225 protein-coding genes, 1 tRNA gene and 1 riboswitch (2 of these 227 running past the window's edge) are annotated in these 226770 nt (G+C 59.8%); of the genes, 105 read left to right on the top strand and 121 right to left on the bottom strand.

Annotated elements, in window-relative coordinates; genetic code table 11:
- The 3 genes in view from hisS to hisG are tightly spaced (at most 3 nt apart) and all read left to right on the top strand, a layout consistent with a single transcriptional unit that may run on beyond the window.
- On the top strand, window positions 1-1410 hold the 3' portion of the coding sequence (gene hisS / locus ACR0KM_RS03055; RefSeq protein ID WP_480856668.1) for a histidine--tRNA ligase. Its footprint begins 78 nt before the window's first position; only the last 1410 of its 1488 coding nucleotides appear in the window; its start codon lies beyond the left edge, outside the window; its stop codon occupies window positions 1408-1410.
- Between the two features lie 3 nt (window positions 1411-1413).
- Complete coding sequence (locus ACR0KM_RS03050; protein ID WP_480856670.1) at window positions 1414-2502, top strand: ATP phosphoribosyltransferase regulatory subunit; 1089 nt, start codon at window positions 1414-1416, stop codon at window positions 2500-2502.
- On the top strand, window positions 2499-3188 hold the full coding sequence (gene hisG, locus ACR0KM_RS03045) for an ATP phosphoribosyltransferase (protein WP_480856672.1): 690 nt from the start codon (window positions 2499-2501) through the stop codon (window positions 3186-3188). Before ACR0KM_RS03050 ends, hisG begins: the two co-directional genes overlap by 4 nt.
- Here the strand turns inward: hisG and ACR0KM_RS03040 are convergent.
- Window positions 3185-3616 (bottom strand): DUF1489 family protein, encoded by a 432-nt coding sequence (locus ACR0KM_RS03040; RefSeq protein ID WP_480856674.1) that lies wholly within the window; start codon window positions 3614-3616, stop codon window positions 3185-3187. The genes hisG and ACR0KM_RS03040 overlap by 4 nt on opposite strands.
- 129 nt (window positions 3617-3745) lie before the next feature.
- Between ACR0KM_RS03040 and ACR0KM_RS03035 the strand changes: the two genes are divergently transcribed.
- Entirely contained in the window at window positions 3746-6028 is a 2283-nt protein-coding gene (locus tag ACR0KM_RS03035; protein WP_480856676.1) for an adenosylcobalamin-dependent ribonucleoside-diphosphate reductase, read from the top strand.
- A gap of 79 nt (window positions 6029-6107) precedes the next feature.
- Complete coding sequence (locus tag ACR0KM_RS03030) at window positions 6108-7043, top strand: hypothetical protein (RefSeq protein ID WP_480856679.1); 936 nt, start codon at window positions 6108-6110, stop codon at window positions 7041-7043.
- A gap of 272 nt (window positions 7044-7315) precedes the next feature.
- Here ACR0KM_RS03030 and ACR0KM_RS03025 read toward each other — a convergent pair whose 3' ends face one another.
- From ACR0KM_RS03025 to ACR0KM_RS02870, 32 genes are all read right to left on the bottom strand, one after another.
- Window positions 7316-8110, bottom strand: coding sequence for an FkbM family methyltransferase (locus ACR0KM_RS03025; protein WP_480865443.1), 795 nt, complete (start codon window positions 8108-8110; stop codon window positions 7316-7318).
- An 86-nt stretch (window positions 8111-8196) separates the two neighbouring features.
- Window positions 8197-8547, bottom strand: a complete 351-nt coding sequence (locus tag ACR0KM_RS03020; RefSeq protein WP_480865441.1) for a bacteriophage spanin2 family protein — start codon at window positions 8545-8547, stop codon at window positions 8197-8199.
- Complete coding sequence (locus ACR0KM_RS03015) at window positions 8544-9101, bottom strand: N-acetylmuramoyl-L-alanine amidase (protein ID WP_480865440.1); 558 nt, start codon at window positions 9099-9101, stop codon at window positions 8544-8546. The genes ACR0KM_RS03020 and ACR0KM_RS03015 overlap by 4 nt, the downstream gene beginning before the upstream one ends.
- A gap of 66 nt (window positions 9102-9167) precedes the next feature.
- Window positions 9168-9449 carry a hypothetical protein gene (locus ACR0KM_RS03010; protein ID WP_480865438.1) on the bottom strand — a complete coding sequence of 94 codons (282 nt, stop codon included), beginning with the start codon at window positions 9447-9449 and terminating at the stop codon, window positions 9168-9170.
- 4 nt (window positions 9450-9453) lie between these two features.
- Window positions 9454-9768 (bottom strand): hypothetical protein, encoded by a 315-nt coding sequence (locus ACR0KM_RS03005; protein ID WP_480865436.1) that lies wholly within the window; start codon window positions 9766-9768, stop codon window positions 9454-9456.
- A 51-nt stretch (window positions 9769-9819) separates the two neighbouring features.
- Window positions 9820-10320 carry a hypothetical protein gene (locus ACR0KM_RS03000; protein ID WP_480865434.1) on the bottom strand — a complete coding sequence of 167 codons (501 nt, stop codon included), beginning with the start codon at window positions 10318-10320 and terminating at the stop codon, window positions 9820-9822.
- Window positions 10321-10385: 65 nt separating this feature from the next.
- Window positions 10386-12623: a BNR-4 repeat-containing protein gene (locus ACR0KM_RS02995; RefSeq protein WP_480865432.1), complete on the bottom strand. Its 2238-nt coding sequence runs from the start codon at window positions 12621-12623 to the stop codon at window positions 10386-10388.
- Window positions 12623-15637 (bottom strand): vWA domain-containing protein, encoded by a 3015-nt coding sequence (locus tag ACR0KM_RS02990; RefSeq protein ID WP_480865431.1) that lies wholly within the window; start codon window positions 15635-15637, stop codon window positions 12623-12625. Before ACR0KM_RS02990 ends, ACR0KM_RS02995 begins: the two co-directional genes overlap by 1 nt.
- Window positions 15638-15996: 359 nt before the next feature.
- The gene (locus ACR0KM_RS02985; RefSeq protein ID WP_480865429.1) at window positions 15997-16872 is read right to left on the bottom strand and encodes a phage BR0599 family protein; all 876 of its coding nucleotides are present in this window, start codon (window positions 16870-16872) and stop codon (window positions 15997-15999) included.
- Window positions 16869-18002, bottom strand: coding sequence for a hypothetical protein (locus ACR0KM_RS02980; protein WP_480865428.1), 1134 nt, complete (start codon window positions 18000-18002; stop codon window positions 16869-16871). The genes ACR0KM_RS02985 and ACR0KM_RS02980 overlap by 4 nt, the downstream gene beginning before the upstream one ends.
- Window positions 17995-19653 (bottom strand): hypothetical protein, encoded by a 1659-nt coding sequence (locus tag ACR0KM_RS02975; protein ID WP_480865426.1) that lies wholly within the window; start codon window positions 19651-19653, stop codon window positions 17995-17997. Before ACR0KM_RS02975 ends, ACR0KM_RS02980 begins: the two co-directional genes overlap by 8 nt.
- A 607-nt stretch (window positions 19654-20260) precedes the next feature.
- Window positions 20261-20584 (bottom strand): GTA-gp10 family protein, encoded by a 324-nt coding sequence (locus tag ACR0KM_RS02970; protein ID WP_480865424.1) that lies wholly within the window; start codon window positions 20582-20584, stop codon window positions 20261-20263.
- 14 nt (window positions 20585-20598) lie between these two features.
- On the bottom strand, window positions 20599-21015 hold the full coding sequence (locus ACR0KM_RS02965) for a phage tail tube protein (protein ID WP_480865423.1): 417 nt from the start codon (window positions 21013-21015) through the stop codon (window positions 20599-20601).
- A gap of 41 nt (window positions 21016-21056) precedes the next feature.
- Window positions 21057-21515, bottom strand: coding sequence for a hypothetical protein (locus ACR0KM_RS02960; RefSeq protein WP_480865422.1), 459 nt, complete (start codon window positions 21513-21515; stop codon window positions 21057-21059).
- A complete protein-coding gene (locus tag ACR0KM_RS02955; RefSeq protein ID WP_480865420.1) occupies window positions 21515-21835 on the bottom strand; it encodes a head-tail joining protein in 321 nt (106 codons plus the stop codon). Before ACR0KM_RS02955 ends, ACR0KM_RS02960 begins: the two co-directional genes overlap by 1 nt.
- The gene (locus ACR0KM_RS02950; RefSeq protein WP_480865418.1) at window positions 21832-22179 is read right to left on the bottom strand and encodes a DUF2190 family protein; all 348 of its coding nucleotides are present in this window, start codon (window positions 22177-22179) and stop codon (window positions 21832-21834) included. Before ACR0KM_RS02950 ends, ACR0KM_RS02955 begins: the two co-directional genes overlap by 4 nt.
- 101 nt (window positions 22180-22280) lie before the next feature.
- Complete coding sequence (locus tag ACR0KM_RS02945; protein ID WP_480865416.1) at window positions 22281-24800, bottom strand: S49 family peptidase; 2520 nt, start codon at window positions 24798-24800, stop codon at window positions 22281-22283.
- A complete protein-coding gene (locus ACR0KM_RS02940) occupies window positions 24787-26289 on the bottom strand; it encodes a phage portal protein (RefSeq protein ID WP_480865415.1) in 1503 nt (500 codons plus the stop codon). Before ACR0KM_RS02940 ends, ACR0KM_RS02945 begins: the two co-directional genes overlap by 14 nt.
- Window positions 26290-26293: 4 nt before the next feature.
- Complete coding sequence (locus ACR0KM_RS02935) at window positions 26294-26494, bottom strand: phage head-tail joining protein (protein ID WP_480865413.1); 201 nt, start codon at window positions 26492-26494, stop codon at window positions 26294-26296.
- Window positions 26495-26504: 10 nt separating this feature from the next.
- Window positions 26505-28475 carry a terminase gpA endonuclease subunit gene (locus tag ACR0KM_RS02930; protein ID WP_480865412.1) on the bottom strand — a complete coding sequence of 657 codons (1971 nt, stop codon included), beginning with the start codon at window positions 28473-28475 and terminating at the stop codon, window positions 26505-26507.
- Between the two features lie 128 nt (window positions 28476-28603).
- Window positions 28604-29293 (bottom strand): DUF1441 family protein, encoded by a 690-nt coding sequence (locus tag ACR0KM_RS02925; protein ID WP_480865410.1) that lies wholly within the window; start codon window positions 29291-29293, stop codon window positions 28604-28606.
- Window positions 29294-29400: 107 nt separating this feature from the next.
- Window positions 29401-30120, bottom strand: a complete 720-nt coding sequence (locus ACR0KM_RS02920) for a hypothetical protein (RefSeq protein WP_480865408.1) — start codon at window positions 30118-30120, stop codon at window positions 29401-29403.
- Between the two features lie 3 nt (window positions 30121-30123).
- Entirely contained in the window at window positions 30124-30480 is a 357-nt protein-coding gene (locus tag ACR0KM_RS02915; RefSeq protein ID WP_480865406.1) for a hypothetical protein, read from the bottom strand.
- A 216-nt stretch (window positions 30481-30696) separates the two neighbouring features.
- Window positions 30697-31392, bottom strand: a complete 696-nt coding sequence (locus ACR0KM_RS02910) for a hypothetical protein (protein WP_480865405.1) — start codon at window positions 31390-31392, stop codon at window positions 30697-30699.
- Window positions 31389-31982: a hypothetical protein gene (locus tag ACR0KM_RS02905; RefSeq protein ID WP_480865403.1), complete on the bottom strand. Its 594-nt coding sequence runs from the start codon at window positions 31980-31982 to the stop codon at window positions 31389-31391. Before ACR0KM_RS02905 ends, ACR0KM_RS02910 begins: the two co-directional genes overlap by 4 nt.
- Before the next feature lie 187 nt (window positions 31983-32169).
- Window positions 32170-32805, bottom strand: coding sequence for a hypothetical protein (locus ACR0KM_RS02900; protein ID WP_480865402.1), 636 nt, complete (start codon window positions 32803-32805; stop codon window positions 32170-32172).
- Window positions 32798-33256, bottom strand: a complete 459-nt coding sequence (locus tag ACR0KM_RS02895) for a hypothetical protein (RefSeq protein WP_480865400.1) — start codon at window positions 33254-33256, stop codon at window positions 32798-32800. Before ACR0KM_RS02895 ends, ACR0KM_RS02900 begins: the two co-directional genes overlap by 8 nt.
- Window positions 33253-33891, bottom strand: coding sequence for a hypothetical protein (locus tag ACR0KM_RS02890; RefSeq protein WP_480865398.1), 639 nt, complete (start codon window positions 33889-33891; stop codon window positions 33253-33255). The genes ACR0KM_RS02895 and ACR0KM_RS02890 overlap by 4 nt, the downstream gene beginning before the upstream one ends.
- A gap of 8 nt (window positions 33892-33899) precedes the next feature.
- Complete coding sequence (locus ACR0KM_RS02885; protein WP_480865396.1) at window positions 33900-34286, bottom strand: hypothetical protein; 387 nt, start codon at window positions 34284-34286, stop codon at window positions 33900-33902.
- Window positions 34283-35050, bottom strand: coding sequence for a DNA-methyltransferase (locus tag ACR0KM_RS02880; protein WP_480865394.1), 768 nt, complete (start codon window positions 35048-35050; stop codon window positions 34283-34285). The genes ACR0KM_RS02885 and ACR0KM_RS02880 overlap by 4 nt, the downstream gene beginning before the upstream one ends.
- 256 nt (window positions 35051-35306) lie before the next feature.
- Entirely contained in the window at window positions 35307-35558 is a 252-nt protein-coding gene (locus ACR0KM_RS02875; RefSeq protein ID WP_480865392.1) for a hypothetical protein, read from the bottom strand.
- 52 nt (window positions 35559-35610) lie between these two features.
- A complete protein-coding gene (locus ACR0KM_RS02870) occupies window positions 35611-35889 on the bottom strand; it encodes a hypothetical protein (RefSeq protein ID WP_480865390.1) in 279 nt (92 codons plus the stop codon).
- 173 nt (window positions 35890-36062) lie between these two features.
- Here ACR0KM_RS02870 and ACR0KM_RS02865 point away from each other — a divergent pair, with 173 nt between their 5' ends.
- The 18 genes from ACR0KM_RS02865 (at window position 36063) to ACR0KM_RS02780 (ending at window position 47277) form a co-directional block, all read left to right on the top strand.
- A complete protein-coding gene (locus ACR0KM_RS02865; RefSeq protein ID WP_480865388.1) occupies window positions 36063-36410 on the top strand; it encodes a hypothetical protein in 348 nt (115 codons plus the stop codon).
- Between the two features lie 245 nt (window positions 36411-36655).
- The gene (locus tag ACR0KM_RS02860) at window positions 36656-37264 is read left to right on the top strand and encodes a helix-turn-helix transcriptional regulator (RefSeq protein ID WP_480865387.1); all 609 of its coding nucleotides are present in this window, start codon (window positions 36656-36658) and stop codon (window positions 37262-37264) included.
- Window positions 37265-37345: 81 nt separating this feature from the next.
- On the top strand, window positions 37346-37927 hold the full coding sequence (locus tag ACR0KM_RS02855; protein WP_480865386.1) for an acyl-homoserine-lactone synthase: 582 nt from the start codon (window positions 37346-37348) through the stop codon (window positions 37925-37927).
- 80 nt (window positions 37928-38007) lie between these two features.
- A complete protein-coding gene (locus tag ACR0KM_RS02850) occupies window positions 38008-38181 on the top strand; it encodes a hypothetical protein (RefSeq protein ID WP_480865385.1) in 174 nt (57 codons plus the stop codon).
- A 253-nt stretch (window positions 38182-38434) separates the two neighbouring features.
- On the top strand, window positions 38435-38764 hold the full coding sequence (locus ACR0KM_RS02845) for a hypothetical protein (protein ID WP_480865384.1): 330 nt from the start codon (window positions 38435-38437) through the stop codon (window positions 38762-38764).
- A complete protein-coding gene (locus ACR0KM_RS02840) occupies window positions 38761-39114 on the top strand; it encodes a hypothetical protein (RefSeq protein WP_480865383.1) in 354 nt (117 codons plus the stop codon). The genes ACR0KM_RS02845 and ACR0KM_RS02840 overlap by 4 nt, the downstream gene beginning before the upstream one ends.
- A gap of 313 nt (window positions 39115-39427) precedes the next feature.
- Window positions 39428-41122, top strand: coding sequence for a DNA cytosine methyltransferase (locus tag ACR0KM_RS02835; RefSeq protein ID WP_480865382.1), 1695 nt, complete (start codon window positions 39428-39430; stop codon window positions 41120-41122).
- On the top strand, window positions 41119-41400 hold the full coding sequence (locus ACR0KM_RS02830) for a hypothetical protein (protein WP_480865381.1): 282 nt from the start codon (window positions 41119-41121) through the stop codon (window positions 41398-41400). Before ACR0KM_RS02835 ends, ACR0KM_RS02830 begins: the two co-directional genes overlap by 4 nt.
- A 17-nt stretch (window positions 41401-41417) precedes the next feature.
- Window positions 41418-41681, top strand: a complete 264-nt coding sequence (locus ACR0KM_RS02825) for a hypothetical protein (RefSeq protein WP_480865380.1) — start codon at window positions 41418-41420, stop codon at window positions 41679-41681.
- 11 nt (window positions 41682-41692) lie between these two features.
- Entirely contained in the window at window positions 41693-41926 is a 234-nt protein-coding gene (locus tag ACR0KM_RS02820) for a hypothetical protein (protein WP_480865379.1), read from the top strand.
- A gap of 31 nt (window positions 41927-41957) precedes the next feature.
- A complete protein-coding gene (locus tag ACR0KM_RS02815; RefSeq protein ID WP_480865378.1) occupies window positions 41958-42377 on the top strand; it encodes a hypothetical protein in 420 nt (139 codons plus the stop codon).
- Window positions 42378-42413: 36 nt separating this feature from the next.
- The gene (locus ACR0KM_RS02810) at window positions 42414-43424 is read left to right on the top strand and encodes a DUF2303 family protein (RefSeq protein WP_480865377.1); all 1011 of its coding nucleotides are present in this window, start codon (window positions 42414-42416) and stop codon (window positions 43422-43424) included.
- A gap of 57 nt (window positions 43425-43481) precedes the next feature.
- A complete protein-coding gene (locus ACR0KM_RS02805; protein ID WP_480865376.1) occupies window positions 43482-43823 on the top strand; it encodes a hypothetical protein in 342 nt (113 codons plus the stop codon).
- On the top strand, window positions 43823-44026 hold the full coding sequence (locus ACR0KM_RS02800; RefSeq protein WP_480865375.1) for a BrxR family helix-turn-helix transcriptional regulator: 204 nt from the start codon (window positions 43823-43825) through the stop codon (window positions 44024-44026). The genes ACR0KM_RS02805 and ACR0KM_RS02800 overlap by 1 nt, the downstream gene beginning before the upstream one ends.
- 9 nt (window positions 44027-44035) lie before the next feature.
- On the top strand, window positions 44036-44554 hold the full coding sequence (locus ACR0KM_RS02795) for a hypothetical protein (RefSeq protein WP_480865374.1): 519 nt from the start codon (window positions 44036-44038) through the stop codon (window positions 44552-44554).
- A gap of 2 nt (window positions 44555-44556) precedes the next feature.
- Window positions 44557-44898: an ASCH domain-containing protein gene (locus tag ACR0KM_RS02790; protein ID WP_480865373.1), complete on the top strand. Its 342-nt coding sequence runs from the start codon at window positions 44557-44559 to the stop codon at window positions 44896-44898.
- Window positions 44899-45052: 154 nt separating this feature from the next.
- Window positions 45053-45544, top strand: coding sequence for a hypothetical protein (locus ACR0KM_RS02785; RefSeq protein WP_480865372.1), 492 nt, complete (start codon window positions 45053-45055; stop codon window positions 45542-45544).
- Window positions 45545-45666: 122 nt separating this feature from the next.
- Complete coding sequence (locus ACR0KM_RS02780; RefSeq protein ID WP_480865371.1) at window positions 45667-47277, top strand: recombinase family protein; 1611 nt, start codon at window positions 45667-45669, stop codon at window positions 47275-47277.
- Here ACR0KM_RS02780 and ACR0KM_RS02775 read toward each other — a convergent pair.
- The 8 genes from ACR0KM_RS02775 to ACR0KM_RS02740 form a co-directional block, all read right to left on the bottom strand.
- Window positions 47256-47332: transfer RNA gene (locus ACR0KM_RS02775), tRNA-Met, on the bottom strand. The genes ACR0KM_RS02780 and ACR0KM_RS02775 overlap by 22 nt on opposite strands.
- Before the next feature lie 94 nt (window positions 47333-47426).
- Window positions 47427-48386, bottom strand: a complete 960-nt coding sequence (locus ACR0KM_RS02770) for an alpha/beta fold hydrolase (RefSeq protein WP_480856680.1) — start codon at window positions 48384-48386, stop codon at window positions 47427-47429.
- Window positions 48386-49858, bottom strand: coding sequence for a flavin-containing monooxygenase (locus ACR0KM_RS02765; protein WP_480856682.1), 1473 nt, complete (start codon window positions 49856-49858; stop codon window positions 48386-48388). Before ACR0KM_RS02765 ends, ACR0KM_RS02770 begins: the two co-directional genes overlap by 1 nt.
- Window positions 49859-49935: 77 nt before the next feature.
- Window positions 49936-50739, bottom strand: a complete 804-nt coding sequence (locus tag ACR0KM_RS02760) for a PaaX family transcriptional regulator C-terminal domain-containing protein (RefSeq protein WP_480856684.1) — start codon at window positions 50737-50739, stop codon at window positions 49936-49938.
- Between the two features lie 43 nt (window positions 50740-50782).
- Window positions 50783-52807 (bottom strand): phenylacetic acid degradation bifunctional protein PaaZ, encoded by a 2025-nt coding sequence (gene paaZ, locus ACR0KM_RS02755; RefSeq protein ID WP_480856685.1) that lies wholly within the window; start codon window positions 52805-52807, stop codon window positions 50783-50785.
- A gap of 27 nt (window positions 52808-52834) precedes the next feature.
- Window positions 52835-54187, bottom strand: coding sequence for a TRAP transporter large permease (locus tag ACR0KM_RS02750; RefSeq protein WP_480856687.1), 1353 nt, complete (start codon window positions 54185-54187; stop codon window positions 52835-52837).
- Window positions 54184-54690, bottom strand: a complete 507-nt coding sequence (locus tag ACR0KM_RS02745) for a TRAP transporter small permease (protein WP_480856689.1) — start codon at window positions 54688-54690, stop codon at window positions 54184-54186. The genes ACR0KM_RS02750 and ACR0KM_RS02745 overlap by 4 nt, the downstream gene beginning before the upstream one ends.
- 53 nt (window positions 54691-54743) lie before the next feature.
- Complete coding sequence (locus tag ACR0KM_RS02740; RefSeq protein WP_480819234.1) at window positions 54744-55763, bottom strand: TRAP transporter substrate-binding protein; 1020 nt, start codon at window positions 55761-55763, stop codon at window positions 54744-54746.
- A 179-nt stretch (window positions 55764-55942) separates the two neighbouring features.
- Here ACR0KM_RS02740 and paaG point away from each other — a divergent pair, with 179 nt between their 5' ends.
- From paaG to ACR0KM_RS02715, 5 genes are all read left to right on the top strand, one after another.
- Complete coding sequence (gene paaG / locus ACR0KM_RS02735; protein WP_480856691.1) at window positions 55943-56728, top strand: 2-(1,2-epoxy-1,2-dihydrophenyl)acetyl-CoA isomerase PaaG; 786 nt, start codon at window positions 55943-55945, stop codon at window positions 56726-56728.
- 1 nt (window position 56729) lies between these two features.
- Window positions 56730-57158, top strand: coding sequence for a hydroxyphenylacetyl-CoA thioesterase PaaI (gene paaI / locus ACR0KM_RS02730; RefSeq protein WP_480856693.1), 429 nt, complete (start codon window positions 56730-56732; stop codon window positions 57156-57158).
- 17 nt (window positions 57159-57175) lie between these two features.
- Window positions 57176-58483, top strand: coding sequence for a phenylacetate--CoA ligase PaaK (paaK, locus tag ACR0KM_RS02725; protein ID WP_480856695.1), 1308 nt, complete (start codon window positions 57176-57178; stop codon window positions 58481-58483).
- Between the two features lie 18 nt (window positions 58484-58501).
- Window positions 58502-59098 (top strand): TetR/AcrR family transcriptional regulator, encoded by a 597-nt coding sequence (locus ACR0KM_RS02720; RefSeq protein ID WP_480819238.1) that lies wholly within the window; start codon window positions 58502-58504, stop codon window positions 59096-59098.
- Window positions 59099-59167: 69 nt separating this feature from the next.
- A complete protein-coding gene (locus tag ACR0KM_RS02715; protein ID WP_480856697.1) occupies window positions 59168-59380 on the top strand; it encodes a hypothetical protein in 213 nt (70 codons plus the stop codon).
- A gap of 3 nt (window positions 59381-59383) precedes the next feature.
- On the opposite strand, the gene ACR0KM_RS02710 is transcribed toward ACR0KM_RS02715, so the two are convergent.
- The 9 genes from ACR0KM_RS02710 to ACR0KM_RS02670 form a co-directional block, all read right to left on the bottom strand.
- Entirely contained in the window at window positions 59384-60142 is a 759-nt protein-coding gene (locus ACR0KM_RS02710; protein ID WP_480856699.1) for a Phenylacetic acid catabolic protein, read from the bottom strand.
- 13 nt (window positions 60143-60155) lie between these two features.
- Window positions 60156-61229: a 1,2-phenylacetyl-CoA epoxidase subunit PaaE gene (gene paaE / locus ACR0KM_RS02705; protein WP_480856700.1), complete on the bottom strand. Its 1074-nt coding sequence runs from the start codon at window positions 61227-61229 to the stop codon at window positions 60156-60158.
- A 14-nt stretch (window positions 61230-61243) separates the two neighbouring features.
- On the bottom strand, window positions 61244-61702 hold the full coding sequence (gene paaD, locus ACR0KM_RS02700; protein ID WP_480856702.1) for a 1,2-phenylacetyl-CoA epoxidase subunit PaaD: 459 nt from the start codon (window positions 61700-61702) through the stop codon (window positions 61244-61246).
- Window positions 61703-61708: 6 nt separating this feature from the next.
- Window positions 61709-62467: a 1,2-phenylacetyl-CoA epoxidase subunit PaaC gene (gene paaC / locus ACR0KM_RS02695; RefSeq protein ID WP_480856703.1), complete on the bottom strand. Its 759-nt coding sequence runs from the start codon at window positions 62465-62467 to the stop codon at window positions 61709-61711.
- A complete protein-coding gene (gene paaB, locus ACR0KM_RS02690) occupies window positions 62467-62751 on the bottom strand; it encodes a 1,2-phenylacetyl-CoA epoxidase subunit PaaB (RefSeq protein ID WP_010437865.1) in 285 nt (94 codons plus the stop codon). The genes paaC and paaB overlap by 1 nt, the downstream gene beginning before the upstream one ends.
- 18 nt (window positions 62752-62769) lie before the next feature.
- The gene (gene paaA, locus ACR0KM_RS02685; protein WP_480819244.1) at window positions 62770-63762 is read right to left on the bottom strand and encodes a 1,2-phenylacetyl-CoA epoxidase subunit PaaA; all 993 of its coding nucleotides are present in this window, start codon (window positions 63760-63762) and stop codon (window positions 62770-62772) included.
- Between the two features lie 15 nt (window positions 63763-63777).
- The gene (pcaF, locus tag ACR0KM_RS02680; protein WP_480856705.1) at window positions 63778-64980 is read right to left on the bottom strand and encodes a 3-oxoadipyl-CoA thiolase; all 1203 of its coding nucleotides are present in this window, start codon (window positions 64978-64980) and stop codon (window positions 63778-63780) included.
- Between the two features lie 194 nt (window positions 64981-65174).
- Complete coding sequence (locus tag ACR0KM_RS02675; RefSeq protein WP_480856706.1) at window positions 65175-65393, bottom strand: DUF1127 domain-containing protein; 219 nt, start codon at window positions 65391-65393, stop codon at window positions 65175-65177.
- A 193-nt stretch (window positions 65394-65586) separates the two neighbouring features.
- Window positions 65587-66405, bottom strand: coding sequence for a cyclase family protein (locus tag ACR0KM_RS02670; protein ID WP_480856708.1), 819 nt, complete (start codon window positions 66403-66405; stop codon window positions 65587-65589).
- Between the two features lie 233 nt (window positions 66406-66638).
- Here ACR0KM_RS02670 and ACR0KM_RS02665 point away from each other — a divergent pair, with 233 nt between their 5' ends.
- Window positions 66639-68732 carry a 3-hydroxyacyl-CoA dehydrogenase NAD-binding domain-containing protein gene (locus tag ACR0KM_RS02665; RefSeq protein WP_480856710.1) on the top strand — a complete coding sequence of 698 codons (2094 nt, stop codon included), beginning with the start codon at window positions 66639-66641 and terminating at the stop codon, window positions 68730-68732.
- Window positions 68733-68885: 153 nt separating this feature from the next.
- On the opposite strand, the gene rpe is transcribed toward ACR0KM_RS02665, so the two are convergent.
- Window positions 68886-69575, bottom strand: coding sequence for a ribulose-phosphate 3-epimerase (rpe, locus tag ACR0KM_RS02660; protein ID WP_480819249.1), 690 nt, complete (start codon window positions 69573-69575; stop codon window positions 68886-68888).
- A 55-nt stretch (window positions 69576-69630) separates the two neighbouring features.
- Here rpe and ACR0KM_RS02655 point away from each other — a divergent pair, with 55 nt between their 5' ends.
- Complete coding sequence (locus ACR0KM_RS02655) at window positions 69631-69780, top strand: hypothetical protein (RefSeq protein ID WP_480856712.1); 150 nt, start codon at window positions 69631-69633, stop codon at window positions 69778-69780.
- On the opposite strand, the gene ACR0KM_RS02650 is transcribed toward ACR0KM_RS02655, so the two are convergent.
- The 7 genes from ACR0KM_RS02650 to ACR0KM_RS02620 are packed head-to-tail and all read right to left on the bottom strand — an operon-like array spanning window position 69781 to window position 76281.
- Window positions 69781-70257, bottom strand: coding sequence for a class I SAM-dependent methyltransferase (locus tag ACR0KM_RS02650; protein ID WP_480819250.1), 477 nt, complete (start codon window positions 70255-70257; stop codon window positions 69781-69783).
- Window positions 70254-71030, bottom strand: coding sequence for a polysaccharide deacetylase family protein (locus tag ACR0KM_RS02645; RefSeq protein WP_480856714.1), 777 nt, complete (start codon window positions 71028-71030; stop codon window positions 70254-70256). The genes ACR0KM_RS02650 and ACR0KM_RS02645 overlap by 4 nt, the downstream gene beginning before the upstream one ends.
- Entirely contained in the window at window positions 71027-72169 is a 1143-nt protein-coding gene (locus tag ACR0KM_RS02640; RefSeq protein WP_480856716.1) for a glycosyltransferase family protein, read from the bottom strand. The genes ACR0KM_RS02645 and ACR0KM_RS02640 overlap by 4 nt, the downstream gene beginning before the upstream one ends.
- Window positions 72166-72750: a histidine phosphatase family protein gene (locus ACR0KM_RS02635; protein ID WP_480819253.1), complete on the bottom strand. Its 585-nt coding sequence runs from the start codon at window positions 72748-72750 to the stop codon at window positions 72166-72168. The genes ACR0KM_RS02640 and ACR0KM_RS02635 overlap by 4 nt, the downstream gene beginning before the upstream one ends.
- Window positions 72747-73823, bottom strand: a complete 1077-nt coding sequence (locus tag ACR0KM_RS02630; RefSeq protein WP_480856717.1) for a glycosyltransferase family 4 protein — start codon at window positions 73821-73823, stop codon at window positions 72747-72749. Before ACR0KM_RS02630 ends, ACR0KM_RS02635 begins: the two co-directional genes overlap by 4 nt.
- A complete protein-coding gene (locus ACR0KM_RS02625; protein ID WP_480856719.1) occupies window positions 73823-75070 on the bottom strand; it encodes a glycosyltransferase family 4 protein in 1248 nt (415 codons plus the stop codon). The genes ACR0KM_RS02630 and ACR0KM_RS02625 overlap by 1 nt, the downstream gene beginning before the upstream one ends.
- Complete coding sequence (locus ACR0KM_RS02620) at window positions 75067-76281, bottom strand: glycosyltransferase family protein (protein WP_480856720.1); 1215 nt, start codon at window positions 76279-76281, stop codon at window positions 75067-75069. The genes ACR0KM_RS02625 and ACR0KM_RS02620 overlap by 4 nt, the downstream gene beginning before the upstream one ends.
- 365 nt (window positions 76282-76646) lie before the next feature.
- Here ACR0KM_RS02620 and ACR0KM_RS02615 point away from each other — a divergent pair, with 365 nt between their 5' ends.
- The gene (locus ACR0KM_RS02615; protein WP_480856722.1) at window positions 76647-79025 is read left to right on the top strand and encodes a mechanosensitive ion channel domain-containing protein; all 2379 of its coding nucleotides are present in this window, start codon (window positions 76647-76649) and stop codon (window positions 79023-79025) included.
- Between the two features lie 88 nt (window positions 79026-79113).
- On the opposite strand, the gene ACR0KM_RS02610 is transcribed toward ACR0KM_RS02615, so the two are convergent.
- From ACR0KM_RS02610 to ACR0KM_RS02590, 5 genes are read right to left on the bottom strand one after another with little or no spacing between them, the layout of a single operon-like run.
- A complete protein-coding gene (locus tag ACR0KM_RS02610) occupies window positions 79114-80469 on the bottom strand; it encodes a CoA transferase (protein WP_480856724.1) in 1356 nt (451 codons plus the stop codon).
- On the bottom strand, window positions 80466-81620 hold the full coding sequence (locus ACR0KM_RS02605) for an ABC transporter permease (RefSeq protein WP_480856725.1): 1155 nt from the start codon (window positions 81618-81620) through the stop codon (window positions 80466-80468). Before ACR0KM_RS02605 ends, ACR0KM_RS02610 begins: the two co-directional genes overlap by 4 nt.
- On the bottom strand, window positions 81617-82645 hold the full coding sequence (locus tag ACR0KM_RS02600; RefSeq protein ID WP_480819260.1) for an ABC transporter permease: 1029 nt from the start codon (window positions 82643-82645) through the stop codon (window positions 81617-81619). The genes ACR0KM_RS02605 and ACR0KM_RS02600 overlap by 4 nt, the downstream gene beginning before the upstream one ends.
- Before the next feature lie 14 nt (window positions 82646-82659).
- The gene (locus ACR0KM_RS02595) at window positions 82660-84573 is read right to left on the bottom strand and encodes an ABC transporter substrate-binding protein (RefSeq protein WP_480819261.1); all 1914 of its coding nucleotides are present in this window, start codon (window positions 84571-84573) and stop codon (window positions 82660-82662) included.
- The gene (locus tag ACR0KM_RS02590; protein ID WP_480819262.1) at window positions 84566-86338 is read right to left on the bottom strand and encodes an ABC transporter ATP-binding protein; all 1773 of its coding nucleotides are present in this window, start codon (window positions 86336-86338) and stop codon (window positions 84566-84568) included. Before ACR0KM_RS02590 ends, ACR0KM_RS02595 begins: the two co-directional genes overlap by 8 nt.
- 230 nt (window positions 86339-86568) lie before the next feature.
- Here ACR0KM_RS02590 and ACR0KM_RS02585 point away from each other — a divergent pair, with 230 nt between their 5' ends.
- The 7 genes from ACR0KM_RS02585 to ACR0KM_RS02555 all read left to right on the top strand — a co-directional run bounded on the left by ACR0KM_RS02585 (window position 86569) and on the right by ACR0KM_RS02555 (window position 94587).
- Window positions 86569-87066, top strand: a complete 498-nt coding sequence (locus ACR0KM_RS02585) for a class I SAM-dependent methyltransferase (protein WP_480856727.1) — start codon at window positions 86569-86571, stop codon at window positions 87064-87066.
- Window positions 87067-87145: 79 nt separating this feature from the next.
- Window positions 87146-87775 (top strand): glutathione S-transferase family protein, encoded by a 630-nt coding sequence (locus ACR0KM_RS02580; RefSeq protein ID WP_480856728.1) that lies wholly within the window; start codon window positions 87146-87148, stop codon window positions 87773-87775.
- A gap of 107 nt (window positions 87776-87882) precedes the next feature.
- Window positions 87883-90285 (top strand): GcvT family protein, encoded by a 2403-nt coding sequence (locus ACR0KM_RS02575; protein ID WP_480856729.1) that lies wholly within the window; start codon window positions 87883-87885, stop codon window positions 90283-90285.
- Between the two features lie 2 nt (window positions 90286-90287).
- A complete protein-coding gene (locus tag ACR0KM_RS02570; RefSeq protein ID WP_480856730.1) occupies window positions 90288-91826 on the top strand; it encodes a trimethylamine methyltransferase family protein in 1539 nt (512 codons plus the stop codon).
- A complete protein-coding gene (locus tag ACR0KM_RS02565) occupies window positions 91827-92501 on the top strand; it encodes a TetR/AcrR family transcriptional regulator (RefSeq protein ID WP_480856732.1) in 675 nt (224 codons plus the stop codon).
- Window positions 92498-93802, top strand: a complete 1305-nt coding sequence (locus tag ACR0KM_RS02560; protein ID WP_480819268.1) for an NAD(P)/FAD-dependent oxidoreductase — start codon at window positions 92498-92500, stop codon at window positions 93800-93802. The genes ACR0KM_RS02565 and ACR0KM_RS02560 overlap by 4 nt, the downstream gene beginning before the upstream one ends.
- Window positions 93803-93855: 53 nt before the next feature.
- Window positions 93856-94587 carry a hypothetical protein gene (locus tag ACR0KM_RS02555; RefSeq protein WP_480856734.1) on the top strand — a complete coding sequence of 244 codons (732 nt, stop codon included), beginning with the start codon at window positions 93856-93858 and terminating at the stop codon, window positions 94585-94587.
- On the opposite strand, the gene ACR0KM_RS02550 is transcribed toward ACR0KM_RS02555, so the two are convergent.
- Window positions 94575-98000, bottom strand: coding sequence for an indolepyruvate ferredoxin oxidoreductase family protein (locus ACR0KM_RS02550; RefSeq protein WP_480856736.1), 3426 nt, complete (start codon window positions 97998-98000; stop codon window positions 94575-94577). The two genes, ACR0KM_RS02555 and ACR0KM_RS02550, sit on opposite strands and share 13 nt — an antisense overlap.
- A gap of 142 nt (window positions 98001-98142) precedes the next feature.
- Between ACR0KM_RS02550 and ACR0KM_RS02545 the strand changes: the two genes are divergently transcribed.
- The gene (locus ACR0KM_RS02545; RefSeq protein ID WP_480819271.1) at window positions 98143-98604 is read left to right on the top strand and encodes an Lrp/AsnC family transcriptional regulator; all 462 of its coding nucleotides are present in this window, start codon (window positions 98143-98145) and stop codon (window positions 98602-98604) included.
- 3 nt (window positions 98605-98607) lie between these two features.
- On the opposite strand, the gene ACR0KM_RS02540 is transcribed toward ACR0KM_RS02545, so the two are convergent.
- Window positions 98608-98997 (bottom strand): DUF3307 domain-containing protein, encoded by a 390-nt coding sequence (locus ACR0KM_RS02540; RefSeq protein ID WP_480820045.1) that lies wholly within the window; start codon window positions 98995-98997, stop codon window positions 98608-98610.
- Between the two features lie 214 nt (window positions 98998-99211).
- Between ACR0KM_RS02540 and ACR0KM_RS02535 the strand changes: the two genes are divergently transcribed.
- Window positions 99212-102208: an ABC transporter transmembrane domain-containing protein gene (locus ACR0KM_RS02535; RefSeq protein ID WP_480857613.1), complete on the top strand. Its 2997-nt coding sequence runs from the start codon at window positions 99212-99214 to the stop codon at window positions 102206-102208.
- Window positions 102209-102213: 5 nt separating this feature from the next.
- Here the strand turns inward: ACR0KM_RS02535 and ACR0KM_RS02530 are convergent, their stop codons facing one another.
- The 9 genes from ACR0KM_RS02530 to ACR0KM_RS02490 all read right to left on the bottom strand — a co-directional run bounded on the left by ACR0KM_RS02530 (window position 102214) and on the right by ACR0KM_RS02490 (window position 110358).
- Entirely contained in the window at window positions 102214-102501 is a 288-nt protein-coding gene (locus ACR0KM_RS02530) for an ArsR/SmtB family transcription factor (protein ID WP_480820050.1), read from the bottom strand.
- 113 nt (window positions 102502-102614) lie between these two features.
- Complete coding sequence (locus tag ACR0KM_RS02525) at window positions 102615-103847, bottom strand: mandelate racemase/muconate lactonizing enzyme family protein (protein WP_480856738.1); 1233 nt, start codon at window positions 103845-103847, stop codon at window positions 102615-102617.
- A gap of 18 nt (window positions 103848-103865) precedes the next feature.
- Complete coding sequence (locus ACR0KM_RS02520; protein WP_480856740.1) at window positions 103866-104960, bottom strand: Zn-dependent alcohol dehydrogenase; 1095 nt, start codon at window positions 104958-104960, stop codon at window positions 103866-103868.
- Window positions 104961-105042: 82 nt separating this feature from the next.
- On the bottom strand, window positions 105043-106242 hold the full coding sequence (locus ACR0KM_RS02515; RefSeq protein WP_480819274.1) for a TCR/Tet family MFS transporter: 1200 nt from the start codon (window positions 106240-106242) through the stop codon (window positions 105043-105045).
- Window positions 106243-106299: 57 nt separating this feature from the next.
- A complete protein-coding gene (locus ACR0KM_RS02510; RefSeq protein ID WP_480856742.1) occupies window positions 106300-107013 on the bottom strand; it encodes an alpha/beta fold hydrolase in 714 nt (237 codons plus the stop codon).
- Window positions 107014-107015: 2 nt separating this feature from the next.
- Window positions 107016-107813 carry a 3-oxoadipate enol-lactonase gene (pcaD, locus tag ACR0KM_RS02505; RefSeq protein ID WP_480856744.1) on the bottom strand — a complete coding sequence of 266 codons (798 nt, stop codon included), beginning with the start codon at window positions 107811-107813 and terminating at the stop codon, window positions 107016-107018.
- A 60-nt stretch (window positions 107814-107873) separates the two neighbouring features.
- Window positions 107874-108848 (bottom strand): threonine ammonia-lyase, encoded by a 975-nt coding sequence (locus ACR0KM_RS02500; RefSeq protein ID WP_480856747.1) that lies wholly within the window; start codon window positions 108846-108848, stop codon window positions 107874-107876.
- Window positions 108845-109672, bottom strand: coding sequence for an alpha/beta fold hydrolase (locus ACR0KM_RS02495; protein ID WP_480856749.1), 828 nt, complete (start codon window positions 109670-109672; stop codon window positions 108845-108847). The genes ACR0KM_RS02500 and ACR0KM_RS02495 overlap by 4 nt, the downstream gene beginning before the upstream one ends.
- Window positions 109672-110358, bottom strand: coding sequence for a haloacid dehalogenase type II (locus ACR0KM_RS02490; protein ID WP_480856751.1), 687 nt, complete (start codon window positions 110356-110358; stop codon window positions 109672-109674). The genes ACR0KM_RS02495 and ACR0KM_RS02490 overlap by 1 nt, the downstream gene beginning before the upstream one ends.
- Window positions 110359-110482: 124 nt before the next feature.
- Here ACR0KM_RS02490 and ACR0KM_RS02485 point away from each other — a divergent pair, with 124 nt between their 5' ends.
- The gene (locus tag ACR0KM_RS02485) at window positions 110483-110911 is read left to right on the top strand and encodes an FKBP-type peptidyl-prolyl cis-trans isomerase (protein ID WP_480856753.1); all 429 of its coding nucleotides are present in this window, start codon (window positions 110483-110485) and stop codon (window positions 110909-110911) included.
- 12 nt (window positions 110912-110923) lie between these two features.
- Here the strand turns inward: ACR0KM_RS02485 and ACR0KM_RS02480 are convergent, their stop codons facing one another.
- The 4 genes from ACR0KM_RS02480 to fabA are packed head-to-tail and all read right to left on the bottom strand — an operon-like array spanning window position 110924 to window position 113756.
- Window positions 110924-111112, bottom strand: a complete 189-nt coding sequence (locus ACR0KM_RS02480; RefSeq protein ID WP_480856755.1) for a hypothetical protein — start codon at window positions 111110-111112, stop codon at window positions 110924-110926.
- Between the two features lie 59 nt (window positions 111113-111171).
- Window positions 111172-111963 carry an enoyl-ACP reductase FabI gene (locus tag ACR0KM_RS02475; RefSeq protein WP_480856756.1) on the bottom strand — a complete coding sequence of 264 codons (792 nt, stop codon included), beginning with the start codon at window positions 111961-111963 and terminating at the stop codon, window positions 111172-111174.
- Window positions 111964-111968: 5 nt separating this feature from the next.
- On the bottom strand, window positions 111969-113198 hold the full coding sequence (fabB, locus tag ACR0KM_RS02470; protein ID WP_480856759.1) for a beta-ketoacyl-ACP synthase I: 1230 nt from the start codon (window positions 113196-113198) through the stop codon (window positions 111969-111971).
- Between the two features lie 48 nt (window positions 113199-113246).
- Window positions 113247-113756 carry a bifunctional 3-hydroxydecanoyl-ACP dehydratase/trans-2-decenoyl-ACP isomerase gene (gene fabA, locus ACR0KM_RS02465; protein WP_480819284.1) on the bottom strand — a complete coding sequence of 170 codons (510 nt, stop codon included), beginning with the start codon at window positions 113754-113756 and terminating at the stop codon, window positions 113247-113249.
- 188 nt (window positions 113757-113944) lie between these two features.
- On the opposite strand from fabA, the gene irrA reads away from it, so the two are divergent.
- Together irrA and ACR0KM_RS02455 are read left to right on the top strand one after the other, a co-directional pair.
- Window positions 113945-114364 carry an iron response transcriptional regulator IrrA gene (gene irrA / locus ACR0KM_RS02460; RefSeq protein WP_480819285.1) on the top strand — a complete coding sequence of 140 codons (420 nt, stop codon included), beginning with the start codon at window positions 113945-113947 and terminating at the stop codon, window positions 114362-114364.
- An 84-nt stretch (window positions 114365-114448) separates the two neighbouring features.
- Window positions 114449-115246 carry a phytanoyl-CoA dioxygenase family protein gene (locus tag ACR0KM_RS02455; protein WP_480856760.1) on the top strand — a complete coding sequence of 266 codons (798 nt, stop codon included), beginning with the start codon at window positions 114449-114451 and terminating at the stop codon, window positions 115244-115246.
- 68 nt (window positions 115247-115314) lie between these two features.
- Here ACR0KM_RS02455 and ACR0KM_RS02450 read toward each other — a convergent pair whose 3' ends face one another.
- Window positions 115315-116178 (bottom strand): hypothetical protein, encoded by an 864-nt coding sequence (locus tag ACR0KM_RS02450; protein WP_480856762.1) that lies wholly within the window; start codon window positions 116176-116178, stop codon window positions 115315-115317.
- Between the two features lie 121 nt (window positions 116179-116299).
- Here ACR0KM_RS02450 and miaB point away from each other — a divergent pair, with 121 nt between their 5' ends.
- The 10 genes from miaB to cmk all read left to right on the top strand — a co-directional run bounded on the left by miaB (window position 116300) and on the right by cmk (window position 126857).
- The gene (miaB, locus tag ACR0KM_RS02445; RefSeq protein WP_480856764.1) at window positions 116300-117619 is read left to right on the top strand and encodes a tRNA (N6-isopentenyl adenosine(37)-C2)-methylthiotransferase MiaB; all 1320 of its coding nucleotides are present in this window, start codon (window positions 116300-116302) and stop codon (window positions 117617-117619) included.
- Window positions 117620-117784: 165 nt separating this feature from the next.
- On the top strand, window positions 117785-118549 hold the full coding sequence (locus tag ACR0KM_RS02440; RefSeq protein ID WP_480856766.1) for an outer membrane protein: 765 nt from the start codon (window positions 117785-117787) through the stop codon (window positions 118547-118549).
- A 148-nt stretch (window positions 118550-118697) separates the two neighbouring features.
- Window positions 118698-119720, top strand: a complete 1023-nt coding sequence (locus ACR0KM_RS02435; RefSeq protein ID WP_480819290.1) for a PhoH family protein — start codon at window positions 118698-118700, stop codon at window positions 119718-119720.
- A 41-nt stretch (window positions 119721-119761) separates the two neighbouring features.
- Window positions 119762-120256: an rRNA maturation RNase YbeY gene (gene ybeY / locus ACR0KM_RS02430; protein WP_480856768.1), complete on the top strand. Its 495-nt coding sequence runs from the start codon at window positions 119762-119764 to the stop codon at window positions 120254-120256.
- A gap of 36 nt (window positions 120257-120292) precedes the next feature.
- Window positions 120293-121177: a hemolysin family protein gene (locus ACR0KM_RS02425; RefSeq protein WP_480819292.1), complete on the top strand. Its 885-nt coding sequence runs from the start codon at window positions 120293-120295 to the stop codon at window positions 121175-121177.
- A complete protein-coding gene (gene lnt, locus ACR0KM_RS02420) occupies window positions 121174-122691 on the top strand; it encodes an apolipoprotein N-acyltransferase (protein WP_480856770.1) in 1518 nt (505 codons plus the stop codon). The genes ACR0KM_RS02425 and lnt overlap by 4 nt, the downstream gene beginning before the upstream one ends.
- Before the next feature lie 31 nt (window positions 122692-122722).
- A riboswitch (SAM-SAH riboswitch) is annotated at window positions 122723-122771 on the top strand.
- Window positions 122772-122776: 5 nt separating this feature from the next.
- A complete protein-coding gene (metK, locus tag ACR0KM_RS02415; RefSeq protein WP_480819294.1) occupies window positions 122777-123958 on the top strand; it encodes a methionine adenosyltransferase in 1182 nt (393 codons plus the stop codon).
- A gap of 162 nt (window positions 123959-124120) precedes the next feature.
- On the top strand, window positions 124121-124831 hold the full coding sequence (gene trmB / locus ACR0KM_RS02410; RefSeq protein ID WP_480856773.1) for a tRNA (guanine(46)-N(7))-methyltransferase TrmB: 711 nt from the start codon (window positions 124121-124123) through the stop codon (window positions 124829-124831).
- A 68-nt stretch (window positions 124832-124899) separates the two neighbouring features.
- The gene (gene aroA, locus ACR0KM_RS02405) at window positions 124900-126246 is read left to right on the top strand and encodes a 3-phosphoshikimate 1-carboxyvinyltransferase (RefSeq protein ID WP_480856774.1); all 1347 of its coding nucleotides are present in this window, start codon (window positions 124900-124902) and stop codon (window positions 126244-126246) included.
- Window positions 126243-126857, top strand: a complete 615-nt coding sequence (gene cmk / locus ACR0KM_RS02400; protein WP_480856777.1) for a (d)CMP kinase — start codon at window positions 126243-126245, stop codon at window positions 126855-126857. The genes aroA and cmk overlap by 4 nt, the downstream gene beginning before the upstream one ends.
- A 22-nt stretch (window positions 126858-126879) precedes the next feature.
- Here the strand turns inward: cmk and ACR0KM_RS02395 are convergent, their stop codons facing one another.
- Window positions 126880-127356 carry a YHS domain-containing (seleno)protein gene (locus ACR0KM_RS02395; protein ID WP_480856779.1) on the bottom strand — a complete coding sequence of 159 codons (477 nt, stop codon included), beginning with the start codon at window positions 127354-127356 and terminating at the stop codon, window positions 126880-126882.
- 217 nt (window positions 127357-127573) lie between these two features.
- Between ACR0KM_RS02395 and ACR0KM_RS02390 the strand changes: the two genes are divergently transcribed.
- The 8 genes from ACR0KM_RS02390 (at window position 127574) to trpB (ending at window position 135236) form a co-directional block, all read left to right on the top strand.
- Window positions 127574-128110, top strand: coding sequence for a hypothetical protein (locus ACR0KM_RS02390; RefSeq protein ID WP_480856780.1), 537 nt, complete (start codon window positions 127574-127576; stop codon window positions 128108-128110).
- Window positions 128111-128317: 207 nt separating this feature from the next.
- On the top strand, window positions 128318-129994 hold the full coding sequence (locus ACR0KM_RS02385) for a tryptophan halogenase family protein (protein WP_480856782.1): 1677 nt from the start codon (window positions 128318-128320) through the stop codon (window positions 129992-129994).
- A gap of 140 nt (window positions 129995-130134) precedes the next feature.
- Complete coding sequence (locus tag ACR0KM_RS02380; protein ID WP_480856784.1) at window positions 130135-130425, top strand: DUF6525 family protein; 291 nt, start codon at window positions 130135-130137, stop codon at window positions 130423-130425.
- Between the two features lie 246 nt (window positions 130426-130671).
- A complete protein-coding gene (gene rpsA, locus ACR0KM_RS02375; RefSeq protein ID WP_480856786.1) occupies window positions 130672-132348 on the top strand; it encodes a 30S ribosomal protein S1 in 1677 nt (558 codons plus the stop codon).
- A gap of 271 nt (window positions 132349-132619) precedes the next feature.
- Window positions 132620-132904, top strand: coding sequence for an integration host factor subunit beta (gene ihfB, locus ACR0KM_RS02370; protein ID WP_050603110.1), 285 nt, complete (start codon window positions 132620-132622; stop codon window positions 132902-132904).
- A 7-nt stretch (window positions 132905-132911) separates the two neighbouring features.
- Window positions 132912-133262 (top strand): lipopolysaccharide assembly protein LapA domain-containing protein, encoded by a 351-nt coding sequence (locus ACR0KM_RS02365; RefSeq protein WP_480819303.1) that lies wholly within the window; start codon window positions 132912-132914, stop codon window positions 133260-133262.
- A gap of 9 nt (window positions 133263-133271) precedes the next feature.
- Window positions 133272-133913 carry a phosphoribosylanthranilate isomerase gene (locus ACR0KM_RS02360; protein ID WP_480819304.1) on the top strand — a complete coding sequence of 214 codons (642 nt, stop codon included), beginning with the start codon at window positions 133272-133274 and terminating at the stop codon, window positions 133911-133913.
- A gap of 75 nt (window positions 133914-133988) precedes the next feature.
- A complete protein-coding gene (gene trpB, locus ACR0KM_RS02355) occupies window positions 133989-135236 on the top strand; it encodes a tryptophan synthase subunit beta (RefSeq protein WP_480819305.1) in 1248 nt (415 codons plus the stop codon).
- A 35-nt stretch (window positions 135237-135271) separates the two neighbouring features.
- Here the strand turns inward: trpB and ACR0KM_RS02350 are convergent, their stop codons facing one another.
- The 7 genes from ACR0KM_RS02350 to ACR0KM_RS02320 form a co-directional block, all read right to left on the bottom strand.
- Complete coding sequence (locus ACR0KM_RS02350; RefSeq protein ID WP_480819306.1) at window positions 135272-135643, bottom strand: DUF2237 family protein; 372 nt, start codon at window positions 135641-135643, stop codon at window positions 135272-135274.
- Between the two features lie 9 nt (window positions 135644-135652).
- A complete protein-coding gene (locus tag ACR0KM_RS02345; protein ID WP_480856788.1) occupies window positions 135653-136816 on the bottom strand; it encodes a serine hydrolase domain-containing protein in 1164 nt (387 codons plus the stop codon).
- Window positions 136817-136888: 72 nt separating this feature from the next.
- The gene (gene pth / locus ACR0KM_RS02340; protein ID WP_480856790.1) at window positions 136889-137572 is read right to left on the bottom strand and encodes an aminoacyl-tRNA hydrolase; all 684 of its coding nucleotides are present in this window, start codon (window positions 137570-137572) and stop codon (window positions 136889-136891) included.
- Between the two features lie 127 nt (window positions 137573-137699).
- Window positions 137700-138359, bottom strand: a complete 660-nt coding sequence (locus ACR0KM_RS02335) for a 50S ribosomal protein L25/general stress protein Ctc (RefSeq protein WP_480856792.1) — start codon at window positions 138357-138359, stop codon at window positions 137700-137702.
- Window positions 138360-138614: 255 nt separating this feature from the next.
- Window positions 138615-139781 (bottom strand): alpha-hydroxy acid oxidase, encoded by a 1167-nt coding sequence (locus ACR0KM_RS02330; RefSeq protein ID WP_480856794.1) that lies wholly within the window; start codon window positions 139779-139781, stop codon window positions 138615-138617.
- A gap of 174 nt (window positions 139782-139955) precedes the next feature.
- Complete coding sequence (gene trpA / locus ACR0KM_RS02325; RefSeq protein ID WP_480856796.1) at window positions 139956-140747, bottom strand: tryptophan synthase subunit alpha; 792 nt, start codon at window positions 140745-140747, stop codon at window positions 139956-139958.
- A gap of 69 nt (window positions 140748-140816) precedes the next feature.
- Window positions 140817-141302, bottom strand: a complete 486-nt coding sequence (locus tag ACR0KM_RS02320; RefSeq protein WP_480856799.1) for an acyloxyacyl hydrolase — start codon at window positions 141300-141302, stop codon at window positions 140817-140819.
- A gap of 201 nt (window positions 141303-141503) precedes the next feature.
- Between ACR0KM_RS02320 and ychF the strand changes: the two genes are divergently transcribed.
- The 5 genes from ychF (at window position 141504) to fdhF (ending at window position 148660) form a co-directional block, all read left to right on the top strand.
- Window positions 141504-142601, top strand: a complete 1098-nt coding sequence (ychF, locus tag ACR0KM_RS02315) for a redox-regulated ATPase YchF (protein WP_480856801.1) — start codon at window positions 141504-141506, stop codon at window positions 142599-142601.
- 7 nt (window positions 142602-142608) lie between these two features.
- The gene (locus ACR0KM_RS02310) at window positions 142609-143118 is read left to right on the top strand and encodes an N-acetyltransferase family protein (protein ID WP_480856804.1); all 510 of its coding nucleotides are present in this window, start codon (window positions 142609-142611) and stop codon (window positions 143116-143118) included.
- Window positions 143119-143191: 73 nt separating this feature from the next.
- On the top strand, window positions 143192-144073 hold the full coding sequence (locus ACR0KM_RS02305) for a LysR family transcriptional regulator (RefSeq protein ID WP_480856807.1): 882 nt from the start codon (window positions 143192-143194) through the stop codon (window positions 144071-144073).
- A gap of 85 nt (window positions 144074-144158) precedes the next feature.
- A complete protein-coding gene (locus ACR0KM_RS02300) occupies window positions 144159-145862 on the top strand; it encodes an NAD(P)H-dependent oxidoreductase subunit E (RefSeq protein ID WP_480856809.1) in 1704 nt (567 codons plus the stop codon).
- A 14-nt stretch (window positions 145863-145876) separates the two neighbouring features.
- On the top strand, window positions 145877-148660 hold the full coding sequence (gene fdhF, locus ACR0KM_RS02295) for a formate dehydrogenase subunit alpha (RefSeq protein WP_480856810.1): 2784 nt from the start codon (window positions 145877-145879) through the stop codon (window positions 148658-148660).
- A gap of 106 nt (window positions 148661-148766) precedes the next feature.
- Here fdhF and ACR0KM_RS02290 read toward each other — a convergent pair whose 3' ends face one another.
- The 3 genes from ACR0KM_RS02290 to ACR0KM_RS02280 all read right to left on the bottom strand — a co-directional run bounded on the left by ACR0KM_RS02290 (window position 148767) and on the right by ACR0KM_RS02280 (window position 156009).
- Entirely contained in the window at window positions 148767-152846 is a 4080-nt protein-coding gene (locus ACR0KM_RS02290; protein WP_480856812.1) for a translocation/assembly module TamB domain-containing protein, read from the bottom strand.
- Window positions 152846-154651, bottom strand: coding sequence for an autotransporter assembly complex protein TamA (locus ACR0KM_RS02285; protein WP_480856814.1), 1806 nt, complete (start codon window positions 154649-154651; stop codon window positions 152846-152848). Before ACR0KM_RS02285 ends, ACR0KM_RS02290 begins: the two co-directional genes overlap by 1 nt.
- Window positions 154652-154785: 134 nt before the next feature.
- Window positions 154786-156009: a urate hydroxylase PuuD gene (locus ACR0KM_RS02280; RefSeq protein WP_480856816.1), complete on the bottom strand. Its 1224-nt coding sequence runs from the start codon at window positions 156007-156009 to the stop codon at window positions 154786-154788.
- A gap of 96 nt (window positions 156010-156105) precedes the next feature.
- Here ACR0KM_RS02280 and ACR0KM_RS02275 point away from each other — a divergent pair, with 96 nt between their 5' ends.
- Window positions 156106-157026, top strand: coding sequence for a LysR family transcriptional regulator (locus ACR0KM_RS02275; RefSeq protein ID WP_480819321.1), 921 nt, complete (start codon window positions 156106-156108; stop codon window positions 157024-157026).
- Between the two features lie 23 nt (window positions 157027-157049).
- On the opposite strand, the gene uraH is transcribed toward ACR0KM_RS02275, so the two are convergent.
- Window positions 157050-157406: a hydroxyisourate hydrolase gene (gene uraH / locus ACR0KM_RS02270; protein WP_480856818.1), complete on the bottom strand. Its 357-nt coding sequence runs from the start codon at window positions 157404-157406 to the stop codon at window positions 157050-157052.
- 165 nt (window positions 157407-157571) lie between these two features.
- Here uraH and puuE point away from each other — a divergent pair, with 165 nt between their 5' ends.
- Window positions 157572-158990, top strand: coding sequence for an allantoinase PuuE (gene puuE / locus ACR0KM_RS02265; protein ID WP_480856821.1), 1419 nt, complete (start codon window positions 157572-157574; stop codon window positions 158988-158990).
- Window positions 158987-159472: an ureidoglycolate lyase gene (locus ACR0KM_RS02260; protein WP_480856822.1), complete on the top strand. Its 486-nt coding sequence runs from the start codon at window positions 158987-158989 to the stop codon at window positions 159470-159472. Before puuE ends, ACR0KM_RS02260 begins: the two co-directional genes overlap by 4 nt.
- Window positions 159473-159562: 90 nt before the next feature.
- Here the strand turns inward: ACR0KM_RS02260 and ACR0KM_RS02255 are convergent, their stop codons facing one another.
- From ACR0KM_RS02255 to ACR0KM_RS02245, 3 genes are all read right to left on the bottom strand, one after another.
- Entirely contained in the window at window positions 159563-160549 is a 987-nt protein-coding gene (locus ACR0KM_RS02255; RefSeq protein WP_480856824.1) for a type I glyceraldehyde-3-phosphate dehydrogenase, read from the bottom strand.
- Window positions 160550-160604: 55 nt separating this feature from the next.
- Entirely contained in the window at window positions 160605-160928 is a 324-nt protein-coding gene (locus ACR0KM_RS02250; protein WP_480856826.1) for a hypothetical protein, read from the bottom strand.
- A 103-nt stretch (window positions 160929-161031) separates the two neighbouring features.
- Complete coding sequence (locus ACR0KM_RS02245) at window positions 161032-161865, bottom strand: bifunctional allantoicase/(S)-ureidoglycine aminohydrolase (protein WP_480856827.1); 834 nt, start codon at window positions 161863-161865, stop codon at window positions 161032-161034.
- Between the two features lie 174 nt (window positions 161866-162039).
- Between ACR0KM_RS02245 and ACR0KM_RS02240 the strand changes: the two genes are divergently transcribed.
- A complete protein-coding gene (locus ACR0KM_RS02240) occupies window positions 162040-162396 on the top strand; it encodes a hypothetical protein (RefSeq protein ID WP_480819327.1) in 357 nt (118 codons plus the stop codon).
- Between the two features lie 3 nt (window positions 162397-162399).
- Here ACR0KM_RS02240 and ACR0KM_RS02235 read toward each other — a convergent pair whose 3' ends face one another.
- Complete coding sequence (locus tag ACR0KM_RS02235; RefSeq protein WP_480856829.1) at window positions 162400-163335, bottom strand: 2-hydroxyacid dehydrogenase; 936 nt, start codon at window positions 163333-163335, stop codon at window positions 162400-162402.
- Window positions 163336-163460: 125 nt separating this feature from the next.
- Here ACR0KM_RS02235 and ACR0KM_RS02230 point away from each other — a divergent pair, with 125 nt between their 5' ends.
- From ACR0KM_RS02230 to ACR0KM_RS02215, 4 genes are all read left to right on the top strand, one after another.
- Window positions 163461-164696 carry an acyl-CoA dehydrogenase family protein gene (locus tag ACR0KM_RS02230; RefSeq protein ID WP_480856830.1) on the top strand — a complete coding sequence of 412 codons (1236 nt, stop codon included), beginning with the start codon at window positions 163461-163463 and terminating at the stop codon, window positions 164694-164696.
- Window positions 164697-164711: 15 nt separating this feature from the next.
- On the top strand, window positions 164712-165512 hold the full coding sequence (locus ACR0KM_RS02225) for a thioesterase family protein (protein WP_480856832.1): 801 nt from the start codon (window positions 164712-164714) through the stop codon (window positions 165510-165512).
- A 70-nt stretch (window positions 165513-165582) separates the two neighbouring features.
- On the top strand, window positions 165583-166230 hold the full coding sequence (locus ACR0KM_RS02220; RefSeq protein ID WP_480856833.1) for a DUF1007 family protein: 648 nt from the start codon (window positions 165583-165585) through the stop codon (window positions 166228-166230).
- Window positions 166215-167126 carry a nickel/cobalt transporter gene (locus ACR0KM_RS02215; protein WP_480856835.1) on the top strand — a complete coding sequence of 304 codons (912 nt, stop codon included), beginning with the start codon at window positions 166215-166217 and terminating at the stop codon, window positions 167124-167126. The genes ACR0KM_RS02220 and ACR0KM_RS02215 overlap by 16 nt, the downstream gene beginning before the upstream one ends.
- A 2-nt stretch (window positions 167127-167128) precedes the next feature.
- On the opposite strand, the gene truA is transcribed toward ACR0KM_RS02215, so the two are convergent.
- Window positions 167129-167896 (bottom strand): tRNA pseudouridine(38-40) synthase TruA, encoded by a 768-nt coding sequence (truA, locus tag ACR0KM_RS02210; protein ID WP_480856837.1) that lies wholly within the window; start codon window positions 167894-167896, stop codon window positions 167129-167131.
- Between the two features lie 108 nt (window positions 167897-168004).
- Here truA and ACR0KM_RS02205 point away from each other — a divergent pair, with 108 nt between their 5' ends.
- The 8 genes from ACR0KM_RS02205 to ACR0KM_RS02170 all read left to right on the top strand — a co-directional run bounded on the left by ACR0KM_RS02205 (window position 168005) and on the right by ACR0KM_RS02170 (window position 178634).
- On the top strand, window positions 168005-169420 hold the full coding sequence (locus tag ACR0KM_RS02205) for a YcjX family GTP-binding protein (RefSeq protein ID WP_480856839.1): 1416 nt from the start codon (window positions 168005-168007) through the stop codon (window positions 169418-169420).
- The gene (locus tag ACR0KM_RS02200; RefSeq protein WP_480856840.1) at window positions 169417-169872 is read left to right on the top strand and encodes an N-acetyltransferase family protein; all 456 of its coding nucleotides are present in this window, start codon (window positions 169417-169419) and stop codon (window positions 169870-169872) included. Before ACR0KM_RS02205 ends, ACR0KM_RS02200 begins: the two co-directional genes overlap by 4 nt.
- Window positions 169865-170854: a YcjF family protein gene (locus tag ACR0KM_RS02195; protein ID WP_480856842.1), complete on the top strand. Its 990-nt coding sequence runs from the start codon at window positions 169865-169867 to the stop codon at window positions 170852-170854. Before ACR0KM_RS02200 ends, ACR0KM_RS02195 begins: the two co-directional genes overlap by 8 nt.
- A 54-nt stretch (window positions 170855-170908) precedes the next feature.
- Window positions 170909-171619 carry a VIT1/CCC1 transporter family protein gene (locus ACR0KM_RS02190; RefSeq protein ID WP_480819337.1) on the top strand — a complete coding sequence of 237 codons (711 nt, stop codon included), beginning with the start codon at window positions 170909-170911 and terminating at the stop codon, window positions 171617-171619.
- A gap of 117 nt (window positions 171620-171736) precedes the next feature.
- Window positions 171737-174424, top strand: coding sequence for a DUF2339 domain-containing protein (locus tag ACR0KM_RS02185; RefSeq protein WP_480856844.1), 2688 nt, complete (start codon window positions 171737-171739; stop codon window positions 174422-174424).
- Between the two features lie 165 nt (window positions 174425-174589).
- Window positions 174590-177499 (top strand): isoleucine--tRNA ligase, encoded by a 2910-nt coding sequence (gene ileS, locus ACR0KM_RS02180; RefSeq protein ID WP_480856846.1) that lies wholly within the window; start codon window positions 174590-174592, stop codon window positions 177497-177499.
- Window positions 177500-177634: 135 nt separating this feature from the next.
- On the top strand, window positions 177635-178090 hold the full coding sequence (locus tag ACR0KM_RS02175; RefSeq protein WP_480856847.1) for a methylated-DNA--[protein]-cysteine S-methyltransferase: 456 nt from the start codon (window positions 177635-177637) through the stop codon (window positions 178088-178090).
- Between the two features lie 76 nt (window positions 178091-178166).
- Entirely contained in the window at window positions 178167-178634 is a 468-nt protein-coding gene (locus tag ACR0KM_RS02170) for a hypothetical protein (RefSeq protein WP_480819341.1), read from the top strand.
- Between the two features lie 3 nt (window positions 178635-178637).
- Here ACR0KM_RS02170 and ACR0KM_RS02165 read toward each other — a convergent pair whose 3' ends face one another.
- From ACR0KM_RS02165 to fsa, 4 genes are all read right to left on the bottom strand, one after another.
- A complete protein-coding gene (locus tag ACR0KM_RS02165; protein ID WP_480819342.1) occupies window positions 178638-179333 on the bottom strand; it encodes a CDP-alcohol phosphatidyltransferase family protein in 696 nt (231 codons plus the stop codon).
- A 64-nt stretch (window positions 179334-179397) separates the two neighbouring features.
- Window positions 179398-180318, bottom strand: a complete 921-nt coding sequence (locus ACR0KM_RS02160) for a tyrosine recombinase XerC (protein ID WP_480856849.1) — start codon at window positions 180316-180318, stop codon at window positions 179398-179400.
- Window positions 180315-181022, bottom strand: coding sequence for a DUF484 family protein (locus ACR0KM_RS02155; protein ID WP_480856851.1), 708 nt, complete (start codon window positions 181020-181022; stop codon window positions 180315-180317). The genes ACR0KM_RS02160 and ACR0KM_RS02155 overlap by 4 nt, the downstream gene beginning before the upstream one ends.
- Window positions 181023-181217: 195 nt before the next feature.
- Window positions 181218-181871 carry a fructose-6-phosphate aldolase gene (gene fsa, locus ACR0KM_RS02150; protein WP_170404077.1) on the bottom strand — a complete coding sequence of 218 codons (654 nt, stop codon included), beginning with the start codon at window positions 181869-181871 and terminating at the stop codon, window positions 181218-181220.
- 88 nt (window positions 181872-181959) lie between these two features.
- On the opposite strand from fsa, the gene ACR0KM_RS02145 reads away from it, so the two are divergent.
- From ACR0KM_RS02145 to ACR0KM_RS02130, 4 genes are all read left to right on the top strand, one after another.
- The gene (locus ACR0KM_RS02145) at window positions 181960-184155 is read left to right on the top strand and encodes a primosomal protein N' (protein ID WP_480856852.1); all 2196 of its coding nucleotides are present in this window, start codon (window positions 181960-181962) and stop codon (window positions 184153-184155) included.
- Window positions 184156-184234: 79 nt separating this feature from the next.
- Complete coding sequence (locus ACR0KM_RS02140; protein ID WP_480819346.1) at window positions 184235-185467, top strand: MFS transporter; 1233 nt, start codon at window positions 184235-184237, stop codon at window positions 185465-185467.
- A 66-nt stretch (window positions 185468-185533) separates the two neighbouring features.
- Window positions 185534-186406 carry a 50S ribosomal protein L11 methyltransferase gene (locus ACR0KM_RS02135; RefSeq protein WP_480856854.1) on the top strand — a complete coding sequence of 291 codons (873 nt, stop codon included), beginning with the start codon at window positions 185534-185536 and terminating at the stop codon, window positions 186404-186406.
- Window positions 186407-186511: 105 nt separating this feature from the next.
- On the top strand, window positions 186512-186856 hold the full coding sequence (locus ACR0KM_RS02130; RefSeq protein ID WP_480856856.1) for a hypothetical protein: 345 nt from the start codon (window positions 186512-186514) through the stop codon (window positions 186854-186856).
- 110 nt (window positions 186857-186966) lie between these two features.
- Here the strand turns inward: ACR0KM_RS02130 and ACR0KM_RS02125 are convergent, their stop codons facing one another.
- Window positions 186967-187182 carry a DUF1127 domain-containing protein gene (locus tag ACR0KM_RS02125; protein WP_480856857.1) on the bottom strand — a complete coding sequence of 72 codons (216 nt, stop codon included), beginning with the start codon at window positions 187180-187182 and terminating at the stop codon, window positions 186967-186969.
- Window positions 187183-187515: 333 nt separating this feature from the next.
- Here ACR0KM_RS02125 and ruvC point away from each other — a divergent pair, with 333 nt between their 5' ends.
- The 18 genes from ruvC to ACR0KM_RS02035 all read left to right on the top strand — a co-directional run bounded on the left by ruvC (window position 187516) and on the right by ACR0KM_RS02035 (window position 203931).
- Complete coding sequence (gene ruvC / locus ACR0KM_RS02120; RefSeq protein WP_480528401.1) at window positions 187516-188013, top strand: crossover junction endodeoxyribonuclease RuvC; 498 nt, start codon at window positions 187516-187518, stop codon at window positions 188011-188013.
- Complete coding sequence (gene ruvA, locus ACR0KM_RS02115) at window positions 188010-188684, top strand: Holliday junction branch migration protein RuvA (protein WP_480528402.1); 675 nt, start codon at window positions 188010-188012, stop codon at window positions 188682-188684. The genes ruvC and ruvA overlap by 4 nt, the downstream gene beginning before the upstream one ends.
- Before the next feature lie 4 nt (window positions 188685-188688).
- Entirely contained in the window at window positions 188689-189708 is a 1020-nt protein-coding gene (gene ruvB, locus ACR0KM_RS02110; RefSeq protein WP_480702675.1) for a Holliday junction branch migration DNA helicase RuvB, read from the top strand.
- Between the two features lie 63 nt (window positions 189709-189771).
- Complete coding sequence (locus tag ACR0KM_RS02105) at window positions 189772-190395, top strand: hypothetical protein (RefSeq protein WP_480856861.1); 624 nt, start codon at window positions 189772-189774, stop codon at window positions 190393-190395.
- Window positions 190392-190775 carry a tol-pal system-associated acyl-CoA thioesterase gene (gene ybgC / locus ACR0KM_RS02100; RefSeq protein ID WP_480856862.1) on the top strand — a complete coding sequence of 128 codons (384 nt, stop codon included), beginning with the start codon at window positions 190392-190394 and terminating at the stop codon, window positions 190773-190775. The genes ACR0KM_RS02105 and ybgC overlap by 4 nt, the downstream gene beginning before the upstream one ends.
- A gap of 105 nt (window positions 190776-190880) precedes the next feature.
- Window positions 190881-191576, top strand: coding sequence for a protein TolQ (tolQ, locus tag ACR0KM_RS02095; protein ID WP_480819353.1), 696 nt, complete (start codon window positions 190881-190883; stop codon window positions 191574-191576).
- Between the two features lie 3 nt (window positions 191577-191579).
- The gene (gene tolR, locus ACR0KM_RS02090) at window positions 191580-192050 is read left to right on the top strand and encodes a protein TolR (RefSeq protein WP_480528407.1); all 471 of its coding nucleotides are present in this window, start codon (window positions 191580-191582) and stop codon (window positions 192048-192050) included.
- A 15-nt stretch (window positions 192051-192065) separates the two neighbouring features.
- Window positions 192066-193169 carry an energy transducer TonB gene (locus ACR0KM_RS02085; protein ID WP_480856864.1) on the top strand — a complete coding sequence of 368 codons (1104 nt, stop codon included), beginning with the start codon at window positions 192066-192068 and terminating at the stop codon, window positions 193167-193169.
- On the top strand, window positions 193166-194485 hold the full coding sequence (gene tolB, locus ACR0KM_RS02080) for a Tol-Pal system beta propeller repeat protein TolB (RefSeq protein ID WP_480856866.1): 1320 nt from the start codon (window positions 193166-193168) through the stop codon (window positions 194483-194485). The genes ACR0KM_RS02085 and tolB overlap by 4 nt, the downstream gene beginning before the upstream one ends.
- An 88-nt stretch (window positions 194486-194573) precedes the next feature.
- Window positions 194574-195086 carry a peptidoglycan-associated lipoprotein Pal gene (pal, locus tag ACR0KM_RS02075; RefSeq protein WP_480819356.1) on the top strand — a complete coding sequence of 171 codons (513 nt, stop codon included), beginning with the start codon at window positions 194574-194576 and terminating at the stop codon, window positions 195084-195086.
- A gap of 4 nt (window positions 195087-195090) precedes the next feature.
- Window positions 195091-195915 carry a tol-pal system protein YbgF gene (ybgF, locus tag ACR0KM_RS02070; protein WP_480857615.1) on the top strand — a complete coding sequence of 275 codons (825 nt, stop codon included), beginning with the start codon at window positions 195091-195093 and terminating at the stop codon, window positions 195913-195915.
- Window positions 195912-197165 (top strand): tRNA lysidine(34) synthetase TilS, encoded by a 1254-nt coding sequence (gene tilS, locus ACR0KM_RS02065; RefSeq protein ID WP_480856868.1) that lies wholly within the window; start codon window positions 195912-195914, stop codon window positions 197163-197165. Before ybgF ends, tilS begins: the two co-directional genes overlap by 4 nt.
- Window positions 197166-197241: 76 nt before the next feature.
- Entirely contained in the window at window positions 197242-199158 is a 1917-nt protein-coding gene (gene ftsH / locus ACR0KM_RS02060) for an ATP-dependent zinc metalloprotease FtsH (protein ID WP_480819358.1), read from the top strand.
- Window positions 199159-199247: 89 nt separating this feature from the next.
- The gene (locus ACR0KM_RS02055) at window positions 199248-199823 is read left to right on the top strand and encodes an MOSC domain-containing protein (protein WP_480856870.1); all 576 of its coding nucleotides are present in this window, start codon (window positions 199248-199250) and stop codon (window positions 199821-199823) included.
- A gap of 156 nt (window positions 199824-199979) precedes the next feature.
- Window positions 199980-201656: a formate--tetrahydrofolate ligase gene (locus ACR0KM_RS02050; protein ID WP_480819360.1), complete on the top strand. Its 1677-nt coding sequence runs from the start codon at window positions 199980-199982 to the stop codon at window positions 201654-201656.
- A 58-nt stretch (window positions 201657-201714) separates the two neighbouring features.
- The gene (locus ACR0KM_RS02045; RefSeq protein ID WP_480819361.1) at window positions 201715-202020 is read left to right on the top strand and encodes a chorismate mutase; all 306 of its coding nucleotides are present in this window, start codon (window positions 201715-201717) and stop codon (window positions 202018-202020) included.
- 52 nt (window positions 202021-202072) lie between these two features.
- Window positions 202073-202963: a bifunctional methylenetetrahydrofolate dehydrogenase/methenyltetrahydrofolate cyclohydrolase FolD gene (gene folD, locus ACR0KM_RS02040; RefSeq protein WP_480856872.1), complete on the top strand. Its 891-nt coding sequence runs from the start codon at window positions 202073-202075 to the stop codon at window positions 202961-202963.
- Between the two features lie 230 nt (window positions 202964-203193).
- The gene (locus tag ACR0KM_RS02035) at window positions 203194-203931 is read left to right on the top strand and encodes a LytTR family DNA-binding domain-containing protein (protein WP_480856874.1); all 738 of its coding nucleotides are present in this window, start codon (window positions 203194-203196) and stop codon (window positions 203929-203931) included.
- Window positions 203932-203934: 3 nt separating this feature from the next.
- On the opposite strand, the gene pdeM is transcribed toward ACR0KM_RS02035, so the two are convergent.
- The 15 genes from pdeM to ACR0KM_RS01960 all read right to left on the bottom strand — a co-directional run bounded on the left by pdeM (window position 203935) and on the right by ACR0KM_RS01960 (window position 219185).
- Window positions 203935-204597, bottom strand: coding sequence for a ligase-associated DNA damage response endonuclease PdeM (gene pdeM / locus ACR0KM_RS02030; RefSeq protein ID WP_480856875.1), 663 nt, complete (start codon window positions 204595-204597; stop codon window positions 203935-203937).
- 41 nt (window positions 204598-204638) lie between these two features.
- Window positions 204639-207050: a ligase-associated DNA damage response DEXH box helicase gene (locus ACR0KM_RS02025; protein ID WP_480856878.1), complete on the bottom strand. Its 2412-nt coding sequence runs from the start codon at window positions 207048-207050 to the stop codon at window positions 204639-204641.
- 39 nt (window positions 207051-207089) lie between these two features.
- Window positions 207090-208397 (bottom strand): ATPase, encoded by a 1308-nt coding sequence (locus ACR0KM_RS02020; protein ID WP_480819366.1) that lies wholly within the window; start codon window positions 208395-208397, stop codon window positions 207090-207092.
- A 116-nt stretch (window positions 208398-208513) separates the two neighbouring features.
- A complete protein-coding gene (locus tag ACR0KM_RS02015; RefSeq protein WP_480819367.1) occupies window positions 208514-209059 on the bottom strand; it encodes a prepilin peptidase in 546 nt (181 codons plus the stop codon).
- Window positions 209060-209062: 3 nt separating this feature from the next.
- Window positions 209063-209914, bottom strand: a complete 852-nt coding sequence (locus ACR0KM_RS02010) for a tetratricopeptide repeat protein (RefSeq protein ID WP_480819368.1) — start codon at window positions 209912-209914, stop codon at window positions 209063-209065.
- Between the two features lie 12 nt (window positions 209915-209926).
- Entirely contained in the window at window positions 209927-210469 is a 543-nt protein-coding gene (locus tag ACR0KM_RS02005; protein ID WP_480857617.1) for a tetratricopeptide repeat protein, read from the bottom strand.
- 73 nt (window positions 210470-210542) lie between these two features.
- Window positions 210543-211520, bottom strand: a complete 978-nt coding sequence (locus ACR0KM_RS02000) for a type II secretion system F family protein (protein ID WP_480856880.1) — start codon at window positions 211518-211520, stop codon at window positions 210543-210545.
- A gap of 10 nt (window positions 211521-211530) precedes the next feature.
- On the bottom strand, window positions 211531-212499 hold the full coding sequence (locus ACR0KM_RS01995) for a type II secretion system F family protein (RefSeq protein ID WP_480819370.1): 969 nt from the start codon (window positions 212497-212499) through the stop codon (window positions 211531-211533).
- Window positions 212500-212511: 12 nt separating this feature from the next.
- Window positions 212512-213951 carry a TadA family conjugal transfer-associated ATPase gene (locus ACR0KM_RS01990; RefSeq protein ID WP_480856882.1) on the bottom strand — a complete coding sequence of 480 codons (1440 nt, stop codon included), beginning with the start codon at window positions 213949-213951 and terminating at the stop codon, window positions 212512-212514.
- Window positions 213952-213969: 18 nt separating this feature from the next.
- Complete coding sequence (locus tag ACR0KM_RS01985; RefSeq protein ID WP_480819372.1) at window positions 213970-215205, bottom strand: CpaE/TadZ family protein; 1236 nt, start codon at window positions 215203-215205, stop codon at window positions 213970-213972.
- Window positions 215206-215410: 205 nt separating this feature from the next.
- Window positions 215411-216028, bottom strand: coding sequence for an OmpA family protein (locus tag ACR0KM_RS01980; RefSeq protein ID WP_480819373.1), 618 nt, complete (start codon window positions 216026-216028; stop codon window positions 215411-215413).
- 18 nt (window positions 216029-216046) lie between these two features.
- Complete coding sequence (locus ACR0KM_RS01975) at window positions 216047-217453, bottom strand: type II and III secretion system protein family protein (protein WP_480856884.1); 1407 nt, start codon at window positions 217451-217453, stop codon at window positions 216047-216049.
- Window positions 217454-217647: 194 nt separating this feature from the next.
- Window positions 217648-218523, bottom strand: coding sequence for a Flp pilus assembly protein CpaB (gene cpaB, locus ACR0KM_RS01970; protein WP_480856885.1), 876 nt, complete (start codon window positions 218521-218523; stop codon window positions 217648-217650).
- 150 nt (window positions 218524-218673) lie between these two features.
- Window positions 218674-218886 carry a hypothetical protein gene (locus tag ACR0KM_RS01965; protein WP_480819376.1) on the bottom strand — a complete coding sequence of 71 codons (213 nt, stop codon included), beginning with the start codon at window positions 218884-218886 and terminating at the stop codon, window positions 218674-218676.
- Window positions 218887-218975: 89 nt separating this feature from the next.
- A complete protein-coding gene (locus ACR0KM_RS01960) occupies window positions 218976-219185 on the bottom strand; it encodes a Flp family type IVb pilin (RefSeq protein WP_480856889.1) in 210 nt (69 codons plus the stop codon).
- Between the two features lie 354 nt (window positions 219186-219539).
- Between ACR0KM_RS01960 and ACR0KM_RS01955 the strand changes: the two genes are divergently transcribed.
- Entirely contained in the window at window positions 219540-220412 is an 873-nt protein-coding gene (locus ACR0KM_RS01955; protein ID WP_480856890.1) for a lytic transglycosylase domain-containing protein, read from the top strand.
- A gap of 48 nt (window positions 220413-220460) precedes the next feature.
- Here the strand turns inward: ACR0KM_RS01955 and ACR0KM_RS01950 are convergent, their stop codons facing one another.
- The 5 genes from ACR0KM_RS01950 to tldD all read right to left on the bottom strand — a co-directional run.
- The gene (locus ACR0KM_RS01950) at window positions 220461-221087 is read right to left on the bottom strand and encodes a 3-oxoacid CoA-transferase subunit B (RefSeq protein WP_480819379.1); all 627 of its coding nucleotides are present in this window, start codon (window positions 221085-221087) and stop codon (window positions 220461-220463) included.
- The gene (locus ACR0KM_RS01945) at window positions 221087-221791 is read right to left on the bottom strand and encodes a CoA transferase subunit A (RefSeq protein ID WP_480819380.1); all 705 of its coding nucleotides are present in this window, start codon (window positions 221789-221791) and stop codon (window positions 221087-221089) included. The genes ACR0KM_RS01950 and ACR0KM_RS01945 overlap by 1 nt, the downstream gene beginning before the upstream one ends.
- 92 nt (window positions 221792-221883) lie before the next feature.
- Window positions 221884-224499, bottom strand: coding sequence for a type I DNA topoisomerase (topA, locus tag ACR0KM_RS01940; protein WP_480856892.1), 2616 nt, complete (start codon window positions 224497-224499; stop codon window positions 221884-221886).
- Window positions 224500-224672: 173 nt separating this feature from the next.
- Window positions 224673-225797 carry a DNA-processing protein DprA gene (gene dprA, locus ACR0KM_RS01935; RefSeq protein WP_480856894.1) on the bottom strand — a complete coding sequence of 375 codons (1125 nt, stop codon included), beginning with the start codon at window positions 225795-225797 and terminating at the stop codon, window positions 224673-224675.
- Between the two features lie 230 nt (window positions 225798-226027).
- Window positions 226028-226770 carry the 3' portion of a metalloprotease TldD gene (gene tldD / locus ACR0KM_RS01930; RefSeq protein ID WP_480856896.1) on the bottom strand. 679 nt of this gene lie beyond the right edge of the window, so only the last 743 of its 1422 coding nucleotides appear in the window; its start codon lies off the right edge, out of view; its stop codon occupies window positions 226028-226030.

Genomic DNA, 226770 nt, shown 5'->3' with positions numbered 1-226770 from the left:
TCGCAGCGTACCGAGATGCTGCGGACGATTGCGGGCGTCTATCATCGCTATGGGTTCGACGCTTTGGAAAGCAGCGCGGTTGAAACCGTCGAAGCGCTGGGCAAGTTCCTTCCGGATGTGGACCGCCCCAACGAGGGCGTCTTTGCGTGGCAGGAGTTTGACGAGGGCGGCAACGGCGACTGGATGGCGCTGCGCTATGATCTGACCGCGCCTCTGGCCCGCGTCTATGCGCAACACCGCAACGACCTGCCGACGCCCTATCGCCGCTATGCGATGGGTCCGGTCTGGCGGAACGAAAAGCCGGGGCCGGGGCGGTATCGTCAGTTTTACCAGTGCGATGCGGATACGGTGGGAACAGCCTCGATGGCTGCGGATGCCGAGATCTGCGCGATGCTGTCGGACACGCTGGAGACCGTGGGCATCCCGCGTGGCGATTATCTGGTGCGGGTCAACAACCGCAAGGTTCTGAACGGCGTACTTGAGGCTATGGGTCTGGGCGAAGACCTCACCGCCCGCGACAATGTCCTGCGCACCATCGACAAGTTCGACAAGGTGGGCGAGGCCGGGGTGCGTGAGCTGCTGACCAAGGGCCGTCTGGATGCCTCGGGGGCGTTTATCGATGGCGTAGGTCTCAGCGATGATCAGGCCGAGCCCGTGATTGCCTTTCTGACGTCCAAGGCTGCCGATACCGCCGGAACGCTGGCCAACCTGCGCGCAGCTGTTGGCGACAGTAAGATCGGCGCGGACGGGATTGCCGAGTTGGAACAGATTGGTGCCCTGCTGGATGCGGGCGGCTATGGCGCGGATCGTATCGAGATTGACCCCTCGGTCGTGCGTGGCCTCGGTTACTATACCGGGCCGGTTTATGAAGCCGAACTGACCTTTGAGATTTTCGACGAAAAAGGCCGCAAGCGGCAGTTCGGATCGGTCTCGGGTGGCGGGCGTTATGACGATCTGGTCAAACGGTTTACCGGGCAGGAAGTGCCAGCGACCGGTATCTCCATTGGTGTGGACCGCCTGCTGGCCGCTCTGCGCGAGAAGGGCCGGATCACCGTGCAAGCGACGGGTCCTGTTGTCGTAACGGTCATGGATCGCGACCGGATGGCCGACTATCAGGCCATGGTCGCCGAACTGCGCAACGCGGGTATCCGGGCCGAGGTTTATCTGGGCAATCCCAAGAACTTCGGCAACCAATTGAAATACGCGGATAAGCGGAACTCACCCATTGCGGTGATCGAAGGCGGCGATGAAAAGGCGGGCGGCATCGTGCAGATCAAGGACCTGATCCTTGGGGCCAAGATCGCCGAAAGCGCGACGCTGGAGGAGTGGAAGGAACGCCCCAGCCAGTTCGAAGTGCCGCGCGGTGATCTGGTCGCCAAAGTGCGCGAAATTCTGGACAGTCAGGACTGAGTGATGCCCAACCGTTCCCAGATACAGGCCCGCGCCGCGATGATGCGCGTCCGGTTCGAGGCCGCCGGTGCGCAGGTGGTGGATACGCCTCTGCTTCAACCCGCCGGGACGCTGCTGGACCTCTATGGTGAAGATATCCGCGCCCGTGCCTATGTGACGTCAGATGCGCTGCGCGGCGAGCAGATGTTGCGCCCGGATTTCACCCTGCCGGTGGTGCAGATGCACATGTCCGAAGGGGCCGAGCCTGCGCGGTACACCTACTCCGGCGAGGTCTTCCGCCGTCAGGAACACGACCCGGATCGCTCGAACGAATACATTCAGGTCGGGTATGAGGTCTTTGACCGCAATGATCCCGCCGGGGCCGATGCCGAAGTATTCTCTCTGTTCGCTCTGCAACTGCGCGGGATACCGTTGCGCGCGGCGACCGGGGATATTGGCATCCTGACTGCCGCTGTTGCGGGGCTTAAAACCACCGACCGCCGCAAAGCCGCGCTAATGCGGCATCTGTGGCGTCCGCGTCGGTTCCGGGTGTTGCTCGATCGCTTTGCAGGCCGCAAGCCGGGCCCCGAGGGGCGTGACGCCCTGCTGGACGCAGTGGACCCTCTGGCAATTGAGGCGCCCATGATCGGCAAACGCCGCGCCTCTGAGATTGAGGCGCGCGTCGCAGCTCTGCGTGAAGACCGGGATACCCCGCCCATTTCGGATAGTGAACTGGTGGGGCTGGAAACGCTGCTGAACGTGCGCGAAACCATGCCCTTTGCTTTGGAACAACTGCGCGACGTCGCGGTCGACCTGCCCCAGATCACCCCTGCGCTGGATCGACTGGAAGGCCGTATCGCCGCGCTGCAGGCGCGGGGCGTCGATGTCGAGCGGTTGGATTTCGAAGCCTCCTATGGCCGCACGTCGATGGAGTATTATGACGGTTTTGTTTTTGGCTTTTACGCCGAAGGCCGCCCGGACCTGCCACCGATTGCCACCGGCGGGCGCTATGATGCGTTGACCCGGCAATTGGGCGGCGGCGCAGAAATCCCCGCAGTGGGTGGCGTGCTGCGGCCTGACCTGATGCTCGAGATCGAGGAGGGTGCCCAATGAGCCTGAAGCTGGGCGTGCCCTCGAAGGGCCGGTTGATGGACAAGACGTTCTCGTGGTTCGAAAAGCGCGGCATCATCCTGTCGCGCAGCGGATCGGACCGGGAATATGCGGGCAAGGTCGAAGGGATCGACGGCGTCTCGCTGATCCTTTTGTCGGCCGGGGAAATCCCGCGTGAACTGGCAGAAGGGCGTATCCATCTGGGTGTCACCGGGATTGATCTGGTGCAGGAAAAACTGCCGCGCTGGGAGCAGCAGGTCGAAGAGATTTCGCAGCTTGGGTTCGGCAGGGCCGATCTGATCATCGCGACACCCGCCTGCTGGGTGGATGTGGACACGCTGGATGATCTGGACGCGGCAGCAGCAGCGTTTCGCAAGACTCATGGTCATAGGCTGCGGATCGCAACCAAATATCATCGGCTGGTGCGCGAGTTCCTGACGCACGCTGGGGTGGCCGATTACACTCTGGTCGACAGTCAGGGCGCGACCGAGGGTACGGTGATGAACGAAACCGCCGAGGCGATTGCCGATATCACCTCGACCGGGGAAACCCTGCGGGCGAACCACCTGAAGATCCTGTCGGATGGGATGATCCTGCAGTCGCAGGCGACCTTGTGGCGCAGCCGCGTGGCGCAATACGATCCGGCAGAAAAGGCGGTTCTGAACGATCTGCTGGACCGGTTGCGTTAGAGCACGCCGATCTCGGCCAAAGCACGGTTGAGATCGTCGGGCAGAGCATCGTCCTGCTCGCGCCCTTTCGGCAGATCGGCGGGCGTGTCTTCGGGTTTCAGATAGCGCCAGCCCTGAAACGGGCGCTTCAACGCGTTCTGAGTGCGATGTACCTCGGGGTCCAGCACGATGGCGCAGCGGCGGATACCGTCCTCGCCTCGCACTTCGTCCAGACGCAGGATGCGCTGGCGGCACTGGATCACGCCTTTGATCACCCAATAGATTGATCCGCCATTCAGAATCTCGGCCTCGCGCTTGGGCCACATGCGGGTGACATGGCGCGGGCAGCCGTCTTGGTACAGTGGTCGCCGACTGTCCTGCCACGCCATCAGCGTGTCAACGCTTTCCGATCCGACGGACAGTTTGATGAGGTTTACGTACTTATCCACAGCTTTCCCACAGAGTCGTCCCATGGCGAGTCCCTATATTGTAGCCTTCTGCGCCTTGTCATCAAGGTGTTGTGGTTTACTTGTGATCTGGGGTAATCTGTATCCCTTCGTCAGCACAGGGAATCACCAATGAGCCGCTTTGCCGCCCCCATCGCCGAGCAGATCTGGGACATGAAATACCGTTTCAAACAAGCGGATGGCACACCCATCGATCAGACGGTCGAGGACAGTTGGCGGCGCATCGCCCGCGATCTGGCGCGGGTGGAGAAGGACCCGGCGCATTGGGAAGAAAAGTTCTATGAGGCGCTGGAGGATTTCAAATACCTGCCCGCCGGCCGCATCACCGCGGGCGCTGGGACCGCGCGGCAGGTGACCCTGTTCAATTGCTTTGTCATGGGCACCGTCCCCGACAGCATGGGCGGCATTTTCGACATGCTGAAAGAGGCCGCGCTGACCATGCAGCAGGGTGGGGGGATCGGCTATGATTTCTCGACGATCCGCCCGCGTGGCGCGGATGTGAAAGGGGTCGCCGCCGACGCATCGGGGCCGTTGTCGTTCATGGATGTCTGGGACGCGATGTGCCGGACGATCATGTCTGCCGGTTCGCGCCGGGGGGCGATGATGGCAACCATGCGCTGCGATCACCCCGATATCGAACAGTTTATCACCGCGAAATCTGACCCCGCGCGGCTGCGTATGTTCAACATGTCGGTGCTGGTGACCGATCCGTTCATGGAGGCCGTAAAAGCCGATGGCCCGTGGGAGTTGGTGTTCGACGGCAAGATCTATCACACCGTTCAGGCCCGTGATCTTTGGAATAAGATCATGCAGGCCACCTATGACTATGCCGAGCCCGGCGTGATCTTCATCGACCGGATCAACAAGGCCAACAACCTGAACTACGTCGAGACGATTGCTGCCACGAACCCCTGTGGCGAACAGCCATTGCCGCCCTACGGGGCGTGCCTGCTGGGTTCGATCAATCTGGCGCGACTGGTCGCGGACCCGTTCGAAGATGCGGCGCATCTGGACGAGGCGGCCTTGCAAGAGCTGGTCGCCACTGCCGTGCGCATGATGGACAACGTGGTGGACGCGTCGAAATTCCCTCTGGCCGAGCAAGAGGCCGAAGCGCAAGACAAGCGCCGTATCGGGCTGGGCGTGACAGGTCTGGCCGATGCTTTGCTGATGCTGGGTCTGCGCTATGGGTCCGACGAGGCGGCGCGTCAGACCGAGCGCTGGTTGCACAGCATCGCTCGCGCCGCATACCTGGCGTCGGTGCAATTGGCGAAGGAGAAAGGGGCATTCCCCCTGTTCGACGCCGAGAAATATCTGGCCAGCGGCACCATGCAGCAGATGGATGACGATGTGCGCGATGCGATCCGCGAGCATGGTATCCGCAACGCGCTGCTGACCTCGATTGCGCCAACGGGCACGATTTCCTTGTATGCAGGCAACGTGTCTTCCGGGATCGAGCCGGTCTTTGCCTATGCCTACACCCGTAAGGTTCTGCAGAAGGACGGCTCCCGCACTGAGGAAGAAGTCGTGGACTATGCCGTCCAGATGTGGCGCGACAAGTTTGGTGACTCCGAGTTGCCCGACTATTTCGTCAATGCGCAGACGCTGACCCCATCCGACCACGTCAAGATGCAGGCGGCGGCTCAGAAATGGATCGACAGCTCGATTTCCAAGACGATCAACTGCCCCGAAGATATCAGTTTCGACGCCTTCAAGGATGTCTACATGCAGGCCTGGGATCAGGGCTGCAAAGGCTGCACCACCTATCGCCCGAACGATGTGACCGGCTCGGTTCTGACCGTGTCTGAAAGTGACGACAAAGCCCCGGGCGAAAGCGCCGATGCCCCGCATGAGGTAGATGGTGGCGAGGTCGTCTATATGTCAGAACCGCTGGACCGTCCGCAATCGCTGGAAGGGTCGACCTACAAGCTGAAATGGCCGGATAGCGAACATGCAATCTACCTTACGATCAACGATATCGTCATTGCTGGCAGGCGTCGTCCCTTCGAAGTGTTCATAAATTCGAAGAACATGGAGCATTATGCCTGGACGCTGGCCCTGACCCGTATGATTTCAGCCGTGTTCCGGCGCGGTGGGGATGTTTCGTTTGTGGTCGAAGAACTGAAAGCGGTGTTCGACCCGCGCGGTGGTGCTTGGGTGAAGGGCAAGTACATTCCATCAATCCTGGCGGCGATTGGCGGCGTGATCGAGCAGCACATGATCAATATCGGCTTTCTGGAAGGGGAAGGCATGGGGCTGAAATCCGACCCGCAAGCGCAAGTGGTCAATATGGACGCCCCGCGCGGCAGAGCATGCCCGTCTTGCGGTCAGTTTGACATGGTGATGATCGAAGGGTGCATGACCTGCCGCAGTTGCGGTCATTCTAAGTGTGGCTGAGGGCGGGAATGCTTCGGTGCACAGGTTTGAGAGCAATTAAGGGGTGCGTGCCCGCAAATCTGACAATCCTGTGGTGAGAATGGTCCAGGAAATTTGGCTTCACATCGGCACCGCAAAAAGCGGCACCACCGCCCTCCAGCATTATTGCAATGAGAATGCGGCTGCGCTGGGGCGTGCAGGACTTCTGTACGCAACGGTCAAAAGGCACTCTTCGGTTAACAAGCTTGCTATTGCGATCAATCGAAACCGTTCAGAACAACTGCAGGAGATCTCATCGCATCTGACCCGCCTGATTGAAAGCAGTCGCGCGCCGAAAGTTTTGATTTCTTCAGAGATGCTGTACGGGATGGCCCCCGAGCGCATCATCGAGGCAGTGCCGATCCTTGGCAGCTACCCCTTGAATGTGCTGGTTTATTTTCGCAGGCAAGACCGGTACATCGAAAGTAAGTATTTGCAAAAACTCAAGAATGGCAGGTTCCGGGGAACGATCTGGGACTACATCAAGAAGTTTGATGGATCCGGTTCGGATTATTATGCGGAACTGCGGCCTTGGTTTGATATGGAATGCGACATTCATCCGCGCATATGCGAGCCCAAAAGCCTGGTTGGGGGCTCTACGGTAACGGATGCTTTGTCTGTGATGGGGTTTGAGGCGTTGGCTGGCATGGTGCCGGACACTCGGGTCGAAAACACATCCCCATCTCTGGGGCGCATACAACTGTTGCAGGTGCTGGCTGATGCAGGGCACCCAAAAGTGCGGCGAGTCCAAAGGGCATTGCCTCCGGATCAGCAAGGCAAGGCGCAGGTGCTGACACGGGATCAGCGGATAAGGTATATTGAGAAGTATATGGGCAGCAATGAAGCGCTGCGCCGGTCATTTTTTCCCGCGCGTGCCCAGCTCTTTGCAACCGATGACCTTGCTGAGAGCGCAGATCAAGTGTCTACGGGCTATACCGAAGCTCAGTTGGCAGAGATTCGGCAGATGTTTGAGGTGCTCCTGAAGACCAAGGGGTAAACGGTGCTTGAGCCGGTTCGCACGCGAATTGAAGGGCAACCGCGCCCAAACGGTACCGCAGGATATCTGTTTCTCGCGTGTTGCCAGGGCTGTTTTCAGAGGGGATTTTGGTAGCGGAGGACCGTTGTTGTCACTCCCCCCCATTCGAATAGCCAAGTAAACAAGGGCTTTGTTAAAGGGCAGAGGCAGCAGGGTTCGAACCTGCGACCTACGGTTTTGGAAAATCTTTAGTAATCACACCGCATACGCACTTTTCTCGGCGGATGTGGCTTTTACAGTCTTCCGCGCAACACTGATTCTGCAATCCTGCGAACGGCTTTGTAGGTCTTACCAGAAATAACTAGGGAAAGCCCACCACGCCCGAAAGACATTGACTTGCACTCGTGGTTTGCCTCAATCATGGCTGCTGCCGATTTCTCGAAACAGGTCAGTGCACTCACTTCTTCAATATTTGTAAAATATGTGTCGGGGCCTATGCTAGTTAGAATGCGATAACCGCGGCTTAACAAAAATTCATTGACTGCATTTTCAAAGTTCTCGATTTGGATGACGCACCGCTTTTCACTGAGTGTTTTTTCCGCCCCACGCAAAACCGAAAGTTCATGGCCCTCTACATCGATCTTGAGAACAATGGGGCCTTCCATTTGCGCCAACTCATCATCGAGACACACAGCTTCGACTGAAGTTTTGGCGCTGTACGATACCTCAGCCTGCCCCTGTTCAACGACCGCACTATTCCCAGCGTATTGGCTCACAATTCCAAATTCGACTGTTCCAGGACGCGCCGAAACTGCAACGGGCCTTATCCGACCATTGATGTCATTTAATGTGAAGTTGTCTTTTATCTCACCTACCAGCGCATGATTTGCCTCAAAGCTCACCAACTGTCGGACAGCTTGTGACATGAAGACCGAGTAAACGCCTACGTTAGCACCAACGTCCACAAAGGCTTCCGCCCCGACCTCAAGACAAAGTTGAAACAAGAAATACGGCTGCAACGGCTCGTATTCCTGAGTTATCCAGTTTCGCCGATGCGATACCTTAGACCACTTAAAACGTTGATACATTTCGATGATTGCCTTTGCCAAAAGTAATGGCTACATATTGGAACGATCAGCGCGGCGAAACCAGTCTAAATGTCCGCCATTCGATATCAGCGACGCCGACTGAAGACCGCAGATATCTGCTCAATCCAACGAACCGGGCTGTCCACAAGAACCGCCACCACGAACGCGAGGATGAGCCAGATCGGGTACTCGTGCGTCACGACTGTTTCGATTTGCTCTGCCCGAACCTGCCTGTCCGTTCGCTCTTGCCGAACATCACCAGTCACGTTCCGGACAGCTTGCGTCCTGTCTGACTGAACACCCTGCACATTGTTGGCACCAGCTTGCACGTTGGCAGCAACATTCGTACCGCCACCCGTCAGCAGGTTCAGGGCCTGCCCCGCCGAACAGGCCGACAGGGCGGCACACAGGATCAGTGCGCGCCGCAGCCGGATCACGTGAACACCTGCTGAGTTGCCCGCAGGATAGCACGTGCCAGTGACCGCATCTCGTGCGGCTCATCGGTGGCCTGCTGACCATTGGGCGACGAGCCGAAGAAGGGTTCAATCAGGGCAGCGGGCGCACGACCGGAAATCAGGCTTGTAGATCCGCGACCCGTGCGTACAGTCTTTTCGCCTCGATCCCGGAGGCCAAGCGCATCCAGCATTTCGTCCTGCAACGCCTCGGCGTAACGCAGGGATAGCTTGCTGCCACTGGTCAGAGTTTCCGTGCCGGTTGCACCCGGATTGTGGTGACTGTTGAAGTGTAGTTCGTTGGTGGCGGTCGCACCCCAAGCGTCCGTGCGACGATAGACATCTCGGATTTCTGCCGTGGTTGATCGCAATGCAGGATTTCGGAAGAAAGTCTTGACCTCGATCCCAGGATATTCGCCAGCCAGGTCTTCGATCATTCCGGCAAGGCGGGTATTCCATGCCCATTCGGTTTCACCAGTATCCGGGCGCACAGCACCTTGGGCGCGGGCGTTATGGCCCACGACAACAGCAAGTTTCATTTTGGATTCTCCAAAAAAAAGGCCCGCTAAGCGCGAGCCGGTTAAGTCCTGCGGGACAAAACAGTATCAGCCGCCGGATCGATGCAGATCCAGACGCATAGCGACCAGCCACAACGTGACCAGCAGCACAATTTTGGTGATGAGAACCGACAGCGGGAAATGATGACTCAGATCATCGACATGGCGAAACAGAAGGTTACCCAAGGTTGTCATCCCCAACAGCCCATAGCCGACCGCAATTGCACGGTCGAAACGCTTACGCCCCGCCGAAATCTGATGCGCCAGCCACCAACACACCATCACCAGCAAGGCCGATGCGATATCCTCTAAAATCATTACCGGCGTCATGGCATCACCCCTTCTTTACCAACAGACGATCCTGAAGGGCCTTAACGGCGATTTCGCCGCCTGACCCCATCAGGAAACCCGCCGCCAGATAAGACAGCAGTCCCGCGCCGGTTGCCGCATCGATTAGATGCCCCAGCACGCCGCCCATAAAGATAGCCGACAGCGCACCACCGACGCCCTGAATTGCCCTTCTGCCCCAGCGGGCCTCGGGAGCCAGGACAGCGCGAAAGAACGCGCCCCCCACCCCCGAAAACGCCAACAGCGCCAACTGGTCGCGCATCCCCGCGAACACCTCTGCCAAGCTGCCCTGATCTGCCATTCTGAACTGCCCTTTTTTTGATGAATTTTTGTCGCCCGGAAGGCCGGACGATTATTTGCCGATCACCTGAAACCGATCATTTCCGGCGTCGTACCACAGCTTCACAGCCTCGCCCGATGCCAGGTCTGATGCGGCCAGCGCCGTACCGCCCGCCTTGACCACCGCCTTTGCGCCTACGCCGTCGATATTAATTGTCACTGCGCCGGTATTGGCCCCAGCCGTGACAAACAGCACCTCGACCAGCTCGGCATAGGCGGTGATCGCAGGCGTCAGCGTGGCCGTGATGGCATCCGCACCAGCCACCGCACCCAGAACAGCCGGGGACCGCGAAAGGATAGGTATTTCGTGATCATTGACGCCATCGTACATATACCAGCGGTTGGTGTCGGTATCGCGCCAGACAGTTCCCGCGACAGCATAGGCCGGGCGTGCCGCGCCGCTATGGCTGTCCAGCAGGGCATCAAGGCTGTCATCGTTCCGGTCAGCATATGCAGATGGCTCGACAGGGGCGTCCGCAATGCGCGGCACCCCCCACGTTGTGGGTTGCGACATGGTCAGGTCTCCTGATTAGGTTGGGTGTTGAATTAGTGGAGTGCGCAGATCAGCGCGCTATGCCGTCAGGTTGGTACAAACAAAGGGCGCACATCAGGGGTGAATGAAGCATCTGCACCGCGCACATAGCTTTCCCCTTTGGATATTCGTACCGCTCCGATATGCCCGTCTAGGTCGTATGTTGCAGGCAGGTACGGGCGGGTGCCGATCAACATGGGTTGACCGGACGATGACGGGTCAATCTTGTTGGCGTAAGATCCGCTGCCGACCATCACTGCGTCTGCACCATCCGCCCCGACGAACATCCGCAACGTTCCGCCCGCGTCCCTCTCGATGCGCAGATAGTAATCCACATTGGCGGCCCATGTGTAGCTGCCGTTGAACGAGTTTATCGAATTGCCATCCGGTGATGACACGAAGCGCAAATCGTTGTTCGAGCCGCCGCGTATTACGACATTCATTCCCCGGTCCCCAGCGAGTCCGTGGTTGCTGAGTAAGAAAATCTCGTTTTCAACAGTGTCCAGCCGAACGTCGAAAAACTCAATGCAGAAGGGCTCGTCAGCTTCCCAATTGAAGCGTCGGGTATACCGCTCACTCCCTTCGTTGGAAGACATCTGCACGTAGTCAGATGATCCGTTGAGGGACAGCCGCCCCGAGGTGATCTGGGCGCCCCCAACAGCGGACAGCTTCACACCATAAGCCAGATCGGAAAAATCTGTGGACCCATCTGATCCCGCGAAATCGACTTGGAACACGACGCTTCCGAAGTCCAACTGGTCTGTATACGCGGCCATTCCACCCGCCCCGTAAACGTGGATGGGTAGGAACCGATCAAGGACTGGTGAACTGTCCTGACTGCGTTCAGCAAAAAGAACGCGTAGGTCTTGATGCGCGTAATTGATAGTCCCCATTGCAGCGATGGCATGGGTGTTTGCAGACACCACAGTTTCAGAGGTGGCGAAAGACGGACCGCTCAATCGTATTACGCCGTCTCCCCCGCGCGATGTCCAGCCCCCGGCCTGCCCGGAAACGTGGAATATCTCTGGATCGTCATTCTCATCCAAAGACAAAGTGTAGAGATCGCCGCCAACGAACCCGTTTGCCCCATATGCGTGCAGGACATCCGTGAATGTCTGAGACGACCAACTGGACCCGGAAGCGTCGTATCTACGATAGATCATGTCGATGGAGCCAGTTTCACTGTCGGACTTGTCTCGGTGCAGAACATGGTAGTCGCCCTGCGCGTCGATGACCCACGAAGCGATCCCGTACTCATTGTCTCCGCTCGCAAAGAGGCGGAAATCGGCATCTCCGGTCGCTCGGCTGATCGGCAACGATCCTGAGGCAACAGACACCGACCCGTCGAAATTTTCGAGCGCCCCGGTCGCCGTCTTGTATCGAGCGAAATAGAGGTCGCGGCGGTAGCTGTCGCCTAAGTCAGCACGCGACCAGAAAAACTCAATGTCGCCTCCTACCAATCGGGCTTCTGCGGCATAGATGCGTTCGCTGTCGAACTTGATTAAAACGGTCTCGGAACTGAAAGAGAGAGGGCCGTTCGCGGTATACGAAGCACTCATAAGGTGAAGAGCAATGTTCGAGTTGGTTTGCCAGTCCCGCCAAAGGAGGTACAATGTGCCGTCCTGCCCCGCACCCGGCACGTTCACGGCCTTGGGGTAGGTCGCATGGATTTGCAACGCGGTCTGCTCATCCCAATGGAAAAAATCGGTTGCGTCCGAGATCGCCCAGTTCTGTTCAGAGTTGTGCGATCCCCAAAAAGAAACGATCCGTCCGTCCGACAACAACTCCATCGTCACGTTTCCGTGGTCATCGTCCCGCAGTGAAGAGGTTCCTAGAGGGCGCGGACCGAGCCATTGATTGCTTGCGTGGTCATAGATACGGACTTCCGTATTGTCTGTTCCGGGCGTAGTGACGTAGCCGAAAATGGTCTGGTTCTGGGCGGCGGAATAGACGCCGACCGGTCCATAGGCCGCGCCGCCCAGCGGATAAGTCAGGAACCTGTCCTGTAGAGTGACCAGACTGTTTCCGACCGGCGGCTGGACCGCATCACCGGTAGCAGAGACAACGACCACGTTTGACAGCGCCTCTCGAAGCCCTGAAACCACACTCACGGCGTAGTAGTAGAGCGTTCCCGCCAAAGCAGTGGAATCGTCGAAACGCGATACAGCCGGACCCAGCTCTGCAAGCGGTGCGGGCAACGCATCCGCACTGAGCGGGTCAGTGGATCGATAGACCCGCTGGCCATCCCCCAACACGCGCGGCGACCAGTTCAAACGAACAACCATCAGATTTCCTCCGCAGTCAGGTTCACGGGCGCTGCCAGATACCGGGCGCGCACATAAGGCACCTGCCAGCTTTCATAATCGCCCCGAGTAGTCTTTACGCCAAACTCAGCGAACATCGCGCGACCCGCCACCACGCCGAACAGATCGGGTTGCGCAAAGATATTCGCATCCGCGAAGAAATCACGCGCGTCACCGCTATAGCTGTAGGACGTGTCAGTCCCGACGCTTTCGCGGCGCACCAGAACGCCGAGTCCGTCCTGCGCGAACATGTCTTCGGACCCGAAGAAATCCGCCTGGGCGAACATGTCCGCCTTTTCCAGCACCGCCCGGATTTCGACTTCATAGGCAACACCAACCTCTGGGCCGATGCTGCCGTGCGTGTGATCCTCAATGTTACCTGTGGTCTGAGCGGTCCTGTCGCGGTGCGCCCAGGTTACTGTGGCGGGATCGGACATGATCGGGCCGGGGCCATATCCCCCCCCAACCCGTAGATTTCCGACCGGATAAGGTCGAATGGCCCGAGAGGCGAAGACAATGCGGTCAACTTCTGCGTCATCAATCGACAGAACGTCACTGCCCAACTTTGGCCGAAGCACCACGTCCAGCGACTCGGTAGCCAAATAACGACTGTCATCACTCTCCGCGAAAGCCTGCCAGAAGATGACTTTTTCGCCCACTGCGTGACGCTCTGGAACCGTGTCGAGACATCCCCGCCCAAACGTCACGGTGACACGTGAACCATTGACCAACATGTCGTCTACCCGGAGATATTCCGAGCCGATTTTACAGAGCGAACCCGCCGCGATGACGCCAAGATCATCAATTGCATCAATGTCAGCTGTCAGGTCATCGGCTGCGCGACTTAAGCTGGTCTGCAACGTCGCAACCGGGGCAAAGGGAACCACATTCACATCATACCAGGTCACACCTGCGTCTGGAGACGTTGTTACCTGCGCGCTGATATGTGCGCCGGTCGGCTGATTGCCTGCTGCATGAAACTGGCCGAGATCCGGCTCGGCCACTAATTCCGCGTCCAACGGACTCTGTCCAAACCTGTTGACCAAAGAAAGGTAGGGCATTTCTTCTGCCAACCTTACGTCTGACGGCTGGGCATCGGACTCCTCTTCCTCTGGCGTCTCTTCCACAACCACCGGCTCGGCGTTGAGTGCAAACTTGTCTTCATTGAACCGAATGAGAACCCGATTATCTCGCCCGTCGCTGTCTTCGATATCCACCACCCGGACAACAGTGGCATCAATCCCTAGCGCTTGTTCTTCAACAATAATGGGCGTCCCAAGATTGATATCAGAAGGGGCATATTCGGCCCAGAAACCACCTGTCAGCAACGGTGTGGTGCGCGCCACCAAATCGCGCTGACAGACCCGCGCAGCAAGGCTATGCACAGTGATCCCCTGATATTCGACCTCTTCATTGTTGATTACACCCGTAATCTGCAATGCGGCTGTGTTGGACAGTGTAACAGCCGCCAGATCGCCCGTGCCGCGTTTGGTGTACGGCACAGTGATCTGGTTTGGCAGTTCCCAAGCTTCCGGACGGTTCGGCTCCAACCACTCCGTTATCCCAATTCCACCGTCGCCAAATTTGGTTAAAGTCGCGGGATCAAAGTCATTTCGGATCAGCTTGATTTCCCATTCCCCGGTTTCCCGGTTCTGGAACATATGCCCGTCAATATGACGCTCGACTTCTTGCTTGAAGGCATCACGAGACTTACTGCCGTCCCACACCAACGACAAACCAAAGCCCTCATCAAAGAGCGCGTCTGCGGCGGCTTTGAAATTTGCCTCGTTGACCGCACCGAAACCGCCAGACGTATCATCAACAGCAAGGTCCCGCAGGATATGCGCCGGATTCATATCTACGTGGCTCAAAAACGCGCCAGCAAGTGCGTTCAGTAAAGCACTAGGATTGCCCCCCGATACCACAGGTATGCCATCTGACTGCGTGTTGTCCAACAATGCCGTGTACGTTGTGTCGGCCAGATCGATATTGAATGCAAAGACCTCGACGCCCTCGATGTTGTTCAATGTGCTAACAGCATCGTCGGCAGCAGAGGCCGGTAATGGCTCGCCATCGGTCAGAAAGAGGATAACCCGGCGCGGGATCTCTTTTGCCTCCCCTTCGCCACGGATGGCCTGAATAACCCCACCAAATATCAAACCACCAAGGTTGCTTTGGGTTCCACCATTCTCAGCCCCTGAAAAAAAACTTGCAGCCTGGGACACAGCAGCATCGTAGTCAGTGCCGATACCGTCCATTATCGTGATGCCGTCCAGGAACGAAATGAGCGCGTCATAGTCTGCGGTGCTGGCGTTGAGCCTCTGAATGGAGGCACCCGCCTCGCGCCCGTAGGTCAATATCTTAATATTGTTGCGAGTGCCTTTCAGTCTCTGAAGAAATCCCTTCACAGCCACTCGTTGGTTTTCGAACTTTGTCCCGGCCATCGATTTGGACACATCCATTGCGATGTAGATGGAGTTTCCTTCGGTGCGGAATGACGGATTGATATGGGATTTCTCCGGATACCAGTTTCCGCCATGTGCGGAGATGCACTTAGCCTTCACCTTGATATCTTTCAGGTACGGGTTGTTACCAAGATAAACCCGCCGAAAAACCAACGACGCCACGCCGCGATAAGCGGGCGTCAATGAGCCAAAACGACTGACCAGATAGCTATTCCGTTGCTGGTTAGGGTTACCATCTAGAACGTCAATTCGGCCAGAAACACCACCCTCTCGCTCCTTTCCACCAAACAACGTTGGCTTGTCGATCGCAATTTGCTTGCCGCCCGCAGCCGTTCCACGCCACCCAATCCGGTCGCCAAATTTCAGGGCCAGCATCTGGTCAATTTTCTGCGCGACGATCAGGTGCAATCCCAGAAAATACTTGTGCCCGATAGTCTGTTCTTTGTCCTTACCGCCGCCCACTTTGTGCCTCGCGTGTTCTTGCTGCCCTCTCAAGAGCGTCGATGCGGTCCAACTGATCACCAGTGGCACGCAATTGCTCTACGTCGATGCCGTTTCTCTTGAAATCTCGCCAGCTCAATCCGTGGCGCTCAAAAAAGACCGTGCGTGCGTCGGGGCATATTTTGCATGTTCGGAAATCAGCCAAAGTGATGCGGGTCATTTCTTGCCACCCTTTTCCTTGATTGCCTCTACGCGGAGGTGTCCACCCCAGTGCGGTTTGGGGCTGATCCATGCGGACCCGTAGATTTTCACAACCACCGTTCCTTCATCCGGATTCCGGATTCCGAAATCCTCAAGCGTCCCCGGTTTCGGACTCTGGTTTTTGGGGCGCGGGGTCAGAAAAAATCTGACCAGGCTGAAAACCAGCCCGAGGATCAAATTCAACCACATCAGGCGATACTCCGACCGTCAAAGGGACTGCTTCCCATTTTGTGGAACCCGCCATGGTTAAGAATGTTATTGAATTTGGCGTTGCAGGTCTGGCGGGAAAGATCACAGCCCGGCGCGATCTGAACAGAGGCCGAACCGCTGGCGGCAATCTCAGCGGCCAGACCCGAAACCGGGGCAAGCAACACCAGCGATTGACCGACATGACTGACGATCATCTGACGCGCGCCGTTGAAGGTGACAACACCACCGGAATACCACCCGCTGGATTGCGCAGAAGCTTCGCTCACAGTCAAAACTGTGCCGTCTATCGCCGTTGCCGTCGCATCGGTTTCGAAATCAGATATATTCAGGCTGCAGCCAGTGCCATAAAGCACATGCCGGCATGGACGCTGCATCACCACCGACAGCCCATTTCGGCGAAAGGCCGTGAAATCACTCTCGCAGCTTAGGGTGATTTCTGTGCGCGTGGGCTTGGTGCTGATCACCCGACCTCGGAACCTGGTCACCCGTTCCTGATCTGGGTCGTTTGCAAACCCGTGCAGGATTTGAACAGAGGTTTCCTGAACACCCAGTGGATCGAGAAACTTGCGGGCGAAGACATGCGTGCTGGGCAGCGTAACAGATACCGTTGCAGACTTGATTTTTTGGGTCTGCTTTATCCGGCTATGTTTGATGCCCGGCGTATAATTCCAGACTTGAGTGAAGAAATCTTGCGGTGCAAAGATGTCAGCCGCCCTGTGCTCAAAGAAATCCGGAATAGTGTTGTAACCACCCTGATGTGTGGTCATGTAAGCCACATCCGAACCACGCTGGATGCGGTAGAGCCAGTATGGACGTTTACCGCTGATCCAACTCAGAAGGTTAGCGTAGCTCATGCCAGCACCTCGCGCACAGGGCATTCAATGCGCGTGATCAGTCCATCGGTTTGCCGAAACTCGACACTATCAGCATCCAGCCGCACCTTTTTCATGAAAGATATCTCAGCGCTTGCCACATCCCGGCCCAGCGGCGAGATGAAAAGCCTATGATTGGCCCCACTTGTGCCCACGGATGTTATCTCCCGATACAAATAGCCGCCATCATCGATCAGGATGTGCCGTCCAACGTAATCCGCGACATTCGGCAGAACGGGCTTCACGGTGATAGAATTGGAAGCCGCAGCAACGCCCTGCACCAACTCAAGATCGGCAGCCCAGCTTGGAAGCCAGAATGCAGTGTCACGCCCTCTGAGCGATGCGAACCATTGCTTTCTGCCCCATCTTTTTTCAGGCGTCTTATCCTGAAACCGGATTGACGAAACGCCTTCGACAAAACTGCGCGTAGCAACCGGCTCAACATCACCAAACCCATTTTCGATATAGCTTGCGGCCTGCGCGACACTGCCACTCAAGGGCGAAATCGAAACACTGGGGTCCGTCAGGACCTGCAAACCCGCGTACTGGGGATATTGAACCACCGAAATATCGGCGGTGTCCCGGACGGCGAAGGTAACAGCGAATTCAGTAAGCCCTTTGAAACGGCGCGTTTCGCGCAGCCCCCCGACAATCAGAGCTGTGCGAAGTGGCGCAATGGCAATTGGCTCAGTGGTCGATCCGATCAGGTCCAACCCAACGGGGTTGGATAGCGTCAGCAGACCCAGATTCACCTGGTCTACATCAAGGATCGCAAAGGTGTCTTCCGATTGGTGCGCTACCGCCTGTTCGTTGGCCCGGTAATCCGCCGATGTATTCGCCGATACGGTCGTTTCCTCAGCCGCGATGGAATCAGAAAGCAAAGTGCATTCCGGCCAAATCGGCAGTAACCACTCGCCCAGCGGGTTGGACCGGAACAACTCTTCCATTCTGGCACGCATGGCGTCATCGACCTGAAAAACAAACTCCAACCTCTGCCGCATTGCTCCCAGGCTGTCGCGCATTTCGCCGTCTGGATGAAACCGGATGTCAGTGTTGAAGGACAGCGTTTCGTTCGAGTTGGCGCGCGGGACAAACGGCCAAAGATCAGGCATTGATGACCCCCAACTGAGAAAGCTTGTTCACCAACAACCGCTCAAACGGCTCGGTTTGCATGAAATCCCCCACAATAGTCGGATCCATGACATTGACGATTTTCAAATTACCGCCTGACATCTGCGTGCCGATTTCATCATTGGGAACAACCTGACTGCCACGCGGCAAGTTGACCAGTTCCGGCCCACGCTCACCGACCAGCGCCACACCGCCCGGCGCAAAATTCGTGCCGTCAGCAAAGCCCGGAATTCCGGGAAAAATCGAACCGACAAATGACGTCGCAAATCTGTTGATAAACAGAGACGCAAGACTGGAGGCGATATCAGCCAGTGCTGATTTTATCGTCTTCGTGCCCTCCAAAAGCCCTTGGATTGAACTCTTCAGGCTTCCGGCGAGCGTTTCCTTTATCGACTGCCCAACGGATTTCACTTCGTCCTTTGTTTCTTTCGCCTTTTTGCCCAGTTTGCCCATCGCGCTACCGGCAGCATCGGCTTCCTCCGTGACATCATCAAACTTCACCTCAGCAATTTCCTTGGTGCTTTCAGAAGTTTCTTTCACGGTATCGCGAAGCGCCTGCATGGACTGCAACGGCCCACCCGCTAAGGCGCTCATCGCGTCTGCTGCCAATGACGCGGAATCTGCTGCTGAGCCTGCATTCGCAGCGGCATGCTGCATTGCACTGGCCCAAGCCTGAACGCCCATTGCGTCAATCGAGAATCCCGCGCCGGTTGCCTCTGCGATCTGGTTCACCGCGGGGGCGACAGAGCCAACAAAGTCTGCCCACTTCTGTGCCAAATATGCGATACCATTGGCCCATATACCCTTGATCCGACCCACCATCGCCGAAAAGCGCAAGCGGAAGGATTGGGCCATAAATCCGATACGTTCCCAGACCTCCTTGGCAACATCGCCCATCAGCTTCATGGCTTCACCAAAGCCACCAGCCGAAGAAACCAGCTTGGAAAACTGGTAAATCAGCTCTCCTGCCGCGACGATGAGCGCACCAATACCCGTTCTAATCAGCGCGCCCCGCAAAATCACCAAGGCCCCAGACAGCAAGCCAACGGCGCGCACAGAGGCAAGAACACCAACGACCAAACGACCAGCTATCATAGCCGCAGCCGCAGCAGCGTAACTCGCGATGCGCCCAAGATTTTCACGCAATTTGTCGAGAAACGTGTTTGCCGCCCCACCTTCCCGGAAAAGCGCGGCCAGCCCGTCTGCGACCGCGACGATTGCAGGGGCTAACGCTGAGGCGAGCTGGTTGGCGGCACCCTGACCGATCAGGCCCAGACGTGAAATCGCGTCATTCGCCTTTTCTATGTTGTCCGCATCGACCTCTGAAACACCAACACCAAAGTCATCAATGTCTTGCGCGGCCTGCTTCAGTGTCGAACTATCCAGCCGGGACATCGCAGCAAATGCGCGATCACCAAACAGCTTCGCCCGCACGGCAGCGCGCTCGGCTGGCGGCACAAAATCTTCGATAGCCTGATTCACAACCGACATTCGCTTATCAAGCGGCAGACTTAGAAGCTCTGATGCATTCAGACTCAGCCGCTTGAGAACCTTTTCCGCTGGACCACCGCCCGTTGCCGCCTCGGAAAGCCGTTTCGTCAAATCGCGGGACGCTTGTTCAAGCTGCCCCATCGGAATACCGGCGAGATCCGCCGCGCGTGAAAGAACCTGAACGGATTTTGTGGATGTGCCGAGCGATTGCGCAAGTTTCGACTGCGCATCAATAGTCGAGAAAGACTGCTTTGTCGCAAGGGACAAGCCCGCAACCGCAGCAGTGCTAAATGCAGCAGCCGCAATTGCCAGCTTGCGGCCAAAGGCCTTTAACCGCGTTTGTGCGGTGGCCATCCCTGCACGCAACTCTGCCGTATCAAGACCAAGTTTGACGCGAAGCTTGCCAACCTCTTTGCTCATGTCTGACCTTCCTTATTCAACCGGGCGTGCCACGCTCTGGCCACCGAAAGCATTTGCTCCCAAGTCTGCGGTCCGGATCGCACCGACCCTTGCGGCGCGACAAACTGCTCATGTGAGGGAAATTTGCGGAACCTTGGCCCCGCCGCGATGAACCACCCCAGAGATTTCTGGAATTCCCGACGCCGATTTTCACCAAGCTGGAACCCCTCGATGCGAAGCAGATATTCGCGGGGCGTAAGCCCCCAGAACGTCTCAGGGACAAATCCGCACGCCACGTATTCTTTGAAGAGTGCGGGGACGTCCAGGCGTTCATGAACGTCCCCCTCGCTCAGTTTCCCGAGGCGTTGCCAACCACCGAACTGGTGTTGATCACTCTCTGCAGGACATCCCCCAGAGACCTGACACCAACCTCGTTGATCAGCTCACCCGCGTGTTCCTCTGTTGCACCGGGATTGGCATCAAGCATCATTGCCCAGACAATGCGCCGGATATCGGTCATACGCGCATTGTCACCGTCAACCTTGGCCAAAACGGTTTGAATATCCGCATCAAATGCGTCTTCAAGCTCACACATGGCGTTGAACGTCAGGGCCAATTCGATCTGGTTTCCCTTAAAATCAACACCAATACGCCCAGTTACTTTGTTACCCAATGGTCGATCCCCGCTTATGCGATTGTGGTGGAACCGCTGACGCGAACGGTGACGGTCGCGGTCATGCGGTCATCGATCGGTGCAGTGGGCTCAAAGCCCTTGATGTAGCCGTTGAACGTCCAGGTGACACCATTCGGCCAGGTAATGCGATGGTCGCGCTTTTCTCCGGACGCCTTCAGGCCCTGAATGATGACATCGGTGGCGTCGGACGGAATCCAGTTGATGCCAAACGTCATTTCGCCAGGGTCCGTCAGCCCTTGGATGTATTCCCGCTTCTTGCCCGGAGACTTATAGTGGGTGGCCTCAACATCGTCCGCCTGCTCATTTGGCGGAGTGATTTCCATCACCTCGGCGATGTCTTGGAAGCTGCCGGGGTCGCCGCCATCATGAATGGCATAAGCGGTATCATAGCCCAGAATGGCGTTTGTCATGATCCTAACTCCTATCGTGGATTTTCAGTGGGTATGGGCGCTCAGCGAGCGACTACCGGATTGCGCCGGTCAACGCTGACCTTCACGTCGAAGGTCACGATACGAGCGCCGAAAACCACAGCGCCGCGTTCTTGATGAATTCTTGCCCTGATCGGCCTGATTTCCCGGACCAAACCGTTAAGCCCGTTGCTGGCAGCTATCACTTCCTCAAGCTGCTGCTGCATATCGTCCAGTTGATCCAGAACGTCATCAGGCCCCTTGGCCTGAAGCATTATTTCCAACTGCTGGGTGCGGTCATCCTTCCCCCGCGCAAAGGGCGTGATCTCTTCGCCGCTCGGAAAGAGATAAAGAGCCGGAAGCTTGCTTTCATCCACCCAACTGCCCGCAGGCGGGTTCTTTACAATTGTGACAGCGGTATCAGAACCCGCCACCGCAATCGTGATGTTGGCGGCTTCCAGAAGCTCAACAGCGGCGTGGCGGATTGCCTTTCCAACGAACATCAAACACGCTCCAATTGAATTGTCACCAACCCGCGCGGGTCGGGGCTTCCACCGTCCATCTTCGCAACGCAACGGTAGGTCTTTCCGTTGCCCGGCATGACCTCACCGTCAGGAACGATGGCTTCGGCATCGTCGCGGTGGGCGCGCAGTGTCGGATAGGGCGTGATCACCTCAACGCCGTTTTCCGCCAAGACGGGAATATCCGCATCCCGAAACACCGCCTGAATATCGGTGTAAGCGCCGCCCACAGGGCGGACGCGAACTGTGTCGCCGAACGTCGCAGTAAGAAGTTCGGCGACACCATCAAAAAGCCGCGTCAAACCGCAGCCGCAGGCATAGCGCCATTCAGGCGCACGATTCCGGTCCCGCTCGGATTGGCAGCAACTGCCACAGCCGTGCCGATATGGATGTTACCGGCAGTGGTCGCGGTCGTGCACAGCTTGGTCGTGTTGTTGAAGTAGATTGCATCGCCAACCGCCCAGGCTTGCGCACTGGTCTTTGCCAGCTCAACAACACCTTCGGTCACAAGCGAGACATCTTCGCCGTTTGCCGCATCCGCCTGCGCCACACCAAACAGCATGCCAATTTTGACACCCTGGCCGCTGGCAACTGCGGCTGCTGCTGCGACAGTGACGATGGCACCTTGTTGAATAAAGTTCTTCATGGATATCTCCGTTCTCTCATCAGAAGCCGGAATGGCATCTGGAAAAGACGAAGGGCGGCACTCAGGCCGCCCATTCGTCACATCAAGTTTTCAGGCTCGGGTTACGAACCGGCGTTTTTGTAGAGCGCCTGTTCAGCCAGCGCGGTCGCAGCCGCATCGATGCGCACCTTGAATTCGGTGCCATCCACGGTCCAACCTTCCTGTTGCTCCAGGAACGGCGTATCGACACCATCAAGGTAACTCACCTCAATGGTGTCATACATGGCCGGGTCACCCAGCAGGAACCACGCATCGCCCGCAACACGCGCATCAAACAGTGGTTCGGCGGCATCCCGCACCGTGTTGTATGCACGCGGCTGTTTGGCCGCGCCAGCCTTCGACGTGTCATCCGGCGCATATTCCGAATTCAGCGACTGCAACGTCACCGAACGATGCTTCGGAGGTGCCAGCAGGAACTTGGGCGAGATGTTCAGCTTGACCTTCGTGTCACCGCGCACTGTCTGGTGCGACATAGCAGTGATGCCAGCATTGATTGCAGCCTCTGACGGGACGCCAGCGGCAGCGGCAAGGTTGCCGTGATCAGCATGGAACAGAGCGGTGCCATCCGACATCTGGGGGTTGCTGTTCAGGATGGCAAAGACCAGATCACCGACGGTGCGGCGTGCAGCACGTCCCATCCGCGCCGGAATCTTGGTGAATGCATCAAGGTCATCATTGATGATCGTCTGACGGGTAATCGCAAACAGTTTGCCATAAGTCGCCAGAATCGCCGTTTCAGCGTGGTCACCCATCTTACCGTACTTGAACTCGGCACCCTCGGCCACCTTGTCCAGCGACGGGAAATGATCCAGACCAACGCGGGTGGTTGGCTTGAAGTCGCCCAAGTTGCCCACCGAAGTGAACTGGTCGAAGATTTCCGGCGCTTCAACAAATCCTTTCAGCATCGACTTTTCGGCGACATTGGACAGGATATTGGTGAAATCGCTGGTGCTGTGCATACCACCGGATGCCGCAACCGGTGAAAACGCCGCCGCTGCCAACGTCATGACACCACCCGATTTAATGACGATGCCCTGCGCCTGAAGCGAATAGCGGGCCATTTCCCGCAGGCTCATAGAGGTGAACTCATTACGCTCGCCGCCGTCCAGACCGGCCTTGGCCAGAATGGCCTTGGTCATGCCTTCAGTGGTGCGGTCGCGCGCGTCACCCGTCACGCGGGCCGGAGCCGTGTTCAGGATGTCGCCACCGTCATTCGCCGAACCGGCTTTTTTGTCCAGGATTTGCTCATAGGCATCAGCCAGCGGAACACCGCCCGCAATCAGTTCCTGCGCAAACGAGGCAGGCAGACCGGCCTTGGCCACCTTTTCGGTGATCTTAGCTGCACGCTGACGTTCTTCTGCGGCAGCGTTTGCTGCGGTTTGGGCTTCGGGGGCCGTGTTGGGCTCCGTCACCGGCGTTTCCGGCTGCGCGGGGGCCACCGGGGTTTGGTCGTTGTCGCTCATGACAACCTCCTCTTGGATAGGGGCCTGTGCCCCGGTTTTGCAGCCGGAGCTGCTCGAAATTGATATTGCGCCGTTTTGGAGCGCAGCTTTCGCGCCAAGTGTATTCAGCGCCTTCGAAAGATCCGCAGACGCTGGAACATTCACGAGTTTCACCTGAGCCGCCACCGCTGGCACTGGAACCGTGGCCGTTGGAGTTGGGTTTAACGAAGCCACCAGCGCGTTGAAGGCAACTCGGGCCTCTGCCACCTGATCTGCCAGACCAGCTTTGACTGCATCGGAACCGCGCAACACGCGCGCCTCAAGTTTCAGAGCGGCCTCGGCAGATATTTTTCCCCGACGACCCTCGGCAACCTCATTGGCGAACTGCACCCACATCTCATCGCCAGACTGCTGAAGTTCTTTGTGAACATGTTCGGGCAAAGGCTCGAATGGGTTGCCATCCACCTTATGCGCACCGGAATGGATCAGGGTGACCTTGCGACCCTCATTGGCCAGCATCGCGGAATGATCCACATGCATGATGACAACACCGATGGACCCGGCTTCACCGTAGGGCGGGATGGTGATCGTGTCAGCTTGCGCTGCGATGCCATATGCTGCCGACTGGGCGTATTCAGCCAAGAAGGCGTGGACGGGCTTAGACTTGCGCGCCTCTCTGATCTGGGCGCATAGGTCAAACATGCCCGCAGCTTCGCCGCCAAAACTGTCAATCTCCAAAGCAATGGCGCGCACTTCGTCGTCTTCAGCGGCTGCGCGTATCTGGGCGCTCAAGCCCTCATAGCTGGTGGTGCCGGAACTCTCGCCAACATAAGACCCTCGGCGCACCAGAGTCCCCGAAACTTTGATGACCGCAGCCCCCATGATGTTGGAATAACCACCGCCGCGCTTTTTCACGGAACGGAACAGTTCATCCCCGACCATCGACCCAGCCAACGGGCGGCGAACAGTCAATGCCGCTGCATCACCTTCAACCGGGTTGGCAATCTCAAGCGCACCGTCACCTAGTCCAAGAAACCGCTGCCCCATCTGCTGTGCGATCACAGTGGCTTTGCGCGCATCCAGAAATAGTGGCGTGTTGAACGCCCGCGATGCGATGTTCACCATTTCACCCGTCTTCATTCTCATCTCCTTTGCTTCCGGTTGACCCGGTTTCAGCACCGGAATTGCTTGTCAGAACGACTGAGTTGTCGGATTCCCACTTTCGCTCTTCGGCGATTTCGGCCTCTACCCGCGTCGGGTCCTCGCCAGCTTCCCGAATGGCTTGACGGCGGGACTTCTGCCCCGACCTCATGGCGGCTTCGTTTGCGGTGTAGTCTTTGGTTGGGTCCACAACAGGCCGGGCCGGTGGCGTCCAAGAAATCTCGTATTCATCAGGAGCTATATCAGCGACATCATCAATCGCTTCCTGCACCCATGCCGAGACGCCATGGCAAATCTGTGCGATCATCAAGTTTTGCTGCCAGTCGCGCACGTTCGGGTCTGTGTCCATGCGCCCCATTCGAGCCGACGAATAGTTCACGCCGGTGTAGTCCCCGGTATAGCCCTCATAGGTCAGCCCCATACCGGCAGCTATGACGCGATCCGTGACACGCATGAACGCTTCGTACCCGTCAACCTTCGGCGGGTCGCTGAAGGTTATGTTTTCGTCACTGCCAATCTCCAGCAACGAACCCGGTGACAGTTCGGCGAGATCCTTTTCCATGTCGGCACCCGCCGTACTGCTTTGGAATACAGCCGCAAACATGGCCGCAATCTCTTGCCGCTTGACCTGACCGTCCTGATACTTCTGCAATTCGTGCAGCAGGGTTATCACCGGCGCGAACCAGCTCACCCCACGCTGTTGACCGGGGCGGTCTACCGAAAAGGCGTGAATGATGTTGCGTGCATCAACCCGCGTCGAGCTTTGCAGAAGGTGAAGGTTGCTGCCGGGATGGGCGCGGTACAGGTGGTACGCCACCCTTTGGCCAATCCTGTTGAACTCGATCCCCTGAATCGCCGTGTTTCCATTCGACAACTTCCCGTCAACACGCTTATCGAGAAAGTCCGGCTCCAGCACCTGCACCTGAAAATTCAAAGGGAACCCATCGGAGATTTTGCGCATCCGCCTGCGCAACAGGACCTCGCCATCCGCGACAATCGAGCCAAACGATAAACCTTGCTGACCGTAGAGGTTCAGCAGGCCATCCGCATCAAACGCCTTAGTTCCGCAATGATCACGCACCAGCTTTTCAACCTTGGCCTTTCGCTGTTTGCCACGGTCGCTGTCTTCGCCCAGCCACTGGACCGAAGGCCGAATACCGGCCCCCACAACCACGTTGCGCAACTGACGCCGAACTTTCACAGCGCGTGGGTTGTTGCGGATCATATCGCGGGCGATGAAGCTCATCCGGGATGCGTCATGGCGCATGGACTCGACCGCATCGGAAGAATTCACGCGGAAATCCTTACCACGTGCACCACGTCCAGCGCCTTGGTAATTGCCCATCATCGTCAGCATGCGACGTTGAACCATGGCTTTGTCTCGGGACAACGCGAGCGTCGGTGAGACCGGCTCAATCAGGCGCGTCAACAGGCGGGCCAAACGCCCGTCAGGTTTCTGATTGCTCAAAGGATTACCTCCAACCGCTCGACGTGTTGATTTGGGAAACACGACTTTTGGAGCCCTGCCCAAGCTTCCTTTCGATCTCTCTGGCAAGGCTTCTCATTTCGGCAAGGCTCTGAAATTCGACCTCTTCGCCGTTCATTTTCAGTTTCTTCGCGCCGCGCGCCATTGCTTTCTGGAGAGCGTCCAGATCCTGCTGCGTGTAGGCCATTGGCCCTCCTTCAGAAAAGCTTGCTAGGAATTCTGCGACGGCGCACAGGCCGCTTGATTTCCTGAATCTCCGGTGTCTCGCCACCGTCTGCCACGTCAATGCGCGCGGCGTTAACGTTAGCAAGCCCGTGGCACGCCCAGTTGCTGGGCGATGACCAGTTGATTTTCTCGCCGCCCAGGTGAATGTGCAGCGCTCGGGCCTGCACCAGATGGTCGAAACTCTCATTTCGGACCATTCCCGGTCGTTTTTCCCAGCCCTTGTCGGTTCTCCGCTCGGCGGTCAGTTCCACCAGCTTGGGCTCCGGTATCCAGCCAGGCACAAGACACTGGTTTTGGCCCGCCTCGACCATGATCAGCGACGTAGACACCGCGTCTTTCAGACGGTCAGTCGCCATGTTCAGGATTTCGATATCCGTAGCGACTTTGCGCCCTTTTACGTTTTTACTGACGCGCTCCGGGGCACGTAGCCAAACCCGGTCCTGATGCTTCCCGCCATGACCACGGGTCAGATACCAGAGTTTGCCTTGACCCGCCTTCCGGCGGCTGCGGTAAAACCGATAAGCATTTTCTGTCGTAGATCCGCCGCCGTGAAGGTCCACGGCAATGGCAACGGCCCGAAGCCCGTAATCTTCCCCCTCGACCGGCCAAACCATGTTGGCCAGCGGCTCCAGCGCAGCCCAGTCTTCCGCGATCTCAAAGGGCTTGATTGACCTGTCGCCTGCATCCATCGGTGCCCCTTCAGGGGGCTGGATAATCTCAAATCGGTCAATCGGCTGATGCCGCCCGTCTTCTCCCCAAGCCGTCGCCCCGACATCGAAGCTGTTGCCCTGAGTGTCCACCGACAAGGTGACATAGCGGGTCCAGCTTGGGGCCAAACCTTTGGGTGTTTCAATGCCCTGCGATTTGTCCTTCAAACCCTGAAGCGTAACCTCGTTTTCGCTGGTCGCGCCGCGCGGCAGGTATGGTTGCGCCTGGCCGGTGTTGGCAGCCGTCTTAAGCGCCTCTTCATCCCCGGTGCGTTCAAACTTTTCCCGCGCCTGAAGTTCCTGAACAACCAGTTCCGACCAGCTTGCGAATGCCGCAGCAGCACCGTCGAGCCAATAGCTCAGCAGGTCAGTACGGCGAACATTGCCACTGTCGATGGTCGCAACACCACCGTCACCAGTTTCGTGCAGCCATTCGCCAGCATCATTCAACTGGCGCTTCAAGTGATGCCCGAACAACCCGCCACAATGCGGACAGTGCATTTCAGCAGCTTCCCCGGCCTCAACGAAATCATCACTATCGGGCCAGCGCAGCTTCTTGAATGTCGGTTCAAACACCTCATCGCAATGCGGGCAGGGCCAATACCACCGCCCGCGCGTTCCTTCCGGATAAAGCGACAGCACACCATAGCTCACCGGAACACAATCATGTGCGCTTTTTGGACGCCAGCTTTCGTCTTTGACCGGAGCGCCGGGGCTGGATTCCACAACCACCATGCCCCGTGACCGGAAGCTGCGCGCCCGAGCGCGCATCATCGTGTAAGCATCACCTTCCCCGCCGATGGATTCAGGAAAGTGATCGTAATCCGTGGCCAAGAGCAACCTAATGGTCGAACTCGACAGCTTCGTAACTGTGGGCCAGTCCAAGGTGATATGCGTCCCGCCCTGATACAGCTTTTGAAACAGGTTATCCGCACCCCTGCCGCTGGCCTTGCGCTTTTCCAGTTCCGGACTGTTCCGGATCATCGGCGAAAACTTGTCGCGCTCGAATCCCTCGGCGGCATCCCGAGTCATCTGGAACAATGCAACGCGCCCCGGATTCGATGCGATTGTCCACGCAAGCGCAGACTGAAGCATCTGGGTCTTTCCAGACTGTGATGGGCCGCAGAACGCCAAACCGCGATATGCGCGGCTGGAAATCATGTCGGTCGGTTCGATCATGTACGGCGTCACATCACGCCGGAAGTCCTGCCATTGATCTCCAACACGGACCTTCATGTATTTTTCCGCCGACTCGGTAACGCTCAGATCCTCAGCAGGACGAAGCGCGGGTAGGGCCATTTTCAGCGCCACTCTCGGATCAGAGTAAGGCGGAAGAGGCTCGAAGCCCGGATCGATCATCACCATCAGATTAACAGCCTGTTGCTTACTTCCACATCCGCCAGGTCGCGCTCTTCAAGTTCGGCCCGTTCGATCTGATCCGACAACTTTTTCAGAATATCTTTACCAAGACGGTCCACCAAAATTACCTCTTCCGGCTGCAGACTTAGTTCGCGTTCCAGCCTATCTGGCATCCCTTCGATGGCATCGCGCACGATCATGAGGATGGATTCCATCAGGTCGGTAACCTCATCCAGACGCACCAATTGCCGACGCGCCTGCGCCGCCCGAGAATACGCAAAGTCAGCCTCGGCCAGCGCCTTGCGATCTTTGTGGCTAAGCGTCTCTTGGCTGGGGTCGATGTCGAGGTTCAGGAAACTCGCCTGAAGCTTTTCAACCTGAGCCCGGCTGTGCTGGTCACGACTAGCCGTATCCGCGTCCCGCGCCATCTTCCAAGCGTAGACATGGCTCAGTCTCAGGACGTATGCCTTGCCCATGCCACCGCGCTCAACCGCCGGGAAAGGTTCGGTGTCCGGTTCGGAAGCCTTCAGCCATTTGCTGACGGTGTTCACGGTGACCCCAAGTGCCTGAGCTGCACCTTCAATTGTCACATCGGCATCCTCAACCCCATCGGGCAGCGGGAACCGATCTATCATCGCCTGCAATCCCGGCGATACATCCACGTCCAACAGCTTCAGGTTCGGTTCATCCGTCATGACAACCCCAACAACAACCCCCTCTCGCAGTTCGGGAATTTCAAAAAACCCGCACAAACCGGGGTGCGAATAACCCGCGTGCGGCATGTTTCCGGGAAGGACCCGCGCTATCTTTTCCGGGACTTGAGCGCCACGTTCAGTGCCCGACGCATATTTCCGGGAAACGCCCGTGCGGCGACCTGCCGACCGCGCTCTTCCATCGGGAACCGCTTCTTGTAGCGGGGCGCTTTGTCTGTGAACGCAAGCACCTTGCGAATTCCCTTGGCCTTTCGTTCATAAACACCCGGCGTCAGTCTCGAACCGGATTGAGGAACGAAGTATCCCACACGCTTGCGACCGCGACCCTGTGATGCAGAGGCCCGCGCATTGCCGCCCTGCGCCTTGATGCCGGATAGGATGCGGTTCATTTGTGCAGGCGTGACATTGCCCGCCGCGTTCCGCTTGGTGTTCCGTGTCGGCAGAACTGCCCTAATCGTGTCATCGGTCTTCACCGTCTGACTGATAAGGCTTTCAATGCCGGTGCGCCTACGCGCGCCACCCTCGCTTTCGACTTCCAGATAGAACTTGCTACCCGGCAAGGTCTTACGCTCAACAGATGCCGATAGCTTTTTCTTGCTCGACCGACGAAGGAAGAAGGCGTTGAGTGTCCAACGCACCGGGCGATCAAACACCTTCCGCATAAGCTCTTGGTTTTCGGACAACACCTCTTCGCCGGTCCAGTTCAGGGCGAGCGACGATGCAAAGGGGATTTGATTGCGCTCGACATCTTTCAGGTTGGCCAGAACGGATTTCAGGTCCGCCTGATGAAGCCGAGCGTCAAGCTTCATGGATCAGGTGGCCTTACCCAGCTTCAGCGCTGCGACCGTGACCGACGTGTTGTCGGAATAGTCGATTGTGATTGTCCCATCCGCGTCAGTGTACGCGCTGTTGATCGGCCCAATCATGCGCTCTTCACTCGCTGGCACGGCCACGACAATATCAGGGACCGCTACGTTGCCCACGCCAGGCACGGCAACCGACGCGCGCACCGCTGCGATGGTCACGTTGATCGATCCGCCGCCGCCATTGTTTACCAACAGAAAGACACGATCCGAACCCGCGCCCTCAACGGTGTCCTGCGCACCCGCTGCGGCCAATGCGGCATTGAGCCCCGATGCGGAAATCACTTGAAGTGCCTGTGCGGTCATAACTGCCCTCATTCGGAAAGAGAAAACCAACCGCCCCGCCGCCGCAGTTGGTCTGTGCTGTCGCGCCAGTCGGCGGGCGCGCCCGAGGTATTGGTTGCCGGGAATTACCCCAGCCGGTGCATGGTAGCCCCCTCGAAACGAGAAACGCCCGGAGCGGGGGTTCCGCTTCGGGCGCACGTTTGGTGACTGCACTATGTCAACAGGGCTAGAGTTTCGTCAAGCGGTTTTTGCCCACGGTGTCCGGGGCGGCATGTCGTCAGTGACCACAAACGAGGTCAAATGAGAGATTTGCAATGCCGCCCGTAGATCCAACAGCGCCCCATACCAAGCCAGATAGCCACGGCGCGACCGCGCCACGACATCGACGGTCGGACGAATAACGCAAGGGCAGTATTCCACCTTGTCGTGAACGACCACGCCCTTTCGGTTGCGCCGGGGCTGGGCTGGCCAGCCATTGCCACCCAGCTTGGAAGCATCATCAGTCTTTGCCCGCGTACCGTGCCGGTTCGTATGCGTATCGACCGGGTAAACCCTTGGCTGCGCATCGGGCATCCAGTCGGGGACCTGACCGGCCCGCGCCATCTCTGCAATCGAAACGGCCATGCGGCGACCACCGCAATAGTCCGGCAAGGCCGCAACTGTCGATGCCACGATTTCAGCGTCATGATGAGGCAAAGACCGCCCGCCGCCCTGCACCCGACACCCAAGCAAGCCCTGTCGCAATACCTGATAGGCCGAGTCACTGCCCGCAACATATCCGGCGACCTCCCCGATTTCATCGAAATCCAGACTGGCCAGCTCACGCTGAAACGCCCATTCCAACAGCGCCTTGATTCCAATCTCCGTTTTGCCTGCGCGGGATACGATGGGCGCACCTACGCGCGCGCCCTGAATATGGCGATCATGCATCATTTGCCTTCACCCCCAAGTTCCAGAGACCGAACGTGTTCACACTTGATGCGAGCCGCATCCCGCGAGGCCAACCAATTCGCCTCAACGTCCGATACGAAACCATCGCCAGACTGACGCGCCCGAATATCATCAGCCCTTTCCCGAGCGCTGGCCGCTTCGCTCTTGATCTTCGACACATCATGCGCGGTTGGCCAACGTCGATCTTTGCCCTTTAGAAAGCGCCGCAATTCCGGTGCCCAATCACCGGCCAAGGCGTCGGCACCCAACGTCGCAGCGAACACGGCACGCAACAACGGCGAAGCTTCATCGCCCGGCGGCTGCATTTCAGCGGCCCGGCGCAGGATTTCATTTGGTATCCAGATTTGGTCGCCCGCCTTTCCGGCAGGTCTTATCGATATCTCTTCTTCCAGCGCCGCCAGATTGACCGGCGACATATAGGCCAGCTTGGGGCACAGCGTCTTTGCCACCATCACCTGAAAATCGGCCTGCTTCGTGAAACCGCGCGGCCTTCCCAAGCCACGTGCCAGTAAAGGATCAATCAGCAAATCCATCACCTGCTTTTCGCCCCTTGCCTGCTCTGCACTGTCCATCGCTACCTCTCTTTTCTAAGCAAATCCGACACGCCCGCTGTCGCGTCGTTGGTTGTGGTGCGCCCTACAGGAAAGGTTTGATATATTTTCCTGTGATGTACGGTGTTGTCCTGTAGGGCAATTTCACCTGTTTCACTGAAATTGACTGAAATCTTTCACTTGCCTTTCACCGCATTTCAGTAAGATTTCACCCGTCCGACCGTGCCGCCGCAGTCGGAAACTTTCGCACCTGCCCGGTGTACCCCAACACATCGATCATCGCCGTGCGCACGTTCTCTTTGGTGATGAACAGGTCCGAATGCGTGAAGTGTTCTGCCAACGCCTCAATGGCGCGGTCATCGGCCACGATATGCTCTTCGACCTGCAAGAGTTCCATCTTCTTGCGAATCCGGCTCTTCTTGACAGACAGATTGCCCGCCTCTCGCGCGGCATCCCTGCCAACCTTGCGCTTGTGCATATCCAGCACAACTTTTTCCATGAAACCGGGATGCCCAAAACGGGTTATCACTTCGCCCGTTTGCTCATCTTCAACGTGAACCTCTGTCCAGCCGTGCATCACACCGTCACGCACAACCAACCAGTCATCTACAGTCGGAAACTTGGCCAAATAGGCCAGTTCAATATCGCAAGTCGGCAGCGTGCCAGCCGGGTCTTCGCGCATGGCCTCTGACCACAGCATCACGGCAGTACCAATGTCAGCGCGGCGATCTTCCATCACTGCACGCTTGACGAACGAGGACAGCAGGAATCGATGCCCATGGAAGGGAAACCAATCGTGGTTGGATAGCGTTTCGCCTCGCTTCAAGGGCCACATGTCAGGCATTGGACACCTCGCTTTCTGGCTCGAATGTCACTACTGGCCCATCACCCAAAACAAGTTCGCCACGAACATGGGAAGCCGTGCAAACGAGGTATTCAACATCATCCGTGCCGCGATCACCCAGCATGCGCCGCGCGTCCAGAACGTCGGATACGATCATGTCAGGGTTCCAGCCCTTGCCCTCACCAAAGGTCACTGCGTGCGGATCACCAAGCAGATCGTCGGGTACTGTGTATTCTTCGCCAACACGTGGGCAAGTGACCCAAATGTATGTTACCGCCGAAGCCTCAAAACGCGAACCCAGGGACTGTGGCTCGACATCCCATGCACCCTCGTTGGACATCGACAGAACGCCCTCATAGAGCTGCTTTGCAACCTCCGGCAAGCTACCCGCCACGCCGGGGATTTCGCACATCCACTGATCCGCATAGTAGATGGTTTCCTGAACGCTCATGCGTCACCCCCAGCCGCCCCGTCAGCGGCGCGGTCGATGCGCTCAAGCTCAGCAACCGCCAGGGCGATACCCTTTTCCAAGTCGCGCTCTCTGGTGCTCAGTTTGAGCATCGCCGGATCAAAATCGACCGGCCACCAAACAGGGTTGCCCTCGATGTAGGCACACGCGGCAAGCGCCAACTGACCGTTGGTGTACTGATCGTCATGTTCGGGCGTCCAACCCTCGACGGTCTGTTGCCGTTTACGCTCTGCCAGGGCACGTAGAACAGCCGGGCGTTCTGACACGGCCAACTGCCCGGTTGCAGGTACGTCCGCACCCTCAAGCGCCATGTCCGCCATCTGCGTAACCGTGGCCATAGCGTCGGTGGCCTCTTCCAGCGTGTCGGCGGCATAGGCGGTTTCGACCGAGATGGCCGACATCCAGCCACGCATACGCGCCAACTCTTGATCCTGCGCATCAACCTCTTCCGGGGTATAGACCCGCGTCCCGATCTGATCGAAGCGCTCTAGCAAGTGGACCGCACCATGGTTGTCGCACAGATGGCCACCACGAAACTGCCAAACACCCCAATCGCATTCCTGCAACTTGGCCCAATAGTGACCACCATCCACCAACTGACTGATGGGGGTCTGCATTTGAATTCTCATAGGATCACCTCGCTCGCTCTTGCCTGCCGATCAGCCAGCCATGCCGACTGAATGTATGTGAAATGACGCCGCGCCGCGCGCACCGCTGCACGCTCCGCCTCATCGGTCTGTTCATGTTTCCCGATGCGCCACACCAGCGCCGAAAGGGCCATGCGATGACCCCATTTGCGCATTTCTGCCTTGCCTGTGGATTGGCATTGCGGGCAGCAGTAGATTTGCCAATCCCGGCTGGGATTGAAGACGCGTCCGCATCCGGGATTGAAGCAAACGCCCTTATCCCATGGGGTCCATTTGACCAGCTCACCATGGGCAAAGGTCAGCAAATCTTCGGGCTGACTATGCGGTGCCACTGCATTTGCGGAAGGGGATAGCAGAAGGGTCATGCCCGCAAACCCCCCTTAACAGCGCTCTGAGGCGCTAATATTGAAGGGGCGTTTTTCCGCGCTTCAAACGCAGCGGCAACCCGATAACAGGCCACATCGAACCATTTCTCTGAAAGCTCAATACCAATGCCTGCGCGCCCTGTGCGTACAGCGGCCACCATGGCGGACCCTGACCCCATCATAGGATCAAGCACGGTATCACCGGGTTGCGTCGAATTCAGGATGTAGTGTTCGCCCAACTCAACCGGCTTTTCAGTCGGGTGTTCTGTGATCTTGGGCGCATTCAGGGTGAAGGATTGCTTTGATCCACAATTGTTGATGCCCTGCGGATCGGCCTTGCCCTTCCACAGATACATGGTGAATTCGGTATCCTTCATATACCAACGGTTTCGGGTGGCGCGCACCTTGTTCCAATAAAGCAAGTTGTGGAACTTCCAGCCCGCGCCCTCAAATGCCAAACCCGCCCGAAACAAGTTTTTATCATTCGCCATAATGTAGGCGTCAGCATCAGGCTTGCAGGCCCGGAAAAACGGCCCGCCCAACTCTTCCCAATCCGGGTATTCCATCAGCTTGCCATCGTTGGCGTACTGATCCTTGGCAAAGATACCACCCATCGACTGATGGGCATTGCCACCGCTGGAAAGCTCATAGGCCACATCGCAAAAGATCATGTCGGCATAGCCCCGATAATAGGGCAGCACATCCAGACAATCCCCAAGGACCAGCTGACAGTTGCCAATGACCTCTTTGCGCTTGATGCCCATCAGACAGCCTCGCCCAGTTCAGCCATCTTTGCGCGATATCCCCGCATGATGTAATCGCCATCAACGCCCGCCAGAGAACAGAACCAATAGAACCGGCTGGAACCCATAAACATGCGCGATTCATGCTGATCAAGCGAACCCTCTTTTGCCTCATCAGTCGCGTCTTTGAATAAGGTTTCAATCAGATGGCAGAACAGCCTTCGGCAGCGCTCTGCCTGCACATCCTGAACTGGCACAACAGGCCTAACAAAAGCGTTCACTTCACACCCCCAGAGAAAGACAAAAGCCGCCTCAGGCGCGCGTCAGGCTGCGCCGTAACGCTAACCGACCCGCCCGCCACCGCAGCTTCGAATAGAAAGAAATCGACAGGTCGCGACAGAAACGCGCGATAGTCGCGAAGAACAAAGCCCGGCACATCCGCAGCTGCGTCTATGCGCCGGGCAATCTCATTTGAAACTGCGATCAGGTGAGGGGCGCTGACGGTCACTTCACTGACGAATTTCAGCATGCGCAGCACCCCCGTTTGACCTTGGAATGCCGGTTCCCAGCTCGACCAACCATCAGCGCTTTACCCGCTCAGGATCGAAGTCGCGCCAAGTGCCGATATCGACGCCAAGCCGCTCGCTATGCTGAAACAATTCGCCCTCTAACTCGTGGGCGAAATCCAACCTGATGTATTTGGCGTCCATGCCCGACCGGGCGCGGTTCTTTGATGACGGCCTGTCATCCCTCATCAAACCAGAGTAGGGCAGCTGCAGCTTTCTGATTGCAAACTGCGCCCAAGCCCTGAACACTTGAGAGGTTGGGATGGTTGAGTATTTCGCCTGCTCTTTGGCCACTTTGTCACCAAGTTATGCTCAATATCATAAAGTTTTATGATATAGGGACAAGCGATAGTCAATAGGCAATTCTGTGATACAACCTAGAGGGTGTTTAGAATCTTGTACCTTCACAAATTTATATGATTGACGTTAAAAGTAAGGACACTCACGCGATCAGGAAACCGGCACCGATGCACAAACTGACATACGAAGAAGTTCAGATGTGGGACCGTCGCCGCAGAAATATGCGCATCATGATAGCCGCGCTGGACACCACCGCCACACAAGTGGCGCGGAGCGTATCGCTATCCGAAAACACGCTGACAAAATTTCTAAACGGCAGCACCCCTACGATGTCGCCTAAGTCTGTGGACAAGGTTCTGCCCTATTTTGGCCTAACCTCAATAAATCAGCTAGATACCGATGATCCGTTGAACGATCCAGCTATTCGGTTGCAGAAGGTGATTGACCAATTGGACCCTGAGATTCAGCGCCAACTGATTCAGGAACTGGAAGTCCGCTTCTTAAACAAAAAATAATCTCAAACGCTTCAAGACACTCCGAATCGGTTAGGCTCGCTACCGGCTCGCGCAAAGTCTCATTCTGATGCTTGGGCAATGACTTAATCCCTGCAATGTAAACCCACGCTTGCGTAGGTGGAATTCTGCTCACCCATGTGGTTAATCGCCCAATTAACCGGCGTCCATACGGTAATTCCCGTAATTGTATCCGTTTTAATAATAGGTATATTGCTAATCATAATTTTTTATGACAGAGTGCGCGCATGAATGTCTTGTCTGCAATAGGCCCAGTTGCCCATCAATTTGCCTTGAACGCCGGAAGCAACCCCTTTCGGCCAGGCATCGTCCATTCAACATATTCAACCGACTGGGTTGAAAAATATTTGGAACACCAATGGTATAAAGACGACCCGGTTGCGAAGCTGGCCCATAAAAGCCTGATGCTCCGCCGCCCCGTACCCTTGGTAGGCCCAGACACCCACAGCGACTTCTATGAAGAGGCCCGCGCCCATGGGGCTGATGCCAATATTGTTTATGCGACCCCGTATGGAGGCAATACTTTGATACTTGGCGCACAAGTAGATAACCCGACTTCACCCCTTACTCAAAAGGCCCTAGCTGATGCAGCGCAGCTTGCACACCGCTTCGCCATGATCGAACGGCTTCAACTGCTGACGGATCGGCAGCTGGAAGTGCTGGAATTGGCTGACTTTGGCTATGCCGTTGCCCAGATCGCCGCCGAAATGGGCATTACGGAAACAGCGGTTGCGCGGCTCAAAAGCCGGGTTTGCGAAACGCTGGATGTCAGGCAATGGAACTCTGCCGTGAACGCCTACTCAATAGAAAAGTGGGGCGCGCTGGTCTCTAAATAAGCGCGTCAAGCTCAAGCTCTGGTTGTCGCAATTAATTTGCCGAAGTAACGTCAGCCCCATGTCTGCAAGGGATATGGGGCTATGAAACTGAATTCGGCAGTATTGAAGAATTACGATCCAAACACCGACCAAGAAATGCTTTACCAGATGTTTGCGATGCGCAAGCAGCTGTTTGTTGATCATATGGGCTGGGACCTAGATGACTTTGGTGACATCGAAGTAGATCAATATGACAACCCACTATCGTACTACATTGTAGTGTACGACGAACAACGCCGGGTTGTTGGATGCACCCGCTTACTTCCAACCACCAGCCAGCTCAAAACGGGCTACAGCTACATGATCCGCGATGCTGCGCGCGGGATCATCGACGGGCTGCCAAAGGATGTGATCGCAGAGCCACCCGTTCAAGCGGATGTCTGGGAAGCCACCCGATTTGCTGTCGCCGATCTGCCAAAACGTGACCGCAACTTGATCCTCAAGAAAGTGTGCGAAGCCGCTGTGGAATTCGCCCGAGAGAATGGCATCAAAGAAATCCTTGGGTTGATGAACCCAATGTTTCTTAGGTTTCTGCCCAAGTGGGGGTTTGATGTCTCAGCTGCTGGACCAATGGTTTCAGCGGGCGGGGAACCCTGTTGCGTAATCCGCTATATGACCCACTAGGGCGATAATCATAAAGTTAGTATTGCAATCATAAAGTTTTATGATAGTGTGGCGTCGTCAGAAATGAGGACGCCATGTTTATGCAGTACAGCAATAACCAGCGGACAGATGAAACCGCGACCGCAAACCGGAACGAAGATCCGCAAGTAAGCCGCATCCGCTCCAAGGTGCGCGCCCACGCCGCTTCCATCAACCACACCGGCCCTGCCCCCCTGATCCTGATCGACGCATTGCGTGGAAAGGGGGCGGCATGAAGCGGCCAGTTCAAAAAATCTGCATCCCCAAGGGTCTCAAAGGAAGCCTTGAGGCGCGCAAGCATGAGTACCTGACAATTTGCGCCGTCCGTAACGGCATGACAGCACAACGCAAAAAATGGACCCGGCGAACCCAACTTCGCAGAACCGCAGACATGTTGTGCCGCCACGCGCAGGACGCTGACCGCGCTGGTTTCGCCCACGATCAACAAATCCTAGCGCGGGCATTCTTCGCAGTTTCGAGGGCCGCAGCATGAGCAATTTCTTCACCCCCACCAACTACGGGCGCGTAACCAAGATGCTTGAGCTGTTCGGGCATCTTGAAACCTCAGCCAAGGCCAACGCGGCCACGCCTAACGATTGGGCGGCACTGCTGGAACCCGTTTCCAAACAGCTGGCTGATCTGACCGAAGGGGCCGAGGGAACCACGCCGCCAGCCGCAGGCAAACCCACCGCATCACACTGGATGAACGCCATCCATTTCGCGCGGGAAGTCCCGATTGAGAATGCAGCTGCGGCGATCCAGATACTCGCCACGCGGCTGGAAGAGCATCTGGAAGACCAACGGAAAGGCTCGAAATGATGGCACAGCTTCACGACCGCCTGACATCTTTTCTGGTCAACCTCGAATGTCTCGACAGCGAAGGCCGCAAAGACGCCATCGCAAACGAGGTGATCGAAACCGGGGGCACCTATGTGATGCCGCCGAACGATGACACATGGGCCAGCCACGTGATGGAAATCGCCCTGCACGGCATCAGTGCCATGGGCACATCCGAGGAAGAGGCCATTCGCAACTGGACCAAGGCCGCACACCGGCAGTGCCGCGGCATGACTTCGCTGAAATCACCCGTTCTGACCACGCCCTTTCCAACCCCGCGCAACCATCACGAAGAAATCGCTAACCTGCGCGCGACATTGGGCCGGGTCTGACCGATGACCACCCAATCCGTTTTCTCCCACACCGGCACCTGTATGGCCGGTCACTTGGCCGGGGGCGAGCTGCTCGCCGCCTCCGGCCTCTTTTCCCCAATTCGTCGGCGGGTCACGCCCGCCACGGGACTGCGCTCAATAGCCACTCACGGTTACCAAGGCCCGCCCGCGCAAACCAATCCCGTGGCTGGAATTTCAACCCAAACGGAGACTGTATCATGATTATTTACATCGCACTTATTCTCGCCTTTCTCAGCGGCAGCGCCATCACGTACTGCGTTCTGCGCGGCACGGGTAAAGGACTGGGCGGCAAATGAACCGCCCCATGATCATCGACAGCTTTGCCGGTGGCGGCGGTGCCAGCACCGGCATTGAAATGGCGCTGGACCGCAGCCCTGATGTCGCGATCAACCACGACCCTCGCGCCCTGTCCATGCATGAGGCCAACCACCCGGATACGATCCACCTGGACAGCAATATCTGGGACGTAGAACCGCTAAACGTAACGCAGGGCCGTCATGTCGGCCTGCTATGGGCCAGCCCGGACTGCAAGCATTTCAGCAAGGCCAAAGGTGGCGCACCTCGGGACCGCAACATTCGCGATCTGGCATGGGTGGTTGTCAAATGGGCCGAACAGGCCAAGCCTGACGTGATCCTGCTGGAAAACGTGGAAGAGTTCCGCACATGGGGACCGATCTGCGATGCTGGAAAGCCCATCAGCGGGCTTGAAGGCACAACCTATGACCTCTGGGTCAAACGCCTGCGCAAAGCGGGCTACAAGGTCCAGTGGCGCGAGCTGCGCGCTTGCGACTATGGCGCACCCACGATCCGCAAGCGGTTCTTTATGGTTGCGCGCCGCGATGGTCGCCCAATTGCTTGGCCCGCCCCAACCCACGGCGACCCGAACAGCCGTGCAGTGAAGACTGGTAAGCTGAAACCATGGCGCACAGCGGCGGAAATCATTGACTGGTCAATCCCGTGTCCATCCATATTTCTGACGCCGGAACAGGCCAAGGAATGGGGCAAGGCCAACGGCCAGAACCCACCCAAGCGCCCACTAGCCGAGAACACCTTGAAGCGCATCGCACGCGGCGTGCAGCGCTATGTGATCGACGCGAAAGATCCTTTCTTCGTCACCTATGGCCAACACGGCGGTGCAAGCCGGTCGGCGACCGACCCGCTGCACACCGTCACCGCCAGCATCAAAGATCAGAATGCACTGGTGGTGCCGACCTTGATTCAAACCGGCTACGGGGAACGGCCAGGTCAGGCCCCGCGCGTGCCCGGCTTGGACAAACCAATCGGAACTATGGTCGCTGGCGGTGCCAAGCACGCTCTGGCAACAGCGGCGCTGGTGTCGGTCAATCACGGTGACAGTGGCGGCCGCCGCGAATACCCGGCAACCGACCCCCTAAACACCGTGACGGCCAGTGGCGGTATGGCGCTGGTTTCAGCGTTCCTTGCCCAACACAATGCCGGGCCGAACAACACGAACCTGTCCGGCAGGCCAGCGACCGCGCCTGTGTCCACGCTGACCACGACCGGCGCACAACAGCAGATCGTTGCTGCGCACCTGATGAATATGCACGGCACCCAGCGCAGCGCCCGCGATCTGAACGAACCGCATCCGACAATCTGCGCAGGCGGCGGCCACGGGGCCTTGGTCGCGGCATTCCTGCACAAATACTACGGCACAGGCGAAGGCCAGGTTGCCAACGAACCGTTGCACACCCTGACCACCAAGGACCGTTTTGGTTTGGTGACAGTCGAAATCAACGGAGCAACCTACGCGATCACCGACATCTGCATGCGCATGCTGACCGCCCGAGAACAATTTCGGGCGCAGGGCTTCCCCGACAGCTACATTATCGATCAGGGCGCTGACGGTTCTGCAATGACGAAGAAAGAGCAGACCCGTATGTGCGGCAACAGTGTGTCGCCACCTGTAGCCGCAGCACTGGCCAGCGCCAACTGTGGCCACCTGATGGACAAGGCAGGTGTCGCATGAGCTTCCACGCACGCCGCACCCCGTTTGCCGATCTGCCGCCAGCACAGCAGGCAGGCATCCTGTGCAATGACCCGCAGTTTCAACGCTTCGCTGCCATCCGCTCAGGCGCACCCACCGAAGCATTCAGCCCGAGCGCTGCCGCCGAATACCTGCGGCAAACCTGTCAGGTCAAAAGCCGCCGCGAGCTAGCGACATACGCCAAGGCACAGGCCCGGTTCCAGATACTCCGTACTGAATTCGACGCATGGGCAGGCCGCATCGCCAGCCCGCATAGCTGAGCAGACAAGGAAAAGACATGGATCACGCAAGAATAGAAGGCGACGAAATCGTCATCCGAGTGAAGACTTCAGAGCTTGGGGGCGCTGCATTTCAGGGCCTTGACCAATGCGGCGTCGAAGATGACGGCGATTTAGACTTCGATCAACTGGCACCCGATCTAGTCATGGAACTGAACAGGGAAGGCGAAGACGGGACCACCTTGGTTCACCGCGCCCTTGATGCAGCGGTCATCGCCGCTTCGGAAAATGGCTCTGAAGCATTCGCGTATCTGGACGAATAGGAACCCGCCGCATGCTATCCCTACGCATTACCAACGCCACCCGCATTCTGGCTGAAGAGCAAGACGAGTATCACGCCCTAGCGATCCTTGATGAAGAGATTGAGGGTGTGAACCACATGACCAGCGTTTGGGAACCCACCCCAGACGAGCTGGCGCAGCTGAACAATGGTGGCGCGGTAAAGCTCACGATCCTCGGCACTGTTCATCCGCCGGTCATGCTGACCACTCAACCCCCGCAACTCTGAACCCTATCGACAGGAAAGGAACCGTCACGTGATGACAAAACGCAAAGACACCGAAGAGGCGCAGACAATCGCAGAACGCGACCCCTACGCCATCCACGGCCTTGAACAGATGTTGACGCTGTTCGATGGCGGCGAGTTCATCAAGGAATTCAAGGGCGATCACCGCGCGCTGCTGCAGAAGATGCAGGCGCATATCGAAGAGTACGGCCAGAAAGCGGCCAAAGGCTCTTTCACGCTCACCGTGTCTTATGAACTGAACGGGGCCGGTGATCTGGGCATGAGCGCCAGCGCCGCGTTCAAGGAACCTACCAAGCCCGCCAGCAAGGCCGGGGCCTATGTGGACCCACACGGGCAGATGACGCTCTACAGCCCGATGATGAAACGCATGCACGGCGGTGTGCGTGATGTCACCCCGCACGACCCTGAAACCGGTGAAGTGCGCGACGTTTAACCCAAAACCTCAACCAGCCAGACAAGGAAAGCGACCATGGCAGGAGAAAAGCAAGACACCGTTGCGGCGGTGATGGAAAACCCGGCAGAAACAATGCGTACCGCAATGGAAACGCTCGGCAAGTCCGAAAAGATTGCACACCCCGATGATGTTGGCGGCACGGTGTTTACCGATCCGCACTTAATTGCACTGCCGGAAAAGCGCCGGGTTGAAAACCTGACACATTTCCAACGCGAAGCGGCTGAGTATTTCAAACCTGCCCGCCGCAAGGGCACCGCCCGCTTTGACGATCTGGCCAGCATCATCGCATGGGCCATCCGCTTCAAGGGCGACACGTCCGTTCTGTTCGCCAAACCGGACATGAAAGAACCCACCCTGACCTGCATTGCCGACTATCACGCAGGCGGGCCGGTCGATGTTGAAAACGACGAAGGCGACCCCAGCGCCCGCCACTGCCACCACAAGGCGGTTTACAGCTTCCCGCTGTCCGAAGAGTGGAAGGCTTGGATGGCCATTTCTGGCGAACCGTTGGACAAGGATGAAATGGGCGAGTTCATCGAAGCGCAAGCGAAAGATGTGTTCGATCCAACCCCGGCCATTCTGAAATCCAACGTCAGCGACAAAAACCAGCCTTGGGAAAACCGCCTGATCGAAACCGCCCAAAAGATTGAGGGGCGTTATGGCCAGCTCACTCAACTGCTGGCGATGTCCAAGCAGTTTCAGGTGCACGAAACCAGCAATCTGACAGTAAAAACCAACCGTGACACCGGGGAACAAGAGGTGCAGTTCCTGAACGAACACAAGGCACCTGACGGCAAGCCGCTGAACATCCCGAACCTGATCATCATCGCGATTCCGGTGTTCATGGGCGGCGCACCTTACCGCATGCCGGTTCGGTTCCGCTATCGCAAGATCGGTGGGCAGGTGAAGTTCATCTTGTCGGTCTACAACCCCGAGAAGGCTTTTGAGGCGGCATTCAAGGAAGCCGTTGAACAGGCCACGGCAGAGACTGAGCTACCCACATTCATGGGCTCCCCTGAAGCCTGAATTCTCTTTCTGGCCCTTGGAAACAGGGGCCAGCGACGGAAAGCAGGAAGGACCATCATGGACCCCAGAAAGCCCATCATTCGCCCGGACCGGGAAACGCAGGACGCGCAACGCCAAGTGGCCTATCAGCATTTGGCTGCGGCCACATTGAACGGGGCACAGGCACTCGGATGCACAGGCGCATCATTCATGCTGATTGGCATCAATCTATGGCTATCCGAGTTCGATGAACTGGACCCGCGCGCGACGTCTCAGATGCTGGATGCCTTGTCCGTCCTGCACGATCCAAAAGCAAACCCCAGCCAAAAGGCCCGCGCTGAAAAACGGCGCAAGGCTGCAGTCAACAGACTATTCTCTGCCGTTGATCTGATGATGAATCCAGCCTCAGGAGCCGCCTGATGAACTGGTACGCCCAACAGCGCCAGAACTGGATTGGTGAAATGCTGCGCATCTATGGCTTCATCAACCGCAGCCACATCGTCGCTAAGTTCAGATGCTCGCCACAGTCAGCCGGGCACGATCTGACGGCCTTCCAGTCAGTCAATGCGGATTGGGTCCGATATGACCCAAAGCGCAAAGCCTACGTCAACACCACAGCATGAGGAATTAGTATGCCTATCGTCACTCAAGAATGGACCCACAGCCTGACCTGCATGCAGCAGACGGTTCTGCTTACGGCTGTGCGCGGCCCTGATGGTGTAGCCAAGTACCACCCCTGCAAATACCTTATACGGTGGTATCGGCGTTGCGTGCTGCTGGGCGCATTAGACCACAATGTATTCACCAACCCTTACGATCCCCGAGGCGGATCATTTACTGGGCCAAGCTATAAATGGCCCGTCCCCAGTCTGGATCACGATTGGGCTGAAAAAATGAATGCTGTGGTGGAACGCTATCTGCAAAGCTTGGACGAGCTGCCGCATAATTTTCAACTACACCTGATGCACGCCGCTGAAATCGTCGGTTACAAGCATCCTGATCCAAAAATCCGCGACTGGTGGCACTGGGTTTATTTGGAGCTGGTCAAGGACATGCACCTTGCCCCTGAGACCGAACAAGAGTTGGACTATCGCCTTGGCGACAGCGAAGAGCAATGGCGCTCAACCAGCTCTGTGGCGACACAGGCTTAACCATGCCCCGCAATATCTCATTCGCAATGACCACCCAACAGGTGCAGGACCGCACCAAGGATGTGACGCGCCGGTTTGGCTGGTGGTTCCTGAAACCCGGCGACCAGCTCTGCGGCGTCAAGAAATCTATGGGCATCCCCAAGGGGGAAAAGATCGAACGGCTGTGCCTGATCGAAGTCGTTTCAGTGCGCACCGAACCGCTAAACGCGATCACTCAGGAAGACGTGATCCGCGAAGGCTTTCCCGATTGGAAGCCATGGCAATTCGTTGACTTTCTGGTGCGCCACAAGGGCTGCCACCCGTCTGAGCTGGTTAATCGCATCGAATTTAAGTATCTGGATTGAGGGGCAGGCACGATGAGCAAGAAGGTTTTTGTTTTCGACTGCCAAGGACGCGATGTTCCACCAGTCATGGTGGTCCATGCAGCGTGCTTAGAAATCGCCATCAGAGAGGCGCGGCATCGTTTCGATAAAACGTGGCCAAGCGAAGAGTTCCCCAATGCCCAAGTGGACTTATCAAGTGGCCGCGAAGAACCGGATCGCGGCTACCTTCGGTACTGAAAAACGAGGCCCAACGATGCAGTGCAAACACCGACACGGCGCATACATTGAAGCCCTTGGCGCCTGGACATGCGGTCAGTGCTTCAAGATGCTGACGGAACGCCCCAAACGATATGGCCCCGCCTGCATTCCACTCAGGGGCGCAGGAAGCCCTACACCGCCACAGCAAATTGTTTGGCAGGCCGAAATCCGAAAGTCAGCAGAGGGCACCACGCTCGCTGTGTTTCTAGGCGCAATGGCACGGCGATTTATGAGCCGGTGCAAGGAATTGGATGCGCGCGAAGCCCACAAACTTGCGCTGGATGTAGCGAGAGGCTTGGGAGATGAATTCGGCCATCCAAACGGCGAATGGTCCAGAACTGCCGCCATCGACATCGCAGACGAAGAAATGAGCTACTGGGACCAAGAGGCCCCAGCTGGCAACGGATAAAGGACCGCTCGCATGTCGATCCACGCCACATTCGTAAACGCAGAACTGGTTGCATTAGTGCGCGCCATGGCCAAGGATGCTGCGCGACGGGACATGCAGGCGCAGACGACAGGACAAACCGAATGCCAATCGCAGAAAAACGACGCGCCGCGATCTACGCGCGGTTCTCGACCGACCTGCAATCAGACAGGTCAATTGACGATCAGGTTCAGCTCTGCCGCGACTACTGCGCCCGCGAAGGACTGACCGTCGCCAAGGTCTATTCCGACCGGGCGAAAACCTCAGCATCAATCATTGGCCGTGATGGCCTGCTGGACATGATGAACGCCGCGCGAGACGAGGTGTTTGACGTTCTGGTGGTGGAAGCTCTGGACCGCATCAGCCGGGATCAGGAAGACCTTGCAGGGCTGTATAAGCGTCTGGAATTCGCCGGGATCGAGATTCTTGCCGTGCATGATGGCCGCGCCGATCCGCTCAAGATCGGGCTGCACGGGATCATGGGCGAAATGTTCCTGCGCGGGCACAAGGGCAAGGTGCGGCGCGGGATGACCGGCGTTGTGCGCGATGGGCGCAGCGCTGGTGGCCGGGCATATGGCTATGAGCCGGTCCCCGGTCAGCCGGGCGAGCTTAAAATTGTTGAATCAGAAGCTGAGGTGGTGCGCCGGATATTCAGCGAGTATCTGGAAGGCAAGAAACCGCGCGAGATTGCAGCCACGCTAAACGCAGAAGGCATACCACCGCCACGCGGGACGCGCTGGAACGCCTCGACCATCAACGGCAATGGTGCGCGCGGCCACGGGATGCTGCTGAACCCGCTCTACAATGGCCAACTGGTCTGGAACCGGGTTCGCATGGTCAGGAACCCTGACACGGGCAGGCGCATCAGCCGACCGAACCCGGAATCCGAGTGGAAGACCGCAGACGCCGCCGACCTACGCATCATCGATGCAAAGACCTTTGAGGCCGTCGCAGCCAAGAAAAAGGCATCAAGCCGGAAACACAAAGAAGGGGGATATACCCGCAAGCCCAGCCGCGTTTTCTCCGGGCTGATCAAATGCGGAACGTGCGGCGGCGGGATGTCGATCCACGACCGGCGCGGGGATGCAGTGCGCATTCGGTGTTCAACACACCGGGAAAGCGGAAGCTGCACGAATGGCGCGTATTACCGCCTTGACGTGATTGAAAAGGAAGTTCTGTCAGAACTGACCGACCAGTTGAGACACCCGGAATATCTGAAAGAATATGTCCGCGCCTATCGTGAAGAACGCAGGCGGCTGTCGGCAAAAGGGGTAAACGAGCGGGACAATCTGGAACGCGCCGTGACACGCACCAAAACCCGGCTGGATCGATTAGTGAACCTCTACGCAGACGGCGTGTCGGATGGCCCAAACGCCAAGGCGCGCATCAAAGAGGCACAAGAGGCATTCAACGCCGCGCAGGACGCCCTGTCGGCAGTGGACGCCGCAGTGCCAGTGGTTGAGCTGCACCCCAAGGCTGTAGCGAATTTCGCGGTGATCGTAGACGGGCTTGCACAACGCCTTTCTCATCCAGACCTAAATGTGACTGATGACATGGAAGCCGTTGAGCAGATTAGGAACTTAGTTGCTGCTGTGACAATCCACCCAGACACGGGGAATGGCATATTTGTGGACATCACGGGCCACCTATCAGCCATCCTTGGCGAACGCGTCGAACCTTTGGGGGGGATCGGTGGTAGCGGAGGAGGGACTTGAACCCCCGACACGCGGATTATGATTCCGCTGCTCTAACCAACTGAGCTACTCCGCCATGGGTGAGAGGCGATTTAAGCGAGGGACCGGGGAGGGTCAAGAGGGAAAACAGCGCCGGCAGAGATTCTTTGCGCGCCTTCTCAGTTCCGGTTTTACGTCGCAGCCGAGGCGGGTTTTGCGTCCGCGATCTGGCGGATGAAGCGCGCGCAAGCCTCGGGTTCGGTGATGAGGATCATATGCCCGCGATGTTCCATTTTCTCATAGCTCAGCCCGAACTTCGTCATTACCGCGCCATGGGTCTGAGCCGACAGAATGGGGTCTTCGGTCCCAAACAGGATACCGCCGGGGGTATTCAGCTCTCCATAGCGTTGCGCTATGGCCTCCATACTGGTTTGCACTCCGATCACGTCCTGCGACGCGGTGATGAAGGCCGAGGGGCGCAGACCGAGCGCACCTCCGGCACGATCCAGAAAATCGGCGGGCGCGGGTTCGGGGGCAAAGACCTCTTTCAGCACCATGGGTGCGGTTTTTCGCGCCATCGGAACAGCGATGGTGTTGCCGATCAGGCTGCGCAGCCATTCGGCGCGGATTTCAAGCGGCTTGAACACAGCGGGCGGCGCGGGCATAGGCTGCGTCAGGGGCGCCAGCAGCGCCAGGGCGGCGGTTTTGTCGGGATAGTCCAGTGCCATCGCCAGAGACACCGCGCCACCGAGAGAGTGGCCAACCAAGATGGCTTGGTCGACATCTTTTGTCTCGAGGAACGCATGGATCATACGGGCTTGTTCCGGCAGCGCTGCCAATTCGGCGGCGTCGCGTGTCGAATACCCGCAGCCCGGACGATCAAGTGCGAGAACGTGATACTGCTGTGCAAGGTCATCCATCAGAGCATATGTAAAATGCTGCAACTGACCCGAGAGCCCATGGATCATCACGATTGTCGGATTGGTCGGGTCGCCTTTTTCGACATAGTGGATACTACCGCCGGGCACGGGCACGATCTGCCCCAGTTGCGGGACCATGTTGCTTCCCTGCCGCGTCAGGCGGCGGGTCCAGAGGTGCATTCCCAAAAGGAAGGCGGTCAGCAGAAGAACAATCGTCAGCAGGATCGACATCACGGGTCTCCGTTTGCTTCGCTAAGGGCATGGTATTGTTCCAGGCCTGATCGTGCCATGCGTTTCCTGAATTCCGACACAGTGCCCGGCCAGAGCGTTGTGTTTCGCCCGTCGGCGTCCTGATACCACGAGGTGCAGCCGCCCGCTTGCCAAACGCTTTCAACGTGACGGTCCTGCATCTCTTGCGTGAATGCCGCCTGTTTATCGGCAGCCGGGGTGATGATGCGCAGGCCGTCGCTTTGCATTGCCGACAAAACGCGCCCGATATGGCCGACCTGCGCCTCGATCATCAGCACGACCGAGTTATGCCCCAGCCCTGTATGCGGGCCGAGCAGGATGAAGAAATTCGGAAAACCGGCGATCGCGGTGCCAAGATTCGCCTGCATGCCATCAGACCAGGCCTGTTTCAGAGTCAGGCCCCTGGTTCCGGTGATATCGAGGTTTTCGACCACATCGGTGACATGGAACCCGGTACCCCAGACCAGAATATCGGCCTCGGTCTGGCTGCCATCGCTGGCGGTAATGCGGTTGTGATCAATCGAGGCGACCGCATGTGGCACCACATCCACATTCTGGCGCGCCAGCGTCGGGTACCAGTCATTCGAGCTGAGGATGCGTTTGCATCCGATTGCGTAATCCGGCGTCAGCGCGGCCTTGAGGGCGGGATCGCTGATTGCCCCCTCCAAGGCTTGTCGCCACATTTTCATGGCAAACTCAACGGCGCGTGGCTCGCCCCGGAAGACACGGTGGCGGAACTCGAACAGCATGTAGATCAACTGGCGCCGGACGCGGGGCAACAGTGGAAGATGCCGGTACAGGCGACGCACCCATGGCGCGATTGGTCCGTCCGGGCGGGGCAGAACATAGGGCGCGCTGCGCTGGAAGATGGTGACCCGAGCGGCCGTTTTGGCGATCTCGGGGACAAACTGGACGGCAGAAGCGCCGGTGCCGATAACGGCAACCCTTTTGCCGGTCAGCGCAACGTCATGGTCCCATTGGGCCGAGTGAAAACTGGGGCCAGCAAAGCTGTCGGCCCCGGCAATATGCGGGATGAGGGGCACATGCAGCGCGCCAATCGCCGAGACCAGAAACCGTGCGGACCAGCGGTGGCCATCCTCGGTCTCGACCTGCCAGCGCGTGCCGTCCCAATGGGCGGATTTCAGGGTCTGATGGAAGTGGCAGAGGTCGTACAACCCCTCATCCCGCGCGATGCCTTGCAGATAGGACTGAATCTCGGCCCCGCCGGCATAGGCACGGGTCCAATCCGGGTTCAGATGTGTTGCCATCGAATAGAGGTGCGAGGGCACGTCGCAAGCCACACCGGGATAGGTGTTCTCACGCCATGTTCCGCCAATGTCGCCAGCTTTTTCCAGAATGGTGATGTCCGACAAACCGCGCTTGCGCGCCTCAAGCGCCATCGTCAGGCCCGAGAAGCCGGCTCCGACGATCAGCATATCTGTCTGTGTTGTCATCTCTGCCTCCCCCCTCAGATTGTGCGGTGAATTGATGATATGGCGCGCGGGGGTAGTTTGAACAGGCTGCCCTTTGGTCAAGCGTTCCCGCTCAGAACTGCCGCCGAGGGGCGGGGTAGCCGGTCGAGCAGGCCAAACACATTGTCGCGGCAGTCGGGGCCCACCCAGTCCGGCGGATAGAAGGCCGGGGGCAGGTCGGGCTGCCGCAGCACCACACGTCGCCAGCGGTGCACCAGCAGGGTGCGCAGCGTCGCGCTCTGCAGCGGGGTTGGCTTCCATGTATCCGGGCCTGATTGGGCGGCGCGATTGGTCGCCGCTAGCAACGCCTGACAGGCTGCGCGCTGCTCGGGCGGACAAAGCTTGTCCTGAACCCATTTGGGGGCGCTGCGGGGGGATATGTCCAGCGCCAACAGGCCATCCGTCTGATCCGGCGCAGGGCCTGCGCCCAAAGCGACATTGCGCCCGACGGGGATGTAATCATGGCTCAGCATCACGTCCTCAAGCACCTGCGTGCCCGCGCCATCATTTGCAATCAGCAGGTGCCAGTGCTCAACCGGGGCCGGACCCCGTGCGTAGATGCGGGGGGTGACGGCGGCGGATTGGGTGCGTCCGAACTCGGTCAGAACATGGCGCGAGACGCGGCCAACTCGGTCGCTTTCGATCCAGCCATCCTTGCGCAGGCGGTGCAGGGCGACACGGATCGCTTCGGGCTTGATCCCCATCGGTTCGATGATCCGGGTCAAGGCCCCGCCCGAGATCTGCGCGCCGGGCTCTTGCGCCATGTCGCCGAACAGCGAGACAATGATCGACCACACCCGCTGATCCTGCGGGTCCGTCAGTTCGGCCACAGCCGTTTCGAACCACGGGCTTTGATTGGTCATGCGACCAGTTTAACCCATTAGAGCCAATAAGAAAAACAGGTATTCAGCGGGCGTTCATGGTCAGCAGCTCATATTCCGCCACCGGTTCGTTATCCTGATTGGTCAGCGACACGTGCCAGCGCACCTCGCCATACTCGTCATTGCGCGGGGTTTTCTGTTTGACGGTCAGACGCACCTTGATGCTGTCTCCGGCAACGACAGGCTTCATGAAGCGCAACCCGTCCAGCCCGGTATTGGCCAGCACCGGCCCCTCGTTCGGTTCCACGAACAGGCCCGCCGCGAAGCTGAGCAACAGGTAGCCATGCGCCACGCGACCGGGGAAGAACGGATTTCGCGCCGCTGCGTCCTCGTCCATATGGGCATAGAACGTATCGCCGGTGAAATGGGCGAAATGCTCGATATCGTCCAGCGTGATGGTGCGCGGAGCGGTGTGCAGTGTCTCACCGATCTGCAGTTCGCCGAATTTACGGGTGAAGGGGTGCGCCGGACCTTTGATTTCGGGTGCTCCGGGTACCCATTTGGTGCCAATATTGCTGAGCATCCGGGGTGAACCCTGAATGGCGGTGCGCTGCATATAGTGTTTCACGCCGCGCACGCCGCCCAGTTCCTCACCCCCGCCTGCGCGGCCCGGGCCGCCATGCACCATATGCGGCAGCGGCGAGCCATGGCCGGTCGATTCCCCCATCGAGTCGCGGTCGTTGATGTAAATCCGCCCGTTATAGGCTGCCGCGCCCATCACAACCTCGCGGGCAACATCGGTGTCATGGGTGATCAGCGACGTCACCAGCGACCCCTGACCGCGATTGACAAGCGCCACCGCATGATCCAGATCGCGATAGCCCATCAGGGTCGAAACCGGGCCGAAGGCCTCGGTATCATGCACGCGCTGGGCGTTGTCGGGATCGGTACAGTGGAACAGCATCGGGGGCACGAAGGCTCCGGTCTCGGGGCCTTGCAGGTCGAAGGCGTCGGGGTTGCCGAAGACGCGCTCGGCCTCCTGCCCGATCAGGGCGGCCTTTTCCAGCACGTCAGCCTTTTGCCCGTTCGACACCAACGCGCCCATGCGGGTGGTCTCGGTCCGAGGGTCGCCGATGGTGATCTTTGCCAGCCGGTTCGACAGCGCGGCAATCACTGCATCGATCTGCGCTTCGGGCGCGATGATGCGGCGGATGGCGGTGCATTTCTGGCCCGCCTTGGTGGTCATCTCGCGGCTGACCTCTTTGACGAACAGGTCAAACTCGGGCGTTCCGGGTGCGGCATCCGGGCCAAGGATCGAGGCGTTCAGGCTGTCTTGTTCTGCCACGAACCGGACCGAGTTCTGCAGGATCGCAGGCGTCTGCCGCAGCTTGAGCGCGGTGCTGGCCGAGCCGGTGAAGCTGACCACATCCTGACAGCCCAAGTGGTCCAGCATCTCGCCCAGCCCGCCAGACACCAGTTGCAGCGCGCCGGCAGGCAGAATGCCGCTGTCCAGCATGATCCGCACGGCCAGTTCGGTGACATAGCAGCTGTTGGTGGCAGGCTTCACGATGGCCGGGACGCCAGCCAGCAGGGTCGGGGCCAGTTTCTCCAGCATCCCCCAGACCGGGAAGTTGAAGGCGTTGATGTGAACCGCCACACCGTGAAGAGGGGTGCAGATGTGCTGGCCCAGAAACGTACCGTTGCGCGACAGTTGCTCGGAGTCGCCGTCCAGATAGACCTGCGCATCCGGCATCTCGCGCCGCCCTTTCGAGGCAAAGACAAACATCGTGCCGATGCCGCCGTCGATATCGATCAAGTGGTCTTTCTGCGTCGCCCCGGTCTCAAAACTCAGGTCGTAGAGTGCCTGTTTATGCGCCGATAGCTCCTGCGCCAGAGCTTTCAGCATCCGGGCGCGGTCGTGGAATGTGAGCTTGCGCAGGGCGGGGCCGCCTGAGGTGCGCGCGTAGTCCAGCATTGCCTGCACGTCGAGCGCCACGTTTCCGGCGCTGGCAAAGGGTGCGCCGGTGATGGCCGAGGCGATGGTGCGTGCGCCGTCTCCGGGTGCGATCCATTGGCCTGCGGCAAAGCTGGAAATCTGATGCAGGGACATAGTGTTCTCCTGTGTGAAAGGCGGGGTCTAATGCCCCAACGCGCCCATTTGCTGCGGCAGGTACAGAACCACGATGGGCACCAGCACGATCAGCGCGAGGCGGAAGATATCGGCGACCCAGAACGGGGTGACGCCGCGAAAGATAGTGCCGGTCGAAACGTCTCCGACCACCCCTTTCAGGATGAAGACGTTCAGCCCAACGGGCGGCGTGATCAGCGAGATCTCGGTGACCACCACAACAACGATGCCGAACCAGATTGGATCATAGCCCAGCGATGTGACCAGCGGGAAGAAGATCGGGACGGTTAGCAGCAGCATCGAGAGCGACTCGAACACGCAACCCAGAATGATGTAGATGCCGAGGATCATCAGGATCACCACAAAGGGCTCGACATCATAGGCCGTGACCATTGCGATCAGGGCTTCAGGCAACCCAGCCAGATTGATGAAGTTCGAAAAGATTTGCGCGCCGATCAGCACTGCGAACAGGGCCGAAGCGGTAAAGCAGGTCTCTTTGAGAACTTCGAAGGTTGACCCGACGGTCAAGCCGCCCCGGAATAGAGCGATCAGGAAGGCCCCGGCGGCGCCCATGCCTGCGGCCTCGGTCGGTGAGAATGTCAGGTTCAGGGGCTCAAAATCGAAGGCACCGTAAAGCCCACCGATGACCAGAAAGAATAGCAACAGCACTGCCCAGACCGAGCCCAGAGCGCGGATGCGTTCGGACCATGTGGCGCGTTCTCCGGCTGGGCCGGAGTCGGGGTTGCGCCAGACGGTCCAGCGGACGGCGAAGAGGTAGAACAGAATGCCGAGGATGCCGGGGATGATGCCCGCCATGAACAGCTTGCCGATCGAGGTTTCGGTCAGCAGCCCGTAGATGACAAGAATGACCGAAGGCGGGATAAGAATGCCCAATGTGCCGCCCGCTGCAATCGAGGCGGTCGACAGTTCATCGGAATAACCATAGCGGCGCATCTGCGGCATCGCGACCTTGGACATGGTGGCCGCCGTGGCCAGCGACGAGCCGCAAATGGCCGAGAATCCGCCGCAGGCCGCGACGGTTGCCATGGCGATGCCGCCACGCATATGGCCGAGAAAGGCGTTGGACACCGCATAAAGCTCGCGCGCCATGCCGCCTTTGTTCACAAACAGGCCCATCAGAATGAACAGCGGCACCACCGACAGGCCGTAATCCTGCGCGGTATCGGTGATCTGCCGGCCCACCATGGACATGGCGGCCTTGAGACCTCGCTCGGACAGGATCGACCCGCCGCGTTCATAGGCAAAGCCCAGCGTGCCGACGAGGCCCATGGCAAAGACGATGGGCAGGCGCAGCAGCACCAGTATCAGGACAATCGCAAATCCGATCAGCGCAGCGGTCATTGCAGGGGCTCCGACAGGGTGTTGGGGGCGAAGGCTTTCAGCAGGCCGGTGGCGATCATCACCAGCGCGGTGATGGCGACGGACAACGCGATGAACCAACCGATCAGGTAGGTGGGGATCGAGAGATACTCGGTCACATCCCCATAATCCCGCGCGCGTTCGGCCAGAACCCAGACGCGTTGCACGGGCCAGAACAGCATGATGCCACTGATCACATAGATCACCACATCGCGGGCACGCGACAGGTGCAGGCGGTTGAAGAACCCGTCCGTCAGATCAACCGCGATATGCCCGTTTGTGGTCGAGACAATGGGCAGCACCGAAAACACCAGAATGGCCATCAGAATGCGCGTCAGCTCGGTCGCTGCCTCGATCGGTGCGTTGAAGACCGAGCGCAGGATGACGTCGCAAAAGGTCATCACCATCAGGATGAACAGGGCAATGCAGGCCACAATCACGGGAAGGGCGCTGGCGCGGCGCACAAGCTGAATAATCGGGGTCATGGGAAACTCGCGAATGGTGGGGCAGGGCGGCAGAAAGCCGCCCCGCAGCCGGATCAGTTCGAGGACATTTCCGATTTGATCATGTCATAGGCCGCCTGTGCGTCGACACCGGTCGCGTCAACCTCGGCGATGACCTTGCCACGAATGTCTTCGGCGATGGTCGAGAATTTCTCGAGATCCGCGTCGCTGGCCGCGTTGATGGCGTTGCCTTCGGTGGCTTCGGTGGCTTCGCGTCCGGTGGCGTCGATCTCATCCCAGATCTTGCCGATTTCACGGCTCAGGGGTTCGCCGAATACGTTTTCTTCCAACGCCGCCTGCAGGTCTGCGGGCAGATCGGCGAAGGTGTCTTCGTTCATGATAAAGGCAAACGAACCGCGATAGAGGCCGCCGGGCAGTTCATAGACGTTCTGCGCCACCTCGGTCAGTTTGAAGCCCTTGCGGGATTCGAACGGCATCACAACACCGTCGGCGGCTTTCGAGGCCAGCGTTTCATAGACCTTGGGCGCGGGCACCTGAATGCCGGTCGCGCCAAGCGCCGCGCCAACGTCACCGCCAACGCCGCCGGGGATGCGGACCTTGAGGCCTGACACTTCGTCCAGCGAGGTCACGGGGCTGCTGGAATGCAGTTGCGCGGGGCCGTGGGTGTGCAGGGCGATGACCTTGACGCCGCGATGTTCGTCGGCAGCTTTCAGGTGCTGGTCATAGGCGCGCCAATAGGCGACCGAGGCCTCTTCGGCCGAGCCTTCATACCCCGGCAGTTCGATCAGCTTGGTGGTGACAAAGCGACCCGGCTGATAGCCGTGGAAGATGATCGAGGCATCGGCGGCGCCGTCCATGATCAGGTCCATCTGCGCGGGCGGCGGGGCGATGCCCAGCTTGAGTTCTGCGGTGACTTTGCCGTCGGTGGCCTCTTCGACCATCTCGACAAACTTGGGCCACATCTTCGCGTTGATGCCATGGGTCGGCGGCGCCCAGCTGGAAATCGTCAGGGTATAATCGGCAGCAAAGGCGATGGTGCCGGACACCGCCAGCGTAGCCGAAGCCAACAGGGTGGTGAGCTTGGTGAATTTCATGACCGGGTCTCCTCCTCAAAAGCGCAAGTCGTGAATTTGGTATTGGTTCGTTTTGTAACTATCAACGGGCCGCAGATGGTCTTGCCGATCCGCCGAGTCACAAAAGCTTGGAGAATTTATTGACCAACCGTTCGGTTTATGCAAGAAGTTTGTTGTAACTTATGCAAAGCGAACCGGGCATGTCTGATACGATTATTTCGCAGAATATGGGGCAATGGGTTGAAATCACACTCAATCGCCCCGATCGCCTGAACAGCTTTACCGATGAGATGCATTATGCCCTGCGCGCCGCGCTTGAGGCCGCGCGCGACGGTGGTGCCCGCGCTGTACTGCTGACGGGTGCGGGGCGCGGGTTCTGTGCCGGGCAGGATTTGGGCGATCGGAACCCCGCGACGATGGATGGTCCGCCCGATCTGGGATACACCGTACGCACCTTCTATGCGCCTCTGGTACGTTTGATCCGGTCGCTGGAGTTCCCTGTTGTCTGCGCCGTCAACGGCGTTGCAGCGGGGGCGGGGGCAAATCTGGCGCTGGCCTGCGATGTGGTGCTGGCCGCCGAATCGGCCAAGTTCATTCAGTCGTTTTCCAAGGTTGGCCTGATCCCCGATACCGGTGGCAGCTGGCACTTGCCGCGCCTGCTGGGCGAGGCGCGCGCCAAGGGGTTGGCGCTGACCGGTCAACCCTTGCCCGCGCAACAGGCCGCCGATTGGGGGCTGATCTGGAAGGCCATCCCAGACGCCGATCTGATGGCCGAGGCCCGCGCATTGACCGAACAACTTGCCGATGGCCCAACGCTTGGGTTGGGTTTGACCAAGCAGACGATTCAGGCTGCCGCGACGCATACTCTGACCGAACATCTGGAACTTGAGGCCGACGCAATGAAGACCTGCGGCGAAAGCGCGGATTATGCCGAGGGTGTGACCGCGTTTCTAGAAAAACGCGCGCCGGTATTTCGGGGGAACTAGGATGACGCCGAAGGAACGCGCCGAAAAAGCCGCCGCTGCCATGTGGGGGCGGGACAATGCCTCGAAATGGACGGGGATGGAGTTGGGCGAGGTTGACGAGGGCCGCGCCACCCTGACGCTGACCGTACAGGACCACCATTGCAATGGGCATGGCATCTGCCATGGCGGAGTGACTTTCATGCTGGCCGACAGCGCGTTTGCCTTTGCCTGCAACAGCCGCAATCAGTCCACGGTGGCGCAGCACAATGTCATCAGCTTTGTCGCACCGGCACAGTCCGGCGATCTGCTGACCGCCCGCGCGAGCGAACAAAGCCTGACCGGGCGCAGCGGCATCTATGACGTGACCGTAACCAACCAAACCGGCCAGAAGATCGCGGAATTCCGGGGGTTTTCCCGCGCGGTCAAAGGCCCGGTGTTTGACGAGACCTGAAGACGAAGAGGGATGGCATGAAGGATCTTACTCCGAACAAGGCGGATCTTGATCCGATCGAGATCGCCTCGATTGACGAAATTCGCACGCTGCAACTGGACCGGCTCAAGTGGTCGCTGCGCCATGCCTATGACAACGTGCCCATGTATCGACAGCGGTTTGATGACGCCGGGGTCCATCCTGATGACCTGCAATCTCTGAGTGATCTGGCGCGATTCCCCTTCACCTACAAGAACGACCTGCGCGAGAATTATCCGTTTGGCCTGTTCGCCGTCCCGCGCGAACAGATCATCCGCGTCCATGCCTCATCGGGCACAACCGGTAAGCCGACCGTCGTGGGGTACACGCAGGGTGATATCGACAACTGGGCCGATCTGGTGGCGCGGTCGTTGAGGGCCAGCGGGTTGCGCCGGGGCGATATGGTGCACAACGCCTATGGCTACGGCCTGTTCACCGGCGGTCTGGGCGCGCATTACGGGATCGAACGCCTTGGGGCCACGGTCGTCCCGATGAGCGGCGGACAGACCGGCAAGCAGGTCGACCTGATCACCGATTTCAAACCCGATGGGATCATGGTGACGCCATCTTATATGCTGAATATTCTTGAGCAGTATCATAAGGTTGGTCTCGATCCGCGCGAAAGCTCTCTGGCGGTTGGCATCTTTGGCGCTGAACCCTGGACGGATTCCATGCGCGCCGAGGTGGAACAAGCTTTCGACATGCATGCCGTCGACATTTACGGCCTGTCCGAGATCATGGGGCCGGGTGTTGCCAATGAATGTGTCGAAACCAAAGACGGCCCGGTTATCTGGGAGGATCACTTCTATCCCGAGATCATCAACCCCGAGACTGGTGAGGTCATGCCCGATGGTGAAATTGGTGAACTGGTCTTTACCACGTTGACCAAAGAGGGGCTGCCGATGATCCGCTATCGGACGCGCGATCTGACGCGGTTGCTGCCCGGCACCGCTCGGTCGATGCGGCGGATGGAGAAGATCACCGGACGTTCGGACGATATGATCATCCTGCGCGGCGTGAACGTCTTTCCCAGCCAGATCGAGGAACAGGTTCTGGCGACCGGCGGTCTTGCGCCCTACTATCAGATCGAACTTTACAAAGCGGGCCGGATGGACGCCATGCGCGTGCATGTTGAGGCCACGCCCGACGCGGCGGATGAACTCAGCAAAACTGCCGCCGCCCGGATGCTGTCACGCCGGATCAAAGAGGTGGTTGGTATCTCGACAGAGATCGATATAGGCGAGCCGGGTGAGGTCGAACGCTCGCAGGGCAAGGCCCGGCGCGTGATCGACAATCGGGACAGCTGAGCGAGAGAGGGTCAGACATTGGCGCGCACGATAGCAAAAGACCACGACCACAAACGGGCTCGCATACTGAAATCTGCGGCGCGCGTCTTTGCGCAGGAAGGGTTTGATCGGGCCTCCATGTCTCAGCTGGCGCGGGAATGTGGGATATCGAAGGCGAATATCTATCACTATTACGATAGCAAGGATGCGATCCTGTTCGATATGCTCGACAGCTATCTGCGGCAGCTGCGGGATCAGATTTGCGGCCTCGACCTTGAAGGTTTGGACCCCGCGGAACGCCTGAAACGCGTGCTGCGGGAAATCCTGCTGGCCTATCAGGGCGTGGATGATGAGCATCGTGTGCAGACCACCGGCATATCCGCGCTGCCAGAAGAACAGCAGAAACTGCTGCGCGGATATCAACGCGAACTGGTGGTGTTTGTCAGCGATATCATCGCCAGCGTTGCGCCCGACACGTTCAAGGGCGACGCTGCCAAGCTGCGGGCCACGACCATGTCCGTTTTCGGGATGTTGAACTGGTTCTATATGTGGAACGCGGGCGCAGATGCCGAAGCGCGCGGCGATTATGCGGCGCTGGTGAGCAATCTGACTTTGTCAGGCGTTGACGGTCTTTGACCCTCGGCTGGCGCAGAGTTGATTTGGCTGCGCCGTCCAGATGGGTTTGAATGGGGTCGGAGGTCGCCCATGCAAAGCCCGGATCGTTTCGACAAATTCTATTTCGCCAAGGTTGGTCTGGGCGAGGCCTGCGGCTGCGCTGAACGTGTGATCGATGTGTTCGAGTTCAACCGGAAAGCTGGTGCTCAGACGCAGCCGATAAAAAGCGTCCGGCGCAAACGCCGTTCGCTTCGCGGGTTGGCGGTGAAGTACGGGCTGCTCAGCCGCAAGCGTCAGCCGTGAAGATCAGGGCGCCTTCAGGCCCAGCTTCTCGATCTGTTCGGTCGCTTTGACCACCCACTGATCTTTCATCTCGGCCCCGGTCAAATGCCGCAGGCCCAGCTTGCGAAGCGCCTCGGTTTTCTCGGTGGTCGCTGTCCCGAAGCTGGCCGCAACGCGGGGCCACCAGTACGCGACCGAGGCCTGCAGTTCCGCTGACTTCCCCTGTTCGATCAGCTTGATCGCGCCCTCAAGGGCCAGTTCGCCATGGCGTGCCTCGATCGGGGTGATGTCGCGGAACGCCTCTGCCAGCGGCTGGTAGGATATCTGCGAAAACTGCGCTAGTTGGACTGCAACCGCTTGGCTCATCAGCAGGTTCATGATCACAGCGTCTTCCCATCCCTCAATCGGATAGTTGAAAACCGCAAGGCGCATGTCGTGCTCGGACCGGGTTGCCCCAATATCCGCGTCGCGATCCAGACGGGTGGTCCAGGGGTGGTGAGTGGCATAGCGGTCGGTATTGGCCCCGAACTCGCCCATGATTTTCAGAACGCGGTCTGCATTGTCGGTCTTTTCCAGCACAATCTTTGCCGCTGCGATACGTTCCTTGATGCCGGGGCCCTGATTGATCACATCGGCAAAACCCGCAGCCCCTGCCAGCTCGCTGTCCACAAAGGTTGCCATCAGCTTCATCAGCTCCGCGCGATAGCGGGGTGGTACGTTAGTTGGGTTGCTCAGAACGCCACCTGCGGCCAGATAGCTCTCGATTGTCATGTCTTCAGCCATCATTCCCTCCGGTCTATTGATCGTAGTCCACGACCACGGTGTCAGTCAGCGGATAGGCCTGACAGCTCAGGACATAGCCTTTCTCGACCTCGTAATCTTCCAATGCGTGATTGGCGACCATCTCGACCTCGCCCTCAAGCACACGGCAGCGACAGGTCGAACAAACACCGGCCTTACAGGCATAAGGCGCGTCCATCGCGTTCTCCAAGGCCGCATCAAGGATCGAGCGATCCTTGGGCATAGTGACCGTCTGCGTTGCCCCGTCCATGGTGATCGATGCCTTGGTCTGGTTGGCTTGCGACGCCGTATCCGCCCCGCTGTCCTTGCGCTTGGCGCGACCCGGTTGGGCGCTGGCGAACAGCTCGAACTTGATCTGTCCGTCATTCAAGCCATGCGCACGAAGCGCCGCGGCAATGCCCAGCATCATTGGCTCGGGTCCGCAGATAAAGGCCGTATCCACGTTCTGTACGTCGATCCAGTGTTGAAACAGCTCGGCGCATTTTTCCTGCGTGATCAAACCAGTAAACAACTCGATCTCTTGCGCGTCCGTTTCCAGAATGTGGATCACGTTCAGGCGCCCCATGTAGAGGTTCTTGAGGTCTTCAAGCTCTTCCCGGAACATGATCGTGTTCACGCCTTTGTTGGCATAGACCAGCGTGAAACGGGAATGCGGTTCGCGGGCGAGCGTGGTTTTCAGGATCGACAACACCGGAGTGATGCCCGACCCGCCCGCAAAACCCAGATATTGCTTTTCCGCAGCAGGGTCGATTGCGGTGTGAAAGCTGCCCATCGGGGGCATCGCCTGAACCGTATCGCCTACCTGTAAATCGGTATTAGCCCAGGTCGAAAACGCACCGCCATCCACGCGTTTGATACCGACCTGCAGAACGCCCTCATCCTTGCCTGCGCAGATGGAATAGGACCGACGCAGTTCCTCGCCATCGAAATCGCGGCGAAAGGTCAGGTATTGGCCTTGGGTAAAGTCGAAGTCTTCGGTCGAGCCGTTCACCGGTTTCAGCGTCACCACCACCGCGTCGCGGATGGTTTTGTGAATGTCGGTGACTTCCAGATCATGAAAGCGTGCCATCCGGTGATCCTCCCTCAGATGCACTTGAAATAGTCAAAAGGTTCCAGGCAGTCGGTGCAGCGCCAATGGGCCTTGCACGGGGTCGAGCCGAACTGACTGACCTTCTCAACCGCTTTGCTGCCACAATGCGGGCAGCGTTCGGGGCCGCCTGCGGGTTGGGGCGGCGCGATTCCGTATTCCTCAAGCCGGGCGCGCCCCTTGTCGCTGAGCCAATCCGTGGTCCAGGCAGGCGCGATACTGGTCTCGATCCGCAGATCTTCGATCCCATGTTCGCGCAGCGCGGTTTCGATATCCATGCTGATGATCGAGGTCGCCGGGCAGCCGGAATAGGTCGGCGTGACCGTGACCTTCAGCGTGTCATTATCCCATTGCACATCGCGCACGATGCCCAGATCGACCACCGAGATCACCGGGATCTCGGGGTCGGGCACAGCATCCAGCCACGCCCATACCCGATCCGTCGAGGCCCGCATCCTCAGTTACCACGTTGCGCCGGGATAGGCGCGCTGCAGCCACTGCATTTGTGTCAGCAGGTGGCCCAGATGTTCGGTATGCATGCGGCCATCACGCCCGCCTTTATGGGCAAAGCGGCTTTCGGGAATGGTCAGGGTGGCCTCGGTCAGCACCCGCTCGACCAGAGCGTCATATTCCGCGCGCAGATCAGCCGGGTTCGGGGCGATTCCCGCCGCGACCATTTCAGCATCGACATCGTCGCTGACAAACATTTCGCCGACATAGGGCCACAGGTAGTCCAGCGCCTCTTGCATGCGAGCATGGCTTTCCTCGGTCCCGTCACCAAGCCCGACAACCGTATCGCCCGAGCGTTCGAGGTGATACGTGACCTCTTTGCTGGCCTTCGCGGCGATTGCTGCGACCCGGTCGTCAGACGATTTCATCAGACGACCCAGCATGATCGAATGCCACGCGTCGAACAGGAACTGGCGCATCAGCGTGCGCCCGAAATCGCCATTGGGCACTTCGACCAACAGCACATTTCGGAAATCCCAGGCGTCGCGTAGAAAGGCCAGATCATCGGCGCTTTTGCCGCCATCGATCTCACCTGCAAGGCCAAGCCACATCTGGGTCTGACCGATCAGGTCCAGCGCTGTGTTGGCCAGCGCGATGTCTTCTTCCAGCACCGGCGCATGGCCGCACCATTCGCTGACGCGATGGCCGAGGATCAGGGTATTGTCCCCCATCCGCAGCAGAAATTGCAGGAACGCCTCATCGCGTGTCATCACATCGCCCCCACTTCATCAGGAATGTCGAAAAAGGTCGGGTGACGGTAGACCTTGCTTTCGCTGGGCTCATAAAGTGGACCTTTGTCACTGGGCGACGACGCCGAGATGTTGTTGGCTTCGACCACCCAGATCGAGACGCCTTCGTTGCGGCGGGTGTAGACATCGCGGGCATTCTTGATCGCCATTTCCGCGTCGGGGGCGTGTAGCGAGCCGACGTGACGGTGGCTCATTCCATGTTGACCGCGGATGAAGATTTCCCACAGGGGCCATTCGTTGTTCATCGTGTGTCCTCCTCGGGTTTATTCTGCCGCCAGATTGCGGGTGCGTTTCTTGCGGGCATGGGCCAGCAACCCGTCCCGCACCCATTGGCCGTCGTCCCACGCCTTATTGCGCGCGGCCAGACGGTCCACGTTGCAGGGGCCGTTGCCCTTGATGACGTCAAAGAATTCGGACCAGTCGGGGTCGGTGTAGTCATAATGGCCCCGCTCCTCGTTCCATTTCAGGTCCGGGTCGGGGATTGTCAGACCCAGATATTCGGCCTGCGGGACAGTCTGATCGACGAATTTCTGGCGCAGCTCGTCATTGGTGTTGATCTTGATCTTCCACGCCATGGATTGGGCTGAATGCACGCTGTCCTTGTCGGACGGGCCGAACATCATCAGCGATGGATACCACAACCGGTTTAGCGCATCCTGCGCCATCCGGCGCTGTTCGGGCGTGCCCTCGGCCATCTTGCGGATCGCGTCATAACCCTGACGCTGGTGAAAGCTTTCTTCCTTGCAGATGCGGATCATGGCGCGCGAATAGGGGCCAAAAGAGGTCCGCTGCAGCGGCACCTGATTCATGATCGCAGCGCCATCGACCAGCCACCCGACCGCGCCGATATCGGCCCAGTTCAGCGTCGGGTAATTAAAGATCGACGAATACTTCATGCGGCCATCCAGCAGCATCTCGGTGATTTCGTCCCGGCTGACACCCAGCGTTTCAGCCGCGCAATACAGATACAGCCCATGCCCGGCCTCGTCCTGTACCTTGGCCAGCAGGATCGCCTTGCGCTCCAGCGTGGGTGCTCGGGTGATCCAGTTGCCCTCGGGCAGCTGGCCGACGATCTCGGAATGGGCGTGCTGGCCGATCTGGCGGATCAGCGTCGCGCGGTAATCGTCGGGCATCCAGTCCTTGGGTTCGATCTTGATATCGGCGTCGATCTTGTCCTGAAAGGCGCGCTCCTGCTCGGTCATTTCTTCGCGGGATTTCACGCCGGTTCCGGCTGTCTTGATCATCTGAGCATACATGTCGGGTCTCCTCCCTTACACGCGTTCGAGAATAAGTGCGGCTCCCTGGCCAACGCCCACGCACATGGTGCACAGGGCATACCGCCCGCCCGTGCGGCGCAGTTGATAAGCGGCGGTCATCACCAGCCGCGCACCGCTCATCCCAAGCGGATGGCCAATCGCAATCGCGCCGCCGTTTGGGTTCACATGCGGCGCATCATCCGCCACACCCAATTCGCGCAACGTCGCCAATCCTTGCGAGGCAAACGCTTCATTCAACTCTATCACATCCATCTGATCGATGCTGAGGCCAGCGCGCGCCAGCACCTTCTGGCTGGCCGGAACCGGGCCGATGCCCATCACGCGCGGCTCGACCCCGGCAACGGACATGCCGACCACGCGGGCAATCGGTGTCAGATCGTTCTTTGCCGCCGCAGCTTCATTCGCCAGAAGGATCGCCGCTGCGCCGTCATTGACGCCCGAGGCGTTCCCGGCGGTCACGGTCTTGTCCGCCCCATTGATCCCCTTCAGGGCCGAGAGTTTCTCTGCCGTGGTCCCCGGACGCGGATGCTCGTCAGTGTCGACGACGACGGACTCACCTTTGCGCTGCGGGATTGTGACCGGGGTGATCTCCTCCTGAAACACCCCGGTCTGGTGCGCCGCGGCCCAGCGGGCCTGGCTGCGTTCGGCAAAGGCGTCCTGGTCGGCGCGATTGATGCCATAAGTTTCCGCTACGTTATCTGCGGTTTCGGGCATCGAGTCGATACCAAAATTTTTCTGCATCTTCGGGTTCACGAACCGCCAGCCGATTGTGGTGTCGAAAACCGCATTGGCGCGGGAAAAGGCACTGGTCGCTTTGGGCATCACAAACGGTGCGCGCGACATGCTTTCGACGCCCCCGGCGATGGCCATGTCATAATCTCCGGCCCGGATTGCGCGGGCGGCCATGCCGACCGCATCCATGCCCGAAGCACACAGCCGGTTGATCGTGGTCCCTGGTACGTCCACAGGCAACCCGGCCAAAAGTGCTGCCATACGCGCCACATTGCGGTTGCTTTCACCCGCCTGATTGGCATCGCCATAGATCACATCATCCACGCTTGCCCAGTCGACCTGAGGGTTGCGTGCCATCAGGGCCGCAATCGGAATCGCGGCCAGATCATCGGGGCGCACTTGGCTCAGACTGCCTCCGTACCTTCCGATTGGGGTGCGCTGGGCGTCGCAGATAAAGGCGTCCATGGGGTGCGGGCTCCGAATGTTATGCGATGTCATTAAGTGACCGGTAGGTCGGTTAATACGCGCTGGGCTGATTCGCGGCAAGCAAAATGTAACGCGATTATGCTAACGGCAAAAAATCGGTAACATATCAAGATAACCCAAAGAAAAAGCCCGCAGGATTGCGGGCTGTTTGTCGTGTGCTCTTGGGTGCGGGTTCAGATCACGCCAGCCATGACCAGACGTACGATATCTACGCGCCGCAGGTCCCGTGCCGCCAGTTCTTTGTCTGACATTGCCCAGAGAGCCTGTACTTTGCGCACTTTCGACCGCGCAGCGCCGATCTCAAGGAGGGCGTGCCAAATGCCTTTGGCGATATCGGTGGTGACTTCGACGGCGGTGTGCAGGGAAAGGCTGTGTGTGGCTGAGGGGCGCATGGGTCCGGGTCTCGACTGGTCTCTGAATCTCGACCGCATCGTTACTGCAGGTAAAAACACTCAGCCATAGGGTCTTAGGCATAGCTGCCGTGCAGCTGGTGCAACCCGTGGCAAGACTCTCGATCTGTCTCATAAAAATAAGGGCAAGGCCGAAGCCCTGCCCAATACATGCGTCAATTTGCCTGCCGGTCGCTCAGACCATGGCAAAGATGCGGGCAGGGCCGCCCGATCCGCCCCGATGCGACGGGGCGCCAACAATCAGGGTCGCGCCGCTGGCCGGTACCTTGTCGAGATTGGCGAGGTTCTCGATCCCGTACCGGTTGGTGGGCAGCCACGCATAGTGCGTCGCGAAATCAGCCGATGGTCCGTGATCCAGAGACAGGGAATCCACCGCCAGTGCGACCGCGCCAGTTTCATCTATCAGCATTTGTGCGGCTTCGACATGGAAGCCGGGGAAGTGCATTTTGCCCTCGTCATCGGCGTTGCGGAACCCGGCGGTGGCCGTTTTTGCGCCCCAGCCAGAGTGCATCGCCACACAGGCCCCATCCGGGATCGGCCCGTTGGCGTCGATCCAGGCCTTCAGGTCATCCGGCGTAACCTGCGCATCCGCGTTCTCGGCCGCCTTTGCAGCGATATCAACGACGCAGAGCGGACAGACCAGGTTCGAAACCGGTATCTCATCAACCGACTGGCCGTCCGCCGAGAAATGCAGCGGCGCGTCGATATGTGTGCCGGTATGCTCGTTTACCGCAAGGTTGAACAGGTTGAACCCATGATCCTTGAAGTTGAAGGCTTGGGTAGCCTCTATGCCGGGTTCTCCGAAATAGGTTGGGAACTCGGCGTCGTAAATATGGGTCATGTCCACCACTTCGCCATGGCCGGCGGCCAATGCGGGTGGCGCGCTGGCAGTTCCAAGCGCCGTACCGGCTGCGACAGCGGCACCCGCCTTGAAGAAGGATCGCCGCGACATCATCCGATCTTTTACGGCGTTCATCACGCATACATCACACATTTAAGCCTCCCTGTGTTGACGCTGGTCTTTGGATACTGCCCGGTCGGCCCGGCCAAGTCCAATTAAGCCTACTTGCGCTCATGCTATCGTGTTGGGCTTTGGACGGGTGTCACATAAGCGTCAGCGGGGTGCTGGTTTAAAAACCGAACGGTTGGTCGAAAATAAACTTGAATACGCGGCCTGACCGGTTCAGTCTTGGGCAAACAGGCGACGCAGGAAGAGAGGTCAGGCGCATGTCAGGGGTGATCAGCTATGAGAAGATCGGCGATATCGCTGTGCTGGCGGCTCAAAACCCGCCGGTGAATGCGTTGGGCGCAGATATGCGCAAGGGCATTCTGGAAGGGATCGAACGCGCCGAGGCCGAGGCGGCCCGCGCGGTCGTAATCTACGGCGAAGGCCGGACCTATTTTGCGGGTGCTGACATCCGGGAATTCGGCAAACCCCCGCAAGATCCCTTCCTGCCCGCCCTTTGTGATCGTATCGAGGCTTCGCCTTTGCTGATTGTTTCGGCTCTGCATGGCACGGCTTTGGGCGGCGGGCTCGAGGTGGCTTTGTCCTGCCACTACCGTATCGCGGTGCCATCGGCCAAGGTTGGGCTGCCCGAGGTCAATCTTGGCATCCTGCCCGGCGCGGGTGGAACGCAGCGCCTTCCGCGTGTCGCCGGTGTTGAAAGAGCTTTGGACATGATCACGACCGGGCGGCATGTGCGCGCGCCCGAAGCGTTGGAGATGGGGGTGCTGGATCGCGTGCAGGACGGTGAGCCCCGCGAGATCGGTTTGGCCTATGCGCGCGAACTGCTCGACAGCAATGCGCCGCGCCGCCCGGTTTGCGATATGCCGAAACCCGCGGCCATCGATTTTGACGCCGCGTATGACGCAACGCTGAAGAAGGCGCGGGGTCAGCTTTCGCCCGCCGTAGCGGTGCGTGCGGTACAGGCCGCCTGCGAGGCCGAGGATTTTGCGGCCGGGCAGGCGCGCGAACGCGAACTGTTCAACCAGCTTATGGCCTCGGATCAGCGCAAGGGCCTGATCCATGCCTTTTTTGCAGAACGTGCGGTGTCGAAATTGCCTGATCTTGAGGGTATCGCTCCGCGGGACCTGCACCAGATCGGTGTCGTCGGCGGAGGTACGATGGGAGCGGGTATCGCCGCCGCAGCTTTGCTGTCGGGCTTTCCGGTCACCCTGCTTGAACGGTCGAGCGAAGCCGCGCATGCGGCCAAAGAGCGGATCGTGGGAACGCTGAACGGTGCCGTGAAACGCGGCAAGCTGAGCCCGCAGGCGCGTGAGGATATCTTGCATGGCAAGCTGGTATTGGCGACCGACTATGACGCGCTGAGCACTGTGGACCTCGTGATCGAAGCCGTTTTCGAAGATATGGAACTGAAGAAAGACGTCTTTGCGCAACTGGATGCGGTTTGCAGGCCCGGGGCGATTTTGGCGACCAACACATCGTATCTGGACATAAACGAGATCGCTCGGTCGATCAGCCGGCCCCAGGATGTTCTGGGGCTGCATTTTTTCTCGCCTGCCCATGTGATGAAACTGCTTGAGATCGTTGTGGCAGAGCCGACCGCGCCAGAGGTGGTTGCAACCGGTTTTGCGTTGGGTAAGCGTTTGGGTAAGGTCTCGGTCCGGTCGGGTGTCTGTGACGGGTTCATCGGGAACCGCATTCTCAGCGCCTACCGTGCCTGCGCCGATCATATGGTTTTGGATGGGGCGTCCCCGTTCCAGATTGACAAGGCCCTGACCGGGTTCGGGTTCGCGATGGGGCCGTTTGCGGTTTCGGATCTGGCCGGTCTGGATATCGGCTGGGCCACGCGCAAACGCAAGCGCGCCGCTGGACTGGACCCGCGGGCACGAGACAGCTTCTACGCTGACAAGCTGTGTGAGGCGGGGCATTTTGGTCAGAAATCCGGCAAGGGGTACTATGTTTACGAGGCGGGACAACGCGGCGGCTCTCCGAACCCTGAAGTCATGCGGTTGATCGAAGCAGAGAGGGCGGAGCGGGGGATTGTCACGCGCAGCTTCTCGGATGCCGAGATCGTGCGCCGCTATATGGTTGCAATGGTGAATGAAGCGGCGCGGGTCGTGGGTGAAGGTATCGCGGGAAGGCCCTTGGACGTGGATGTCGCGCTGCTCTACGGATACGGGTTCCCCCGCTTTTGGGGCGGGCCGCTCAAATGGGCCGACCTGCAGAGGTTGCCCGAGGTTTTGAAGGATATCCTCGAATGGTCGACCGAAGATGCCTATTTCTGGCAACCTGCGCCCTTGCTGGAACAACTGGTGGCTGAGGGCCGCAGTTTTGACGATCTGAACAAACCCGGATGATCCGACAGCGGGGCGTCTCCCGCGTCCACGCAATATTGGCTGCGCCAATACCGCTTATGGACTTGGGCCCGGCATCGCGCGTAGCGCGATGCCGGGCCCAACAGGAGGAGGCGTTCCGTTAGGAACGCTGACGACTGGCGGGAGAGCCCGCGACTACTTTGCTGCGCTTTCTGCGGCCACCCGTACAGCGCGGATGTTTTCGCCGTAGACCGAGGGATTGGCAACGGACCCGCCCTTGAACACTGCAGACCCGGCGACCAGCACATCGGCACCCGCAGCCGTCACCAAGGGGGCGGTGGTGGGGTCAACCCCGCCGTCAATTTCGATATGCACCGGACGATCGCCAATCATATCACGCAGGCGATGCACTTTGGCCGTCATATCGATGAACTTCTGGCCGCCAAAGCCGGGGTTTACCGTCATGACGCACACCAGATCAGCCAAATCCAGCAGATGTTCAACTGCCTCTGCCGGGGTGCCCGGGTTCAGCGCCACACCGGCCTTCATGCCGGCGCCGCGAATGGCCTGCAGGGTTCGATGTGTGTGTGGCCCGGCCTCGACATGGGCGGTCAGGATGTCGGCACCTGCATCGGCGTATGCCTGGATGTAGGGATCAACCGGCGCGATCATCAGGTGCACATCCATCACCGTCTTCACGTGCGGCCGGAATGCCTTGACCGCGGGCGGGCCGAAGGTGAGGTTCGGCACAAAGTGCCCATCCATCACATCGACATGAACCCAATCCGCGCCTTGCGCTTCGATGGCCTGAATTTCCTGCCCGAAATTGGCGAAATCCGCAGACAGAATAGAGGGTGCGATTTTGACGGAGCGATCGAAGCTCATGGCGGTCCTCGTGTGAGATCTGGTTTGCGTGGCCGTATAGCCCGCTGCCACGGTGATGGGTAGCCCTTATGCTGGCGATTTGCGCCAATCCGATCTCAAATCCTGCATGGATGGCGGTACAGCGCCCGAAGCCGCTGGCCGCGATGTCAGTGGATCGAAGGCCCGGATACCGCGACCGGCGTTCGGCCTGCGCCCCGATTTCTGATTACGTGCGATAGAACAGATAGCGGTCCGGCGCGATCGTGTCCGGGCCGGAAATCTGGTCGAAGCCCACCAGAGGCTGACCCGAGATCAGTAGCCCTCCGGGGCGCATGACCTTGGCGATTAAAGGGCTGAGACGCGCGGCTTCTGCCACATCTTCCGATTTGATGCCGCGCCCGAAATCATAGTGCGCCATTATGATGGTCGGGCCTTTGGCAGCCAGTTGCTCCAACATGGGTTCAGCCTCACCCTGAAGAAAATCCTCGGCTGGGGGGATGCTGTCTGGATGACACTGCAGCGCCCGGTCCATCACCCAAATCCGGCGCGTTGGCAGGATTTCACGCAGGTGATGATAGGTGCGGCCATTGCCCAGCCCCATGTCCAGCACTTCGCCCTCCAAGTCCTCGATCTTGGCAGCGGCCCAGTTCAGCCCGTCGCGTTGGGCTGTCAGACGGCGCAGCATGGAATCAAGTCTGCTCATTCGGACGTTCCTTCTGTTTTGGTGTCAGGCTCTGCGACCCAGGGAACGCCCGGGCCCTCGCACAGCCGTTGCAGCAGGTCTTTGGTAAAGCTCCAGATGTCCTGATCATGGACCAGATGATGCGTCAATACACCAAACGGTTCCGTGTTGTCGGCTCGCCCTTCGCGGCGATCCTGCAACATCGCGACGGTCTGCGCGATCAGGCCGTCAGGTCTGGCCAGCCCGCGCGTACCGCGCCAGTCGATCGGGTCAAGATGGGTGTTGTTCTGCTCAAGCCGGGGCGCCGCCAGGCGGGATCTGCGTGGTGTTGCGGTCGACAGACTCTGGTAGCCCAGATCGGGTAAATACGAGACCACCTCAGGCGCGATCCGGTTCCAGGGTGGAACAAACATCGGGCGCAGCCGGGTGCCGAACAAGGTTTGCAAGCGATCCAAGCCTGCAGCCGCATCCGCGACAATCGCTTCGATAGGTCGGTGCAGGCGGAACTCGGCTTTCTTCTCATGCCGAGGCGCATGGTTTTGGTGCGCCCAACCGTGTACGACGGGGATCAACGCGGGTGAAGACCGAACGTAGTCCGCAAGCTCGGCCTTAGCCATATGCGGGATCACCGCAAGATGTACCGGTAGTTTGAGCTCGTCCGAGAGCGCGGCCAACTGCTCAAGCTGGGGTGTGACTGCTATGGCGTCATCGTCGCGCCACCAAAGCGGCAGGGTCAGATTTGCCTTGCGCCAAAGCTTGAATTCCGTTTCCAGCGGCCGCCAATCCGGGGTCATCGTCTGGTCCTTGCCATTTGGGTTGCAATTTCTACCGCTTGCCGGGCACCGTCGAAACCCTGGGTGATGGCCGCACGTGGGGGATCAGACAAGACACGGGCGACCGCCTTTGCCAGAGATCTGCCGCTCAGCTCATGGCTGCTCAGAACCTCGATGCCGGACAGCTTTGTCAGGCTCTGTGCGCGCAGGCTTTGTTCGACCTCGTTGCCATCGTCAAATGGTATTAGAACCGAGGGAGTGCCACTTTGCAGAAGATCCATTGCGGTATTGTAACCACACATGCTGACTGAGGCTGCTGCTAGGGGCAGCATTTGGCGGAAGTCGGGTCGAACCGGCTCGATTGTTATGGGGGTCGTTCCGGCAGTGTCCGACAGTTCGGCAATGCGCGCCCGTGCGTCTTGTCCCCCGACCAGCAGGCGCCAGCGCCGGTCGGGCATCTTCCGGGCGGCCTCGATGGCCGCGCGAAAGATCGGTTGACCCACCGATCCCCCTCCGGCGCTCACCACGACTTCATCCCGGCCAACGCCATCAGGATGCGGAAGCGGCGCGGGCGCTGCGACAAACCCGGTATAGTGCAGCCTAGAGGCGAGGTCGGGCGACACCGGCCAACTGACCTCCAGCCGCGCAATACCGGGGTCTGAATGAACAAGCACGCCGTCGTAAAACCGGGCAATGATCTCGTCGGCACGTTGGGCTTTTGCAGGCTTTGACGGTGGCGCAAGGATGTCTCGGATCGAACTCAGAATGGCCGGCGGGCTGGGCAGGGATTTCGCAATCTCCAATGCGGCGAGAAACTCTGCAGCCAAGACGCGGCGGCCAAAGGGATAGAGCTCGGTGATGAATATCTCGGGCTGAAAACGGCGCAGAGCTTCGGACAGAGCCGAGACGCGCGCGCTCAGGTAATCCTGGTCTGCTGCGGTTCCGTCTTGCGTCAGCAGTCGTGTGAAGTTGGTTCCATCCGACCGCAGAGGCGGCAGCCCAAGCAGCGTCATGCCCGTTGCGTCAAGCTGGGGTGCGGGCATGCCGCCCGACACCACAAAGACCTGGTGTCCTTGCTGCACAAAGGCGCGACCCAATGTCAGCGCCCGGCTCAGGTGGCCGGTGCCCAGCAGATGCGTGACGGCGATCATGACTCTCATGCAAGCCCCTCGCGCGGGATTAGTCGGATCGGCTCTGCTTCGGGCTGTAAACCGCTCAGGTCAACAATATACAATCGGTTTCGCTTAATCTTGAACGGGGCCGGTCCTGCGAAGTCCCATCCCCAGGCTTTGGCCAGGATCACGCGCATGATGCCGATGTGGCATACGGCCAGCGTGTCACGCTCAAGCGCCTGCAGCCAGGGCGCGACGCGGGCCCAAAGTTCGGCGGGGCTCTCACCGGAGGGCGGTCGGAAATCCCAGCTCCAGTCCTCGATATGTCGATAACCGCTGTCGGGTTGTCGGACCAGGTCCGCTCCGCGCTGCCCTTCCCAATCGCCCCAGTTCATCTCGATCAGGGCATCCGCAGTCTTGGGCGCGCGGCCTGAGACCAGCGCGGCGGTTTCCGCGGCCCGGGACAGAGGGCTGGCCCAGACCGAGGCCGCGTCCCAGGGCGGGGGGAGGCGATAGCCGGACAACTCGGCACGCGCATCGTCGTCCAGCGGGATGTCGCTGCGCCCCTGAATGCGACCCGCTCGGTTCCAGTGGGTATGTCCGTGACGCAGCAAAGCCAAACGGCTCATGGACGATCCTCCAGCATGGGCCTGATCGCAGACCAGAAGGTTTTCGTTGCCGTGGGCAAAAGATGGCGCGTGGCGATATAGCTCCGGGCGCGTTCGCCCTCGGTCCGGCAGAGTTCCGGGTCGGTCAGAAAGGTCTGTATGCGTGCTGCCAGACCCGCCGCGCCGGATTGAACTGTCGGGTGGTCGGACGGCAATAGAACATCGCGCACCCCCGGACGATCCTGCGCCACGACGGGAACCCCGGCGGCCTGCGCCTCGAGGTAGACCATGCCATAAGCCTCGTTGAAGCCGGGCCAGATCAGCACCGAGGCCTGACCGTAGACCTGCTGCAACGTGGTGCGGTCGAGCTGCCCCAGAAACCTGACGCGTTCGCCGAACGGGGACATCAAACTTTCGACCTCGGCTCTGGCTGGGCCGTCCCCGGCAATATCCAGCCTCCACTCCGCCGAGAGTTGTGTCAGTGCTTCTGCCAAAAGCGCATAAGAGGCCAGCTTGTCCCCTGTCCGCATCATCCCAACCGTTAGCATCGGGCCCGTTTGGGTCGAGGCGTTGGGCAAAGCGTTGATTGGCAGGAAGGGGGGCATCTCGACAAGCCGCTGATCAGCATAGCGTTCCCGTTGCAGAGTGATCAGATCGTTGGCCGTGTGATAGAAAATCACGTCCGCAGCGTCGCAGGCTGCATGGGCCTTGCGGGCGAAGCGATCCCATGGCCCGTTCAGTCGGCTTGTCGCGCGCGTGCTTTCAAGCTGAACATATGGTATTCCGCGCGCCCGGCACAGCGCCGGCCCCAGCAGATCGGGCGCTTTGTAGTAGTTATGATAGGTCACCCACAGGCTTGTCTGCGCGGGCAGTTCTGAGACAAGCCGGTCAACTTCCATCGCTGCCTTGGCCTCAAGCGCCTCTTGCAGCTGCACATTGCCGGTCTTGTCGTAGATACGAAGCTGCGAAGCCAGCTCAACCCGGTCCCCTTGAGCTGCGATTGCAGTCATGAGGTTGCGCGCCATTTCGCGATCCCCCGAGGGGGTGTCACTGTCGGGTGATTTCATCGGCGCATAGAAGGCGATCTGCGCCATCAGAGATCATCCGCACAGAGGGCGCGCAGCCGCTTCGACAGCCGCCGGATTCCGGGTGCCATCTGAAACTCTGCGATCAGTCGGTCATATGCTGCTTGTGCCATTCGCGCGGCTTTGTCAGGCTGCGCGGCAAGATCAGTGATCGCTGCCGCCAATTCCGTCGGCTCATCTTTCGACAAAACGCCATGCTCGCCGCTGGTGATGAATTCGGGGATGGCCGAGACGGGTGTGGACAGGATCGGCAGGTGCTGCGATGCGGCCTCCATCAACACGTTCGGCAACCCGTCCCGGTCGCCGTCCTCAGCGATGCGGCTGGGCAGGACGAACACATCCGCTTGCCGCATTTCGGCGATCACCTCGGGCTGATCACAGGGTCCTTTCCAACGTATGTGTCGGGTCAACCCAGCCGCATCGGCCTGTGCCTGCAACGTATCGCGCAGCGCGCCGCCTCCGATGTGGGTCCACTGCCAGTCCAGTGTTTCCGGCAGCAAGGTAAAAGCCTGAAGCAGCCGATCAAAGCCCTTCTTCTCGACGAGGCGCCCGACCGAGAGCAGCCGAAGCGGCGCCGTCGTGGCGCGCGGAGTGCGTTGTGGGTGAGCCGGAAATCGCGACAGGTCCAACCCGTGATAGATCAGGTCAACACGTACCGGGTCATCCGCAAGCGAGCGGAGATGCGCGGCGCCGATCGCCGTGCAGGTCGCGCCGAAAGTGGCACCATGGGTCGCGGCGCAAAGCTTTTCGCGTTTTTCCCATTCGGGCGAGGTCCAGATATCTTTGGCATGGGCCGAAAAGCTCCATGGCAGATTTCGCATGATGGCGGCATAGCGCGCCACCGACGAAGGGGTGTGCATGAAATGTGCATATAGCCCACGGGTTTGAGCGGGCAATTCGGCGGCCAGCACACAGGCCTGTCCGAACCTGCGAATGCGGTTGTGGCTTGGATCGCGGCGCAGGTCCTGCCGCCAGACGTCATAGGCCCGACTGTATCCGGGAAGACGTGCCGCAATCCGACGGGCGGTCTGCAGCCGCTGCGGCTCGTCGTACAGGTATTCTGGCAGATAGTGCACTTGACCCTGAAATCGGTCGTGCAGCGGATGGCGTTTGGTATCTGTGGGATGGCGCAGAGACCAGATGTCGAACAGGTGCCCGGCCTCCTGCAAGGCAACCAGTTCCTGGGCAATGAACGTCTCGGACAGGCGCGGCCAGCCTTTGACCAACACCGCCAGCTTGGGTGCGTGGGCGGTCATCCGGTGGCGCGCTTTTGTTCCGCGCCCAGCAGGGCATCAATACGGTGGGTGACGTATTTCAGCCCATCCAGCAATCCGGCGCGAATGGCCTGTGAGGGCAGCGGCTGGTTCGACAGCTCGCGGATCGCATGGATCATTGCATCTGCGGTCAACCCGTCGCGTTTTTCATCCAGCATCTGCACCAGCCCCAAATCCTCGGCCCGCGACGCCCGGATCCACTGTTCAAGCCGCGGGGTTGTCCGCGGCACGATGACGGCACGCTTGTCGAAGGACAGAACCTCGCAGAAGGTGTTGTAACCGCCCATGCAGACCACACCTGCAGCTCCGGCAAACAGCGTTTCGATCTGAGATTCGAAACCCACAGCCGTGACCCTGCCGTTCAGCGCGGCGACACGGGTTTCGAAGTCTTCGCGCAGTTCGCCCGACAGGAACGGGCCATAGACGAGAACCGCGCGCGGCGACAGGTCTGGGTCTTTTTCGTAAGCCGACAGCACGAGGTTGACCATCGCTTTGCCGTCGCCGCCACCGCCCGGCGTGATAAGGATATAGGGTTGCTCGGGCGGCTCGCCGACGGGTCCAAGATCGCGCCTGAGGTACCCTGTCCAGTGGATGCGCTGCTGTGTGGCCGGGCTCAGCGGCAGGCCCTGCGTCGGGTCGTAGACAGAGCGCAGGCCATAGACCCAGATCTCGTCATAGAACCTTTCTGCTGCTGCAACAGCGTCTTTGCGATGCCACTCGGCGGCCAGTACCTCGGGTTCGTCCAGCACGTCACGCAGGCCAAGCACCAGTTTGGTCGAACACGAATGCTCGAGATATTCGAGGGTTGGCAGCAACTCTCCGCGAAAGCCGGTGGGTTCCTTGTCGACGATCAACACATCGGGATCGAATTGCTCAACCGCGGTCTGGATCAGGCTCGACCGGAGCTCGGTCACTTCTTCAATACCCATGCCGATGGTCTGCGATGCGTAAGAGCCGTCGGCGCGTTTGGTCACCCCAGGCAGGCGTACGTGATCGACGCGACGCGGGAAAGTAAAGCGCCCGGCCACGGGCGAGCCCGTCAAAATCAGCGCGGACGCCCGCGGATCGGCTTGCGTGATCGCAGCAGCCAGCGCGCGTGACCTGCGCAGGTGGCCCAGTCCAAACGTGTCGTGGCTATAAAGCAGGATGCGCGGGGCGCGGCCGTGTTTTTCGTGTGCTTTTCCTAGGCTCATGCTTTGCCTGTGTCGGTTCCGATGCAACTCCGCGCGTTTGTTGCACCTGTTATCTTATATGTTCAGCGCCCGCTTGCCAAAGGGCCAGCCAGCAGTGTGCAAATTGGCCAAGCATGGCGAATTGGCAACATCTTTTTTGCGGCCGTGGTGCCATCGGATGGCCTTTTGCAGGCCAAAGGGGGAATGCAGTTGGTTTCGCCGTGATCCCCGACGTTTGTCATATTCAATTTCCGTTGGATTGAAAACACTTTATCCCCCGGAGATGTTGCAAGAGCACAGCCGCCCATTGACGCGCCACAGGGATTTGAACCGACCCCAGAGGTTATGTAGTGTCATGCGCAATTGCGATCTGGATGGAACGAACTATGAAGAAGACTTTTGTGGCCGGGCTTGTTCTGGCGTTCCTCGCCTTGTCGCTCGCGCTTGGACCGGCTGCTTCGGCGCAGTCTCTGATCCCGGGCTATCCGACTGGAACCGAGGATGAAAGCGCCGCTTCGGTCGACGGCGATGTGGCAGCTGCGATCAGGGCGGCAACCGAAGCGGGCGCCAGCGTCATCGTGATCGACAGTGCGGGTCAGGTGGTATCAAACCCTGGCGCTGACGCAGAAGCGACCGGTTCGGGTGCAGCGGACACGATGGGCGAAGGCTCGCAATTGATGAAGGCGCAAGAGCGATTTTCCGACTTCCGCGAGTCGGTGCGTTCGCGGCTTGAGGCACTGCCCTATTCCGTTTTCGAAGTTCAGTATATCCTGCGCCAGACCAGCCCGGACGGACGCATTCAGACCTATGTCGAAGTTCTGGTCTGGAACGTGCTGTTCCTGCTGCTGGGGCGTTGGCTGTCCACGGAAATCTACGGCAAACGCATTGCCAAGCGCTTTGTCGTGGCGCGGATCAAGGAACAACCGAACGGCTATCGCGAGAAAATGCCATTCCTTGTGTTCCGTTTCCTGATGGGGATCGGGGGCACCGTGTTTGCGATGCTCATGGCCTTGATCGTGGGATATCTGTTTTTTGGTGAGGCCGAGGATATCTCGATTCAATTCACGGTCACGGCGATTTTTGCAGCATTCTTCCTGTCGCGTACGGTTTCGGACCTATGGCGTATGGTTTTGTCGCCTTATCTTAGCCAGTATCGCTTACCTCCGTTTTCCGACCGGGACGCAAAACGCTTATATATTTGGGCCTCGGCGCTTGCGACCTATGACATCTCGGTGGTGCTGTTCGCGACATGGGTCGCGGATTTTGGGTTGAATTACAACGTCTATGCAATGGTCTATGGCAGCCTGACCCTGGCCGGGGCGCTGGGTAATGTGTTGATGATTCTGTTCAACGCCCGGGCCATTTCCAATGCGATCCGGGGTGGGCGAGCACCGGATCAGGTCTCGTGGATCTCACGGTTTATCTCGTTTGCATGGGCACCGGTTCTGATCCTTTACATGGTGTTCAGCTGGTTCAAGCTGGCGGTGGATCTGGTGCTTGAGGTCGAAGGCTCGGTCCCGATTGTGGCCAGCAGCTATGCAATTTTCATGTCGGTTGTCGTGGCGTATGGCGCGATGAACTATCTGCTTGAACGCTATTTTGATCGCAATCGACAGATCAAGGAACTGAATGCGGATGCGCAGGACGCAGTGAGCGACGCTGACGCAGAGGCACCGACACCCGAGGCTGAAAAGCGCAAATACGCCATCCTGACTTACGAGGACCTCGCCCGCCGGGTTGCGGGGATACTGGCCTTTGTCGTTGGTCTCTATGCGCTGGTGGTGATCTGGAACCCGCAGGCAAACTGGAGCGAAGATTTGCCCGTCGGGCGGGCCCTGGACGTGATGGTGATCCTGTTCATCGGCTATGTCCTGTTCCATTTCTTTCGCGTCTGGATCGACAGCAAGATCGCCGAAGAAACCGACGATGGCGGGGCCGAGGCCGAGCTGGGGGATGAAGGCGGCGAAGGCGGGCAGAGCCGTCTGGCAACGTTGCTGCCGCTGTTCCGTGGGGCAATACTGGCGGTGGTTGTGGTGACCATAGCGCTGATCGTGCTGATGGAGCTGGGCATCAACGTCAGCCCGCTGTTTGCCGGTGCCGGTGTTGTGGGTCTGGCGGTTGGTTTCGGGTCGCAGACCTTGGTGCGGGACATCTTCTCGGGCGCGTTCTTCCTGATGGATGATGCGTTTCGGAAGGGCGAATACATCGATATCGGGGATGTGAAAGGCACGGTCGAGAAGATCTCGGTCCGGTCTTTCCAGTTGCGGCATCACCTTGGGGCGCTGAATACGATTCCGTTCGGTGAGATCAAGGTTCTGACCAACTATTCCCGTGATTGGGTGATCATGAAACTGCCCCTGCGCGTGACCTATGACACCGATGTCGAGAAGGTGCGCAAGCTGATCAAGAAGCTGGGGCAGGAGTTGCTGAGCGATCCGGTGATCGGGGACAATTTCATCCAGCCACTGAAATCTCAGGGCGTGATCGAGATGCAGGATTCTGCGATGATCATCCGGGTGAAGTTCATGACCAAGCCCGGCGATCAGTGGCTGGTGCGCAAAAAGGTTTATCAGGACATCCGCGAGCTCTTCGCCCGCGAAGGTATCCGTTTTGCCCACCGCGAGGTCACGGTACGTCTGGCCGATGACAAAGAGGCCGAGGACCTGACGCCCAAGCAGCGCGAGGCGGTGACGGGTGCGGTTCAGGCGGCGATTGACGAGGATTATCTGGACGATATCGGACCGGGTGGGGGTGACGACCGCTAGGGCGCTCTCCCGCCCCTTTGATCTGCGTCGCTGACGCGACACCGCCCAAAGCGTTGGGCCGGGCCGCGCGTGCCGCGCGGCGGCTGCGCTAGGTTGAGGGGCTGGCCCAGATTGCGTCTGAGGTTCCGAGTTTGCTGGCGGGCAGCGGCCAGATCATTGCCGCAGAGCCAACCGTCAGGGCGGGTTGCAGACGGTGGCCCGGGCCCCATCCTGAGGCCTCAGTGTCATTACCGTAGTCTGTTGGATTCGCATGGGTGATGTCTTCACCCGCGCTACTTTTGGCGAGGGTTGCCAGTAACTCGGCGGTGCGGGCAAGTGACAGGCGCGCGTCCATTACGGTTTGGCCCGAGGCGGCCTCGGCCAGAGCCGAGAGGACGGCGGCGGCCATCAGGTAGCCGGTGGCGTGGTCCAGCGCTTGGACGGGCAGCGGGGTGGGTTTGTCGGCCCCGGCCCATTCCATCCCGGCATGGGCGATTCCGGCGCTCATCTGGACAAGGCTGTCGAACCCGCGCCGCGTAGCCCAGGGGCCTTGCCAACCATAGGCGTCCAAGGTGACCTCGATCCGGTTGGGGGCCAGTTGATCGCGCGTGGCCTTGTCCAGACCAAGCGCGTCCAACGCGCCGGGACGGTAGCCGTGCACCAGTACGTCGGCTTGGGCGAGCAGGTCTTTCAGCTGCGCCAAACCCTCCGCACCTTTCAGGTCCAGATAGGCGCAGCGCTTGCCCAGCGATATGTCGGGGATCACTCCGGGCTCATCCCAACCGGGCGGGTCGATGCGCAGCACATCCGCGCCAAACCCAGCGAGCGTTCGGGTTGAAACGGGGCCTGCCAGAATCCGCGTCAGGTCAAGCACGCGCAGTCCGGCCAGCGGGCGTGCCGCCGTGGCCTCGGGCCTGTCACGCAGCGTGGCGTGGCGCGGGCCGTGCCAGCCGATCAGTGGTTCGCGGGTTACGGCTCGGCCTTGTGGATGGTCCTGCCATTCGGATCGGCTGCGCATGGCGGCGGCCACGCCACCCTCAGCGACGATGGCGGTTTCCAGATCGAAGATGGACCAGTCCTTGATCGCGCGCGTCACGGCATCCCTGTCCGCGGCGACTTGCAGTACCTTCAACGCAGCAGCGCGGTGGTGGGGCAGGTTGGTGTGTAGCCTGATCCAGCCATCGACGGCCATGTAATCGCCAGCAATCGCATCCCACAGGCTGGGCATGTCCCATCCGTCGGGTTTGAAGGAGAAACCGTACCACAAAGACGCGAGCCGGTAGTTCACCGTGATCTCTTGCGGTTTGTCCGCCAGATTGGTCGCCACCATCAACCGCGCCAATTCCTGACCCACGGCGGCAAAGCTGGCCGCGGCCAGTTCGGACACCGCAAAGGCGCTGGGGCGGGCTCCGGTTCCGGTGACCTGATAGCTGTCGGTCGCGGGTAGGGCGGAAAGCAGGCTCATTGCTGATAGGGGTCAAGGCTGTCGCGCAGCCCGTCACCAAGGAAGTTGAAGGCCAGTACCACGACGATGATCGGTAGCATCGGGATGGCTGTCCATGGGTAGATCTCGATCGAGGCGAGGTTTTGCGCGTCGTTCAGCATTACGCCCCAACTGACCGCAGGGGCCCGCAGGCCAAGACCAAGGAAACTGAGCGCGGTTTCTCCAAGGATCATTGCGGGGATCGATAGGGTGGCCGAGGCGATCAGGTGGGACATGAAGTTCGGCAGCAGGTGCTTGCGGATCACTCGGCCCGAAGACGCACCCATCATCTCGGCGGCGCGCACGTATTCTTCCTCGCGCAGAGACAGGAATTTGGCGCGCACGGATCGGGCGAGGCCGGGCCAGTCGAGGATGCCGAGGATGATCGAGATGATGAAGAACACCGCAACGGGGCTCCAGTTCGATGGCACGGCGGCGGACAGGGCCAGCCAGAGGGGCAGTTCGGGCAGCGAACGCAGAACCTCGATCACGCGGTTGATGACCCAGTCGATGCGGCCCCCGAAATACCCGGCCATTGACCCGAACAGGATGCCGAGGAAGAAGGACACCGAGATGCCGATCAGGCCCACAGTCAGCGACAATTGCGCGCCATAGAGGATGCGGCTGAAGATGTCGCGACCCAGACGGTCCGAGCCCCAGATGAACAGCGTTGCGCCCTCGGGTGCGCAGAACAGGTGGGTGTCTGACTTGATCAGACCCGCCAGTTTGTATTCGGACCCCTCGCAGAAGAACCGGATCGGGCGTGGGTCTTCGGTGTCGGGGACGAATTTCCACTGGAAGGTTTCCAGATCGGCCTCGGCCACGATGGGATAGACGTAGGGGCCGATGAACTCGCCCTCGTGGAACCAATTGACGGATTGGGGCGGGGCATAGAGGTGCTCGCCATTCCGGTCGTTCGGCCCGTAGGGGGCGATGAAGCCTGCGAAGGGCAGCATCAGATAGCACAGCAGCAGGAATATGCCCGAGATCAGACCAAGCCTGTGCGTCTTGAATTTGCGCCAGACCAGCACCCAGTTGGGCGCGTCGAGATCGGCGCGCTCCAGTTGTTGGATCGACGCCTGCGGGTCAAAAGGTGCATCGTCGACATAGCGGCCATCGGGTTTGTCAGTCATGCCTCGCGCCCCTCATATCTGATGCGCGGGTCCAGCATGACCAGCAGGATGTCCGAGATCATCGTGCCGATCAGGGTCAGCAGCGCCACGAACATCAGGATGAAGGCCGACAGGAACTGGTCCTGCGTTTTCAGCGCGGTCAGTAGGGTCGGGCCGATGGTCTGCAAACCCAGCACGACCGAGACCAGAACCGAGCCGGATACCATCGAGGGCAGCAGGTTGCCGATATCGGCCACGAACGGGTTGAAGGCCACGCGTAACGGGTATTTGGTCAGCATCCGCGACGGGGCCATGCCCTTGGCGATGGCGGTTTCGACGTAAGGCTTGCCCAATTCATCCAGCATATTTGCGCGCAGGCGCTGCATCATTGCGGACGCGCCCGAGGTGCCGATCACGAAGGTCGGTACGATCAGGTGCAACAGGATGGATTTGAGCTTGTCCCAGCTCATCGGTTCGCCTTCGAATTTTGGGTCCATAAGGCCACCGATGGGCAGGTTGAAATACTGGTGGCCGTAGTAAAACAGGATCAGCGCCAGCAGAAAGTTTGGCGTCGCCAGACCCAGATAGCCGACAAAGGCCGAGGTGTAGTCAATCCATGTCCGCGACTTCGCGGCAGCAAGAACGCCGAGCGGCAGGGCTACGGCATAGACAAACAGAATCGCTGCCAGGTTGACCACCACGGTCAGCCACAGCGTATCCCCTACGATTTCGGACACCGGACGGTCGAACTCGAAGGACCAGCCATAGTTGCCCTGCAGCAGCCCTTCGAACCCATGCGGACCGGGCCAGAAGCCCATCCAGATCAGGTACTGCTCGGGCAAGGAGCGGTCCAGCGAGTATTCCTGTCGCAGGAATTCAGCCTTCGCCACACCCGCGGATTGCCCCGAGGCCTGCAACTCGGCGATCTGGTTGCTGAGGTAATCGCCGGGCGGCAGGTTGATGATCACGAATATCAGGACCGACACCACCAACAGAGTCAGCAGCATCGTGAAGAAGCGATACACCGCATAGCGCAGCATGACCATTTAGCTGCTCCTGATCAGTCGGCGAAGAAGAACTCGTCGGGACGGTGGATGCCGAAATGCGCGCCGGGCTCCCATGCCCACATCGCCTGTTCGGGCACGTTGCGCAGGCGGTTCGACACGACGATGGGCTGGGGTGCGCCGTTCAGGATGCCGATCGCGTAAAGTTGCTGGGCGTGGATATCCAGCATTTCGCGCCAGGCGGCTTCGCGCTCTTCGTCGGTGCTGGCGATTTCCCAGTCATGGGCAAGGGTCATCAGGCGCTCGGCCTCAGGCATATCGGGCGCTTCGCCTGCATCACCACCTGTCTGATAATACTGGCCCCATTTCGGCCAGGCCAGAAACACCTGATCCGTGGGCGCCAGATAAGCCGGAGAGGTGTGGTTCTGCGGGATGCCATCATCCCAGCCGAACCAGACCGACGCCATCGTGTTGCCCGAGAATACGCGGTTGCGCAGGATGTCGCGGTCCAAAGGTCGCATCACCAGCTTGACGCCAATCTCGCGCCACGTGTCGGTTACGATCTGTAGCGCGTTCTCGACCTCCTGTCGCTCGCCGGCGGTCTCGATCACCAACTCCATCGGGCGGCCATCGGGCAACAGCCGGACGCCGCTTGGGTCGCGTTGGTCAAGGCCTGCCTCATCCAGCAGGGCATTTGCCATATCGACATCATACTGCGCCCAGGCCTGCGCGTTTTCCTCGTCATAGTAGGGTGAGGCTGGCAGAACTGCCATCGCACCCGGCTGGGCCAGTTTGAAATACAGTGCCTGATTGATCGTTTTGCGGTCAATTGCCAGTGACAGGGCGCGGCGCACCCGGACATCGCGCAGTACTTCGCGCCAGCCGTCATCGGCAAAGTTCAGATTGGGATAGATGGCGATTTGCGACGCCACTCCGGTTTTCCAAAGCAGTGTTTTGTAGTCGCCTTGCGCTTCGCCCTTTTTCAAGATCGAAGCGTCACGGAACGCCAGCCCGCGCCCCTGCAGATCACTTTCGCCCGCGTTGGTCTTGGCCGCCACAAGGCCCGGTGCCACGATTTCCATTTCGACCACGTCGATATAGGGCAGCTGTGTGCCGTTGGAATCGATGCGGTGGTAATAGGGGTTGCGCACGAAATTGTGCCGGATCTTCTTGCCCGAGCTTGCGTTCAGCCAGGGCTGCAGGGTCGGCAGTTCGTGGTTGTCGAACTTATAAAGGTTATCGAGTTTGTTGTGCAGTGCCGCCCAGCTTTTGACGCGCGCGTCGTCGACCTGAAAGGCCAGTTCCTCGGCGTCTGCGAATTTTTCATGGTATTGTTTGAGGAACTGCGATGGCCGGTAAATGAAAGGCGGTCGTGCCTGAGCAAGTGATAGCAGGAAGTTCGGATTGGGGTCTTCCCACTCGAAGATCACCGTAGTCTCATCAGGGAAGCTGACGACCGGAGGTTTGCCTTCGACAATCAGGAAGTCCGGCGGACCCGACGGGCTGAGCAATGCGTTATTGGCCACATCCTCCCACCAATAGCGGAAGTCTTCCGAGGTGAAGGGTGTACCGTCCGACCATTTGTGGCCCGGACGCAGATTCAGGGTATATTTGCGGTTCCCTTCGTTTTCGAAGGACGCAAGGATATCGGGAACAATGTTGTATTCATGGTCGAACCCGACGAGGCGCGCATAGCCATAGACGACCATTTGCCGAATATCTTTGGATCGGGTGACCATCGTTCGCAATGTGCCGCCTTGTGTCCCGAACTCACGACCCTTGGCGGCCAGATCCACGATCAGCGGCTCCTGCGGTACACGCTCGGCGGCCGGGGGCAGGTTGCCATTGTCAACCTCGGATTGCCAAAAGGCGCTTTCTTGAAGATTCGAAGGGATTTCTGCCGCAGCGGGTAACATCCCGGCAAGGGCCAGCGTCGTGGCAAGAAACAATCGGTGAGTGGTCTCAAACATGGCAACGTACCTTATGGCCGGGCTCCATTTCTACCAGCGAGGGTACCATGGAGTCGGAGAATCGGAAGGCATCATCCCAACTGTCTGGCGAACCTGCGCCGAGTGCGACCAGTTTCAGGTCGATCGGACGGTTGATGTCGGGCTCAGGCTGGGCAGCGATCAATGCCTTGGTGTAGGGGTGGTGCGGATTGTAGAATAGGGTTTCTGGCGGGGCCTGTTCGACCACAAGGCCTTGACGCATCACGGCGACCTCATCGGCGATCCGGGCTACAACGGCCAGATCGTGTGAGATGAACAGATAGGATAGGTTAAGGCTCTGCTGCAGGTCTTCCAGCAAGGTCAGAATCTGTTCCTGCACCGAAACATCCAGCGCCGAGGTCGGCTCGTCACAGACAATCAGCGCCGGGTCCAGCATCATCGCCCGGGCAATCGACAGGCGTTGGCGCTGACCGCCCGAAAAGGCGTGCGGATAACGTTTGAGCATATCCGCATTCAGTCCCACCCGCTGAAGCATCTGCGCCGCCTTGTCCCGCTGTTCGGTCGTTGTTCCCAGATTGTGGATCTCCAGCGGCTCGGTCATCGCGTCCTGAATGCGCATCCGTGGGCTGAGCGAGCTATAGGGATCCTGAAACACCATCTGTGCTTTGCGCTGGAACGCCGTACGCTCGGCGCGGGTCATGCGGTGTACTGTGATTGGTTCGGCATCGGGTGCGGTGCGGAACAGTACCTCGCCGCCGGGATCAGGTGGTTCGGCGCCCAAGGCGATGCGTGCAGCGGTGGTCTTGCCAGACCCGCTTTCTCCCACGATCGCCAACGTCTTGCCGCGCGCCAGTTTCATGTCGACGCCGCGACAGGCATGGATAAGCTTATCGGCCTGCCACCCTTTGCTGGAGCGCATCGTGTAGGTCTTTGACACGCTTTTCATCTGCAGGATCAGGTCTTCGTCGGGCATTGGCAGGCCGACGGCATCCTGATCCGGAATCTCGGGCGCCGCATCAAACAGCTGTTTGGTATAGGGGTGCGCCGGTGCGTTCAGAATGGGGGCGGCGGGCCCGGCCTCCATCACGCGGCCTTTGTGCATGACCACGACCTGTTCTGCCATGTTGGCCACAACGCCCAGATCATGAGTCACGAGGATCAGCGCCATGCCGGTCTCGCGCTGCAGTTCTTTGATCAGCCCCAGTACCTGCGCCTGCGTGGTCACATCCAGCGCGGTCGTGGGCTCATCCGCGATCAGCAGTTCGGGTTTGGCAACCATCGCCATCGCGATCATCGCCCGCTGCCGCATACCGCCAGACAACTCGAACGGATAGCTGTCATAGGCCCGCGCCGGATCGGGAAAGCCCACACGTTCGAACTGGGTCAGAACCTCTTTGCGGGCCTGCGCCTCGGACGCGCCGCGATGCAGCCACAGAACTTCGCTGACCTGATTGCCGATCTTGTGCAGCGGCGACAGCGAGCGCATCGGCTCCTGAAAGATCATCGAGATACGGTTGCCGCGAATGCCGCGCATCTGCTTTTCGCTGATCTTGGTCAGGTCCGCCGTACCGCTGGAATCATTCAGCGTGATTGCGCCGCTGCGAATCTGCGCTGTGCGCGGCAAAATCCGCAGTGCCGCGCGACACGAAATTGTTTTTCCCGACCCTGATTCTCCGACCAGGGCCAGCGTCTGCCCCGGCGCAACATCGAAGTTCACATCTTGAACCACGGCTTCGCCCGCGCCAAAACCAATGCTTAGATTCCGGACGGACAACAACGCATTCATACGGGTATTCCACCCGGTTGGCCGCTTGCTAACATCGGCTTAGTGAACTCCCTGACTTTTTTTGTGCAGTTTCGCGCGGTTCGGGCGGGCTAGTCAAACACCTTCTTGCGCAGAAACGTCGCGGAAATACGAAATGCCACCTCGGGCACCTACACAAAGTCTTGAGATTTTGTCATCTAAGGCGCGATCGACGCCGTTTAGGGTTGTCTGGCAATAAATGAGGTTCGCACGTGTCCCAGCAACAAAGCCGACTGGATCTGTTCATCGATCGCATGGTGTCACAGCGCGCCTGTCTTGATTTTGCGATTGCGCAGACAGCGGGTCAGACCGGGCCTGTGTTCGAACTGGGCTTGGGCAATGGCCGCACCTATCATCACATGATTCAGCACATACAAGACCGCCCGGTCTATGTATTCGAACGCGCGGTGGCTTCGCATCCCGACTCGACGCCGCCCGAGGATCTGGTGATTCTGGGCGATGTGCGCGAGACACTGCCCGCATCCGTCAAGCGCTTTGGTGCATCTGCCAGCCTGATCCACGCTGATCTGGGCGGGCATAACCGGGAAAAGAATGACGCTTTTGCGCGCTTCGTGTCCCCTCTGATCGAACCACTGTTGGCTCCGGGCGGGTTGATGGTGTCCAGCGACCGGATGTATTTTGACGCGCTGACAGAACTGCCGCTGCCTGCTGGCGCAGTCGAAGGGCGCTGTTTCATCTACCGGCGTTAAATGCCGTAGGGTCACGCTGGGCGTTTCGCCGGAAGCGCCGCTAACCTTCGGGACGTAATCCCCTGAAGGAGGCTCTTTCATGCTGTTCTACGATTGCTCGACCGCTCCGAACCCGCGTCGCGCGCGGATGTTCATCGCCGAAAAGGGACTTGAAATCGAATCCCGTGACATTTCGATCGCCAAGGGTGAGCAGTTGGGCGAGGCGTTCCGCGCCGTGAACCCGCGCGGGACACTTCCGGTGTTGGTGACCGATGAGGGCGGGGTTCTGACCGAGAATCTTGGGATCGCCGCCTATCTCGAAGCACGCTTCCCTGAACCTGCGTTGATGGGCCAGACACCGGACGAGAAAGGGCTGGTGCTGATGTGGAACGCAATTGTCGAACAACAAGGCGGCTTGCCGATTGCGGAAACGCTGCGCAACAGGCATCCGGCGTTCAAAGACCGGGCTATTCCCGGCCCGGTGAACTATGCGCAGATACCCGAATTGGCCCAGCGGGGTGCCGCGCGGGTGCGCCAATTCTTCGATTTGCTCGAAGACCGTCTGTGCAACAGCGCTTACCTCGCCGGTGAGGCATTTTCGCTGGCCGATATCACAGCCTTTGTCTTCACCGATTTTGCGCGTGTCATCAAAATGCGCATCCCTGACGGCCATACGGCAACCCAAGCCTGGTTTGACGCCATTCAGGACCGCCGCAGCGCCCAGCTATAGGTGGCTTTGTGGATAAACGCGGTCAGATCACGAACTGTACAGAAATGTCTAGACAGAAGTGAACAGTGCTACTAGCGTCCTTTGCGAGCCATGCAGGGGAGCGCAGGATGAAATCTCAGTATCGTGTTGTAGTGATCGGGGGCGGCGTCGTCGGTGCCTCGGTCCTGTATCATCTGGCCAAGTTCGGCTGGTCCGATGTGGTTATGTTGGAACGGCGGCGTCTGGCCTCGGGGTCGTCGTGGCACGCGGCGGGCGGTATTCATGCGCTGAATGCGGACCCGAACATGGCTTCGCTGCAGGCCTATACGATCGACCTGCTGAGTGAGATCGAGAAAGAATCGGGTCAGAATATCGGTCTGCACATGACCGGCGGTTTGACGCTGGCGGGCACGCCCGAGCGGTGGGAGTGGTTGCAGGCGAACTATCGCATCTTCCAGTCCATCGGCATTGACGATTGCGAATTGTTGTCGCCGGAAGAAGCACAAAAACGCTGCCCGATCATGTCCACCGACGGCGTTCTGGGCGCGATGTGGGCGGATCGAGAGGGCTATATCGACACGACCGGAACCGTGCAGGCCTATGCGACCGCCGCTCGGAAACGTGGTGCGGAATACTACGAAGAAACCAAAGTTGAAAGTCTGACGCAGACGGCGGATGGGTGGGAGGTTGTGACCGACAAGGGCACCATCACCTGCGAACATGTGGTTAACGCTGCAGGCCTCTGGGCCAAGCAAGTAGGCCGTATGGCGGGCGTCGAATTGCCCGTTTCTCCGCTGAAACACCACTACCTGATCACCGACACGGTGCCCGAGGTTGCGCAGGCGGATTTTGAGATGCCGATGACCGTGGATCTGGAAGGGTTCACCTATATGCGGCAGGACCAGAAGGGTGTTCTGGTGGGCATCTATGAGGTCGAGCATGAACACTGGGCCATGGACGGCGCGCCATGGAACTATGGCGAGGAGCTGTTTCAGGAACAGCTTGACCGGATCGAGAACGAGCTGACGTTAGGCTTTGAGCGGTACCCCTCGATCCAGAATGTCGGCATCAAGACATGGGTGAACGGCGCGTTCACCTTCTCGCCAGATGGCAACCCTCTGGTCGGTCCGGTGCCGGGCAAGCGGGGCTATTGGTCGGCCTGCGCGGTGATGGCCGGGTTCCTGCAGGGCGGTGGCGTCGGAAAAACGCTGGCCGAGTGGATGATCCATGGTGAGCCCGAGGCCGACGCATGGCCGATGGACGTGGCGCGCTATGGCGATTTCGCGCAGAACAAACGCTATATCCGCGAGACCACGGGGCAGTTCTATTCGCGCCGCTTTGTGATGACCTATCCGAACGAGCAACTGCCCGCAGGTCGCCCGCTGAAGATGGCCCCGGCGCATGACGCGATGACCGAGGCCGGGTGCAAATGGGGCGTCAGCTGGGACCTCGAAGTGCCGCTGTATTTTGCGCCGAAGGGCTTTGAGGAAACGCCGACGCTCAAGCGGTCGAACGCGCATGACATCGTGGCCGAGGAATGCAAGGTGATCCGCGAGGGTGTGGGCCTGCTGGACATCTCGGGCTTTTCTCGGTTCGAGGTTACGGGTCCGAATGCTGAGGCGTGGCTGGACAAGGTCATGGCCTCGAAACTGCCCGCGCCGGGTCGGGCCAAGCTGGCTCCGATGCTGGGTGAGAATGGGCGGCTCAAGGGTGATCTGACCGTGCTGAACTGGGGCGATGGCACCTGGTGGATCATGGGCAGCTACTACCTGCGCGCCTGGCATATGCGCTGGTTTAACGATCACATGATGGATGGCGTCACCATCCGCGATCTGGGCGAGGAATATTGCGGCTTTGCCGTTGTTGGCCCGAAATCGCAAGCGGTGGTCGAAAAGCTGGCGGAACAGGAGATCTCGGGCCTGAAATTCATGGGCTGCGGGGATTTCGATATCGGTCTGGTCCGCGCCCGCGTCGCGCGGATGTCAGTGACGGGCGAGAAAGGGTATGAGATCAACTGCCGCTATGGCGACCATATCAAGCTGCGCCGCATGCTGCTGGAGGCAGGCGCTGACGAAGGCATCCGCGAATGCGGCTTCAACGCGATGCTCTCGACCCGTCTTGAAAAGAGCTTTGGCATCTGGTCGGCGGAATTCACGCAGCTCTATACGCCGGGAATGACCGGGATGGACCGCTGGATCGACTGGGATAAGGATTTCGTCGGCAAAGAGGCGGCGCTGGCCGAACGAGACGGCAATGGCCCGGCGCAGGTTCAGGTGACGCTTGAAGTGGATGCAGCAGATGCGGATGCAAGTGGTTACGAACCTGTCTGGGCTGGGGGCGAGCGCGTTGGTTTTGTCACATCGGGCGGCTATGGGCATTACACCGGCAAGTCGCTGGCCATGGCTCTGGTCGACCGTGACAAGGCCGAACCGGGGACCGATCTGTCAGTGCACGTGGTTGGGGTTGAACGTTCGGCCCGCGTGGTGGCGCCGTCACCCTATGACCCGCAGGGCAAAGCGATGCGGGGCTGATCATGGCAACTGACAGCCGCAGGCGCCGCAGGCGCGGGGGCGATACCGTCCCGCCCCCCCATCGCGAGGTGAATTATCGCCAGCTCCTCAATCCGTTCCCGCAGATGGAGGTTTTCCCGGCGGATCAGATCGCGGACATGCACGACACCGCTTTGCGCACGCTGGAGGAGCTGGGCGTCAAGGTTCTGCTACCGGAAGCGCGCCGGATCTACGCCCAGGGCGGAGCGCGCGTGGATGAAGACAGTGAAATGGTCTTTATCGGGCGGGATATGGTCGAGGCCGCCGTGGCCTCGTCCCCGAAATCCATCACCTGCCGGGCGGGGGCGCGGCGACGGGATTTCACGCTGGAACTGGGCAGTCTGGTGTTCCAGCCCGGCGCGGGTGCCCCGAATGCCACCGATCTGGAACGCGGGCGGCGGCCCGCGACAGGGCAGGATTATCTGGAGTTCCTGAAACTGACCCACCATTTTGATGTGTTCCAGATGATCTCGCCTCAGGTCGAGCCGCAAGATGTGCCGACGAACCTGCGCCACTATTTCACGACGCAGGCGCAGATGGAGCTGACGGACAAATTCCCCTTCTTCTTCTCGCGGGGCACGCCGCAGGTGATGGATTGCTTTGAAATGCTGTCGATCGCCCGCGGCCTCAGTGATGAGGATTTCCGGGCCAACCCCCATTGCTACACCATCATCAACACCAACAGCCCGCGCACGCTGGATATCCCGATGGCGCAGGGCCTGATCGACTTTGCGCGCCATGGGCAGATGTCGATCATCACGCCGTTTACGCTCATGGGGGCAATGGCACCGATCACGGTGGCTGGGGCCATAACCCTGTCCCATGCTGAGGCGCTGGCGGCGCTGACACTAACCCAACTGGCCAATCCCGGCGCGCCGGTGTGTTATGGGACCTTCACCAGCAACGTGGATATGAAATCTGGCGCACCCGCCTTCGGTACACCTTCGCATTTTCAGGCCTCCTTGGCGGCGGGCCAATTGGCCCGGCATCTGGGGCTGCCGTGGCGGTCTGCGGCGGGATCTGCGTCGAACATCAACGACGTTCAGGCCGCGAACGAAAATCAGTTCGGCCTGTGGGGGTGTCTGATGGCCGGGGCGACGGTGATCATTCATTCCGCCGGGTGGCTCGAAGGCGGTCTGACCGTTTCGTTCGAGAAACTGGTTTGCGATGCCGAAGTGCTGAACATGGTGGCCGAGCTGTGTGCGGGCGCGCAGGCCGGGGCGTCCGAGATCGGCTTTGACACCGCGCTGGGCGAGGTGGACCCCTCTGGACATTTCTTTGCCACCAGCCAGACGATGGAGCGTTACAATACGGCGTTCTACGAACCTCATCTGCATGATTATGCCAATTTCGGGACGTGGGCTGAGCGCGGATCGGTCGACGCAAATCATCGGGCAACCGGCGTTTGGAAGGATATCCTGTCCAGTTTCCAGCCCCCTGAGCAGGTCGGTGACCGGATCGCTGAATTGAAGGACTTTGTTGGAAAACGCACCGCCGCGGGCGGTGCACCACCGGAGAGTTGAATGAACACGAAACCCATCCTCCACCGCGATGACCCTGATGCAGAGCCTTTGGTTGGCAACATCAAGGTCACGCGCGACGATTGGCTGAACGTGGCAATGGACGTGTTGATCTCGGATGGGGTGGATCAGATCAAGGTCCTCAACCTCGCCGAGCGTATGGCCGTGTCGCGGTCGTCGTTTTACTGGTACTTCAAATCCCGGCAAGAGTTACTGGACGCATTGCTTGCACGCTGGCAGGCAACGAATACGGCGGCTCTTGTTGCGCAGGCTGAGGCCCCGGCCGAGACGATCACGGGCGCGGTGTGCAACGTGCATCGCTGCGTTGTGAACACCGATCTGTTTGATACGGCGCTGGATTTTGCTGTGCGCGACTGGGCCCGTAAATCCGGTAAGGTGCGCCGCGCGTTGGACCAGTCCGACACGCGCCGGCTTGAGGCGCTGCACGCAATGTTTGCGCGATACGGCTACCCCGAGATCGAGGCCGAAACCCGCGCGCGCGTCCTGTATTACATGCAGATCGGGTATGATCTGGCGCAGCTGAATGAACCGATTTCTGTGCGGATTTCGATGGTTCCACACTATCTGTATGTGTTCACTGGCGTCGAACCGCGCGCGGCGGAAGTCGCAGCGTTCAGCGCATATTGCCGCAAGCACTGGAAAGGAGACCCATCATGAGCCAGCCTGATGCCATCATCATCGGCACCGGAGTCATCGGCGCCGCCATTGCATTCGAGATGTCAAAAGCGGGATGGAAAACCCTCTCGCTGGATCGAAACGCACAGGTCGGGCATGGCTCGACCGCAGGATCATGCGCGATTATCCGGATGCACTATTCGACGCTGGATGGGACGGCATTCGCTTGGGAAGGCTATCACTATTGGCGCGATTGGGCGACGTATCTGGGGCTGCCCAAAGACGCAAATCTGGCGCAGTTTCGCCAAACCGGCTGCCTGGTCATGAAGACAGACGCAAACGGATATCTGGACAAGCACAAGACGTATAGCGCCGAGCTGGGTTGCCCGTTCGAAGAGTGGTCGCCCGACGAGATCACGAAGCACTTGCCGATCTATTCGCTCGACAGCTTTGCTCCGGCAAAACGTATGGACGATCCGGCATTCGGGCAACCCAATGGCGCGCAGATGCAAGGCGCGGTGTTCTGGCCGAAGGCGGGGTATGTGACAGACCCGGCCCTGTCGGCGCAAAACCTCATGGACGCTGCCAAACAACATGGTGCAGAGGCGCGGACCGGCGCAGAGGTGGTTGAAATCCTGATGGAGCAGGGGCGCGTCTCGGGTGTCAAGCTGGCATCGGGTGAGGAAATCCGCGCGAAGGTTGTTGTGAATGTTGCCGGACCGGGTTCGGCCATCGTTAACGCGATGGCCGGGGTGCTGGAGGATATGACCATCGAAACCCGGCCCCTGCGGCAGGAGGTTGTGCATGTGCCCGCTCCCGAGGGTTTTGATTTCGAAAATCAGGGCACGATTGTATCGGATAGCGATATCGCGCTTTACTGTCGGCCCGAACACGGCAATCATATCCTGATCGGCTCGGAAGACCCGGAATGTGATCCGCATCAGTGGTGCGAGGATGACAAGACCTACAATCAGGACTTTACCGACCAGTGGACCACGCAGGCGATGCGCTATGCGCAGCGGGTTCCCAGCCTTGGCATTCCCTCGAAGACGCGCGGTGTTGTGGATTTGTATGATGCGTCGACCGACTGGATTCCGATCTATGACAAATCCAGCCTTCCGGGTTTCTACATGGCCTGCGGCACCAGCGGGAACCAGTACAAGAACGCGCCGATTGCGGGCAAGATGATGGCCGCACTGATCGACTATTGCGAGGGTGGTGCGGATCACGATGCCGACCCGCTGCAGTTCGAGCTGCCCTATATCGGGCGCAGCATTGACGTCGGGTTCTATTCGCGCAAACGACCAATCAATGCCGAGAGCAGTTTCTCGGTTCTGGGCTAGACGGGTAGAGGGATCGGCCTAACTGTCCGGGGAACCGGAAAAAGGCCGTTCCCATGGCAGATCAAGCTCCGTATGTTCTGATACTCGGCAGCGCACCCTCGGCACTGGCGGCGCGTGAGTGGTCGCGGCATCCCTTCACCCATATCGTCGCCATTAACAATGCCTGGCGCATCCGCGATGATTGGGATGTGCTGATCCACCCCGAGGATTTTCCTGCGGAAAACCGCCCGCTCGGACTTGGACCTGCGCAATCCATAGTCAGCGCAAGCGATTATGTGCCGCTGCAAAACCGCTATGGTGGTTTTGTCTATGCAGGGGGTACGATGGCGTTCACCGCAGGCTATTGGGCCTTGGCGGCCCTGCGTCCGGCAGTTGTGGCATATTTGGGCTGTGACATGGTTTACCCGGCTGTGGGGCGAACGCATTTCTATGGCACTGGTGCCGCCGATCCCTTACGCGTGGATGTCACTCTGCGGTCGCTCGAAGCGAAGGCGGCGCGACTGGCTCTGTTCGGCGCGGCGCAGGGGTGCCGCGTCCTGCGTTTGTCAACCGGCGAGAGCCGCCTGGTGTTTCCGCCAGCCTCCCGGACTGAGCTGTGCGCGACGCCGATGCCAGATGTCTCGGCGATGCAGCCTGCTCTGAAGCGCGAGGCTGAGTTGGGATATTCCGTCCTGTCGGGCCGCTATTGGGAGACGGACCATCGGTTCGACGCGGCTGAAATCGATGCGCTGGACCGGCTATGGCTGGACGCTTATCGATCGTCCCGCTTGGATCAGGTCGCCTGAGCGTTCCGCTTTGCCAGCAACTCGGCCACGGTCAGCCGCGCTGTGCGGGCGCTCTCGATACGGACCGGGCCATATCCGCGAACCTCATCCGCACTGGCCAGGGCATCATGCCAGATGCCCTCGTCTGCAGTGCGATACGTCGCCTGCAGGTCATCCAGCAAAGACCGATACCATTCCAATAACGTCCGGTGCAGCCGCGCCTCGGCGTGATAACCGAAGGGATTGAACACCGAACCGCGCAAACCGCGTAGCCGTGACAGCCCCCCAAGGATCGGGCGTACCCATGGGCCCAGCCCGAACTTCCGTGGCCTTCCGCGTTCATCCTTTCGCCAGCTCAGCATCGGCGGGGCAAAATGGTATGTGGTTTTGATATCGCCTGAGAATTGCTGCGCCAGTTCATCCGCGAAGACGGGGGACGTGTGCAGCCGGGCCACCTCGAATTCGTCCTTGTAGGCCATGAAACGGAACAGGTTACGGGCGATCGACGCAAGAATCCGGTCGGATATTTCCGGTTTGGCGGCTCGGATTGTCGCGATGCGCTGCGCATAGCGGTCAGCATAACGGGCATCCTGATAGTCTGTTAGATATGCCACCCGGCGCGCGATCATCTGATCCAGCGTTTCTTCTGCCTGGGGCGCTTTTGGCTGCTCTTGAACCCGGTCAGGGTCGGCCGCCAGGCACCGTCCAAGTGCAAAGGCCAGCCGGTTCTTTTCGACGGCAACGCCATTGAGCAGAATGGCTTGGGACAGGGCCGTATGCGATACGGGAACCAGAGCCTTTTGCCACGCATAGCCCAGCATGATGACATTGGCGAAGACGGCGTCGCCCAACATCGTCTCGGCAATGTTGTTTGCATCAAGGCTGGACAGATTGGTGTTGCCCACAACATCTGCAATGGCCTGTTCCCGCGCCTCGACCCGCAATTGCGCATCACGACGCAGCACCAGATCGCCGGTGGGCATCTCGGCCCGGTTCAGCACAACCTGTGTGCCGTGCGCGTAGTGGGCCGAGGCTTTGGGCGCCGAACTAACCACCACGTCGCAGCCGATCACCGCATCCGCGGCCCCCTGATCAATGCGCACCTGATTAAGCACGTCAGGAGCCTTAGCGATGCGGATGTAGCTGAGCACTGTCCCGAACTTTTGCGCGAACCCGGTGAAATCCAGAACCGAGGCCCCTTTGCCTTCCAGATGTGCAGCCATGGTGATCAGCGCGCCAACCGTGACGACACCGGTGCCGCCGACGCCGGTGACCAGAAGATCGAAGGGTGTGTTCAGTTTGGGCAGGTCGGGGTTTGGCAGGTCGGCCTCCAGCGCGTCCAGATCCAACGCGACGGCCCGCTTGCGCCGCGTCGCGCCTTCCACGGTGACAAAGCTGGGGCAGAACCCGTTCAGGCAGGAAAAATCCTTGTTGCACGAACTCAGATTGATCTTGCGCTTGCGGCCCAGAGGGGTCTCGCGCGGCTCGACACTCAGGCAGTTCGACGCGACCGAGCAGTCGCCGCAGCCTTCACAGACCAGATCGTTGATCCAGACGAATTTCTGCGGATCCTGCAGCGTACCGCGCTTGCGGCGGCGGCGTTTCTCGGTGGCGCAGGTCTGTTCATAGATCAAAACGGTGACGCCGGGGATCTCGCGCAGCTCGCGCTGCAGGGTATCCATCTCGGCGCGGTCATGGAACGTGGTCCGGGTGGGGAAATCCGCGCGGCGGAACTTGGTGATATCGTCCGAGACCAGCGCGATCCGGTCCACGCCCTCGGCGCGGCAGGTCTGGGCGATACCTGAGACGCTGACAGGGCCATCCACCGGCTGCCCTCCGGTCATTGCCACCGCGTCATTGTAGAGGATCTTGTAGGTGATATTCGTTCCCGCCGCGACCGCCTGCCGGATCGCCAGCGAGCCGGAATGGTACCACGTCCCCTCGCCAAGGTTCTGGAAGATATGCTTACCGCCATTGAATTGCGAGGCCACCACCTGCGGCACGCCCTCACCACCCATCTGCGCATAGCCGACCGTCTCGCGGTCCATCCACGAGGCCATGACATGACAGCCGATGCCGCTGGCCGCCGTCGAGCCTTCGGGCACCTTGGTCGAGGTGTTGTGCGGGCAGCCCGAGCAGAAATAGGGCGTTCGCACAGCGCCCGGTACGTTGATCACGGGTGGGGGCGTTTCGGTCAGGGCTTTTGCCTTGGCGGGCAGGCCCTCTTCGGGGAAGAATGTGTGCAGCCGCGCGGCAACGATGGGGGCCAGCATCAGGGGGCTCAGCTCTCCGGTCCAGGGGATCAGCGGTTCACCGTGGCTGTCGTATTTGCCCACCATCTTCTGCGGCTTGTCGCCCGGCCAGTCATAGAAATACTCTTTGAACTGGCTTTCAATGATGCCGCGCTTTTCTTCGACGACCAGCACCTCGGCCTTGCCTTTGACGAACCGCAGGGCGTTGCGGCGGGCCAGCGGCCAGACCATCCCGACCTTGTAGATGTCGATGCCCAGACGTCGGCAGGTGGCCTCGTCCAGACCCAGCAGACGCAGCGCCTCCATCAGGTCCAGATGTCCTTTGCCGGTCGTGACAAAGCCGAACTTGGCGGTGTCGATGTCATAGATGCGCCGGTCGATAGGGTTGGCTTCGGCAAAGGCGCGCACGGCGCGCAACTTGTGCTGGATGCGGGTTTCGATCTCGGGCGAGGGCAGGTCGGCGGTGCGCACATGCAAGCCGCGTTCAGGCAGGTCGATCTGAGGCAGGGTGAATTCACGGTCGGGGCGCAGGTTGACCGACCGGGCGCTTTCGACGGTTTCGGAGATCGCCTTGAACCCGACCCATGTCCCGGAAAAGCGCGACAGGGCAAAGCCGTATTCGCCGAATTCTAAGTATTCCTCGACGGAGGCCGGGTTCAGCGTGGGCATGAACCACGCCATGAAGGCCACATCCGACTGGTGCGGCATCGAGGAGCTGACGCAGCCGTGGTCATCACCTGCCACCACCAACACGCCGCCCTTCGGGGCCGAGCCATAGGCGTTGCCGTGTTTCAGCGCGTCGCCTGATCGGTCGACGCCCGGACCTTTGCCGTACCACATCGAGAAAATCCCCTCGACCTCGCAATGCGGATCGAGGGTGGCCTGCTGCGCACCCAGAACTGCCGTCGCGCCGAGGTCTTCGTTCACCGCAGGCATGAAGGTGATGCGGTCGGTTTTGAGCCGGTCCTTGGCGCGCCAGAGCTCAAGATCCAGCCCACCCAGCGGCGATCCGCGATAGCCCGAGACAAACCCCGCCGTATTCAACCCTGCCTGCCGGTCGCGCCGGGCCTGATCCATCATGATCCGCGCCAGGGCCTGCGTGCCGGTCAGAAAAACCCGGCCTTGGGCCAGGGCGTAACGATCTTCAAGCTGATAGGTGCGGGGGGTGTCGTGGTGACTCATCGCTGCCGTCCATGGGTGTTGCCTTTGGAGGCCGGTAGCATAAGCCGCTTGGTATGGATTATTGTGCCCGACTTTGCGGCTGGATAAGAAATTTAGGATAATTTAGTCGATAACTGACGGATTATCGGGTAACTGAACCGGTATGATCGAAATCGATGACCGTGACCGCCGCATTCTGACCTTGCTCCAGAAGGACAGCCGTATCTCGAACGCCGATCTGGCCGAGGCGGTGGGCATGTCAGCCTCGGCCTTGTGGCGCCGGGTACGTGCGCTGGAAGAAGCTGGGGTGATCGAGCGATATGGTGCGCTGGTGCATCCTCCGGCTATGGGGCTGACGTTTGAGGCGATCGTGCATGTACACCTGACGCGTCACGACCCCGAGAAGATCGTCGATTTCATCCGGGCGGTCGAGACCAGCGCCGAGGTGCAGGAATGCTATGCCACGACCGGGCAGGCGGACTACCACCTGCGCGTTCTGTGCCGGGACCTCGCGGCCTATAATGTGTTCCTCGAGGATTTTCTGTTCCGCCTGCCCGCTGTTGCCAGCGCGCAGACCAATGTGGTGCTGCGCACGATCAAGCGGAACCGTCCGGTTGTGCCCTGATCCTCAGGCGGCGAACGCCACCCAGGCCCACGCCATGCCGATATAGGTTAGATTGTGCATCAACTGATCCAGCCCTGCGGCGCGCCAGAACGCGGCCTGATTGGGCTGCAGTTTTTTGCGGTCGGAATAATGCGCTTTGGCAAAGTCGATGTGGAAATGCACGATCCATTCCAGCGCAGCGATGATCAGGATGAATTCAAGCGGTGCGCGAAACAGCGCGAATATCGCAACCGATCCCACAACATGCACCACCGCATGTTGTGCGCGTCCCATATGGAAATACGACCCTCGCCCGGAAAGCATCTTGGGCGTCTGTAGATAATAATCGGCAAACATATGTTTGATCTGAAGCAGGCAAAGCAACAGAAACACAGTGCCAAAACTGGCAGGCAAATGAATCCTCCCGATATCGTCCTGAATCAGAAGAGTAGGGGGTAATTGTCTGCCGCGCAAATGAACTTGTTCACACAAGGGCATTTCAGCGCGATTTGGAAATTTAATTGCGTCTCCGGATACGATTGCGGTAGTTTCGACCTGTTGTATTTGTGTCCAAAACATCCCTTTGAGCGACGGATCAAAAGCAGGGGCGGGTTTCATAGAACGAACGATTTTTCGGTTCATTTGGAAATACTCCAAACGCGACCAGTTGATCTTGCTGGCCGTGACCTCGACGCTTTTTCCTCTTTTGTATCTGACCTTGGAGCTGCCCAAGCGGATCATCAATGATGCGATCGGGGCTTCCAGCCAGATCGTGAATGTCTGGGGCTATAACCTGCAGCAGACCACGTTCCTGATGATCCTGTGTTTTGCGTTTCTGGCGGCGGTGCTGGCCCACGGCCTTATGAAAATGCGCATCAACACCATGAAAGGGGTGCTGAGCGAACGCATGCTGCGCCGGTTCCGGTATCAGCTGATCAGCCGGGCGTTGCGCTTTCCGCAACCCTATTTCGAGCGGGTCAGCCAGGGCGAGATGGTTTCTATGATCACCGCCGAAAGCGAACCGATGGGTGGCCTGATGGGCGATGCGATCAGCCAGCCGGTGCTGCAGGCGGGGCAGATGATCACCATCCTGTCTTTCTTGTTCCTGCAAAGCGTCTGGTTCGGTCTGGCGGCGGTCGCGCTGATCCCGCTGCAGGCCTGGCTGATCCCGCGCCTGCAGCGCCAGATCAACCTGCTGAACAAGAAACGCATTCAGGAGGTGCGCATCCTGGCAGCCCAAATCAGCGAGAACGCGGCAGGGGCTGCGACACTGCGCGCCAACGGCGGCTGGCGGTACCGTCGTGCGATGATCTCGGACCAGTTGGGGCGGCTGTTCGGCATACGGTTCGAGATTTACCAGAAGAAGTTCTTTATGAAGTTCATCAACAACTTCATTTCGCAGCTGACGCCGTTCATGTTCTATCTGGTGGGCGGTTTTCTGGTGTTGCAGGGTTCGGTCTCGCTGGGCGCGCTGGTGGCGGCGCTGGCGGCGTATAAAGACCTGAGTTCGCCTTGGAAGGAACTGCTTACCTATTACAACCAGACGCAAGATATGTCGCTGCGCTGGGACGTGGTGATCGAACGCTTTGCACCTGATGGGATGGTCGATGAGACCTTGTTCGACAGCGACCCCGATCAGAGCCCGCATCTGAACGGCGATATTGTCCTGAGCGATGTCTCGGTGCGTGACATCGATGGCAATCAGGTGCTGGACGATCTGCATCTGACGTTTCCGGCGGGCAAGACCATCGGTATCTCTGCCCCCAGCGAAGAAGACCGCCATGCCATGACCGAATTGCTGACGCGCGAGATTCTGCCCACCTCAGGCAAGATCGAGATCGGCGGCCTCAATATGGCTGAGCTGCATCAGAGCACTGTCGCCGCGCGCATCGGCCTTGCGACGTCGCGTCCGGTGATGTTCCAGGGAACGCTTGGTGAGAATGTGATGATGCCAATGCGTCCGCGCCCCTTGGCCTCAACCACCCAGGATCCCGACTTTGCCGAGACATTGCGCTCCGGGAACAGTGCTGATCCGTTCAAGACAGAATGGCTCGATCCCGGGCTTGCCGGTTTTGAAGACACCGTACATTTGCGCGAATGGTGGTTGAAGCTGATTGATGTAATGGGGTCGGGCGCGGCCCTGTTCCAGCGCGGGGCCGAGCAGGTATTCAACGCTGACGAGCGCCCGGCTTTGGCCGCAAAGCTGATTGAGTTGCGCCCGCTGGTACAAAAAGCGGTGCGTGATGCAGGACTCGAGCAGCAGGCGTTGGTGTTCGATCGGTCGACGTACAACCCGGCCCTGCCCGTGGCCGAGAACCTTCTGTTCGCGACGCCTTGCGTCCCGGTCACACAGCAATTGCTGGCGCAGCAGACCGTGTTTCTGGGGCAGTTGCGTGAACTGGGTCTGGACGAAACGCTGACGAACCTGACGCGCGATGTAATCGAAATGCTACGCCAGATCTTTGGGCTGGACGGCACCGATCACCCGCTGTTCCGCAAGCTGGGCCTTGATGTCAAAACCTACGAAGCAGCCGCTGAGCTGATCGAACAGACCCGCAAAGAGGGCGTCAGTGGACTGAATGATGAGCAATTGGCCAATCTGCTGGCGGTGCCGTTTGTGATCTCGGCTGAACAGATTGGTCCGGCGTTCTCGGAAGAACTGAAAAACCGTATCCTGGAGCTGCGTCACAGCCATTCGGAAAAACTGCTTGAACGGTTGCACAATGTCTTTGTGCCTCTGGATGAGACCGCCTTTGCGCCCGGTTTGACGGTGATGGAAAATGCGCTGTTCGGCAAAGTCAGTCAGATCGGGGGCGCGCGCACCGACGAGGCGCGCAAGCTGATCGTGGACGTATTGGCCGAGAACGGCGCGCGCCCGATGGTGGTCGAGCTGATCTATGATGTGCCGGTGGCATTGGGCGGGCAGAACCTGCCTGCGGTGTTTGCCGAACCGCTGGCCTTTACCCGCGCGACCATCAAGAAACCGGATATCCTGATCCTTGAGAACGCGCTGGCCAGCTATGACATGCAGACACAGGTTGCGGTCTACAAGAACCTCCGGGAATTGCTGCCCGAGGCGACGGTAATCTATCTGAATGACCAGTTCGAAAACCCGGATGTCTTCGATATGTATGTGGAGATCCGCCAAGGCCGCGTCGTCAGTGATGACGGGCCCACTGATATCGAAGGCGACGGCGCGGCTTCGGCTGATCTGGGACGCAAGCTGCGGGCGCTGGAACAGACGCCGTTGTTCTCGGGGCTTGACCGGCGTCAGTTGCGCCTGCTGGCCTTTGGTGCGCGCTGGTTCGACGCAAAACCGGGGCAGGTCATCTTCCTCAAGGATGATCAGCCGACAGACGGCGCTTATGTCGTTCTGAGCGGTGAGGCGGGATTGTACCTGCCGCAGCCGGGTGCATCAGACCAGCTGATCACCAAGGTCGGGGCCGGGGCGCTGGTCGGTGAACTGGGCCTGATCCGCAAAGAGCCACGCGCGCTGAGCATGGTGGCGGAAACCGAGCTGTCTTGTCTGCGCATCGGGGAAGAAGAATTCATGGCCGTTGTGGAAAACGACGCTGCCACGGCGTTCAAGCTTTTGCAGGTGATCGCGGGCTATGTTTCCAGTTGACGCGATCAGCTTTCGGCGGAGCAGAACAGATCGTAAAGCAGGGCAATGACGCGCTGGGGTTTGCCATCGTTCAGCGCATAATAGATGGTCTTACCGTCGCGCCGTGCCTTGACCAGCTGTTCTTCGCGCAAGCGGGCGAGCATCTGACTGACCGCCGCCTGGCGCATACCAAGCAATGCCTCCAGCTCACCGACCGAGCGTTCGCCGTCGCTGAGATGACAGAGGATCATCAGGCGCCCTTCATGCGCCAGTGTTTTGAGAAACGCTGTCGCCTGCGCGGCGCTGTCTTTCATGTCCGCAGGGATTTCGCCGGAAGGTGCAAGTGTTTCGGGGGGCTGTGTTGTCACAAAAAAACCGGTCTGCCGTTAGGGGGTCCGGTTAATATGCCTCATCAGGGGGTCAATTGTCACCCCTTGGTTGCAGGTGCGCCGCCCTGAAAGGCGTTTCCATGCGCATAGTCGCAGGGTGCCTCCTGCATCTGCAGGTGCAGATCTTTGCCGGTATAGGGGTTAGCGCGGGCCAGTGCTTCGTCCACCTCGATCCCAAGACCGGGGGTGGTTGGCGGGGTGACGAATCCGTTCTCGACCCGGATCGCGCCGTTGATCAGTTGATCGTGGAACGGCGTTTCGATGGTTTCCAGCAGCAGCAGGTTGGGGATCGAGGCGGCCAGATGGATATTGGCGGCCCATTCCACCGGCCCGGCATAAAGATGCGGGGCCATCTGAGCATTGAACACCTCTGCCATGGCGGCGACCTTCTTCATCTCCCATATGCCGCCTGCACGGCCCAGCGCCGGTTGCAGGATTTCCGCCGCACCTGTGCGCAGAACCGCGCCGAATTCGGCCTTGGTGGTCATCCGCTCACCCGTGGCCACGGGGATGCGGACCTTGCGGGCGACGCGGGCCATATCTTCGATCATGTCAGGGGGCGTGGGTTCCTCGAACCAGAGCGGCGAATAGGGTTCCAGCGCCTGACCCAGCCGGATGGCGCCCGCCGTGTTGAACTGCCCGTGGGTGCCGAACAATAGGTCGGCCTTGTCGCCCACCGCCTCGCGGATGGCTTTGCAGAAGGCCACCGACAGCGAGATATCGGTCATCGCAGGCATATGCCCGCCGCGGATGGTGTAAGGCCCCGCGGGGTCGAATTTGACGGCGGTATAGCCACGCCGCACCATCTCGGCGGCGCAGTCCCCCGCCTGTTCCGGCGAGGTCCAGAAATCAGTCAGATCATGCTGCGGCAGAGGATAGAGGTAGGTGTAGGCCCGGATACGATCATTCATCCGCCCGCCCAGCAGGGCATAGACCGGGCGGTCCCGGTCCTTGCCGAGGATATCCCAACAGGCGATTTCGAGCCCTGAAAACGCGCCCATCACGGTTAGATCGGGGCGCTGGGTGAAGCCGCTGGAATAGGCACGGCGGAACATCAATTCGATGTTTTCGGGGTTTTCGCCCAGCATGTGCCGTTCGAACACGTCGCGGATGACGTGGGTCATCGCATGGGGACCAACGGACGAGGCATAGCATTCCCCCCATCCGGTCACGCCGGTATCGGTGGTGACCTTGACCAGTATCCAATAGCGCCCGCCCCAGCCCGGGGCCGGGGGCGCGGTGACGATGATATCGAGATCCTGCAGTTTCACGCGGCGCTCCTTTTGGGGTCAGCCCCTGTCGAACATGATCACATTGCGTTTGGCGGAACCGGATTTGGTGTCCTCGATCGCCTCGTTGATCTGCGACAGAGACCAGCGGCCCGAGATCAACTCGTCCAGCTTCAACCGCCCCTGTTCATAGAGGTCTATCATCCACGGAATATCCCGCTGAATGACCACATCGCCCATTTTTGAACCCACCATACCCTGACCCAAAGCGGCCAGCACCACGGGCTCATAGCTGGACATATCCCCTGAATGCGGCATGCCGATCATGATCGCCTTGCCACCCCGGCCCAGATAACGCGGGGCCTGATCATAGGCGGGGATCGCGCCGACTGTGATCAGAACTGCATCCGCGCCACGTCCGCCGAGCGCCTTGTAGGTGGCCTTCCACGGCTCTTTGAGGCTGCCAAGAACGCCGCGGGTTGCGCCGAATTCCTTGGCTATCTCCAGCTTGTCCTCGGTCATGTCGACGGCGACGATGCGGCGGGCCCCGGCGATGCGCGCGCCCTGAATGGCGTTCAGCCCGACGCCGCCTGCACCGATCACCACCACATCTTGCCCGGGGCGAAGCCTGGCGGCGTTCACTGCTGCGCCGACACCGGTGATCACGCCGCAGGACAGCAGGCTGGCGAGGTCTTTGGGCAAGCTTTCGGGAATTTTGACGATCTGGCGATGGCTGACCACGACCTTCTCGGCAAAGGCCCCGCAGGCCATGGCTTGCTCCAGCGCGCCGCCATCAGCAGTGCGCAGGGGGCCTTTGACTGTGTCATAAGGCGTTTCGCAAATGGTTGGCTTTCCACCTGCGCAGGACGGGCAGGACCCGCAGGCGCGGATCAGGGTTACCACAACCGGGTCGCCGACCTTGAAACCTTCGGCACCTTCGCCGACCGCCGAGATGACACCTGCTGCTTCGTGCCCATATACTGCGGGCAGGTGGCCGCCCCATGCGCCGCTGGCGAACGAGATGTCCGAGTGGCAGATCGCCACCGCGTCCAGCGTGACCTCGACCTCGCCCATTCCGGGCGGTGCGATCAGAATGTCCTCGATCACCAGAGGCGCGCCGAAGTCCCGGCACACGGCTGCTTTGATGGATTGCATGTCTGTCCCCGTTTCGTTTCAGGCCACGGTGACCTTTTGGGGACGGACCTGCAAGACGGAATCCGTCACCCCTATGTCGTTGTTATGCCAAAGCCGCGCGCGGACGCAGGAACATCACCAACCCGACCGCCATCAGGACCAAAGCCAGCAGAAACGGCGCGCCGGGCAGGTAGATTGGCGGGTTCTGGCCTGCGAACTGGGCAAAGACGCTGGTCATGACCAACGGCGAGATGATCATCGACAGCGCGTGCAGGGCTGCAAGCACGCCTTGCAACTCGCCTTGCTGGGAATCAGGCGTGGCGCGCGACATCAGGGCCTGCAGGGCCGGGGTGACCACCGCCCCCAATGCGGCGACGGGGATCAGCATCAGTGCGATCAGGCCGTTGGTCAGAAAAGCCAGCAGTAGGAAGCTGACGATTCCGAACGCCATGCCCCAGATGATCGTGACCCGCTCGCCCAGATACCGGGTGGCGGGGCGGATCAGACCGCCTTGCACGGCGGCCATGCCGATCCCGTAAACCGCCAGAGACAGCCCGATCATCTGCGGCGACCAGCCGAAGCGTTCGAGCGTGAAATAGGACCAGATCGCCGGGTAGACATAGATCGAGATCGAGTAGAGGAAATAGACCCACAGCAAGGGCCGGATGCCGGGCAGCGCCGCGATGGCACGAAGCGATCCCGCCGGGTTGGCGCGTCGCCAGTGAAAGGGGCGACGGTTTTCCTTGGTGACAGTTTCCGGCATCACCAGCAGACCTAGCAGGAAGCCTATGGCAGACAGCCCCGCCGCAGCCCAGAACGGGGCGCGGGTGCCGAATTCGCTGAGCAATCCGCCCATCAGCGGCCCCAGCACAAAGCCCAGTCCGAAGGCCGCGCCCAGAAGACCGAAATTGGCGGCTTTTTCATGAGGTTTAGACACATCGGCCATGAAGGCGGCAGCGGTTGCATGGGTTGCGGCGGTGATCCCTCCGACAATGCGTCCTGCCAGCAGCAGCCAGATACTGCCCGCAACAGCCATCACCACATAGTCGAGCGCCATGACAAAAAGCGAGACCAGCAGAACCGTGCGTCGGCCATAAGCATCCGACAGGTTGCCCAGAACTGGCCCAAAAAGGAACTGCATGGTCGCAAAGGCAGTGCTGAGCACGCCACCCCAGATCGCGGCGGTGGCCAAGGTGCCACCCTGCACCTCGACAATCAGTTGCGGCATGATGGGCAGCACCAGACCGATGCCCATCGCGTCGATCATCACAGTACCAAGAACAAACAGAAAGGGCAGGCGCATGAGAGTCCGAAACTGGTTTGACCGGACCCTAACGGTAGGGCCACCCGGTGCAAAGCCTTAGATCCGCTGCGAGATTTGATGTAGCAGCCCGGCCAGATGTTCTGGGTGTGAGAAGAACGGCGAATGAGAGCTGTCGATGGTCAGGCTCAGGTCCGGACCCGCGCAGTCGGCCATCTGAGCCTGATATTCGGTTGGAACCGTGCGGTCATCGGTGGTGCGGATATAGGCCTTGGGCACACGGTCGAACTTTTCGCCAACCTCCAGCGGTGTGTCTTGCGGTGTGATCGCCTGCGGGCAGAGACGGCCCAGCGCGTAGGTCACCACCTCGCGTGGACAGTCATGATAAAACAGTCCGTGCACCCGGTCCGGCAGGACGCTGTAGGACAACCCGTCCGAGGATTTCTCGACCGCGTCCCCGATCAACTGGCGGGGCGCACGTTTGCGCATCTCGATCATAGACAGCCCGGATTGCGGAACGTAGGCGCACAGATAGACCAATGCCCGCAGCGCGCCGGGTGCAGCTTCGGCGGCCGCGCTGATCGGATATCCGCCCCAAGAATGCCCGACAACGATGGTATCAGGGGTGCAGGCGGCAAGGACTGCATCGCGGCAGGACGCAAGCGTGACATCCGCAATCGGCGTTGGGTCTGATCCGTGGCTGGGCATGTCAATCGCACGCGCCGTATGCCCGAATGTGGTCAGTTCGGGGATCAGGTCACGCCAGCACCAGGCGCCGTGGCATGAGCCGTGAACCAGCAGGAAATCGGCCACGTCTAAGCTCCTTGCAGATGTCCGGTTTCGATCAGAAACCCGTTGAGGAGGTCCGCGTATTCGGCTGGCCGCTCGACGCAGGGCAGATGGCCCGCCTTGCGGATCAGCGCAAAGCGCGCGCCGGGGATCAGGTCAACCGTTTCGCGCACCAGATCGGGCGGGGTTGAGCCGTCCTCGCTGCCTACGATCCCCAGCGTGGGCAGGCGCAGACCGCTGGTCGGGGTATAGAAGTCGGTGCCGGAAATCGCAGCACAGCAGCCAAGATAGCCGTCCAGAGGTTGCCGGACCATCATGTTGCGCCACAGCGCCAGATCGGCACTGGCGCGGAAGGGTTTCGAGAACCACCGCTCCATCGTGGCATCCGCCAGCGCCTCGATCCCGCCTGCGCGGGCGGCGGCGATGCGGTCCTGCCAGATATTGGGTGTGCCGATCTTGGCGGCGGTGTTCGACAGGACCAGCGCTCGGATTTGATCCATGCGCTTTACCGCCAGCCCTTGCGCGATCATCCCGCCGATCGACAGGCCGACGAACATGCAGTCTTTGACCTCAAGATGGTCCAGCAACCGTTCGGTATCACGCACCAGCGCGCCCATCGAGTATGGTCCCTCGGGTTGCGAAGACAGGCCATGGCCGCGTTTGTCAAAGCGGATGATGCGCAGGCCCTTGGGCAGCAACGGCAGGATCGGGTCCCACAGGCGCATATCCGTGCCCAGTGAATTGGCGAAGACCAGCGGCGCGCCGTCGGGGTCTCCGTCAACGCGGTAGTGTATCTTCACGTCTCCAAGGTCGGTGATGTGCATCGGTGAGGGGTCCGCCTTAATGTGTTTGCGGCGGAATAGTGCACCGGTTCACGCCCGTTGTCAGGTCAGGAATTCCAACGCTTGTTCAAAAACCTGCGGGTCCACATTACCGCCCGAGGCGACGACGATCACCGCGTCGCCCTCGATCTGGTCCCTGCGGAATAGCGCCGAGGCCAGCGAGACCGCGCCGCCGGGTTCCAGCACAATCTTGAGCCGCAGGAAGGCCTGCGCCATGGCCTGCAGCGCCTCTTGTTCGGAGACGGACAGGCCCGGGCCACAGAGCCGATTCAGGATCGGGAAGGTGATCTGCCCCGGCTGCGGCGTCAGGATCGCGTCGCAGATATTGCCCGACGAGGCGTTGTTGTTCTGAATGGTCCCCGACGCCAGAGAGCGTTTGACGTCATCAAAACCCTCAGGCTCACACGGGCGGGCGCGCAGGCCCGGCGCGTGTTGTTCCAGCGCCAGCGCGATGCCAGAGGTCAGCCCTCCACCGCCGCAACAGACCAGCACATCGGCTTGCGTGACGCCTTGCGCCTCGGCCTGTCGGGCGATTTCGAGCCCGACCGTCCCCTGACCGGCGATCACTTGCGGTTCGTCATAGGGCCGGATCAGGGTCAGGCCGCGCTGTGCGGCCAGCGCCTCACCGATCTCTTCGCGGCTTTCATTGGCGCGGTCGTACAGAACCACCTCGGCCCCCAAGGCGCGGGTGTTCTCGATCTTCAGTTGCGGTGCGTCCGAGGGCATGATGATGACCGAGGATATCCCGTGCTGGCTGGCCGCATAGGCAACCCCCTGCGCGTGATTGCCCGAGGAATAGGCGATCACGCCCCGCTGGCGTGCGGCCTCATCCAGTGCCGAAATCGCCGACCACGCGCCGCGAAATTTGAAGCTGCCGGTGTGCTGCAGGCATTCGGGTTTCACCAGCACCCTGCGCCCGGCAATCTCATCCAGAAAAGGGGAAGACAGCAGCGGCGTTTCGCGTGCGTGCCCGTCCAGCCGCTGTGCGGCGGCTTCGATCATTTCAATACTGCTCATGTCGCGTCCAGTGTTTTGCGGATGACGTCAAGGGATTGAGGTTCATTCAGAAAGGGCACATGCCCCCGATCTGCGATCTCGGCACTGATCAGGCCGGGATGGCGGGTTTGCATCTCGGCCAGCGTTGCGGCCCCGAACAGGTCTGAATTCGCGCCCCGGATCACGCCGGTCGGTATATCGCCAAGCGCGTCGAACAACGGCCAAAGGTCGGGCGGCGGGCCTGCGGCGGCCTGCTGGATCAGCGCCTCGCGCAGGGCGCTGTCATAGCGCAGCGCGAGGCCCGTGTCCGATTGCAGATATTGATTTTCAACCTGTTGCCGCCAGATGGCGCGAGGCACGCCGGGGAATTGCGGCTCCATCATCTGGTGCACCGCCTCTGCGGCCGCGTCATAGGTTTTCGCGTTGGGCGGCTTGCCCACATAATCCATGATCTTGGCAATGCCCTCGGCCTCGATCACCGGCCCTACATCGTTCAGGATGACAGCGGCCAGACGATCCGGGTGGCTGGCAGCCAGCGCCATGGCGATCAGCCCGCCGCGCGAGGTGCCGAGGATCGTGACCTTTTCCAGCCCCAGATGGTCCAGCAACTCAATCGCGTCCTGCCCTTCGCGCAGGATGTTGTAGTTCATGAAATCCGGGTCGTAATCGGACTGACCGCGTCCTCGATAATCCATCGCGATCATCCGCAGATCGCCGACATGCGGGGCAAGAAACGAGAAATCCCGGCTGTTTCGGGTGAGCCCAGCAAGGCAGAGCAGGGGCTGCCCCGATCCGGTATCCTCGAAATACAGGCGTTTGCCATCCGAAGTGGTGAAAACCGCCATCAAAGCCCTGCCAGTTGCGGGATGCTTGTCAGGTCTGACAGCACATGCGCCGGTTTCCACGGCAGACGATCCATCGGTTCGCCCGCGCGGTTGACCCAGGCGGTGACGAAACCATAGCCGCTGGCCCCTGCCGCATCCCAGCCATTGGAGCTCACGAACAGCACCTCGTCGCGGGCGCAGCCGAACCGGCCTTGAACCAGATCATAGACGCGGGCGTGGGGTTTGAAGACGCCGACGCTTTCGACCGATAGCACATCGTCCAGCACATCCCCGATCCCGGCGGACTGCACCGCCCCGTCCAGCATTGGGGGTGAGCCGTTAGACAGGATGGCTGTCTGCAATCCGCCCGTCTTCAACGCCTTCAGCATCTCGGGGACCTCGGGGTAGGCCTGTAATTCCCAATACAAATCCAGCAGGCGTTGGCGCAGGGTGTCGTCGCCCTGCAGCCCGACCGCCTCAAGCGCCCAGTCCAGTCCGTCTTGTGTCACATCCCAGAAATCGCCATGCGCATCGGCCACAGCGCGCAGCCATGTGTATTGCAGCTGTTTCAGACGCCAATGGTTGGCCAGTTCGGGCCATCTATCGGCCAAAGCCTCGAACCCCGGCTCGGCCGCGGCCTGACGCGCCGCCGCGGCGACGTCGAACAGCGTGCCATAGGCATCGAATACGCAGGTTGTGATAGCCATATGATCCTCCCCTGATCGGGCGCAGGTAAGCACAACTGTTTCACAGGTTAAAGAGGGCAGGGTTTACAATGCCGTGTCAGCCTCTAGGCTGCGCCGCTTATTCCCCTTGAGGCCGGAGGCCCCCATGACCGCAATCAAACAAGGCGACACCGTTCGCATCCACTACACCGGCACGCTGCTGGACGGCAAAGTCTTTGACAGTTCCGAAGGGCGCGATCCGCTGCAGTTTGAGGTCGGCTCGGGCCAGATCATTCCCGGTCTGGACGTGGCGCTGCCGGGGATGGAGATCGGCGAGAAAAAGCGCGTCGAGATCGCCTGCACCGAAGCTTACGGTCCCATCAACCCCGGCATGCGCCAGCAAATCCCGCGCGAAGGTATCCCGGATGATATTCCGCTTGAGCCCGGCACGCAGTTGCAAATGCAGACACCCGATGGGCAGGCCTTGCCGGTGACGGTTGTTGAAGTCGATGAGGCGACCGTGACACTGGACGCCAATCACCCGCTGGCAGGTCAGGACCTGATCTTCGACATCGAGATCGTCTCGGTCAACTGACACTGGCCGGGGTCAGAGTCCCGGTATCATCCCAAGCATCGGCTCAACCGCGTTGCGAACCTGCGGTTGGGTCAGAAATACGACCGCAATCAGCAGCGCGGTCAGCGCCAGCAGCAGAATGCGCGCGCGGCCACCGCTGGAATTGCGTCGGAAACGTTGCGGTCGCCCGTTGCTGGCGAGGATCTGTTCAAGTTTGCTCATATCGCAATCTCTGCGGGGGAAAGATGGTCAAATCTTGACCCCCACAGGGAAAGAAATGGTCACATGGATTCGGGCTGCGGCATGCCCAGAATGTGATAGCCACCGTCGACGCGAATGATCTCGCCCGAGGTGTAGGTTCCGGCGTCTGAGGCCAGATAAACGGCGGTGCCGCCCACTGCCTCAAGCGTCGCGTTCGAGCGCATCGGCGCGTTCTGATCACAGAACTTGTAGGTCTTGCGCGCACCGCCGATGGCGGCCCCGGCCAGTGTCTTCATCGGACCGGGCGAGATGGCGTTGACGCGGATACCGTCGGGGCCCAGATCGTTGGCCAGATAACGGGTCGCCGATTCCAGCGCCGCCTTGGCCACGCCCATGACGTTGTAGTTCGGCACAACCTTGTTCGAGCCCTGATAGGTCAGCGTCAGCAGCGTGCCGCCATTATCCTTCATCAGCGGATAGGCGCGGCGCGCGACCTCGATAAACGAATAGGCCGACACATCCATCGAATGCTTGAAGTTCGCCCGGGTGGTGTTCAGGAAACGGCCCGTCAGCTCGTTCTTGTCCGAATAGGCGATGGCGTGGACGACAAAGTCGATGGTCGGCCAGCGCTTGCCCAATTCATTGAACGCGCGATCCAGCGAGTCGTCATCGGTCACATCGGCATCGACCATGAAATCGCTGCCGAGGCTCTGGGCCAGTGGTTCCAGCCGCTTGCCGAACGCCTCGCCCTGATAGGTAAAGGCCAGTTCCGCGCCGGCTTCGTGCATGGCCTTGGCAATGCCCCACGCGATCGAGCGGTCATTCGCCACGCCCATGATCAGGCCGCGTTTACCCTTGAGAAGTTCCGACATCTTGTTCACCCGTTATACTTCGACAGAACCATGGACCCGTTGGTGCCGCCAAAGCCGAAGCTGTTGGTCATCACGCTGTCCAAGCCTGCGTTTTCAACTACTTGAGTTGCAATTTCACCGGGCAGGATGCCTTCGGCAAGTGTGTCGACATTGATCGACGGAGTAATGAAATCATTGTCCAGCATCAGCAGGCAGAAGATCGCTTCCAGCGCACCTGCTGCACCTTGTGCGTGGCCGGTCATCGACTTGGTCGAAGAAATCGGCGGCACGTTGCCCTCGCCAAAGATGCGGCGGACGGCTTCGACCTCACCCACGTCGCCGACCGGGGTCGAGGTGCCGTGGGCGTTGATATAGCCGACCTTGCGGCCTTCGGGAATGGTAGACAGGGCCAGGCGCATGGCGCGCTCGCCGCCCTCGCCGGACGGGGCCACCATGTCGTGCCCGTCAGATGTGGCCGCGTAGCCAGTGACCTCGGCGTAGATCTTGGCGCCACGGGCCAGAGCGTGGTCGAGGTCTTCCAGCACGACAATGCCGCCGCCGCCCGAGATCACGAACCCATCGCGGTTCTGGTCAAACGCACGCGAGGCTTTCTGAGGCGTATCATTGTACTTGGAGGACATCGCACCCATCGCGTCGAACAGGCAGGACAGGGTCCAGTCCAGTTCCTCGCCACCGCCTGCAAACATCACGTCCTGTTTGCCCAGCATGATCTGTTCAACCGCGTTGCCGATGCAATGCAGCGAGGTCGAGCAGGCCGAGGTGATCGAATAGTTGATGCCCTTGATCTTGAACGCAGTGGCCAAGTTCGCCGAAATGGTCGAGCACATGCATTTCGGCACTGCAAACGGCCCGATCCGCTTGGTCGCGCCGCTTTTCAGCACGGTCTGATGCGCGGTCAGCATGGCGCTGGTCGACGGCCCGCCCGAGCCCGCAACCAGACCGGTGCGCGGGTTGATCACTTGTTCTTCGGTCAGACCGGAATCGGCAATCGCCTGGCTCATTGCGATATGGGCATAGGCGGCACCGGGGCCCATGAAACGCAGGGTGCGCTTGTCCACATGCTCGGCCACGTCGATCTTGAGCGTCCCGGCGATCTGGCTGCGAAAGCCATGTTCGACCATCTGCTCATTGGCCTCGATCCCGGATTTGCCTGCTTTGAGTGAGGCCAAGACCTCTTCGGCATTGTTCCCGATGGAGGACACAACCCCCAGACCGGTGACGACGACGCGACGCATAAGCGTACTCCTGTGTTCCGTTTAGTGCTGTTGGTCCGTCAACTGGGCTCAGCTTTCGGACAATGCAACCTTCATGTCCTTGACCTGATAGATCAACTCGCCATCGGCCTCGACCCGGCCATCCGCCACACCCATGGTCAGGCGGCGGGTCTGAACGGCTTTGGTGAAATCCACATAATATGTCAGCATCTTGCGGTCGGGGCGGACCATGCCGGTCAGTTTGACCTCGCCCACACCCAGCGCATAGCCACGCCCCTGCCAGCCACGCCAGCCGAGGTTGAACCCGGTCAATTGCCACAGACCATCCAAACCAAGACAGCCGGGCATGATCGGGTTGCCGGGGAAATGGCAGTCGAAGAACCAAAGGTCCGGGGTAATGTCGAACTCGGCCACCACATGGCCCTTGCCATGCGCGCCGCCATCACCCGACACTTCGGTGATCCGGTCCATCATCAGCATCGGCGGAGCAGGCAGCTGTGCGTTGCCGGGGCCGAACAATTCGCCGCGCGCGCATTTCAGCAGATCGTCCTTGTCAAAGCTGCTCGGGAATTGGGCCATTCTGCCGCCTCTCCTGCCAGGGGTCCGTTTGTAACATTTGGCCTCGTCTATCACCCGTATGCAAGGTCCTGCAAGAGCGGGACGCCATATCATGTTGTGCTTACGACATTCTTTGCGAATGAATTTCATTTGAAATTGCTGTACCAGCGCACTTATATAAAGGGTAGCAAAACACAGGTATCGGATTCATGACGCCTCAGAGCCGGGAAATCGCTACGAATTGGTTGGTCGACGCAGGATTGCGGCCGACACGTCAGAGGTTGGCTCTGGCAGAGCTGCTTGTGGGCGATGGGCTGCATCGTCATGTGACGGCAGAAAGCCTGTTTGAATCGGCCAAGAAGAAGGGCGACACGGTGTCGCTGGCGACGGTTTACAATACACTCCGCGCGTTTTGTGAAGCGGGCGTTTTGCAAGAGATCACCGTGGACGGCTCGAAAAGCTATTTCGACACCAACACCCACGATCACCCGCACTTCTTCTGGGAAGATGAAAGTCGTTTGAGTGATGCGCCCTCGGATCAACTTGTGATCCAGCAACTGCCCGAGGCTCCCGAAGGGGTTGAGATCGCCTCGGTCGACGTGGTGATCCGGCTGCGGAAAAAGAACTAGCGGTACAGCGGGTGCGATTCGCCTGCGATTGAACGTGACGGTCAGATATGCGCAGATCGGCGTGACTGATTCACGGAGACCGACATGCCGCACCCCCTCGTTTCACAGGATATGATTGAGACCTATCAGGCCGATGGGGTTGTTCTGGTCAAAGGCTTGTTTGCCGACCATGTCGACACACTGCGCGATGGAGTCGCTGCAAACATGGCCGAGCCGGGACCCTATGCGTCTGAAAACAAGAAGCAAGGCGAGACGGGGCGGTTTTTTGACGACTATTGCAACTGGTCCCGTATTCCGCAGTTTCGCGCGGTGATCAAGGCCTCTCCTGTCGCCGAGGTGGCAGCTGATCTGATGCAGTCGGACGTGGTGCAGATGTTCCACGATCATGTGTTGGTGAAAGAGCCGGGCACCTCGATGGCGACGCCGTGGCATCAGGATGGGCCCTATTACTTTGTCGAGGGGCAGCAGACGATCAGCTTCTGGTCTCCGCTGGACCCGGTGAGGCAGGCGACGCTGCGCTGTGTGGCCGGATCGCATCGGTGGGAGAAAGAAGTGTTGCCGACCCGCTGGGTTTCGGAAGAGGGCTTTTTCGCCGATGAGGGCCAGTACATTCCCGTGCCCGACCCGGATGCCGAGGGCATGCGTGTGATCGAGTTCGAGATGGAGCCCGGTGACGCAGTGGCCTTCAACTATCGGACGCTGCACGGGGCGCGTGGAAATCAATCAGACAGCCGCCGCCGCGCGTTTTCACTGCGTCTGGTCGGGGATGATGCGCGGTATGTCGAGCGGCCGGGGCCGACATCGCCTCCGTTCCCGGGGCATGACATGGTGCCGGGGCAGCGGTTGCGCGAGGATTGGTTTCCGGTTTTGTTGCGGCGGTGATTTGGGGGCGCTGCCCCCGCCGCCTGTGGCGACTCCCCCGGGATATTTTTGGCCAGATGAAGTACGGATCAGAACCACTGACCGGGTTCGATCAGGCCGAGTTGCAGCAGCTGGGATGAGTGCCATTCAAACGGTACTGAGTGAGTCCAGCGGAAATCCGAGATGTCGAACGCGGAACCGGCGTTGGTTTTCAGGGCCTTGGTGGCGCGGAACGAGCAGATCGCGGCGGTCAGGTTATTGTGCCAGGGGCAGGCATAGGTGTTGTATTCGGCCTCGTTGAAGCTGTGATCGGGAAGCAGTTCGAGGCCCGGTTTCGGTTTGAACAGGGCGATGCGGTCTATGCGGCGGCGAGCATAGGGGATGTGATCCTCAAACCGCCAGCGCAGGCCACCGGACATGTCCAGCTGCCGCTCGAGCGGGGAGCCGTTGGCGTCGTGGCGGGTGTGCGCGTAATATCCGGTGCTGTCGAGCATGGCGCGATCCGGTGCGACCCCGTTGGGAAAGGCTGTCAGGTCGTCGGCATAGAGGTCGATTACATGAGCCAGCATCGCGCGGCGGCGTTCCTCGGCGTGGAAGGCCAGCAGTTCGGCGACCGTGCGTGTCTCGCAGAATGGGAAGAACAGGTATTCCGCGTTGTAGCAATAGTAGAGCCAGATTTCGGGCGCTGTCTGCAGGATGCGGTTGATGGTGTCGAACACCACGCCGCGGGGCGCGCAGGTCAGGGGGATGCGGTGGATCTGATCGCTGAGGTCATCGCTGAGCGTGAACTCGGCGGGCATGAAGCCGATCACCGAGTCAAAGCCAAGCCCCAGATGGTGGCGCAGGGTGCCGTCGAGCTCGATATCATCTTCGGCGAAGATCAGGGCCACGGGGCCTTTGGCCAGCGCGGACTGGCCGGTTTTCAGGAAGTGATCGAGGGAATCGTATTGCATCGCCTGTCTGCGTTTCGCGTCGCTGGAAATTCACGCCAAATTCGGGTAATTGCGCCGGCATTGCAAGCGGCGTTCGTTGCGTATAGACGACGCCGATCCAGCGAGTGCAAAGGCCCGATCCATGTCCGAACCCAAGAAGCTGTTTATCAAGACCTATGGCTGTCAGATGAACGTCTATGACAGTGAACGCATGGCGGAAGCGCTGGGCGGGCAGGGGTACGTTGAGACCAAGTCTGCGGACGATGCGGATATGATCCTGCTGAACACCTGCCATATCCGCGAGAAAGCGGCTGAGAAGGTCTATTCCGAACTGGGCCGCTTCAAGGGGTTGAAGGCCGAGAAACCTGATCTGAAGATCGGTGTCGCGGGTTGCGTGGCGCAGGCCGAGGGTGAAGAAATCATGCGCCGCCAGCCTCTGGTCGATCTGGTGGTGGGGCCGCAGAGCTATCATCGCCTGCCCGAGATGGAGGCCAAGACCCGCGCGGGCGAAAAGGCGCTGGATACCGATTTCCCCGAAGAGGACAAGTTCGAGAAGCTCAAGAACCGGCCCAAGGCCAAGCGTGGCCCGACGGCGTTTCTGACCGTGCAGGAAGGGTGTGACAAGTTCTGTGCTTTCTGCGTGGTGCCCTATACCCGCGGGGCCGAGGTCAGCCGCCCCGCCGATCGCATCATCCGCGAGGCGCAGGACTTGGTCGAACGCGGCGTGCGCGAGATCACTCTGCTGGGTCAGAACGTCAACGCCTATCATGGGGCGGGACCGAATGGGGATATGACTCTGGCCGGTCTGATCTGGGAGCTGAACAAGGTTGATGGGTTGGAGCGTATCCGCTTTACCACCTCGCACCCCAATGACATGAGCGATGATCTGATCGAGGCGCATGGCACCTGTGACAAGTTGATGCCCTATTTGCATCTTCCGGTGCAGTCAGGATCGGACAAGATCCTGAAGCGGATGAACCGCAGTCACACGGCGGAAAGCTATCTGCGGCTGATTGAACGGATCCGCGCGGCGCGACCGGATATTCTGATGTCAGGGGATTTCATCGTCGGGTTCCCCGAAGAGACAGAAGAGGATTTTCAGGCGACGCTCGATCTGGTGGAAGAGGTCAAATATGGCTACGCCTATTCCTTCAAATACTCGACCCGTCCAGGTACGCCTGCGGCAGAGCGGCCACAGGTTGACGCCCAACAGGCGGATGACCGCCTGCAGCGCCTGCAGGCGATGATCACCCGGCACCAGCGCGAGATCCAGGATGCGATGGTGGGGCGCACGGTGAGCGTTCTGTTCGAAAAGCCGGGGCGCCAAACAGGGCAGATGGTCGGAAAATCCGAGTATCTTCATGCGGTTCATGTGGCCGACGCTGATGTTGCCGCCGGTGACTTACGTAAAGTAAAGATTACCGGGTCCGGTGCTAATTCGCTGGCAGGCGCATTGCTCTGATCCGGTGCCAGAACGTCGAAGGGGGCATCCGGGGCAGAATTTAACCCTTGATTTATGATTCAGAACTATGTTCGGAGAAGCGCCAGACCGTCAGCGGCTGGTTTGTTGATGGGGGTTATCGGTATGGGCAGTGCCATCGCCCATCGCGACGGAGGTGTGTGAGTAGTGAGCAGTAGTTATTTTCAGATCGTTAAGGCCTCTCGGGTCGTCGTCGCATTTGTCCTTGCGCTCAGCTGCGCGGCGCCGACTTTTGCCGGTGACGTCATCGGTGATGTGACCGAACCGGATGTAATTTCCCCAGACCGGTTTTCACGCGACGTGAGCGCGTTTTATCTTGGCGTGAGCGGGGGGCGTGCCTCGGGTGGTTCGGATGATTTTGGACTACGCGTAGACGGCGAGACGCTGTTTGGTCTCGGCAATCTGAGCCCCAGCGGAAACTACGGAGGATTTCGTGGCGGCTGGCGTGGCATTCTGCCGGCTGCGGGCGGGCGCGATTATGTCTACGGCGTCGAGCTTGGATATGACTACGGCACGCTTGACGACAGCACGACGACGATGATCGGCGGGGCCACGGTCTCGGGCCGGTCGGCAATTTCGGATGTGTTTTCAATTCGCCTGAGGAACGGTTTGACAAATCGCAGCGGCAGCGTGTTGTATTTTGTTTCTCTGGGATATGTGCGTGGCGATATCACGACGTCGACTTCTATCACCGATATCGGAGGATCATCTCGATTCGAGGCTGAGGACCGGCGGCAGGGTTTTTCGGCAAGCTTGGGAGCCGAGCACAAGCTGAACGATCATTGGTCGATCACGGGTGAGATTGAGTACCTTCAGTTCGAATCGAAAACTGTCGAGCTTGGCCCGCAGTTCACAACCGAATCGACGCCGAAGTATCGCGGCTTGCGCTTTGGTCTGAACTATACGTTCTAGGCGGCCTTCAAGGATGTGTTGCAAGCCCGAGAGTTACAGGGCCGAACGGTGCTTTTGTCATCGATCACGCAAAAATTGAAACTGCCGCTTGCGTCCCCCTCGGGATGTTGTCTACGCTCGGGGTGAAACGCCAAGACAGGAGAACGTATTGGCCATCGGTGCCCTGACCCCACCGCAAGATGACATGCCCCCGCGTGAGGCGCTTGTTGAATTTCCAGACAACAGATTATTGATCGATTTGTGCGGTGAGTACGACCGCAACTTGACCGATATCGAACAAAAGCTCTCGGTTCAGATCGTTCGGCGTGGCAACCAGTTGGTTGTGCTTGGCGATGAGGAGTCGCAGAAGCAGGCGATTGAGGTGCTGCAATCGCTTTACACCCGTCTGGAAGGCGGGCGTGATGTCGAGGCCGCAGATGTGGATCGCGAGCTGCGCATGGGCAACTCAGAGGTCGGGACCGGCACGCGGGACGGCGATCAGCTTGAGATGTTCAAAGGCGGCACGGTTGAGATCAAAACCCGCAAAAAACTGGTCGAACCGCGCACGGACGCCCAGAAGGCCTATGTCCAGTCTCTGTTCAACAACGAACTGGCCTTTGGGATCGGCCCGGCAGGAACGGGCAAGACCTATCTGGCCGTCGCTGTCGGTGTCTCGATGTTCATCGGCGGCCACGTCGATCGCATAATCCTCAGCCGTCCCGCCGTGGAAGCTGGGGAAAAGCTGGGCTATCTGCCGGGCGACATGAAGGACAAGGTCGACCCCTATATGCAGCCGCTGTATGATGCGCTGAACGATTTCCTGCCCGGCAAACAACTGGCCAAGTTGATTGAAGAAAAACGGATCGAGATCGCGCCGCTCGCCTTCATGCGCGGACGGACGCTGGCCAATGCGTTCGTCGTACTGGATGAGGCGCAGAACGCGACCACCATGCAGATGAAGATGTTCCTGACCCGTTTGGGCGAGGGCAGCCGGATGGTCATCACCGGTGATCGGTCTCAGGTTGATTTGCCCCGCGGCGTACAGTCGGGCCTTGCGGATGCCGAACGTCTTCTGAAGACGATCCCGAATATCAGCTTCAATTACTTTACCTCGAAAGATGTCGTGCGGCATCCGCTTGTCGCTGCCATCATCGAGGCGTATGAGGCTGACGCGGGTCGCGAGAACGGGTAAATCCCCGTGGCCCGGGTTTTGTCTGGGCGCGGGATCGCTGCATGAATCTTGAAGTTACGCTGGAAGACAACCGTTGGAGCGGCCTTGAGCCGCTGGCGGTGCGCGCGATCACCGCTGTTCTGGATCATCGCGATCTGGACGCAGCATTGTGCGCTGTCAGCCTGCTGGGGTGTGATGACACGCGCATCTCGGAACTGAACGCTGAATTTCGGCAAAAACCCACTCCGACGAACGTGCTCAGCTGGCCGGCCGAAGACCTGGCCGCCGACAACGCCGGAGAGCTTCCTTCAGCGCCGCAAGCGGATTTCACGGGTGAAATCGCGCTGGGGGACATTGCGATTTCCTACGACACTTGCGCCCGCGAAGCCGCAGAAGCCGGTAAAGCCATGGACAATCATGTGATACATTTGCTTGTTCATGGAACATTACATTTGCTGGGTTATGATCACATTCGTGACTCTGACGCCACTTTGATGGAAGCGGTCGAAACCGAGATACTTGGCAAACTGGGTATAGATAACCCATATAATACATGACAGGGGCAACTTTGCCCGATCATTTGGAACAGGATAATGGGCGATACAGACGGCAGTTCTAGGGCGGCGCAGAGCGCGCAATCTCAGGACAGCAGCAATGACAGCGACGAGCGAGGCGGATTATTTTCCCGCATCTTCGATGCGTTTTCTTCTCAGGATGATACGGCGAAGCAGGTGAACGGAGCCGAGGTTATCGTCCCGCAACCGCGCGGTATGATAAACCTGCGCAGGATGCGGGTTGAGGATGTCGCGATCCCGACCGCCGAAATCATCTCGGTCCCGTCAACCACGCAGAAGGATGAACTTGCGCAGATCTTCCGCGAAAGTGGCCTGTCACGGATCCCCGTATACGAAGGCACGTTGGATACGCCGCTGGGATTTGTTCATCTGAAGGATTTTGCGTTGACCCATGGGTTCAACGGAAACTCGGCAGAGTTCGAGCTTACGTCGATGCTCAGGACGTTGTTGTTTGTGCCTCCCTCGATGCCGATTGGTGTACTGCTGACAAAGATGCAGACCGAGCGTCGCCATATGGCGCTGGTTATCGATGAATACGGCGGCGTTGACGGTTTGCTTACGATTGAAGATCTGATCGAACAGGTCGTAGGTGAAATCGCGGACGAGCATGATGTCGACGAAGATCAGTTGTGGATACAGGAAAAACCTGGCTGCTATGTGGTTCAGGCCCGCGTCCCGCTGGAAGATTTCGAGGCCGAGATCGGGCGCTCGCTGACACGTCACGAAGACGTGGACGAGGAAGAGATCGATACGCTGGGTGGGCTGGTCTTCATGCTGTCGGGCCGGGTTCCTGCGCGCGGCGAAGTCGTGTGTCACCCCGAGGGCCCCGAGTTCGAGGTGCTCGATGCCGATCCGCGCCGGATCAAGCGCTTGCGGGTTATGCTGCCGGATATCGTTGAATGAACCCTGCCGACGGTTGGCCGATGTGGCTGAGATGCCTGTTGGCTGGCGGGCTGGGGGCGTTTGGTGCATTGGGCCTTGCGCCGTTGGGATATTGGTTTGCAACGCTTGTTGCGTTGATTCTGATTGCGCCGCTCTATCTGGCCAGCGAAACACCGCGCCGCGCCGCCTTTCTGGGCTGGGCTTTTGCGACCGGCTATTTCGCCCACGCGCTTAGCTGGATTGTTGAACCGTTTTTGGTCGACGCTGAACGGCACGCATGGATGGCCCCCTTCGCCCTGATCTTCATGGCTGGTGGGCTGGCGCTGTTCTGGGCGGCGGCATTTGGCGCGGCAAAGCGGATCGGGGGGTGCCCGATCGCACAATCCGTACTTCTCGTGCTGATCTGGTCCATAGCAGAATTTGGGCGTGGTTATCTGCTTACGGGCTTTCCATGGGCAGGGCTTGCGCAAGTCTGGGTGGATACGCCCGTTGCGCAGGTGCTGTCCTTGGTGGGCCCCTACGGTTTGAACGCGTTGACCCTGCTTGCAACATTGCCGCTGGGGGTGGCGCTGTTTGCGGGTCGCGGCGCGCGGATGATTGTGATCTCTGGCGCGGCGACAACCTGTTTGGCCATTGCGGCGCTGGGCTACGCCACGTCGCGCCCCGCGCCCATCTATTCGGAGCATGTCGTCCGTCTGGTCCAACCCAATGCGCCGCAGCACCAGAAGTGGGACCCGGACTATATGCCGCTGTTCTTCGCGCGCCAGCTTGAGTTCACAGTGGCCACGCCCCGACCTGACCTGATTGTCTGGCCGGAAACATCGGTGCCCGCATGGTTGCAAAGTGCGCAGCCCTACCTGTCTGCCATAGCCGATGCGGCGCAGGGTACTCCGGTCTTTCTGGGTATCCAGCGTGCGGATGGTGTGCAGATATACAACTCTATGGTCTATCTGAATGAAAAGGGCGAGCAGGACGGGCTCTATGACAAACATCATCTAGCGCCCTTCGGGGAATATGTGCCGTTCGGCAACCTGATGGCTCGGTTCGGCATCCATGGAATGGCATCGACTGCGGGCAGCGGCTTTAGCGCCGGGCCCGGTGCCGCGCTGATGGCTGCAGGGCCGCTTGGCAAGGCGCTGCCGCTGATCTGCTATGAGGCGGTGTTCACGCAAGATGTGCTCTCGGCGCCGGGACGGGCGGATTTTATGCTTCAAATCACGAACGACGCGTGGTTTGGCACGTGGTCCGGTCCTTATCAGCACCTCGCGCAGGCACAGATGCGCGCCATCGAACAAGGCTTGCCGATGATGCGCGCGGCCAATACCGGCGTGTCCGCGATGATTGATCCGCTTGGCCGGATCACGGCGTCGCTGGCGCTGGGGCAAGCCGGGTTTGTGGATGCAGAGCTGCCTTTGCCTTTGGCAGCGACGTTCTATGCACGGATTGGCGATTTCCCGGTCTTTATTGCGTTATTGGTTCTGCTGGCGCTGTCCTGGCGACACAGCAGAACGCAGCGGGGGGCAAATACGGATTGACCCGGCCTGACAGGCCGCGTATTCGGTCGGTCGCCCGTCACAACGGCTTCCTGGCGTGACGGGGAAATCTTAATGGAGCACATTCATGTCCCGACAGAACTATATTTTCACTTCGGAGTCCGTCTCCGAAGGACACCCCGACAAGGTCTGTGACCGTATCTCGGATGCAGTACTGGATGCATTCCTGCGGGAAGAGCCAGAGGCGCGTGTAGCGTGCGAGACCTTTGCCACGACCAACCGCGTCGTGATCGGCGGAGAGGTCGGCCTGTCGGATCAGGACAAACTGCATGATTACATGGCGCATATCGACGATATCGCGCGCGCCTGTATCAAGGATATCGGGTACGAACAGGACAAGTTTCACCATGAAACAGTCGAGGTGACGAACCTGCTGCACGAACAATCCGCCCATATCGCGCAGGGCGTGGATGCATCGGGCGACAAGGACGAGGGTGCTGGTGATCAGGGCATCATGTTCGGCTATGCCACGACTGAGACACCGGCGCTGATGCCCGCTCCGATCCAGTATTCGCACGCGATCCTGCGCCGTCTCGCCGAAGTGCGCAAGAACGGCACCGAGCCTGTGCTGGGTCCCGACGCCAAATCGCAGCTATCGGTTGTGTATCGCGACGGTAAACCGGTCGGCGTCAGCTCGGTGGTGCTCTCGACACAGCATCTGGATGCCGCGCTGAGCTCGGATGATATCCGCGCTATTGTCGAGCCCTATATTCGCGAAACCCTGCCCGAGGGCTGGCTGAGCGCCGAGACCGAGTGGCATGTGAACCCCACCGGGAAATTTGTGATCGGCGGCCCGGATGGCGACGCTGGCCTGACCGGACGCAAGATCATCGTTGACACTTATGGTGGTGCCGCACCGCATGGCGGCGGCGCGTTCTCGGGCAAGGACCCGACCAAGGTTGACCGCTCTGCCGCTTACGCTGCGCGCTATCTGGCGAAAAACGTTGTTGCCGCTGGTATGGCCGAACGTTGCACGATCCAGCTGAGCTATGCGATTGGCGTATCCAAGCCGCTTTCGATCTACGCCGATACCCATGGCACTGGCCAGATCGCTGATGCGGTGATCGAAAAGGCTGTTGATCAGGTGATGGACCTGACCCCGCGCGGTATCCGCGAACACTTGCAGTTGAACAAGCCCATCTACCAACGCACCGCCGCCTATGGTCATTTCGGTCGCGAACCGGAAGCAGATGGCGGCTTTAGCTGGGAGCGTACCGACCTGGCTGCCGCGCTGAAGGCGGCGGTCTAACAAGCTACCAAATTGTGCGCCTTGACGGGCGCGCTCTATTTCTGTTTAGAAATAACTCGGGGCCGCTATCGGCTGCGCCATTGGTCCGAGACACCAATGGCGGCGGCCTGGCCCCAACACTCACACTTGCCAGACAGAGCCCGCCGAAGTATGGCCACCGCCATGAGCACCCCGACCCCAGAACGCCCGCGCAGAAATTTCTATGGCCGCTTCAAGGGCAAGACCCTGAAGCCCAGCCAAAAGACCTATCTGAACGAGGACCTTGCCGCTTTGTCGCCGGGTGCGGTCGACTGGGACAGCAATCCCGAGCGCAATCCGCTGGACCTTGACGCGTTGTTTGGCGGCAAGCCCGTCTGGCTTGAGGTTGGCTTTGGCGGCGGAGAGCATCTGGTGCATCAGGCCCGGAGCAATCCAGATATCGGCATCATAGGGGCCGAGCCCTATATCAACGGCGTTGCCATGCTGCTGGGCAAAATCCGTCAGGCCGGGGTCGAAAACCTTGCCGTCCATCCCGGTGACGTACGCGACCTGTTCGACGTCTTGCCCGACGCCAGTATTTCGCGTGCGTTCCTGCTCTATCCCGATCCTTGGCCCAAAAAACGCCACCATCGCCGCCGGTTTGTCACGCATGAGCATCTCGAACCGCTGGCGCGGGTTCTGAAACCCGGCTCGATCTTCCGGGTTGCCACCGATATTCCCGACTATGTCCGCCAGACGCTGGAAGAGGTGCCGCGCGCCGGGTTCGAGTGGCTGGCCGAACGTCCCGCCGACTGGCGCGAGCCCTGGGGCGACTGGATTTCCACACGCTACGAACAGAAGGCCCTGCGTGAAGGCCGGACCCCCCACTATCTGACCTTCCGCCGCACAGGCTGATTGCCGCTGGACCAACCGGCCCCAATTCGCTAATCCGCCTTGAACTGATAGCGAAAACAGGAGCCCCCATGTCCGGACACGGCACGCCCATCCCGATGACCTCGCATCCCTGCGGTCCGCTCACCGGCACGGCAGAGGTGCCCGGTGACAAGTCGATCTCGCACCGGTCGCTGATTCTGGGCGCGTTGGCGGTGGGCGAAACCCGCATCATTGGCCTGCTGGAAGGCGAAGACGTGCTGGACACCGCCAAGGCGATGCGCGCATTCGGGGCAGAGGTGACCGACCACGGCGGTGGCGAATGGTCTGTGCACGGTGTGGGTGTTGGTGGTTTTGCAGAACCCGATCAGGTTATTGATTGCGGCAATTCCGGCACAGGAGTGCGACTGATCATGGGCGTTATGGCGACCTCTCCGATCACCGCGACCTTTACCGGGGATGCCAGCCTCAACAAGCGCCCCATGGCACGGGTGACCGACCCGCTGGCGTTGTTTGGCGCACAATCCGTTGGCCGCTCGGGCGGGCGTCTGCCCATGACCATTGTGGGCGCCGCTGACCCGACCCCGGTGCGCTATGAGGTGCCGGTGCCCTCGGCGCAGGTGAAATCCGCTGTGCTGTTGGCTGGCTTGAATGCTCCGGGCAAGACGGTGGTGATCGAAAAAGAGGCCACCCGCGATCATTCTGAACGCATGTTGGCGGGCTTTGGTGCGGAGATCACGGTCGAGGACACGGATGAGGGGCGCGTCATTACCCTGACCGGTCGGCCAGAGCTGAAACCGCAGGTTATCGCCGTTCCGCGTGACCCGTCCAGCGCGGCTTTCCCAGTGTGTGCGGCCCTGATCACCCCCGGATCGGATGTGCTGGTGCCAGGTATCGGCCTGAACCCGACCCGCGCCGGGCTGTTCACTACGCTGCGTGAAATGGGCGCGGACCTGACCTATGAAAATGAACGCGAAGAGGGCGGAGAGCCGGTTGCCGATCTGCGGGCGAAATACTCGCCGGATATGAAAGGCGTCACCGTACCGCCGGAACGTGCGGCCTCGATGATCGACGAATACCCGGTGCTTTCAGTGGTCGCGGCTAACGCTACGGGCACCACGATGATGGGTGGCGTGAAAGAGCTGCGGGTGAAGGAAAGCGATCGTATTGACGCCATGGCTCGTGGTCTGCGCGCCAATGGCGTAAACGTCGATGAGGGTGACGATTGGTGGTCGATTGACGGGCTGGGCATCGGCAACGTTCCCGGTGGCGGCACGTGCGCGAGCTTTTTGGATCACCGTATCGCCATGTCCTTCATGGTGATGGGTATGGGGGCCAAGGCCGCTGTTTCGGTTGATGATGGAGGGCCGATTGCGACCTCTTTCCCGATCTTTGAGCCGCTGATGGCCGCATTGGGGGCGAAGGTCGAGCGCGCATGAGCTTTACGGTCGCCATTGACGGCCCGGCAGCAGCAGGGAAGGGCACGATTTCGAAGGGCGTGGCCGCGCATTTCGGGTTTGCACATCTGGATACCGGTCTATTGTACCGTGCCGTTGGTCGGCGCACGCTGGACGGTACTGACCCGATCGAGGCGGCACGGGCTTTGACGGCGCAAGAGCTTGAACAGGGTGATTTGCGCACCGCTGAGATTGCACAGGCCGCGTCCAAAGTGGCCGTGATCCCCGAGGTGCGCGCGGCTTTGGTCGACTTCCAGCGCAGCTTTGCGCGTAGGGCCGAAGGTGCTGTTCTGGATGGGCGCGATATCGGCACGGTGATCTGTCCTGAAGCCGAGGTAAAGCTGTTCGTAACCGCCAGCGCCGAAGTTCGGGCTGAACGGCGGTTTCTTGAGCTGGGCGTTAAGGGGGCAGACGTAACACTGGAACAGGTGCTGGCCGATGTACGTGAGCGTGATGCCAGAGATGCAGAGCGCAGCACTGCGCCGATGAAGGCGGCCGAAGATGCGATTCAGCTGGACACATCAACCCTGAGTATTGCTGAAGCCTTGGCGCAGGCCATTGCAGCTATCGAAGAAAAGAGGCCCGCAGCGTAACAACGCTACGGGCGGGGGCGGTTTACAGCTCGCCGACTGCGATGCTTTTGATGTTGGCCCACTGGTCATCCGCAGTTTTTGCGGTTCCGGTCACATCTTTAAGAAAGGCCGCGCGGGTCTCGGCGTTCAGGAAAAGGTATAGCTTGCCGTCTGCGATCAGGTACTGGTCGGGGTCGCCATCGAATTTCTTGCCTACAGACACACCGAACGAGCAATAGCCCCCATGCTGGGGCAGGTATGCCGCGGGGTTGGCTTCGAACGCTTCGCGGTTCTCTGCGCTGGTAAAGTAATAGGACGCGCCGTCATAGGTGGCCGAGTGATTGGCGAAGCCTTCGACGGGGTTTCCATTGGTGACAAGCGCAACCAGATCGACCCCGTGCGCGGCCAGAGGTGCGCCCGCGGCAGAGATCCCTGTCGAGACGTTGATTTCATCCGCCGCAAAGGCTGGGGCGGCCAGGGTCAAAGTTGCGGCAAGCGCGGTGAGTACTAGTGATTTCATGGCAACAGTCCTTTCAGGTTCACATCAGGGCCGGTTTGTCCGCCGACCGATGTGACAAAGCTAGGACAGGCTGGGCGGACGCGTAATCGCAGATGAACCGCAAAAGATTGCAGATCGTACAAAGGTACGGATTGCGGGCAAAGACTGCTCACATAGCTTTGTTTGGCCAGACGCTGGCAGGCGGCTTAAGCTCATGTCGCAAGCGTAGGAGTTGCCCATGATCCGACTAGCCTTGATACTTTTCTTTCTGGCAGGCAGCGCGGCTGCTCAGGAAACCGATGCACCGGTGCCCGAGGCCGAGCCTCCGATGACATATGAGCGTCTGGGCAAGATCATCTTCGCGCTCGACCCCGAGGCGCAGCCGGTGGGGCCGGGGTTCGAGTTGACGGTTTCTGATCTGAAGGTACTGGTGATCACAGACACGGTGGCTGACAGGATGCGGGCAATGGTGCCGATCGGCAGCGCCGCAGATTTGTCGGCAGCGGACTTGCAGCGTATGATGCAGGCGAATTTCGACAGCACGCTGGATGCGCGCTACGCGATTGCCAACGGGACCTTGTGGGCTGCTTTTATCCATCCGCTGTCATTGCTGGAAAAGGAACAACTGATTTCGGGTCTGGCCCAAACCGTGAATATCGCCCGGACCTATGGCACCCTGTATTCCGGCGGGGCGGCGGAATTCGGAGGTGGCGATAGCCAGGATTTGCAGCGTGACCTGATCGAAGAGCTGTTGAAAAAAGGTGAGGAAATCTGATGCGATCCGCGTTTGGGGATGCGCGCTGATCTGCGCCCGATCCGTAGCCCGGGTAAATCACCATCAGCGGCGCAAAAGCTATGGCTGCAGCACCGAAAGCTGCTATAGTCGCCCGAGCAAAGATGGGACTGCTGTCGTTCAACCTCCAACACTCACAACTGGAGGAGGCAGCTTTAGAATCCCCCGAGCCAACAGGGACACCAAAATATGAATAATCGTTTGCGTAAAATCACCATCGTTGGTGGGGGTACGGCTGGTTGGATGACCGCCTTGCTTCTGGATATGGTGTTTGCCCGCACATCCGCCCCCAAAGATCGCCCGCGCCTCTGTCTGATTGAAAGCCCGAACATCGCAACCGTCGGTGTGGGCGAGGCCACGGTGCCGCGCATGCCGCGCACGCTGCGCGAAGCGGGTATTTCCGAGCGCGACTTCTTCCGCGAAACCAACGCGTCTTTCAAGCTGGGCGTGAAGTTTTGCAACTGGAACAAGGATGCCAAGGGCAACCGCATCGACTATGTGAACCCCTTCGCCCATGGTCAGACCCTGTATGGATTGGAAGCCGCCGAGTACTTCCTGCGTTTCGGCAACGGGGATCGCGACTTTACACAGTCGATCTCGCCGCATGACGATCTGGGACGCTTGTGCAAAGGCGCGCGCCAATTGGGTCAGCCCGAGTTCGAACAGCGTTTCGGGTATGCCTATCATTTGGATGCGGTAAAATTCGCGGGCATGTTGTCCAAGGTCTGCACTAAGCGCGGGGTCGAGCACATCCGGGATGAGGTGACCTCGGTCGAGTTGAACGAACAGGGCAATGTCAGCCATCTGATGCTGGAACGCGCGGGTCGCCATGACATCGAGATGGTCGTGGACTGCACTGGCTTCCGTGGATTGATCATCAATCAGGCTCTGGGTGAGCCGTTCATGGACTACTCGGACTATCTGCCCAATGACCGCGCCATGGCCTTGCAGGTGGAACACCCGGATCCTGAGAAGATCGAAAGCCTGACCCGGTCAACGGCGCTTGGCGCGGGTTGGACGTGGCGCGTGCCGCTCTACAACCGGGTTGGGACGGGCTATGTGTACTCGTCCGCGCATCGCACGGATGATCAGGCGGCGGATGAATATCTGGAATGGTTGGGCGACAGCGGCAAGGGCCTGACACCGCGCGTGATCCCGATGCGGGTCGGACGCGTGCGCAATGCCTGGGTCAAGAACTGTCTGGCCGTCGGGTTGTCCGGCGGCTTCATCGAACCGCTTGAGAGCACCGCGATCCATATGATTGATCACGCTGTACGCTGGTTCGCCGAGCATTTGCCGACGCGCGAGATCGAGCCGTCGCTGCGCAGCAGATATAACCGACAGGTGAACAAGCTGTATGATGAGGTTCTGGATTTCATCTGTCTGCACTATCGTCTGGGCAACCGCACCGATGACCCGTACTGGATCGACGCCCGTACACAGATGAAGGTTCCGGACCGGTTGGCCGAGAATCTGGAACTGTGGCAGTACCGGTTGCCGATGAACCACGATACCGAGTTCACAACGCTGTTTGATGACCGCGTGTACCAGACTGTTTTGCTGGGCAAGCAGGTCTATGATACCGGCTATGGCCCGGGTATCCGCGACCGGCTGCGCCCCCTGAAGAAACCGATCTGGTATCAGGGGATGAAGCAGGCCAAAGCGGATCTGGCGCAGATCATAAAAACGATGCCCGATCATAAAACGCTGCTGCGTGATATCCGCGGAGAGCTAGACGCACCCGCTTATGGCATGGCGGCCGCAATGAACCCAAAGGCCCAGGTTCCAGCGGCGCCGATGAAGCCCGAGAGCATGCCGAACCTTGCTGAGATTCAGAGCGGCAAGAAGGACCTCCAGTTGTTCTAGGCCGCGCGGTCGATCACACCGGATTTTCCAGAATAAGGGGCGGAGACTTTTGTCTCTGCCCCATTTTTTTGTGTGTCTATTCAAGATGGTCCCCAAATCTATATTGCACGTGATTGAAAGAAATGTAATATCATCACATCATGTACTATTCTGAATACAGGCAGACCTCATCTGGCACGGCCCGCAATCTGCGCAGTACGCTGAAACGTCGGCGCCGGCAGGTTTCGCCGATGCAACGCTATGATGCGTTGCCGCGGCCGCTGCGCCGATGGCTGGCGCAGGCTTGTTTGCCGTGGAGCCCGACTTCGGCCCTCAAGATATGGAACCAGAACGGTGGCTGTGATGATCCGACAGCTGCGATTGGCAGGCTGAACGCCGTCGAGCAGGCGATGCTGCAGCGCGACGCAAAGACATGGGCCCATAAGGCGTAATGCCGCTGGACATTGCACATATGGGCTTTGCCCTTGCGCATGTTGCGGAATCCGCCTATACGCGCGCTGTCGATACAAGGGCGGTCAACGTCCGGATGACGTTTCTGAGCAGGGCCGGGTTACCTCGGCCCTTTGTGTTTGTTTGCTCAAAGGCGCACCGGGTCACGTCTGAAGACATCATGAAACAAGACCGGCGGAGACAACCGCTCGGCCAGCAAAAACGTATGTAAAGGAAAACAACGCCAGATGGCTAACGCATCCATGGAGGAATTCGAAGCCCTCCTGAACGAAAGCTTCGAAATGGACACACCCGAAGAGGGTTCTGTTGTCAAAGGTAAGGTTCTGGCGATCGAAGCCGGCCAAGCCATCATCGACGTAGGCTACAAAATGGAAGGCCGCGTTGATCTGAAAGAATTCGCAAATCCCGGCGAAGCCCCTGAAATCGCTGTTGGTGACGAGGTTGAAGTTTACCTGCGCGCCGCAGAAAACGCCCGTGGCGAAGCTGTCATCTCGCGCGAGATGGCCCGCCGTGAAGAGGCATGGGACCGTCTGGAAAAAGCATATGCCGACGACCAGCGCGTCGAAGGTGCAATCTTTGGTCGGGTCAAAGGTGGCTTCACCGTCGATCTGGGTGGCGCAGTTGCGTTCCTGCCCGGCTCGCAGGTTGACGTGCGCCCCGTGCGCGATGCTGGCCCGCTGATGGGTCTGAAGCAGCCGTTCCAGATTCTGAAAATGGACCGCCGCCGTGGCAACATCGTTGTGTCGCGCCGCGCAATCCTGGAAGAATCGCGTGCCGAACAGCGCGCCGAGGTTATCGGCAACCTGTCCGAAGGTCAGACCGTCGAGGGTGTCGTCAAGAACATCACCGAATACGGTGCATTCGTTGACCTGGGCGGCGTCGACGGCCTGCTGCATGTCACCGACATGGCATGGCGCCGTGTGAACCACCCGTCCGAGATCCTGACGATCGGCGAAACCATCAAGGTTCAGGTCATCAAGATCAACAAAGAGACCCACCGCATCAGCCTGGGCATGAAGCAGCTGCAGGAAGATCCGTGGGATCTGGTTGCTGCGAAATACCCGCTGGGCTCGGTCCATCAGGGTCGCGTCACCAACATCACCGACTACGGCGCGTTCGTCGAGCTGGAAGCCGGTGTCGAAGGTCTGGTGCACGTGTCCGAGATGTCCTGGACCAAGAAAAACGTCCACCCTGGCAAGATCGTTTCGACCAGCCAGGAAGTCGACGTCATGGTTCTGGAAATCGACGGCGCCAAGCGTCGCGTGTCTCTGGGTCTGAAGCAGACTCAGCGCAACCCGTGGGAAGTGTTTGCAGAAACGCACCCCGAGGGCACCGAGGTCGAAGGCGAAGTCAAGAACATCACCGAATTCGGTCTGTTCATTGGTCTCGAAGGCGACATCGACGGCATGGTTCACCTGTCCGACCTGTCTTGGGACGAGCGTGGCGAGGATGCGATCCAGAACTACCGCAAAGGCGACGTCGTTCAGGCGGTTGTTTCGGAAGTGGACGTCGAGAAAGAGCGTATCTCGCTGTCGATCAAAGCCCTGGTCGGTGACAAGTTCGCCGAAGCCGTGGGCGGCGTGAAGCGTGGCTCGATCGTGACCGTTGAAGTGACCGCAATCGAAGATGGCGGCATCGAAGTCGAGTACGAAGGCATGAAGTCGTTCATCCGCCGTTCGGACCTGTCGCGTGACCGTGCCGAACAGCGCCCCGAGCGTTTCTCGGTCGGTGACAAGGTCGACGTTCGTGTCACCAACGTCGACAGCAAGACCCGCCGTCTGGGTCTGTCGATCAAAGCACGCGAAATCGCCGAAGAGAAAGAGGCCGTGGAACAGTACGGTTCCTCCGACTCTGGCGCATCGCTGGGCGATATCCTGGGTGCAGCGCTGAAATCCGGCGACTGATCTCAGGCGTCAGTCTGAAGATGATTTTCGGCCCCGTGCGACAGCGCGGGGCCGTTTTTGTTGCGAATCAATATGTTCCGATTTTCCGGGTTATCGCGCGTCAGGTTCGCTCAATACGGGTGGAAATCCGGGGCATTGGCAAAAAAACGCGCGAGTTTGCCATAATTTGAACCCTGATGGCGCAGAGTTTACGTTCCCCCGAACCCGGTTTTTTCTTATACTACGCAAAACGATAGACTTGGAAAAACGGTCACCTGGGAGGGTAACACGCATGATCCGTTCGGAATTGATTCAGAAAATTGCTGACGAAAACCCGCATCTCTATCAACGCGATGTCGAGCGGATTGTGAATACCGTCTTTGAAGAAGTGACCGATGCCATGGCGCGCGGCGACCGCGTGGAACTGCGCGGCTTTGGCGCGTTCTCGGTGAAAAAGCGGGACGCCCGTGTGGGTCGCAACCCCCGCACCGGCGAGACCGTGCAGGTCGAAGAAAAATGTGTACCGTTTTTCAAAACGGGCAAGTTGCTAAGGGACCGTTTGAACGGTAAAGCCTGACCTTATGATGCGCTACATTCGTTATGCTTTTCTGGCTGCTTTGGGGATCATTCTGGTCTCGGTCTCGCTGGCCAATCGACAGATCGTTGAATTGAAACTGATGCCGGACGCTCTGTCCGAATTGCTCGGGTTCAACCTGACCACGTCTTTGCCACTATTTCTGGTGGTGTTGGGCGGTGTCGTCGCTGGTCTGATCATCGGATTTCTGTGGGAATGGCTGCGCGAGCACAAACACCGCAAGGACGCCACGGTCAAGAAAAGCGAAGTGCGCAAGCTTGAGCGTGAGGTCAAGAAGCTCAAGAAAAAGCAGAATGAGGGTCAGGATGACGTTCTTGCTCTGCTGGATGAGGCAAGTTAAAGCCCGTCCATGTCTGACATCAGCGTGAAAATCTGCGGTCTGACCGCCCCCGATCACGTGCGCGCAGCGGTGGATGCGGGCGCGCGATATCTTGGGTTCAACTTCTTTCCCAAGTCACCGCGATATGTTTCGCCCGAACAGGCTGCGGCGCTGTTTGCGTCTGTTCCCGCAGGCGTCGCCAAGGTCGCCCTGGTGGTCAATCCGTCGGATGATCTGCTGGACAGTATTACCCAGAACACCCCGTTCGATATGCTTCAACTTCACGGAGGCGAAACCGTCGCGCGTGTGCAGCAGGTCAAAGAGCGGTATGGCCTGCCCGTCATGAAGGTGATCGGGGTTGCCGACGCGGGTGATCTGGCTGCGATTGATGCCTATAGCGACGTGGCCGACCAGCTCCTGATTGACGCAAAACCCCCAAAAAACGCGGTTTTGCCGGGCGGGAATGGGCTGGCCTTCGACTGGCGCTTGCTGGCCGGTCGCAAATACTGGCGCAAGCCTTGGATGCTCGCCGGTGGCTTGACCCCGGACAATGTGGGCGAAGCCATCCGCATGACCGGGGCGCGTCAGGTCGATGTGGCGTCCGGCGTGGAAAGCGCGCCGGGGGTTAAGGATCCGGATCTTATCAAGGCGTTTGTTGACGCGACTCGGTAATCCGCCGCACGTTTTTGCCATGGCAAATCGCGCGCCTACCTCCTATGAACAACAGGTACGACGCGGGAGACTTCCATGGCCAACGATCTTTTCAATTCCTTCATGTCCGGCCCCGATGAGCAGGGCCGTTTCGGCATTTTCGGCGGACGGTTCGTCAGTGAAACGCTGATGCCATTGATCCTGTCGCTGGAAGAGGAATATGACAAAGCCAAGGATGATCCGACCTTCTGGGCCGAGATGGACGACCTCTGGGCCAACTACGTGGGCCGCCCCTCGCCGCTGTACTACGCGGAACGCCTGACCGAGCATCTCGGCGGGGCGAAGATCTACCTCAAACGTGATGAGTTGAACCATACTGGCGCGCATAAGATCAACAACGTCTTAGGCCAGATCATTCTGGCGCGCCGTATGGGAAAGACGCGGATCATCGCGGAAACCGGGGCAGGGCAGCACGGCGTGGCCACCGCCACTGTCTGTGCCAAGTTCGGCCTTAAATGCATCGTCTACATGGGCGCACATGACGTGCAGCGTCAGGCTCCGAACGTGTTCCGCATGCGCCTGCTGGGTGCCGAAGTGATCCCGGTGACCTCGGGCCGTGGCACGCTGAAAGACGCGATGAACGACGCGCTGCGCGACTGGGTGACCAACGTGCGCGACACGTTCTATTGCATCGGTACAGTGGCCGGCCCCCACCCCTACCCGGCGATGGTGCGGGACTTCCAGTCGATCATCGGCAAGGAAGCCAAAGAGCAGATGATGAAGGCCGAGGGGCGCTTGCCCGACACGATCATTGCCGCGATTGGTGGCGGATCTAACGCCATGGGTCTGTTCTACCCGTTCCTCGACGACAAGGATGTCAACATCATCGGCGTCGAAGCGGGCGGCAAAGGCGTGAACGAGAAGATGGAGCATTGCGCCTCACTGACTGGCGGTCGTCCGGGTGTGTTGCATGGGAACCGTACTTATCTGCTGCAGGATGATGACGGGCAGATTCTGGAAGGTTATTCAATCTCGGCCGGTCTCGATTATCCCGGCATTGGCCCGGAACACTCTTGGCTGCACGATATTGGTCGCGCCAACTATGTTTCGATCACCGACAAAGAGGCGTTGGAGGCCTTCCAGCTGTGCTGTGCGACCGAGGGCATCATCCCGGCGCTGGAACCCTGCCATGCGCTGGCCCACGTGATGAAAATCGCGCCCGACCTGCCCAAGGATCACCTGATCTGCATGAACATGTGCGGACGAGGAGACAAGGACGTACAGACCGTTGCGCGCTATCTGAACTTCGATATGTCCGATACCGAAGGCCGGGCGGTCGATTGATCTGATTGAGGCAGGCCTGTGCCGGGCCTGCCGCCTTAATCAAGCGCGTTTTGTTTGAGCACATCCAGCGGAACGATCTCAAGTGCGCGCTGATGTGTCGCCTCAAGATGTACTTTCGGTGCGCAGCCCTCGTCATGGGCCTGCATGAAGCGACCTGCGCATAAACACCAACTGTCACCTGGCTTGAGGCCGGGAAAATCGAACTCGGGGCGTGGCGTGCTGAGGTCGTTGCCGACATATTTGGAATAGGCCAGAAACTCGGCTGTCATGACTGCGCAGACCGTGTGGCTACCCTGATCCTCGGGGCAGGTGTTGCAAGCCCCATCCCGAAAGAACCCGGTCAGAGGATCGCGCGAACAGGGCGCAAGCACCCCGCCCAGAACATTGATACTGTCTTGCTTTTGCATGACGCTACTTTACAGGCTTTGTGCGATTTTGCGGAACATTTCGACATTCTGTTCGCTGACACCAGCGTCACGGAAGTTGCGATCCGCACCCGTCGTTACGATCAGCACACCCCGGGTGCGATCAAAATACATATACTGCCCGTAAACGCCACGCGCCATGAACTCGCCCTCTCGTGCGCCGACCGGGATCCACCACTGATAACCATAACCGATCTTGCCGGGTTCGGTGGGGGCGCTGGGCCACGTCGAATCATTGATCCATTGGGCAGGTACGACCTGACGCCCGTCACGCAGCCCGTTCTGCAGGATCAGCTGCCCGAATCGCGCAAAATCCCGCGTTGTGAAATTCAGGCCGCCCAGTACAAAGGCCACACCCGCACCATCGGTGATATAATAGCCGTCTCGTTCCAAACCGATGGGGTCAATGATCTTCTCTGTCAGCAACTCTGCAATGCTGCGCCCGGTCGCGCCCCGGATGACCATCCCGATGACATGGGTGTCAATGGATACGTACTGCCAGGTTTCGCCCGGAGGCGCAAAACTGTCTTGCAGCGAAGCAGCGAAGTCGTCCAATTCGCCACCCAGCGCCACGACACGGCCCATCCGGTTGATATCTGAATTGTAATCCAGATAATCTTCGTCAAAGGTGACGCCGCTGGCCATATTCAGAACATTGCGGATCGTCGCGGTTTCATAGGCACTGCCTGTCAGCATCGGTGCATATTGCACGACCGGGTCATCCAGTGAGGAAATGGCACCTTCTTCCATCAGAATGCCCAGCAAAGCCGAGAGATAGCTTTTGGCAACCGACCACGAAATCCTGCGATCTTCGGGCGCGGTGCCCAGATAATACTCCTCAAATCGAATATCGCCGTTCTGCATGACCAGCAAAGAGGTCACGGCGCGGTCTTCGATCCACTGGTCCGTGCCCGCCGGCAGATCGAAACCGGTGCCATAGGGCAGGTCCCATGTGGGGCCATTCCCGCGCGGCAGATCGACGGTCAAAAAGGCTTCGTCCATGTGCGAGAAATTGTGAACTATCTTGTCTTCTGAGAACAGCGAATTGACGGCCATCAACCGCTGGATTTCTTCACGTTTCCAGATCCCGACAACTGCGGCGGCCAAAACCAGAGCCAGCACGATACGCATCAGCCATTTCAACACGGATTTCATAAAATACCTCCGATCGTTCCCAGCATTGGACCTCGGTCCGGCGTTTCGCGCAATCGCAACGTGGCGGCAAGACTACCTGAACTTGTTCAGAAGCTTCTGCATCGGAGAGCGCTCATCCGGCGCTGGTTCGGTGTCCGGTACAGCCTTGGGTGTGGTATCGGCCTTAGCGGGCGATTTTGAAGACCGGGGCGGGGCGGTGCGCAGTGCGACCGCGTTCATGAACTTGCCGTTGTCGTCCGTTGCCAGATACGCGGCCCCGTCCGAAACACCCTGCAGCACATCCTCCAGCCACTCGGAATCCGCCTTGGCAAAATCACTCAGGACATAGGGTGAGACCATTTCTTTCCGCCCCGGATGCCCGATCCCCAGCCGTACGCGATCATAGGCGGGGCTGATGTGTTCATGGATCGATCGCAGACCGTTATGCCCTGCATGACCACCACCGGCCTTCACGCGGACCTTCCCGGGGGCCAGATCCAGCTCATCGTGAAATACGGTCACATCGGTAGAGTCGAGCTTGTAGAAGCGCATCGCCTCGCCCACCGACTGGCCCGAGCGGTTCATGAACGTCTGCGGTTTCAGCAACAGAACTTTCTCGCCGCCAAGGCGGCCTTCGGACAGTTCGGCCTGAAACTTGGATTTCCAAGGGCCAAAACCATGATCCTGCGCAATCCGGTCCAACGCCATGAAACCGATATTGTGTCGGTTGCGCGCATATTTTTGCCCTGGATTGCCCAAACCGACAAAGAGTTTCATTGCTTCCGTCCCAACTGCAGTGCGGACCCACTGATCGCATAATTTGCAGCCCAGAGGCCAGCCCAATGCGGCATAAAAAAACGGGGCCCTGGCAGGCCCCGTCTCATTATCAGGAAGATAGCCGGACTTATTCTTCAGCGTCGTCCTGACCGATGACTTCGACTTCATCTGCAGCGACTTCACCCTGTTCGCCCTCTTCATCGTCGCTGGACGACAGGCCGGTGGGTGCCGAGATGTTCGCGATCACGAAATCGCGGTCGATGGTCGGTTTGGTGCCTGCAGGCAGGTCAACCGCCGAAATGGTCACAACGTCGTTGATTTCCAGGCCGGTTAGATCGACGGTGATTTTCTCCGGGATGTCGCCAGCGGTGCAAACCAGTTCGACCTCAGGGCGCACAACGGTCAGAACGCCGCCCTTCTTGATGCCGGGGGCTTCTTCTTCGTTGACGAACTCGACGGGGATGAACAGCGCGATTTTGGTGGTCCGACGCAGACGCATCAGGTCCAGGTGGGTCGGCAGGTCTTTGACGATGTCACGCTGAACGTCGCGGCAGATGACGCGAACGTCTTCGTGGCCTTCAACCTTCAGGTTCCACAGGGTCGACTTGAACCGGCCTGCTTTCAGACGCTTGAACAGAACGTTGAACGGGATGTTGATCGGCAGCGGGTCTTTGTCGCCACCAAATACAATGCCCGGAACCATGCCATCGCGGCGTGCCTGACGAGCGGCGCCCTTGCCTGTCCCCGTCCGTTCCAGAGCTACGAGATCAGGAATCTCACCAGCCATGATATATCTCCAATGTTAGGGCGGGCATCCTCCAAGGCTGTATGCCCGCGTGAAGCCGCGTCCTTAGCTTGATTCATCCGGATTGGAAAGAGGTTTTTGTCCAGCTTGGATTTTTGCGAGGCTCTGCCTCGCGCTCCGGGATATTTATAGCCAGATGAAGTGTGGATCCCCTGCTTCATCTGGCCAAAAATATCCCGGGGGAGGCGCCCGCAGGGCGGCGGGGGCAGCGCCCCCATCCTTGGGTCCGTCAAGCGGTCAGGCTTGCCAGCGACCGCCAAAATCCTCGGGGATCAGCAGGTTGTGGCGCCCCAGATTGGTCACGTCGCGTTCTCCGCACAAGGCCATGGTTGTATCAAGCTCCTTCTGGATCACTTCCAGCGCGGTTGTCACACCTTTCTGACCCATCGCACCCAGGCCATAGACAAAGGCGCGGCCGATGAAGGTGCCCTTGGCCCCAAGCGCCAATGCCTTCAGAACGTCCTGACCCGAGCGGATGCCGCTGTCCAAGTGTACTTCAACGTCGCTGCCGACTGCGTCCATAATCTCGGGCAGGACCCGGATCGAGCTGAGCGCGCCGTCCAGTTGCCGACCGCCGTGGTTCGACACCACAATCGCGTCAGCCCCCAGCTTGGCCGCCATTTTGGCGTCCTCGGCGTCCAGAATGCCCTTGAGGATGACCTTACCGCCCCACTGCTCCATCAGCTTCTCGACCTTGCCCCAGTCCAGGCTGGGGTCGAACTGTTCCGCCGTCCATGTGCCCAGCGATCTGGTGTCGGTGACATTGTGGACATGGCCCACGATATTGCCGAATTCCCGGCGTTTGGCCCCCAGCATCTCGATGCCCCAGGCCCATTTTGTCATCAGGTTGGCGATGGTCTTGGGGGTCAGCTTTGGCGGGGCGGACAGGCCGTTCTTAAGGTCCTTGTGCCGTTGACCCAGAATTTGCAGATCAAGCGTGATAACCAGCGCCGAGCATTTTGCATCTTTGGCCCGTTGGATCAGCCGCCCGACGTAGTCTTGGTCTTTCATCGTATAGAGCTGGAACCAGAACGGTGCCGAGGTGCTTTCGGCCACATCCTCGATGGAGTTGATCGACATCGTGGACAGGGTAAAGGGTACACCAAAGGCCTCAGCCGCTTTGGCCGCTTTGATCTCACCATCTGCGTGCTGCATACCTGTCAGCCCCACCGGGGCCAATGCCACCGGCATCGACACGTTTTGCCCAATCATTTGCGAGGCTGTTGTGCGCCCGGTCATGTCGACTGCAACGCGCTGCCGCAGTCGTATGTCTTCGAAATCTGAGCTGTTTTCGCGAAATGTCTGCTCTGTCCAGCTGCCGCTTTCGGCGTAGTCGTAGAACATGCGCGGAACGCGGCGTTCGTAGATGCGTTTGAGATCTTCGATAGTCGTAATCACGGGCATGATATCGGGCCTTTGCAGGATTGGTTAAGTTTCTTTACCAATTTCTGCGACGCTGCGCAACATAGCATGATGCGGTTGGTTGCCGCGCTGTCCGACCGTATGAAAACGAAAACCCCCAGCCGAACTCATGTTCGCTGGGGGCACCCTGATTTTTGTAAGAGTTCAGCCTGTAGCTCAAGCAGAGTGGGCGCCGTCAGCCAAAGATTTGACGAAGTCCAGAACCTCGGACACCGAATTGCCTGCGCCTATCTTGCTGACTATGGCGGACCCGACCACGGCGCCATCTGCCACGCTGGCTATGGCGCGGGATTTCTCTGGGGTATTGATACCAAATCCGACGATGACAGGCAGGTCGGTTTGGTCTTTGATCCGAGACACCTCGGGCCCGACATCAGTGGCTTGGGCCTCGGCAGCTCCGGTGATCCCGGTGATCGAGACATAATACACGAACCCTGATGTATTCTGCAGTACGCGCGGCAGGCGTTTGTCGTCGGTGGTGGGCGTGGCCAGTCGGATAAAGTTCAACCCGGCGGCCTGCGCGGGCAGGCAGAGTTCGGCGTCTTCTTCCGGCGGCAGGTCGACCACGATCAGCCCGTCGATGCCGGCTGATTTTGCATCCTCAAGGAAGGTGTCGACGCCGCGGCTATAGATAGGATTGTAGTATCCCATCAGCACAATCGGGGTGACGTTATCAGTTTCACGAAAGGCCAGTGCCAGATCCAGCGTGCGCTGCAGTGTCATCCCGCCGTCCAGAGCGCGTTGCCCTGCGGCCTGAATGGTCGGGCCATCCGCCATCGGATCAGTGAAAGGCAAGCCAAGCTCGATCACATCCACGCCTGCGCCGGGCAGGCCTTTGACCACCTCAAGCGAGGTTTCATAGTCGGGATCGCCCGCCATGATATAGGCGACAAACGCCTTCTTGCCTTCGGCTTTCAGGGCGGCGAATTTGGCGTCGATACGGGTCATCAGATGTCCTTGCACACGAGGTTTGGACCTGATGTGCAGAAACTTGGCCCGAAAATCAATCCCGCTTGCTCAGAACGCGTAGTGATATCTCAGGAAGACCGAGTTCACGCCGGGATTGTCCGATTGTGTGCTGGCGTTCGAGATATGCGTGATCGCCACCGAGACCTTGTTGCCGCTGTCCAGCGTGTACCCAAGGCCCAGAAGGCTGCGAATCTGAAACTCGCCGCCCAGATCGTTCGCGGCGTTTGACTCATTATAGTACCCGGGAAAGACGCTGCCCTCGACGAACCAGCGGTCCGCGAAGCTATAAAGCCCGACCAGACCAGCGCCCAGATGAGTATCGCCATCGGTATCGACGGTCAGCGCCGCGCCCCATGTTGCGCTGAAACGCGTTGCCTCGTGAAACGGGCGGTGCTGGTATTCCAGCGAAAATACGGCCTGATCATCCGCGTCCGCTGCGGAAAAATCCGCATAGCCTGCGCCAAAAATTACTGATTGTGCCTGTGCAGCACTTGCTGCAACCAGCGTAAAGGCCAAAACAAGAAGGGATTTCATCGTCACTACTCAGTCCGTCGTTTATTCATATGTCTTTTATTGGTGAGCTTAAGTGCGCATTTTCAATGGAGGCAAGAACACAATACGGTCTCGGTTTCGTGATGTGGCATAATGGACTCGGGTTTGCGCTGCGCGGTCTACCTTGCGCATTACCCCAGACCTGCATAGAAGCAGCGCGCTAGTGTTATGCAGGAGGCCGGGATGGGCTTTAAGATGGGAATTGTGGGTCTGCCGAATGTAGGCAAGTCGACCCTGTTCAATGCACTGACCAAAACCGCAGCCGCACAGGCGGCGAATTTCCCATTCTGCACCATCGAGCCCAACGTGGGCGACGTGGCCGTTCCCGATGACCGGCTCGACAAACTTGCGGCGATTGCGTCGTCCAAACAGATCATCCCGACCCGCATGACCTTTGTGGATATCGCGGGCCTGGTGAAGGGGGCGTCGAAAGGCGAGGGGTTGGGCAATCAGTTTCTGGCCAATATTCGTGAAACCGACGCGATTGCCCACGTGCTGCGCTGTTTCGAAGACGGTGACGTGACTCATGTGGACGGTCGCGTTGATCCGGTGGCCGATGCCGACACGATTGAGACCGAGCTTATGCTGGCCGATCTGGAAAGCATCGAAAAGCGGCGCGCCAATCTGGTGCGTAAGCTGAAAGGCAACGACAAAGAAGCGGCACAGCAGGACCGTTTGCTGGCTGAGGCGCAGGCGATGCTGGAAAGCGGCAAGCCCGCCCGTCTGGTCGAGGTCTCAGACGAAGACGTCAAGGCGTGGAAGATGCTGCAACTGCTGACCACCAAACCGGTGCTCTACGTCTGCAACGTGTCCGAGGAGGAAGCCGCCGAGGGCAATGAGTATTCCGCCAAGGTCGCGGAAATGGCCGCAGCGCAGGGCAACTCGCACGTGATCATCAGCGCCAAGATCGAAGAAGAGATCAGCCTGCTGGAAGATGACGAGGCGCAAATGTTCCTTGAGGAAATGGGTCTGGAAGAACCCGGTCTCGACCGCCTCATCCGCGCCGGTTACGACCTGCTGAAGCTGGAAACCTATTTCACCGTCGGCCCGAAAGAGGCCCGGGCTTGGACCATCCGCACCGGCACTGCCGCGCCGCAGGCCGCAGGCGTCATCCACGGTGATTTCGAGAAAGGCTTCATCCGCGCCGAGACCATCGCCTATGACGACTATATCGCTGCGAATGGTGAACAGGGGGCGAAAGAAGCGGGTAAAATGCGAGCTGAGGGCAAGGGTTACATCGTCAAGGACGGCGATGTGATGCATTTCTTGTTCAACACCTGATAGCGCGTTGACCCTGCGTGCGGCAGAACTGTCGGATGCCTCCAGCATTGCGGCGATCTCGATCGAGGTGTGGGTAGGTACATATCTCAAATGTGGCGTCAGCGGCTTTTTTGCCGATTACGCTCTGTCAGAATTCACGCAAGCCAAGATCCGCAACCAGATTTCTGACCCTGAAGAGTTCCTTGTGGTGTCGGAAAATCAAGAGGGGATAGACGGGTTCATCCGAGTCTCCTCGTCGCGCGATGCCCCGGTGGACGGTTGGTCGGGCATGGAGATCGCCACCTTCTATGTACAGCCGCGCCATCACGGAAAAGGTATCGGCAAACGCCTTTTGGCGGCTGCGTTGCAACATTGCAGGGATCAGCAGGAACACGTGGTCTGGCTGACGACCAACGCCGAAAACACCCCGGCCATTGCGTTCTACCTTGCTTGGGGCTTTGAGCAGATCGGCGAGACCCAGTTCCGGATCGGGGATCAGGGGTATTTAAACAATGTCTACGTCCTGCGGCTGACCTGATCACTGCCAGGGGATTTTCCGTTGGCGCAATAGCGGTTACACTGATTTTTGGCGTGACCCAGAGAAACTCCAAATGATCGAAATCCGCGACCTCCAACTCCTCAGCGCCCTTGCGCGGCATCGCCATTTTGCCAAAGCGGCCGAAGAGTGCGGGATTTCACAGCCGGCCTTTTCCATGCGCATCCGTAACCTCGAAGACCGGCTCGGCGTCTCAATCGTGCGCCGCGCCAACCGGTTTCAGGGTCTGACCGAAGAGGGCGAGATGATCGTCCTGCGGGCGCGGCGTATTCTGGATGAGACCAAGGCGTTGGAACAACAGGTGCTGGCCTCGAAGGGTGAGATCACCGGGACACTGATCCTTGGGGTGATTCCGACTGCGATCGCGTTTACCGGTCGGCTCATCAAGCGGCTGCGCGACGCCCATCCACGCATCGTCGCGCGGATCGAGACCATGTCGGCCACCGCCATTCAGCACCGGCTGGATGAGGGCAGTCTGGATGCGGGTATCACCTATGGCGACAGCATCGGAACCGATTTGCGTGAAGTTCAGCCGCTTTATGAAGAAACCTATGTCCTGTTGATCCCATCCCATATGACCGGGGAAACCGGTCCGATCCCATGGGCGCAGGTTGCCGAATTTCCCATCAGCCTGCTTGAACCGCAGATGCAGAACCGGCGTATTCTTGACCGTATCTTCGCCGAACAGGGTCTGCACCCCCATGTGGTGGCGGAAACCAGCGGCTTCACCGCCTCGATGGTCATGGCGCGCGAGGGGTTGGCAGCCACGGTTGTGCCCCGGGTTCTGGTGCGGGCGCTGGGGGATCTGAAAGGGACAAAGGTGCTGCCTCTGATCGATCCTGTGGTCAGCAAGCCAATCTGTCTGGCCACGCTCAGCCGTGATCCGGAATTGCCAACGGTCGAGGCGCTACGGGCCGTTGTCGCCTCCTTACGGTGATAAGATGTCGTTATCGTGCGATTGAAATATGCGATTTGACGATATGCTGATCTGATGAGACACGGGGCCTGAATCGGAGGGCATCATGGCACCATTAGACACCAAGCCATCGGGCGCACCCAAAGGCGTCTGGAAGTCAGGTAAAGGCAAGGGGCGGCACACGCCCAAAGGCCGTCAATTCACGGATGAGGCGCAGGCCGAGATCGCGCGCCTGTTGGGCGATCGCCCGCGCCGTCGTGATCTGCTGATCGAATTCCTGCATTTGATTCAGGATGCGCACGGCCATATCAGCGCCGATCACATTGCCGCTCTGGCGGTTGAGATGCGGGTTGGTCAGGCCGAAATCTATGAGACCGCGACCTTCTATGCCCATTTCGACGTGGTGAAAGAGGGCGAAACACCTCCGCCCGCGCTGACGATCCGTGTCTGTGATTCCCTCTCCTGTGAGATGGCGGGCGCCCAGCAATTGCAGAAGGCTTTGGAAGATGGTCTGGATCCGTCCGAGGTGCGTGTTGTTCGCGCGCCCTGCATGGGCCGCTGCGATACAGCTCCGGTGCTTGAGATTGGCCACAACCATATCGACCATGCGACCCCCGAGAAGGTACAGGCCGCGATTGCTGCCGATGACACCCATGCACATGTGCCCGATTACGAAACCTTCGCGGCCTATGAGGCCAATGGCGGCTACGCAAAGCTGAAAGAGCTGCGCGCGGGCGGCGATTGGGAGAAGGTGCAGGACGACGTCCTGTCCTCGGGCCTGCGCGGTCTGGGCGGTGCGGGCTTCCCGTCGGGCAAAAAATGGGGCTTTGTTCGGATGAACGAAGGCCCGCGTTACCTGGCCGTGAACGGAGACGAGGGCGAGCCCGGCACGTTCAAAGACCGTTACTATCTGGAGCGCACGCCGCATGTGTTCCTTGAGGGCATGTTGATCGCCGCTTGGGCGGTCGAGGCCGAGACTTGCTTTATCTACATGCGCGACGAATATCCGGCGGTTCTGGAAATCCTGCGGCGTGAGATTGCTGCGCTGGAAGAGGCTGGCATTGTTGAGCCCGGCTATATCGACCTGCGCCGGGGTGCGGGTGCCTATATCTGCGGTGAAGAATCCGCGATGATTGAATCGATCGAGGGCAAGAAGGGCCTGCCGCGGCATCGTCCTCCGTTTGTGGCGCAGGTTGGGGTCTTTAACCGCCCGACCTTGGTGCACAATGTCGAGACACTGTATTGGGTCACGAAGGTTTGCCGCGAGGGGCCGGAATGCCTGAGCAGCACCGAAAAGAATGGCCGCAAAGGCCTGCGCAGCTACTCGGTCTCGGGCCGGGTGGCGCAGCCGGGTGTTTACTTGCTGCCTGCGGGCTCGACCATTCTGGACGTGATCGAAGCCGCTGGTGGCATGGCCGAAGGTCAGACCTTCAAGGCGTATCAGCCGGGTGGTCCTTCCTCTGGTCTGTTGCCCGCGTCGATGGACGACATCCCGTTGGATTTCGACACGCTGCAGCCGCATGGCACCTTCATCGGCTCCGCCGCTGTCGTGGTCCTGTCCGATCAGGATACTGCGCGCGATGCGGCGCTGAACATGCTACGGTTCTTCGAGGATGAAAGCTGTGGCCAGTGCACCCCCTGCCGGGCAGGCTGCGAAAAGGCGGTCAAGTTGATGCAGGCTGACAAATGGGACACCGATCTGTTGGAAGACCTTTGTCAGGTGATGGGCGACGCCTCGATCTGCGGTCTGGGGCAGGCGGCTCCGAACCCGATCCGCCTTGTCATGAAACATTTCGCTGACGAAATCTGAGGGGAGACAGAGCCATGCTAGACGCAAGCCCAACAAAGACCGTCACCTTCAACCTGAACGGCGAAGATGTCACCGTGCCCGAGGGCTGGACCATCTGGGAAGCCGCCAAGGGTCAGGGTTTCACCATCCCGCACCTGTGCCACAAACCGCAGCCGGGTTATCGCCCGGACGGCAACTGCCGCGCCTGTATGGTCGAGGTGGAAGGTGAGCGCACTCTGGTCGCCTCGTGCATCCGCCCTGCGGCGGACGGTATGGTGGTCAAGACCGACACCGAACGGGCCGAGAAATCGCGCGCCATGGTCATGGAGCTGCTGGTCGCGGATCAACCGGAAGAGGCGCACGATACCTCAAGCCATTTCTGGGACATGGCTAAGCTGAGTGATGTCAGCGACAGCCGTTTCCCGGCGAAAGAGGCCGAGAAAATTCCGCTGCTGGATGACAGCCACGTGGCGATGCGCGTCAATTTGGATGCTTGCATCAACTGCAACCTGTGCGTCCGCGCCTGCCGCGAAGTGCAGGTGAATGACGTGATCGGCATGGCCGGTCGCGGGCATACCGCGCAGGTGGTGTTTGACCAGAACGACCCGATGGGCGATTCGACCTGCGTGGCCTGTGGCGAATGTGTTCAAGCCTGCCCGACCGGTGCGCTGATGCCTGCCACCGTGTTGGATGACCAACAGCGCGGAGACAGCAAGGATTACGATAGCGAAACTGAAAGCGTCTGCCCGTTCTGCGGCGTGGGCTGCAAGGTTTCGCTGAAGGTGAAGGACGGTAAGGTCAAATATGTCGAGGGCATCAACGGCCCCGCCAACGAAGGCCGCCTGTGCGTCAAGGGCCGGTTCGGGTTCGATTACATCCACCATCCGCACCGCCTGACCAAGCCGCTGATCCGGCGCGAGGACGCCCCCGAAAAGGGCCTGAACGTCGATCCAAGCGATCTGTCGACCCATTTCCGCGAAGCGAGCTGGGAAGAGGCGATGGACCTCGCGGCCTCCAAACTGGTGGCCCTGCGCGACGAAGACCCGCGCAGCGTTGCAGGTTTTGGTTCGGCCAAATGCACCAACGAAGAAGCGTATCTGTTCCAGAAGTTCATCCGTCAGGGATTCCGTCACAACAATGTCGACCACTGCACCCGTCTGTGCCATGCGTCCTCTGTTGCTGCGCTGATTGAAAACGTCGGATCGGGCGCGGTGACCGCTGCATTCAACGATATCAAGGACGCGGATGTGGCGATCATCATCGGGGCCAACCCGATCGAAAACCACCCGGTTGCGGCGACCTATTTCAAGCAGTTCGCCAAGCGTGGCGGCAAGCTGATCGTGATGGACCCGCGCGGCGTTGGCATGCGCAAGTTCGCCGACGAAATGCTGCAGTTCCGTCCGGGTGCAGATGTCTCGATGCTCAACGCGATCATGAACGTGATCGTCGAGGAAGAGCTCTATGACAGCCAGTATATCCACCGCTGGACCGAGAACTGGGAAGCCGAGAAAGAGCATCTGCGCCAGTTCACGCCAGAAGCGATGGCCCCAATCTGCGGCATTGAGCCGGACCAACTGCGCCGCGTCGCGCGCACCTTTGCGCAGGCCAAGGCGGGGCTGATCTTCTGGGGGATGGGCGTCAGCCAGCACATTCACGGCACCGACAATTCGCGCTGCCTGATCTCGCTGGCTCTGATGACCGGCAACGTTGGCAAACCCGGTGCAGGTCTGCACCCGCTTCGCGGTCAGAACAACGTGCAGGGTGCCTCGGATGCGGGTCTGATCCCGATGTTCCTGCCTGACTACCAGACTGTCACCGACGACGGCATCCGCGCCAAATTCAATGAGGTCTGGAATTCGGACGACTTTTCAAACGAAAAGGGTCTGACGGTGACGGAGATCATTGATCAGGCCTATCAGGGCAACATCAAGGGCATGTACATCATGGGTGAAAACCCGGCCATGTCCGACCCGGATGTGAACCACGCCCGCGATGCGCTGGCCAAGCTGGACCTGATGATCGTGCAGGACATCTTCCTGACCGAGACGGCGAACTATGCCGACATCATCCTGCCTGCCTCGGCGCTGTATGAAAAGAACGGCACCGTGTCGAACACCAACCGTCAGGTACAGCGCGTGCGCCCTGCCGTGCCGCCTCCGGGTGAGGCGCGCGAGGACTGGGCGATCACGGTCGAATTGGCGCAGCGCATCGGTTTGAACTGGGATTATACCGATGTGTCCCAAGTCTTTGCCGAGATGAAGTTGACGATGAATTCACTCGATAACATCACGTGGGAGCGTCTGGAGGCCGAGACGATCACCTATCCATCGCTCAGCGAAACTGACCCCGGTCAGTCTATCGTATTCGGCGATGGCTTCCCGCGTGCGGACGGGAAAGCCCGGTTTACTCCGGCCAGCGTCATCCCGCCCGATGAGGCACCCGATGACGAGTTCCCGATGATCGCCACGACCGGCCGTCAGCTCGAACACTGGCATACCGGGTCAATGACCCGCCGCGCCAAGGTTCTGGACGCTGTCGAACCCGAGGCGAACTGTTCGCTCAATCCCCGCACGCTGAATCTGATGGGGATCGAACCGGGTGAGATGATCCGCTTGACCACCCGTCGTGGCTCGATCGAGATCATGGCGCGGGCCGACCGGGCCATTGCCGAGGATATGGTGTTTATCCCGTTTGCCTATGTCGAAGCGGCTGCGAACATCCTGACCAACTCGGCGATCGACCCCTATGGCAAGATCCCCGAATTCAAGTTCTCGGCCATTCGCGTCGAGAAGATCGAGGATGCCATCGCGGCAGAATAAAACGAGCGCTAAGCAACTTTGGAAAGGCGGCCCTTTGGTCGCCTTTTTTACGCGCATCTCCGGTGTGCAAAACAGTGTCGATTTGCGGCCGCTTGAGCGCGGCGCGTCAGTAATCACGCTCGAAGAAAATACCCAGACCGGTTTCGCCGCGCCCATCCACCGTGCCTCGGACTGTGAAGCTATCGGTCACATCCAGGTTCAGGTTGACCTCGGTATCGCCTTCGGTATTGACGGTGAAATCGGTGTAAAGATTGTCACTCAGATAAGCTCCGGCGCCCAGACGCCCGGCACCGCCGGATGTAGCACCGATATCAACGGTATCTACACCGGTTGCGTCGCGTACACCCTTGGTCGCGTCCCCTCCTGCACCGCTGAGCTGCGCCAGCGAAGCTGCCATCTGCGCAATGACGAAGGGCGACAGTTCCGAGAAACGATTGCCGAAAAGCAACATCGCCAGCGCCTCTTCCGTGGGGCGCTCGGGGTCCGAGAATACGTCGATTTCCGGCGAATCCAGCGGACCCGCGATTTCGATGGTCGCGGTGCCGTCGGATGTGCTGGTCGAGGATTCAAACTCGATATAAGGGGTCAGGTCACCTTGCAGAGTGACAAGCCCCTTGGTCAGTGCCAATCGACGGCCGAGGATGTCAAAATTGCCTCGGATCAATTCGATTTGGCCGGATGGGACCACGGCTGTCGTGGTGCCGCCGATATTGATCCGCCCGCCAAGCTCGGCGTTCACCCCCCGACCGCGGACAAAGACTGCCTTCGGGGCCAGCAGATTGATGTCCAATGCGATACGCGAGTTGCTTTTTTCGGCGTTTTCGCTTTCGACGAGATTGGCGCGTTCGCGGGTCAGGAACCCGGCACGGCTTTCGTTCAGATGCTCCATCGGCGGGATTGGGGCCGCACCGACGGCGCCTGCGGCGGCGGCGAGGTTGATGTTGGTCTCGCCGAAGTTGATCTGCCCGGCAATCGCGCTGTTGCCCGCCAAAGCCCCCGTCAGTGCGATCTGGCCGTTGAGTGTGGTCTCATAAAGCAGCTTGTCGGTCAGCACCAGATTGTTGAGCGCAGTGGTGATCTGCGCATTGAAGGGCGGTGTCAGGTCGACGGGGCCAGTGACCGTAAAGCCTCCGCCCGCGCGGACGCCGCCCCGCAGATCAATCGTCGCGCGGCTTTGCGCCAGCGTGACGGCCCCCGAGATGCCGGTGATCGTCTGACCCACTTCTGGCAGCGCCATCGAAGTGCCTGAGGTCGAGATCGTACCGTTGAGCGCGCTCAGTGACGGTGCTCCGTTCAGGGCCAGATCGAAGCGTGCCGTACCTTGCAGGCTATTGGGTGAGATAAAGGCGTTGGCGATGCCGATATTGACGCCACCCTGCATTTTCAGATCGGCGGTGCCGCTGGTTTCGTCGAACGTGCCTGCAACGGTGCTGTTGATCTGGGCCGGGCCTTCGGCCCTGGCGTCGATTGTCCATTTGCCCGCGTCCCGTTTTGCGGTGCCCGTGACCGAGACGGTGCCGGGGAAATCGGGGGCAAACCGTTCGATCCGGTTGAGCCGGGCGTCAAAATCCAGATCGGCGGCACCGTTTGTGTCGACGCTGCCCGATAGGCTGGCATACGAGCTTTCGGGCCCCGAAAGTCGCGCGGTGCCCTCAAGCCCCGAGGCGGTCGGGGCCACGTTTCCCTCAAGCCGAAGTGGGCCGGACAGGGTGGGCGAGAGGCGGTTCATATCGTCCAGCGCCGCCGAAAAGGTCAGCCCACCCGCGTCGCGGTCCAGTTGACCCGACGCATCGGCGGTCAGTGCCGTGCCGTTCAGTTGGAAGGTGCGGATGTTCAGGCCCTGATCGTCATTCACCGCGTCCACGTTCAGCGTGGTGCGGCCCTGCACCAGCCCGTCAACCAGATCGATACCGGTGCCGATATCATCCGCCGTAACACTGCCCTTCACATCAAAGGTCTTGCTACCTTTTGCACCCTGACCCGTAAGATCGGCCTTGATTGACCCGGCCAACTCTCGCCCTGCCAGCCCCGAAAACAGCGACAAATCGGGCGCGTTCACTTTGGCGGAACCGTCCACGGTAAGCTCACCCGTCGGGTCATCAATCGTCGCCGCGACCTCGGCGGTCAGGGCTTTGCCATTGATCGTCGCGCTGCGAATGACGATCTGATCATCCGAGCGCGCACCGTCAAAGTTGATCGTGGTGCGGCCCGTCAGCAGCGGATCGATATCGCTCATCCCGGTTCGGATATCGGTGCCGATCACGCTGGCCTGCCCGTCGAATTCCAGGGTCTGCACGGTGCCCTTGCCATCCAGCCGGGCCTGAACGGCCCCGGCCAGTTCGCGCTTGGCCAGACCTGAGAACACCGACAGGTCCGATGCATTAACGCTGGCCTGCCCGTCGATCGAGACATTGCCATCCGGCGTGGTGACCGTTCCGCTGGCTTGTGCGGTCACCGCCTCGCTGCTGATGGCGAATTCGCGGATGGTCACGCCGTCGGTGCCGCGCTTGGCGTCCAGCGTGATCTCGGTCTCGCCCGAGATCACCGGGTCGATATCGTCGCGCCCGGTGGACAGGTCGCGCCCACTAACCACAACCTTGCCGTCAAAGCTGCGCTCAAGCGCAGAGCCGTTGCCCTGCACCCGGATCGCGGCCTCTCCGCCCAGTTGCAGTTGCGCCAGAGCCGAGAATCGCGACAGGTCGCTGGCCCGCAACGTGGCGTTGCCATCTACCTGCAGCCCGGTCGCCAGACCGCTGATCACCGCATCCGCGTCCAGCGTATAATCGCTACCAACCAGTTCGAACCCCGACAGCTCCAGCGACTGGTCGTTGCCGTAATCGAACTGGCCGTCCAGCGTGATCTGATCGCCTATCGCCACGCCCAGCGCCGGGTCGGCCATATCCAGCCCGTCCAGCACCGCCTGAAGATCGCCATCGACCGACAGCCCGTTGCTCTGATCCAAAGCGCCCTGACCGGTGATGCGTGCGTGATCCAGTTTCAGATTGGGCGTCGAGACCGCGTTTGCGGTCAGGCTCAGGTCCCACAGATTGCCATTCTCGGCATTGAACAGCGCCGAGATTTGCGCCGCACCGATCGAGGTGTCGCCACCGCTGATGGGCAGCACAACACTATCGCCCTCGGGCGGCGTGATCCGGCCCTGCAGCGCAGCCAGTTGCAGCGTGCCGCCCGCGCCGAGACTGAGTTGGCTTTTCAGCTCCAACGCCTGCGAGGTGACTTCGATATCCGAGATATCCAGCGCGCCGTCGGGATGGGTGCGGCCATCGACGAACAGCTTGGTGTCGGTGCCAAAGAACGTGTCCATGTTCTCGGCCATAAACGGCGTCAGATCGCCGCCCAGATCGGCGGTGAAGGCGATGCCATCGGCGGCGGTCCCACCCTCTTCTGCGCTGCGCAACCGGACCTGACCGGTGACGCGCAACTGCTGATCGCTGCTGAGGCCGATATCGGCAGTAAAATCGCTGACAGGCCCGGACCCTTTGGCCGTCAGTTCGATGGGCGGCGTGTCGGGCACGCCCAGCGCGGTCGCGATCAACCCGCCCGAGGCTTCGGCGACGGTCAGGTCCAGATCAATCTGGCGGCTCGCATTGTCGAAGCCCGCCGTCAGGTCAATCGTGTCCCCGGCCCGGTCCAGCCGGTCGATTTCCAGCGTGGTGTCCAGCGCGCCGTCTGCCAGCGACAGGTTCCCGTTCACCTGCAGATCAGCGGCCACCCCGATCAGTGGCTCCCCCAGCGACAGGTCGTCTACGCGCAGCTCGCCGATCTCGATAGAGACTGGCAGTTCGGGCAGTTGAAACGGTTGCGTTTCGGCCGAGGGTGGGGGGGCCTCTTTGGTCGTCGTGCCGGGCGCGCGGGCGATATCGATCTCTTGCGCCGTCAGCGCGTTGACCGAGAACCTCCCCCGCAGAAGCCCCAGCCGGTTCCAGTCCAGCTCGGCGTTTTTGATGGTCAGCCAGACGCCTTCGTCATCGGCAACCGTGATCTCCTGTATGGTGGCGCGGGAACTCAGCGCGCCCTGCAACCCGATCACGCGCACATTCTGGTCGTCGCCCGACAGGGTGTCTTGCAGGAAACGCTCGATCATGCTGCCGCCGTCTTCGTCCTGCGCGGCCACGGGGGCGGCGAAAGCCACCGAACTCAGCAGCAGGGGATATGCAACGCGACGCATCAAAAGGCCTGTCCGATCCCAAGATAGAATTGCAACCCTGTGCCGGTGTCGCCCTGAACCGGTACAGCAAGATCAAAGCGCAAAGGCCCAAAGCCCCCCAGATCATACCGGATACCGATGCCCGCACCAGCGTGTTCTTCGGATCCGCTGCCGATGAAGGACGAAGTGTCGACCACGCCATAGTCGTAGAACCCGACCAATGAGATCGCGTCGGTCACGCGACCGCGCACCTCGGCTGAAAGTCCCAGAAAGGACTTGCCGCCCGCGACCCCGTCCCCGATGGGAATGCCGAGGCTTTCGAAAGGCTGACCCCGAACCGTGCCCGCGCCGCCCGAGAAGAACAGGAAATCCGGTGTCACGCCGTCCAGCGATGGCCCCAGAACCGAGCCCAGTTGCACCCGCCCCGCCAGCACCAGCCGCCCGTTGGTGCCCAGATCGTTATAGGTGCGCCCGTCAAAGAACATGCGCAAACCGGTATCCGTTTCCGAAAACCCGATGAACGGCATCACCTGAGCGTCCAGAAAATAACCGCGCGTGGCGCTGACCTTGCTGTCGCGCTCGTCCCATTCGGACCGGAATGGCAGGATGAAATATCGGAATTTGCGTCCATCGCCGAATGCGTCGTCCGCGTCGGAATACTGAAACCCAGCCGAGGCTTCGGCATAGAACCGGTCCGAGAAGGTGCGCCGCGCACCGTAAGCCAGCGAGGCGACGGTGACGTTGTAGTTTTCAGTATTGCGCCGTTCCAGCAGGGCACTCCAGAACGTGTTGTCATCGGGGCCCAGACGGTCGGGCTGATCCAGACGCAGGCCGATACGTCCGTCAATGTCCTCGGCCCCGCCGATGTTGCGGATGGCGGCCTCGAACCGCAGACGCTCGGCGCGGCGGAAAACGTTCCTGTGCGTCCATGTCGCCGTAAGGTCCACGCCATCGCGTGAGGCGATCTCGGCCCCGAAGGTCAGTCGGCGTGGGGGCAGGTCCTCGAATGTGACGTCGAAATCCAGCGTGCCATCGGGGTTGGGGGTGTCCCGCTCTTGCAGCGACACCACGCTGAACGTTCCGGTCCGGCGCAGCCGTGTACCGACCTTTTGCACCTGCTGAGGCGAGTAGACCTCGCCCGACGGGAAACCAGCGATTTTTTCGATCGACTCGTGCCGGACCCGTGTGTCGCCCTGAATGATCATCTTGCCGAAGGTCAGTCGCGGCCCGGGAGCCAGATCAATCGTCGCATCCAGACGCGCCTGCGCATGTCGGGCGATGACTTTTTGATCGGCAACCCCGGCTTTGGCATGACCCGCATCGCGCCAGCCCTGTACGCCCGTCGAGGCAGCCTGCTGGATCGCGCCGGTTGTGGCGCGTTTGCCGGTGGCGAACTCTTCGGGCAGCACCGTATCAGGGGCCAGAGGTTGCACCACGGCTGTGCCGAATTTGAACCGCCGACCGCGCTGCACCGTTATCGCGGCGCGTCTGAATTGTGCGGGCACGTTCAGAGAGTTGATGTTCGCCGCTTCCTGACCGTCCAGTTTGATGCTGACCACCGGGCTGAAATATCCTTCATCGTACATGATCTGCACGATGGTGCGGTAATCGGACAACGCGGCCGAAAGGATCTCAAGTGATGTATCCAGACCTCGCGAGTCCGCATTGAGCACAGAAGAGGTTTCTTCAAGCCTATCAACGAGGTCCTCGGAAGCTCCGGGCGCTGTCAAGCTGGTTTCAAGTGCGGAAACAAGCGTTGGGGTCAGGGCTGCCAGTGTGCCAAAAAGCCAGCACCTCAGAACGCTGTGCGGTCCGCTCCGCTTCATCTTCCGGCTCCAACTGCCCCAAGTCGAAATCACTGTTGCCGCAAAATGCGTTGCTGCGGCTTGTTGACCTCATGTTAGATCATCTGTCGGGGCACAGGGGAAGTGCTAAAAGTCAGATGCCGGGCATTAGCGGCCTATAGGTCAGCGTTGCGGAACCAGCGAATGATCGCGGCGCGGTCTTCGGGCTCCATATAGGTCACGTTGGCAGGGGGCATGGCGTGGGTGACGCCGGATTGCAGATAAATCTGTTGCGCGTTGCGGGCGATGTCGGCTTCGGTTTCCAGCAGCACGCCCTTTGGAGCCCACAGGATACCCTCCCAAACCGGCTCGCGCGCGTGGCACATCGAACAACGGCCCAGCACGATGTCATGCGCGTCTTCGAACCCGTCGGCAGCAGCGAACTTCTGTTCGTAAGGTGTGAGCGCTGCAGCCTCGGCCTCGTCCAGCGTTTCGTGCATCGTGGCGGTCGAAAGCCACATGATCGCAAGGAAAAGCAGCGCGGTGACGGCCCATGTCCAGGTGGGGTTCCCGGCGCGGGCGTGGCGGGTGTTGAAGTAGTGCCGGATGGTTACTCCCATCAGGAACACAAGCGCTGCAATGATCCAGTTATACTCGGTCGCGAAGGCCAGCGGGTAGTGATTGGACAGCATCAGGAACACGACCGGCAGTGTCAGGTAATTGTTATGGGTCGACCGCAGTTTGGCGATCTTGCCGTATTTCGGGTCCGGCGTGCGCCCGTTCTTGAGGTCGTCCACCACGATGCGCTGGTTCGGCATGATGATGAAGAAGACGTTCGCGGTCATGATCGTGGCGGTGAACGCGCCCAGATGCAGCATCATGGCCCGGCCGGTGAAAATCTGGTTGTATCCCCAGCCCATGACCACCAGCAGCGCGAACAGCAGAACCATCAGCAGGGTCGGGCGTTCGCCCAGACCGGACTTGCACAGGTAGTCGTAGATCAGCCAGCCGATGGTCAGAGAGGCAGCTGAGATCAGAATGCCTTGCCACAACGCCAGATCGGCCTTTTGCGCGTCGATCAGATACAGCTCTCCACCGACCCAATAAACGATCATCAACAACGCGGCACCGCTGAGCCAGGTGGCATAGCTTTCCCATTTGAACCAGGTCAGATGGTCCGGCATTCGCTCGGGCGCGACCAGATATTTCTGGATGTGATAGAAGCCGCCGCCATGCACCTGCCATTCCTCACCATCCGCCGGGCCGGGGATGTTGCGGTTCAGGCCAAGATCCAGCGCGATGAAGTAGAACGATGATCCGATCCAGGCGATTGCGGTGATGACGTGCAGCCAGCGCACGGCAAAAGCGATCCAGTCCCAGAACACGGCGAAGTCGTACATGAAAGCTCTCTCCGATCAGTTGCTGTCACACTAGGCAAAGGGGCTTTTCTTCGGTATTCCCGTATATTGTCAAACTGTATCAAAAAAAACGATAAGATGTCCTATCTCGACAATATCCGCACCTTTGTTCGCGTCTACGATCTGGGCAGCATGTCCGCCGCCGGGCGGGACTTGCGAATTTCGCCGGCTGTGACCTCGGCACGAATTTCTCAGCTAGAGGATCATTTGGGCGTCCGCCTATTTCAGCGGACCACGCGGAACCTGTCGCCAACCGAGCAGGGCAAGGCGTTTTATCCCGGCGCGGTCGCTGTGCTGGATGCGGTCGACGAGGCCGAGGCGCAGGTCACCCATCTGACCGAAGCGCCGCGCGGGTCGCTGTTTGTGGCCGCTCCGCTGGGGGTGGGGCGGCGGCTGCTTGCACCGCATGTACCTGATTTTCTGTCGGAATACCCCGAGATCGACGTGCGTCTGCGGCTGACAGACCGGTCTGTCGATCTGACCACCGAAGGGCTGGATTTGGCGTTTTTCATTGGCCAGCCTGAGGACAGTACGTTGCGCATCCGCAAGATCGCCGATTGCCAGCGCGTGCTGTGCGCCGCGCCGGACTATATCGCGCGGCGTGGCATGCCGACGACCGGAGCCGAGCTGATTGCTGACAAACACGAATGCCTGAACCTGCGCTTTCCCGGTGCGACTGAGTTTCAGTGGATGCTGGAAACGCCGGAAGGTCCAAAACGGTTCGCCGTGTCAGGCCGGTTCGAATGCGACGACGGGGATGTGCTGACCGATTGGGCACTGTCGGGGCAAGGCATCGCGATGAAGCCGGTCTTTGAAGTGGCCGATCATCTCAAGGCAGGGCGCTTGGTGGCCGTAGCGACGCAAACCCCGCCTGTTCCGGTCCAGATGGCGTGCCTTTACACGCACCGGCGGCATCAGGATCCCAAGGCGCGCCTGTTCATGGATTTCATGATTGAACGGATCGGCAAGGTGGTCCGCACCTCGGAGCAATCAGCCTAGACGACCGGTGGAAGCGCGCTGCTTTAGCTGCCGCGATAGGTGGAGTAACCATAGGGCGACAGCAGCAAAGGCACATGGTAATGCGCCTGAGAGTCTGACATGCCGAACCGAATAGGCACCTGATCCAGAAACAGGGGATCATCCCCGTCCTGACCAGATGCACGTAAGTAGTCCCCGGCGAAGAAAACCAGTTCATAAACACCGGTTTCAAATTCATCCTGCGGCAGGATCGGAGTGTTGGTGCGCCCGTCTGCGTTGGTTTTGGTCTCGGCAAGTTTCGTGCGCGTGTCGCCCGAAATCCGGTAGAGCGTGATTTTCAGCCCTTCTGCCGGGCAGCCGCGCGCCGTGTCCAGAACATGGGTCGTCAGATAACCTGCCACGGGGTGTCTCCTTTGAATTGCCTTTCGGTTTGTCACAGTCTGGCGCAAAGTTGAAAACAGTGGAAATGCCGAAAGAACCGGAAACAGCGTTCGGATTGATTTGATAATCCCGCATGGTTTTCTGGTTTAAGGCTGTTGGGAACAGTAAACGAATTGGAACACACCATGCAGCCGCCGCGTTACCCCCGGGACATGATCGGATACGGAGCCACCCCACCGGATGCCAAATGGCCGGGCGGTGCAAAACTGGCCGTGCAGATCGTGCTGAACTACGAGGAGGGCGGTGAGAACTGTGTTCTGCACGGCGATGCCGCGTCCGAAGCGTTTTTGTCCGAGATTGTTGGCGCGGCGCAATGGTCGGGGCAACGGCATTGGAACATGGAGTCGATCTACGAATACGGCGCGCGCGCTGGGTTCTGGCGATTGCATCGGCTGATGAAGGACCTGCCGATCACGGTTTATGGTGTGGCGACCGCTCTGGCGCGCTCGCCGGATCAGGTCTCTGCGATGAAATCCGCCGGGTGGGAGATTGCCAGCCACGGGCTGAAATGGGTCGAACACAAGGATATGCCCGAGGACGAGGAGCGCGCGCAGATCGCCGAGGCCATCCGCCTGCACACCGAAGTGATCGGAGAACGTCCGCGCGGGTGGTATACGGGGCGCTGCTCCGAAAATACGGTTCGTCTGGTGGCGGAAGAGGGCGGGTTTGCTTACGTCTCGGACACCTATGCCGATGATCTGCCCTATTGGATGCAGACCGGGGGGCGGGATCAGTTGATCGTGCCATACACGTTGGACTGCAACGACATGCGCTTTGCCACACCGCAGGGGTTCAATGCGGGCGATCAGTTCTATTCCTATCTCAAGGACAGCTTCGATGCGCTCTATGCTGAGGGCGAGGCAGGTGTGCCGAAGATGCTCTCGATCGGCCTACATTGCCGTCTGATCGGGCGACCGGGGCGGGTCATGGCACTGAAACGCTTTCTGGATCACGCGCGCGGGTTCTCGGATGTGTGGTTTGCGACGCGCCTGCAGATTGCCGAGCATTGGGCCAAGACGCATCCCGCCGCCCAGCATCCCAAACCGTCGCAGATGGAGCGTGATGCGTTTGTTGCAGCTTATGGGGGCATTTTCGAGCATTCAGCATGGATCGCGGAGCGCGCCTTTGATCTTGAGCTTGGCCCGGCGCATGATACGGCGGGCGGGCTGCACAATGCTCTCGCGCGAATGTTCCGTTCGGCTTCTGAGGCGGAACGGTTGGGCGTGCTGACTGCGCATCCCGACCTCGCGGGCAAGCTGGCGCAGGCCAAGCGGCTGACGCAGGAAAGCACGTCCGAGCAGGCCTCGGCGGGCTTGGATGCGCTGACGGATGAAGAACGGGCGGCGTTTACTAAACTGAACCAGCGTTATACCGAGAAATTCGGGTTCCCGTTCATCATTGCCGTGCGGGATCATGACAAAGCCTCGATCCTGCAAACCTTTGAGCGGCGGATCTGTCAGGATCGGGATACGGAACTTGCCGAAGCCTGCCGTCAGGTCGAACGCATCGCCGAGTTTCGCTTGCGGGACCTACTGCCGTCATGAAGCGTATCCTGATTGAGCCGATCTCAGCTGAGGCATTCGCGCCCTTTGGGGATCTGATCGTGGTCGCGGGAGAGCCCGACAAGATCATCAATCAGGGGCAATGCGGGCGGTATCACGACCGTGCGGCTTTGGAGTTTATGGATGGTCGCGCGGGTCTCAGCCTGTTTGACGCCAATCCGCGCACGCTGCCCTATCGGCTGGAGATGGTCGAGCGGCATCCCGAAGGCAGTCAGGCCTTTATCCCGATGACGTATCAGCCCTTTCTGGTGATCGTTGCGCCGGATGAGGGCGGGCGACCGGGGCGGCCTCGGGCCTTTGTCACGCAGCCGGGGCAGGCGGTGAACTATCATCGCGGCGTTTGGCATGGTGTTCTGACACCGCTGCATGGGCCGGGGCTGTTCGCCGTGGTGGATCGGATCGGGGCGGGCGACAATCTGGAAGAATTCTGGTTCGAGGACCCTTACGAGGTTCGCCAAGACTGAACCGGGTTTCTCCCGCCCGGTCCGGGAGCATCGAAGATGCCCCCTGACCCGTTGGGCCGGGCAGCGCGCGGGCAAACCCGCCCGCTGCGGTCAGGCGTCGGCCATCAGGCGGGCCACATCCAGCATTCGGGCTGAGAAACCCCATTCATTGTCATACCAGCCGAAAACGCGGACTTGATGCTGTCCGATCTGGCGGGTCTCGGGGCCTGCGATGATCAGAGATTCAGACCGTGCTCTCAGGTCGGACGAGACGAGGGGGTGATCCGTCCAGCCAAGGACCTGAGAGACAGCGACTGCTTCTCGCAGAGCTGGGTCAAACTGTTCGGCGGTCATGCCGCGTTCAAGCGTCGCCACGAGGTCAACCGCCGAGACGCTTGCCGTCGGAACCCGCACCGCCGCGCCCGAGATGCGCCCCGCGAGGTGGGGCAGGACCACATCGATCAGATGCGTGGCGCTGGAGGTTGTGGGCACCATCGACAGCGCCCCGGCGCGCGAGCGCGCGAGGTCTCCGCGCGGGGCGTCAATCATGGGCTGGCTGTTGGTATAGCAGTGGATCGTGGTCATATGGGCCGACACCAGCCCGCCCATCGTGTCGAGCAGCTTGACCAGCGGGGCCAGACCATTTGTAGTGCAAGAGGCATTGGACACGATCCGGGCATTGCCCAACTGGTCCTCGTTTGCGCCCAGCACCACGGTCACCTCAGCCGCCGGAGAAGGGCCGGATATCAACACCTTACCAGCACCGGCGCTCAGGCCCCGGCTGGCGACATCCGACGTCCGCGCGATGCCGGTGCAGTCCAGCATAACGTCGACACCAGACAGGTCCACCCGCGCCAGATCGGTGCTGTGCGACATCGGGATGATACGCTCATCAATGACCAGCGCGGCATCCCCGCACGTGACGGAACCGGGGTAAGGGCCGAAGGTGCTGTCGTATTGAAACAGATAGGCGCAGGTCTCGAGCGGTGCGATATCGTTGATCAGCACCAGCTCAATATCCGAATGCTGCGGCAGGCTGAGGACCTGACGCAGAATCGTGCGGCCAATACGGCCGAATCCGTTGATCGCAATTCTCATGGCCCAGCTATGGCAGGCCGGTTATGCGACCTCAATGATTGGATTGTACCAATTTTCAGCCGCAACTGACCTGCGAGAAAAACTGGCCCGAGATGTTCTGATACATGCTGGAACGGATCACCTTGCAGCCGGTCGCCTGCTGGATCGCGGCAATCGCCTGAATGGTACGCAAACGGGGCGGAGGGCCGAACGGGTTCAGATTGTTGTTGTCGCGCGTCGCCCGGTAGACCACAGGAGCATCCGAGACCTGCGTGACCGCCCAAGTACGGCTCATGACGGAGACGGATTTGGTTTCCTCCTTGGCTGCGACCGGGGCCGCGTCAAATGCCGTAAGGCCAAGGGCGGTTGCCAGTGCAATCGTCGTTCCGCGCAGTAACATCGAACTATCTCCAGTGCTGAAATCTTATGTGATTTCATCAGATTCCAGCGATTCTGGGAACCCCTGCAGGGCAATTTTCCGCTACAGCAGGCCGCGCCTTGGGTCAGCGGACAGGTGGCGCAAGCGGCATATGACGGTTTACATCTTTATACAGCAGATAGCGAAACCGCCCCGGACCACCGGCATAACAGGCCTGCGGGCAGAAGGCGCGCAGCCACATATAGTCGCCCGCTTCGACCTCGACCCAGTCCTGATTGAGGCGGTAAACAGCCTTGCCCTCAAGCACATAGAGCCCGTGCTCCATCACATGGGTTTCGGCGAAAGGGATCACGCCGCCGGGTTCGAACGTGACGATGTTGACATGCATGTCGTGGCGCAAATCCTGCGGGTCGGCAAAGCGGGTGGTGGTCCAGCGCCCCTCGGTGCCCGGCATCGCAATGGGGGCGATATCACGCTCGTTGGTGATGATCGGATCGGGGGCGGGCAGGCCTGGTACTGCCTGATAGGCTTTGCGGACCCAATGGAAGCGAACAACGACGTCAGATCGGTTGTGCAGCGTCCAAGTGCTGCCCGGCGGGATGTAGGCATAGCCGCCGGTTTCCAGATCGTGGGTTGTTTCGCCCAGCGTCAGGCGCACGCCACCTTCCACCACGAAGATCACGCCTTGCGCATTGGGATCGGTTTCGGGCTGGTCGCTGCCGCCGCCTGGCTGAACCTCCATGATGTACTGTGAGAAGGTCTCGGCAAACCCGCTGAGCGGGCGGGACAGGACCCACAGGCGCGTTCCCTCCCAGAAGGGCAGAAAGCTGGTGACGATGTCCCGCATAGTGCCTTTGGGGATCACCGCATAGGCATCGGTGAACATGGCGCGGTCGGTCAGAAGCTGTTCCTGCCCCGGATGCCCGCCTTGGGGCGCATAATAGGTTGGATATGTCATCGGATGCCTCTGGTTCGTCTTGCGTCACTATCTTCCGAATGCGCGTGCCATCCTAGCGGCAGGCTTGCGATAGGTTTGTTCGGGATATTTTGAAGGTGGACGGCAGGGGCTTGGCCGCGGTCGCGCAGAGGTATATCCTTGAGAGCAAATGTATTTCAGTTCAGAGAGGCGCTCATGAAAGCCCGGATTTCTATTGCGATGGCCACCGTACTGGCCCTCGGCGTCAGCGGGGCCGTACAGGCCAAGCCGATTTCACGAATCATCGCCGAGATGGGGCTGACGCCTGCCGATTTCGAAGTGGTGAACGCCGCCTCCAATGCGTTGCTCAGTGCGGGTGCGCCTTCGGTGGGGCAGCAGCGGGCATGGGTTAATGACGCCACCGGCTCGAACGGGACAGTTCGCATTCAAAGCGTAGAAGGCAACTGCGTGATCCTGCAGCATGTTGTCCAACCCGAGGGCTCCGGCGAAAGCCGCGATATTCGGACGCGCCGGTGCAAGACTGCCGATGGCAATTGGTTGCTGGCCCCCTGAGGATCAGTAGCCGAGCTGCCGGTCGACCTCATGCAACAGGGTGGTACCGGATTGCAGCCTGCGGAAATTCTCGGCCACGTCGGATAGCGCATCGCCCAGATGCCAGCCCGAGACATGCGGTGTGATCGTGATGCCCGGATGTTGCCACAGCGGGCTGTCCGACGGCAGCGGTTCCTGCCGAGTGACGTCCAGAACCGCATGAGCGGGGGAGCCCTGGTCCAGCGCCGTGATCAGCGCGGCCTCGTCAATCAGGTCGCCGCGACCGGCGTTCAGCAAATGGCTGCCGGGTTTCATCGCCGCCAGCATTGGCGCGTCGAACAGGTTCACCGTGGCAGGGGTTGAAGGCAGGATGGCGCAGACATAGTCGCATTGGCGCAGCATCTCGGGCAGCGCGTCGTCGCCGTGCAGGCAGGTGACCCCGTCGAAGTGTTTGGGGGACCGGCTCCAACCCATCACCTGAAATCCCACCGCGCGCAGCATCTGGGCGGTGCGCCCACCGATGTGGCCCAACCCCAGAACGCCGACCACGGTATCAGGGGTGAACAGAGGAGCCTGAGGGGCCCATTCGGCGCGGGACTGTGCGGCCTCGTATTGCTGCATGTGGCGCTGGGCGCGCAGGATGTAGGCTACAAACCACTCGGCAATGCCCTGCGCCGGGGCGTCGGGTTTAAGGCGAGCGACGCGGACGTGATCCGGCAGGTTCGGATGGCTGACGATGGTTTCGACCCCGGCCCCAAGTTTTTGCACCAGTTGCAGATTGGGCAGCCGCTGCGGAAGGTCAGACCGAAGAGTTGACACCGCAACCATCTTGATCTGGCCAGCATCCCCAATGGTCTCTGGCGTGCGCACATCGGCTGCAGGATCGTGCTTTCGGATTTCGCGGGCGATGTCTTCGTTTGTCAGCCAACCCGAGTGGCCCGTATCCACCAACAACGCCATATGCGCAGCTCCTTCGTTCATTTTGTCCAAGTGACGTGCCGTCACGCAACTGGACAGCCCGCGTGCAGCTAAGCCATCCTTTGCGCAAAGGTAAAGGCCGGTGCGTTACGGCGGGGAGGATTTTCATGACCATGACATTCGGACTGCGCGACGAGAACCGCGCCCTACTGCGGCGCGTGGCCGACATGATCCGCGATGAGGTCATGCCGCTTGAGGCGGAATATCAGGCCGAGATCAACAAAGGCGATCGCTGGCAATATACCGCGCGTCAGACTGAAATCCTTGAGGGGCTCAAGGCCAAGGCCAAGGCGGCGGGTCTGTGGAACTTCTGGCTGACCGACAGCGACAAGGGCTTTGGTCTCAGCACCGTTGAATACGCCTATTTCGCCGAAGAGATGGGCAAGACCCCCTTGGGCGCCGAGGTGTTCAATTGCTCGGCGCCTGACACCGGCAACATGGAAGTGTTCGAACGCTACGGGTCGGACACCATGAAAGAGCAATGGTTGAAACCGCTGCTCGAAGGTCAGATTCGCTCGGCCTATCTGATGACCGAACCGGATGTGGCCTCGTCCGATGCCACGAACATCTCCATGTCCTGCGTGCGGGATGGGGAGGGCTACGTTCTGAACGGCGAGAAATGGTGGGCGTCGGGGGCGGGTGATCCGCGCTGCAAGGTGTATATCGTGATGGTCAAGACGGGCGGAGACGATCTGCCCAAGCACCAGCGCCAGTCGATGATCGTGGTGCCCGCGGACACGCCCGGAATCGAAGTGCTGCGCCCGATGGAGGTCTATGGCCATGACGACGCGCCCCACGGGCATATGCACATCCGTTTCACCGACGTCAGGGTTCCGGCGGAAAACATGCTGCTGGGCGAAGGGCGGGGGTTCGAGATTGCGCAGGGTCGCTTGGGGCCGGGGCGCATCCACCATTGTATGCGCGCCATCGGACAGGCCGAAGCTGCGTTGGAGCAGATGTGCAAGCGTTCGCTGCAGCGCGAGGCGTTTGGCAAGAAGCTGGCGCAGCTTGGGGCCAATTACGACATCATCGCCGAATGCAGGATGGAGATCGAAATGGCCCGCCTGCTGTGCCTGAAGGCGGCGTGGTACATGGATCAGGGCGATGCACGGGCGGCGGCCCCGTGGATCAGCCAGATCAAGACCGTGGCCCCTCGGGTGGCGCTGAAAGTGATCGACGAGGCGGTGCAGATGTTCGGCGCGCAGGGGATCAGTCAGGACACCCCACTGGCGATTGCCTGGACTCATGTGCGCACCTTGCGGCTGGCGGATGGGCCGGATGCGGTGCACCGCCGTCAAATCGCGCGAGCCGAGTTGAAGAAATACACGCAGGAAAAGGTCTGAGGCGACGGAACCGCGATGACAACGGATGTATTGGGGCAGGCCTATTTCCATCAGAATGCCCAAGGCGTGTTTGTCGGCAATGATCCCGCACGCGGGCCATGGTCTGCCGATCACTGCCACGCGGGGCCGGTCAGCGGCCTGATCGTGCGGGCGGCAGAAACCGAGGTCGGCCCCGACAAGATGCTGACCCGGCTGACCGTCGATCTGCTGCGCCCGCTGCCGCTGGCCGGGCTGCGGGTCGCGGCCGAGACCACGCGCCACACCAGGACGCTCGCCACCACGCGTGTCACGGTGCATGATCTGGACGATACGCTGTGTGCCACGGCCACGACGATGCATATGGTGCGCAAGACCCTTGGCGATGTGCCCAATGTCGATCTGCCAGCGCCACGATTTGAGGATGTGGTCGACGGGCCGTTTCCAATCGGCGAGATGCGGCACGATCTGCCCGGCTTCGCCCATCATTCGCAGATCGCATATCCCAAGGGGGGCAATCAGGGCGCGGGTCCCAAGACGGTCTGGATGCGCACACCATCCTTGCTGGAAGGCGAGGAGCCATCGCCGATACAGGCGCTCTGCCCGCTTGCGGATTGCGGCAATGGCATTTCGTGGAACGCGCCGACCCGAGAGATGGGGTTCATGAACACCGATCTGACGGTGCAAATCCATCGTGAGCCGGTCTCAGACTGGCTTGCCTCGGATTCGATTTCGCATTGGCAGCCTTCGGGGATCGGCATGTCCCAGTCGGTGCTGTTTGATACGCAGGGTCCAGTGGGAACGGCGCTGCAGACGCTGGTTCTGTTCCCGCCAGGCTGAGGCGGCAGGTTTCTGCACGATCGCGTGCAATTGGATTGCCGATACTCGCCGCGCATCCTATCTTACGCCCATGCGATGGATAGCCCCTTTCCTTGCCTGCTGCCTGCCGCTTCCGGCCCTGACCCACCCGCATGTCTTCATCGACACCGGGTTGGAGTTCATTGTCGACGATGCAGGCAACCTGACCCATGTCCGTGTGACCTGGGCGTATGACGAGTTCTACTCGCTTCTGATTCTGGAGGACATGCGTCTGGATCAGGATGGTGACGGTGTACTGAACGCCTCTGAAGAGCAGTTTCTGAGCGGTTTTGATGCCCAATGGGTCGAAGGGTATAATGGCGATCTGGTCATTCGTATGGATGATGCCGTGATCCCGCTGTCAGGTCCGCTCGAGCCACGCGCCACGACCGAGGATGCCCGCATCGTGACCACGCATTTGCGGGCGGTCGAGGGCGCGCCGATCCCGGCCAACGGGTTGTCGATCAAGGCTTTTGACGAAAGCTTTTACACCGCCTATGAGGTGACGCGCCCCGTGATTGTCTCGGGGCCTGTTACCTGTCAGATTGAGCGGACCGATCCAGACATCGACGCCGAGCTTGCGCAGATGCGGGCGTTCCTGTTGACGCTGGATGCTGACTATGACCTTGAGGAAAACGATATCCCTCTGGTCGGTGAGAAATTTGCAACCGAGATCAGGCTTTCATGTCCAGGTACCTGATCGTACCCGTTGCCATCGCCTGCGGTGTGCTGCTGTGGTTCTGGGGCAGTGGTGGCTTTGACCATCTGGCCGCGTGGGCCGCTGGCGAGCAACGCGATTTCCAGAACCAGATTGCCCGCTCCCTGCGTGCCGCTCGCGCAGAACAGCCCGAGGCCATCGCGACCCTGCTGACCGTCTGTTTCGCCTACGGGTTCTTCCACGCCATCGGCCCCGGCCATGGCAAGGTTCTGATCGGCGGTTACGGTCTGGGTCGTCGTGTCGCGTTCTGGCGCTTGTCTGCGATCAGCGTCCTGTCCAGCCTCGGGCAGGCCGTGACCGCGGTTGTGCTGGTCTATGCGGGGGTTCTGGTGTTCCAGATGTCACGCGAGGCGCTGGTGGGCACGACCGAACAGGTCATGGCCCCGATCAGCTATGGCGCGATTGCGGCCATCGGCCTTTGGCTGATCTTTCGCGCGCTGCGCAGCTTCGCGCGGCGTCACAACAGCCAGACATCGCATGCACATCACCACCATGATGACGACCACGGAACCTGCGCGGATTGTGGCCATCGGCACGGCCCGACCGCTGAAGAGGCCGCTCAGGTCGGCAGCCTGCGCGAGGCGGTGATCCTGATTGCGGGTATCGCCGCGCGCCCCTGCACCGGGGCGTTGTTCGTCCTGATCCTGACATGGCAGATGGGCATCGCCATGGTCGGCATCGCCGGAGCCTTCGCCATGGCGCTGGGCACGGCAACCGTGACGACTCTGGTCGGTTGGACGTCCTTCGGTTTGCGCGGCGGATTGCTGGCCTCGGCCTCGGCCACGCGCTTTGCCTCGGTACTGGCCCCGACCATCGAACTTGTCGCCGGCCTCATCATTGCGGTGATCGCAAGCGGCCTGTTGCTGCGGGCGGTGTGACTTTAGCCAAACACCGGTTCAGGATACCCGACCCGCGCCAGATAGAGCCCCTGCGGCGGGCAGACCGGCCCGCAGGCCGCGCGGTTGGCCGCCTCAAGCGCGTCTCGCACATCCTCTGGCGTCCATGCTCCGGCACCGACGCGTTCCAACGTGCCGACAAAGCTGCGTACCTGATTGTGCAGGAACGACCGGGCGCGGACGTGGAAATGGATCTCGGGGCCCGAGAAGCCCTGAACCTGTTCCACCCGCAATTCATCCAGCGTTTTGACCGGGCTGGCGGCCTGACAGATGGACGACCGGAAAGTGGTGAAATCATGCCGCCCGATCAGCATATCGGCCCCGGCCTGCATCGCCGCGACATCGAGCCTATGATTGATCTGCCAGACCTGCCCCCGATCATGGGTCGCAGGCGCGCGGCGCATCAGGATGCGAAACAGATACTGCCGCCCAAGCGCGGAAAAGCGGGCGTGCCAGTCATCGTCGACCCGCGCGGCCTGCACGATAGCCACAGGCTGCGGCTTGAGGTGATAGTTCAATGCCTCGGACAGGCGGAACGGGTCCCAGTCCCTGACCAGATCGCAATGCGCCACTTGCCCCAGCGCGTGGACCCCCGCATCGGTGCGACCGGCGGCGGCGATGGTATGGTCTCCGGGTTCGATCCGCGACAACGCGGCTTCAATCGCGCCCTGAACCGAGGGCAGCTCTTTCTGCCGCTGCCATCCGGCGAACGGTTCCCCTTGGTATTCGACTTTCAGCGCGTATCTGGGCATGCGCCGCTGGTATCGCGCCTTGGGCGGACGGGCAAGAGGGGCGAAAGCGCTGGCATGTCCCGCGACCGCTACCTATCTTGGGAAAAACGATAAAAGCGGGGCGACGGCTTGGTCATCTCATCCTTGGCAGACAGTCTGGTGCGCGGGGTCGAATCCGTAGGCGACCGCGTGTCCGAGACCTTCTTCGAGCCGGTCATCCGGCTGGGCGTCACCGGACTGGCGCGGTCGGGCAAGACCGTGTTCATCACGTCTCTGGTCGCTAACCTGCTGGACCGGGGGCGTATGACCGGATTGGCGGCGCAGCAGGAGGGGCGGATCACCGCCAGCTTTCTGCAGCCGCAGCCCGACGACACCGTGCCCCGGTTCGATTTCGAAACGCACCTGTCCGCGCTGACCGGTCCCGCACCGCATTGGCCGGACAGCACGCGCGCGGTGTCCGAGCTGCGCCTTTCCTTCAAGGTGCAGCCTGCGGGCTTGCTGCCAGGTCTGCAGGGTCCGCGCACGCTGCATCTGGACATTGTGGACTATCCCGGTGAGTGGTTGCTGGATCTGGCCCTGCTGGACAAATCCTATGACGACTGGTCGCGGGATACGCTCGAACATATTGCGAACCGCCCACAGGCGGAGGCGTTTCTGGCGCAGGTGCGGTCGACTGATCCAACCACCGCGCATGATGAACCGCTGGCCCAGACCCTTTCCAGCAGCTTCACCGCCTATCTGAATGCCGCGCGTGAGGCCGGGTTTTACGATTGCACCCCCGGTCGGTTCCTTCTGCCGGGCGATCTGGCGGGGTCGCCTGTCCTGACCTTTGCCCCTTTGCCTGTGTCCGAGGCATCGCGTCGCCGGTCCCTGCATCGCGAGATGGAGCGACGCTACGAGGCCTATAAATCACAAGTGGTCAAACCCTTCTTCCGCGATCACTTTGCCCGAATTGACCGGCAAATCGTTCTGGTCGATGCGCTGGGTGCGATCCACAAAGGCCCGCAAGCGGTCGAGGATATGCGCCGCGCGATGGGGGATATCCTGTCGGCCTTCCGCCCGGGCCGCAACGCATGGCTGAACAGGCTGCTGCTGGGCAAACGGGTCGAGCGCATCCTGTTCGCCGCCACCAAGGCCGACCACCTGCACCACCTGCAACACCCGCGCCTGACCGCGATCATCGAGGCGCTGACCCGCGACGCCCGCGATCGCGCCAGCTTTGCCGGGGCGGAAACGGCGGCCCTGTCGCTGGCCTCGCTGCGCACGACGACCGAAGAGATGCGCAGCCATAACGGGGTCGATTTGCCCTGTGTACGCGGCACTTTGCTGGACAGAGGCAAACAGGCGGCCTTTTATCCCGGCGAGCTGCCAGAGGACCCCACCCGTTTACTGGGCCCTGCGCGAAACGGGGCTGACGGTTGGCTGGGCAGGGACTATGGTAACATGGCTTTCGCACCCGCGCATCTGACGCTGAATCCGGGCGACGGCCCTCCGCATATTCGGCTGGATCGGGCGGCGCAGTTTCTGATCGGAGACCGGCTGTGACAGTGATCCTCCGCCCTGCACGCAGCACCGATGCCGGAACAACGGGCGCAATTCTGCATCGGTTTGCGCGCGAGAACGACTGGATGCCGGAACTGCATACCGAGGCTGAGACCATCGCGTTTTGTGGCCGGATGATCGATCTCGGCTGGGTGACGGTTGCCGAGATGCAGGGTCAGGTGGCCGGATTTCTGGCGTTGAACGGGGACGAGGTGCACTCGCTCTATTTGGCAGCTCCGGCGCGCGGGCAGGGGATCGGGCGGCATTTGCTGGATCATGCCAAAGGGCGGCGGTCCGAGCTGAGCCTGTTTGCGTTTCAGGCCAATCACCCCGCCTGCCGGTTTTATGAACGCAACGGCTTTGTCGAGGTCGCCCGAGGCGACGGGTCCGAGAATGACGAAAACCTGCCGGATATCAAATATGTCTGGACACGCGAGGAGGCGGTCGATGGCTAAAGGCCCTGTGCTGATTGATCTGGAAGACGACGCGCCCGCAGCTGACGTGTCGACTGCGCCGCCCGTGCCCGACATTGCACCGCCGCAAGGGCAGGCGATGCAGGCGGCGGTTCGGTTCGCGGCCCGCAAACCCTCGGCTCTGTCGCGCTGGTTCTGGGGGTTGGCGCTGGCAGTTGTGGGGGCGGTGGTCTCGGTCGCGGCGTGGGATTTCGCCGTCTCTCTGCTGGAGCGCGCGCCTATTCTGGGATGGATTGTCACCGGCCTGATCGGCGCGCTGTTGCTGGTCGTGCTGATCATTGCGCTGCGCGAACTGGCCGCGATCAGCCGTTTGTCGCGCGTCGATGGTTTGCACCGTGCCGCTGATACGGCCTTGGCAGACGAAAACCTGTCACAGGCCCGCACCGTCACAAACCGCCTCATCGCCTTCTATCAGGGCCGCGACGAAACCCGTTGGGGCCGCGACCGTCTGAAAGAACGGATGGGCGAACAATTCGACGCCTCGACGCTTCTCACCCTGGCTGAAGACGAGCTTCTGGCCCCGCTGGACGCCGCCGCCAGCCGCGAGGTTGAGGCAGCAGCCCGGCAGGTCGCAACTGTAACGGCTTTGGTGCCGCTGGCGCTGGCGGATGTCGCGACCGCGCTGGCAAGCTCTTTGCGGATGATCCGGCGCATTGCGGAAATCTACGGAGGGCGCGCGGGTTTTCTGGGCAGTTGGCGCCTGACCCGCGCGGTGTTCGTGCATCTGGTGGCTACCGGTGCCGTGGCCGTAGGGGACGATCTGCTGGAACCCATTCTGGGCGGCTCGGTCCTTAGCAAACTGTCCCGCCGCTTTGGCGAGGGGCTGGTCAATGGTGCGCTCACCGCCCGCGTGGGTGTTGCCGCGATGGAGGTCTGCCGACCTCTGCCGTTTTCGAAACGGCACAGGCCTTCGACCCGAGGCATGATCAAACGCGCGCTCAGCGGGCTGTTTTCCAAGACTTGATCTGGCGCAAAGCCGACGCTGGCCCCGTCCCGCATAAAAGGGGCGGAGCCAGCCATGACCGATCACGGCCACAGCCAGCAAGAGATATCTGACCGGATCAATGCCCCACCAGGGCGTGGTGTGCTGCGCGATGTGGTCTATGGCGGCATCGACGGCTCGGTCACGACCTTTGCCATCGTCGCCGGGGTGGCCGGGGCCGGTCTGTCCCCCTTCGTCATCGTGGCGCTGGGGCTTGCCAATGTGCTGGCAGATGGGTTTTCGATGGCTGCTGGGAACTATTCCGGCACCAAGGCCGAACTGGACAACATCCACCGCATCCGCGCCATCGAAGAGAGGCATATCCGCCTGTATCCGGACGGAGAGCGGGACGAAGTGCGCGAAATCCTTGCCCAGAAGGGTCTGTCAGGCAGCGTTCTGGACGAGGCGACAGAGGAAATCACCTCGAACCACGACAACTGGATCAACCTGATGATCGAAGGCGAATACGGGCTGGGCAGCGTCGATCCGCACCCGCTCAAGGCGGCGCTGGCGACGTTTTTTGCCTTTCTGGTTGCCGGTATGATCCCGTTATTGCCGTTCCTGCTGTCGATGGCGAATGCGTTCACCCTGTCCGCCTGGATGACAGCGGGCGTGTTTTTCGCCATCGGCGCGATGAAGAGCCGCTGGTCTCTTGCGCCGTGGTGGCGATCGGGGGGAGAAACCCTGCTGATCGGAGGCGCAGCCGCCGCCATCGCTTATTGGGTCGGGTCGCTGTTTCACCCCTGATGAACTGCTCCGAACCCGGGTCGAACAAAGCCACACATGATATCCGTCTGGATTTCCAGACTGTTAAGCTGCGCATGAGAGGCGTATTTTCAAGCGACCACTGTTCGGAGGTTTCGGTTGGAATCCTTGCTCGCTCTCGTTGGCCTCGTTGTGCTGGCGATTCCCGTCTCGATCATTGTTTTGCTGGTCGGCCAGTCGCGCCTGCGCAAACGCGTGGAACAACTGGAACGCCAACTGGCGGGGCAACAGCCTGAGGCTGCCGCCGAAGACACCGCACCGGTTCAGCCCGTTGCCGCAGAGCCGAAGCCGGGGCCGTGGGCGTCACGCCCCAAGGTCGAAACCCCGGTCGAAGAGCCACAGGCCGCCCCTGACGATCCTCCCGCCGCCATCGTCCTGCGCGAGGACCGGTTCGCCGCGCTGGGCGCGTGGCTGCGCGAGAACTGGTTCTACGCGGTCAGTGCGTTGTCGCTGGCTCTGGCGGGGATATTTCTGGTTCAGTACGGGGTCGAAAACGGGTTGCTGCCCCCTACCGCTCGGGTGCTAGCGGCGCTGGGATTCGGTGCGGCGCTAATCGGTGCCGGAGAGATTGTGCGCCGCCGTTTTGGCGATGACGAAGACGTGGCCACGGCCTATTTGCCCTCGGTCTTCTCGGGCGCGGGGCTGGTGACTTTGTTTGGGGCCACTCTCGCAGCCCGCACGCTCTATGACCTGATTGGGCCCGAAGCGGCGCTGGCTGGCATGGTTAGCATCGCGCTTGTTGGACTGGTTCTGGGCTGGTTCCATGGCCCGCTTTTGGCGGCGGTGGGCCTGATCGGCGCTTTTGCGGCACCGTTTGTCGTGGGTGGGTCCTCGGACGATCCGACGTGGCTTTATGGCTATTTCTTCGTGATCGCGGTGCTGGGGTTGGGCATCGACACGGTTCGGCGCTGGGCTTGGATTTCCGTCCTGACCCTTGTCGGAGCTTACGGCGCGGCGTTTCTGCTGGTGCTGTCCTCGCCGCTGACCGAGCCCGCGTATCTGACCTGCATCACGGTCTTCGCGCTGATCGCCATCGCGATCCCGGTCCGACGGGTCTGGCCCGACCATTCCGGCCCTATGATCACGCAGATGATCCGGCGGAAGAAAGGCGACCCGTGGCCGGAATTCCCTACCCGGCTGGCTTTTGCAGCCGTGGCGGCCAGTTCGGCGATCCTGTCGATCCACTGGGCGGATTCGACAAGCGAATTCTGGCTGGGCGTCGCGCTGCTGGCGGGTCTGACGCTGGCGCTGATCCTGTGGGCCAAGGGCGCGCTGGCGCTGCAGGATGTGACGGTGATGCCTGCGCTGGGCCTGATCTGGTTTGTGCTGGTGCATGGTCTGGACTATGGCGCGGCGGTGCGCGCTTTCACAGACACTTACGCGGAAACGGCCGAGGCGGATTTCCCCATGATCGTCACGACGCTGGTGGCTCTGGGCGCGCTGGTTTCTCTGCTTGCCGCGTGGCGTTCCTTCGGCGGCGGGCGCTATAGCGTGGTCTGGGCCGGGGCCTCGGCGTTGTTCGCGCCGCTGATGGCCATCGCGCTGGAGGTCGGCTGGCATCCGGCAGAGGTGATCGGGACTTACCCTTGGGCGCTGCATGCTGTGGCGCTCGGGGCGATGATGGTGGTTCTGGCCGAGCGGTTTGCGCGGGTCGATGGCGACGACCGGATGCGGCCCTCGCTGGCGACGTTGTCGGCGTTGTCCTGTCTCAGCTTTGCCTGCATCATCGTGCTCAGTTCGGCGGCCCTGACCGTGGCCCTGACTGTGATGATCGTCGTGGCTGCCACGCTGGACCGGCGCTTTGATCTGCCACCGATGAGCTGGTTCATCTGGGCCGGAGTGTTCACCGTGACCGTCCGGCTGGTTCTGGACCCGGGCCTCGACTGGGCCAATGGCGCGCCGCTGGCCGAGATGGTGCTGGTCTATGCCGCCGCCGTGATTGGCTTCGTTGCGGGCTGGGCGCTGCTAAGGCCCCTAAACCGTCCGATCGCCACGCTGCTCTTGGAAAGTGCTGCGTGGGCGACAGTGGGTATCCTGCTGTCGTTGCTGCTGCTGCGCTGGCTCGAAGGGTTCGGCGAGGGCGGCGCTAAAGACAGTCACTGGGGTCTCGGCCTGTTGGCGGTGATCTGGCTGCTGCTGGCCTATGCGCAGGTTCAGCGGTTCGCGCTCGGCGGTAAGTTGAATTATGCGCGCTATCTGCTGGCAGGTTTCTTCGCCGCACACGGTATCGCGCGGCTGGCGCAGGCCCTGTCCGAGGCCAATCCGCTGATCAATCCGCTCACCGACCCGGTGCTTGGGCCGCCGGTCGTGAACACGCTTGCGGTGGCTTATCTTCTGCCCGCACTGGCCATCGGGTTCTCGGCATGGCGCATCGGTTCGATGCCGGTATTGCTGCGGCGGATCAGTTATGCAGCCGCCGGAGCACTGGCCGCTGTCTGGCTTGGTCTGGCGATCCGGCATGTCTGGCAGGGCGCGGGCGGAATGTTCGAAGGCAACGGCGTCACCCAGCCCGAGCTTTACACATATACCCTTACCCTTTTGGTCATCGGGGCCGCACTGTTCTACCAGTCGCTGGCCCGTCGGTCCGATCTGATGCGCAAGGCCGGACTGGCGGTGATCGGGCTGGCGGTGGCCAAGGTGTTTTTGATCGACATTGCGGGTCTGGGCGGGCTGATCCGGGTATTCTCACTATTGGCATTGGGACTGGCATTGGCGGGTTTGGCGTGGCTCAACCGTTGGGCCAAGCTGCGCCATTTGCCGCAAGGGTCGGAACCTCTGGACCATTAGGCGTGGCCGTCTTATAAGCGCGGCCATGCATGACCGTTTGGCCATCATTATTCGAATTATATCCCCGGCGCTCTGATACCACGAGACGCCGGGCAAAGGTGCTTGAGATATCGCACTGACCGCTTCGATCCACATGACGACAAGACCATCCTGAGGACGCCCCCAATGTGCGCCGAGACACCTGACTACAAAGACACGCTGAACCTGCCCAAAACCGATTTCCCCATGCGCGCGGGCCTGCCCAAGCGCGAGCCCGCATGGCTGGAGCGCTGGGAAAAGATCGGCGTCTATGACCGCCTGCGCGAGAAAGAGGGCCGCACGCCCTTTACCCTGCATGACGGCCCGCCCTATGCGAACGGTCACCTGCATATCGGCCACGCGCTGAACAAGACCATCAAAGACATGATCGTGCGGTCGCATCAGATGATGGGCCATGACGCGCGTTACGTGCCCGGCTGGGACTGCCACGGCCTGCCCATCGAGTGGAAGATCGAAGAACAGTATCGCAAGAAGGGCAAGAACAAGGACGAGGTGAATATCGTCGACTTCCGTCAGGAATGCCGCAAGTTCGCCGAGGGCTGGATCGACATCCAGCGCGAAGAGTTCAAGCGTCTGGGTATCACCGGCAACTGGCCCGATCCCTACATCACCATGGACTATCACGCCGAAGCGGTGATTGCCGACGAGTTCATGAAGTTCCTGATGAATGGGACTTTGTATCAGGGCTCAAAGCCCGTGATGTGGTCGCCGATCGAGAAGACGGCTCTGGCCGAGGCCGAGGTTGAGTATCACGACAAGGAAAGCTTCACCATCTGGGTGAAGTTCAAGGTCGTGAACACGGGCGACGTGACGCTGGATAACGCTTACGTGGTGATCTGGACGACGACCCCGTGGACGATGCCGTCGAACAAGGCTGTGGTCTATGGCGAGGACATCTCCTATGGCCTCTATGAGGTAACGGGCCGCCCCGAAGAATGCTGGGCGCGGATCGGTGAGCGTTACCTGCTGGCCGATGACCGCGCTGCGGATGTGTTTGCGCGGGCGCGGCTGGACGATTCCATGTATCGCCGCCTGTGTGATGTCACACAGGAGGATCTGGCCAAGATCCAACTGACCCACCCACTAGCCGGGGCCGAAGGTGGCAACGGCGAATGGGACGACATCCGCGATTTCCGCGCCGCTGGCTTTGTGACGGATACCGAAGGCACCGGCTTCGTTCATTGTGCGCCGTCGCACGGGATGGAGGAATTTGAACTCTACCGTGATCTGGGCATGTTGGAACAGGTCATCACCTATAACGTGATGGATGATGGCAGCTTCCGCGCTGATCTGCCGTTCTTTGGTGGCAAGTACATCCTGTCTCGCAAGGGTGGCGAGGGCGACGCAAACAAGGCGGTCATCGACAAGCTGGCCGAGGTCGGCGGGCTGCTGGCGCGGGGCAAGATTAAGCATAGCTATCCGCATTCGTGGCGGTCCAAGGCTCCGATCATCTACCGCAACACGCCGCAGTGGTTTGCGTCCGTTGACCGCAAGCTGGATGACGGCATGGGTGAAATGGGCGACACCATTCGCGAACGTGCACTGCGGTCCATCGACGAGCTGGTGAAATGGACGCCGCAGACAGGTCGTAACCGTCTGTATTCCATGATCGAGGCGCGCCCGGACTGGGTTCTGTCCCGCCAGCGCGCATGGGGTGTGCCGCTGACCTGTTTCACCAAGAAAGGCGCTCTGCCGACCGACGCGGATTACCTGCTGCGCAATGAGGAACTGAACGCGCGCATCAAGGCCGCGTTCGAGAAGGATGGCGCGGATATCTGGTACACCGACGGGTTCAAAGAGAAGATCCTCGACGGCATCGTTAACCCCGATGACTATGACCAGGTGTTCGACGTGCTGGATGTGTGGTTCGACTCCGGTTCGACGCACGCTTTTGTTCTACGGGACCGTGAGGACGGGACCGAGGACGGAATCGCCGATGTCTACATGGAGGGCACCGACCAGCATCGCGGGTGGTTCCATTCGTCCATGCTGCAGGCCTGTGGCACCAAGGGGCGGGCACCCTATCGGAACGTAGTGACCCATGGCTTTACGCTGGATGCCAAGGGCAACAAGATGTCCAAATCGCTGGGCAACACCATCGTGCCGGAAGAGGTCGTCAAGCAATACGGCGCCGATATTCTGCGCCTTTGGGTGGCTCAGACCGACTATACCGCCGACCAGCGGATCGGGCCGGAAATCCTGAAAGGCACCGCTGACAGCTATCGCCGCCTGCGCAACACAATGCGGTTCATGCTGGGCTCGCTGGCGGACTTCACCGAGGCTGACCGTGTGGAACCCGAGGATATGCCGCGCCTCGAACGCTGGGTCCTCAGCCGTCTGGCTGAGTTGGATGAACAAGTGCGCAAAGGTTATGCCGCATTTGACTTCCAGGGCGTCTTCAGTGCGGTTTTCACCTTCGCCACGGTTGACCTGTCTTCGTTCTATTTCGATGTGCGCAAGGATGCGCTCTATTGTGATGGTGATACCCTGCGTCGTCGCGCGGCGCGCACTGTGCTGGATATCCTGTTTCACCGCCTCACCACATGGCTGGCACCTGTGCTGGTCTTCACCATGGAAGAGGTCTGGCTGGAGCGTTTCCCCGGCGATGAGAGCTCGGTCCATCTGGTGGATTTCCCGGAAACACCTGCCGATTGGCGCAATGTCGATCTGGAAACGAATATGGCCAAGGTCCGGCGCGTCCGCCGTGCCGTGACGGCTGCGCTGGAGGTGCAGCGGCAGGACAAGGTCATCGGCTCCAGCCTTGAGGCCGCGCCCATCGTTTATGTTGAAGATGCGGAAACCCGTGACCTGCTCGCAACGTTTGACGTGGATGATCTGTGCATCACGTCCGGTCTGACGGTCACCGGCGATCCGGCACCCGCCGAAGCCTTCCGTGTGCCCGAGATTGAGGGGATCGGTGTGGTTTTCGAGAAAGCCGAAGGTGCGAAATGTCAACGTTGCTGGAAAATCCTGCCGGATGTTGGGCGCCACGCGCATGATGCTGTGTGCGGGCGCTGTGATGAAGCGTTGAGCTGATCTGGCATCGGAGCGCGTGTGGCAGGGCTTTTTGCGAGGCTCTGCCTCGCGCTCCGGGATATTTTTGGCCAGATGAAGGACGGATCGTCAGGATTCGGGTTGCAGGGGCTGTGATGCATCTGACACCGTGCGTTCATGCCTATGATCGCGGTGGATACGCATTTCGGACGCCTTGGCGTCGAGGAAAATGACGGTGCCATTACCCGTCTGGTCTGGAATGGCCGGGATGAGGGAGGCTCGACGGCTTTGTTGCGCGAGGCGGCGGCGCAGTTGGTGGCCTATGACGCGGGGCGGCTGCAGCGGTTCGACCTGCCATATCGCATTGCGGGGTCAGGGTTTCAGCGGCAGGTTTGCGATATCATGTTCGCCATCCCGTTTGGTGAGACACTGACCTATGGCGATATAGCCAAACAGTTGGGGCAGCCAGCGCAGCCAGTCGGGCAGGCCTGTGGGGCGAATCCAATTCCTGTTATTGTTCCGTGTCACCGGGTGTTGTCTGCCACCGGGCTGGGCGGGTTTTCCGGGGATGGGGGGATTGAGACCAAGGTCGCTCTGTTGCGCCACGAAGGGGCGGCAAGCCTGTTGATCTGATTTGCAAATAGATGTTGCATTCGGTGGGGGGCGACCTCAACTTATATGAAAACCAGAATTTGAAGGACCAGACTACATGACCGGTCAGACAGACCCCGCCGCACGCAAGAAAGCCATTGTTGATCGCCTGATGTCGCTTGAGGCTGAGGAGCTTGCGACCGCGCAGGCGCATTATGATGCGTTTTTGAAGGACTCCCAGTTGGATGACCGCGAAGGGCATGACAAGGACGATATTGCCGCGTCGCGGGAAAATGCGGACCTGGCGGCAGCCTTTGATGCTCCAGTGCATGCGCATCACGCCAAGATCGATGTGATTGAGAACACCGATTTCGGCCTGACCGACACGGTGCAGCCCGGAGCGGTGGTTAAATTCAACAACCGCCGCTTTGTGGTTTGCGTATCAACGACCCGCTTCGAGGTGGACGGGAAAACCTATATGGGTATTTCGACCCAAAGCCCGATCTATCTGGCGATGACCGGGCTGCAGGAAGGCGATGTGTTCACCCACAATGGCACCGAGTTTGAGGTTCAGGAGGTTCTGTAAAGATCAGGCTTTGCGCGGCGGGATGACCTGCTGCGCGATGCCTGCGAAGACCAAGTAAAGGCTGGTGACCACAAGGCCCCAATGGGCCCAGCTTTCGGGGTGGAAGTCGACCCATGCGGCCCAGCCTGCAAAGAAGGTCCAGGCGAAGGCCATGGGCAGGGTGAGGGGGCGCCAGCGCTCGGTCCGGACGGGGTGTACGAATTTCAGCGGCAGGAACATCGCCAGTGACAGCAGTGTCACCAGCATCAGGATGACCCAGAAATTCGGCTCGAGCGCGAAGATCACGATCACGAACATGTTCCAGCAGCCGGGAAAGCCCGAAAAAGAGTTGTCCTTGGTCTTCATGCGCGTATCGGCAAAATACATCGCGCTTGCGAAGGTGATGACGATGATCGCGAACCATCCGGTCCAGCCATCCATCAGGCCTGATTTGAACAGCGCAAATGCCGGGATGAAAACATAGGTCAGGTAGTCGATGATCAGGTCCAGAAGCACACCGTCAAACTCGGGCGCGTTTTTCTTGACGTGGTAGTGACGGGCCAGCGGCCCGTCGATCCCGTCGACGATGAAGGAGACCACCAGCCAGAGATACATCAGGCTCCATTTCTCTTCGACGGCGGCCAGCATGGCCAGCATCGCAAAAACGGCGCCAGTGGCGGTGAAGAGATGAACGGAAAGTGCTTTGAATCTGAGTGTCATGGGCGTGTCATGACTGATGCCCGGCGCAGATGCAAAGCAAAAAGCGCGGCGTGGGGATTTTGCCTCAGGCCTTGGGGTGGGCGCGGTTGTAGACCTCCATCAGACGGGCGGTGTCCACGGCGGTGTAGGTCTGGGTGGTCGAGAGCGACGCGTGCCCCAGCAGCTCCTGAATCGCGCGCAGATCGCCCCCGGCGGACAGCAGATGCGTGGCAAAGCTGTGGCGCAGGGCGTGGGGAGTGGCTGTGGCGGGCAGGCCGAGTTGCATGCGGGCTTTGGCCATAACGCTTTGGATCATACCCGGATTAAGGGCGCCACCGCGTACACCACGGAACATCGGGCGCTCGGGCGATTGCGGGTGGGGGCAGAGCTGCAGATACCGGTCCACGGCTGCGCGGGCGGCTGGAATAACGGGGACGATCCGCTCTTTTCCGCCTTTGCCCAGAATGCGCAGGGTGTCCGGCAAGGGCGCGTCTTTGCCGGTGAGCGAGAGCGCCTCGGAGATACGCAAACCGCAGCCGTAGAGCAGCGTCACCACCGCCACATCCCGCGCCGCGACCCAGTCCGAGGACGATTGCATTTCGACCGTTTCGATCATGGCGCGCGCGGCGTCTTCGGCCAGCGGACGGGGGAGTTTCTTGGTGAATTTGGGCGCGCGGGTGGACAGGACGGCGGTGGGCTCGAACCCTTCGCGTTCGGCGAGCCAGCGGTAGAAGGTTTTAACCGCCGAAAGCTTGCGCGCCAACGACCGTGCGCCGACGTCGGAATTGCGCTGATCGGCCATCCAGGCCCGCATGTCCGAGATGGTTATGCGTTCCAGTGCGGCCAGCCCCTGCCGTTCGCTATGGTGCAGGGTCATGAACGACAGGAACTCGGTCACGTCGCTGCGATAAGCGTTCAGGGTGTTCTCGGACCGGCCCGCCAGTGCGCGCAAACTGTCCAGCCAGTGCTGCAATGCGTCGCGACAGGCTGGAGAAATCAGGCTCACGACAGCCAGTGGCGCATGGAGCGTTCGAAGACACCCGCAAAGAAGGCAAGAAGATCGGTGCCTAACTGCGGCGTAAAGTGCCGCGGATCGCGCGCGCCCATGACGATCATACCCGGCAGGCGGCCTGCGCCGAGGTCCAGCTTGAGGCAGGCCTCGGACCGCAGGTCATCGGCTTGGGCGCCATAGACCTGAGGGTTGGGGCGGGTGATTTCGCGTAGCGTGACCTCGCGCGTTGAGCCGCTGCGGTCGGTGTTGAGGTAGTTGTCGATAAAGCCGGGCTCGACCACGGTGAGTACGCCACCCAACTGGCTGACGGCGGGGTCATCCTGAACCACGGTCGTTTCCAGCACCAGCGTGATGTGATCGACGCGGAGGATTTCGGCAACGTCATTGCCGAGGGCGCGCAGGAAGTCCTCGAATACCGTGGGTTCCAGCAGGCGCAGAATGGCGCGGTGGACCTGATTGGTGCCTGCGAGGTTTTCGTAGGCGGCGGCGATGACCGAGCGGTGGGTGTCTTCCAGCCGGTCCAGCCGTTGTTCCAGCCGCTGCATGGCGATGCCGCGCAGGTCGATCACGTTGTCGCCGCGGGCCTGTTCGTTGGCGGCCACAAGGGCCTGCATCAGGTCCTTGTCGTCCAGCACGGCGTCTGGCTCGGCCAGAATCGCCGCACGAAGGTTGTCTTTTAGCTTGGGGTCGCTGCTCATGTCCCGTCCGGTCGTTTTTTGTTTTGCGGGCTTATACCACGCCTTGCCGGATTTGCCTTGGGAAAAATGCACGTGAAAGGCGAATTTCGCCTGTGATGTGGCAGGGGCTCCCGCCGGTCAGGCGCTGATCAAAGATCAGCTTTGCCCGTTGGGCCGGGCGCGGTACCTGACGGCACCGCGCGGCAGCGTATTGGATCAGAGGATTTTCTGACCGGTCTTGGCCCAGTCGGCCAGAAAGGTTTCCAGGCCTTTATCGGTCAGCGGGTGGTCTGCCAGTTTCTTGATCACGGCAGGGGGTGCGGTGATCACGTCCGCGCCGATGCGGGCGCTGTCGGTCACGTGGTTCACCGAACGGATCGACGCGGCAAGGATTTCCGTTTCGAACCCGTAATTGTCATAGACCTGACGGATATCGGCGATCAGGTCCATGCCGTCGAGGTTGATGTCATCCAGACGTCCGATGAAGGGCGAGATGAAGGTCGCGCCCGCCTTGGCGGCCAGAATCGCCTGATTGGTCGAGAAGCACAGGGTCACGTTGACCATCTGGCCTTCGTCGCTGAGCGTTTTGCAGGTTTTCAGGCCGGCCCATGTTAGCGGCACTTTGACCGCGATATTCGGCGCGATTTTCGCCAGTTTGCGGCCTTCGGCAATCATGTCGTCGGCTTCGGTCGCGACCACTTCGGCAGATACGGGGCCGTCGACCAGATCGCAGATTTCTTTGGTGACTTCCAGAATGTCGCGACCCGATTTCAGGATCAGCGAAGGGTTGGTGGTGACGCCGTCCACCATGCCCAGATCGTTCAGTTCGGCGATGGCGTCGATCTCGGCTGTGTCTACGAAGAATTTCATGAGGGCAGTCCTTTGATGGGTTGGCCTTGGTCGCGGATGGCTTTACCCCAATAAGACCCATGCTGGAACCCCCTGCGAAGGATATACCGTGAGCGCTAACGGATTTTTCGACGAAGGAGAGCTGGTGGCGGTGTTGACCGCGCAGCCTCTGGACCGGACGCTGGATTACAAAGCGCCCGAAGGCGGGTGCTTTCTGGGCGCGTATGTCGAGGTGCCCTTGGGCCCGCGCAAGGTGCTGGGTGTGGTCTGGGGTCCGGGGCAGGGTGGTTTTGATCTGAGCAAGGCGCGGTCGGTGATCCGGGTGCTTGAGGTCGCACCGATGCGGGAAGAGATGCGGCTGTTTCTGGGCAAAGTGGCGGATTATACCCTGACGCCGATGCCTGCGATGCTGCGGTTGGCGACCCGCGCGCCGGGGTTGGGCGATCCGCCGTCGATGCGGAAAATCTACCGTTTGGGCGGCGCTGAACCGGACCGGATGACGGATGCCCGGACACGCGTGCTGGAGGTTTTGCGTAACTATGGCGGCTTGGCCTTTACGTTGAAAGAACTGGCCGAGCAGGCGGGCGTGACATCGTCTGTGGTCAAGGGTTTGGTGAAACAGGGCGCCGTTCGCGAGGAAGACAGCCCGCGTGATCTGCCCTATCCGCATCTTGATCCCGATCTGCCGGGGAAAGCGCTGACCGAGGATCAGGCGGCTGCCGTTACGCGGCTACAGGCGGGGCAGCGGACCGGGGATTATGGAACGACGCTGCTGAAAGGCGTGACGGGTTCGGGCAAGACCGAGGTTTATCTGGAGGCGGTGGCCGAAGCCCTGCGCATGGGGCGGCAGGCGCTGGTTCTGCTACCCGAGATTGCGCTGACCGCAGAATTTCTGACACGGGTCGAGGCGCGGTTCGGTGCACGCCCGGCGGAATGGCACTCGGGTGCAACCATGACCGAGCGCCGCCGGGTCTGGCGGATGGTCGGGCAGGGGGATGCGCAGCTGGTTGTGGGGGCTCGGTCGGCGTTATTCCTACCGTTCCGCGATCTGGGGCTGGTGGTTGTGGATGAGGAACACGACACCTCGTACAAACAAGAAGACGGGGTGCATTACAGCGCGCGGGATATGGCGGTGCTGCGGTCCTCGATCTGCGGGGCGCGGGTGATTTTGGCCAGCGCGACCCCCTCGCTGGAAAGCTGGGCGAATGCCGAGGCCGGGAAGTATGAACGGCTCGATCTGACGGCTCGGTTCGGGGCGGCGGTCCTGCCCGAGATGAAGCCCATCGATATGCGGGCCGAGCAAATGCAGCCGGGGACGTGGATTTCTCCGTCGCTGCGACAGGCGGTCCGACAGCGGATTGAACGCGGGGAACAGTCGCTGCTGTTTATCAACCGCCGTGGGTATGCTCCGGTGACGCTGTGCCGGGCTTGTGGGGAACAGATCGCTTGCGACCATTGCGACGCGCGGATGGTCGAGCACCGGTTCCTCAAGCGCCTGATGTGTCACCAATGCGGTGAAACCAAGCCGATGCCCGACACCTGCCCGTCCTGTGGCGTCGAAGGCAAGCTGGCCCCGGTCGGGCCGGGGATCGAACGGCTGGCGGAAGAGGCCGAGGCGACTTTCCCAGAGGCCAAGATCGCGATGCTGAGTTCTGACCTGTTTGGCTCGGCACGCGCGCTGAAAGCGAAGATTGAAGAGATTGCCGAGGGCGATGCAGACATCGTTATCGGTACGCAACTGGTGGCCAAGGGGCATAACTTTCCCAAGCTGACCCTTGTGGGCGTGATCGACGCGGACCTCAGTCTGCATGGGGCTGACCTGCGGGCGGCAGAGCGGACCTTCCAATTGATGCGGCAGGTTGCGGGCCGGGCCGGGCGTGCAGACAAGCCGGGTCAAGCACTGCTGCAAACTTTCCAACCTGAGCATCCCGTGATCCGCGCCATTCTGTCAGGCGATGAGGAGGGGTTCTGGAAGGCCGAAGCCGCCGGACGCCAAGCCGCTGGCGTGCCGCCTTACGGGCGGATGGCGGGGATCGTCTTGTCTGGTCCCGAGGTTGGTTCGGTCTTTGATATCGGCAATGCGATGGCGCGCAACGACGATCCTTTGCGCCAGATCGGCGCTCAGGTCTTTGGTCCCGCGCCTGCGCCCATCGCACGCATCCGGGGGCGCCATCGCGTGCGCCTGCTGGTCAAAGCCCCCAAGGGCGCGCCGATACAGGACGCCATCGCGCGCTGGATTGCCCCGCTGCGGCTGAAGGGCGATATCCGCCTGACCGTCGATATAGACCCGCAGAGTTTCTACTGACCTCTGCGCAGGCGCAGACCGGATGTGCGCGCCACCATCCCCCCTCGCCAAACCGGCGAAATGGGCGTAGAGGAAACCTATGCTGAACCCCATGCCGCTTTCCGAGGCGCAGAGCCTTCCGTTCTGGCGCCGCCCCATGACGCTTCTGTTCATGATGGCCTTGATGATGCCAATTGCGTTCAACGGTTGGAGTGCGCTGCTGAACAATTTCGTCATCGAGGTGGCGAACTTCGACGGGGCAGATATCGGCCTGCTGCACACGGTGCGCGAGATACCCGGGTTTCTGGCCGTTGGCGTCATCGCGGTAATCATCTTCATCCGCGAGCAGGTTCTGGCGATGATCTCGCTGATGATGCTGGGGGTGGCAACTGCGATCACGGCGTGGTTTCCAAGCCTCGGTGGGTTGCTGTTCGTCACCTTGTTCAGTTCGATCGGCTTCCACTACTTCGAAACGGTCAACCAATCGCTGCAATTGCAATGGCTGCCCAAGGATCGGGCGCCGCAGGTGCTGGGCTGGCTGGTCGCCATGGGCTCGGCAGCTACGGCGGTGGTTTATGGGCTGATCGTACTGACATGGGACCGGTTCGATCTGTCCTATAACTTTGTTTTCATGGCCGCAGGCGGTGTGACAGCTCTGCTGGCGCTGTTCTGTCTGTTTGCCTATCCGCAATTCGATGCGCCGACGCCGCAGACCAAGAAGCTGATCCTGCGCAAACGCTATTGGCTGTATTATGCGTTGCAGTTCATGGCCGGGGCGCGGCGACAGATATTTGTCGTCTTCGCGGGGTTCATGATGGTCGAGAAATTCGGCTTTGAAGTACACGAGCTGACCAGCCTCTATCTGATCAACCTGATGATCAACATGATGGCGGCCCCGCTTTTGGGCAAAGCGGTGGCACGGTTTGGCGAACGCCGCACCCTGATCTTCGAATACGCAGGTCTCGCCATCGTTTTTGCGGCCTATGGTGGCATCTACTGGTTCGGATGGGGCGTGCTGCTGGCCGCGATCCTGTATGTAATCGACCATGTGCTGTTCGCGCTGGCGCTGGCGTTGAAGACCTATTTCCAGAAGATCGCCGACCCCGCGGATATTGCGCCGACGGCTGCTGTGGCTTTCACCATCAACCATATCGCCGCCGTGTTCCTGCCTGCGCTGCTGGGCCTGTTGTGGGTGGTGTCGCCGGGTGCGGTCTTTGGACTGGCAGCGGCCATGGCGCTGATTTCGCTCGCCCTGTCGCTGCTGATCCCGCGCCATCCAGAACCGGGGAATGAAACCACGCTGTCGAAATACGCCCCGGCCCCTGCGGAATAACGTCCTGCGCTTGACCTTATCGGTCGGTGGCCCTAGGCGCAGGGTCAGCAGTTACAGGAGGCCGCGATGCCCACATTCACAGCGCTGACCACTCTGACCGGTAAGAAAGCCGCCGAAGGTCTGGGCGAAGCCATGGAACGGCTGGAGCCTGAACCGACCGGTGTCGGCGTATTCGAGGTCGAGGACGGCTCGGGCCTGTGGGAAGTAGGCGGCTATTTCACCGAGGCTCCTGACGCGGGCGCGCTGGCGCTGCTGGCCGCTGCGTTCGAAGCCAAGCCTTTTGTGGTCTCGGAACTGCCCGAAACCGATTGGGTTGCCCATGTGCGGCGTGAACTCGCACCGGTCGAGGCCGGACGGTTCTTTGTCTACGGCAGCCACGATGCCGACAAACTGCCTCAAGGCCGCATCCCGCTGCTGATCGAGGCCGCTATGGCCTTTGGCACCGGCCATCACGGCACGACGCTGGGGTGTCTAAAGGCGCTGGATTATCTTTTGGATCAGGGCTTCTCGGCCTCCAAGGTTGCCGATATCGGCTGTGGCACCGCGGTTTTGGCGATGGCGGCTGCTCGGGTCTGGGACGGAGATATCATCGCCAGCGATATCGATCAGGTCGCCGTCGATGTCGCCGAGGCCAACCTGAAAGCAAATGGCATGGCCGGGCAGGTCCATTGCATCGAGGCCGCCGGTTTCGATCACCCTGACCTGAATGCGCATGCGCCATACGATCTGATCTTTGCCAACATCCTCAAAGGGCCGCTGGTGGCTCTGGCGCCCGAAATCGGGGCGAATCTGCGTGCCGGGGGGCAGGCGATCCTGTCGGGAATCCTCAATGAGCAGGCCGATGACGTAATCTTGGTTTATATACAAAACGGGTTCAATCTGGTCCGTAGGGGCGAGATTGGTGAGTGGACGACGCTAATCTTAAGCAAACAGGGCTAAATCGAGGCCATTTACGGGAGTTTTGTGGTTTTTTGCCACGTTTTTGGCACATTCTCTACGTAACGTCACTGGATGCAATCGGGGGGCGGTTTTTCGGAGGCTGCCATGATGGGAAAACAACTGGAATTCGATCAGCGCGTCACGCGTCTGAACAAAAAACACCAGAAACTCAGCCGAGGCTATCGGGCCACGATGCGCTCGGACGGGTTGGTGGTGATGAAACCGCAGCGGATGCGCTCGGCTATTCCGGCCAAGGTTCTGCTTCTTTGCCTGCTGGGCTTTTTCGGCTTCAAGGCGGTTCTGCTGGCGCATCTGGGGCCTTCGGCCTATGACAACCGTGTTGACAGCCTGAATCAGGGCACGCCTGTCGAACAGGCCGGCGCGTGGATCATGCAGGCTGACCCGGTAACCGAGTTCTTTGCGATCCAACTGAACAAATACCTGTTCTAGGAATCGTCAGCACGTTTACACAAAAAAACACCGCGGACCGTCGGGTCGCGCGGTGTTTCTTTATACCCCACAGGGAGGAGGGTGGGGTGTGTGAGTGGTGGCCCGTGGTCTTAACTACGGCGACCTTCGGCGAAGACGTCGATGTCGCCGCGGCACATGCCGATATCATCCAGTTCGCGGTCGCTCAGACCGTTCAGCGCATTGCGGGTCATGCGGGCGTCGTTCCATTCAACAACGATATTCACGATCGATGCGAACACTGCGCCAATACGGCCAACGAGACCGAACGAGCCAGTGGTAATGCGGGTGGTGTCCAGTGCAGCCATATCCTGTTTCCTTCTGGTTTGTGTTAAACTCTGAACTTGCGATCTGACGGGCATCTAGAGATGTGTACCGCCCCATACAAGCGTAGAAATTGCATGTGTCCTATGCGTTTTCTGCAATGCTCGAATTCGCTAAAAACCCTTTAAATCGTTGATTAATTTCCGTTTAGGAAAGCGTCGAAAACAGGCAGACCTCTGTCGCAAACAGGCCGCGATGCAGTGAGCGCGACATGAATGTCGTTTTCAGACCGGACGTCGATTTTCTTGGAAAATGTTCATGCTTCGTGCTAATCGATGAAAAAAGATCACATAAACCCGAGCAGGCCGAAGCAAAACATGCGAATTCTGGGCATTGATCCGGGTCTCAGGACCTTGGGATGGGGCGTCATCGAATCAACCGGCAGCCGCCTGAGCCATGTGGCCAACGGCCTTTGCAAATCCGATGGCGACGATCTGGGTGAGCGGCTGTTGTCGCTGCACAATCAGATTGTCGAGGTGATCGCCGAACATCAGCCCGATCAGGCCGCCATTGAACAGACCTTTGTCAACAAGGATGGCGCGGGCACGCTGAAGCTGGGGCAGGCGCGCGGTGTGGCGCTGCTGACGCTGGCGCAGGCCGGTCTGCCGGTGGGGGAATATGCCCCCAATCGGGTCAAGAAAACCGTGGTGGGCGTCGGGCATGCCGAGAAAGAGCAGGTCTTGCACATGGTCAAGCTGCAACTGCCCGGCTGTTCACCCAAAGGCGCGGACGCGGCGGATGCGCTGGCGATTGCGATTTGTCATTCCTATTATGGGGCCGCTCCGCAGGCGCGGATGAAAGAGGTGCGCGCATGATTGGCAAACTCACCGGACGGCTGGACTATCGCGCTGCGGATCACGTTCTGATCGACGTGCGCGGGGTGGGCTACATCGTCTATTGCTCGGACCGGACTATGGCGGCGCTGCCGGGTGTGGGTGAGGCGGTCTCAATCTACACCGATATGGTGGTGCGTGAAGATCTTATGCAGCTCTATGGATTCCTGTCGCTGGTCGAGAAGGAATGGCATCGCCTGCTGTGTTCCGTGCAGGGCGTTGGGGCCAAGGTGTCGCTGGCCATTCTCAGCGCGCTGGGACCGGATGGCGTGAGCCGCGCAATTGCTTTGGGCGATTGGGGCGCGGTGAAGGCCGCCAAAGGGGTCGGGCCCAAGACGGCGCAGCGCATTGTGCTGGACCTCAAGGACAAGGCCCCCGGCGTGATGGCCATGGGCGGCACCGTGACCGAAGCGATGGATGGGCCAGCGCTGGAGGTGGTTGAGGCCGAACCTGCGCCTGCGCCGCGGCGTGCGCCGAAACCGGCCTCGGGTGCGGCGGCGGCTTCGGCCGGGGCATTGTCGGCGCTGGGCAATCTGGGCTATGGCCCGTCGGATGCGGCCTCGGCGGTGGCTGAGGCGGCGGCCAGCCTGCCCGACGCGGGCGAGGCTGATCTGATCCGCGCCGCGTTGAAACTGCTGGCTCCGAAAGGGTGACCCGATGGTAGACGCTGATCCCACCCTGCGCCCCGAGCCGATGCCTGAGGACAATGACCGCGCCCTGCGCCCGCAGGGGCTGGATGAGTTCATTGGTCAGGCCGAAGCGCGTGCGAACTTGCGCATCTTTATCCAATCGGCCCGGCAGCGGGGTGAGGCGATGGATCATACGCTGTTCCATGGCCCTCCGGGGTTGGGCAAGACCACGCTGGCGCAGATTATGGCACGCGAATTGGGGGTAAATTTCCGCATGACCTCGGGGCCGGTTCTGGCCAAGGCAGGTGATCTGGCGGCAATCCTGACCAATCTGGAATCGCGTGATGTGTTGTTTATCGATGAAATTCACCGCCTGAACCCTGCGGTCGAAGAAGTGCTTTATCCGGCGATGGAGGATTTTGAGCTGGATCTGGTGATCGGTGAAGGCCCCGCCGCGCGGACGGTGCGGATTGAGTTGCAGCCCTTTACGTTGGTCGGGGCCACCACGCGCATGGGTCTGCTGACCACACCGCTGCGCGACCGGTTCGGCATTCCGACGCGGTTGCAGTTCTATACGGTCGATGAGTTGCACGAGATCGTTACCCGCAACGCCCGCAAGCTGGGTGCTCCGGCGGATGATGAAGGCGCGCGCGAGATTGCGCGGCGGTCACGCGGCACGCCTCGGATCGCGGGGCGGTTGCTGCGGCGGGTGGTGGATTTTGCCATTGTCGAGGGCGACGGACGGATCACCCGCGAATTGGCCGATGGCGCGCTGACCCGGCTGGGCGTCGATAATCTGGGGCTGGACGGGGCCGACCGACGCTATCTGAAGCTGATCGCCGAGAACTATGCGGGTGGGCCTGTGGGGATTGAAACCCTGTCGGCGGCCTTGTCCGAAAGCCGGGATTCGCTGGAGGAGGTGATTGAGCCCTATCTGTTACAGCAAGGCCTGATCCAACGGACACCGCGCGGGCGGATGCTGGCGCAGAAGGCGTGGACGCATTTGGGGATGGCCGCCCCCAAGGGGCAGAGCGATCTGTTTGGTTGATACCGCGCGCTTTAGATTTTATGCCTCCGGCGGGAGTATTTTTGAAAAGATGAAGGGGCGGGCGTGACTCCGGATCAGATTGAGGCGCTGTTTACCCGCGAGAGCGGAGAGTTTCTGTTTGCGCGCTGGGGGCGGCCCATTGTGCCAATTGTGTTTGGGGTTGAGGATGAGACTCTGGCCACCGTTAAAGGGGCGTTTGAGGCAGTTGTGACATTGGCGGGCCATAAGATGGCCGAAACCGATCCCGAACTGGGTGCCAATTGCATGGTCTTCTTCTTCCGCGACTGGCAGGAGTTGCTAGAGGTCCCTGATCTGGATCGTTTGATCCCTGATCTGGCCCCGCTGGTCGAACGGCTGGTCGCGGCTGACGCAAATCAGTACCGTATTTTCCGCTTCGAAGAAGACGGGGCCATCCGGGCGGCTTTTGTATTCCTGCGGATGGACAAGGAATTGTCCAGGGTTCCGGCAGAGACATTGGCGCTGAGCCAGGTGGTGCAAACGATTCTGTTGTGGTCGGATACCGCTTTTCGCAGCCAATCGCCGTTGGCCATTGCCGGAGAGGCGACGATTCTGCGGCCCGATATTGCCGCCTTGATCCGAGCCGCCTACGATCCTGTCTTGCCGGGGGCCGCGCAGGACCGCTCGCATGCGTTGCGCCTGTTTGCCAGATTGGAGCTGCCGCAATGAAACACCTTTATCCCGTTCGCGTGTATTATGAAGACACCGATATGGGCGGGGTGGTTTATCACGCAAACTATCTGAAATTCATCGAACGCGCCCGGTCTGATTGGGTGCGCAAGCTGGGCAATGATCAGAACGCGATGCGCGATGCAGGCATTGTATGGGTCGTGCGGCGGATCGAGGCGGATTATCTGGCCGCTGCTCGATTCGAAGATGAATTGGTGGTCGAGACCGAGATGACCTCGCTGTCGGGCGCGCGGCTGACGATGTCTCAGCTGGTCAAACGCGGTGAGACCGAGGTTTTTCGGGCCGAGGTGACTGCTGTGTGCATGAATGCCGAAGGCAAGCCGGTGCGTCTTCCGGCAGAGATTCGCGCATTGATGTAACAATTTCGCCCCTCGGGGTGGTTCTGTTGGCTTTTCACGTCCATCTGCGTTAGCGTTTGGCAAAACAAGGCCAAATGGCCATCAGTCAAAACAAAGAGCAGGTTCATGGAAGCTGAAACTCTGGCGCTGGCGCAGGAGATCGATTTCTCCATGTGGGGGCTGTATGCCCGCGCGACCTTTATCGTCAAACTGGTGATGCTGATGCTGATCGCCGCGTCGATCTGGTCATGGGGCATTATCATCCAGAAGCTGATCAATTACCGGGCCGCGCGACGCGAGGCACAGGTATTTGACGAAAGCTTCTGGTCCGGAAACCCTCTGGATGAGTTGTTCGAACAGATCGGAACGCAGCCCGATGGCAGTTCCGAAAAGATTTTTGCGGCGGGCATGATCGAGTGGCGACGCTCGCACCGGACGGATGGCGGGCTGATTGCGGGGGCGACTGCGCGGATTGACCGGTCGATGGATGTGGCCATCGCGAAAGAGGCCGAAGGGCTGCAAAAGGGGCTGCCCATTCTGGCGACCGTGGGTTCGACAGCCCCGTTTATCGGCTTGTTCGGTACTGTCTGGGGCATTATGAATGCGTTTATCGAGATTGCCGAGCAGCAGAACACCAACCTTGCCGTTGTGGCCCCCGGCATCGCCGAGGCGCTGCTGGCCACGGGTCTGGGCCTGCTGGCTGCGATCCCGGCGGTGATTTTCTACAACAAGCTCAGCGCGGATAGTGACCGGATCGTTGGCGGGTATGAGGCCTTTGCCGACGAATTCGCCACCATCCTGTCGCGTCAGTTGGATAGCTGAGCGATGGGTGCGGCGGTTCAGCAAAGCTCGGGCGGGAATGGGCGCAGGCGTGGGCGGCGGCGCGGCCGCGCGCAGCCTATGGCCGAGATCAACGTGACACCTTTTGTGGACGTGATGCTGGTGCTGTTGATCATTTTCATGGTGGCTGCCCCGTTGCTGACGGTCGGTGTGCCGGTGGACCTGCCCAAGACCGCCGCCAGTGCTTTGCCCGGTGATAATGAGGAACCGCTGACCGTGACCCTGACCGCCGATGGCCGGGTTCAAATCCAGACCACGGACGTTCAGCGCGAAGAGTTGATTGGCCGCCTGCGCGCCATTGCGGCAGAACGCAGCAGTGACCGTGTATTCCTGCGCGCCGATGGGGCCATTCCTTATGCGCAGGTGATGCAGGTTATGGGCGCGCTGAACGCGGGCGGGTTTTCCAATGTGGGCCTTGTGACCGATACCGGCGGGCCGACGCTGGATGATGGGTAAGAGTGAGGTCGCGCGGTGGAGACCGGCACCAAGATTTCAGCAATTGCGCATGTCAGCCTGATTGGCTGGGCGATGTTCGGCGGCACCTTCCGGTCCGAGCCGTTGCCAATGACTGTGCAGGACGTCTCGGTGATTTCGTCTGAGCAGTTTGCCGCGCTGAGCGCGCAGCGCAATGCGCCTGAGGTGCCGACTGATCCCGAAGATTTGCAGCAGCCCGATACCCCGGATGAGATCAATGCGCCCGAGCCGGTCCCGGACACTCCGCCCGAGCCCGAGGCAGTGCCGCAGCCGGAACCAGAGCCCGAGCCGGAGATTCAGCCGGAAGCGGTTGAAATCGCGCCCGAGCCCGAATTGGTCGAAGAGCTGCCGACCCTCGACCAGCCTGAGCCAGAGGTTGCTGCGCTGCCCGTTCCTCCGGGGCCAGAGGCCGAGCCTCAGGCGGCGGACAAGGTCGCGCCTGAGGCCATCGCGCCCCCTCCGCCCGAGGCAAAGCCGGATGATGTCGAAACCCCTCCGGTCTCATTGGATGAGGGGGCTGAGGTGCAACAGGAACAACAGGATCAGACTGCCCCGGAAGAGGCGGCACCAGAGATCGTGACCGAGGCGGAAGAGGTTGATGATCCGGCCCCGCGCACCTCTCCGCGCCCGCGCGTTCGCCCGAACCGCCCGGCGCCGCAGCCCGAGCCCGAGGTGGCCGAGACATCCGAACCTGCCCCGACCGAACCCGCGCAGGATGAGCAGGCGATCAACGATGCGTTGGCCGAGGCATTGGGCACAGGGACGGAACCTTCGGGCCCGCCTCTGACAAGTGGTGAGAAAGACGCGATGCGCGTCGCCGTCTCGCGATGCTGGAATGTGGGCTCGCTGTCGACTGACGCGCTGCAGACCGTTGTCGTTGTCGGCTTCTCGCTGACACCGGATGGAAAGGTTGTTGGCGGTAGCGTGCGGATGCTGGACAGTTCCGGAGGCTCGGCTGCGTCAGCCAAACAGGCTTATGAGGCTGCGCGGCGTGCGATATTGCGCTGTGGGGCGAGAGGATACGACCTGCCTGCTGACAAATACAGCCAATGGCAGGATGTTGAGATTACATTCAATCCCGAGAGGATGCGGATCAAATGATGAAACTTCTGACCAGCCTCTTTGTTGGCCTCACTCTGATGACAGCTACGGCCTACGCCCAAAGCGGGCCGCTTCGACTGGAAATCGACGAAGGCATTATTGAACCGATGCCTTTCGCGGTGCCAGATTTCGTGCCCGACACCGCCGCGGCGGCGCAATTCGCGCAGGATATCTCGCGCGTGGTGGTGTCGGACCTGACGGGAACGGGCCTGTTCCGTGAGATTTCACAGGATGCCTTTATCAGCCGGGTCAGCAGCTTTGACACTCCGGTACAGTTTGCCGATTGGAAGGCAATCAACGCGCAGGCGCTTGTTACCGGGGCGGTGAATGTCTCGGGCAAACGGCTGACGGTGCGGTTCCGGGTGTGGGATGTATTCTCGGGGGCCGAATTGGGCAATGGGCTACAGTTCGCGGGCACCACGGATGGCTGGCGGCGTATGGCGCACAAGGTAGCCGATCAGGTCTATAGCCGGATCACCGGTGAGGGTGGTTATTTCGACAGCCGGGTGGCCTTTGTCTCGGAAAGTGGGCCCAAGGATCAGCGGGCCAAGCGGCTGGCGATCATGGATTATGACGGGGCGAACGTGCAGTACCTGACCGACAGCTCGGCCATTGTGCTGGCCCCGCGCTTTTCGCCCACGGGTGACCGGTTGCTGTATACCAGCTATGAAACCGGCCAGCCGCGGATTTACCTGCTGGATGTCGGGCGGGTGCAGCGGCAGGAGCTGCCGACGCAGGAGGGTACGATGAGCTTCTCTCCGCGCTTTTCGCCAGATGGGCGGTCAATCGTCTATTCGTTGTCTCAGGGCGGCAATACCGATCTGTGGAAGATGGATCTGGCTACACGACAAAGCGTTCGCCTGACGAATACACCCGCTATCGAAACTGCCCCAAGCTATTCGCCAGACGGAAGCCGGATCGTGTTTGAAAGTGACCGCTCAGGGACGCCGCAGCTTTACATCATGCCTGCAAACGGCGGTGAGGCGACGCGGATCAGCTTTGGTCAGGGCCGCTATGGCACCCCCGTGTGGTCGCCGCGCGGTGATCTGGTGGCGTTCACCAAACAGAACAAGGGCCGGTTCCATATCGGGGTCATGCGCCTCGACGGGAGCGAAGAACGTCTGCTGACTGCCTCCTTCCTTGACGAAGGGCCGACATGGTCGCCCAACGGTCGCGTCATCATGTTCACGCGGGAAACGCAAGGGGCCAGCGGACGCTCGACCCTGTATTCGGTGGATATTTCTGGGCGCAACCTGCGCCCGGTGCGCACGCCCGATGGCGGCAGCGATCCCTCCTGGGGGCCGTTGCAGAATTGAATTCCACGCGCAGTGGATGTCGTTCACAAAAAACATGCGATGTGGTAGAACCGCGTCAATAAACAAAACGAAACACGAGGCACTTGAGATGAACCTTCTGAGCAAATTCGCGGCTGTCGGGGCGCTGGCCCTGATTGCGGCATGTACCAACAATGATCCATCGGCGCTGGGCGGCGGCGCAGGCGGCGCAGGGGCCAACGGCGCTTTGGTCCCGGGATCGCCCAGTGATCCGCGCTCGCCCGCCTATTTCCAGCAGACGGTTGGGGATCGGGTACTGTTCGCGGTGGACCAATCAACGCTCAGCCCACAGGCGCAGACCGTGCTGCAGGGGCAGGCCGACTGGCTGCTGGCAAACCCGGATTTCGTCGCCACCATCGAAGGTCACGCGGACGAGCAGGGCACACGGGAATACAACCTCGCGCTGGGGGCGCGCCGGGCCAATGCGGCGCGGGAATACCTGATATCGCGCGGGGTGGCGGGCAATAGGCTGACCACCGTCAGCTTTGGCAAGGAACGCCCGATCGAAATTTGCAGCACCGAGGAATGCTATTCCAAAAACCGCCGCGCGGTGACGGTGCTGACCGGCTCAACCTTGGGGTAAGATGATGCGATTTGCAGGTTTGGTTCTGGCGGCGGTTGTGGCCGCCGCTGGTGTGGCTCAGGCGCAGGATCAGCAGACCTTGGCGGATATCCGGCAAGAGCTGACGGTGCTGCATGTGGAAATCCAGCGTCTCAAGCGCGAGTTTTCGACCACCGGCTCGCCCGCCCCGAACCTGTCCGGCAGCTCCGTGCTGGAGCGTGTCGATGCCATCGAAGCTGAGCTGCAGCGCCTTACGCGTCAGACCGAGCAGTTGAACCAGCGGGTACAGAACATCGTCGCTGACGGCACCAACCGCATCGGCGATCTTGAGTTCCGACTGGTCGAACTGGAAGGCGGCGATCTGAGCACGCTGGGTGAAACCTCGACGTTGGGTGGTGAAACATCCACCGAGGTTGCTGTTGCCCCGACGCCAACGCAGCCCGAGGCGGTAGAGCAGGGCGAATTGGCCGTTGGCGAGCAGGCGGATTTCGACGCCGCCTCGCAGGCGCTTGCGGATGGGGATTTCCAGACTGCCGCCAACCTTTTCTCGCAATTTGATCAGGCTTATCCCGGCAGTCCGCTGGCGGCGCAGGCAAACCTGCGGCGCGGTCAGGCCCTTGAAGGCACCGGTGACACGCGCGAGGCGGCGCGGGCGTTTCTGGCCAGCTTTACTGGCGATTCCGAAGGCCCCTTGGCCCCCGAGGCACTGTTCGAACTGGGCGCGGCACTAGGGCGTCTGGGGCAGACAGATCAGGCCTGCATCACGCTGGGCGAAGTGGGCGTGCGCTTTCCAAGCTCGGCCCCGGCAAGCTCGGCGACACAGGAAATGGCCGCGCTGGGCTGTTCTTGACCTCTGACGCCGATACGCTTCGGTCTGAGATTCGGGCGCGCCTGCCCGACCCGCTGCCGCGCCGTTTGGGTGTGGCGGTGTCCGGGGGCAGCGATTCGACCGCTCTGTTGAAGCTGCTCTGTGAAATTGCGCAGCAATCCCAAATCGACCTGTTTGCCGCAACCGTAGATCACGGACTGCGGCCCGAATCCGCGGCTGAGGCCCAATCGGTCGCGGCGCTGGCGCAAAGCTGGGGCATTCCGCACCAAACACTGACATGGCAGGGCTGGGACGGCTCCGGCAATCTGCAGGATCAGGCGCGGCGGGCGCGGTATCGGTTGCTGACGGAATGGGCCGGTGCGCAAGGCCTTGAGGCGATTGCGCTGGGCCACACAGCAGATGATCAGGCGGAAACGGTGCTGATGCGGCTGGCGCGATCCGCCGGGGTTTCGGGTCTGTCGGGAATGGCGGCTGAACGCGCCGAGGGCAGCATTACGCTGCTGCGTCCGATGCTGTCGACCACGCGGGCGCGTCTGCGCGACTATCTGACGGGGCAGGGGATTGGCTGGATCGAAGACCCCTCGAATCACGACCCCCGCTTTGACCGGATCAGGGTTCGGAAGGCTCTGAGCGGGTTGGATCAGGTCGGGATCACCGCCGATGGCCTGTCGCGCGTGGCTGAGAACCTTGCACAAGCGCGTGAGGCTTTGGCGCTCTACGCGCAGGAATCCGCCCGTCGCCATGTAGAAGTGCATCCGGGCGAGCTGTGTTTCGATCGTGCCGGGTTCGCAACGTTGCCTGAAGAAATCCGTCGCCGTCTTGTTGTCGCCGCAGTCACATGGCTGACGGGGCGGGAATACCCACCTCGGCAAACCGCTGTCGATCAGGCCGTGCAGGCCTTGCTGCACGGTCAGGCGACCACGCTGGCTGGCTGCCAACTGGTCCCAGATGGCAAAAAAACTTGGGTTTTCAGAGAGCTAAACGCCTTGCTGTCTCAAACTGCTTCCCCCGGCGCCGTATGGGATGGCCGCTGGGTTGTGGATGGGCCGGGCACGCCCGGCGCCGAAATTCGCGTGTTGGGCGAAGAGGGGATTTTGCAACTGGACGACTGGCGCGCTGTGGCGAAACCCCGCGCGGTGGTGATGGCGACCCCCGCCGTATGGGTCGAAGGGGCGGTTCTGGCGGCTCCGCTGGCCGGTTTTGCCAATGGATGGCGGGTTAAGGCAGCTTCTGAGTGGCCAGACTTCTATACCGTGATTTTATCGCATTGAACCTGCGACAATCCTCTCTATTTTAAGGAACAACGCCGGTGAACCTCATCCGCCGAAACCTTCTGGGAGATTTTCCTTGGGCAACGCTCGCAACATCGCCTTCTGGGTCGTTCTGTTTCTGCTGATCCTTGCACTGTTCAACCTTTTCAGCGGACCGGGTGGAACGCTTCAGGGCAATGAAAAAACCTATTCCGATTTCGTGACCGCCGTTCAGAATGGCGAGGTCAGCAAAGTCACGCTGGATGGCGAGCAGATTCGCTATGCCACGCAGAGCGGCGCGACCTACACGACGATCAAACCCGGCGATGCCGAGGTGACGAAACTGCTGATCGAAGAGAACATTCCTGTCGAGGCTGTGAAACAGCAGCAATCGGGCTTCCAGTCGTTCCTGATCACGCTGCTACCTTTCCTGCTGCTGATTGGTGTCTGGGTCTATTTCATGAACCGGATGCAGGGCGGTGGCAAAGGTGGTGCAATGGGCTTTGGAAAGTCCAAGGCCAAGATGCTGACCGAAAAGCATGGCCGCGTGACCTTTGACGACGTGGCCGGCATCGACGAGGCCAAGGAAGAGCTTGAAGAGATCGTCGAGTTCCTGCGCAACCCGCAGAAATTCTCGCGTCTGGGCGGTAAGATTCCCAAGGGCGCGCTGCTGGTTGGCCCTCCGGGTACCGGTAAAACTCTGCTGGCCCGCGCCATTGCCGGTGAGGCCGGTGTTCCGTTCTTTACCATCTCGGGCTCGGACTTTGTTGAGATGTTCGTCGGTGTGGGTGCGTCCCGCGTTCGCGACATGTTCGAACAAGCCAAGAAGAACGCTCCTTGTATCGTGTTCATCGACGAGATCGATGCCGTGGGTCGCCATCGTGGCGCTGGTTATGGCGGTGGTAACGACGAACGCGAACAGACCCTCAACCAGTTGCTGGTCGAGATGGACGGGTTTGAGGCCAACGAAGGCGTGATCATTCTGGCGGCCACCAACCGGAAGGATGTTCTGGACCCCGCGCTGCTGCGTCCGGGCCGGTTTGACCGGAACGTGACCGTCGGCAACCCTGACATCAAAGGTCGTGAGAAGATTCTGGGCGTTCACGCGCGCAAAACACCTCTGGGCCCCGATGTTGACCTGCGCATCATCGCGCGGGGTACGCCGGGCTTCTCGGGTGCCGATCTGGCGAACCTCGTGAATGAGGCAGCGCTGATGGCAGCCCGCGTAGGTCGCCGCTTTGTCACGATGGAAGATTTCGAGAACGCTAAAGACAAAGTGATGATGGGGGCCGAGCGCCGCTCGATGGTGCTGACGCAGGATCAGAAGGAAAAGACAGCCTATCACGAGGCTGGCCATGCCGTGGTCGGTCTGGCGCTGCCCGAATGTGATCCGGTCTACAAGGCGACGATCATCCCGCGCGGTGGTGCGCTGGGGATGGTTGTCTCTCTGCCGGAAATGGACCGTCTGAACTATCACCGCGATGAGTGCGAGCAGAAGCTGGCCATGACCATGGCGGGCAAAGCCGCTGAGGTCATCAAATACGGCGAGGACCATGTCTCGAACGGCCCTGCCGGTGACATTATGCAGGCCAGCCAGTTGGCACGCGCGATGGTGATGCGCTGGGGGATGTCGGACAAGGTCGGTAATATCGACTATGCCGAAGCGCATGAGGGGTACTCGGGCAACACCGCCGGGTTCTCTGTCTCGGCGCATACCAAAGAGCTGATCGAGGAAGAAGTGAAGCGCCTGATCCAGCAGGGATATGAGCGTGCGCACGAGATTTTGACCGAAAAGCACGAGGAATGGGAGCGTCTGGCCCAAGGTCTGCTTGAATATGAAACCCTGACCGGTGACGAGATCAAGCGCGTCATGAATGGCGAGCCGCCCAGTGAAAGCGATGATGAGGGTGACAAGCCGGACGAGGGCAATGCACCCAGCGTCACGGCGATCCCGAAGACCAAGCCCAAGAAGTCTCCGCCCGAGGGCGGGATGGAGCCGGAACCTTCGGCATAAACGAACAAAACCCGGGGTAAGCCCCGGGTTTTTTCTTTTCAATCCGCCTCGAATGACTTTTGGTGTGCAGGCAATCAGAGGGGGATAATATGCCGGTCCTGAAAGAAACTGACTATGTGGCTGAAATCGTTTGGCTGGGTCATGTACCTGCGGGTCAATCCCTGCGCGCACAACCCGTCGATGCGCTGACGCTTGGGTTCTCGGGCGACGCTGGGGCGCGGCATGAGGGTGAGACGCGGGCATCCTGCGTGCGGGTCAAGAACCTCTATCCTCAGGGCACTGAGATTCGCAATGTGCGGCAACTGTCGGTTCTTTCTGAAGAAGAAGTGCAGGGGATCGCGGCTGAGATGGGGATGGATCAGCTGGACCCTTCCCTGATGGGGGCCAGTATCGTGCTGCGCGGCATTCCGGATTTTACCCATGTGCCGCCGTCATCGCGCCTTCAGGCCGCAAGCGGTTTGACCATCGTGATCGACATGGAGAACCGCCCCTGCATCCTGCCGGGGCGCGAGGTCGAGGCCGAGGAGCCGGGCAAGGGCGCTGCGTTCAAGCCAGCCGCCAAGGATCGGCGCGGCGTGACGGCATGGGTCGAACGGCCGGGGGCGCTGTGTCTGGGCGACCGGATGAAGCTGTTCACCCCGGATCAGCGTGCCTGGGCCCCCTGAGGTTTCCGATTAGAAACGCCTGACTGACCTTACGACGCTTCGCGACGCCAGAATGTCGGAATCCAGAGCTACCGGAATTGTACACAACGGTATGAAACGCCCAGCGCCGGCGCCACTCGTCGGTTATGCACGGTATTCAATCAAGGACCCCGGCCAATGAGCTACAAATCCGACATCGAAATCGCTCGCGAGGCGAACAAGAAGCCGATTCAGGAAATCGGTGCAAAGATCGGCATCGAATCTGCGGATCTGCTGCCTTATGGCCACGACAAGGCGAAGGTCAGCCAGGACTTCATCAACTCGGTTCAGGACCGCGAAGACGGCAAGCTGATCCTTGTCACCGCGATCAACCCGACCCCTGCGGGTGAAGGCAAGACCACCACCACCGTAGGTCTGGGCGACGGCCTGAACCGGATCGGCAAAAACGCGATGATCTGTATCCGCGAAGCCTCGCTTGGCCCGAACTTCGGTATGAAGGGCGGTGCTGCAGGTGGCGGTTACGCACAGGTTGTTCCGATGGAGGAAATGAACCTGCACTTCACCGGCGACTTCCACGCCATCACCTCGGCCCACTCGCTGCTGTCGGCAATGATCGACAACCACATCTATTGGGGCAATGAGTGCGACATCGACATCCGCCGCGTTGCATGGCGTCGCGTGGTCGACATGAACGATCGCGCGCTGCGTCAGATCACTGCCAGCTTGGGCGGCGTGTCGAACGGTTTCCCGCGTGAAGCAGGTTTTGACATCACCGTGGCGTCCGAAGTTATGGCGATCCTCTGCCTGGCCAACGACCTGAAAGACCTGGAAAAGCGTCTGGGCGACATCATCGTTGCTTACCGTCGCGACAAGACCCCGGTTTACTGCCGCGACATCAAGGCAGAAGGCGCAATGACCGTTCTGCTGAAAGACGCGATGCAGCCGAACCTGGTGCAGACGCTGGAAAACAACCCGGCCTTCGTCCACGGCGGTCCGTTCGCGAACATCGCGCACGGCTGTAACTCGGTCATCGCGACCAAAACCGCGCTGAAAGTGGCTGACTATGTCGTGACCGAAGCAGGCTTTGGTGCCGATCTGGGTGCCGAGAAGTTCATGAACATCAAGTGCCGCAAGGCAGGTATCGCTCCGTCGGCTGTGGTGCTGGTTGCCACCGTGCGCGCGATGAAGATGAACGGCGGCGTGGCCAAGGCTGATCTGGGCGCGGAAAACGTCGAAGCGGTTCAGTCGGGCTGTGCCAACCTGGGACGTCACATCGAGAACGTGAAGTCCTTCGGCGTGCCGGTTGTCGTCGCCATCAACCACTTTGTCACCGACACCGACGCCGAAGTGCAGGCCGTAAAAGACTATTGCGGCGAGCACGGGGTCGAGGCGGTTCTGTCGCGTCACTGGGAACTGGGTTCGGAAGGCTCTGCGCCTTTGGCCGAGAAGGTCGTGGAAATCGTCGATGGTGGTTCTGCGAACTTCTCGCCGATCTATCCGGACGAGATGGCGCTGTTCGAGAAGATCGAAACCATCGCCAAGCGCATCTATCGCGCGGATGAGGTTCTGGCCGACAACAAGATCCGCAACCAACTGCGTGAGTGGGAAGAAGCGGGCTATGGCAACCTGCCGGTCTGCATGGCGAAAACCCAGTACTCGTTCTCGACCGATCCGACCCTGCGCGGCGCGCCCACCGGGCACTCGGTTCCGGTGCGTGAGGTCCGCCTGTCCGCAGGCGCTGGCTTCATCGTGGTTGTCTGCGGCGAGATCATGACCATGCCCGGTTTGCCGCGCAAACCTGCTGCGGAAACCATCTGCCTTAACGACGCAGGTGAGATCGAGGGCTTGTTCTAAGCCGCTGAATAAGACATCTCGTGGTCCGGGGATTGCCCCGGGCCATGAGGAGACCACGATGCCCACTCTGACACCGCCGCAAGACTGTCATTCGATGCAGGAACTGCGGGTTCAGATCGACAAGCTGGATCGCCAACTGATCGAGATGTTGGTGACGCGGGCGGGATATATCGACCGCGCATCTGAGCTGAAACCGGCCGAAGGACTGCCCGCGCGCATCCCCGACCGCGTCGAAGAGGTGGTGGGCAAGGTCTGCGCCAGCGCCGATGAGCTGGGCCTTGATCCCGCTCTGGCCGAGAGACTGTGGCGCATATTGATTGACTGGTCGATTGCGCGGGAAGAGCGCGTGATCGGAACCGACTGAATGGCTCGGGCGCAGTTTGCGCCCGATTGATTTTGAAAGAAGGGATCGAAGGATGGCAGCCCAAATCATCGACGGTAAGGCCTTTGCGGCCAAGGTCCGCGCGCAGGTGGCCGATCAGGTTGCGAAGCTGAAGGAAGAAATCGGAATCACCCCCGGTCTGGCGGTGGTTCTGGTGGGCGAAGACCCGGCCAGTCAGGTCTATGTCCGCTCGAAAGGTAAGCAGACCGTTGAGGTCGGCATGAACTCGTACGAGCACAAGCTGGATGTCGACACGTCCGAAGAAGATCTGCTGGCGCTGATCGACAAGCTGAACAATGATCCGGCTGTGCATGGCATTCTGGTGCAATTGCCGCTGCCCAAGCATCTGAACGAAGATCTGGTGATCAACTCGATCGATCCTGCCAAGGACGTGGACGGGTTCCACATCTCGAACGTGGGTCTGTTGGGTACAGGCCAGAAGTCAATGGTGCCCTGCACGCCGCTGGGCTGTCTGATGATGCTGCGTGACCATCACGGCTCGCTGTCGGGTATGGACGCGGTTGTGATTGGACGGTCGAACATCGTGGGTAAGCCCATGGCGCAGCTGCTGCTGGGCGATAGCTGCACCGTGACCATCGCGCATTCGCGCACCAAGGACCTGCCCGAGGTTGTCCGCCGTGCCGATATCGTTGTGGCCGCGGTTGGTCGCCCCGAGATGGTGCCGGGCGACTGGATCAAGGAAGGCGCGACTGTCATCGACGTGGGCATCAACCGGATCGAGCGGGACGGCAAGAACAAACTGGTCGGTGACGTTGACTTTGCCAGCGCATGCGAGCGTGCCGGTGCCATCACTCCGGTCCCCGGTGGTGTCGGTCCGATGACCATCGCTTGCTTGCTTGCGAATACCCTGACCGCCTGCTGCCGGGCCAATGGTCTGCCAGAGCCGGAAGGTCTGACAGCCTAGTACCGATTCTCAGAGGGATTCTTTGACCTCGCCTGACATCAGTTTTGGGCCGAAAAGCACCAGCGCTTTTCGGCCCAAACTATTTGAGCGTATTGAAACATTAATTCGGACATTACCTCCGTTGACCTAACGTTAGTAGGTGATAAACCTTCTGTTCCAGCCAGTTAGAGGGATAAGATCGCCTTCATCCAAGCGAATGCAGGAATGCGTTGGGAGGCGTGCGGATTTGTATGAGTTTTAGACTGGAAACGATATTGGCGCATCTAAGCCTGCAGCGTATTCTTGCGGGGCTCGTTTTCATACCTCTGATGGCTTATTCTTTCGCCCCGTTTCGGGACCTTACGCTGTCCTTCCCCCAGCGCCTCGTATACTGGTCGGGGGTCATGTTATTGGCTTTGGCCGCGACATGGGCAGCGGGCAAGCTGGTGCGCCAGAAGCTGCTGCACTCGGATCTGCTGGTCCGGGACCTGGCGTTTGCGCTGTTGATCCTCATGTTGTTCGCGCCCTCGCTATGGTTGCTGACATGGGTTCAGTTCACGCTGAATGGTTTGATGGCTCCGGGTCTTTTGATGGTGGCCCCGTATGGCGTGTTGTTTGCCACAGGTCTTCTGCTGGTCCGGCAGCGGGATCGGGTGGATGTGCCAGAAAGCGAACCGAAACCGCGGCTATATGCGCGGCTGCCCGAATCCTTTCAGGGTCAGATTTATCGGCTGACCGTACGGGATCACATGGTTGATGTGGTGACATCTGAGGGAGTGTTCACCATTAGGTCGCGCTTTACCGATGCGATCGCGGATATGGATACGATAGCAGGCCATTGTACCCATCGGTCGCACTGGATCGTGGATGCCGCCATCGTCGGCAGCGAGAAGCAGGGGGGTAAGACTTTTCTGCGCCTGTGCAATGGCGACCTCATTCCGATCAGTCGTAAATACAAACCAATGCTTGAACGGGACGGGCTGCTTTAGCTGTCATCGGGGCATAGGAATCATCCGGGGGGTCGCGCCCGTAAGGATTGCCATGGCGTTCGGTGCCATGAGATGCGAAAGCGCTTTGTTTGAGCTTCGCAAGCCGCCGGTATAGGTGCCGTAGGCGGGCAGAATCACGCGCCTCTCATCCACCAGAAAGGCGGGTCGTGAGACCTGACGACCCTTGGCGGACAGGCCCACCTTGGGATGGTAGTGCCCCGAAATCTCGTTTTGTCCATCAGGTGCTGCAATATGGCGAAAGGTCAGACCACGACAGCGCCATTCCGCGCGATGTGCCCCGCCCAGCTCGACCGGGCCGGGGTCGTGATTGCCCTCGATCCAGACCCAGCGTCGCCCGGCCTGTAGCGTGGCGATATGCAAACGGTCCTGCTCGGACAGGGCTTGCGAGGCATGAAGGTCGTCAAAGCTGTCGCCCAGACAGATTACGGTCATGGCATTGGTTCGGCTCAGATCGTCCGCCAGACGAGTCAATGTCTCGCGCGTGTCATAGGGGGGCAGGGCAGGGCCGCCCCGGCGGGCCATCCGCTCAGATTTGCCCAGATGCAGGTCCGAAACACACAGCAGACGCTGGTCGGGCCACCATAAAGCCCCTGATCCTAGGGCGGAAAAACTATGGTCTTTGAAGCTGAAGGTCAGAGCGTTCATGATCCGTTCGTTACTTGTTTCGACCCGCCGCGCAAGAAGAATCACTCAGGCGCAAGGCCCGCAGCGCTCATCAGGCGCGCACTTTCTTCGGCAAGCAGGCGTTCTTCGGCTTCGCCTTTGACGGGGACTTTTCCAGCCTCCAGAAACAACGGGGCGGCGAGCGGGGAGACCCTCTTGAGCCGCAGCAGATCAACGCGATCCCCGATCCGGGCGATCATTGCCTCGATGCGCCCAAAATCGACGAGACCACGCATCGCCTCTTCGCGTGTGATTTGCATCAGAAGGTGGTCGGGGTCGTATTTCAACAGCGTGTCATAGAGGATATCCGACGAAAACGTCGCCTGCCGCCCGCTTTTGCGGTGCCCACCCGTATTACGCTCGATCAGGCCCGCGATGGTGGCCGAGGCACGAAAGGTCCGTTTCATCACCGCATTGCCCGCCAGCCATGTTTCCAGCCCGTCGCGCAGCGCATCCAGCCGGAACAGCGGGCGCGGGTCGGTCACCGCATCCAGTCCCCAGATCAGCGTGGCATAGTCCGTGGCGACAAAACCCAGCGGGGCCAGCCCGGTTTCCTCCATCCGTTTGGTCAGCAACAGCCCCAGCGTCTGCTGGGCGTTCCGCCCGGCGAATCCGTAGACACACAGATGTTCGCGGCCCTGATCGGGAAAGCTCTCGATCAGCAGGCGGTCGCGTTGAGGCAGCCGCGATACGTCGCGCTGCAGTGCCAGCCACTCAGCCGTATGTGCGGGCAATTGCGGCCAGTCTGGCTGGGCGAACATGCGCAGGATTCGGTCACTCAGCTGTGTCGAGGTGGCAAATTTTGTGCCCATGAAGGTGGCGATCTTGGGCTTTTTGTCGGCCCGGCGGCTAACCTCGACAACCATCTCGCGCAGGCCCTCATAGCGCACGATCTGGCCGCCGATCAGGAAGGTGTCGCCGGGGGTCAGCGAGGCGGCAAAGCCCTCTTCGACCTCGCCCAGAGGCTTGCCGCCGCGATTGCGTTTCAGGCGGACCTTCAGGGTGTCGGTGTCCTGAATCGTGCCCAGATTCATACGAATACGCTGCGCCGCGCGCGGGTCCCGCAACTGCCAGCGTCCGTCGGGTCGTTGTTGCAAACGCTGCCAGCGATCATAGGCGCGCAAGGCATAACCACCGGTGGCGCTGAACTCGAGACAAGCATCAAACGCGGCGCGGCTCAGGTCTGCGTAGGGCCCCGCCGCCGTCATCTCAGCATAAAGCGCATTGGCGTCAAACGGCCCAGCCGCCGCCGCGATCAGGATATGCTGGCACAGCACGTCCCGGGGGCCAGACCCGCGCGGTTCACCGTCCAGATCATGCTCTTGCACCGCTTGCAGCGCGGCCACGCATTCGACCACCTCAAATCGGTTGGCGGGCACCAGTAGAGCCTTGGACGGCGCGTTATAGCGATGGTTCGCCCGCCCGATCCGCTGCACCAGCCGTTTGACATTCTTCGGCGCCCCGATCTGGATGACCAGATCCACGTCGCCCCAGTCGATCCCCAGATCGAGGCTGCCTGTGCAAACAATCGCCCGTAAATCACCGCGCACCATCGCGGCCTCGACCCGTTCGCGCTGTTGCCGGTCCAGACTGCCGTGATGGATACCGATGGGTAGGCCGTCATCATTCGCAAGCCAGAGGTTATGAAAGAATATTTCGGCCTGTGCGCGGGTGTTGTGAAAGATCAGCGTGGTCTTGTGCTGCCTGATCTGCTGCAGCACCGCCGGGATCGCATAGGCCGCGCCGCCGCCGGACCATGGGGGCATCTCGTCGGTTTGCAGCATGGCGATATCGGGATCCGGTCCGGGATCGGCCTGAATGATGCGGCAGGGGTCGGGGTGGCGCGCCAGAAAGCGTGCAATGCCTTCGGGGTCTTCCACGGTGGCCGACAGGCCAACCCGGCGCAGACCGGGGCAGAGCGTTTGCAGCCGCGCCAACGCCAGCATCAACTGATCACCGCGCTTGCTTTCGGCCAGCGCGTGTATCTCGTCAACAATGATGCGCTGTATCCCGCGAAACATCCGTGGCGCATCCTCGTATGAGGTCAGCAGGGCAAGGCTTTCTGGCGTGGTCAGCAGGATATGCGGTGGGTCAGCGCGCTGGCGTTTCTTTTGCGTGGCCGAAGTGTCGCCGGTGCGGTCTTCGATGCGGATGGGCAGGCCGATTTCGTCTACGGGCGTGCGCAGGTTGCGGCGGATATCGGCCGCCAATGCCTTGAGCGGTGAGACATAGATCGTGTGCAGCCCGCCATGCGCCCCGTCGGCCAGTTCGGACAAGGACGGCAGAAACCCGGCCATCGTCTTGCCTCCACCCGTTGGTGCGATCAGCAGAGTCGCCGGGTCCTGCGCCCGGTCGAACATCTGTTGCTGATGGGGATGGATCGACCAGCCTTTGGTGGCAAACCAATCGCTAATCCGGGCGGGAATCTGCGTCATGGGTGCAGATTACCCGCCAAGGATCAGAAGGATAGGGGGTCAGTGGATGATCTTTTCTTCCCTGACGAACATATTTGCCCAGGCTCGATCAATCAGATCGGGGCTCATCTGATAGGGGATGCCCTCGAACTCGCAAATCGCGATCATTTGGTCGATCAGGAAGATCGGCTGATAGTTCGCGTAGATATTGTTGATGGTCGGATACTTGACCTTCAACAGATGGACCAGAGCGGCCTCGTCCAGCGGGATGCCGCGTTTGCGTGCCACCATGGCAAAGATTTTCAGGAAGTTTTCCTGGTTCGGGCCGTCGATCTTGATCTTGAAGAAGATCCGGCGCAGGGCCGCCTGGTCGAAGATTTCATTCGGGTGGAAGTTGGTCGAGAAGATGACCAGCGTGTCGAAGGGAACTTCGAACTTCTCACCCGATTGGAGGCCAAGGATGTCCTTGCTTTCCTCCAGCGGAACGATCCAGCGGTTGATCAGGGCCTGAGGGGGCTCGGCCTGACGTCCAAGGTCGTCCACAATGAAGATGCCGCCGGTGGATTTCAGCTGCAGCGGCGCCTGATAGGTCCGTGCGGTGGGGTTGTAGACCAGATCCAACATGCTGAGCGACAGTTCACCGCCCGTTACAACAGTGGGGCGTTCGCATTGCACGTAGCGCGTGTCGAACCGTTTGCGGCGGCGCAGGCTGTTGGGGTCGTCGGCCTCTTGCTCGATCGCGGTGTGCACGATCGGATCGTAAACCGTGATGACCTGGCCGGCGTATTCGATCGCCCAGGGAACATAAACACTGTCACCCAGCGCGTCCCGGATACCGTTCGAGATCGAGGATTTACCGTTGCCCGGTGGGCCATACATCAGGATGGAGCGGCCAGCGCTGACGGCGGGGCCCAGATGGTCCAGCAGACTGTCGGGCAGAACCAAATGGCCCATTGCCCCTGTCAGCTGGTCGCGTGTGACCTGAATGTTGCGGATCGACTGGCGTTTGACCTGCTCGCGGTAGACGTCCAGCGGGACCGGCATCGCGCCGAAGTACTCGGACTGGCTCAGCGCATCCAGCGCGCGCGCCTTGCCCGCATCCGTGAGTTGATAGCCCATCTCGTTGCCCGAGTTGGCATTCAGGGTCCCTGTGGCCTCAAGCAGTTTCTGTTCGCGCGCGATATCAATCAGTTCCTGCGTGACCGAGCCGGGCAAACAGACCGCAGCTGCGACCTCGGTCACTGTGTCGACGTTCTTGCGAAAGATCGTTTTCAGCAGGATGTCCCGCATCATCACCAGCGGAAGCTGCATTTCAGCCAACCCTTTGGGGGCAGGGGGGGCCATAACCGAGGTCGTCTGCATATTCATGAGCGGGACTCGTTCGTCAACTATCACATCAGAAGCCCGTAAACGGGCCGTTTGAGGAAAATTTGACGCCGCTTTGTGGCAGGACCAAGGCGCGCAAAAGGCGCACTGATGATTGTTTACGATCCTTGAATTGTCCCAAGGATCAGATAGATGGCAAGACTACCTGCAAGCGGCAATCCCATCGGAAACTGCTTGCCACGATCCCAGCTTTCCCAGTGCGGCGCAACCTGACGCAGGCGGGTGTGCTTGGCCAGCCGGTGGGCCACAAAAGCGCCAAGGGTGGTGGCTGCGAGAATCACCATTCCCAACATCAGGTCTCCGGTCCAGACGAACGGTGCTGCGGCGGCGCAGAATTTGGCGTCGCCCGCGCCCATCACACCGGCGGCGTTCAAAACGATGCCGAGCAACAAAACCACGAAGATATGAAGCAATTGCCAGCCGTAAACAGGCAACGCTACCGATAGTGGACCCAAACGCCCCGCAACCCATTCGCCGGACCAGGGCGGCAGAGCTATCAAGCCCACGACGACAAAAACCAGGGTCAGTGCAAGGACAGCGTGATTTTTGATGCGCATTTCGCGCATATCCGTGAAGGCAACGTAGAAGCAGATTGGCAGGACGAAGGGCAGGAACCACGTCGCCGCTGCCGCAGGGATCACCATAGATCAGGCATCCTCAAGCGCACGCAGCGACCGGACAGCCTCGTCGAAGTGCTGCGGATGAGTCGAGATCGCTTCGCGGTACAGGTTCTTTGCAAGGTTGATGTCACCTTGCTTGACCGCCGAGATCGCCATCGTGTTCAGAAGACGTGCACGCTCGATCTGTGTCATTGGAACAACCGGTACGCTGTAGTTGCCCTGCGCGCTGCGGGCCAGCACCAGATTGTTCTTCGCGGTGAACAGCGATTGGTCGTTTCGGATGGCTTCAGTGAACAACCGTTCGGCTTCGGAATACTGGCCACGTGTCAGCTTGGAATAGCCCCAGTTGTTCATGACGCCCGCGGGACGTGTGGTCAGGCCGACCGCGGTCTCATAAAAGTGATCCGCGCTTTTCCAGTCTTTGCGGGAATCGGCGACCAAGGCCTCAAGCCGATAACGCTTGAACGTTTCATACGTCGGAGGGATGCTGTCGAGCGTCGCCTTCGCGCCGTCCCAATTGCCACTGCGCACCTGCGCATCCGCATATTCAACGCGATCCGAATTGTTTGCGCCTTTCATGCCCAGAACGCGTTTCCAGGCTGCGGCCGCTTCGGTGTTGCGCTTGGCGCGTGTCAGGCTGATTGCCAATCCGCGATGCAGGTCGATCCGGTCAGGATTTTTGGTGGCTGCACCGTGGAAATAGGTGACAGCTTCGTTCGGGTCGGCCGCATTCAGCATCACGTCATTCAGGTTGGTCTCGTCAATGACGTTAACCTCCTGAAATGTCCGTTCGACCTTTTCTTCTTGGGTTTCTTTTGCGCAGGCGGTCAACACCAGCCCGCACGCAAGCATCGTCGGAATCAAGAAGGGGTGGCGCATTTTTGCGTCCTTTTACTGCTCTGCCTCTGTTGCCGGTATTCTGCGCAGAACGAATTCCCCGTTGCCACGCTGCTCCAGCTCAAATTCTTGTTCTTGTGCGGTATTATTAACAGGATTTTCCATTTTTGCGAGTGCTAACCGCAAATTGTCTCGAATTGCGTCACTTTCGCCATTGTCCAAAGCGAAGGCCCTGCGAAACACCTGAGCGGCCTCGGCATATTCGTTGGTCTCCATCAAAAAGACCCCCAGATTGTTCCAGGCGACGGGCCAGTCCGGATCATCCTCTACGGCGCGACGCAGCAGAGGCTCTGCCTGACCAATCCGGCGCAGACCCAGATTGGCGGTGCCAAGTGAGGTCAGGACCTCAGGGGTCATTCCCTGCTGCAGGGCAGCTCGCGTGAAGGAATCAAGGGCCAGTTCATACTCACCGGCAGCCATCAACCGGTTGCCTGCCGCGATTTCATCAACCGCCGGCCCATCAGGGTCTATCCCGGGCGCGAAAGGGCCGTTGGCCGAAGGTCCTTCGGTGCAAGAAGCCACCATGGTCAAGACCATGGTGGCAAGCAGTACTTTTCTAAGACTGAGGCTGCAGAGCCTGAGCACTTCGATAAGTGTCAAACTCGATCTGCTAGTTTCCAAGCTCCGATATGCCTTTTGCCGATGGACCAACCAAGATAACCAATAGCGGAGGAACTGTAAGCGTCATAGTCGCCAGCGTCATTTTCGTTGGCAGTTTGTTAGCGGCTTCCTCAGCGCGCATCACGCGCTTGTCTCGCATTTCATCGGCATAGACACGAAGCGCGTCGGCAATTGGTGTACCAAAAGACGCAGATTGGATCATAACCGTGACGAAGGCGCTGACGTCTTGTACCCCACACCGCGTTGCGAAATCGCGCAGGACCGTATCTTTCTCTTTACCTGCCTTCATTTCGTACGCCACAACTTCAAATTCTTCGGATATTTCGGGGTACGACGCCTTCATTTCTGCGGCGACCCTTACAATCGCCTGATCCAGCGATTGTCCGGCTTCCACGCAAACCAACATCAGATCCAGTGTGTCGGGGAAACCTGCGGTGATGGCTTCCTGACGCTCTGCAACGCGCCGTGTGATCCAGTACTTCGGGAAGAAGTAACCGATCGCGCCGGGAACAAGCACGCGAATGGCCATATCCTGTGCAGTCAGCTCCTGTCCGTCGGTAAAGAGGGTCACGAACAAAACACCCAAAATAATACCAAAGATACCAAGCGCAAACTGTGCAAAATGATAAAACCGAACAGAGTCTTTGGATTGATAACCGGCCTGCCGAAGCTTGAGTTCTACTGCGCTGTATTCTTCTTTGTTCTGCGGCTCCAGAAAGTTCGCGAACTTCTCAAGCTGTTCGTTCCGACCCGCAGTTCTGAGGCGTTCTTTCTTGTCGTTTTTCTTTGTTTTCTTCGGAGCTGCCGTCGAGCGTTGCAGCTTCTTCAATGGGTCTTCGGGCTGGTTCAGCATCAGCGGTATTGTGACCAGGATCATGAACAGCCCCAGAACACCAATGATGATCAATGGCCCGAATTCACCGAGATGTTCGGTGATCATATCATTGATTGAATAAAGGAATTCCATAACCTGCCCCTCAGACCTTGATGTTGGTGAGAACGCGCATGACGATCAGGTTAAGCGTCAGCATGATGCCGACAAAAAAGCATGCGGGGATGAAGTAAGGGTGGTCGATGACGTTGTCATAGTACCCTGGATCTTTGACCATGATGAAACCCAAGCAAAACAGCGGGAAGCCGGACAGGAATTTACCTGACCATTGTGCTTCTGCAGTGATCGCTTTCACGCGGCGAAACAGACGGAACCGTGCCCGGATGACCTTCGCCAGACCGGCAAGGATTTCAGCCAGGTTGCCACCGGATTGTTGTTGGATCGAGACAGCAACGGCGAGGAATCGCAGATCTTGCATATCCAGCCGCTCAGCGAGGTCCTTAAGCGCTTCGCCTACATCCCGACCGTAGGCGCATTCGTCCGAAATCACACCAAATTCGGTTGCCAGCGGGTCCTCGACCTCGTTCGCCACGATTTGGACCGAAGAAACGAAGGGGTTACCAACGCGAAGGGATCTCACCATCAATTCGACGGCGTCAGGCAGCTGCTCTTCAATCAGAGACATGCGCTTTTTCGCTTTGTTGCTTACCCAGGCATATACAGCACCTACCCCGATCGCGATGGAAATGGCGATGCGAAGTGCTGTTTCTGTAGCGGTTGCGATACTCAGGCCAAAGAATGCGACCACTGAAACCAGCACCATAATCATGATCAACTGCGCAGGCGAGAAGGCAATTGCAGCTTTTTGCGCCTTGTCTGCCAGCAGAGAATACAGCGGTATCGTCTGTGATTTCATGTGCTGCTGCATTTCCTTGCGCAGCTGTTCCAGGACCTGCTCGCGCCCGATCCCTTTGTCAATCATGTCCAAACGACGATTGACGCGGCTGTTCAGGCTGATCGATTTGCCAAAAGCAACCAAGTAGATACCTTCGACCAGGGCCAGAACCCCAACGAATATGCCAACATATATGAGAGCCTCAACAGGCAGTTGCATTTCCCCGGTCTCCTACATCGTGGTTGGGTCGTAGATCGAAGCGGGCAGGTCAAAGCCCCACAGGCGGAAGCGCTCGGAATAGTGGCTGCGCACGCCAGTGGCCGTGAAGTGACCGATGATCTTGTTGTCTGGCGTCAGGCCAACACGTTGAAATCGAAATATTTCCTGCATCGAGATCACGTCACCTTCCATCCCCGTAATTTCGGTGATCGACGTCATCCGGCGTGAACCGTCCTGCAGACGGCTGGCCTGCACGATCAGGTTTACAGCGGAGGCGATCTGACTACGAACCGCCTTGATTGGCATCTCAATCCCAGCCATCGCGATCATGTTTTCCAGACGCGATATCCCGTCGCGGGCAGAGTTGGCGTGGATCGTGGTCATCGAGCCATCGTGTCCGGTGTTCATGGCCTGCAGCATGTCGATCACTTCGGCGCCACGCGTCTCGCCCACGATGATGCGGTCTGGACGCATCCGCAGGGCGTTTTTCAGACAGTCACGCGGGCTGACTTCACCTTTGCCTTCCACGTTGGGGGGGCGGCTCTCCATTCGTCCGACATGAGTCTGCTGCAGTTGCAGTTCCGCCGTATCCTCGATGGTCAGGATGCGTTCGGCATCGTCGATGAAGCTGGACAAAGCGTTCAGCGTGGTGGTTTTACCCGAACCGGTACCGCCTGAGACGATGATATTCAGGCGCGTCGAGACGGCGGCCTGCAAATAGGCGGCCATTTCTTCGGTGAACGCACCGAAATTGACCAGATCATCAATACCCAGCTTGTCTTTTTTGAACTTACGAATGGAAACCAGCGAGCCATCAACGGCAATTGGCGGCACCATTGCGTTGAAACGCGACCCATCGGCCAGACGGGCGTCAACGTAAGGGTTTGATTCATCGACACGGCGACCCACGGCGGAGACGATCTTGTCGATGATCCGCATCAGGTGCTTTTCATCCTTGAACGTGATGTCGCTGATTTCCAGCTTGCCGTGACGTTCGACGAAAATCTGTTGCGGTCCGTTCACGAGAATATCGTTGACGGAGTCGTCCTGAAGCAGTGTCTCGAGCGGTCCGAGACCAGTGACCTCGTCGTAAAGCTCTTTGTTGAGCTGACTGCGATCTTCCCGGTTCAGAACGATATTTCGTGCTTCAAGCACTTCACTTGCGATTGCGCTGATTTCGGTGCGCAGCTCGGCCTCGCTGGCCTTTTCAAGCGCCGCGAGATTGAGGTTTTCAAGCAGTTCGCGGTGCAATTCCAGTTTGATTTCGCCCAACCGCTCTTTGCGCTTGCGATCTTTGTCGTTGCCCACAACCTCGGCGGCTTTTTTCTTAAGCGGTTTGCGTGCCACAGCGGTCGCCGAAGATGCGGCGGCGGGTTCGGTTGTCGGCGCCGGGGCGGGCGTTTTGGCTTGAACCGGCTGCGCCGGAGGCTGTTTCTTGTATCTTGAGAACACGGGCAGCTCTCCTTCGTGTTAAGCGGCTTCGGCGTCGCTGCTGCCGAGGCTATGGAGGGACTGGGCCAGCTTCGCGATTTCGCGGCGCAGCGGGTTTTTGGCTGCGGAACTCGCCAGCGGCAGGCCGTGGTCTCCGGCTTGCATCACGGGTTTTCCACCATCCGGCAAAAGCAGATCGATCGAAATGCCAAGGCTTTCTCCCATCCGTTTGACGCGACTTTTTCCATTCAGATCGGTGAACTTCGGCGCGCGGTTCATTGCAAAACGCAGCTTGTTGAAGGGAAGCTCCTCGGCCTGCAGCGCACGCTTGAGGCGCAATGCGTTTTGCGCCGAGCGCATGTCCAGCTCGATCAGTGCGAAATAGACATGGGCGGCCTGCAAAACCGTTTCGGACCATTGCACAAGGGTTTTGGGCATGTCGATCACGACATAGTCGAAATGGGTGCGAGCGGTGTCGATGACGCGCTGAATATCCGTCGGAGTGATAATGTCCAGCGGGATCATATCCGATGGTGAGGTCAGCACCTGCAGCTTGTCCTCAAAGCTTTGTAGCGCTTGCCCAAAGGATTCCTCATCCATTGAATCGGTGTCCGAGAGCATTTCGAACACAGCTTCGTGGCGGGGTAGGTCGAGATAAGTCGACACGGTGCCGTATTGCAGATCCAGATCAATCAGGCAGACCTTTGGGGCCTCTTTGTTCGAAACTGTTGCCAATTCCCATGCCAGATTGACGGCCATGGTGGTTGAACCGACGCCTCCGGCCAGCCCCTGAACGACAAACAGTGCGCCTTCCTTCGACGTGCCGTTGACCAGAGGCGCGCCTGCCGCCTGTGGGGCGGCGACAGGGTCAGGCTTATTCATACGGTTAATGGCTTCCTGAAGCTCGTTTTCGGGAAGCGGGTAAGGCACAAACTCATCCGCGCCTTTGCGCAGAAGCTGGTGCAACGCAGCGGGTGTGACGTCTTCGGCGATCAGAACGACCTTGATACCCTTTTCTTTGGCCTGGGTAATAATCTCACCCATCAAGGTCAGGTTGTCCTCGTCATCGCCGTCCAGAGCAAGCGCGACAAACTGCAGTGATTCTGCTTCGGGTTGACTGAAAAACGCAAGCGCCTCAGCAAATCCAAGGTCACCCCAGCGCTCTCCCAGTGCGGTCTCCATATCTTCGATCAGCAGATCGAAATTCTGGACATCGCGGCTGATCGTACAGGCCAGAATGGCGGTATTTTCGTCTTGCGGCGTCGCGCTCGTCATTAACACAATCCTCGTCGAGAGGGCTGGGCAAACCGAGGTGAACGTAGGAAAGGTCAGTTCTGGTTTGCTGTCGCCCGATGCGGTCAATTTTGGCCGCAGGTCACCCAATTGTTCACAACGTCGCTTGGAAGTTGGGCAAGAATTGGGCGCAAAAGAACCAATTGTAGGGAAATGGGCGACAATGTCGCCCATGACCTGGGGATTATCAGCCGCCGGTATCTTGCTCGGCATTGATGTCGCTGGCTGTCTCCGCGCTCGTAACATAATCGCGGTAGACGATCTCAGCATACTTCCCGTCCAGAACGCTGGGGTGACGACCCACAAAGCCTGAGACTTCGGTAACCGTTCGGCGATTGCGTCGGTCCCGATTCTCGGTTGCGACGAGGGGTCTGGACTTGCCGAACGAAACAACAGCTTCAAGCCGTGAACGCGAGATACCTTGTTGCGTCAGGAAAGCAACCGCAGCATTCGCGCGGCGTTGTCCCAGCCGTTTGTTGTAGGCGGTTGAACCAACCGCATCGGTATGGCCGTAAACCCGGAACCGAGCTTCTGGAAACCGCTTAATCCAAGCAGCTTGTTGCAACAGGATGCGTTGGGCCGAAGCGTCCAGAGTTGCGCTGTCAAACGCAAAGTTTATCTGCGTCGGCACCTCAGCGGCGAAACGTTGCGCCAAGATTTGGCCATAGGTCAGTTCGCCGTTGAGAACCTGAATATTATTCAGCGTGGCGTTCCCGAAAGTTCCGGCGTCGATCTCGTACCCGGCCTCGCGTGTGCAACCTGCAACTGCGACCGAAAGAGACAGCGCTATTATCCACTTATCCATTGGTCCTATCCTTTCCCATTAGTCCAGGACATAGCCGTAAGACTGACCAAAATCCTGTTTGGCGACTTCGGATGCAGCGCCATTACCGCTTCTTTCAGTTCGAGCGACTTTGCCATTTACAAACAAATCGAACTCGCTGGGCGGTTTCACCCGATCAGTGGGCAGGGCCAAAGCCTCGCCGCGTGTTGGTGAGACCAGATGCGCTGTGACGATAATGACCAACTCGCTTTGCTCACGCTGGTACTGTGCGCTGCGGAACAATGCGCCAAGGACCGGCACATCACCCAACCAGGGTACCTGATTACTCAGATCTGAGAAATCATCCTCGATCAATCCGGCGATTGCGAAGCTTTCGCCGTCGCGCAGTTCAACAGTTGTTTTTGTCTCGCGAACGATGAAGCTGGGGACTGTGTCGCCGTTGATCGTGAAATTGGAGTTGGGGTCGATGCTAGAGACCGATGCACCCATCTCGAGGTTGATCAGATCCCCATCAACAACACGAGGAACGAACAACACCTGCACGCCGAATTGGCGATATTCGATTGCAACAACCCCGTCGTCTTGTGGCACCGGGATGGGGACTTCACCACCAGCCAGGAACTCGGCTTCTTGTCCGGAAAGCGCAGACAGATTTGGTTCTGCCAAACTCCGAGCTAAGCCTTTGGATTCAAGCGCTTCCAGCAGCAGCCGAATCTGAGTTGAGCCAGCTCCGAAGCCGAACAAGATGGCACCAGTATTGGTCTGAGCGATTGGAATGTTGTTAGCCAAAGCGTTCGATAGCGCGCCCTGCGTATTCAGCGTGTTGAAACCAGCGGTTACATCACCACCGCCGAAACCCAAAGAAGCCGACAGGTTCTTGGCGACCGAGCGGTTCATCTCGGCAAAGCGAACTTTCAGCATGACTTGCTGCACGCCGCCGACATTCATAAGATTCGATACGCGCTCAGGTGCATAGCGTTCTGCAAGCTCGAGTGCCCGCGCAAGGCGGGCGCTGCTCGAAACGGTGCCAGAAAGAACGATGCCGTCATTCGCGGTGCGTACCTCGATTCGTTCGTTCGGCAGAATTTGGCGAAGCCTTTCCTTGAACTCGGTCACATCCGGGGCAACCCGGACACGTACGTTGGTCAAAAGATTACCTGCGCCGTCGAACAACGTCAGCGTTGTCATGCCCGGCGCGCGGCCGAGTACATAGATCGTGCGATCTGAGAGTGTTGAAACGTCAGCGATGCCAGCATTCGCGATGCTGATCTCGGCAAACGGTTCTTCGCTTTCAACAACGATTGCGCGATTTACCGGGACATCCAGCGATTCGGCTGTACCCTTCTTGACCACGCGAAGATTTTCGGCCCAAGCAGCATCGCTGGTTAAGCCCATTACAAGCGTCAACCCCAGCAGGGTTGCGCTGATCCAGGAACGTATTGTCATGTGACCTGCCTCTCCGATCACCACTCATTTTCATGGGTCTTTTGACCTCTATCCAAGAACCCTGCGCGAAAACCAGATTTATTGCAATAATCAAGGGTTTCTGGAATTTTCTTTATGTGGACAATGGGCAACATCAAAATGAATGAGGCCGCGCGTAGTGCGCGGCCCTTATCCTGTAACAGTCTGAATTAGTGTTAGTTTGTACAGGGGATGGGGGTCTCGACGATCTCGCTGCCACGGCGTGTACGGATGGTGCAGACCTTTTTCTGTGGTGCCACAGGTTCGGGTGCGACTTCCTCGATTCCAAGCAGCTTGCGCTGGTCGATCTCGATAGCGCTCGCAACCTCATCATCTTGAGCCCCGACCAAGGCAAGAGAAAGACGTCCAGTGTTTTGCGCCTGTGCCAGCGCTGCTATTTGTTCAGGTGTGGCAGATACAGTGACCGTTCGGGCAATCGTAGTACCCGTTAGGTCTGAGCCTGCAGTCTGGTCAACAGCAATCAATTGAATGTTGGTCTGAATCAGACGAGTGATTTCGCCATTTGCACTGGAACCCGTACCGCGGACCGAACCTGTCCAATAGACATCTATTCTGTCTCCGGGGCGCAGGAAGCCCGATACACCCGATGCAACATCGACACTGATCGCGAATGCACGCATACCTTTTTCAAGTTGTGATGTAAGGCCTGCGGATTCACCGGGCCGGGTCACTTTAACCTCCATTACCGCTTCATCTTTTTCCATGGCGCGCAATACAAAGCGTTCTTTGTCACCGGTCTCAGGAAAAAGTACCGTCAAATCCGTAAAGCTACCTTCAGGGATTGCATCTTCTGGCCAATTGACGATTCGGATATCTTCTTCTTTTAAGAGTTCTCCGTACCTCAAGGCTTTGTCGGCTACGAGTACACTTACAGTTTTAACGTTATTCACTTGCGCCAGAGCATCTTGTGCTGCTTGGCGCTCACGGGCGAGCTGGTTCTGATGCTGTGAGATGTAATCACGGGCCATGTAAACAGCACCCCCGGCCAAAGCCACCCCGACTAGCAGGACAAGTCCAAATACCGCGCGCATCTACATCCCCTCGCATCACTTTCTTTGAATCGTTCCGCCATAAACTTACGACGACGTTTAGCTTTGCCTATATGCGAATTGTGTCGAAAAGGGGGACAATGTATGATTTTGTTCCCGTTCGTGCATTTCGCACCAATAAAACCCCTGTGCTCAGGGGCCAGAAGACCTGAAGTTTACAGTAATGCTTTGAGCTTCCAAGGCCGTGAGTTTCTGGCCAACTTCTTCATCAATGTTGTCGACGGGTTGCGCAATGTAGAGCCCGATGAAGACTCCCATACCCACGACAGCCGCCGTAAGCACCACCCAATCAACTGTGACTGCGCCGTCTTCGCTTGTCGAGAACTTTGCGATTCTTTTCAACATATGAACGCCAAAATTTGAGTTTGCAAAAGGAAGGGGGCCAAGCCCAAGAAAGCATGGCCCCCACCATATTGTTCAAATCTGCAAGACTATTAGAAGTCGGTGCTCAGGTTCTGGTTGCCTGTGTCAGTTGCAACGCCACCCAGTTCGGTGCCGATTGCAGCAGAGATGTTCGAGGTGCCGCTGCCAATTGCGTTGTAAGCAACAGCTGCCAGGCCGACTACGGCTGCGGTCAGAACGACCCAGTCTACAGTTACGGCGCCGTCTTCGTCTTTGCGGAAGTTCTTGATGAACTTGATCATGTTACGTCCCTCCTAAAGGATCAAAAAAGTAATCTAAACCTCGGCGTCTTTCAGAGCTTCCTCTCTCAGTCCGCTCCCGATCGTCTCGGTATGGACCTATGTTTGACCCTTGTGCGTGGCAGGAATTGGGCCGATCCCGATTTTTTTCACTCAAAGCTTAACTTTTTGGTGATAAATTTTGTAACCAACTGAAAAAAAATGAAAATTTATCCTACCTTTTTTTGCCAGCACCGCTCAAGCGATGCAAAATAGCGGCAAATGAGGCGAAATTGCCCCAATTCGCTTTGTTTTTCTGGTGTTGTGAGGCGTTCTGGGGTTCAAACTGACTCAAAAGATAAAAATCGAGGCAGGCAAATGTGTATCCGTAACGCGCTCTTTTGCGCCGGAGCGGTAGTGGTACTGATTGGTGCCATATCTCCGGCGTTCGCGACCGAGCAGGAACCACGCGGTGTGTACAAACGACTTTCGGCCCCCAAGCCGGGCGAACGTGTGCGGGTCACCATTCAGATCACACCAGAACAACATGCCGCTGCACCGTCGGCGCCCAGCACCGGTGTCGAACTTGAGACACCAACTGAGGTCACGCCCGCAAAGGTGCCCGCCTCGATACCACCAAAAATCGCTGGGACCGGCCAGGAAAAGCCGGTTGGGTCTTACAAAGCGTTCTGGAACCGCGTCTCGCCTGAGCTGGCACAGGCCAATGCCGGCCGGCTAAGAGCAGCCGTGCAGGCAGTGACCTCTGCAGGCGTATCCGCGCCGCGTTTGCAAACCTTACAGCAAATTGTGAACGAGCGCGGTGTCGATATCCTGCGCTCGACCGTAGGGACCGACGTGTCTCCGGCCTTGGTGTTGGCGGTGATTTCGGTGGAATCAGCCGGTCGCGCGGGGGCTGTAAGCTCGGCCGGGGCGCAGGGCCTGATGCAGCTTATGCCCGCCACGGCTGAACGGTTCGGGGTAAAGGACAGTTTCAGGCCCGAGCAGAACATCGAGGGCGGAGTACGCTATCTGCATTGGCTGATGGAAGAATTCGGACAGGACCCGATTCTGGTGCTTGCGGGCTATAACGCAGGTGAAGGGGCGGTGCGCAAACACAGTGGCGTGCCCCCATATGCCGAGACGCGGGACTATGTACCAAAGGTGCTCGCGGCGTTTCAGGTGGCAAGTGCTTTGTGCACCACGCCGCCGCAATTTGTCTCGGATCCTTGTGTTTTCCAGACGGCAAACTGACAAAGGCCCGCATCGCAGCGGGCCTTTTCGCACCAGTTGGATAGCTGATTATCCGACGATTGCCGCCTGCGTCGCCGCTCGCATGTCCTCTTCGCTGACACCATCGGCCAGTTCGACGATCTTCAGACCACCTTCGACCACATCCAGCACACCCAGGTTGGTGATGATGCGATCAACCACGCCCTGACCGGTCAGGGGCAGCGTGCATTCCTTCAGCACTTTGGAATCGCCATGCTTGTTGGTGTGATCCATCACGACGATCACGCGGCCAACACCGGCCACCAGATCCATCGCGCCGCCCATGCCTTTGACCAGCTTGCCGGGAATCATCCAGTTGGCCAGATCGCCCTTTTCGTCCACCTCCATCGCGCCAAGCACCGCGGCGGCGATCTTGCCGCCCCGGATCATGGCAAAAGACGTGGCGCTGTCGAAGTATGAGGTCCGTGGCAATTCCGTGATCGTCTGCTTGCCTGCGTTGATCAGGTCGGGATCCTCTTCGCCCTCAAACGGGAAGGGGCCCATGCCCAACATTCCATTTTCAGACTGTAGCGTAATGTCCTTGTCACCCACGTAGTTCGCCACCAGCGTCGGAATCCCGATGCCGAGGTTTACATACATGCCGTCTTCCAGTTCCTCTGCCGCGCGCGCGGCCATCTGATTGCGGTCCCAGGGCATTATGCGTCCTCCTTCTTGCGGGTGGTGCGCTGTTCGATGCGCTTTTCGTGGCTGCCCTGAATCAGGCGATGCACGTAAATGCCGGGCAGGTGGATCGAATCGGGGTCCAACGAGCCACGCGGAACGATTTCTTCCACTTCGGCCACGCAGATCTTGCCGCAGGTCGCGGCAGGCACGTTGAAGTTGCGAGCGGTCTTGCGGAACACGAGGTTGCCGGTGTCGTCCGCTTTCCAGGCCTTCACGATGGCGAGGTCGGCAAAGATGCCTTCCTCCATGATATAGGTTTCACCGTTGAAGTCCTTGTGCTCTTTGCCTTCGGCGATCACGGTACCCACGCCGGTTTTGGTGTAGAAGCCGGGGATGCCTGCGCCACCGGCGCGCATACGCTCGGCCAGAGTTCCTTGCGGGTTGAATTCCAACTCAAGCTCACCGCTCAGATACTGGCGCATGAACTCGGCGTTTTCGCCGACGTAAGAGCTGATCATCTTCTTGACCTGCTTGGTCTGCAGCAGGATGCCGATGCCGAAATCATCCACGCCCGCGTTGTTCGACGCAAATGTCAAATCCTTGGCCCCTGAGGCTTTGATCGCCTCAAGCAGCATCTCCGGGATGCCGCACAGGCCAAAGCCACCCGCGGCGATCAGCATGCCGTCCGAGATCACTCCATCGAGCGCCTCAGTGGCATTGGCATAGACTTTCTTCATGGAAAACTCCCCCAATGACGTGGTGTTGGGCCGAGTTGTGCCGCCACGTCACAGGGAAGTCAACGAATCCAAGGGGGTTGTGGTATTTCTACCTAACCCGCTTTCTTGGCCGCCTTCTTGGGCGCGGCTTTTTTCTTGGGGGCCGCCTTTTTCTTGGTGCCTTTCTTGGCGGCACGCTCATTGACCAGTTCGATGGCCATTTCCTGCGTCACGTCTTCGGGCTTGATATCCTTGGGGATGGTCGCGTTGACCTTTTCCCATTTCACATAAGGTCCATACCGCCCGTCCAGAACCTGCATCGCACCGCCATCGGGGTGGTCGCCCAGTTCTTTCAACGGTTTCGCTGCCGCCCGCCGTCCGCGTCCCGGGTTGGCGCGCTTTTCGGCCAGCAGTTCGACGGCACGGTTCATCCCGATCTCGAAGACATCGTTGGGGTCTTTGAGGTTGGCATAGACCGGCTTGGCTTCGTCGGCCAGTTGGTGCATCAGATAAGGTCCGAAGCGCCCAAAATTCGAGGTGATCATGCCGCCTTCGGGGTGTTCACCAATCTGGCGAGGCAGGGACAAAAGCGTCAGGGCCTTATCCAGATCCATGTCATCCTTGCTCCACCCACGGGGCAGCGAGGCACGTGGCGGTTTCTTGTTCTCGGGCGTTGGCTCGCCGCGCTGCACATAAGGCCCGAACCGGCCGGATTTCAGCCAGATCTCATCTCCGGCATCCTCGCCCAGCAACCTTTCGTCGCCCTCGGCACCTTCACCCGCGATGGGGCGGGTATAGGTGCATTCGGGGTAGTTGCCGCAGCCGACAAACCCGCCTGTGCGCGAGGTCTTAAGGTGCAACTGGCCAAGACCGCATTTCGGGCAGATGCGCGGATCGGAACCGTCCTCGCGCGGAGGATACAGCTGCGGGGCCAGCGCCTCGTCCAGCTTGTCCAGCACTTCCGAAATGCGTAGTTCCGAGGTCTCGCCAATTGCCGCCGAGAAATCGCGCCAGAACTTGCCCAGCAGGTCCTTATAGTCCCGGTCGCCTGCGCTGACGTCGTCAAGCTCTTCTTCCAGATTGGCGGTGAACTCATAGCCCACATACTGACGGAAGAAATTCAGCAGAAAGATCGTGACGATCCGGCCCTTTTCCTCGGGGATCAGCCGGTTCTTGTCCTTGCGCACATATTCACGGTCCTGAATCGTTGTGACGATCGACGCATAGGTCGAAGGGCGACCGATCCCCAACTCCTCCATCCGCTTTACCAGAGTGGCTTCGGTATAGCGCGGCGGCGGCTGCGTGTGGTGCTGCAGCGCCAGCACGGCCTCGTTGTCGGACAGGATCGCAGCCTTATCCTCGGCCTTTGCGAACTGATCCTTCAGCGAGGTCTTGGCAAAACGCGCCGGATCGCCCTGCATGATCTGCGGCAGGCGCTTTTCGTCATCATCAGCCACGTCATCGCGGCCTTCTTCATAGACACGCATGAACCCGTCAAATAGTACCACCTGACCCGTGGCGCGCAGGCCGACCTGACCGTCGTCACTACCGATTTCAACCGTTGTCCGCTCTAGCCGGGCGGCGGCCATCTGGCAGGCGATGGTACGTTTCCAGATCAGATCATACAGCTTGCGCTGATCCTCATCTGTCACCTTCAGCGCCTTGGCATCCCGCGACATATCCGTGGGGCGGATACATTCATGCGCTTCCTGCGCGTTCTTGGCCTTGTTCTTATAGATACGCGGGCTGTCGGGCACGTATTCGGCGCCATATCGGTCCGAGATCGCATCGCGGGTGGCGGCCACGGCTTCGGGTGCCATGTCGATGCCATCCGTCCGCATATAAGTAATGTAGCCCGCCTCATAGAGCCGCTGCGCCACCTGCATCGCGTGGCGCGCGCCCATGCCGAACTTGCGGCTGGCCTCTTGCTGCAGGGTCGAGGTCATGAACGGCGCGCTGGGGTTGCGCGCGGCAGGCTTGGCCTCGACCGAGGTGACGCTGAGCGCCCGGCTGGTGATCGCCTGAACCGCCAGTTCGGCTTGCGTGGCGTCTTTGAGGTCGTGCTTGTCCAGCTTCTTGCCCGCATAGGTGACGAGACGCGCCTCATAGGTCTGTCCACGCGGGGTTTCGAACTGCGCCTTGACCGACCAGTATTCAATCGGTTTGAAGGCCTCGATCTCCATCTCGCGTTCCACGATCAGGCGCAGGCAGACCGATTGCACCCGGCCTGCGGATTTCGCGCCGGGCAGTTTGCGCCACAGGACTGGCGAGAGATTAAAGCCCACCAGATAATCCAGCGCGCGGCGGGCCAGATAGGCCTCGACCAGGGGCATATCGACCTCACGCGGGTTCTGCATCGCTTCGGTCACGGCATCCTTGGTGATCGCGTTAAAGGTCACGCGGCTGACCGGCGTGTCTTTCTTAATCGAACGCCGCTTGGTCAGTGCCTCCTGCAGGTGCCAGCTGATCGCCTCCCCCTCGCGATCGGGGTCGGTGGCGAGGATCAGGGCGTTGTCCTCTTTCAGTGCATCGGCGATGGCTTTGACGTGCTTGCGACTGTCATTGCCGACCTCCCATTTCATAGCAAAATCGTCGTCGGTATCGACCGATCCGTCCTTGGGGGGCAGGTCCCGCACATGGCCGTATGAGGCCAAAACGGTGTAGTCGGGGCCGAGATACTTGTTGATCGTTTTTGCTTTGGCCGGAGATTCTACAACAACTACGGGCATTTAGGGGGAAACCTCGCTCGACGAAATGGGCGCCTTCTATGGTGCTGCAAAATGTGTGGGGCAAACCGGAATTGTCAATGCGTTCCTTTCGCGATCACAAAAGTGGCTTGTTTTCAGTGATCTAACCGATATCGCTCGGTGTCGCACGATGTGTGTCGGTAACCGCGCGGCGGTCAACCAGCCAGCGACAACAGCCCGCCCGGCTGACGCTGGATTCGACCATCGAGTTCCAGATCGATCAACGCCGGGCCGAGGTCCCCGGCCGAGGCCGCGATGTCGCGCAACAGCTGGTCCTCAGCGATGGGAGAGGGGCCGAGCCGTTCCAGAATCTGCGCCTGGAGCACTGCTGCAGGCGCAGGAGCCGCAGGGCGCGGTGGAGCTGCAGGTTCGCGAAACAGATCGTCCTGTGGGGGCAGAGCCTCGATCACGTCCTCGGCGGACCGCACGAGCGTCGCCCCTTCCCGAATCAACAGGTTGCACCCGGCAGCGCGCGCGTCGAAGGGGTGGCCGGGCACGGCCAGAACCTCTCGGCCCTGATCCAGCGCATCGCGGGCGGTGATCAGACTGCCGGATTTGGCTGCGGCCTCGACCACTACAACCGCCTGCGCAAGGCCCGAGATAATCCGGTTGCGTCGCGGAAAATGCCGAGCTTGGGGCGTGACGCCCATGGGCTGTTCGGACAGGCGCAGGCCCTGTGACGCGATCTGTCGCGCGAGATCCGTATTCTCTGCCGGATAGATCACGTCCACGCCGCCCGCCATCACGGCAATGGTGCCGGTTTCGAGTGCTGCAAGATGGGCCGATGTATCAATTCCCCGGGCCAGACCTGACACGATGATATGTCCTCGTGTCCCCAATTCGGCCGCCAGCCCGCGCGCCATCCGTGCACCGAGGGAAGAGCAGTTTCGCGCACCGACCATGGCGATTGCAGGTTTCTGCGCGAGAGAGATATCTCCGATCGCCCACAGCAGAGGGGGCGCGTCCGAAAGGTCATTCAGGGACTTGGGAAAATCGGCGGCCCCAAGGCACAAAAGCCGCGCATTGGCGGCTTTTGCGGCCTTGAGTTCCGCCTCGATTACGCCGGGGGGGCAGATTTCATAGCCCTCTATCCCGGCAGCGCGTGCCATTTCAGGCAGCGCGGCCAGCGCGTTCTGCGCCGAGCCATGTTCACGCAGCAGCCGACGAAACGTTGCCGGACCAACCTTCCGCGAGCGCAACAGACGGAGCCAGGAAAACCGGTCCTCTTCCGTGGTGGGTGGGAGTGGGGGGTGATTGGAAGAAAGCTGCTCTTCGGTCATCCGATGCTCCGCCTGATTGCAGAACTGGTTTACGGGGTTTGGGGTTAACAGCTTGTAAATCGAAGAAAATTAGATGCGATTTATTCAGGTGTCGCCTATGAGAGGTTCCTTATGTCTTTGAGATGGTGGAGAAAATTCGTACGAATTTTCTTGGCGCGGATTGCGATGGTCGCGCCTATTAGGGGCGCACGGCGTTAACCTTGCGCCCCTGTGCGTTCGCTGATTCTGACTTAGGCCGCCGAACCGCCTACCGTCAGCCCGTCCATCAGCACGGTCGGTTGACCGACACCGACCGGAACCCATTGGCCATCCTTACCGCAGGTGCCCATCCCCGGATCCAGCGCCATATCGTTGCCCAACCCACGGATGCGTTTCAAAGCCGACGGCCCGTCGCCGATCAGCGTGGCCCCTTTGACCGGCGCACCGATCTTGCCGTTTTCGACGCGATAGGCCTCGGTGCAGGAGAAGACGAATTTGCCGTTGGTGATGTCCACCTGACCGCCGCCGAATCCCACCGCCCAGATACCATCCTTGATATCGGCCACCAGCGCGGCAGGGTCGGCATCTCCGCCCAGCATGATCGTATTGGTCATGCGCGGCATCGGTTTATGCGCATAGCTCTGACGCCGCCCGTTGCCGGTGGGCGAAACGCCCATCAAGCGGGCGTTCTGGCGGTCCTGCATATAGCCGGTCAGAATGCCATCCTCAATCAGCACCGTCCGCGAACTGGGCGTGCCTTCGTCGTCCACGGTGATCGAGCCCCGTCGGTCTGCAATGGTGCCGTCATCGACCACCGTCACCCCTTTCGATGCAATTTGCTGCCCCATCAGACCGGCAAAAGCCGAACTGCCCTTGCGGTTGAAATCGCCTTCCAGCCCATGCCCGATGGCCTCGTGCAGCAGGATACCGGGCCAGCCGGGGCCGAGCGCGACTTCCATCACGCCCGCGGGGGCGGGCACCGCATCCAGATTGA

The sequence above is a fragment of the Ruegeria sp. G10 genome (assembly GCF_056533645.1).
Note: the sequence above shows the minus strand (reverse complement) of the source record. Positions and strands in the feature narration are given on the sequence as shown.

Excerpts from the sequence above, each read along its gene's own strand:
- ACR0KM_RS03050 (WP_480856670.1), top strand. The coding sequence starts at position 1,414 with ATGCCCAACCGTTCCCAGATACAGGCCCGCGCCGCGATGATGCGCGTC.
- hisG (WP_480856672.1), top strand. The coding sequence starts at position 2,499 with ATGAGCCTGAAGCTGGGCGTGCCCTCGAAGGGCCGGTTGATGGACAAG.
- ACR0KM_RS03035 (WP_480856676.1), top strand. The coding sequence starts at position 3,746 with ATGAGCCGCTTTGCCGCCCCCATCGCCGAGCAGATCTGGGACATGAAA.
- ACR0KM_RS03030 (WP_480856679.1), top strand. The coding sequence starts at position 6,108 with ATGGTCCAGGAAATTTGGCTTCACATCGGCACCGCAAAAAGCGGCACC.
- ACR0KM_RS03025 (WP_480865443.1), bottom strand. The coding sequence starts at position 8,110 with ATGTATCAACGTTTTAAGTGGTCTAAGGTATCGCATCGGCGAAACTGG.
- ACR0KM_RS03015 (WP_480865440.1), bottom strand. The coding sequence starts at position 9,101 with ATGAAACTTGCTGTTGTCGTGGGCCATAACGCCCGCGCCCAAGGTGCT.
- ACR0KM_RS03010 (WP_480865438.1), bottom strand. The coding sequence starts at position 9,449 with ATGACGCCGGTAATGATTTTAGAGGATATCGCATCGGCCTTGCTGGTG.
- ACR0KM_RS03005 (WP_480865436.1), bottom strand. The coding sequence starts at position 9,768 with ATGGCAGATCAGGGCAGCTTGGCAGAGGTGTTCGCGGGGATGCGCGAC.
- ACR0KM_RS03000 (WP_480865434.1), bottom strand. The coding sequence starts at position 10,320 with ATGTCGCAACCCACAACGTGGGGGGTGCCGCGCATTGCGGACGCCCCT.
- ACR0KM_RS02995 (WP_480865432.1), bottom strand. The coding sequence starts at position 12,623 with ATGGTTGTTCGTTTGAACTGGTCGCCGCGCGTGTTGGGGGATGGCCAG.
- ACR0KM_RS02985 (WP_480865429.1), bottom strand. The coding sequence starts at position 16,872 with ATGAGCTACGCTAACCTTCTGAGTTGGATCAGCGGTAAACGTCCATAC.
- ACR0KM_RS02980 (WP_480865428.1), bottom strand. The coding sequence starts at position 18,002 with ATGCCTGATCTTTGGCCGTTTGTCCCGCGCGCCAACTCGAACGAAACG.
- ACR0KM_RS02975 (WP_480865426.1), bottom strand. The coding sequence starts at position 19,653 with ATGGGGCAGCTTGAACAAGCGTCCCGCGATTTGACGAAACGGCTTTCC.
- ACR0KM_RS02965 (WP_480865423.1), bottom strand. The coding sequence starts at position 21,015 with ATGACAAACGCCATTCTGGGCTATGATACCGCTTATGCCATTCATGAT.
- ACR0KM_RS02960 (WP_480865422.1), bottom strand. The coding sequence starts at position 21,515 with ATGTTCGTTGGAAAGGCAATCCGCCACGCCGCTGTTGAGCTTCTGGAA.
- ACR0KM_RS02950 (WP_480865418.1), bottom strand. The coding sequence starts at position 22,179 with ATGAAGAACTTTATTCAACAAGGTGCCATCGTCACTGTCGCAGCAGCA.
- ACR0KM_RS02945 (WP_480865416.1), bottom strand. The coding sequence starts at position 24,800 with ATGAAGACGGGTGAAATGGTGAACATCGCATCGCGGGCGTTCAACACG.
- ACR0KM_RS02935 (WP_480865413.1), bottom strand. The coding sequence starts at position 26,494 with ATGGCCTACACGCAGCAGGATCTGGACGCTCTCCAGAAAGCAATGGCG.
- ACR0KM_RS02930 (WP_480865412.1), bottom strand. The coding sequence starts at position 28,475 with ATGAAGGTCCGTGTTGGAGATCAATGGCAGGACTTCCGGCGTGATGTG.
- ACR0KM_RS02925 (WP_480865410.1), bottom strand. The coding sequence starts at position 29,293 with ATGACGGATGAACCGAACCTGAAGCTGTTGGACGTGGATGTATCGCCG.
- ACR0KM_RS02920 (WP_480865408.1), bottom strand. The coding sequence starts at position 30,120 with ATGAAGCTTGACGCTCGGCTTCATCAGGCGGACCTGAAATCCGTTCTG.
- ACR0KM_RS02915 (WP_480865406.1), bottom strand. The coding sequence starts at position 30,480 with ATGACCGCACAGGCACTTCAAGTGATTTCCGCATCGGGGCTCAATGCC.
- ACR0KM_RS02910 (WP_480865405.1), bottom strand. The coding sequence starts at position 31,392 with ATGATGCATGATCGCCATATTCAGGGCGCGCGCGTAGGTGCGCCCATC.
- ACR0KM_RS02905 (WP_480865403.1), bottom strand. The coding sequence starts at position 31,982 with ATGGACAGTGCAGAGCAGGCAAGGGGCGAAAAGCAGGTGATGGATTTG.
- ACR0KM_RS02900 (WP_480865402.1), bottom strand. The coding sequence starts at position 32,805 with ATGCCTGACATGTGGCCCTTGAAGCGAGGCGAAACGCTATCCAACCAC.
- ACR0KM_RS02895 (WP_480865400.1), bottom strand. The coding sequence starts at position 33,256 with ATGAGCGTTCAGGAAACCATCTACTATGCGGATCAGTGGATGTGCGAA.
- ACR0KM_RS02890 (WP_480865398.1), bottom strand. The coding sequence starts at position 33,891 with ATGCAGACCCCCATCAGTCAGTTGGTGGATGGTGGTCACTATTGGGCC.
- ACR0KM_RS02885 (WP_480865396.1), bottom strand. The coding sequence starts at position 34,286 with ATGACCCTTCTGCTATCCCCTTCCGCAAATGCAGTGGCACCGCATAGT.
- ACR0KM_RS02880 (WP_480865394.1), bottom strand. The coding sequence starts at position 35,050 with ATGGGCATCAAGCGCAAAGAGGTCATTGGCAACTGTCAGCTGGTCCTT.
- ACR0KM_RS02875 (WP_480865392.1), bottom strand. The coding sequence starts at position 35,558 with ATGCTGAAATTCGTCAGTGAAGTGACCGTCAGCGCCCCTCACCTGATC.
- ACR0KM_RS02865 (WP_480865388.1), top strand. The coding sequence starts at position 36,063 with ATGCACAAACTGACATACGAAGAAGTTCAGATGTGGGACCGTCGCCGC.
- ACR0KM_RS02860 (WP_480865387.1), top strand. The coding sequence starts at position 36,656 with ATGAATGTCTTGTCTGCAATAGGCCCAGTTGCCCATCAATTTGCCTTG.
- ACR0KM_RS02855 (WP_480865386.1), top strand. The coding sequence starts at position 37,346 with ATGAAACTGAATTCGGCAGTATTGAAGAATTACGATCCAAACACCGAC.
- ACR0KM_RS02850 (WP_480865385.1), top strand. The coding sequence starts at position 38,008 with ATGCAGTACAGCAATAACCAGCGGACAGATGAAACCGCGACCGCAAAC.
- ACR0KM_RS02845 (WP_480865384.1), top strand. The coding sequence starts at position 38,435 with ATGAGCAATTTCTTCACCCCCACCAACTACGGGCGCGTAACCAAGATG.
- ACR0KM_RS02840 (WP_480865383.1), top strand. The coding sequence starts at position 38,761 with ATGATGGCACAGCTTCACGACCGCCTGACATCTTTTCTGGTCAACCTC.
- ACR0KM_RS02835 (WP_480865382.1), top strand. The coding sequence starts at position 39,428 with ATGAACCGCCCCATGATCATCGACAGCTTTGCCGGTGGCGGCGGTGCC.
- ACR0KM_RS02830 (WP_480865381.1), top strand. The coding sequence starts at position 41,119 with ATGAGCTTCCACGCACGCCGCACCCCGTTTGCCGATCTGCCGCCAGCA.
- ACR0KM_RS02825 (WP_480865380.1), top strand. The coding sequence starts at position 41,418 with ATGGATCACGCAAGAATAGAAGGCGACGAAATCGTCATCCGAGTGAAG.
- ACR0KM_RS02820 (WP_480865379.1), top strand. The coding sequence starts at position 41,693 with ATGCTATCCCTACGCATTACCAACGCCACCCGCATTCTGGCTGAAGAG.
- ACR0KM_RS02815 (WP_480865378.1), top strand. The coding sequence starts at position 41,958 with ATGACAAAACGCAAAGACACCGAAGAGGCGCAGACAATCGCAGAACGC.
- ACR0KM_RS02810 (WP_480865377.1), top strand. The coding sequence starts at position 42,414 with ATGGCAGGAGAAAAGCAAGACACCGTTGCGGCGGTGATGGAAAACCCG.
- ACR0KM_RS02805 (WP_480865376.1), top strand. The coding sequence starts at position 43,482 with ATGGACCCCAGAAAGCCCATCATTCGCCCGGACCGGGAAACGCAGGAC.
- ACR0KM_RS02800 (WP_480865375.1), top strand. The coding sequence starts at position 43,823 with ATGAACTGGTACGCCCAACAGCGCCAGAACTGGATTGGTGAAATGCTG.
- ACR0KM_RS02795 (WP_480865374.1), top strand. The coding sequence starts at position 44,036 with ATGCCTATCGTCACTCAAGAATGGACCCACAGCCTGACCTGCATGCAG.
- ACR0KM_RS02790 (WP_480865373.1), top strand. The coding sequence starts at position 44,557 with ATGCCCCGCAATATCTCATTCGCAATGACCACCCAACAGGTGCAGGAC.
- ACR0KM_RS02785 (WP_480865372.1), top strand. The coding sequence starts at position 45,053 with ATGCCCAAGTGGACTTATCAAGTGGCCGCGAAGAACCGGATCGCGGCT.
- ACR0KM_RS02780 (WP_480865371.1), top strand. The coding sequence starts at position 45,667 with ATGCCAATCGCAGAAAAACGACGCGCCGCGATCTACGCGCGGTTCTCG.
- ACR0KM_RS02770 (WP_480856680.1), bottom strand. The coding sequence starts at position 48,386 with ATGTCGATCCTGCTGACGATTGTTCTTCTGCTGACCGCCTTCCTTTTG.
- ACR0KM_RS02765 (WP_480856682.1), bottom strand. The coding sequence starts at position 49,858 with ATGACAACACAGACAGATATGCTGATCGTCGGAGCCGGCTTCTCGGGC.
- ACR0KM_RS02760 (WP_480856684.1), bottom strand. The coding sequence starts at position 50,739 with ATGACCAATCAAAGCCCGTGGTTCGAAACGGCTGTGGCCGAACTGACG.
- paaZ (WP_480856685.1), bottom strand. The coding sequence starts at position 52,807 with ATGTCCCTGCATCAGATTTCCAGCTTTGCCGCAGGCCAATGGATCGCA.
- ACR0KM_RS02750 (WP_480856687.1), bottom strand. The coding sequence starts at position 54,187 with ATGACCGCTGCGCTGATCGGATTTGCGATTGTCCTGATACTGGTGCTG.
- ACR0KM_RS02745 (WP_480856689.1), bottom strand. The coding sequence starts at position 54,690 with ATGACCCCGATTATTCAGCTTGTGCGCCGCGCCAGCGCCCTTCCCGTG.
- ACR0KM_RS02740 (WP_480819234.1), bottom strand. The coding sequence starts at position 55,763 with ATGAAATTCACCAAGCTCACCACCCTGTTGGCTTCGGCTACGCTGGCG.
- paaG (WP_480856691.1), top strand. The coding sequence starts at position 55,943 with ATGTCTGATACGATTATTTCGCAGAATATGGGGCAATGGGTTGAAATC.
- paaI (WP_480856693.1), top strand. The coding sequence starts at position 56,730 with ATGACGCCGAAGGAACGCGCCGAAAAAGCCGCCGCTGCCATGTGGGGG.
- paaK (WP_480856695.1), top strand. The coding sequence starts at position 57,176 with ATGAAGGATCTTACTCCGAACAAGGCGGATCTTGATCCGATCGAGATC.
- ACR0KM_RS02715 (WP_480856697.1), top strand. The coding sequence starts at position 59,168 with ATGCAAAGCCCGGATCGTTTCGACAAATTCTATTTCGCCAAGGTTGGT.
- ACR0KM_RS02710 (WP_480856699.1), bottom strand. The coding sequence starts at position 60,142 with ATGGCTGAAGACATGACAATCGAGAGCTATCTGGCCGCAGGTGGCGTT.
- paaE (WP_480856700.1), bottom strand. The coding sequence starts at position 61,229 with ATGGCACGCTTTCATGATCTGGAAGTCACCGACATTCACAAAACCATC.
- paaD (WP_480856702.1), bottom strand. The coding sequence starts at position 61,702 with ATGCGGGCCTCGACGGATCGGGTATGGGCGTGGCTGGATGCTGTGCCC.
- paaC (WP_480856703.1), bottom strand. The coding sequence starts at position 62,467 with ATGACACGCGATGAGGCGTTCCTGCAATTTCTGCTGCGGATGGGGGAC.
- paaB (WP_010437865.1), bottom strand. The coding sequence starts at position 62,751 with ATGAACAACGAATGGCCCCTGTGGGAAATCTTCATCCGCGGTCAACAT.
- paaA (WP_480819244.1), bottom strand. The coding sequence starts at position 63,762 with ATGTATGCTCAGATGATCAAGACAGCCGGAACCGGCGTGAAATCCCGC.
- pcaF (WP_480856705.1), bottom strand. The coding sequence starts at position 64,980 with ATGGACGCCTTTATCTGCGACGCCCAGCGCACCCCAATCGGAAGGTAC.
- ACR0KM_RS02675 (WP_480856706.1), bottom strand. The coding sequence starts at position 65,393 with ATGCGCCCCTCAGCCACACACAGCCTTTCCCTGCACACCGCCGTCGAA.
- ACR0KM_RS02670 (WP_480856708.1), bottom strand. The coding sequence starts at position 66,405 with ATGTGTGATGTATGCGTGATGAACGCCGTAAAAGATCGGATGATGTCG.
- ACR0KM_RS02665 (WP_480856710.1), top strand. The coding sequence starts at position 66,639 with ATGTCAGGGGTGATCAGCTATGAGAAGATCGGCGATATCGCTGTGCTG.
- rpe (WP_480819249.1), bottom strand. The coding sequence starts at position 69,575 with ATGAGCTTCGATCGCTCCGTCAAAATCGCACCCTCTATTCTGTCTGCG.
- ACR0KM_RS02655 (WP_480856712.1), top strand. The coding sequence starts at position 69,631 with ATGGGTAGCCCTTATGCTGGCGATTTGCGCCAATCCGATCTCAAATCC.
- ACR0KM_RS02650 (WP_480819250.1), bottom strand. The coding sequence starts at position 70,257 with ATGAGCAGACTTGATTCCATGCTGCGCCGTCTGACAGCCCAACGCGAC.
- ACR0KM_RS02645 (WP_480856714.1), bottom strand. The coding sequence starts at position 71,030 with ATGACCCCGGATTGGCGGCCGCTGGAAACGGAATTCAAGCTTTGGCGC.
- ACR0KM_RS02640 (WP_480856716.1), bottom strand. The coding sequence starts at position 72,169 with ATGAGAGTCATGATCGCCGTCACGCATCTGCTGGGCACCGGCCACCTG.
- ACR0KM_RS02635 (WP_480819253.1), bottom strand. The coding sequence starts at position 72,750 with ATGAGCCGTTTGGCTTTGCTGCGTCACGGACATACCCACTGGAACCGA.
- ACR0KM_RS02630 (WP_480856717.1), bottom strand. The coding sequence starts at position 73,823 with ATGGCGCAGATCGCCTTCTATGCGCCGATGAAATCACCCGACAGTGAC.
- ACR0KM_RS02625 (WP_480856719.1), bottom strand. The coding sequence starts at position 75,070 with ATGACCGCCCACGCACCCAAGCTGGCGGTGTTGGTCAAAGGCTGGCCG.
- ACR0KM_RS02620 (WP_480856720.1), bottom strand. The coding sequence starts at position 76,281 with ATGAGCCTAGGAAAAGCACACGAAAAACACGGCCGCGCCCCGCGCATC.
- ACR0KM_RS02615 (WP_480856722.1), top strand. The coding sequence starts at position 76,647 with ATGAAGAAGACTTTTGTGGCCGGGCTTGTTCTGGCGTTCCTCGCCTTG.
- ACR0KM_RS02610 (WP_480856724.1), bottom strand. The coding sequence starts at position 80,469 with ATGAGCCTGCTTTCCGCCCTACCCGCGACCGACAGCTATCAGGTCACC.
- ACR0KM_RS02605 (WP_480856725.1), bottom strand. The coding sequence starts at position 81,620 with ATGACTGACAAACCCGATGGCCGCTATGTCGACGATGCACCTTTTGAC.
- ACR0KM_RS02600 (WP_480819260.1), bottom strand. The coding sequence starts at position 82,645 with ATGGTCATGCTGCGCTATGCGGTGTATCGCTTCTTCACGATGCTGCTG.
- ACR0KM_RS02595 (WP_480819261.1), bottom strand. The coding sequence starts at position 84,573 with ATGTTTGAGACCACTCACCGATTGTTTCTTGCCACGACGCTGGCCCTT.
- ACR0KM_RS02590 (WP_480819262.1), bottom strand. The coding sequence starts at position 86,338 with ATGAATGCGTTGTTGTCCGTCCGGAATCTAAGCATTGGTTTTGGCGCG.
- ACR0KM_RS02580 (WP_480856728.1), top strand. The coding sequence starts at position 87,146 with ATGCTGTTCTACGATTGCTCGACCGCTCCGAACCCGCGTCGCGCGCGG.
- ACR0KM_RS02575 (WP_480856729.1), top strand. The coding sequence starts at position 87,883 with ATGAAATCTCAGTATCGTGTTGTAGTGATCGGGGGCGGCGTCGTCGGT.
- ACR0KM_RS02570 (WP_480856730.1), top strand. The coding sequence starts at position 90,288 with ATGGCAACTGACAGCCGCAGGCGCCGCAGGCGCGGGGGCGATACCGTC.
- ACR0KM_RS02565 (WP_480856732.1), top strand. The coding sequence starts at position 91,827 with ATGAACACGAAACCCATCCTCCACCGCGATGACCCTGATGCAGAGCCT.
- ACR0KM_RS02560 (WP_480819268.1), top strand. The coding sequence starts at position 92,498 with ATGAGCCAGCCTGATGCCATCATCATCGGCACCGGAGTCATCGGCGCC.
- ACR0KM_RS02555 (WP_480856734.1), top strand. The coding sequence starts at position 93,856 with ATGGCAGATCAAGCTCCGTATGTTCTGATACTCGGCAGCGCACCCTCG.
- ACR0KM_RS02550 (WP_480856736.1), bottom strand. The coding sequence starts at position 98,000 with ATGAGTCACCACGACACCCCCCGCACCTATCAGCTTGAAGATCGTTAC.
- ACR0KM_RS02545 (WP_480819271.1), top strand. The coding sequence starts at position 98,143 with ATGATCGAAATCGATGACCGTGACCGCCGCATTCTGACCTTGCTCCAG.
- ACR0KM_RS02530 (WP_480820050.1), bottom strand. The coding sequence starts at position 102,501 with ATGAAAGACAGCGCCGCGCAGGCGACAGCGTTTCTCAAAACACTGGCG.
- ACR0KM_RS02520 (WP_480856740.1), bottom strand. The coding sequence starts at position 104,960 with ATGCAATCCATCAAAGCAGCCGTGTGCCGGGACTTCGGCGCGCCTCTG.
- ACR0KM_RS02515 (WP_480819274.1), bottom strand. The coding sequence starts at position 106,242 with ATGCGCCTGCCCTTTCTGTTTGTTCTTGGTACTGTGATGATCGACGCG.
- pcaD (WP_480856744.1), bottom strand. The coding sequence starts at position 107,813 with ATGCACATCACCGACCTTGGAGACGTGAAGATACACTACCGCGTTGAC.
- ACR0KM_RS02500 (WP_480856747.1), bottom strand. The coding sequence starts at position 108,848 with ATGAGCAGTATTGAAATGATCGAAGCCGCCGCACAGCGGCTGGACGGG.
- ACR0KM_RS02495 (WP_480856749.1), bottom strand. The coding sequence starts at position 109,672 with ATGGCGGTTTTCACCACTTCGGATGGCAAACGCCTGTATTTCGAGGAT.
- ACR0KM_RS02490 (WP_480856751.1), bottom strand. The coding sequence starts at position 110,358 with ATGGCTATCACAACCTGCGTATTCGATGCCTATGGCACGCTGTTCGAC.
- ACR0KM_RS02485 (WP_480856753.1), top strand. The coding sequence starts at position 110,483 with ATGACCGCAATCAAACAAGGCGACACCGTTCGCATCCACTACACCGGC.
- ACR0KM_RS02480 (WP_480856755.1), bottom strand. The coding sequence starts at position 111,112 with ATGAGCAAACTTGAACAGATCCTCGCCAGCAACGGGCGACCGCAACGT.
- ACR0KM_RS02475 (WP_480856756.1), bottom strand. The coding sequence starts at position 111,963 with ATGTCGGAACTTCTCAAGGGTAAACGCGGCCTGATCATGGGCGTGGCG.
- fabB (WP_480856759.1), bottom strand. The coding sequence starts at position 113,198 with ATGCGTCGCGTCGTCGTCACCGGTCTGGGGGTTGTGTCCTCCATCGGG.
- fabA (WP_480819284.1), bottom strand. The coding sequence starts at position 113,756 with ATGGCCCAATTCCCGAGCAGCTTTGACAAGGACGATCTGCTGAAATGC.
- irrA (WP_480819285.1), top strand. The coding sequence starts at position 113,945 with ATGACGCCTCAGAGCCGGGAAATCGCTACGAATTGGTTGGTCGACGCA.
- ACR0KM_RS02455 (WP_480856760.1), top strand. The coding sequence starts at position 114,449 with ATGCCGCACCCCCTCGTTTCACAGGATATGATTGAGACCTATCAGGCC.
- ACR0KM_RS02450 (WP_480856762.1), bottom strand. The coding sequence starts at position 116,178 with ATGCAATACGATTCCCTCGATCACTTCCTGAAAACCGGCCAGTCCGCG.
- miaB (WP_480856764.1), top strand. The coding sequence starts at position 116,300 with ATGTCCGAACCCAAGAAGCTGTTTATCAAGACCTATGGCTGTCAGATG.
- ybeY (WP_480856768.1), top strand. The coding sequence starts at position 119,762 with ATGAATCTTGAAGTTACGCTGGAAGACAACCGTTGGAGCGGCCTTGAG.
- ACR0KM_RS02425 (WP_480819292.1), top strand. The coding sequence starts at position 120,293 with ATGGGCGATACAGACGGCAGTTCTAGGGCGGCGCAGAGCGCGCAATCT.
- lnt (WP_480856770.1), top strand. The coding sequence starts at position 121,174 with ATGAACCCTGCCGACGGTTGGCCGATGTGGCTGAGATGCCTGTTGGCT.
- metK (WP_480819294.1), top strand. The coding sequence starts at position 122,777 with ATGTCCCGACAGAACTATATTTTCACTTCGGAGTCCGTCTCCGAAGGA.
- trmB (WP_480856773.1), top strand. The coding sequence starts at position 124,121 with ATGAGCACCCCGACCCCAGAACGCCCGCGCAGAAATTTCTATGGCCGC.
- aroA (WP_480856774.1), top strand. The coding sequence starts at position 124,900 with ATGTCCGGACACGGCACGCCCATCCCGATGACCTCGCATCCCTGCGGT.
- cmk (WP_480856777.1), top strand. The coding sequence starts at position 126,243 with ATGAGCTTTACGGTCGCCATTGACGGCCCGGCAGCAGCAGGGAAGGGC.
- ACR0KM_RS02395 (WP_480856779.1), bottom strand. The coding sequence starts at position 127,356 with ATGAAATCACTAGTACTCACCGCGCTTGCCGCAACTTTGACCCTGGCC.
- ACR0KM_RS02390 (WP_480856780.1), top strand. The coding sequence starts at position 127,574 with ATGATCCGACTAGCCTTGATACTTTTCTTTCTGGCAGGCAGCGCGGCT.
- ACR0KM_RS02385 (WP_480856782.1), top strand. The coding sequence starts at position 128,318 with ATGAATAATCGTTTGCGTAAAATCACCATCGTTGGTGGGGGTACGGCT.
- ACR0KM_RS02380 (WP_480856784.1), top strand. The coding sequence starts at position 130,135 with ATGTACTATTCTGAATACAGGCAGACCTCATCTGGCACGGCCCGCAAT.
- rpsA (WP_480856786.1), top strand. The coding sequence starts at position 130,672 with ATGGCTAACGCATCCATGGAGGAATTCGAAGCCCTCCTGAACGAAAGC.
- ihfB (WP_050603110.1), top strand. The coding sequence starts at position 132,620 with ATGATCCGTTCGGAATTGATTCAGAAAATTGCTGACGAAAACCCGCAT.
- ACR0KM_RS02365 (WP_480819303.1), top strand. The coding sequence starts at position 132,912 with ATGCGCTACATTCGTTATGCTTTTCTGGCTGCTTTGGGGATCATTCTG.
- ACR0KM_RS02360 (WP_480819304.1), top strand. The coding sequence starts at position 133,272 with ATGTCTGACATCAGCGTGAAAATCTGCGGTCTGACCGCCCCCGATCAC.
- trpB (WP_480819305.1), top strand. The coding sequence starts at position 133,989 with ATGGCCAACGATCTTTTCAATTCCTTCATGTCCGGCCCCGATGAGCAG.
- ACR0KM_RS02350 (WP_480819306.1), bottom strand. The coding sequence starts at position 135,643 with ATGCAAAAGCAAGACAGTATCAATGTTCTGGGCGGGGTGCTTGCGCCC.
- ACR0KM_RS02345 (WP_480856788.1), bottom strand. The coding sequence starts at position 136,816 with ATGAAATCCGTGTTGAAATGGCTGATGCGTATCGTGCTGGCTCTGGTT.
- pth (WP_480856790.1), bottom strand. The coding sequence starts at position 137,572 with ATGAAACTCTTTGTCGGTTTGGGCAATCCAGGGCAAAAATATGCGCGC.
- ACR0KM_RS02335 (WP_480856792.1), bottom strand. The coding sequence starts at position 138,359 with ATGGCTGGTGAGATTCCTGATCTCGTAGCTCTGGAACGGACGGGGACA.
- ACR0KM_RS02330 (WP_480856794.1), bottom strand. The coding sequence starts at position 139,781 with ATGCCCGTGATTACGACTATCGAAGATCTCAAACGCATCTACGAACGC.
- trpA (WP_480856796.1), bottom strand. The coding sequence starts at position 140,747 with ATGACCCGTATCGACGCCAAATTCGCCGCCCTGAAAGCCGAAGGCAAG.
- ACR0KM_RS02320 (WP_480856799.1), bottom strand. The coding sequence starts at position 141,302 with ATGAAATCCCTTCTTGTTTTGGCCTTTACGCTGGTTGCAGCAAGTGCT.
- ychF (WP_480856801.1), top strand. The coding sequence starts at position 141,504 with ATGGGCTTTAAGATGGGAATTGTGGGTCTGCCGAATGTAGGCAAGTCG.
- ACR0KM_RS02305 (WP_480856807.1), top strand. The coding sequence starts at position 143,192 with ATGATCGAAATCCGCGACCTCCAACTCCTCAGCGCCCTTGCGCGGCAT.
- ACR0KM_RS02300 (WP_480856809.1), top strand. The coding sequence starts at position 144,159 with ATGGCACCATTAGACACCAAGCCATCGGGCGCACCCAAAGGCGTCTGG.
- fdhF (WP_480856810.1), top strand. The coding sequence starts at position 145,877 with ATGCTAGACGCAAGCCCAACAAAGACCGTCACCTTCAACCTGAACGGC.
- ACR0KM_RS02290 (WP_480856812.1), bottom strand. The coding sequence starts at position 152,846 with ATGCGTCGCGTTGCATATCCCCTGCTGCTGAGTTCGGTGGCTTTCGCC.
- ACR0KM_RS02285 (WP_480856814.1), bottom strand. The coding sequence starts at position 154,651 with ATGAAGCGGAGCGGACCGCACAGCGTTCTGAGGTGCTGGCTTTTTGGC.
- ACR0KM_RS02280 (WP_480856816.1), bottom strand. The coding sequence starts at position 156,009 with ATGTACGACTTCGCCGTGTTCTGGGACTGGATCGCTTTTGCCGTGCGC.
- ACR0KM_RS02275 (WP_480819321.1), top strand. The coding sequence starts at position 156,106 with ATGTCCTATCTCGACAATATCCGCACCTTTGTTCGCGTCTACGATCTG.
- puuE (WP_480856821.1), top strand. The coding sequence starts at position 157,572 with ATGCAGCCGCCGCGTTACCCCCGGGACATGATCGGATACGGAGCCACC.
- ACR0KM_RS02260 (WP_480856822.1), top strand. The coding sequence starts at position 158,987 with ATGAAGCGTATCCTGATTGAGCCGATCTCAGCTGAGGCATTCGCGCCC.
- ACR0KM_RS02255 (WP_480856824.1), bottom strand. The coding sequence starts at position 160,549 with ATGAGAATTGCGATCAACGGATTCGGCCGTATTGGCCGCACGATTCTG.
- ACR0KM_RS02250 (WP_480856826.1), bottom strand. The coding sequence starts at position 160,928 with ATGTTACTGCGCGGAACGACGATTGCACTGGCAACCGCCCTTGGCCTT.
- ACR0KM_RS02245 (WP_480856827.1), bottom strand. The coding sequence starts at position 161,865 with ATGACATATCCAACCTATTATGCGCCCCAAGGCGGGCATCCGGGGCAG.
- ACR0KM_RS02240 (WP_480819327.1), top strand. The coding sequence starts at position 162,040 with ATGAAAGCCCGGATTTCTATTGCGATGGCCACCGTACTGGCCCTCGGC.
- ACR0KM_RS02235 (WP_480856829.1), bottom strand. The coding sequence starts at position 163,335 with ATGGCGTTGTTGGTGGATACGGGCCACTCGGGTTGGCTGACAAACGAA.
- ACR0KM_RS02230 (WP_480856830.1), top strand. The coding sequence starts at position 163,461 with ATGACCATGACATTCGGACTGCGCGACGAGAACCGCGCCCTACTGCGG.
- ACR0KM_RS02225 (WP_480856832.1), top strand. The coding sequence starts at position 164,712 with ATGACAACGGATGTATTGGGGCAGGCCTATTTCCATCAGAATGCCCAA.
- ACR0KM_RS02220 (WP_480856833.1), top strand. The coding sequence starts at position 165,583 with ATGCGATGGATAGCCCCTTTCCTTGCCTGCTGCCTGCCGCTTCCGGCC.
- ACR0KM_RS02215 (WP_480856835.1), top strand. The coding sequence starts at position 166,215 with ATGTCCAGGTACCTGATCGTACCCGTTGCCATCGCCTGCGGTGTGCTG.
- truA (WP_480856837.1), bottom strand. The coding sequence starts at position 167,896 with ATGCCCAGATACGCGCTGAAAGTCGAATACCAAGGGGAACCGTTCGCC.
- ACR0KM_RS02195 (WP_480856842.1), top strand. The coding sequence starts at position 169,865 with ATGGCTAAAGGCCCTGTGCTGATTGATCTGGAAGACGACGCGCCCGCA.
- ACR0KM_RS02190 (WP_480819337.1), top strand. The coding sequence starts at position 170,909 with ATGACCGATCACGGCCACAGCCAGCAAGAGATATCTGACCGGATCAAT.
- ileS (WP_480856846.1), top strand. The coding sequence starts at position 174,590 with ATGTGCGCCGAGACACCTGACTACAAAGACACGCTGAACCTGCCCAAA.
- ACR0KM_RS02175 (WP_480856847.1), top strand. The coding sequence starts at position 177,635 with ATGCCTATGATCGCGGTGGATACGCATTTCGGACGCCTTGGCGTCGAG.
- ACR0KM_RS02170 (WP_480819341.1), top strand. The coding sequence starts at position 178,167 with ATGACCGGTCAGACAGACCCCGCCGCACGCAAGAAAGCCATTGTTGAT.
- ACR0KM_RS02165 (WP_480819342.1), bottom strand. The coding sequence starts at position 179,333 with ATGACACTCAGATTCAAAGCACTTTCCGTTCATCTCTTCACCGCCACT.
- ACR0KM_RS02155 (WP_480856851.1), bottom strand. The coding sequence starts at position 181,022 with ATGAGCAGCGACCCCAAGCTAAAAGACAACCTTCGTGCGGCGATTCTG.
- fsa (WP_170404077.1), bottom strand. The coding sequence starts at position 181,871 with ATGAAATTCTTCGTAGACACAGCCGAGATCGACGCCATCGCCGAACTG.
- ACR0KM_RS02140 (WP_480819346.1), top strand. The coding sequence starts at position 184,235 with ATGCTGAACCCCATGCCGCTTTCCGAGGCGCAGAGCCTTCCGTTCTGG.
- ACR0KM_RS02135 (WP_480856854.1), top strand. The coding sequence starts at position 185,534 with ATGCCCACATTCACAGCGCTGACCACTCTGACCGGTAAGAAAGCCGCC.
- ACR0KM_RS02130 (WP_480856856.1), top strand. The coding sequence starts at position 186,512 with ATGATGGGAAAACAACTGGAATTCGATCAGCGCGTCACGCGTCTGAAC.
- ACR0KM_RS02125 (WP_480856857.1), bottom strand. The coding sequence starts at position 187,182 with ATGGCTGCACTGGACACCACCCGCATTACCACTGGCTCGTTCGGTCTC.
- ruvC (WP_480528401.1), top strand. The coding sequence starts at position 187,516 with ATGCGAATTCTGGGCATTGATCCGGGTCTCAGGACCTTGGGATGGGGC.
- ruvA (WP_480528402.1), top strand. The coding sequence starts at position 188,010 with ATGATTGGCAAACTCACCGGACGGCTGGACTATCGCGCTGCGGATCAC.
- ruvB (WP_480702675.1), top strand. The coding sequence starts at position 188,689 with ATGGTAGACGCTGATCCCACCCTGCGCCCCGAGCCGATGCCTGAGGAC.
- ybgC (WP_480856862.1), top strand. The coding sequence starts at position 190,392 with ATGAAACACCTTTATCCCGTTCGCGTGTATTATGAAGACACCGATATG.
- tolQ (WP_480819353.1), top strand. The coding sequence starts at position 190,881 with ATGGAAGCTGAAACTCTGGCGCTGGCGCAGGAGATCGATTTCTCCATG.
- tolR (WP_480528407.1), top strand. The coding sequence starts at position 191,580 with ATGGGTGCGGCGGTTCAGCAAAGCTCGGGCGGGAATGGGCGCAGGCGT.
- tolB (WP_480856866.1), top strand. The coding sequence starts at position 193,166 with ATGATGAAACTTCTGACCAGCCTCTTTGTTGGCCTCACTCTGATGACA.
- pal (WP_480819356.1), top strand. The coding sequence starts at position 194,574 with ATGAACCTTCTGAGCAAATTCGCGGCTGTCGGGGCGCTGGCCCTGATT.
- ybgF (WP_480857615.1), top strand. The coding sequence starts at position 195,091 with ATGCGATTTGCAGGTTTGGTTCTGGCGGCGGTTGTGGCCGCCGCTGGT.
- ACR0KM_RS02055 (WP_480856870.1), top strand. The coding sequence starts at position 199,248 with ATGCCGGTCCTGAAAGAAACTGACTATGTGGCTGAAATCGTTTGGCTG.
- ACR0KM_RS02050 (WP_480819360.1), top strand. The coding sequence starts at position 199,980 with ATGAGCTACAAATCCGACATCGAAATCGCTCGCGAGGCGAACAAGAAG.
- ACR0KM_RS02045 (WP_480819361.1), top strand. The coding sequence starts at position 201,715 with ATGCCCACTCTGACACCGCCGCAAGACTGTCATTCGATGCAGGAACTG.
- folD (WP_480856872.1), top strand. The coding sequence starts at position 202,073 with ATGGCAGCCCAAATCATCGACGGTAAGGCCTTTGCGGCCAAGGTCCGC.
- ACR0KM_RS02035 (WP_480856874.1), top strand. The coding sequence starts at position 203,194 with ATGAGTTTTAGACTGGAAACGATATTGGCGCATCTAAGCCTGCAGCGT.
- pdeM (WP_480856875.1), bottom strand. The coding sequence starts at position 204,597 with ATGAACGCTCTGACCTTCAGCTTCAAAGACCATAGTTTTTCCGCCCTA.
- ACR0KM_RS02025 (WP_480856878.1), bottom strand. The coding sequence starts at position 207,050 with ATGACGCAGATTCCCGCCCGGATTAGCGATTGGTTTGCCACCAAAGGC.
- ACR0KM_RS02020 (WP_480819366.1), bottom strand. The coding sequence starts at position 208,397 with ATGAATATGCAGACGACCTCGGTTATGGCCCCCCCTGCCCCCAAAGGG.
- ACR0KM_RS02015 (WP_480819367.1), bottom strand. The coding sequence starts at position 209,059 with ATGGTGATCCCTGCGGCAGCGGCGACGTGGTTCCTGCCCTTCGTCCTG.
- ACR0KM_RS02010 (WP_480819368.1), bottom strand. The coding sequence starts at position 209,914 with ATGCGCCACCCCTTCTTGATTCCGACGATGCTTGCGTGCGGGCTGGTG.
- ACR0KM_RS02005 (WP_480857617.1), bottom strand. The coding sequence starts at position 210,469 with ATGGTCTTGACCATGGTGGCTTCTTGCACCGAAGGACCTTCGGCCAAC.
- ACR0KM_RS02000 (WP_480856880.1), bottom strand. The coding sequence starts at position 211,520 with ATGGAATTCCTTTATTCAATCAATGATATGATCACCGAACATCTCGGT.
- ACR0KM_RS01995 (WP_480819370.1), bottom strand. The coding sequence starts at position 212,499 with ATGCAACTGCCTGTTGAGGCTCTCATATATGTTGGCATATTCGTTGGG.
- ACR0KM_RS01985 (WP_480819372.1), bottom strand. The coding sequence starts at position 215,205 with ATGACGAGCGCGACGCCGCAAGACGAAAATACCGCCATTCTGGCCTGT.
- ACR0KM_RS01980 (WP_480819373.1), bottom strand. The coding sequence starts at position 216,028 with ATGGATAAGTGGATAATAGCGCTGTCTCTTTCGGTCGCAGTTGCAGGT.
- ACR0KM_RS01975 (WP_480856884.1), bottom strand. The coding sequence starts at position 217,453 with ATGACAATACGTTCCTGGATCAGCGCAACCCTGCTGGGGTTGACGCTT.
- cpaB (WP_480856885.1), bottom strand. The coding sequence starts at position 218,523 with ATGCGCGCGGTATTTGGACTTGTCCTGCTAGTCGGGGTGGCTTTGGCC.
- ACR0KM_RS01965 (WP_480819376.1), bottom strand. The coding sequence starts at position 218,886 with ATGTTGAAAAGAATCGCAAAGTTCTCGACAAGCGAAGACGGCGCAGTC.
- ACR0KM_RS01960 (WP_480856889.1), bottom strand. The coding sequence starts at position 219,185 with ATGATCAAGTTCATCAAGAACTTCCGCAAAGACGAAGACGGCGCCGTA.
- ACR0KM_RS01955 (WP_480856890.1), top strand. The coding sequence starts at position 219,540 with ATGTGTATCCGTAACGCGCTCTTTTGCGCCGGAGCGGTAGTGGTACTG.
- ACR0KM_RS01950 (WP_480819379.1), bottom strand. The coding sequence starts at position 221,087 with ATGCCCTGGGACCGCAATCAGATGGCCGCGCGCGCGGCAGAGGAACTG.
- ACR0KM_RS01945 (WP_480819380.1), bottom strand. The coding sequence starts at position 221,791 with ATGAAGAAAGTCTATGCCAATGCCACTGAGGCGCTCGATGGAGTGATC.
- topA (WP_480856892.1), bottom strand. The coding sequence starts at position 224,499 with ATGCCCGTAGTTGTTGTAGAATCTCCGGCCAAAGCAAAAACGATCAAC.
- dprA (WP_480856894.1), bottom strand. The coding sequence starts at position 225,797 with ATGACCGAAGAGCAGCTTTCTTCCAATCACCCCCCACTCCCACCCACC.